We start from the raw sequence: 228,969 nt of genomic DNA on the forward strand, positions 1-228,969 counted from the left end.
TACAAAAGACTGAAAAGCCTCAACTTTCTTAGATGTCTCACTTACCGTTAAACTATTGTTTTTCCGGTTATCTTGTGGGCTCTCATCGCCCACCATTTTTCAGATATATTTTTCATCAGATTATTGTGTCGGAAGCAGATCAATTGCTCTCTGGCGAAATGCTTTTCGAAGGCGCTATGGCGCGCCGCTCAATAATTGCCGGTGATGACGATCGTCAGAAGCACTACGGAAACGAGCACGAGAGCCGCTATGATCATAAGCAGCTCTTTCAGCATAAATCTTTCCATCTTACTGCCATCCATGACGTTTGCTCCCGGCAAACAGTTCTGTGTTCTCTATCCCAACGTCGAATCGCTGCGTTAAGTTTATTGCAATTCCGCATATAAGCGGCTGCCATGTCAATTTCAGGGTCGCATCGCCGATGCTTCGGGCGATCACGGTATATGGACCTTCTCAGGCTTCTGCCGCGGCGCCTTATCCATGTAGGCGCCTGGCAGGTTGACCGTTCCTGACAGCAATCTTTCGGCAATCCGTGCGGCCGCCGCCCGCGCGCCCGCCTTCGAGCAGAAATTGCCGCGCACTTGCACGCTTGCAGCAAGCAGCCTGAAGAATGCGTCGCGGAGCTCTGCCAACGGCAGCGCCGGCTCCAGCCAGAACCGATCCAAGGACTTCTGATCGGTCAGCCCCACCATGTCGTAGACGGCCGTGCCGAGGACCTTGACCGGCTTATCCGCTTGCAGGGCTGAAAATGCCGCCGTGGAATTGACCGTCACCATACCCTGGCTTGCGGCAGTCAATTTTTCGAGATTTCCGCCGTCGATGAAATGAACCCGGTCGGACAAACCGGACGATGCGCTGATTTGAGCGATATAGGCTTTCCAATCGACGAGCCCGTTGTCGAGCGGATGCAGCTTCACGACAAGATGCGTTTCGGGCGCCGCATTCGCGGCGAAGGACCGGAGAATCAGCCTGATGGCATCCTCTTGCCGATGGAAGGGCGAGTGCGAACGCAGTTGATAGTCCGTCTGAAGCTGCAAAGGGTAGACGAAGAATCGCCTCCCACCGCCGATCATCCGTTCAATAATGCTTTCCGCCTCGCCTGCCCTTCTGCGGCTTGAGGGAAGCCTGCGCAGCCAGCCAGCGTATTCCATCAGCGGATGGTAGAGCCCGTGCCGCCGGTAGCCGGGATAGAGAAACCAAAGAAAAACAGTCGGCAGATAATAGGCGAGGTCGTAAAGCGCTTCGGCAAGGAACGACTGACTGAAGCGCCGCGCCCAGTCCGGCTCGGGCAGGTTTGCCGCCGCCTCGACGATATGGGCGGGGTCCGCCGGAAAGTGGGAATTGGAAGACAGCCCGTCACGCTCGAGCGTCACCCAATCCGGCCGTAAATATCCCATCTCCACGACATTGACGCTGGCACCCAGCCTTTGTGCCTCTTCGATGGCGACGCGATGATAAGGGCGTTCTTCACCGTGGAGAATCACATCCGTAACGCCGTGGGCTTCGATTCGGCTGTGAATATAGTCGCGCCAGCCGGTGAAATCGCCGCGATAGCTCGCGGCATGCCCCCAACGCCAGGAAATCCAATCCCCGGCATTGAGATTGATGCGGATGCATCGGCTGCCTGCGGCCTGCAATATCCTGGCGATCTCGACGAATAGAGGCGAGGACGGCCCCTGAAGGAAGAGAAACACTCGCGGGGAAACGCCTCCAGGCCCCTGCCCTTCAGCCATTCTCCGGAACCTCGGTGCTAAGGCCCGCATAGCGCAGCAAGGTACCGATGAGGTTCCAGGGCGCTTCTTCCTGCGGCGGTTTCGGCCTCTGCGTGTGCGCCCGCGCACGCCCGAGAGGAACGATGATGTAATCGGTGCGCGGATCCGGGAAAGGATCGGCAAAAGCCTTCAGCAAGGGCGCGTGATCGCCATAGAACAATAGCCAGACCGGACGATCCAGCCTGTCGAGATGATGGGCGAGATTGCCGAGCGCATGATCGGCGCGCATCAAAAGCTCGCTATAGATATCCACCGGATTGACGAGATCGCCGCATCGGCCGGGCTCCCAGGGGCCGTGATTCGCCATGGATGCCACGAAGACAAAATTCTTGGCGGTGCCATCCTCGTCGATCGCCCTGATCACGCTTTTCGTCAGCGTGAGGTCGCTGACATAGGGGCCATCGCGCTCCGGATTGTGATCGAATTCATCCAGCATCATCATCCGGTCGAAGCCGAGCTGCGGCAGTGCCTTGTGGCGCAGGAAAAAGGTCCTGTCGTAAGGGTGAATGAACTGCGTCTTCCAGCCGGCCTTCTTCAGCCGTGCGGGCCAGACGACGTCCTTGTAGTGGCTGGCGCGCAGATAGGGATAGCTCGCATCGATATGGACGTTTTCGGGCAGCAGCCCGCTCAGCATCGCAAATTCGGTGCGCAGCGTGTACCCCCCCTCGAAGACACTGGTCATCCGGCCCCATTGGGCCGCCTGATCGCGCAGGCGGTCAAGATTGGGAAGCTTGACGCTTTCGACGCCGAAATGCCTGAGGTCGATGAAGGATTCGGATTGCCATATGACGATGAGCGGTTCGTCGTCGCCATGCTCCCACAGCTCCTGCAGCGCTGAAATGAAGCGCTCCGACAGCTGTGTGACGATTGCCTCGCGTCTGACGCCGACCCAGATGACGAAATGAAAGACGACCGAAGCGAAGGTGCCGAATCGCACCGTATCCATCTTGACGTCGACCTTGCCGAGAAACCTCTGCGTAAAATGGCAAACCGGCTCGCTGATGATCCTGCTGAACAGGGCAAGCCATGGCGAAAAGGCGACGGCCAACATCAGGAGGACCCAAAGAACACCGTTCTCGGCCGGCAGGACCGACGGTTCCCAATACATATAGAGACCGCTGAGGCCGAAGACGTAGCCGAAGGCGATTACCCAGAAGAAGATATTCAGCGACGTCGCGTAGAAGATCTCCTTGTATTTGAAGACGTCGACCACAAGCGCGATGTCTGAAAAGACCAAGGGTTCCCGGATGAACTCGAACTTTGCCCGCGAAATCCCGGTGAAGATCACAAAGAAGCTGATGACCGCCTGGGTGCTGTAGATCGGACGCCAGGAAATCGCGAAGAAGGCGGCATAAATCAGCACGATAACGGGAATTCTGGCCGCCCAATCGTAAATCAGGCGTTGCCAGCTTCTCTCAGTGCGATTCTGCGCATTGATGGCCGCCGGCATTGCGAGGCTATCGGTAAGAAACACCACGACGCAGGAAAACGCGAAGCCGGCAAGAGTCAAAAGAATTGGAAAATCATGAAGTTTCAAGACTATGTCATCCAAATGCCCGCTGTCTGCAGCAGCGTTTTTCAACCCGTGAAGCGCGGGCGCCGATTCCCTCGCTCACTTTTTCCGGCCATGTGTGCCGATAGCACAACGCTGACGATTATTTCGTATTACTTACCATGATCAAAACCTCTGTCCGTCACGTCGGCAAGGCTTTCCGTTGCTTCTTGCCCAATTATTTTTCTCGTTTTCCGCGAAATAAACCACATCAGCGGCGGCTTAATCAGCGGCCCGAAATAAGCAAGCGCCGCCAGCGAAAAACCGAAATGGATTTTCGCCTTGCCCTGTTCCAGTCCGCGAACGATTCTCGCGGCCACCGCCTCGGCGCTCCACGGCTTGACAGAGCCCATGAGGATTTTCGCTTCGGCGGGTCGCATGGAGATTTCCCGCCGATATTGCGGTGTCAGCGTATCGGGCGGGAAGCAGATGGATATGCGGACGCCAAAAGCCTCGGCTTCGGCGCTCAAGGCTTCGGCAAAGCCGACCAGCGCCGACTTGGAAGCGCAGTAGGCCGTGTAGCCGAAAATGCCGACCAAAGCAGCGCCGGAGGAAATCATCATGATCCTGCCGCTGCGGCGGGCCTTCATGCCCCTATAGACCGAGCGCACCGCATTTGCGGTTCCGAGGAAATTGATGGAAATCTGCTCTTCGAAGATGGAGGCCGACATCGCGTCGAAGGCGCGCGGTTCGACAATGCCGGCGGAGGCGATCAGAATATCGCAGGGGCCGAACGACGCTTCGCAGATCTCTATTGCAGCCGTGGTCTGATCAGCGGAAGCCACATCGACGGAGGCTATTTGAACACGGGCACTGTCGATGCCGGAAAGCGATATGATCTCCGCCCGCGCCTGCTCTAGCCGCCCAGGATGGCGTGCGAGAAGCGATACTCGATCGCCCCTGGTCGCATAGAGTTTCGCTATCGCCAAACCGATTCCGCTTGAGCCTCCGGTGACGATAACATGCATGCAATGATCGTCCTCAGTTATGGCCTGCCTGCGGCTTGGCTCGTCGGCAGCAACTGCATCATCTTGTCCATGTCGAGCGAGGCCAGGCCGAAATTCCTGTCCTGCAAATCCTTGAGTTTCCTCGCGGTAAGCGCAACTGCACAGCGGATTTGCTCCTCGGTGTGGTTACAGGTGATGAAGAAGCGCAGCCGCGCCATTCCCTCCGGCACGGCCGGATGGATGATGGGCAGCACGTTGATGCCCTCTGCCAGCAGATCGTTCGAGAGCTGGGCAGCACGAAGCGAATCGCCGACAATGACCGGCACGACCGAGTAGCCGACGCTCAGGCCGGTATCGAGGCCCGCCGCTTTCGCGCATTCGAGAAACAGGTGGCCATTGCGCCTGAGCCGCTCGGTTCGCTCAGGCTCGGCCTGCAGGATATCGAGGCTGGCGATGGCGGCGGCGGCGAGAACCGGCGAGAGACCGACGCTGTAGACGAAGCCCCCCGCCTCCGCCTTCAGGATATCGGCAAGCGCGCTGCTGCCTGCAATATAGCCGCCGCAGCTCGACGTCGTCTTCGACAGCGTGCCCATCCAGATGTCGACATCACGCGGATCGAGCCCGAAATGCTCGAAGGTGCCGCGACCCGTCTTGCCGAGGACGCCGAGCGCATGCGCCTCGTCCACCATCAGCCAGAAACCGTAGCGCGCCTTCAGCTCCAGCAGAGCCGGCAGGTCGGCGACATCGCCATCCATCGAATACACGCCCTCGACGATGACGAGGATGCGACGGAAGTCGGACGAGAGCGTCTTCAGAATGCCCTCGAGATTCTCGACGTCGTTATGCTTGAAAAGCCGGCGCACGGCACCCGAGAGCTTGATGCCAGCCAACGCGCTGTTGTGAATGAACTCATCGTGGATGACCAGATCCTGCGGTCCCATCAGACAACCGATCGTCGCGACGTTGGTCAGGTAGCCGCTGACGAAGCAAACCGCGGCATCGACGCCGTAGAGACGGGAAAGCCGCTGTTCCAGTTCCACATGCCCCGGCCGCTCACCGGCAACGAGGCGGCTGGCGGACGCGGAGATTCCAAAACGATCGATGGCCTGCTTGGCGCTCGTCGCGACCTGCGGGTCGGTATTGGTCGCCAGATAATCATAGGAGGCGAAGTTGATGAACTCACGCCCGCCGATGCGGGTCGTCGCACCGGCTGCGCCGTCGTGGGAGCGATAGAAAGGATTGCCGACACCCAACATCGCGACCGCCATGCGCTGCGTCTCGACGCGCTTGTATTCCGGCAGATCCTCGAAGCGCGCCGCCTGACGATGCTGTGGCTGCGATTGCCTATTCAAGCGTTCGGCCCGATTGCGCCCCGAAGACTCACCGACGCGACGCATCTGTTCCAGCAGGTTGCTTTTCGTCTGTTCCACCGCTCTGTCGCCATCGGCATCTTGCGTCGTCACTGGGCGACTCTCTTTTCCTGCTCCCCGGCATGGCTGCGCGCCAAACGTTCGACCACCTGGTCTTCGTTCACCGCGGAGCCCTCCGTCTCGTCGCTGCCGCGATTCATGACACGGTCACGCAAACGGCTGACCACATCGCTGACGGTCGTGCCTTCGCCTACGCCACTCAGGGGAATGTCGAAGCCGGTCTTCTGCTGAAAGCTCATGCCGAGCTCCATGGCCATCAGGCTATCGAGGCCGATATCCTTCAGGACCTTGTCGGGTGTCACGGTATCCTCGGTCACACGCAGGATCGCGGCAATCTCAAAGGCAACGAGCGCATGAAGAGCGGCCTGCGCCTCCTCTTCCGACTTGCCCTTGATCAACTCCCTGAGATCGATGGCGTCGCCTTCGTTCAATGATTGATGGCTGCCGGTATGGCGCATCAGCGGCTCAAACAACGACCGGCCGGCAATCGGCAGCAGGCGGGCGGCGTTCCAGTCGATTTCGGCGATCATGACGGCTGCGGCATCGACCGTGCCGGTATCGGCCAGTATGTAGCGCTCGACCTGCTCCAAGGCGTCGCGGGCCTTCAGAGCGGCCCTGCCGATGCGCTTCGATAGCAGTTCGTTGACCTCGCCGTTGCGGGCAAGGAACCCCTTGTCGGCGATAGCACCGAAACCAACGGCGAGCGCAGACCTGCCTGCCGCGCGGCGCGCTCGCGCCAGCCCCTCCAGATAGCCGTTCGCCATCACATAGTTCGCCTGCCCGGGATTGCCGAGCATGGTCGTCGCCGACGAGAACAGCAGGAAGAGTTCCAGCTTGTCCTTCTGCGTCAACCGGTCGAGGATTTCGGCGCCGCGTATCTTGACCTCTACGACCGGGCGATTGCGCTCCGGCGTCAGGTTGGCAAGAAGCGCATCGTCGAGGACCATGGCGGCATGAATGATGCCCTTCAACACACCTTCGGTACGAAGCGAGACCAGCAACGCTTCGACAGCGGCTTCATCGGTGATATCGCAGGCGTGCAGCGTCGTCGTTGCGCCATGCTTTGCCCACTCGCCTATTGCCTTCTTCGTCTCGGGATCGGCTTCGCCCCGGCGTGAGCACAAAGCGATGCGGCGCGCACCCTTGGAGACAAGCCAATCGGCGGCGGCAAGTCCAAAACCGCCGATGCCGCCGACAACCAGGAAGATGCCTTCGGAATCGAAACGCAAGACCTTCGCCGGCGCTGGCAGGACGCTATCGCTACCGATGACGGGCGGCCGCACGACGATCTTGCCGATGTGGCCGGCATTCTGCATCAGCCGGAACGCGTTGCCGATTTCATCATAACCGAAGGCGCGGTAAGGCAGCGGCGTCAGTTTTTCTTCTGCAAAGAGCTGACCGATTTCAGCGAAGATCCGCCGCGTCAGGTCAGGCACATTGACCAGCAACTGATCGGCATCAATGCCGAAATAGCTGACATTGCGCCGGAACGGGCGCAGGCCGATCTTGCGGTCGGAATAGTAGTCGCGCTTGCCCAGCTCCAGGAAACGCCCGAAGGGTTTGACCAGTTCGATGCTGCGCTCCATCGCCTCAGCGAAAAGCGAATTGAGAACGAGATCGACGCCTTCGCCGCGCGTGAACTGACGGACGCCCGCGACGAAATCCAGAGAGCGCGAATCGAGCACATGATCTGCGCCGAGCATTTCGAGGAAGCGACGCTTCTCGACCGTGCCGGCGGTTGCGATCACCTTGGCGCCCTTGAGCTTGGCTATCTGGAGCGCGGCAAGACCGACGCCGCCGGCGGCTCCATGGATCAGGATGGTTTCGCCCGATTGAATGCGTCCCAGTTCGACCATCGCGTAGTAGGCCGTCAGGAAGGCGACCGGTACCGTCGCGGCAGCAATGGTTTCCATCTTCTCCGGCAGCCTGGTCACGCCATCGCGGCGGACATGCACATGGGTCGAAAACGCCGCAGGGCCGATGCCCATGACCTTGTCGCCCGGCTGCAGATCGTCGACCGCATCTCCCACCGCCAGAATTCGCCCCGCGAACTCCATGCCGATCGTGGCACCGGCAAAGCCGTCCTCCAATGCCTCTTCCGGCAGAAGGCCCATCGCCCACATGACATCGCGGAAATTGAGGCCGGTGGCCTCAACGGCAACAACGACTTCCCCCGCCTCCAGCACAGGAAGGTTTGCTTCCTCCCAGGCAAGGCTATCCAGACGACCGCTTACATGCTGCCGGATCGTCGCGGCGGCGATGTCGTGGCGGCTCGTTTCGACGGCCGCGAAGGGGCCAGCGGCGGCCCTGATTTCCCGGATTTCTCCTGTGGAGCCATCCAGAATCCACTCTCTGTTATCCGTCTCCGCGGCCAGAAGCATCTCGACGGAAGAAATCGTCCGCCTGTCATTCGCATCGGCGTCCAACAGATGCACGTCGAAGCCGTCATACTCGTTCTGGAGAACGCGTGCGAAGGCCCATAGGCCGGCATTGGCAACATCGATGGACGCGCTGGCGAGCGGCGAGCCGCCGGGTGCGACGATGACCAGCCGCGACCTCCCGCCATCGCCATGTCGCGACAAAGCGTCTGCCAATTCGGTGAATATCGAAAGACGAGCCAGCGACAGCTCGGCTGGATCACGATCGCGCTTTCCATCCGCCAGATAGACGACCCGACGCGGTTCGCGGTCGAGAGTTTCCAGCGCTCCGATAATATCTACGGGTGACGTGCCGACATCGATGACGATCGTTCGCTTATCGAGCCTACCTATGCCCTTCTTGCCCTGTTCGGACAAAATCAGCATCGGGTTCGCGGCATCTGCTTGTCCATTTGCTTCCAACTGACGCTCCGCGGCAGCGGTCACAGCAATCAACGCGCCGTCCGGAAAGGTCAGTTCGTGAACATGCGTCTTGGTAAAGCCCAGGGTGGCCAGAAGATTCTCGACCTGCTGCGGCGTGCCGAGCCGCCCGACAGGGAATTCCGGCGACTGGCTGTCCGCAAACCAGCCTTCCGACAGACCAAGGACGAAATCGTTGAAGGCGCTCGGTGCGCGATCGGCCAGCAGCAACTGCCCGCCATGGGCCGCGGTCCTCCGGACGATCGCCCTGACGCCGTCGTCGTGCCGCAGAAGATGCTGGGCCTGATCACCAGACGCAACGACGATGTCGGCGACCGTTCGATCCGCCAGTTTGGCCGGTTCGGTCACGATCACATGCGGATCGCGCTCGAAGGCGATTTCCAGCGCGCGGCGCATCTGCTCGCGCGGTTCGGCAATGATCAGGCAGGCACTTGCCGCCGCCGCGATCGCAGCCAATCTGCGGCTGAAGGCCGGCGATACCGAGCCTATTTCGAGAATATGCCCGATGGTTTCCGGATTGGCCTCGATGGACGAGGTCAACGCTGCCGCTAGTATCGAGAGCCGTCTTTCGCTCAAGGGAGATTGAACGAGCACATGCTCCAGCGTCGCTGCACTCGGCGTATTTATCCCCGGTGCCGAGGATTCGTGCCCCAAGACATGCGGGCGCATGGCCGCCAAACGGTCAAGCGCATCGCGATAGGCATTGTTGACGAGAACGGTTTCGGCCACGCGGCCAGCGTCCTCGCGATAAATCTCCTGCAGAAGCTCGGCCACCGGCGGCAATGTCGGTTCCCGCGGAATATCCCAATCGCCACCCTTTGCCGAGGCTATACCGGCATCCTCGAGAATATAGAGGCAGTTTACGAGGAAGGATCTGAACTCGGGCTCGCCGGGCAGACTGGAATACGAGACGACGCCACTCCTGTCGGCAACCGCCAGGGCGATCTCGTGGCAGGCACGATAGATCGCGGCGTCGAGAAGAAGGGTCGCATTGTTGAGCGAATGGTCCCGATCGGCACCAGGCACGGGCAAACTATCAGGCAGTACCGTTCCCGAACTTTCGCGGCGGGCAAAGACGATCGAAGGAACGCTCTCATAATGAAATGCGACGGAATCAAGCGTCGCGCGGCGGCGCAGATGTGTGCGGCGGAAACGGCAATCGTCAAGAATGACAATCTGCTCGCCGCCCGCATCGAACAGGCGGAAACGGGCCTTTATCGAATTCGCGCTGAACCGATCGATCTCGATCGTCGCTTTGACGATCGGCCGTCCCTTGCCGAAAACCCTGATCGCGCCGAAGCGAACCGGAATATAGGGCGCACCGGCTTCGTCTCCGGAGAGCTGATCGAACAGCGCCACAAGCCCGTGGAACGCGGCGTCGACCGACATGGGATTGAGATTATATGCCCCGAACGGATGCGAGGGTGCTGCCGCCGGCTTGAGTTCCACCTCGATAACATCGCGGCCGAACGCAACAGCCTTCGACAGAAGCTGGAAGTGCGGGCCGTAGTGCAGGCCGAAACGCTCGGCCGTTTGGTAGGTCATGTCGGCGGTCAGAACGAGTTTACGCTCCTTGGCCCGTCTTTCGACATGGCCGCCGAGGTCCTCACCCCCAAGCGGCTTGCGGCAGCGCGCGACGGCGTGAACGGTCCAGTCGTCATTGCTCAGACGCTCACGCGACCGGATCTCGATGTCCCCGGTCTCGGGCGACAGGATCGTCGACAGCTCCACCATGCGATCCGGGCGCAGTTCAATTGGCCGGACGATCTCGAGATTGCCGATCTCGACCTCGTCTGTCCCGAAATATCGCTGTGCGGCCGTAACGGCAATCTCGATGAAACCGCTCCCAGGCATGATCGCCTTGCCGTCGACGACGTGCTCCGCAAGGTCGGCGAAAAGATGTGCGTCGAGATGGTTCTTCCAGTTCGAGCCGTTGATATCAGTCCGCCAGCCGAGCAGAGTGTATGGGCTTTTGCGATCGCGGCCGAAAATATCGATCTCGTCGCTTGTCGGCTGGGTGCGCAGCTCCATCGGTTCGAACGGCAACGGCGGCAACTTGACGAAAGCATTGCGCGTGGCGCTGCCTCGCGCACGCAACGCCGGCGCGCCGTTGGCGACCGCGCGGGCGAATGATTGCGAAACCGGATCGTGACCGGCAAGATGCCCCTCGCGCAGCAGCGTCGGTATCGCGACCACTTGAACCGATGCCTGCTTTGCGATCTCCGCTACATAATTGGAAAGGATCGGGCGCGGCGAAATTTCAACGAAGAGATTACATCCCATCGCCATGGCGGCCTGACAGCCAGCCTTGAAGAGCACCGGATCGCGAACATTGCGCCACCAATATTGCGTATCCAGCAACCGTCCATCGCTGAGTTCGCCCGTCACGGTCGAAATGAAGGTCCCTGTGCCGCTATCCGGCGCCACATCGGGCAGATCCGCGAGGAAGGCATCCTTGGCGCGATCGATGATCGGATGATGAAAAGGATAGTTGATGTCGAGGATGTGCGCCACGATCTGAGATTTGCGCGCAGCATCCCTGAATGCCTCGATCTCGCTGACCGGGCCGGAAATCGTTACCGAATTCGGTGCATTGATCGCTGCGACACAGATATTGTCGAGACCATGCGATCTTGCGAAAGCAAGCGCTGCCTCCTCGTTGAGGACCACGGCCGCCATCTTGCCTTCGCCGGCGAGAAGATCCTGATGCAGCGAACGCTTGGCGACAATGGCGACCGCTTCGGCAGCAGTCAGTGCCTTGGCGGCGTAGGCGGCGGCGATTTCGCCGACGGAGTGACCGAAGACTGCGTCAGGCTTGACGCCCATGGTCCACAGGCAATCCGAAAGGGAAGCCTGGACCGCAAACAATAGTGGTTGCGCAATCTTGGTATCGGCCAGACGCGAGGCAAGATCCGGGGCGACCAGAAGATCCGTCAGCTTCTCGCCCAGATAATATTCAAAAAGCGCGCTGAATGACTGAAAACACTGCCGGAAATGACGATTTTCCTCATAGGCGCCGACGCCCATGCCTGCCCATTGGGAGCCGTTGCCGGAAAAGACAAAGGCGATCTTGGCGGGTTGTGCCGGGGCTTCACCGGCCTCGCCGACGGAGCTCTTGCCGGTGAGGTGTGCCTCGATCGCCGCCAGCACCGCAGCGCTGTCCTTGGCTCGCGCCGCGAAGCGATGGCGCATCGGTTCGCGATTGGCTGCAGCCGAAGCGACGATCTGGCGAGCCTCCTTGGGCTCGGCATGTTCGAGGCGCGTCCTGTAGTCCTCGAGCAATTTCGAAAGCGCCGAGGCCGTGTGGGCGCTTGCCGCGAAAACCATTCCGTCACCGCGGATTTGCGGTTCGGGCGGCGCAACCGGATCGGGGTCGCTGATGACGACATGTGCGTTGGTGCCGCCGAACCCGAAAGAGTTGACGCCGGCAAAGCGCGCCTGCTTCGCCGGAAGAAGCTCGATAGCTGAGGTGTTGACCCGAACGTTCAGTCCGTCGAAATCGATGTTTTCGTTGGGTTGGTCGAAATGCAGCGACGCCGGCAGGAAGTTGTTCTCCAGCGCGATCATCGCTTTCAGAAGGCCGAAAAGACCCGATGCGGGCTCGGTATGCCCGATATTGGACTTGATCGACCCGACCGGCACCGGAGCCCGGCGATTGCGACCGATAACTTCGCCGATCGCCCAGATCTCGGCGGGATCGCCGACCTTCGTTCCCGTTCCGTGACCCTCGACGAAGGCAATGCGATTGACGTCGATATTATGCCCTTCGTAGATCGAACGCAGCAAAGCGGCCTGCGCCTCGCGCGACGGCATCGAGATGCCGTTGGTGCGGCCCGAGGAATTGACCCCGACCGCGTGGATTCTGGCGTGGCTGCAATCCTTCTCGCGCAAGGCGACGTCGGTCCGGCGCAGCACGATCGCCGCGCCACCTTCGGCACGAACGTAGCCGCGGCCGTTGTCGTCATAGGCGCGGCAAAGGCCTTCCGGCGACAGCATGCGCGCCTGCGCAAAGCCCACGAAAGACATGGGGTGGAGCAGAACATTGATGCCGCCGACGATCGCAGTGTCGATTTCACCGCATTCCAACGCCCGTACCGCCTGATCCAGCGCAACCAGCGATGACGAACAGGCCGTATCGATCGTCATGCTCGGCCCGCGCAGACCGAATATATGCGAGATGCGATTGGAAACGATGGAAAGCGTGTTGCCCGTCATAAAATACGGGCCACCCGATGCAGGGTCCTCGAGGGTCAGATTGCCATGCTCGAGAGAGGATGCCCCGACGTAGACGCCAACCCGCTGGCCTTCAAAGCCGTCGATCGGCAAGTTCGCATCTTCCAAGGCCCGCCAGACGACATTGAGCAGGATGCGCTGCTGCGGATCCATCTGCATCGCTTCGCGTTGCGAAAGGCCGAAAACCGCAGGATCGAAGGCGAATATATTCTCGATGACGCCGGCGGCGTAGCTATAGGTCTTTCCCGGAACGCCTATGGCCGGATGCCAAAAGCGCGCAAGGTCCCAGCGCTCTTCAGGTATGCGGCCTACAGTGCAACGCCCTTCCTTGAGGACGATCTGAAGCTCTTCGATCGAACCCGCCCCAGGGGCAACGCTTGCGCGTCCGATAATTTCAACCGTCATGATCTCTCAGCAATATTTTACAAAGCGCGTCGTACCGAACTATTCAATTTCATTATCAACTGTTCACACCACAATTATCTGTGGTTGTCACCGACAAAAATCCGGGTGTACAGCGCAATATGCGGCAGTGCAACAATCGAAGCAACATGCCATCCCCGATACCATCAGTGCTTGTGTCTGAAATGCGCTCCGCGCTCGAGTCCGTTGCGGACATTTCTTCACATCACTTCGGGATCAATTCCACCCCGGCGACAAGGCGTGATTCGTCACGATCATACATATGTCGGCGTCTATGCGCCGATAGAGGTAAAACAGACCTTGGCGAAGCCGCGAAATCTCCATTTCTTGACGTTACTGGCCCAGATTGACCGCTGTCGCAGCACCCTGAGAAGCGATGCCCAATGGCGTGCCGACAAGGGTCAGGAACTTTCGAATGTCGACGGAGGGATGGCGCGACACATAGATGACGTCGCGGCTCTTGACCGGGAAGGTCTGCCCTACGATCAAGCTGTCCGGATGCGACATGTCGAAACGATAGACGATCGGATAACGCCCCTTGGGGTCCGCGACCATTCCCTTGCGTAACAATTCCTGGAATCGCGCCAGGCCAAGCAGGCTCCTGACGATATCCGGCTCTTCATAACGGAACAGGAAGAAGCCCTTGGCGTTGCTCGAGTCATCGTCGGCGCCATGACCCAAGGCAACAGCCTCGAGGAGATTGAGGTCGTTGGCGCCGAACTCGAGACGGCCGTCTCCGCGAACGGAGCCCATCAATGTGAAGGTTCTGGGATCACGCACCAGGAAGATCTGGTCGCCAGGTTGAACATAGATATCTTCGGACGGATGCTCGATGATCGATTTCAACAGAACCGTCCCGGTCCTGCTGCCGCGAACCAGCGTAACATAGGTTTCATAAGGCTGCGTCACTGATCCGCCGGCCTTGGCGATGACTTGCGTGATCTTTTCCTCGGTCAGATCCAAGGGAACCATCGAGGGACGCCCGACCGCGCCCGAAACCGTAACAGTTCGCGATGCCGTACCCGTGCTCGTCACGATGACATCCGGCTCTACAGCCTTGGTGGCCAGAGCCGCCAGGATCGCCTTGCGAGCCTGCTCGAGTGTCTTGCCCGCGAACCGAACAGAGCCGGCATAGGGGATGGCCGCCGTCCCGTCCGGCTGCACGACGATATCGAGCGACACCTGTTTCGATTGTGCCGTCGAAAACAGGCCATCAGCGCCCGCTTCGAAAATCGTCACCTTCAATGCGTCGCCGACGCCGATAACTACCCGTCCGACACCACCGCCGATACCAAACCGGCGGTTGAGTGTGGAAGAAACATAATCCGAAACCAGACGCGCGGTACGGCTGTCGATGTCGACAATATCAAAAACGGCGGCATTCTTGCGTCCAAGCTCGGCGCTGGATTGTCCCGCATCGCTCGTGATCGCACCGGCCAGCGGCCCTTCGCTCGAGACGGAATTGCATCCAGCTAGAATTACGCAGCAAAATACGGCGCCAACCCGAATCAATTGAACAACCCCAAATTATTAGCTGCCGCCGTTACCTGATGGTTCAGACCGACATAGTATGCATCAAATATGTAGACGCCTTGAAAGCATAACGAGCGGCCGTCAACAAGCCCATTCAACCTAAAGCGCCATCAAAAAAATTCGGTGCGATCATCCGAACACACCTGATATGTGATGAGCAATCGACCCCGCTGCGTATAAGCGCCAAGTGCGAATAAGGCAATTTATGTCAATATTATTTGGAGATTTTAAATTAATATTTTCTGAATGATGAAATGATCTATTAAACAATAGGATCAGGAGAAATCGAGCTGGGTCACGAAACCATGTTTTGCGAATCGGCATTTTCTCCGCTTTTCATAGGCTTGCTGGTGCCTGTAGAAGGCATCAATTCCAAACCGCTGTTTCCAAAGGAATAGCGGATTACAAGAATTCAGAAACTATCGGAGCCCGGGAGTCCCGCCAGATAAGCATTGAGCGGTAAAGATAGAAGTAGAATCTACTTGGCGTCCGGCGGTGTGGTTTTCTGCCCGGAGAGGCGTGCTCTTGGCCGTTCGGAAATGGGCAGCGGCGCTCATAAACTACGCCGCTTTCTGCGGATCGTACCGCTAGGGTTGTGAATTGATGGGACGAATAGTACGTCATTCGCAACTGGCGTGGTAATTTCTCCAAATCGGCAAATACCGATGGAAATAAAGGTTATGTCAATGCTTGGTTTTTCAAAGCGATCGCCGAAAAAGTCGTCAAAGGACCCTTTGGAAATATTCGACCAGTACGAGCAAAGCATCCCAAGCCATCAGAATGCGATCGATGCCCTTTCCGGCTGGAATTGTGCTTTTCCCCCTGCCCTCAACTTGAATGCCGGAGCGCTGCCCCTCTACGCAGACGACCGGATAGCCTGGGCCCTGCAATCGTTCGGATCTATCGAAGGCAAGAAGGTCCTGGAAGTGGGACCATTGGAGGGAATGCACACCTATATGCTGCATAGCCATCTCCCGGCGCGAATCGACGCGATCGAAGCAAATCGTCTCTGTTTCCTGAGGTGCCTCGTCACCAAGCAGATTCTGAATATCGATACCGCTTCCTTCATGCTGGGCGACATCCAGTCGTGGCTGACGGAACGCGACGAGACCTATGACTTCGCGCTGGCATCCGGCGTTCTCTATCACATGGCCGATCCCGGGGAATTCCTGCGGCTGCTGGCAAGCCGGACCAAAGCGGTTTTCATCTGGACGCATTTCGTTCTGGAGGACGCAATGCCCGAGGGCGACGTGCGGCGCCTGCCTTTCAGCGGCAAAGTCGAAACCAGAATGGTCGACGGGGTTCCCGTACGTTACTACGAACGAAGCTATCATCACGCCAATGCCAACGCGTCTTTCTGCGGCGGTATGAAGGACCGGCATTTCTGGATGCACCGGGATGACATATTGATGCTGTTGCGTAAGCTCGGTTACAGCGACATCGTCATCAGGGACGAAAACCTGAACCACCCTGGCGGCCCGAGCTTTTCGCTGCTGGCGCGCAAAGCGCCTGATGCTTCCTGACGAGGTTTGAATGCCGGGATTCAAGATCAGCCATATCGCGGGTCGTTTTGACGTGCTTCGGGGCGCGACCGGTAACCTGGTGTTTTTCGATCGCAGTGCGACAAGCAGCGCCGACCGAGTACAAATGCCGGAGAATATCCGTGCTTTTTAATCTCGAATATGATCACGGCACCATTCTCGAGGGTTATCTTATTCCCGACGGCTTTTCCGACCTGCCGCACATCAGGGTATCCGATGCGAACGGCGATTTGATGATCCTGCCATGCGATCAGCTCAAACAGGCTGTCATTGATTCGGGACGGCATGAAAACGGCCGCGTCGGGTTCAAGTTGGATACGACGATCATCCCGGATCTGGCTGAGCGAACATCGCTGATGATCCATGACGCGAAGTCAGGATTGTTGATCTACCGGCGGCCGCAAGTCCCGCAAACAATTCCTTTGAAGATTTTACGGCTTGAAACGCAGCTCCTGCCGATGGTCAAATTCGACTATCACTGCGGCCGCCACTTTCAATATGAGCTCCCGTCCGTAGAGCGTTTCGGTCACGAGACGGCGCTTCAGGCCTTTCATCTGAACGCCATCCAGTCGATCTATATCAGTGGACGTCTGCTGCTGCGGAACTACGAAGAGTTTCTCGACAAGGGATTCAAGGCAATCGTTCTGCTGACTGACCCCTATTACGAATTGGCCCTGCGGATATTTCTTCTGAAACGAATGGCAAGAACTCAAATTTCCTTTTTCGGCGACCGCGACAAGATCATATTGGCGCCCGCTGCGGAGCATTTTGCCGACGTCGATCTTGAGAGCGAGGCCTCTCTCAAAATGGCGCTCAAGAAAGCGCCTCAAAATGTCAGAAGCGTTCTCGTGTCACCGGTCACCCGCCAGCTGGCCACGACGATACCGGAACAGCTCGTCACGCGCAGCGATGTGGCCGCCGCGATCGATCTTCTGTCGCGTTTTGCCATCGTGGGCCATGATAGCGACAGTCTTTACTTTCAACATGCGGTGGGCGAGTTGCTCGGGATTCCGATTGACGATTTCCCATTGCCCTCGAGGCATAGCACCCTTGAAAACATTGCAGCACAACTGCGTTCATTGCATATTGCCGAACTTATGCTCGAGGAAGATTTGATTTTCGATCACTATGTGCGTGAGGCGATGAAACCATCCGCGCCGGAGCTGCGCGAAACGATTGTAAGCCGACATGCCAAAACCAGTCATTGAAGACGCGATAGTTGAAGAATACCCGCGCGTAAGGCCGGCCCGACAGATACTGCCGGCCTTGTTCCGGCGGCGCTCCCCACAACGCCGCGAGCGCGAGCAAATCGAGTACATACCGGTCCATGACGGACAAGAGCCGGAAACCCAATCCGGTAGGAAGCCGCCACTACGGCTACTTGGCTTCCTCCTGCTCGTCATCCTGCCCTTTCTGGCCTGCTCGGTCTACTATGCTTTCATTGCTTCGGACCAATATGTCGCGGAGGCCCGCTTTGCCGTTCGCGCAGTCTCCGGTGCGGACGGCAACAGTGACGGGAGCGACCCCTCCGGCGGCGCGGGTGCATCCGGTGTTCTCAACATGCGCTCCGCTTCGCAGGATGCCTATGTCGTCACCAGCTTCATCCATTCGACGGAAATACTGAAACGGATCGGCGCAAACCTCGATTACAAGTCGATGTTTGCAAGGGGAGATGCGGATTTTCTGTCGCGATTTCGCGCTTCGGAATCCGACGAAGAATTTCTGAAATACTGGAACGATCACGTCAGCGCCTATATCGACGTCTCTTCGGGCATCATCACGCTGAAGGTTAGGACGTTCACACCCGATGATTCCGTAAAGCTTGCCGATGCGATCATTCAGGAGAGCGAAAAGCTGATCAACGAGCTTTCCACACGTGCACGCAACGACATCGTCCAAAGCATGAAGGCAGACGTCGAAAAAAGCGGCAAAGCCTATGGCGACACTTTGATTGCACTGAATCAATTCCAGCATGCATCCGGCCTTCTCAGCCCGCAGACGCAGGCCAAGGACAGTGGCACGCTTTTGACCGGACTGCTGGCACAGAAGCTCGAATTTGAAACGCGCCTCTTCGTGATGCGACAGTCCAACGCCGAGAGCTCCCCGACCTTTCAACAACTGAACCTGGCCAAGGAAAGTTTGGATGCGCAGATAGACAAGATGAAAACCGAGCTGACAGGCCCGGAAAATGAAAGTCTTGCAAAATCGCTGCTGGAATATTCCAGACTCGATACCGATCGCTTGATCGCGGAAAAGCTCTACGAGAGTTCGCAGAAAAATTACGATGCCGTCCTTGCGGAAGCGTTGCGCAAGACGCTTTATCTTGCGGTATTCGTCAATCCAACTCTGCCGGACGAGGCGATTTTCCCGCGTCGCGTCAGCACGCCGCTGATCATACTGCTTGCTCTGACCGTTGCCTGGGCAACGCTTTCACTCATCTGGGCGTCCGTACAGGATCATCGCATATGAGTAGGTATGCCCGATGATCCGCTTCAAGAACGTTTCGAAGTTCTTCAAGACGCAGAGCGGCAAAAAGATCATTCTCGACCATGTGAATTGCGAGTTCCAGTCGGGTTATTCCTATGGCTTGCTCGGCGTCAACGGTGCGGGAAAGTCAACGACGATACGAATGATCGCCGGCACGATGCTGGCCAATTCGGGCACGATCACCAAGGACGTGCGCGTGTCCTGGCCGCTGGGCTTGAGCAGCGGCTTCAATCCGTTCATGACGGGGCGGGCCAACGTCCATTTCGTTGCCCGCGCCTATGGCGAGGATGTGAGACGCGTATCCCGTTTTGTTGAAGAGTTCGCAGAGCTGGGCGATTATCTGGATGCGCCCGTGCGGACATATTCTTCGGGCATGGGCGCACGACTGGCTTTCGGGCTCTCGATGGCCATAGAATTTGAATGTTACTTGGTGGACGAGGTTCTCGCCGTCGGCGATGCACGCTTTCAGGAGCGTTGCAGGGTCGCATTCGAGAGCAGACGCAAGAATTCCGATATCATCATGGTTTCCCATAGTATGGGCATGATCAAAACGCATTGCGACAAAGGTATGGTACTTGTCGACGGCCGGCTTATCGTCTTCGATGAGGTAGAGCAGGCAATCGAAGCCTATTATAGACTGAACCGATAAGACACGAGGGATTGGCAGCAAGGCCCAATATGGCGCACGACACCGGAAAAGTGACCGAAACAGTCCAGCTCAGCGCGACTGAGCACAGTCGCAACGTGGCCGCGAATCTCTCCGTGACCGCGCGGAAATTGCGTTTTTCGACGTCAAGGCGGAGCCAATTGTTCAAAGCGGTCGGCCTGCGGCCGCGCCCAATGCAGCAAATCATCAGCAAGGCGATCCTGGCCTCGACTTTTCTGCTGCTCGTCGTCCCCAATCTCGCTTCGATATATTATTTCGTCTTCCTGGCATCCGATCAATATCAATCGGAAACGCGCTTTACGGTACGGTCTTCGACGCCGGCGCTTGGGAAAAACCAGCTGGCCAAGGCTACCGGCCTGCCATCGACGCAAATCGTCCAGGATACGCTGATCGTCACCAATTTCATCAAAAGCAAGGACATGGTGGCGGCCCTGACCAGCAAGGTCGACTTGCAGAATATCTACGGGCGCGAAACGATCGATCCCATTGCGAGACTGAAGAAGGATGCCAGTTCTGAGAAGTTGCTTCGTTACTGGGAGGATATGATTTCCGTGAGCATCGATGCCAATAGCGGCATCGTGACGGTCAAGGCCCGCGCTTTTTCGGCGGCCGACGCCCAGAAGATACTGAAGGAGGTCGTCAACGCCTCCGAAGCCGTGGTCAACGACGTCAACAACCGCATCTGGCGCGATGTCATCGTGACGGCCCAAACGAACCTGGATAACGCAAAGAACCAGTTGCAGAACACCAGAGAAGAGCTTCTGAGCGCCCGCAACCAAACGGGCATCCTCAGTGTCGAGGGGGCATCGACCATTATAACGAATCTGATCTCGTCCGTGCAGAAGGAGAGGATAGGCCTTCAGCAAAAATACGACGCGCTGCTCGGAGCCGTTTCGGCCGATGCGCCGCAGATGAAAGTGCTTAAACGCGAAATCGACAGCAAGCAGAAGCAATTGGATCAATTGAACAGCCAAATTGCCGGGCAGAACAAATCGGAGCAAAACCTTGCCGACGTGTCGGTCGACATGTCTCAACGTGAACTTGAGCAGAGCCTCGCCGAGCAGCAGTTCGCAACGAGCATGAAAACCCTTGAGCAGGTTCAGTTCGTCAGCAAGCAGCAGCTGCTCTATCTCGATACATTTCTCGCACCGGATTTGCCCGATGATGCCGAGTATCCCAAACGAGCGCTCTGGATCGGCGGCGTTTTCGCCGCGACGCTGTTGATTTGGGGTGCGGTCGTCGGGGCGCTGACGAATGTCCGAAGCCGTTTGGTATAAGGTCGCGCGGACAGCCCCATGCAAATTCTGCGCGATATCATCTACGGACTGCTTCCAAGACCGCGACCATCGGGGGCATATGCGAAAGACACTTATCGCACCGCAAAACGGCTCCTCATCCTCTCACGATACCCCAATCCCAGCGTCAGCTACTATCTTGACGAACGAGCCAAGACGCTCGACGAAATTCCGGTCATCATGAAGGGCCTTGATGATCCCCTGGATACGGTCGATAGCGAGGGGCTCTTCGTCATCATCTGCCGCTACATCAAGCAACCACAATTACGCTGGCTGGAAAAGAGGCGTGACAGCCTTGCAGGCGTGGCCTATTTCGTCGATGACGACATCCGGGCCGTTGTCACCGGCAAGGAGGCGAGCTGGCCTTACAAGCTCAGACTGATCAAACTGGCCGTCCGTCCATTGCCAAGGGTCAATCGATTGCTGACACATATCTGGACGTCCACGGAAGCCCTGGCGGGGACGCTGGCCACGGCAGGCCACCAGATCGATATCCTTGCACCGATGCCGGCAAATCCGGCCGATGCCGCGCTCGATATCGGGGATGAGACCATTGCGCCGCTGAAAATGGTCTACCATGCGACCGGCATTCACCGCCGTGAGCATGAATTCCTCATGCCGATCGTCAAGGCCGCGATGGAAAAGCATGGCAATCTGCATTTCGAGGTTTTCGCCAATGGCAATCTTGCACGCCGCTGGAGCCGCCAGGGAATCGACCCGTCGAGAATAACGATCATTCCGCCACTCCCCTGGTCGGCTTATCTTGCCAGGACAGAGCGCCACAGCGCCGATATTGCGCTCGCTCCCCTCCTCTCTGGGAAGACCAATGCGAGCCGCGCCGATACGAAGCGGATCGATATCAGCCGTCTGCAGGCCGCAGCCATATTCTCGAATTGCCCGACATTTGCACGCTGCGCAATGGCCGCAGAGCTTCACATCGGCAACACCCAGGAAGAATGGCTGACGGCAATCGACCAGCTCGTCAGCGATCGGGCGCGTCGCTTGGTTGCTCGCGACGCGACAAGAAGCTCGATCGAAAAAATGCGGCAGCACGCGACGCCTGCATTTCCCGGTATACGTTTTGAACCGTTCGGCGACGTGGCTTAGCGCCCGAATCATGAAGACAATGCGCGCTGCCGGCGTCTGGATATAAAGACATCGATGACACTCAAGATCTTACCGAACGCCGACCTCGAGCGTAAACTCCCCGCCGATGCGAATTCCAATCTTTGGAAGTCCGTGGGCGATGATCCCGCATTCGAAATCAGGTTTCCGCCCGTCCGAAAGAGACTGGTCGTCATTCATATTGCCGCGACCGATGAAGCCATCGATCCGAAATTCTATGTCAATCGCGGCCGCGGCTTCCGGGAGAAGGATGCGACATCCCTGCCGGAAGGGCGGCGGTTCGTCATTACGGCAGACATAGGGTCCGTGGGCACCATCTGCGCCCTGCGCGCCGATCCGGTCAGCTTCCCGACGACATTCAGCTTTGACGTTACGGCTTTCGCTTCCGCGAAATCCGCCGAACGGCATATTTCAAATCTCCTCGGCATGGAGGGGAAGGCAGAGCGCATCGATCTCGGCAAGCTTCCGCAACATTGGACAAAGATACCGAAGCTGAATTTCGGAAAGCGGTCTGCGAACCTGACGACGCAATATGCTGACGCGAGCTATCGACTAGCCTCTGATCTCGTTGCCTCGCCGGTCTCGGCAACAGCCGGAACTTGGCTGAGCGTCGTCGTTCCCGTATACAATGCGCCGCGCCGCTATCTCGACGATCTCGTCAAGTCCTTCGAAGCCCAAGTGGAGAATGGCACGGAACTCATCCTGAGCGATGACGGTTCGACGTCCCCGGAAACACGGCAATGGTATGAGTCGCAGCAATCGAAAGCGAATATCCACCTCGTGCTGAACGATCGCAACGGCGGGATCGCGGCGGCCACCAATGCCGGACTATCCCATGCCAGCGGCCAGTGGATCGCCTTTCTCGACCATGACGATGTCATCGCTCCCCACGCCTTGAAGATGATCAGGCACACGCTGGAGCAAAATCCGGGCGCGAATTTCCTCTATACGGACGAGCTGGTTGTCGACGACACACTCAAGCCGACGGGCGTTATGCTGAAGCCGGCCTACGACCCCGTCCTCCTGACGGGCGTCAACTACATCAACCACTTCTCCATCTATCGCCACAGCCGGCTTCGCGAGATCGGCTATCTTCGCACCGGTTACGATGGCTCTCAGGATTACGACCTGCTGCTGCGCTATCTGGAGGGGGTTCCGGAGGAAAGCATCCTCCACCTGCCCTACCCGGCCTATTGGTGGCGCCGCAATGGCAGGACCTATTCGCGCAAGTTCCTGGATGCCGCCACCGCGAATGCCAGAAAGGCGCTGACGGAGCGATTTGAACGGCAACAGCAGGCGATTGAGGTCGAGGGAGCCCTCACGGAGACGCTGCATCGCGTCATCTTCGAACCTCCTCATGAATGGCCGAAGATTTCGATCATCATTCCCAGCAAGGACAATCTCGACCTGATCTCTCGTATCCTCCGTGATCTCTTCGAAAAGACTGACTATTCCAACTTCGAAGTCATGGTCATCGACAACGGTTCCACGGATCAGTCGGTCCTTAACCTTTACGATCACTATCGCCGGACGCAGCCGCACTTTTCAGCCGTCATCTCGCCGGAAGCCTTCAACTTCTCGCGCTCCGTCAACCGCGGCCTGAAGACGGCAACCGGCGAACACTACCTGATCCTCAACAATGACGTCGAAGTCATCGAGCCGGGCTGGTTGAAGGAGATGGTATCCTGCCTCGCTTATGACAGAACCGGCATCGTCGGCGCCAAGCTTCTCTTTGCGAATGACAAGCTGCAACACGCAGGTGTCGTTGTTGGTTTCGGCGGACTGGCGGGCCATTGGTACATGAGCAAGCCTAGGGAATTCGGCGGCCCGATGAACCGGCTCCATGTCCGCAATTCCATGACCTGCGTGACCGGCGCGGTGATGCTGATTTCGGGCGATTGTCTCCGGAAGATCGGCCTGTTCGACGAGGAAAATTTCGCGGTCGCCTATAATGACGTGGACTATTGCCTGCGTGCCCACAAGGCCGGCTTTCGCATCATCTGGACACCCTTTGCCTGCCTTTACCACCACGAATCGCTATCGCGGGGATCGGACAAGTCGGGCGACAGAAAGAGGCGGTTCGACCAGGAGAAAGAGAACCTTCGGCGGCTGCATGCGACGCAGACGTTCGCCGATCGCGCACTCAATCCGGCCTACAGTCGGGACAAATCGGACCCCAGGATCCTGATCCCCACACGATTGCATATCCCCTCGATGTCATAGACGCGCCGATCGCTGCGCTCAGAGCTGGATCAGGTCCAAATCCCGACCGATCTCGCGTCTGGCGATCTCGACCAGGCTCATCTCATGGGTGAACAGGACAGTCTGGAAGCGTTCTGCGGTGCCGGCGAGTACCTTCAATCCGGCGCTTGCGCGTTCGTCGTCGAACGTCTGGAAGATGTCGTCGACGATCAGCGGCGCCGGCTCGTTGCGGGCGGAATAATCCTCCAGGAAAGCCAAGCGCAGGGCGAGATAGAGCTGGTCGCGGGTCCCTTCGCTCAGGCCTTCCAGCGACACATGCTCGCCAGCCACGCGTTCCGCCAGCAGCTGCCGCGCGTCGGTTTCGTCATGTGCCTCGACAAGGCGGACGAAGCGGTCGCCGGTCAGTTGCGAAAACAAGTCGCCCGCCCGCTTGATGACGGGATCCGCCTGCTTTTCGCGATAGGATTCCATCGAGCCCGCCAGCATTCGCGCGGCAAGCTTCAGGACCACCCATTGCCGCGCCAGGTCCTTCGCTTCCTGCTCGGCCGAAAGCTTTTCGAAAACCGCGTATTCGGCACTGACGCCGGTCTCGAGCGCCTGCCGCTGGCGCCGGTTTTCCGCCAGCCGCGCCGAAAGCTCGCCATGTATGGTGAACTGCCGCTGGTCTTCCTCGGTCAACCGCTCGATTTCCAGATCGGCTGCAACCCGTTCGAAATCGGCGAGCTGGACACGAAGCTCGGCCTCGGCCTTGCCATCCGCCTGTTGGCGGAAACGATCGCGGCTCTCGACCAACCGTGCATTCAAGCGAGTGCGCTCGCGCAGCCGCGACAGCAGAGCGGGAAGATCCGTAGCCCCTGGCAGATCCGCGGTCAGATGATCCAGATCGGCCAATATGATCGTGAGAGCTTCCTCGTGGCGCGCGACCAATCCTTCCGCGTGCTGCCGATCCTCTTCAATGCCGTCGCGCCTCTTCAACTCGCCGCGCATGGCGTTGGCACGCGTATGCAGCGCTTCGGCTGCGGCATCCGGCGGCAGATGATCAAGCTCATAGCCTGCGCTGGCAGCGAGGGTTGCGAGCCGGCGCTCGAAATCCGCCATGTCGCGACGCATGCCATTGACGCGGCGCAGCCGGTTGTCGCGCTCCGCCAAAGCATCGGGCAGCTCTTCCCATGCCTTCAGGGCCACAGACGCCATTTCCAGTGTCGCATCCGTCGGCAGGCCAAGGGGCAGAACGGCTTTGCCGAACGCCTCGCGCCAATCGACATGCCGTCGTTCCAGCGCCTGCCGCTGCTCGTCAAACCGTGCCAGCCGGTCGCGCGCCGAGCTTATCTCGCCCTCCCGCGTGCGACTTTCGCTCCAGCGCTCGGCAGCCAGGCGCAGGTGCTTCCGCAATCCTTCGGCCATCGCCACGGGTGGCAGGCGGCTGCTCTTGTAGCCGGTCGCCTCCGCAATATCCTGCAGGGCTGGAGACACGCGCGCTTCGGCCAAGACATTCTCGTTCCGCCCATCGAGCAAGTCGCGCAGCGCCTTGCGCTCGCGCAACAACCCTTCGACCCCTCGCCGCCATTCCAACATAATCGACGGATCGAGCGCGGTGACGCCGCAGGCTTCGAAAAGGCGGGCAAAGGATGCCTGGGCATCCGCCAGTGCCTTCTCGTATCCTTGCAGCCGATCGGATACGTCCTCGCGCTCCCGTCTCAGCCGCACTTGACGCAGACGATAATCGGCATGGCGCGCGACGCGATCGGCATCCTTCAACGCGGCATCGGCGAGACGATCAGCCTCGGCGACGCCGACCGTCAGCGCTGCAATCGTCTTGGCGTCGGGAGAGTGACCGGCCGCCAGCATTTCCTGGATGGATGCCCAGTGCCCATCGCGGCCTTCTCGCGCCGCAGCGATCTGTTCGCGCGTGACGATCGGCCCTGTGCCTTCGGCATCCGCCAGCACCCGTTCGATCTCGTTCAGTTGCTCATCATAACCGCGCAGCTTATCGCCAGCCTCGCGCGTTTTCGTGCGGGCCGCATCGATCGTTTCACGATGGGTGGCAATCTCGGCACTTTCCGGCAAGGGTGCAGCGAAAAGCGCGGCGATGTCACCGACCGGTGGCCGCAACCGCGCGGCCGCCTCGTTGAGATCGGCTTCCGTGCGGCGTATCTGCGTCTCCAGGGCGTCGAGACGGGCCAAGACGGAGAGGTCGCCGGCCAGTGCCTCCAATTGATCGATGTAAGGCCTCGGATCGATCAGGCGCCCGGCGAGGCTATCCTTTTCCAGTGCCACCAGCTGCTTGCGCTCGCCGTCGGATTGTTCGGCCAGCACCTGCAGCTGGCGCGAGAGCTGCCTGCCCTCCTCCACCAGTTCGGAGAGGCGCGCACGGTCCACATCGCTCGGCTGGAGCTTTTCCAATCGCTCGACATCGGGAACGCCCAGACGGCGTGCAAGCTGCGCAAGTGCTGCTTCATAACCGGCGAGCTCCTGATCGACGCGCGGCAGATCCTGGCGCTGGCTGCGATAGTTGCCGGTATCGGCAAAGAGCTGTGTGATATCGCCCGATATCTGCAGCAGCGCGTCATCGACATGGATGCGGGCCAGGTCTTCCTCGGCACGAACGACCGTCTGCCGGGCCCGTCGCAACTCCTCTTCGGCAACCTGCTTGTCGCGCAGCTTGTGTTCGAGCCTGTCGGCAAAGCCATCCGGGATGGCGGAGAGATCGGCAAGGCCGTCAAGCGCCATGCCTTCCGCGTCGATCTCGGCGAGCAGAGGCTGCAAGGTCTTCAGCTTCGTGAGCCGGTCCAGGGTCTGTCGCGTGTCATGGCGCTCGGCCTGCAAACGCTCCAGCTCAGCCTCGAGGTCGGCTGCCTCCGCCAGCAGCTTCTTCCAGTCGCCGGACTTGAGTTCATGGTCGCGCTCGGCCTTGCGGGCATCTTCATAGCGGTCGAGGGCCTGGTAGAAGCTACGATCCTTCGAGCGCCTGGCCGCATAGACGCCATCGGCTTCCGCTTCCAGCGACTGGCGCAGCCGCGAAAGGCCCGTCAGGCCGGAAGCCGCCGAAAACAGCAGGCTGCCGATCTCGCCGCCGCTGCGTAGCATGGCGGTCGCCCCCTGCCGCAACCGTTGCGAATCCAGGCCGAAGGCGCGTTCGAAGACATCGCGGCTCAAATTGCCGAGGAACGGCGCAAGAACGTCCTCGGCAAGCGGCGTCTCCTTTTCGTCGGGTGCAAGAAGTGTGCTCTTGCGCCCACGCCGGCGGCGGAAGGTGAGCCGAGTTCCGTCGCGCGCGCTGATCGCCGCGCCGATCCGCAAGGTGCCGGGCTCATGCAAAAAGCTTTGTTCGGCTGCGGCGGGAAAACCAAACAGCAGATCGGAAATCGCGCTCAGTGCGGACGACTTGCCTGCTTCGTTCGGGCCATAGATGACATGCAGCCTGGCGCCGGCACGTAAATCGAGCGTGCGGTCGGTCAGTGCGCCGTAGCGGAGAATATCGAGCCGGTCGAAACGCATATCAGCCTGCCCCCTGCCCGCGAGCCAGGAGCAATTGTCGCGCCTCTTCGATAAGAGCCTCCACGTCGTCATCCAATGGCTGTGCTGCCGCGCCAAGCCCGCCCGGCAGGCGCACCGCAATCTCATCGATAAGCCGACCCGCTTCTACAGCGATATCCGCGTCACCGGCATGCTCGGCCAGCAATTGGCGGAGATCGAGGGCGCCGTCTACGTCTACGATTTGCGCCACCGGCGGCTCCAGCCGCAGCTCCAGCTTTTCAAGCCAGATATCCTCATGTACGCGATGGCATGCAGCCTCGACCTCGTCGCGCCATTGCTGGCGGTTGGCAACTATCGCGCCGTCCAGCGGCGTGACACCGGAAAGCCGAATGCGTAGCGCCGTCATCCGCCCGGCCATGTCATCGGCGACCGGCTGCACCGCCTGCTCGACGCCGCGCAGGATCGCCGTCTGGTCGTCCTCCGGGCCGATGACGATATCGACCTGTGCGAAACGCGCCTCGTCGACAACCAGGCGCTCATGTTCGATCCGGCCGTCTTCGACCCTCACCAATACCGCGCCTTTGGCGCCGCGTTCGCGGATATTGCGGCCCTGCAGGTTGCCGGGAAAGATCACCAGCGGATCAAGCGCCACCACTTCGTAATCGTGCACATGGCCGAGCGCCCAGTAGTCATAGCCGCGCGAGCGCAGATCATCGACCGAGCAAGGCGCATAGGGTGCATGCGGCTCGCGGCCGGTGAGCGAGGTGTGGAGAATGCCTATGTTGAACCAGCCTGGCACGGGTGCGGGATAGGCGAGCGCCAGATTGTCGTTGGCCGAGCGCTCGGCAAAGCCCTGGCCATGCAGGGCCACCTGCAGCGCATCCAGTTTGACGCTGCCGGGCTTGCCGGTGGGGAACTCATGGACATTGGCCGGCAAGGTGATGGTCTTGGTGATGACGCTTGCCGCATCGTGATTGCCGCGCAGCAGATAGACCGGAATTCCGGCCCGCTCCAGCCGCGCCATCTCGCGGTTGAAGAACAGGCCGATCTTGTTGTCCTTCCAGTCGCCGTCATAGACGTCGCCTGCGATGACGAAGAAATCGACGCGCTTTTCGATTGCGAGCCCCACCAACGTCGAGAATGCCTTGCGGCTGGCTTCCACGAAGATCGCGGCGACAGCGGCATCCTTCAACGCCAACCCCTGAAAGGGACTGCCAAGATGCAGATCGGCGGCGTGGATGAAGCTGAAAGAGGGCATGGGTTCCGATCGTCGTCAGATATCCGGTCTCCCCTTTTAAGGAAACGAAGGCGTAATGAACACCGCACTGCGCGCTTCATCCAACGGTTTCGTAAGCGGGTGGAAACTGTCATATTCCTCGCTCACGCGATTGCGATCCTGCATTGCCGGTGCACCCTTGTCGCGGGTTCGAGCGGCTGCTACTCCGCTGGCATTTCATGACCAATGAAGAGGAGACATCTCATGAGACATCATGCTTTCGGGCGGACATCCTTCAGCGTGACAGACGTCGGCTTCGGCGCCTGGCAGATCGGCGGCGCATGGGGCGATGTCAGCGAGGCCGACGGCCGTGCGGCGCTGAATGCCGCTCTCGACGCCGGCATGACCTTCATCGACACCGCCGACGTCTATGGCGACGGCCGCTCGGAAAAGATCATTGCCGATGTGCTGAAGGTCCGCGGCGGCCAGCGCCCGATGGTGGCAACCAAGGCCGGCCGCCGGCTGAACCCGCATGTCGCGGACGGCTATACCAAGGCCAATCTCGAAGGTTTCATCGATCGCAGCCTGAGAAACCTCGGCGTCGAGAGCCTGGATCTCGTCCAGCTTCATTGCCCGCCGACCGAAGTGCTCTATCGGCCCGAGGTTTTCGCCGGTCTCGACGAGCTGCAGAAGGCCGGAAAGATCGGGGGATACGGCGTCAGCGTCGAAAAGGTCGAGGAGGCGCTGAAGGCGATCGAATATCCGGGCGTGCTCAGCATCCAGATCATCTACAATATCTTCCGCCAGCGCCCCGATCACCTGTTCTTCAAGGAAGCCAAGCGGAAGAACGTCGCGGTCATCGCCCGCGTGCCGCTGGCGTCGGGCCTGCTCTCCGGCAAGATCACCCGCGACACGCAATTTGCCAGCGATGATCACCGCAACTTCAATCGCCATGGCGAGGCCTTCGATGTCGGCGAGACCTTTGCCGGCGTTCCCTTCGAGGTGGGTCTGCAGGCGGTGGAAGAGGTGCGCAAGCTGGTTCCAGCAGGCGCCAGCATGGCGGCTTTTGCGCTGCGCTGGATCCTGATGAGCGATGCCGTGACCGTCGTCATCCCCGGCGCACGCAATGCCGAGCAGGCCAAAGCCAACGCAGCCGCGGCCGACCTTGCGCCGCTGTCGGCCGACGTCATGGCGGCAACGCGCGAGATCTATGAGCGCCTCATCGCTCCGCACGTTCACCATCGCTGGTAAGCACAGCGGCTTCGCATAAGGGAGTGGCCGGCCTCATCCCCGGCCACTCCTGATATAGTGTATTTTTCGTCACCGGAGAAACAGAGCGACAGGAGCACTGAATACCAACAGGGCTCAAACCTGCCGGACAATGGTTCCGATCACGTTGGTAAGAATGCGCGCGGCGGTGATGGCTGATAAACCGTCAATATCGGCAGGCGGATAGAATTCGACCAGGTCGAAGCCGGCAATCCTGGCGCGCTTGCCCAGACCCGCAATCAGATCGATTACCTGCGTATAGGTGAGGCCACCGGGCGTCCGCGCCGCTACCCCGGGCATAATCGAGGGATCGATGCTGTCGCAATCGAGGGTAACGACAACCTGCGCACCTTCTGGAATATGTTGCAGAGCGGCTTCAACGCCCTCAGCATGCACTTTGCGAGCCGTCACGAAACGACTGCCATAGCGCTGCGCGTCTTCGACTTCGGTAAGACGTGCGCTGCCGACGCTACGAAGAGCGACCTGAACCATGCCGCCAACATGCTGCATCTCGCTCGCCCGACGCATCGGGCTCGAATAGCCGTAGCGCTCGCCATGCAGCTCGTCTCGCCAATCGATGTGAGCATCGATCTGCAGTATCCAGACCGGTCCGCGATCCGCAAATCCGGCGAGGAAGGGGATCGTCACGGAACAATCGCCACCGATCATGATCGGTACGGCCGCTGACGCCAGTATCTTACGCGTCTTCGCCTCGATCCGGGCACGGTTTCCGGCATTGTCGTACATAGTGGTCGGGACGTCGCCGGCGTCGACACAGCACGGAGGCTTGCCGTTGAAAAGCGGTCCGCCGACATCGAAATCCCAGTGCTCGATCAGAGGCGCGTCGACCTCGCTCGCAGAACGAATGGCACCAGCAGCCAAGACATAGCCACTGCTGTCCTTACCGGGATAGGTGCTGCCGTGGCCAGCTGCGAAAATGACCGCGCGGGGCATGCCGCCGTCGGTTAGTTGATCGGGAAGGCCGAGAAAGGAAGGCGATGCGGTCATTTCTTGATGATCCCAATGGTCATTCGGCTGAAACGTCAACGTCAGGCATTCGAAAATACCCCGTGACGTTTTCTTCGCAAGAGAACGCACGGACCGTCCATCTTATTGGTCAGGGCTAGCGAACGAAATCCGGCCCTTCCCTACCTCAAAACGAAAAAAGGGGCCCGCCAAGCGGACCCCTCATGTTCAACACCCGCAAGGCAAACACCTCGCAGCGGGTGGAAACGAGATTAGCTGTTAACAGCGTCCTTCAGGCCCTTGCCAGGCGTGAACTTCGGCACGTTGCGAGCCGCGATATCGACCTCGGCGCCGGTGGACGGGTTGCGGCCCTTCGTGGCTGCACGGTGAGAAACGGTGAAGCTGCCGAAGCCAGCAAGGCGAATGTCGCCGCCCTTCTTCAGTTCAGCCTGCACGGCATCGAAAACAGCGTCAACAGCGGAAGCAGCGTCAGCCTTCGTGATACCGGCCTTCTCGGCCACTGCGGACACGAGCTCATTCTTGTTCATGTTTCCACCCCTTTCTCTGGTATGAAACGACTTATCTATAGCGGGGCGAAGAATACGAATGCTCTTACCCGCCGCAACCCCAAAAGCCCTGCAAATCAAGGAAAAGCAAGCGTTGCCATACGCTTTTCACAAAAAAAGACCGGCAAATTTGCCGGTCTTTTCGCCTTTTATGTCAATTCGACATAATTGAGGCAACAACGCTCAATGAGCGATCGTCGCGCCCACTTCATCCGCACCGTCAACGGTTGCGATCACTGGCGTTTCGACAGTGCCGTCCCATTCGATCGGCTCGGGCCGGCGAACCAGCGCGTGCTTGATCACCTCGCCCATGCGGGAGACCGGAACGATCTCCATGTTGTTCTTCACGTTGTCCGGAATCTCCGCCAGATCCTTGGCGTTTTCTTCCGGGATCAGAACCTTCTTGATGCCGCCGCGCAGTGCCGCCAGCAACTTTTCCTTCAGGCCGCCGATCGGCAGCACACGGCCGCGCAGCGTGATTTCACCGGTCATGGCGACATCCTTGGAAACCGGGATGCCGGTCATGATCGAGACGATCGCGGTTGCCATCGCGACACCGGCCGACGGGCCATCCTTGGGCGTCGCGCCTTCCGGCACGTGCACGTGGATGTCGCTCTTGTCGAAGAGCGGCGGCTTGACGCCGAAATCGACAGCGCGCGAGCGGACGTAGGATGCCGCCGCCGAGATCGATTCCTTCATGACTTCCTTCAGGTTGCCGGTGACCGTCATGCGGCCCTTGCCCGGCATCATCACGCCTTCGATCGTCAGCAGCTCGCCACCGACTTCCGTCCATGCGAGACCGGTGACGACACCGACCTGATCCTCGCCCTCGGCTTCGCCGTGGCGGAAGCGCGGAACGCCGAGATACTGGTCAATGTTCGCAGCGGTGACCGCAACGGACTTGGTCTTGCCCTTGATGATCTCGGTGACCGCCTTGCGGGCGAGCTTCATCAATTCGCGTTCGAAGTTACGAACACCGGCTTCGCGGGTGTATTGCTGGCTGATTGCCATCAGGGCGTCGTCGCTGACCGAGAATTCCTGCGGCTGCAACGCGTGTTCCTTAATGGCCTTCGGCAGCAGGTGCCGCTTGGCGATCTCGCGCTTTTCATCTTCGGTGTAGCCGGCGATCCGGATGACTTCCATGCGGTCCATAAGCGGCGCAGGGATGTTCAGCGTATTCGCCGTCGTGATGAACATCACGTCCGAGAGGTCATATTCGACTTCCAAGTAGTGATCCATGAAGGTCGAGTTCTGCGCCGGGTCCAGCACTTCCAGCAGGGCCGATGACGGATCGCCGCGATAGTCCATGCCGAGCTTGTCGATTTCGTCGAGCAAGAAGAGCGGGTTGGACTTCTTGGCCTTCTTCATCGACTGGATGACCTTGCCGGGCATCGAGCCGATATAGGTGCGACGGTGGCCGCGGATCTCGGCTTCGTCACGAACGCCGCCGAGTGCCATGCGGACATACTCACGGCCGGTCGCCTTGGCGATCGACTGGGCGAGCGAGGTCTTGCCGACACCCGGAGGGCCGACGAGGCACAGGATCGGGCCCTTGATCTTCGTCGCGCGGGCCTGGACGGCCAGATATTCGACGATGCGCTCCTTGACCTTGTCGAGGCCGAAATGATCCTGTTCGAGGATCTTCTCGGCATTGTTGAGGTCGGCCTTGACCTTCGACTTCTTGTGCCACGGGATACCCAGCAACCAGTCGAGATAGTTGCGCACCACGGTGGCTTCCGCCGACATCGGGCTCATCTGCCGCAGCTTCTTCAGCTCGGCATCGGCCTTTTCCTTGGCTTCCTTCGACAGCTTGGTCTTGGAGATGCGCTCTTCCAACTCGGCCATCTCGTCGCGGCCTTCTTCGCCGTCGCCGAGCTCCTTCTGGATCGCCTTCATCTGTTCATTCAGATAGTATTCGCGCTGGGTCTTCTCCATCTGGCGCTTGACGCGCGAGCGGATGCGCTTTTCGACCTGCAGAACCGAAATCTCGCCTTCCATGAAGCCGAGCGCCTTTTCGAGGCGGCCCTTGACGCTGGTGGTTTCCAGCATCTCCTGCTTCTCGGTGATCTTGATCGACAGATGCGAGGCAACCGTGTCGGCGAGCTTAGAATAGTCATCGATCTGGCTGGCGGCGCCAACCACTTCCGGCGAAATCTTCTTGTTGAGCTTTACATAGCTCTCGAATTCAGAAACGACCGAGCGGCTCAGCGCTTCGAGCTCGACCTGATCTTCCTCCGGCTCATGCAAGACATGGCCAAGGGCCTCATAGAAGTCCTCGCGGCCGGTATACTCGTCGATCTCCGCACGCGCACGGCCTTCGACCAACACCTTCACGGTGCCGTCGGGCAGTTTCAGCAGCTGCAGCACATTGGCAACGGTACCAACCCTATGGATCGCGTCCGGCGCAGGATCGTCGTCGCTGGCATTGATCTGCGTGACCAGCATGATCTGCTTGTCAGAGCCCATGACCTCTTCCAGCGCACGAATGGATTTTTCCCGTCCGACGAACAGCGGCACGATCATGTGGGGGAAAACCACGATGTCGCGCAACGGCAATACCGGATAGGCAATGCTCTCATTTGCCGCAGACGTTTTCTTAGTCATGTTATTTCCTTTCCGTCGTCCCGTTCCCGGGCTCTCTGCCGGCCTTAGGGGATTAGCCGGCTCTCTCACTTGGTTAACAAGTGGAGCTTCACATTGCCTATTTCAAGTCGCGCGCGACGCACTGTCGCCAGACAGCGATCCGCATATTTACGAGGAGGAACGCAACAACAAAGCACCGACGCCCGGCCACTCAAACACCGCCGACAAATCAGGATCCGAGGAAAAACGCCGGGCCCAAGCCCTATCCGTCGGATGCTCCAGAATCATGCCATCATGGCTGCAGCAGGCGCTCTTCACAACCGGGTTTGGCGGCGGTCCCACACGCTTATCCCAGACTTTATCAGCAAACTGCACGATTTTTCAAACAGAAAGGGGCCCGTCGACAACGAGCCCCTGATTCACGAACACAAATCGGATCGTTAGGCCGTCGCGTTGGCCTTTTCCTCCTGCCGATCTGCATAGATGTAGAGCGGGCGGGCCGATCCGCGGACCACTTCCTCGGAAATGACCACCTCGCGGACGCCTTCCAGAGCCGGCAGATCGAACATGGTATCGAGCAAGATCTTCTCCATGATCGAGCGCAGACCACGCGCGCCGGTCTTGCGCACGATCGCCCTCTTGGCAATCTCGCGCAATGCGTCCTCGTGGAAGGTCAGTTCAACGTCTTCCATCTCGAACAGGCGCTGGTACTGCTTGACGAGCGCGTTCTTGGGCTCGGACAGGATCTGGATGAGCGCGTCCTCATCCAGGTCTTCCAGCGTCGCCAGCACGGGCAGACGGCCGATGAATTCCGGGATCAGGCCGAACTTGACCAGATCTTCCGGTTCCAGCTCGCGCAGCACTTCGCCGACGCGGCGATCGTCCGGCGCCTTGACAGCAGCGCCAAAGCCGATCGAGGTCTTCTCGCCACGGGCGGAGATGATCTTGTCGAGACCGGCAAAGGCACCGCCGCAGATGAACAGGATGTTGGTCGTGTCGACCTGCAGGAATTCCTGCTGCGGATGCTTGCGTCCACCCTGGGGAGGAACCGAAGCGACCGTGCCTTCCATGATCTTCAGCAGTGCCTGCTGCACACCCTCGCCCGATACATCGCGGGTGATCGACGGATTGTCCGACTTGCGGGAAATCTTGTCGACTTCGTCGATGTAGACGATGCCGCGCTGGGCGCGCTCGACGTTGTAGTCGGCAGCCTGCAGCAGCTTGAGAATGATGTTCTCCACGTCCTCGCCGACATAGCCTGCTTCCGTCAGCGTGGTCGCGTCGGCCATGGTGAAGGGCACGTCGATGATGCGGGCGAGCGTCTGAGCCAGATAGGTCTTGCCGCAACCGGTCGGACCGACAAGCATGATGTTCGACTTCGCCAGCTCGACATCGCCGTTCTTGGACGCATGTGCGAGGCGCTTGTAGTGGTTGTGAACGGCCACGGACAGGATCTTCTTCGCCTGCCTCTGGCCGATAACGTATTCATCAAGAACCTTGATGATGTCCTGCGGTGTCGGAACGCCGTCACGCGACTTAACCATCGAGGATTTGTTTTCCTCGCGGATAATGTCCATGCATAGTTCAACGCATTCATCGCAGATGAAGACGGTCGGTCCGGCAATCAGCTTCCGGACTTCATGCTGGCTCTTACCGCAGAACGAACAATAAAGCGTGTTCTTCGAGTCGCCGCCGTTGCTGCCGCTGACTTTGCTCATATCACTTTCCTTCCAGCACGCCGTCAATTTCCAAGTTGAAATCGCGGTCCACTCTATGCATCCGCCGGACCTGCACCTCGTTATTAGCAGATCGCGGCGCCCTTCAGGGTACTGAACGCAGGCCCGACAAACGGAACTGCGTGGCAACGATCCCCCTCGAATGCCCGAATGCTATGTCATAAAAACGCTACATAGCACGAATGCCTACTATTACCGCGTTCCGTTCCACATTAAACCCCTATTCGATCACAAATGGGATAGAACTGTGGCGAGGAAGCCACCACCTCAAGGATAATCAAGAGGCGGCTTCACCTTCCATTTCGGTACGCGACGTCAGCACCTTGTCGATCAGACCCCATTCCTTTGCCTCATCGGAGGACATGAAATGGTCACGATCGAGCGTCTGCTCGACTTCTTCATATGTCCGGCCGCAATGCTTCACGTAAACTTCGTTCAGGCGACGCTTCATCTTGATGATGTCGCGCGCATGACGTTCGATGTCCGAAGCCTGCCCCTGGAAACCGCCGGACGGCTGGTGAACCATGATGCGGGAATTCGGCGTGGCGAAGCGCATGTCCTTGTCGCCGGCGGCAAGCAGCAGCGAACCCATCGAGGCTGCCTGGCCGATGCACAGCGTCGAAACGGCCGGCTTGATGAACTGCATCGTGTCATAGATCGCCATGCCGGCAGTCACGACGCCGCCCGGCGAATTGATGTAGAGCGCAATTTCCTTCTTCGGGTTTTCCGCCTCGAGGAAGAGAAGCTGGGCGCAAACCAACGTGGCCATATGGTCTTCGACAGGCCCGGTCAGGAAGATGATACGTTCCTTCAGCAGGCGGGAATAGATGTCGTAAGACCGTTCCCCACGGTTGGTCTGTTCAACAACCATCGGCACCAGAGCCATAGCTGTATCGACTGGATTTCTCATGTGCGTCCTTTACCAAGCTTGCCCCGGCGGCAAAAGCGCCGGGAATCGAATAAAATCCGTTACCCCTACATAGAGTGTCACTGCCCTGCACTTCAAGACGCACGAAAGCATAACCTCAAAAAGCACTAATGCCCTAGGAAGCGTTGACAAAGCATTTCTAATCGCCGCTTTCGCAATGCCAACCGGCCGGGTGTCGTGCCATGCGCAATTCACCGCTTTTCCCGACCGCAGGGTGAAGGAAGCATAAAGGACGGTGCCGGTACGGTGCAGGCGGCGGAAACGGCCAAAATTTACCAAGACACTTAAGGAACTTACCATCTTATTCGGCAAGGATAGGCCAGTCGCAGGAACCGTCCGCTCTTTCGCGCCGACGGGTTGGCCCTGGCAAGGAGAAATGCTGATCGTGCTTAACATGACCACAGGGTTGATCATCTGGTGCTCGGAAGCCATCACCCTGGCGGCCGTATTTCTTCTTGCCTGGTGGCACGATCGCCGATCGCCCGCCTATCTGATGTGGGCGCTGGGCTTTATCGTGAATGCGATTGGATTTGCGCTGGTGGCGGCCCGCGGTTTCATTCCCGACATATTGTCGGTCGAGATCGGCAATGCGATCGCGCTGCTTGGCGAAAGCGCCTGGATTGCCGGCTTTCGATGGCTCGACAAGCGCAAGCTCGAATGGTCGGCCCTGCTGCCACCCGTCATCTGGCTGGTCGGCGTCAGCCTGCCATGGGTCAATGACAGCTTCGTCAATCGCATCATCATCCATGACCTGGCCGGCGCGGTCGGCGCGACATTGCTCGCCTGTGCGGTCCGCCCCGCCGAAGGTCGGCGGGAACAGGCGCGCGGCCAGTTAGGCTTTGTGTTCATGGCTCTAGCCTGCCTTTGCTTCGTGTCCTCCGTCGGGATGGCACTGTTCGCTCCCACGCAGGAAGAGGCCTTGATCTATCGTGGCTATGTGGCGCTCGGCGATGCGCTGTTCATCACGGTCGCTGTCGCATTGATGGGCAAGTTGCTGATGGAGCGCGCGGAGCGTCGTTGGCGGGCAATTTCCATCACCGATACGCTGACCGGCGTTTTGAACCGCCGCGGCCTTCAAGACAGCTACGCGATTCTTGCCGGAGAAGGACAACGGCAGCCGCAAAAGCTCGCCGCGCTGTTGTTCGATCTCGACCACTTCAAGACGATCAACGATCGCTACGGACACCAGACGGGCGATCTCGTTCTCATCGAATTTGCGCGCATCGCCCACCAGTTCGTGCCGCGCGGCGGCGCGTTCGGCCGCATGGGCGGCGAGGAATTCGTCGCCTTCGTCCCCATAGACGATCAGGCACAGGCCGAGGCGCTGGCGGAAACGATCCGCGCCGATTTCTGCCGCGTCCCGCTGCTCGCGGGTCGTTCCCTGGTGCCGGCGACGGTCAGCATCGGCGTGGCAATCATGCCGCGTGACACCGTCAGCTGGGATCGGCTCGTCTCCTCCGCCGATCGCGCGCTCTACGCCGCCAAGCGCGCAGGCCGCAATTGCATCATCGTCTTCGACGAAATGGAAATCGCAAAGACGGTCGACGCGCCGCCAGACACAGATGGCGGCGAACTGGTTCCGACACTCGATGACCAGATTCACGCCCTGCGACGCATGGGCAAGCTCGCCGGCATGTGACGGGCTTTTCCGGCGCGATTTATTCCGATAATCCTTGTCATCATGACCACATCTTCTCTCCTCTCCATCGATTCGGCGGCCCGCCGCGTCTCTCTCGACGCCCGCGATCCCGCCTTCTATACGAATCCCAATGCGGTCTACGCCGCCTTGCATGCTCAATGTCCCACCTTTTACTGGGAGGAGCAGAAACAATGGTATTTCATAGGCTATGACCATGTGAACGGGCTGCTGCGCGACCGCCGCTTCGGCCGCCAGATCCTGCACATCGCCACGCGTGAAGAGCTCGGCATGCCGGCACCTCTGCCGCATCTGAAGAATTTCGATCTTGCCGAACAGTACTCGCTCCTCGAAATCGAACCGCCCGAGCACACGCGCCTGCGCACCCTCGTCAACCGCGCCTTCGTGTCCCGCCATGTCGAGAAGATGAAACCGGAACTGGCCGAACTGGCCACCCGCCTGATCGACGGCTTCGAGAAGGACGGTGAGGTCGAGCTTCTGTCGGCCTTTGCCGACGTCATTCCCGTCACCATGATCGCGCGGATGATCGGCATCCCGGAAGAAATGGGGCCACAGCTGCTGAAGTGGTCCCACGCCTATGTCCGCATGTACATGTTCGGCCGTACGGCTGCCGACGAAGACGCGGCGGATCAGGCCGCCAAGGAATTCGCCGACTATGTGAAAACCGTCATCCGCGAGCGCCGCGCCAATCCGCGCGACGATCTTTTGACGCACATGATCACCACCGAGCACAAGGGTCAGTATCTGACCGAAGACGAACTGGTGTCGACGACGATCGTGCTGCTCAATGCCGGCCATGAAGCGACGGTGCATCAGATCGGCAATTCCGTGCGCGTCATCCTGGAAAGCGATTATTCGCCGGCCGAGCTTTTCAAGGACGAGGCGACGACGGAACGAACGGTGGAAGAGACGCTGCGCATCTGCGCGCCCGTGCACATCTTCGACCGCTGGTGCCTGGAGCCGACGGAAATCGACGGGATCTCCTTTCAGCGCGGCGACAAGGTGGCGATGATCCTTGCAGCCGCCAATCTGGACCCGACGAAATTTTCCGATCCCCTCACCTTCAAGCCCGACCGCAACGAAGCACCCATCCTGTCGTTCGGCGCGGGTATCCATTTCTGCATCGGCGCGCCGCTGGCCCGGTTGGAATTGAACGTCGTGCTGCCGATCCTCTTCGAGCGCTTGCCCGGGTTGAAGCTCAAAAGGACGCCCGAGGTCAAGGACGTCTACCAATTCCACGGCCTGGACAAGCTCGAACTGACCTGGTGAGTTCGAGCCGCCCGCCAGAGGCGGGTGTTCGCTGTTTTCGCAGCCCGCGGCACGGCAACCGGCAAAATTCACGTCATGGCTAAAATGCAAAATGGCGCGTCCGACCGGCGCGCCATCTTAAATCTTGGGTTTGGACGATGCACGGACCGTATCAGCCGTAACGACCGGTGATGTAGTCTTCCGTGCGCTTCACCTTCGGTGCCTGGAAGATCTGCTCGGTCGGGCCGTATTCGATCAGGTCGCCGAGATACATGAAGGCGGTACTGTCGGAGATGCGGCTCGCCTGCTGCATATTGTGCGTGACGATGACGATCGTGAAATCGCCCTTCAGCTGCGACACCAGTTCTTCGACCTTGGCCGTGGAGATCGGATCGAGAGCCGAAGTCGGCTCGTCCAGAAGCAAGACTTCCGGGCGCAGCGCGATGGCGCGGGCGATGCAGAGACGCTGCTGCTGGCCGCCGGAAAGGCCAAGTCCGCTCTGGTGCAGCTTTTCCTTCACTTCGCTCCACAACGCCGTTTCCGTCAGCGCCGCTTCGACGCGCACGTCCATCTCCGCCTTGGAAATCTTCTCATAGAGCCGGATGCCGAAAGCGACGTTTTCATAGATCGACATCGGGAACGGCGTTGGCTTCTGGAACACCATGCCGACCTTGGCGCGCAAATCGTTCAGATCGACGTCCTTGGTGAGAATATTGCGGCCGTCCAGCAGGATCTCGCCCGAAACCGTCTGGCCCGGATAGAGGTCATACATCCGGTTGAAGGTGCGCAGCAGCGTGGATTTGCCGCAACCCGAAGGGCCGATGAAGGCAGTGACCGCATTTTTGCGGATGTCCATATTCACACCCTTCAGAACGCGATGGCCGTTCTGATAGGTGAAATCGAGGTTCTTCACCTGAAGTTTTGCGAGCATGCCGAGATCCGACTGAGAAACGGCGTCCTTCCCCGGCTGTGCGTTGACGCTCTGGAAACTGTTGTCGCTCATGTTCATGGTTTCATTCCTATCGTTCGGCGGCTGCGTCATTGGCGACGACCACTCAAGACACGGGCAAGGATGTTGAGGGCAAGGATGGCAACGGTGATGATCAATGCGCCGGCCCAGGCCAGTTGTTTGAGATCCTCGCCTGCATCGGCGGCGAGCGTGTTGATGGCAACCGGCAGCGTGGCGATTGGACCGGTCAGGTCTGCATTCATGAATTTGCTGTAACCGGCCGTAAAGAGAAGCGGTGCGGTTTCGCCGCTGATGCGGGCGACGGCCAGCAGGATGCCGGTGAGGATGCCCGTCCAGGCGGAACGGTAGACCACCATCATCATGGACTTCCAGCGCGGCGCGCCGAGCGCGGCGGTCGCCTCGCGAAGCGCGTTTGGCACCAGCAACAGCATGTCCTGTGTCGTGCGGTTGACGACCGGAAGGGCGATCAGCGCCAGCGCGAGGATGCCGGCGATGGCAGAGTTGCCGTGCATGGGCACGACCACCGCGCCGTAGACGAACACGCCGATGATGATCGAGGGTGCTGACAGCAAAATGTCGTTGAGGAACTTGGCAGCCTCGGCAAGTTTGCTGCCATTGGCATATTCCACCAGATAGGTGGCGGCGAGAATGCCGATCGGCGCAGCGATCACGATGGCGAGGCCCGTGACCAGCACGGTGCCGTAGATTGCGTTGATCAGACCACCACGCGAGCCCTGGGCCGGGATCGACATGGTGAACACGTCGAGGCTGAGCGCCGATACACCGCGATAAAGGAGGGTCGCAAGGATTACGCTCAGAAAGAATATGCCGAGGACGGCCGCGATGAAGCACAAGACCATCATCACCCGGTTCTTCCCATAACGCCTCGACACGAGGTTCTGACGAATTGCATTGTCCATGGGTTTTTTCCTCAGAGCGAGTCGCCGCGGCCGATCATCCACCGCGCCGCCGCAAGCACGCAGAAGGAAAGGACGAACAGGAGCAGGCCGAGCGCAATCAGGCTCGACAATTGCAGACCGTCGGCATCGCCGAAGTTGTTCGCGATCTGGGCGGAAATGGTGGTGGACGGCGAAATGATCGACGATTGCAGACGGCTCACCGAGCCTATCACGAAAGTGACGGCCATGGTTTCGCCAAGCGCACGACCGAGGCCGAGCATGATGCCGCCTACGAGGCCGCGACGTGTATAGGGGATCAGGATGTGGCGAGCCACTTCCCATGTGGTCATGCCCATGCCGTAAGCGGATTCACGCAGCATCGGCGGCACGGTGGTGAACACATCGCGGGAGATCGCGGTGATGAACGGCAGGATCATGACTGCCAGCACGAGGCTTGCCGTCAACAGGCCGACGCCCGGCGCCGGCGGCTGGAACAGCAGGCCGATCAACGGCACCTGGCCGACCGTCATCATAAGGAAGGGCAGGATATAGGTCTGCATCAGCGGCACGAGAATGAACAGACCGACGATGCCGTAGATAATGGATGGAACACCGGCCAGAAGCTCGATGGCCGTACTGATCGGACGCCGCAGGCTGCCGGGGCAAAGTTCCGTGAGGAAGATGGCGATGCCGATGCCCAGGGGAATGGCAATCAGCATGGCGATGAACGAACTCACCAGCGTACCGACCACCGCAGGCACAGCACCATAGATATCGGCGGGAGCGCTCCACTTCGTGCCCCAGAGGAACGAAAACCCGAAGGCCTGGAAGGTTGGCAAGGCATCGATGACAAGAACCACAATGATTGCCAGCAGCAGAAGCACGACAAGAGCAGCCGAGCAAAGCGTCATAAAATAGAAAATCCGGTCCTGTCTCCGGAATTTTCTCGTGATGGCGGTGGTATCCAATGCCTGGAAGCCAGCCGTCTGAGTCGCGTCAGCCATCGATTTCCCCTTGTCCTGTCACGAAAGGCGGACAGGGCCAAACCCTGTCCGCCGCACTCTCATCCAGCACAAATTACTTCGTGCCAAAGTCCTTCTTCCAGGACTCTTCGACAACCTTGGCAACAGTTTCCGGAACCGGAAGATAGGACAGGTCGGTCGCGTCCTTCTGGCCCTTTTCATAGGACCACTTGAAGAACTTCAGCGCTGCTTCGTTCTGAGCAGGATCGGCCGGCTTCTTGTAGAGCAGAACCCAGGTCGAAGCTGCAATCGGCCAGCTCTTGTCGCCGGGCTGATTGGTGATGATCAGGTTGAAGTTCTTGGCATGGGCCCAATCGGCGTTGGAAGCGGCAGCCTTGAATGTGTCGAGGCTCGGCTCGATAACCTTGCCGGCCGCATTCTTCATCTTCGCGAAACCGATGTGGTTGGCGACGACATAGGAATATTCAACGTAAGAGATCGAACCAGCTGTCTGGTTGACAGTGGTGGAAACGCCTTCGGAACCCTTGGCGCCGAAGCCGACCGGCCATTCGACCGCCGTGTTCGAACCAACCTTTTCCTTCCACTCCGGCGAAACCTTCGCCAGGTAGTCGGTGAAGTTGAAGGTCGTGCCCGAGCTGTCGGCGCGATAAACGACGGAGATCGGCCCGGAAGGCAGCTTAATGTCGGGGTTGAGGGCCTTGATGGCCGCATCGTCCCACTTGGCGATCTTGCCGAGGAAGATATCGGCCAGCGTCTTGCCGTCGAGAACGAGTTCGCCCGGCTTTACGCCAGCAACGTTATAGGAAACGACGATGCCGCCGGAGATCATCGGGAACTGGGCAATGCCGTTCTTCTCGAGATCAGCGTCGCTCATCGGCTTGTCCGAAGCGCCGAATACGATGGTCTTGTCGAGGAGCTGCTTGATGCCGGCGCCCGAACCGACGGACTGGTAGTTGACGACATTGTTCGTCGCAGCCTTATAGCCTTCGGCCCACTTGGACAGAACCGGCGCGATGAAGCTCGAGCCGGCGCCCGTGATGTCGGCAGCCATAGCCGAAGCGGCCATGGTGACAACCAGGCCAGCGGTCAGGCAAAGGGAACGGAGTTTCAGATTAAGCATAGTAGACTCACTTCCTCAAGTGAACAAAAGGATGGCGAGCAGAAGACCGGCACGGGGTACTCATTATAGATGACCTCCCCACCTCAATCTCCTGGCGACAAGGATGGCTCTAAAGACGCATTGTTTCAGTTTGATGACAGTTTAATGAAGCGCCAGTGACACAACCTGCAGCAATGATAATGGCTATCCCGAAAGCACATGGAAAAGCTTGCCGTTCGGCGGAAAACATCGGCCTCCTTGTTTTGATTCAGGGGGCTTTCAGAGACGGATCACATAGTCCTTGCGAGTCGTTTCAATGACTTCCCACGTCCCCTTGAAGCCGGGCCTCAAGATCATGCGGTCGCCGGCGCGCAAATGAAAAGCCTCGCCGTTCTCTGCAGTTACCACCGAATAGCCGGAGAGGATATGAAAGTACTCCCACTCGTCATAGACGATTTTCCATTTGCCCGGCGACGCCTCCCAGATACCCGCGTAAAGGCCGCCATCGGCCTCATCGAGGTTCCAGGTGCGAAAGCTCGGAGTTCCCGAGACGAGCCGATCTGCAGCGGGCGCGCCGGTCTCCGGCTCGACGCCATCGATATTCAATCGCAGATATGCCGTCACAAATGCCTCCTGTCGATGCGCTTCGGCGGCAAAGCCTCAGCAGTCCGCGGTCGCTTCCTTGCGATCACGGGACCGAGACAAGCACGAAACGACGACCCATCAAAGATAGCCGGCAGGCTTTTTCAGCCCTTTATCGACGCGGCCCTCAGACTTTCGCCAGTGCCTGCTCCAGGTCGGCGATGATGTCCTTGACGTCTTCGATGCCGACCGACAGACGCACCACATCGGGGCCGGCGCCGGCGGCGACCTTCTGTTCGTCGGTCAACTGCTTGTGCGTCGTCGAGGCCGGATGGATGACCAGAGAGCGCGTGTCGCCGATGTTGGCGAGATGCGAGAAGAGTTCCAGTCCCTCCACCAGTCCCTTGCCCGCTTCATAGCCGCCTTTCAGTCCGAAGGTGAAGACCGATCCCGCCCCCTTCGGCGAGTAGCGCTGCTGCAGAGCATGGTTCGGATCATCCTCGAGCCCGGCATAGTTCACCCAGGCCACCTTCTCTTGCTCCTTCAGCCACCGCGCGACGGCAAGCGCATTGTCGGAATGGCGCTGCATGCGCAACGGCAACGTCTCGATGCCAGTCAGAATGAGGAAGGCGTTGAACGGCGAGATTGCCGGGCCGAGATCGCGCAGGCCGAGGACGCGGCACGCAATGGCGAAGGCAAAATTGCCGAACGTCGCGTGCAGCACGACACCATTATATTCCGGCCTCGGCGCCGACAGCATCGGATAGTTGCCGGAGGCCGACCAATCGAAGGTGCCGCCATCGATGATGACACCACCCATGGAATTGCCGTGTCCGCCGAGGAATTTCGTCAGCGAGTGCACGACGATATCGGCGCCATGTTCCAATGGCCGGATGAGATAGGGACTTGCCATGGTGTTGTCGACGATCAGCGGCAGACCATGCCTGTGGGCAACGGCGGCGATCGCGTCGATATCGACGAAGGTGCCGCCGGGATTGGCGAGGCTCTCGATGAAGATGGCGCGCGTGTGGTCATCGATCTGGGCTTCGAAGGTGGAGGGATCGGCTGAATCGGCCCAACGCACCCGCCAATCGAAATTCTTGAAGGAATTGCCGAACTGATTGATGGAGCCGCCGTAAAGCCTCTTGGCGGCGACGAAATTGTCGCCCGGCCGCATGATGGTGTGGAAGACGAGCATCTGGGCGGCATGACCCGAAGCGACCGCAAGTCCCGCCGTTCCGCCTTCCAGAGCGGCCACCCGCTCCTCGAGCACGGCCTGTGTCGGGTTCATGATGCGCGTATAGATATTGCCGAACTGCTGCAGCCCGAAGAGTGCCGCGGCATGATCGGCATCCTGGAAGACGAAAGATGTCGTCTGATAGATCGGCGTGGCGCGAGCGCCCGTCGTCGGATCCGGCTGCGCGCCTGCGTGGACGGCCAGCGTGTCGAAACCCGGATTGTTCGTCGGCATGATTTTTCCTCCCGCCAGTTTTATCTGTGACGGGGAAATCATAGCGTCTGGCGTATGAAAGTTAACCGCGAACTTTGCTGCACTTTCCGGCCCGCGGGAAAAACGTGCCCGCCTTCAGCCGGATCGCGCGATAAACGGCCACATGCCCTCAACTGCGCTTCCCGTCCGGTCAGGCAACCAGACGCGGATATTCGATGGCCGGGCAGCGGTCCATGACGACCCTGACGCCCGCGGCCTCGGCTCTAGCCGCCGCCGCGTCATCGCGCACGCCGAGCTGGCCCCAGATGACAGGCGGCCTTGGCTCAATCATGATGGTCTCCTCGACCACCGCGCGCAGATATTCGGGCGCCCGGAAAACATCGACCATGTCCACCGGCTCGGGAATATCGGACAGATGCGCATAGACCCACTGCCCGAGGATTTCCTTGCCGGCTTGCCCGGGGTTGACCGGAATGACACGATAACCCCTGTTCAGCAGATAGGCCATGACGCCATTGCTCGGCCGCGCCGGATTGGGCGAAGCGCCGACGAGCGCGATGGTCCTTACGGAAAGAAGGATGTCAGCAATATAGGAATCATCATAATTATTGTGGTTCATCACCAAGCCTCCCAACTCGATCACACTTGCGTTTTCGCCACAGATATAGAAACCGCGGCGGCAGTTTCCACGTATATATTACATTATAACAACTTCAGGGAGGATTAACCCGATGAAAAAGATCGTACTCCTGGGCCTGCTGATCACATCGGCAGCCTCGCCGGCGATGGCGATTTCGCGATATAACTCCATGTCCATGACCTGCGCCGAAGCCAGGGCGACCATCAGTCGCGAGCGCGCGGTGATCATGCGCTATCCGGCCAAAAGAACACCCAACATGACGCTTTACGATCGCTACGTCATCAACAGCGATGCGTGCGACCTCGGCTACTATGCCTATCAGGATTATCTGCCGACGAAGGATCGCGCCTCCTGCCCTGTCTATACGTGTCGGCCGACCACTGATCTCGATGACGATGAATTGATTTTCCGGCGCTGATCATAATCAGCCAGGGCTGGTGATTGAATACAACCGTTTTCGATCACACAGATGGGCACGACCCTTGATTGTCTTAAGTGTAGCGCGCTGCCGCCATGGCAGTCTGCGACAGCGCATTGATGCGCCTCAATTGGGAGTGCGTTCCAAAGCGCTTTCACCCGCTTTACCCCGGTCAACTCCAGCACGTTCTCATGAAATACAACTTCTGTTCACTATTCATTCATATTCAATTAGTAAAGTCTTATAAAAGAAGACCGAAAATGAGAACCGATTGCGAACACGCAATATATGCAAATTCATTAATTTTCCACAGAATATTTTTTGGTTCTTCGCCGACCTATACCGCAGGAAACATTGCATCAGGAGTTTTATACCTGAAACTATAACCCGCTTTTTCAAAGATTTATACCGTTGCCAACGCCAATCTCTGTAATATTCTTCGATATCTGCAATTTTATCCACAATATTTTGCGTTGCAGCAGGATCGGTCAGCGTTAGCGGCCGCTCCATCGGGGCATGGCTGCACCAAAAGATTGTGTAGTTATTTTTTTCAACGATGCAATGTGATGTCTCTTCGAGTAAGGCTGGCCTAATTCTACCCTTGCGTTCATATGGCATGCGATACTTGTTCGCGCTTCATACTCCAATAAATTATTAATATATAATTTTATAGGCATGCGTCGGAACATACGGCGAACCCATTTACTGACCTCGACAACCCTGCATCTAAACGGGCGGCGGCATGTTTGCGACTAGAACATCCCGTTGCTTTTTGTCGTATTACGGGTCAAATGGCAGTCACTTTCCCACAAAACATCAAGCTTTTGTTGGCCAGCGTTCATTTCAGAGGTTCCTGTGTCTTTCGACGTCATCGCTCTTGTCCTTTTCGGTGCCTTACTGCACGCGACATGGAATGCGATTATCAAGGCGGGAACCGATAAGTCGCTGGATGCCGCACTGGTTTCGGCTGGTGGCGCGGTTGCGGCTCTGCCCCTGCTGCCGTTCCTGCCGCTACCGGCCTCCGCGGCCTGGCCGTTCATCGGCGCTTCGGCGATCCTCCAGTTCGCTTATTTCCAGCTTGTTGCGGCGGCCTACCGCGCCGGCGACATCGGCCTCGTCTATCCGCTGATGCGGGGTGTCGCGCCGTTGATCATCGTTTCCACAAGCAGCTTCATTCTCAAGGAGACGCTTTCGGGTGGCGCCCTGATCGGCACGATGACCATCTGCGCCGGGGTATTGACGCTTGCCTTCGAGGCACGAAAAGGCAGCCGCCGCGCGATCCTGCTGGCGCTTGCCAACGCCGCTGTCATCGCGACCTATACCTATGTCGACGGCATCGGCGCGCGGATATCCGGCAATTCCATATCCTATACGCTGTGGATGTCGCTCCTGCCGCCGGTCCTTCTGTTTGCATGGGCAATCTCGCAGCGCGGCGTCAATGCCGTCGCCGCCCACATCCGCTACAATTGGTGGCGCGGGCTTGTCGGCGGCGGCGGTTCGATCATCTCGTACGGGCTTGCCTTATGGGCGATGACCAAGGCTCCGGTCGCCATGGTTGCCGCCCTGCGCGAGACGTCGATCCTCTTCGCGCTGGTCATCTCCGTCGTCGTTTTGAAGGAGCGCTCGAGCATCTGGCGTTACGTCGCTGGCGCGATTATCGCCGCCGGCGTCCTGGTTTTGCGGCTGGGCTGACGCTCTCTGTGTGTGGTATAATTATACCGTATATGTAACTAATTGATTTCACTTACTTATTTTTGCAGTCGCCAAATTTCGATATGTTGACGTTGGCATCAGTTCGCTTTATAAGCCGCCACAGATCGCAGCCTTTCCGGGCTGCTTTCTTTTTGGCGTGCGTTTACACGCCAAATCAAGCAACAAGAAACGCCCTGACGCCTTCGGGTCCGGGGTCCTAAAAGAGAGTATTCGACATGGCAACCTTCTCCCAGAAGCCTGCAGAGGTGGAGAAGAAGTGGATTCTCATCGACGCCGAAGGGCTCGTCGTTGGTCGTCTCGCTTCTATCATCGCAATGCGTCTGCGTGGCAAGCATAAGGCTACCTTCACGCCGCACGTCGACGACGGCGACAACGTCATCGTCATCAATGCCGACAAGATCGTTTTCACCGGCAAGAAGTACGAAGACAAGGTTTACTACTGGCACACCGGTTATGCCGGCGGCATCAAGGAGCGTACGGCTCGTCAGATCATCGAAGGCCGCTTCCCGGAGCGCGTCGTCGAAAAGGCTGTCGAGCGCATGGTTCCCCGCGGCCCGCTCGGCCGTCGCCAGATGAAGAACCTGCGCGTCTACGCCGGCTCGAACCATCCCCATGAAGCCCAGCAGCCAGTCGTTCTCGACGTGGCCAAACTCAACAAGAAGAACGTAAGGAGCGCCTGATAATGGCTGATCTCTCTTCCCTGAAGGATCTCGGCACGGTATCGGAAGCAGCTGCTCCCGTTCACGTCCGCAAGGTTGACTCGCTCGGTCGCTCCTACGCGACCGGCAAGCGCAAGGACGCTGTCGCTCGTGTATGGCTCAAGGCCGGCTCGGGCAAGATCATCGTCAACGGCAAGGACTACACGGCCTATTTCGCCCGTCCGGTTCTGCAGATGATCCTGCGCCAGCCGATCTTCGCCGCTGCTCGTGACGGCCAGTTCGACATCATCGCAACCGTTGCCGGCGGTGGTCTCTCCGGCCAGGCCGGCGCCGTTCGTCACGGCCTGTCCAAGGCGCTGACCTACTTCGAACCCGGCCTGCGCCCGGTCCTGAAGAAGGGCGGCTTCCTGACCCGCGACAGCCGCGTCGTCGAACGCAAGAAGTACGGCCGTGCGAAGGCACGTCGTTCGTTCCAGTTCTCCAAGCGTTAATCGCTTACCCGAGATCGGAATTTGGAAAGGCTGGGTGCGAACCCGGCCTTTTTGTTTTTACACGTGCACGGCAAAAGTGCATATCTGTCGAGGCAAGTCATGCCTCCGATGGCAGACACGGGCCTTCTTCATGAGGAGTGCACACATGCTCAGATTCGCTTTGCCCATCTTGTTCGCGTTTGCCGGCATATCGCCAGCCCTTTGCGACGATGCCGGACAGGCACCGCCGTCAGACAAGGCGGCGGAGATGCAGAGCATGAAGGACTTTCTTCAGGCAAACTCCGATTGCCGCGAGTTCACCGATAGCTGTTCCTACTGCGTTGTGACCGATGGTCGCGCCGATTGCTCCACACCGCAAATCGCCTGCGTGAAAAAGGAATATCAATGCACGGCCAGATCGGGCAAATAGGCGTTCGAGGCCCGCTCCCTCACGATTCACACCGAAGCTCGCGAATCCCGTTCGCCCCAAGAGGCACGCCATGAGCACAGACAGACCATCGCATTTCGCGGATACGCCGCAGCCGCCCTATTACATCGTTTCCTTTTCCTCCATCCGCACGCCGGGAGACAACGGCTATGGAGCCATGGGCGAACGCATGGAGACGCTCGCACTGGCGCAGGACGGCTGTCTCGGGCTCGAGAGCGCGCGGGGCGCCGACGGCTTCGGCATCACCATCTCCTTCTGGCGGGACGAGAAAAGCATTCTTGCCTGGAAGAATGTCGTGTCGCATCTGGCAGCGCAGAAGCTCGGGCGCGAGCGCTGGTACGAGCAATATAAGGTTCGCATAGCGCGGGTAGAACGGGCCTATGATTTCCATGCGAGCAAAGGAGACGCCCTTGCCGAGCACGTCGATTGACCATGCCTTTACCGCGACAAACCTGACCTCGGCCGCCAGCGACCCGACCTTTGCCGGCGCGCTATCCTTCATGCGCCGCCGCTTTACAAAATCGCTCGAAGAGGTCGATGCCGTGGTCTGGGGCATACCCTTCGATGCCGCGACCTCCAACCGGCCGGGAACGCGCTTCGGGCCGCAGGCGATCCGCCGCGCCTCGGCCATCTTCGACAATGACCCGCAATATCCCTTCAATCGCGATCTCTTTGCCGAGATGTCCGTCATCGACTACGGCGACTGCCTGCTCGATTACGGCAATCATCAGGAAACACCCGCCGCAATCGAGCGGCAGGCCACGGCGATCCTCGACAGCGGCGCTTTCATGCTGACGCTGGGCGGCGACCATTTCATCACGTGGCCACTGCTGAAAGCGCATGCAGCCAAGCATGGTCCCCTAGCCCTTGTGCAGTTCGATGCGCATCAGGACACATGGTTCGATGACGGCCGACGGCTCGACCATGGTTCCTTCGTCGCCCGCGCTGTCCGCGATGGCCTGATCGATCCTGATCGCTCCATCCAGATCGGCATACGCACGCATGCGCCTGATGATTTCGGCATCCAGATTCTCTACGGCCATCAGGTGGAAGACATGAGCGCCGCCGATATCGCCTCGACGATCATCTCCCACACCAACGGCGCACCCGCCTATCTGACCTTCGATATCGATTGCCTCGACCCCGCCTATGCGCCGGGTACGGGAACGCCGGTAGCCGGTGGCCCCTCCAGTGCGAAGATCCTCTCGACGCTTCAACGCCTGGATCAGCTCGACATCAGAGGCGCGGATGTCGTCGAGGTGTCGCCTGCCTACGACCATGCCGATATCACCGCCATTGCAGGGGCAACAGTAGCGATGTATATGCTCGGTCTCCACGCTGAAAGGCGTGCGGCTGGACGTTAGGGCATGATCCCGAAAAGTGTGAAACGGTTTTCGGATAAGATCATGACCAGACAATTGCAGCCGTTATCATTTTGAATCAACTCCATGGCAAACTGAGTCCGGAAATACTCTGAACCTATTGAAAGAGCAGGAATAAGATGGCACCGAAGATCTTCATCGATGGCGAACACGGAACCACGGGCTTGCAGATCCGCACGCGCATGGCCGACCGCCGTGATGTCGAACTCCTGTCCATTCCTGAAGCCGAACGGCGCAATCCCGCCATGCGCGAGGACATGCTGAACAGCGCCGATATCGCCATTCTCTGCCTGCCCGACGATGCGTCGAAGGAAGCGGTGAAAATGGTCGCGGCCAACAACAATGTCCGCGTCATCGACACGTCCACCGCCTTCCGTATCCATCCGGATTGGGCCTATGGCTTTGCCGAGATGGACAGCAATCAGGGCAATAAGATCAGGGCTGCGCGTTTCGTCGCCAATCCGGGCTGCTATCCCACAGGCGCGATCGGTCTCATCCGTCCGCTGCGCGCCGCCGGCATCATTCCGGCGGACTATCCTGTGACGGTCAATGCCGTTTCCGGCTATACCGGTGGCGGCAAGCAGATGATCGCCCAGATGGAAAACCCCGATCATCCGGATGCGATCAGCGCTCCGCACTTCCTTTACGGCCTGTCGCTGACCCACAAGCACGTGCCTGAGATGACGACGCATGGCCTGCTCGACCGTGCACCGATCTTCTCGCCATCCGTCGGCCGCTTCCCGCAGGGTATGATCGTGCAGGTGCCGCTGTATCTCGGCGATCTGGCTGAAGGTGCTACACTGGAAAGCATTCACGCCGCACTCTCAGCCCATTATGCCGGCCAGGATATCGTTCAGGTCGTCCCGCTCGACGAGAGCCGTGCCCTGCCGCGCGTCAACGCTGTTGAACTGGCGGGCAAGGACACAATGAAGCTCTTCGTGTTCGGTACGCCGGGCGCCGGCCAGGTCAATCTGGTGGCGCTGCTCGACAATCTCGGCAAGGGTGCGTCGGGTGCTGCGGTACAGAATATGGATCTGATGCTGAGCGCCTGAGGCGCCGAACGCCGGCCTACAAGCGGACACTCCATGCACCCGGCCCGATCATCCCGTCGAGGATAGATCAGGCCGGGCTCCTTCGTGTCACGCAGAGATCCCCCGTCAATTCGACAGTCTCCAAGCGCCTGCGGCCACAATTCCGCCTTGTCGCTAAATTAGCAGCCTCTACACAAAAAAGTGATCGGCTGTGATGCGGCGCGACCAATTGTCGGCCGGATTCATTCCTTAACCGCTTCGCTGGCCCGGATGACTGGGCCGTCGAAGACACCGCTATTTTCAATCAATATTCAAGAATGAACCAGCGTAAAGGAATTGGTTACCATAATTCGGCATGCTTCCAGACAGTCGGCAGTGTGGTGGTCGTGATGCGGGTTCCGCGTCGAGACGCGTGTGCATCTGTGAGCCGGCATGGTGTCTGTGTAGTTTGGATAACGAGTATCATGGCGTTTGTGACCGATGGCTTCGGTAGCTTCAATTCGCGTTTCGGCTACGCCTCGCGACAGAAAAAATCCTTCAGCATCCGCCCCGGCACATTGGCCACCGGCGTCGCCGTGGTGGCCTTCGCCTGGGTCGCCGCCACGCTGATCACCACGCAATCGATGGTGCTGTCCCTCCCCGGTGCGACCAGCACAGCCAATGATTTTCTGACGCCGCGGGCATCCGCCTTCATCGTGCCGCAAGGCCACATGGCGCACCCTGCCCGCCTCTCCAGCCAGGTCGCATCGCTGAACGAGCGGAGCCGCTTCGGCAGCGCGCCGGCGAACGCACCGGTGGGCGGGGCAACCCATGCGCTGACGAAGGATGACGCAGTTCAGGCGAAGACCGCCAATCGGGACGCCGTGCGCTTGCAGCTGGCGAACGCTCTGGCGCAACAGACATCCGAGATCAAGCTGGCTCAAAGCGAGGCAGCGAGCATCAAGAGCGGCCGTGTCGAAGTGGCAGCCTCGCCGGAAGCAATCGACCATCTGCGCAAGGTGATCGCGGTCAACTTTGCCGCCGCGGTCCAATCACTGGCCCAAGTAAAATACGCCGCCGCCTCCATACCGGCGGTGGGTCCGGCAAACTCCGTTCCGGAGCCGGTCGCCGTTGCGTCGGCAGCCCCCGTTGCAAACCTGCCTGCAATTGCCGAAGCGACACCGCTGCCGGCCAAGGACGCCGATATCGCAATGGCGGAAGCTGTGCTGAGCGTGGTGCCGATGGCCCGTCCCGACCGCGAGCCGGAGGTACAGCGCACCAATATCCCAGCGTCAGCCGCCATCGCCAGGGCAACCATCAAGGATACCCCCGCGCAGCCACCGGCGCGTCTCATGGCTTATGCGAATCCGGACGACAGCTCCGTGCGCAAGACGAAGCCATTCCTCAATCCCTTTGCCGCCATCAGCCCGGGCGAAGGTACGGCCATCTACGACATCGAGGCGAAGACCGTCTATCTGCCGAGCGGCGAGCGTCTGGAAGCCCATTCCGGCCTCGGCTACATGCGTGACAATCCGCGTTATGTCGACCGCAAAAATACCGGCCCGACGCCGCCTGAGACTTATAAGCTGACGTACAGGGAAAGCCCGTTCCATGGCGTACAGGCGCTGCGCCTAACACCCACAGGCGGCTCCCGCGTCTATGGCCGCGACGGCTTGCTGGCTCATACGTACATGCTCAGAGGAGGCCGAGCAGAATCGAATGGCTGCGTGGTCTTTAAGGATTACAATCGCTTCCTCGCCGCCTTCAAGCGCGGTGAAATCAAGCACTTGAAAGTCGTGTCGCGGATGTCGTCGGCGGCAAGTGTCGCCTCAGCACGCTAAGAAGGATTGAATTGAGGCGCGATGCGCCTCAATCTCCCACGACGATCGACGTCTGGCGCGGCAATTCGCCAAAAAAGCCCCGCCAATTGGCGATCGCGAAACCAAAGACGATCAAAGCACCCGCCTGATGCGCCAATGCCAGGTGTAGCGGCACCTGCAGCAGCAGCGTGGTGATGCCGAGTATCGCCTGAATCAGCACAAGCAGGAACAGGACGACCGAGCGGCGTGCATGTGTCGTCTGCGGCGCTGCGCCCAGCGAAATGATCATGTTGATGGCGACGATGATGAACAGCGCATAGGCGCCGAGGCGATGGACGAACTGCACCGTCTTCGGATTTTCGAAGAAATTGATCCAGCCCGGCGACTGTACGAGCAATCCATCCGGGATTATGGCGCCGTCCATGAGCGGCCAGGTGTTGTAACTCAGGCCGGCATCCAACCCGGCGACGAGAGCGCCGAGATAGATCTGAAATAGCGCCATAATGGCAATGAGGCCCGCCAGCTTCGCCGAATAGCGGGTCGGCGCCGGTTCGTTCGAATGCGGCGACAGCGCGCGCATGAACCACATGCAGGCGGCAAAGATCAGACAGGCGGTGACGAGATGGATGGCGAGGCGATACTGGCTGACGTCCGTGCGCGCCTCCAGGCCCGATGACACCATCCACCAGCCAATCGCGCCCTGCAGGCCTCCGAGCAGAAAGATACCGGCAAGCGGCAGCCAAAGCTTGCGTTCGACACGGCCGGTCAGGACGAAGAACAGCAGGGGTAGGCCGAAGATGATGCCGATGGCGCGCGCGAGCAGGCGGTGTGCCCATTCCCACCAGAAAATACCCTTGAACTCGCCGACCGTCATGTCCTTGTTCAGGAGCTGGAATTGCGGAATGCGCTTGTAGAGGTCGAATTCCTCCTGCCATTCCTGGGCATTGAGAGGCGGGATGACGCCGTGGATCGGCTGCCACTGGGTGATCGACAGGCCGGAATTGGTCAGGCGCGTCGCACCGCCCACCAGCACCAGGCCGAAGAGAACCAGCAGCACACAGGCAAGCCAGAGGCGGATGGCGCGGCGATTGCGGTCCTGGCGGACCACTTCCTTCAGTATAGCCTGTTCCGACGTGAAATTAGTGGCAGCCATGACGTCTCCCTTCGATCAGGCTGTTGATTTGCCCGATAGGGGCGTGCAAAACAAGTCCCGGGAGTTTGCGGCATGCCGTCGCGGCATGTCGTCGTAAGAGGAGAGACCACCCCGTGCCCCTTCGCCTGCGCAAATTCATAGGCATGATCCTGCTTGTGCTGTTGGTTGCAATCTATGCGATCGTTGCCATGATCGTTGCAGTGCGCACGCTCGGAGATCAACCCGGCTGGGTCCATTTCCTCTACTTCCTGTTCAGCGGCATCATCTGGGTGCTGCCGGCCATGGGGATCATCAAATGGATGGCCGGGCCGCGTCCGCAATAGCCGCTGCGCTGGGCAATTTACGCAAGGCTAACCCTGATCCACGGGATATGCGCGCGGATCGTCCCATCTTAAGCCAAAAATAAGCCGCGACCCGCAAGACTGCGTTCGAACGCCGCCAGAGCGGAGAGGATCGGATGCAGACGCAAGAACGGGATATCGCCGTCACGGCCGTTGCCTTGGCAACGGGCGAGCGGAGCATGCCCGTTACAGCGCAGCCGGCTATGGGCGGCGGCTTCCGCATCGACGTCTTCGACAGCATGGCCGCGCTTGAGGCCGAATGGCGCGCGCTGGAACGAGACGACCTGGCTTCGCTGCACCAGAGCTATGATTGGTGCTCGGCCTGGGTGGAGACCTTTCGGCATCCGCTGGCTATCGTTCGCGGCTCGCTTGGAGATCATACCGCCTTCATCCTGCCGCTGGAGATCATCCGCGAACGCGGCGTGCGCCGAGCCGAATTCATCGGCACGCGCCATAGCAACATCAACACCGGCCTGTTCTCCGCCGAATTTCTGCAGGGCGCCGCCGAGGGCCTGACGTCCGCGCAGACGACGGCAGTCGCAGAAGCCCTGCGCGGCAAGGCGGATATCGTCATCCTGCGCAACGTGCCGCTCGACTGGCGCGGCCGCAGAAGCCCGCTTGCCTCGCTACCCGCCGTGGAAAACCAGAACCACGCCTTCCAACTGCCTTTCCTCGGCAGTTTCGAGGCGAGCCTGAAACAGGTGAACGCCAAGCGCCGCCGCAAGAAGTTCAAGCACCAGAGCCGTCTCCTCGATGCCAAGGGCGGCTATGACTATGTGAACGCCGCGCCCGATCAGCAGGACGGGCTGCTCGACCTGTTCTTCGAGCAGAAGGCGACCCGCTTCCGGGAAGCCGGCTTGCCCGACGTCTTTGCCCATGCGCCGACGCAAGCCGCTCTGCGCCGGCTGCTGCGTCATGGGAATGATGGCGTCGATGCCACGCTGCAGATGCATGCCCTCCGGCTCAAGGGCGAACATGAGGGGCACATTGCGGCGGTCGCGGCCCTGTCTCGCAAGGGCGATCACGTCGTCTGCCAGTTTGCCTCGATCGACGAGGCGCTGGTTGCCGAGGCGAGCCCCGGCGAGTTGCTGTTCTGGTTGATGATCGAGCGTCTGCATCGCGAGGGCGTCGCCCTCTTCGATTTCGGCATCGGCGACCAGAACTACAAGCGCTCCTGGTGTCCGATGGAGACCACGCAGCATGATCTGTTCCTGCCGATATCCGGCATCGGCCATGTAGCGGCTCTGGCAGAACGAAGCATCACGCGCGCCAAGGCCGCCATCAAGTCCAACCGGCAGCTCTATACCTTCATCCAGCGGTTGCGGGCCCGGCGGGGCGCGGGTCCGGCTGTGGCCGACGAGAACGACAGGAATTGATCACGCCGCGTCGCGCCGCGTATCCGGATCGAGCTCCTCGCGCCATCCGGACATCAGGATGATGTGCTCATAGCCGGCCTTCTGGAATTCCGCCATCGCTGCAATGAATTGGCCTTCGTCGGGCACCGGCATGGAGAGAATGATCTCCGTATCCTTGCTGCGCGTCAGTCGCGCGACGCCGGAAACATCGGCTGCGCCGCATTCGACAAGAACGATGTCATAGGCCGAACCGAGCGCATCAAGGATCAGCGACAGCCGGTCGGCGCCGCGCATCGCACGACCGAGATCGCTCATGCCCTGCGGCACGAGATGGGCGTCGGAGAGCCGATCGGGGTGGATCGTATCCGCAAAGGCGGCCTCGCCGCACAGCAGGTCGGTCACGCCTGAAAGTTCGTCGTGCTCGGCCATGAGCCGGGAGGGGCAACCCGTTCCTGTCATGTCGACCAGCACGATACGGCTTCCGGCATCCGCAATCGTCCGTGCCAGCATCACCGTCGCGGTGGATCCGCTGTCACCGTTCGGGGATATGGCAATCGCCAGCCTGGAGCCGTTGACGATCAGATAGTCGGCGACGGACTGGATGGAGAAATCCTCCTCGTCTTCCGCTTCCTGAGCCGCCTGCTTCGGCTTGAGCTCCGGATCGACTGCCGCCGCCATCTCCTGCGCCAGGGTTTCGTCTGCCGGAACCGAGAGCATGCTTGCCGGCACATCGGCGCGCTTCACCATGGCCAGCGCCGGCGCCGTCTGGATATCAGACTGAGGACGAGCGGGCATTTCCGGCGAAGCCTTCTCGTCGCGACCGACGGGCCGCAATGCGCGACCGCTGAACAGTTCCGCCAGCATGATGACGATGGCGGTCAGGATGAAGGTCGCCAATGCTGATACCACGACGATCGGGCCGACCTTCGGGAAATATGGATCGACCGGCTCGACCGCCTTCGAAACCACGCGGGCATCGGCCGGGCTCGAATTCTTGTCCACGCGGGAAGCAGCCTCGCGATAGCGGGCGAGATAGGTTTCCAGCAATTGCCGCTCCGCCGCGGCCTCGCGCTCCAGTGCATTGAGGCCGACCTCGTCTTCCCCTGCCCTGGCGCTATCGGCCTTCAGCGTGTTCGATTGCGCCAGCAGTTGCTGCTCGCGCAGCTGTGCCACCTTGGCTTCGTTTTCGATGCTGGCCAGAATCCTCTGGGTCTCGCGATTGATCTGCTGGCGGATGTCGACGAGCTGCGCCCGCAGGCTCCTCAGCCTGGGATGGCCATCCATCAGCGTCGTGGACAGATCCGAGATCTGCGATTCCAGGTTGGACTCCGTCGCTTTCAGCCGCTGGATTGCCTGCGAACCGGCGACATCGGCAAGCGTGTCGGTCGAGCGGCCGCTGGCGAGCGCGTTGCGCACCGCCTGAGCCCGCGCTTCGGCATTGGCCTTATCGCCGCGCACCTGCGCCAGCTGGCCTGAGATATCGCCAAGCTGCTGCGTTGCGAAATTGCCGTTCTGGCTCGTTTGAAGAAGCCCGTTGGCCGAGCGGTAGTCGGCGACCTTCTTTTCGGCCTCGCTGACCTTCTCGCGCAGACTGTTGATCTCCGGTTCCAGCCAGCGCGTCGCCTCGCTATTGGAATCGAGCTTGGCGCCGCTCTGCATCGAGAGATAGACCTGCGCCATAGCGTTCGGCACGCTGGCGGCAAGATCCGGATCGCGGGAGGTGAAGCTTATGCCGATCACGCGCGAACTGTTGATCTGGTAGACCTGCAGCCGGCTGGTGAAGGCATCCAGCATCCGCTCTTCCGGCGCCTTGTCGAGGGCACCGCGCTTCAGATGCAGCATGACGAAAATATCGGAAAGTGCTGAGCCCTTGTTGGCTGCGGCGAATTCCGGGTGCTCGGGGAGCTTGAGATTGGTAATGACCTGCTTGATCAGATCCGCCGACTGCAGGATCTGGACCTGGCTGGCGATGTTAAGCTCGTCGAGCAGAGGCGCCGATCCAGCGTCGTTGCCGGTCGTCGTCGTTGCAAAGGCCGGTGCACGCTGCTCGATCAGAATACGGGTCTCGCTGCGATATTCCGGCGAAACCACCTTGGCGAGGACAAATGCCAGACAGGCGCCTGCCAGCGTAATGACAATGACCCGCAATCGCCGCCGCCATACGGCGCGAAAGAGCTGCGCGAGATCGATGTCCACATCCTGCTGGGTGTTGTTGACACCGGACATATACAAGAACTCCATAATATAAAGCCGAAATTAATCGTAAACGACTATGGTAACCCAAGCGTTAATAGTATTTCGCATGCATCGCTTTCGATATGCCTAATATTTGCGAGAGAATTTTCTTGGCTATTTACCGACCGTTAACCCTAACGGATCGATAACGGCGACAGTGATTTTCCTCTCCTGTGAGCGCGAAATGCCCTTCGCAAAGCCAAAGATTGTTCTGGCACTCGGCATGGCTGCCGTGAGCGCCGCGCTCACCGGCTGCAACACCTATCAGCCTGCGCCGAAGGCCTTCAGCGAAGCCACGATTCAGCCATATACGCTGGATAGCGGCGACCGCCTGCGTGTGACCGTCTTCGATCAGCCAGGCCTGACGAACACCTTCACGGTCGACCAGGCCGGCTATATCGCCTTCCCGCTCATCGGCCAGGTCCCTGCCCGCGGCCGGACGTTGCAGCAGCTCTCCGGCCAGATCGCGCAGAAGCTTCGCCAGGGATATATCCGCGATCCCGACGTGACAATCGATGTCGATCGCTACCGCTCTGTCTATATCATGGGCGAGGTCGGCCAGCCGGGCCAATATTCCTATGTGCCTGGTATGACCGTGCAGAACGCCATAGCAGTCGCCGGCGGCTTCTCCAGCCGCGCCAACCAGGCCAATGCAGACGTCACGCGCAAGATCAACGGCCACGTGATGACCGGGCGCGTCGGCATCTCCGATCCGGTGCTGGCGGGCGATACGATCTATGTCAGAGAACGATTGTTCTGACAGCGCCCGATCATGGCAAAACCGCTCCGTATCCTCCATTGCTTCAGGTCTCCGGTCGGCGGGATCTTCCGCCACGTCCGCGATCTGGCGGAGGAACAGAGCAAAGCGGGACATGAAGTCGGCATCCTTTGCGACAGCCTCACCGGCGGGGAGCATGAGGACCGGCTGTTCGACGACATCGCCCCCTTTCTGGCACTCGGCGTGACCCGTCTGCCTATCCGGCGTCAAATCAGCCTCTCCGACGCGACGACGCTTTGGCGCGGTTACAAGAAAATCAAGAGTTTGCGGCCGGATGTGCTGCACGGGCATGGCGCCAAGGGCGGCCTGCTTGCGCGCGTTCTCGGCTCGATCCTGCGGGTGAACAGGTATCGCGTAGCCCGCCTTTATACTGCGCATGGCGGCAGCCTGCATTTTTCGCGCAGTTCGCCACAGGGAATGCTGGTGCACAGCCTGGAGCGGATACTGGAATTTCTGACCGACGGTCTGATCTTCATCTGCGATTTCGAGCGCCGCACCTACGAAAGGAAAGTCGGCAAGCCGCGCACGCGCTCGGTCATGATCTACAACGGCATCAGCGAGAGGGATTTTCGCAATATACCCACACGATCGGACTCCGTGCATTTCGTCTATATCGGCATGATGCGGGACCTGAAGGGTCCCGATCTGTTTATGGACGCTTTCGCAAAGACAGAGCGGCGGATCGGCAGGCCACTATCCGCACTGATGATCGGCGATGGTCCGGACAGGGACAGATACCGCGCCATGATGATCGAGCAGGGTCTCGGTCACCGTATCGGCATGCTGCCGGCCATGCGTGTACACGAAGCCTTTTCGATGTCTCAAAACGTCGTCGTTCCCTCGCGCGCCGAGGCCATGCCCTACATCGTTCTGGAAGCGCTTGCCGCAGGAAAGACGGTGATCGCTTCGCGCGTCGGCGGCATTCCCGAGGCGCTCGGAGAAAATAGCGCGGCGCTCGCCGAACCCGACGACGCCGACGATCTGGCGCGCGTCATGGCCGAAGCGATCACGGAACCGGACTGGGGCAGCCGCAACATGCCGAATACCCAGGCGATCCGCTCGGCCTTTTCAGCCTCCGTCATGGCAAGAGATACTTTGCACCTGTATCATAATATACTTGGATTAGACGGAGAACATTAGAATACAAGCAAGTGGTGTAAGCGTTTTTTAGCTGATATCTGCTAGGCCAATTCCGGTAACGACCGGATGAATTGCCATGAACAACATCGACAAGTCCGAGCAGTTTAACTTGGACAATATTCGCAAGCAGGTTTCCGAAATCCGCACACGTGGCGCCGAAGAAGCCCGCAGCGAGCGTCCGGCCGGCGAAATCAATGCCTATGCGCTGCAGATCGCCGAACAATTTCGCGAAGGCAATCAGACGCCGGCCATCATCATAGGGCAATATCGGCTCTTCGAATTCCTGTCGCTGCTTGCGGTCGGCCTGGCGATCCTCTTCTTCGGGATGACGACGGACGGTCATCCCTTCCTCTCGAAAGCCGTGGTGACCGTCGCGCTCAGTGGCCTCGCGATCGTCTTTCTGCAGGTCGCCGACGCATACCAGATCCCGATTTTGCGTGCGCCGCAGCGTTTCCTGCAACGAATTCTCGGGCCATGGGCAGCGGCCTTCATCGTCATGACCCTTGCCCTCCTCCCGTTCGACGTCAACAATATCTATTCGTTCCGCCTTCTCGGCATCTGGTTCGCGACAGGCGCGGTGTTTCTTTTGGTTGCCCGCCTGGTCTTCGCATACGGCATCCGTCATTGGGCCCGCAACGGCGTCATGGAAAGACGCGCCGTCATCGTCGGCGGCGGCGAGCCGGCCAAGGAGCTGATCCGCGCGCTCGAGCATCAGATTGACAATGATATACGCATCTGCGGCATCTTCGATGATCGCGGCGAAAAGCGCTCGCCCGTCATGGTCGCCGGTTATCCGAAGCTGGGCACGGTTTCCGAGTTGGTCGAGTTCGCTCGGCTCACGCGCATAGACATGCTGATCATCGCGCTGCCGATCAGCGCCGAAGAACGCATTCTGCAATTGCTAAAGATGCTCTGGGTGCTGCCCGTCGACATTCGGCTTGCTGCGCATGCCAACAAGCTGCGCTTCCGCCCGCGCGCCTATTCGCATGTGGGCGCAGTGCCGATGCTCGATATCTTCAACAAGCCGATCCGCGATTGGGATGGCGTCGCCAAGCGCATCTTCGATGTCCTCTTCAGCGTGCTGGCGCTTACGCTTCTTTGGCCGATCATGCTCGGCGCGGCGATTGCCGTGAAGACGACGTCGAAAGGGCCCGTATTCTTCATGCAGAAGCGCCACGGCTTCAACAACGAGATCATCAAGGTCTTGAAGTTCCGCTCCATGTATACGCACATGAGCGACCCGACCGCCCGCAACGCCGTCACCAAGAACGATCCTCGCGTCACGCCTGTCGGACGCTTCATCCGCAAGACCTCGATCGATGAGCTGCCGCAGCTCTTCAACGTGTTGCTTGGCAATCTCTCGCTCGTCGGCCCGCGACCGCACGCCGTGCTCGCCGCCAGCCACAATCGCACCTATTCCGATGTCGTCGAAGGTTATTTCGCTCGCCATCGCGTCAAGCCCGGCGTGACCGGCTGGGCACAGATCAACGGTTGGCGGGGCGAAATCGACAGCGACGACAAGATCAAGTTCCGTACCGCATACGACCTCTATTACATCGAGAACTGGTCGCTGGCGTTCGATCTGAAGATCCTCTTCCTGACGCCGTTCCGTCTGCTCAATACGGAAAACGCCTATTGACCGCGATCGACCTCCCATCGTCTCGCGTCGCGCAGCCGCAGCTCGCCACAATACGGCTGATCGGAACGGCCGGCGTCGCCTTCGGAGTGTTCCTGTCGGGCTTCGTGATCGCGGAACCCGCCCCCTATGAGCTGTGGCTCGCCTTTCTCATCGGCACCTGGTTCATTCTCGGGCTGAAGATATCCCGCAGCGTCGCGCCGCTTCTGGCCCTGTTTCTGGCCTTCAATGTCGGCGGCATGCTGTCGATCACGCAGATGCGCAATCTCGACGCCAGCGACCATCTCGACGGTCCTGTCTATATCGCCGTCTCCACCTTCCTGGCACTCAGCTCCGTCTTCTATGCTGCCATCATCGAGGACGGTGAAAAGCGGCTGAAGCTGATCTTCAATACCTGGGTCGTGGCAGCGCTGATCACGGCGAGCCTCGGTATTCTCGGCTATTTCCACGCCGTTCCCGGCTTCGATATCTTCACCCGCTACGACCGCGCGATGGGTGCGTTCCAGGATCCGAACGTCTTCGGTCCCTATCTGGTGACACCGAGCATATACCTCATGCACGGTATCTTGATCGGCGATCTGAAGAAGGCGCCGATCAAGGGCATCTGCCTGTTCATTCTGGCCTTCGGCATCTTCCTTTCCTTCTCCCGCGCCGCCTGGGCCCTGTTTGCCTTCGCCTCGGCGATGCTGATCTTCTGTATGCTGCTGAAGCACCGCAGCAACGCATTCCGGCTGCGCATCCTTGTCATGTCGCTGACCGCGATCATTCTCATGGTCGTCCTGCTCGTCGTCGCGCTGCAATTCCATCAGGTCAGCGACCTGTTCTCCACGCGTACCCAACTCGTGCAGGACTATGACGGCGGCCACCTCGGCCGTTTCGAACGTCATCGCATCGGCTTCATGATGTCCATGGAGCGGCCGCTCGGCATAGGGCCACTGGTCTTCGGCAAACTCTTTCGCGAGGACGAGCACAATACCTGGCTGAAGACGCTGACCACCTACGGCTGGCTCGGCTTCTTCTGCTGGATCAGCATGATCTGCTGGACCATCTATATCGGCTTTCGCAATCTCCTGAAGGAACGGCCCTGGCAGCCCTACGTGATGATCGCCTGGATCGTCATTCTCGGCCATGTCGGCATCGGCAATGTCATCGATACCGACCACTGGCGCCATCTCTACATGTTGATCGGCATCGTCTGGGGCTGCGGCGCCCTCGAGCGGAAGTATCAGCGTAGCTCGAGCCGAAGGGAAGCAGCACCGTGAACATTCATAGTGGCACCAAGCGTCTGTCGCTGCTGCAGGTTCTCGAGCCGAGCGGCGGCGGCTCCGGACGGCATTTCCTCGATCTGTGCCGGGCTATGCAGCGGCGCGGTCATTCGGTCACCGCCGTCTATTCGCCGCTGCGCGCCGAGGCCGCCTTCGTCGCAGAGCTCGAAGGCATGGGCCTCGACAACGTCATTCCGCTTGCCATGCGGCGCGCTCCGGGTCCCTGGGATATCACCGCATGGTGGCATCTGCGCAAGATCGCAGCCCTTAATGGACCGTTCGATCTGATCCACGGCCATAGCTCGAAGGCCGGGGCATTGACACGATTGCGGCTGCCGGGACGACATGTGCCGGTCCTTTACACGCCGCACGCCTTTCGCACCATGGACCCGACGCTCGGCTCGAGGGGCCGATTGATCTATGGCGGCATCGAGCGCTTTCTCGGCAGCCGGCTGACCGACCGCCTGATCTGCGTCTCCCGCGACGAATATAACCACGCGCTGTCGTTGGGCATTCCCGAAGCGCGTCTGCGCATCGTCGTCAATGGCGTCAGTGCACCGCCAACCAGCCAACGCGCTGCCATCCGCACCCGCTACGGCATCCCTCAGGACGCCCTCCTCTTCGGTTTCGTCGGCCGATTGACCCCGCAGAAAGCGCCGGAGCGGCTTGTCAAAGCTTTTTCCCGCATCGCCCATGGCTTGCCGCAGGCGCATTTGTTGATGATCGGGATCGGGGAACTTGCGGAAGCCGTCAACGACATGATCAGGGCCGCCGGGCTGGCGCACCGCGCCCGCCTTGACGGCAGCATACCGGGCGTTACCGCCATCGATGCGTTCGATGTCGTTGTTATGCCGAGCCGATATGAGGCAATGTCCTATGTAATGCTGGAAGCGGCGTCGGCAGGAAAGCCGCTGGTACTGGCAGATGTCGGCGGCGCACGCACGGTGCTGGAGCCCGATAGGAACGGCTACATCGTACCGAACAGCGACGATCCCGCGGAACTTGCCGCCGCGATGTCGCACTTTGCCGACCCCAATCTGCTGGCACGCATTGCCGCCGAAGCACGCCGCCGCAAGGACGGCTATACGCTCGACGGTATGGCCGATGCGACCGAGGAGATCTATTACGACCTGCTCGGCTATCCTGCCCCCGTTCGCCTGGAACGGCAGGAAAAAGTCCCGTTGCCTGAGATCGCCAAAGAGCGGACGAAGAGCGCTGCCGCATTCTAAACTCGAACGCGGTTTCCATCCGAAATGAGTTCCGATTTTCCGGCTTATGCGATACAGTTAAACCATGATTACATCAGCACAATTACGCGGCGCGCGCGCCATGCTCGGACTGACGGCGGAGACGCTCGCCAGCGAGAGCAAGCTTCCGGTGTCGACGATCGAAGCCCTGGAAACGGATGCCAATTCCGCAGATGCCAAGGCGCTTGCCACGGTTCGCTCCGTCCTTGAAACCCGCGGCGTTCTGTTCCTTGCCAGCGGCGGCGATGACGCCGGCGGCGCCGGCGTCCGCTTCAAGCATTGGGCCGAGGATGGCAGCATCCGGCCGGAAAACCTGAACGCCACCAATGATGATTGACGGCCGGAGCGGTTATGCGTTTCGCCGAACCGCTCTACGGCATTGTTTTTCCGCCATTCCAGACGGCAAACTGCCGCAGTTTTCTTGCTGTGGCTCTAGGCCGCTAGCCCCCAGCTCTTGACCAGTTGCTCCGGCGCGGAAACGGCCGCGGCCAGGATGAAGCGCTCGGTATCGTTTGCCGGTTCCCGGCCCTCGATGACCGAACCGACCGGCAAGCCATGGCCGAAATCGTTCAGCGTGACGAGTTCCAGGATCATGTTGCCATAATCGTCGCGCCATTCGCGCCGCTCGCCGCCTTCGAAAAGGCGCAGGCGGCCCTTGGTCTGCGGACGATCGCGCACGGCAAGCCACTGAGCGACCGACGCTTCCGCGTTGGCAAAGGACACGACATCGTCGGCATCGCCATGCCAGATGGAAACAACGGGATAGCTGCGGGCATTCGGAGAGACCTCGCGAACGAGATCGGCCCATTTTTCGGCCGTACGCGTGGAGCCGCGATTCATGACATCCATAGCCGACATGGCATCGCGAGCGGCTCCAAAAGGCAAGCCGCCGATGACGGCACCCGCGGCAAACAGCTCCGGATAGGTCACAAGCAGCGCCGCGGCCATGGCGCCGCCGGCAGACAGACCCATGACGAAAATCCTGTTATCGTCAATCTCGTGCAGCCGTCGGCTGGAATCGATCATCTCGCGGATGGAACCGAGCTCGCCACGGTCGCGCGTCACCATGCTCGGGCGAAACCAGTTGAAACACAGATTGGGATTGTTCGATGTCTTCTGCTCGGCGTAAAGCACGGCAAACCCGTGCTGACGAGCCAGAGCCGACCAGCCGCTGGCGCGATCGAAATCCTCGGCATTCTGATGACACCCGTGCAGGACGACGACGAGCGGCATCGGCCCTTTGATGCCCGGCGGCACATATTCGAGCATGCGAAGATCGCCTGGATTGCGACCGAACCACAAAACTTCCGTCAGTTGCTGCGGCACCGGGCGCGTGGGGACGCGACGACGCGGTGGCGGAGATTGCGGCCGTGTCGCCGGAAACATGAGCTGCGGCAGCTCGACGGAATCGACAAGCAGGCGGCGAAGCCGGCTCGGAACTTTGAAATTCATCATGGACCTTTCAGATTCTCCGCGCCCGCCGCTAGTGGTTTTCCTCCGTCGCGGCAGCCGCGCACTGTCCCCCAGGGGGCTCAGTGACATCGAGAGACAGACTCTCTTTGTGCAATGCAGCAAATATAGGATGGCGGTGCAGCTTCGAACAGGCACAAAGCATCATTGCTGCTATGTGAAATCAGCTTAAATCGATTAGATTCAGGGTCATAAAAAAGCGCGGTTGTGTCAGAAATAAGCCCTTGCAAGCGCAAGAAGCTTGGCGTCGTCCTTCACGCCCTGACGGTAAAGCTGGATGATCAATGCACCCAAGCGCTCGGCTTCCGGACTGCGCGGGTTCATGCCACGATCCTGACAGACAGCGTCAAGCACCTTCTCCAGACGGTCGAGATCGTCCGAAAACAAAGGTAAATCCCGTGGATGTATGGGGGTTTCCAACATTTGCGCTGCCTCGTCCTTCGGGCAGAAGCACGCAACAACTTCGCCGGTGCCCGCTAATACCCGACGATACCACTAGACTATGCTCCTTGGCCGCGGGCTTGGCAAGGAAGCTTTTGCGCGATCGCCGCCACTAATGCATTTCTGATTCGCAAACCGGGCGGCAATCCCGCCAACGCTACAATTTTAAGTTACGCCATCACCAAGCCTTCATCCGCATTTGCGACAACGGCGCAAACGGAGAGATGATATGACCAGATTTTTTATCCCGGCCATTGTCGGCCTGTTACTCGCCAGCACGGCCCTGCCGGCCCTTGCACAGAACTTTCAGAACCTTCCCTTGCGCAATCCTCGTCAGCCGCCGGAAGGATATATTTCCGTGCAGTCGGGAATATCGCTTTCCTATTCGGTACCGGACGGCGACAACGAGGAGCAGCAGGAGAAGGCTTTGAAATCCTTCTACAAGATCGCCGCGAGCAGCTGCGCGACCTTGCTCGATACCATTGCCGACGCCTGCGAGATCAGCGCGATGTCGAGCAATACCGCGGTCAACAGTCCCGACGGCCGCGGGCCGAGGCTCTCGGTAAACGGACAGGTGACGATGTCGGTCAAACTGAAGCCGGCCACCGCACCAGCGAAATAGGAATCCCTGCTCCCGATAGTCAATGATGCGAAAGCCAACGGATCGGTAAGAAATCGCGGCGATAATCCCCTCGCAATTGAGGGATGATACCATGGCGAAAGCGAAACGGCGCACACGGCGCAAGCCGCAATCCAGGGCGGGCAATTCGATGTGGCTGTGGGGTGTCGTCGGCCTGGCGGCCGTGGCCGGCATCTACGCCTACCAGCATCGCAAGGAGATGCCGTCGATGCTCGCCCATGCAGGCGCGGTCGCTGCCATGCCGCATGTGGCACAGGAAGCGCCGGTGCCGGCAACCAGGCCGAAGGTCAAGACCGTCGCGGTCGCTCCGGAACCGCGTGCGACATCCGCCCTGCCCGTGCCGCCAGCCGCCATTCCCGTCGCGATGCCGATCAGCAGGATGCCGATCGAACGGCCAGTGCCCGGCTTACGGGGCCAGACCGGCGGCCGGTTTGTGCTTTGTGGCGCCGGCTCGGGAACGAACTGCGTGGTTGATGGCAACACGTTCTGGCAGGATGGCGTCAGGATCCAGCTGGCCGACATTGACGTGCCATACACCGATGCCGCGCGCTGTCCGAGCGAGAGGCAGAAGGCCGTGGCCGCGAAACTGCGGCTGCAGGCCCTCCTCAATGACGGAACCTTCGTACTTTCCGGCAGCAATCGCAGCGATGACCAGAATGGCGGCAAACTGCGCATCGCCATGCGCGCGGGCCGCTCGATCGGCGATCAACTCGTCTCAGAAGGACTCGCGCGGCGCTGGACGGGCCAGCCATCCTCGTGGTGCAGCTAAATCACTGGAAATTCGATTGGGAGCTCAAGGAGATAAATGGTCGGGGCGACAGGATTTGAACCTGCGACCCCTTGACCCCCAGTCAAGTGCGCTACCGGGCTGCGCTACGCCCCGACCTGCCGAAACGGCTTGTTTCGTTTAGAGTTTAGAGTTTCGCGACGCAAGCGAAAAGTGGCGGGCCGCTCAGAAAAAGTTCCGGCTCAACGGCACTCGCGTCTCGGCCCCCGGCTCGGTTGATAGCTATTGTCCGAGGCGCGGTAGGAGCTGTAGCGGCTTGCGCAGGCGCGGGCATGGCCGTCGTAATAGCCTCGGGCGCGTTGCCCGCTGAACAGCGTGCCTGTCACGAAGGATTTGAAGAGCACGCCGCTGTCCGAATTGTCATCATAATAGCTATCGGAACCATGACGCCGATGGCCACCGCTCCAGTGATTATGATTGTGCCAATGGCCATGGCCGTGAACCTGAATGACGTCGGACTTTTCAGGCACCGACAGCGCCGGCATGGTGATGGCACCGGCCGGCATGGCGGCGACAGCCGCCAGCAGCAAACCAAAGCCCACGGCAGTCATCGACCTGGCAATCGTAAACATATGCGCCTCCTTCGAAATCCGGCAGCGGCGCCAAGCACATATGCGTGAGACAGCCTTGTCGCCGAACGCTTCAATATTACCTCTATATAGTGATTTGGACCCAAGCTCACAGATGCCCTTTCGTCTTTATTGCGAGACGGAATTAAGAGAATAAGAAGCGATCGGAAAGTTGAGGCAATGAAACCCCTGATAGCCCTGATGCTATGCGCACCGCTGCTTGCCGCATGCACCACAGCCCAGCCATTGGAACCGATTCCCGGCAGCATTACCTATCACGGCCAGCCGCACATGAAGCTGACGCAATCGCCGCCCGGCACACGGCTGCAGCATCACTTCACCAATCAATGGGGCCAGGATGTCTTTGAAACCTACATCATCCAGCCTGACCGCAGCCTGAAGCTGGTCAGCCGAGAGGAGATGACTCAGCCGTTCTAAGAGCGACCGGAAACATGAAAACTCCACCAGCGGGAGAAGCCGGCGGAGTTTTTGTTTCGACATGTGAGCGATCGGGCTATCGCGATGCCTACCAGCAGCGATAGCAGCGACGGTAATACGGGCGGTCATAATAGCCGCGGTGATGGTGATCACTGGCTGCGGCGCCGACAAGAACACCACCGATGATACCGGCGGCGGCAAGAGCGGCTGCCTGATTTTCAGCTTGCTGCGCCTGGACGCGATTTGCCTGGTAAGTGGCGCCGACGCAGCGATTGTAGCGCTGCGAACCGGGGCGGAAACCCTGTGACTGGCACGTCATTTCAGCATTCATCGCAGATTCCTGCGGTGTCTGACAGCTCGATAGAATAGTGGTTACGGCGACGAGGCTCGCCGCTACGGTGGCACGTATACGCATATTCCCTCCGGCAATTTATAGTACAACCCTGGGACAAGGAAATACAGCCAACGGTAAGTCTTAGCAAGCCAATGCGGTCAGGCAACGCGCAAAAACCGGCAGAATCCCTCAAAATCACGCGCAAAGATGGTATCGTGCTTAACGGGTTCAGCCCGTCAACGGGAGCGGCAAAACAAAAGGCCCCGCCTGGCGGCAGGGCCTTGAGATCCGCTTGCGTCTGCGGCCTTACTCGAAAGGCCGAGACATCCGGTTCATTTCCGATCAGAAATTCCGCTCGAAACGGAGGATACCGGCGACGGTATCGTCGTTGATGAAGTCGTAGTGAACGTAGGTCAATTCCGGCTCGATCAGGAAATCCTTGACCGGGTTGAACTTGAGGTTCGTGGTCGCCTCGAAGATCTTCGATTCGGTATAGGCAAGCTGCAGATTCCACTTCAGCTTGTCGTTGACCGGAACGCCGACGCCACCCCAAACTGCCCAGTCACCCCAGCCGCACTTGGCCGCATTGACCGCACCGCTCGACGTCGTGCAAGCGGAGACGTCCTGGTTGGTGCCGGCATACTTGTTCAGCTTGTCGCCGTCCGTGTTCCAGCCACCCATCAGGAAGGCTTCCACAGCGCCGAATTTGGCATCGATGCGCGCCTTGATGGCGCCTTCTTCGACGATGGAATCATAACCGCCGACGACCTTGAAGCCCCAGTTACCCACCTTGTAGCCGAAGCCGGCGACGGCATCGGGAGCGTAGTGGTTGGACTTGTCGTCCGTCCACCAGCCAGCGCCATAAGATGCACTGCCGTCGGAGGTGGAGTAGCTGTCTTCGAGCGAGACCACAGCCGTGAAGCCGTTGCCCGCATCGTAGTTGTAGGTCAACTGGTTCAGTTCATACGGGCCGTCATAGATCACGTCGTCGTTGATGACGTCGCCAGCGTAACCAACGTATAGGTTGTACTGCGAATCGAGCTTACCAACCGTGAAGCCGCCGAGGCTGATATTGGCGAACAGCAGCTTGGCGCTGGTCGCATTTCCATCGTTCCACTCCCAACGGAAGATGGTGTTGGTCTTCAGCGGACCGTATTCTGTGTCGGTCGCAGTATCGACATTGAGTTCCACACGCTCATGCCACATCGTGCCGACCCGGCTGTTCGGATTGTAGGCGTCGTACCACTCGCCTTCGGTACGGACCTTGCCGCCGACTTTCAGGCAGGTTTCGGTACCGGGGATATAAAAATAACCGGTGCCGTAGGCATCGCAGATGCGGACATATTCAAGCGGCTCGGGCTCGGCCGCAACGATTGCGTCAGCAGCGTGGGCAGCGCTCGCTGCGGCGATGGCAGCGGCGGAGCCAAGAAGAAGGCTCTTGATGTTCATGATGTCTCCATTCGACTATCCATCAGGGATGGACCTCAAGGCAGATAACATCACACCCCTCCATGGCCTGACTGGGTGTTCCCCTATTACAGGGCGAAGCACGAGGCTTCGGTTTCAAACTGAACCCGCCGCCAAAGTCGGACAAGTTAATAAGGCTGCCGAACTATTTTTTACAACGCAAAAGGGTAGCAAATGTGACAAAAATATCACGCACTGTAGCTGACTATATGGGCGAGCATCCCGATGCCTTTCCCAAAGGTGCGCAACGCAAGCATACACATGTTTCGGTTGTACTTCCGTTGAAAAACGCAAGGCATGCCCTTGGACACTCTACCGAACGACGCTGGCGATGCCGCCGACCGGACTTCGCTCTATCGCACCTGATCGAGCAGACGTTTACACTCCAGCAGGTCATAGAGCGTTTCCTGAAGCAACGCCCGATCCTCCTTGCCGACACTGGACTTGCCGAGCGAGACATCCGGCACGCCGTCCTCCCCGCTGACGAAATTAAAGAAACGACGGCTTATCGGCGCCTTGGCGCGCCCGACAATCTGGTCGTCTTCCGGATTGGTGGAACCGACACGCGGTTCGACTGGAGCAGGCTCCTGCGCCGCCCCGGCAAGTGCCTCGACGCTGGCGAGATCCCCGTGCCCGACGGCGATAACGAACTTGTTGCCGTTGGTTTTCAGAAGCTTCTGAACGCCTTTGATCGTATAGCCGTGATCGTACAGCAGATGGCGGATGCCATTCAGGAGGTCGACATCCTCCGGCCGGTAGTAGCGCCTGCCGCCGCCACGCTTCATCGGCTTGATTTGCAGAAAGCGTGTTTCCCAGAACCGTAGGACATGTTGCGGCAGGTCAAGGTCTTCGGCAACTTCGCTGATCGTGCGAAATGCATCCGGGCTCTTGTCCATCATCATACTCCCACAGCGCGACTACGGCGCCATTCGCGCCAAATCACGCAAGACCTGATATTGGCGCCGCATCCTATCATGATGCGACTCACCATATTTCAACGGTTTGCCAGGAGAAATTCAAGTCATCTCTTCGGCCGCTACACAAGCAAACTGCAAAAAGCCAGAGAAATACATCCAAAAAGCGTCGCATCGCAGGCACCCTGCCGATGGGAAACAAATGGCGTGAACGGATCAGGAGGCCGGATTTACCGGTCTGGCTTTCGCCTTGCGGCTCGCATGAGCCTTGAGGATGCGGGTCTTCAGGACGTTGGATGCCTTGAAAGTCATGACGCGCCGTGGAGAGATCGGAACTTCCTCGCCGGTCTTCGGATTTCGCCCGACGCGTTCATTCTTATCACGCACCTGAAAAGTCGCGAATGAGGAGAGCTTTACGGTTTCTCCACGCACGATGGCGTTGCAAATTTCATCGATAACTGTCTCGACGAGTTCCGCCGACTCCGTCCGGGAGAGACCGACTTTCCGGAATACCGACTCCGCCAGATCTGCGCGCGTCACTGTCTTGCCCGTCATAGCTCCCCGCCCATATTGATAGGTAATCTTATTCAAGCCGTACGAGACTATTGCCCTTGCGCCAAACGGTCAAGCTCTTGTTCGGAATCGGCTTTTAGAGATGAGGCCTACCAGCGCAGCAGCACTGCGCCCCAGGTGAAACCGCCGCCCATGGCTTCCAGCATGACCAGATCGCCCTTCTTGATTCGTCCGTCGCCGGCAGCAACCGCGAGGGCCAGCGGGATCGAAGCGGCCGACGTATTGCCATGGAGATCGACGGTGATCACAACCTTCTCGGGAGCAATTCCGAGCTTTTTGGCGGACCCGTCGATGATGCGCCTGTTCGCCTGATGCGGCACCAGCCAGTCAAGGTCGTCAGCAGTCGCGCCGGCGGCCTTAAAGGCGGCCTCGATAACGTCGGTGATCATGCCGACTGCGTGTTTGAACACCTCGCGTCCCGCCATATGCAGCACGCCGACCGTTCCCGTCGAGGAGGGACCGCCGTCGACATAGAGCTTGTCCTTGTGGGCACCATCCGAACGCAGGCTTGCCGTCAGCACGCCGCGGTCACGGTTTGTGCCGCTCCCTTCGCCTGCCTCGAGGATCAGCGCACCGGCGCCGTCACCGAAGAGAACGCAGGTCGTGCGGTCGGTCCAGTCGAGGATGCGGGAGAACGTTTCGGCGCCGATGACGAGCACGCGCTTGGCAAGGCCGCCGCGAATGTAGGCGTCGGCGGTCGTCACGGCATAGACGAACCCGGTACAGACGGCCTGGACGTCGAAGGCGAAGCCATGATGCATGCCGAGCCGGTTCTGGATATTCACCGCGGTGGCGGGAAACGTGTTGTCTGGCGTCGAGGTGGCGACGATGATCAAATCGAGATCATCGGGCGTCAGCCCGGCGTTGGTGAGGGCGGCGCGTGCCGCCTGCTCCCCCAACGAAGCCGTGGTTTCGCCTTCGCCTGCAATGTGGCGCTGGCGAATGCCAGTGCGCTGGACAATCCAGTCGTCGTTGGTGTCGACAACCTGTTCCATCTCTGCATTGGTCATGACACGCTTGGGGAGCGCCGCCCCAAATCCGCGGACAACTGAACGGATCATTCTGCTTATACCCCGTCGCTCATGCCGCTTCCGGCCCGATGGGGGGCAGCCGTTTAGCATGATACTTCTTCAAATCGTTTTCGATTTTCTGCGTAAGCCCGTTCTTGGCCATGTCGTAGCCGACATCGATGGCGGCTGCAAAGGCTTCCGCATTCGCGCCACCGTGGCTCTTGATGACAATGCCGTTGAGGCCGAGGAAAACGCCGCCATTGACCTTGCTGGGGTCCAGCTTCTCGCGCAGCAGGTCGAAAGCTCCCTTGGCGAAGATATAGCCAATGCGGGCCAGCAGCGTGCGCGTCATCGCCGAGCGCAAATAGGAACCGATCTGCTTTGCCGTACCTTCCGCAGCCTTCAGGGCGATGTTGCCGGAGAAGCCTTCCGTGACCACGACATCGACCGTACCCTTGCCGATATCGTCGCCCTCGACGAAGCCGGAATATTCCAGCGATTCGAGATTGGCCTCCCGGATCAGGCGGCCAGCATCCTTGACCTCCTCCTGCCCCTTGATTTCTTCGACGCCTACATTGAGCAGGCCGACAGTCGGGCGCTCGATCTCGAAAAGCGCGCGTGCCATCGCACCGCCCATCAGGGCAAAATCAAGCAGCTGCTGCGCGTCCGCGCCAATGGTGGCGCCGACATCGAGCACGATGCTTTCGCCGCGCAGCGTCGGCCAGATTGCGGCGATCGCCGGACGTTCGATATTGGCCATGGTGCGCAAGCAGAATTTCGCCATTGCCATCAGCGCCCCGGTATTGCCGGCAGACACCACGACGTCGGCGGCCCCCACTTTCACCGCTTCGATGGAACGCCACATGCTGGACACGTAGCGGCCGCGGCGCAGCGCCTGGCTCGGCTTCTCGTCCATGCTGATGGCAACATCGCATTCGTGAAAGGCAGATCTTTCCCGAAGCTTCGGATATTTGGCAAGGATCGCCTCGCAGCGATCCTTTTGTCCATACATGAGGAAAGTGATGTCGGGATGCCTATCCAGCGCCTTGGCCGCGCCGGGAACAACAACCTCAGGGCCGAAGTCGCCACCCATTAGGTCAAGAGAAATTCTGATCACGCGTCCCTAGTCCTTTTTGTCCGCCGGGCCTGGCGAATTTGGCGTCAAAATACCGTTTTCTCCCTCGGTTACAACTGAATTGTGCTCAGTTGCCATCGGAGTCTATTCCTTTTTCCAGTCTTTCAGAACGGCGAATGGGGAAGGTTTCCTGTCATTTTCGCCGGCGTCTTCGATGTGCCCTTCGAACTCGACATCGGGCTTGCGCGGATAAGGGTCGATGGCAAGCGCCGCGAACTCAGCAACGACCGCACCGGCATCGATCGTGTCGCCTGTGAACGTGTCGGGAAGGTCCGGTCCATCGGGATCGAGCACCATTTCACCCGCAGCCACCGAGGGCGCGCGCGCCAGCTTGGAATCCTCCGGTACGAAAATATGCTCGAAATTCTCGTCGATGTCAGATTCGACCGGATCAAGCGTGACGACGCATGCCTGGACGAGCTTTGCCCTTACATTGCCCTTGATCCGCACGCCGTCACGCTTCCAGCGCGAGATCTTCAGATCCGCTTCGAGCTTTTCCACGGAAAGGACATCCCAAAGCGCCGCCAAGCCCGCAAGTTCGCGATCATCCGCCTCGACATGCACATCCACCGGATTGGCGGAGATATGGCCAACCTTCACCGGATAGGAAAACGGCGTTTCATCGGAGTTGTGTGTTTTCATTTTTTGCCCCTTAACCTACCTTTTGGCCGAGCCTGCCTGGCTGCGGCAGCGTCGCCGAGCCCGTGGCGATATCGGCCTCCGTCACGGCGGCCAAATGCGCCTCGGCGTCCATCATCCAGTCGGCCAGCGCCGCCATCGAGGCTCCCTCGTCCGTCTTCGGATAGATGTTGCGACGAAGTGCTGCGGCAAGTGCAGCACGATCATTGCCGTCCATGGCCGTCGCATAACTTTCGAGCCGCCCGTAAAACATGCCGGCGAGTTTCTTCATGCGCTTCGGCACGCTGTTGTCACCAATTCCAAGCTCGCGGATCGAATAGTCGATATCCTCGAAAAACGCATCGACGATTTCCTGTGCAAGCTCCTGGCCGCTGGTCGCAGACGATCGCGTCCGCCGGAAAAAAAGGATCATGACAACCGAAAGCAATTCGAAGCGCCCCATCACCGTATCCGGCACGTTGTAGCCGGTATAGAAAACCGGCTCTCGCGCCATCGATGTCAGGGCCTCATATTGCCTGACGACGATGATCTGATTGTGATTTCTTTTGCGGAATAGCCCAAAAATCATGAAAATTCCCGGAATTGGCTCCTTCAGAGCGCGCCGTTTTTGCTTGGCCTTGTTGCATCCACGCCAAAGCTGGTTTACCGAAGCAGGCGCGAATTGCAATGCCGTTTGTGCCCGCTTCAAGGCTCCCGCCCTTACCTTCATCACCCTGTGGATGTCGGTGAAGAAGAGTGACGAACAACACCATTGTAGCTTTTTCCATCGCGGAAAGGCCACAATGATGTGCGCAGCAAGATCATACCGGCCGCTCGGCCATCGGATTGATTCATTAGGGGAGATGAGATGTCGTTGACCAGACGGTATTTCAAGTCTGACATTACTTTCAGCAGCAGTGCCGCCATCGCCCTGGTGATTGCGACCGTAGGACTTACGGCTTGCCAGACCGGCGAGGTCATGAACAACGGCTACATCTTCGATCAGCAGTCGCTCGCCCTTGCGCCTGTCGGCTCGAGCCGCGAGCAGGTGCTGCTGTCGCTCGGTACGCCCTCAACCACAGCGACCTTCGACGGCGAGGTTTTCTACTACATCTCCCAGAAGCGCACGCGCGCCGCCGCCTTCATGAAACCGAAACTGGTCGACCAGAACATCCTGGCGATCTATTTCGACAAGGACGGTATCGTGAAGCAGGAAGCCAACTATACGCTGAAGGACGGCAGGGTCTTCGACATGATCAGCCGTACGACACCGACCGGCGGCCGCGATATCACCTTCCTGCAGCAGATCCTGCAGGGCGGCGGCCAGGGCGTGAACGGCGCGAGGAACTTCCTCAACAACCTCAACCCGGGCCAATAGGCCGGGAAGATGCTCCAACAAAAAACCCGCGAGGCATAGCGCCTCGCGGGTTTTCTTTATGCGTTCGGTTTTCTTCGGCTAGAGCGGATGATTTTAGGTCGAACCGACCTAAAATCCGAATCCGCTCCACACTTTTCGGCATCACGCTCTATCCCGCAAGGACGGCCAGCAGCAGCAATGCAACGATATTGGTGATCTTGATCGCCGGATTGACAGCCGGGCCGGCCGTATCCTTATAGGGATCGCCGACGGTATCGCCCGTCACCGACGCCTTATGCGCCTCCGAGCCCTTCAGATGGCGCGTGCCGTCCTTATCGACGAAGCCATCCTCGAAGCTCTTCTTGGCATTGTCCCAGGCACCGCCGCCTGACGTCATGGAAATGGCGACGAACAGGCCATTGATGATGACGCCGAGCAGCGACGCGCCGAGTGCGGCGAAGGCCGAAGCCTTGGAGCCGGAGATCAGAAGCACGCCGAAATAGACGACGATCGGTGCCAGCACCGGCAGCAGCGACGGAATGATCATCTCGCGGATGGCCGCCTTGGTCAGAAGGTCGACGGCGCGGCCGTAATCGGGGCGTTCCGTGCCCTGCATGATGCCTGGTTTCTCGCGAAACTGCCTGCGCACTTCCTCCACGATCGAACCGGCAGCCCGGCCGACGGCCGTCATGGCGATGCCGCCGAAGAGATAGGGAATCATGCCGCCGAACAGCAACCCGGCAACGACGTAAGGGTTGGAGAGATCGAAGGAGATCGCGCCCACATTGGCGAAATAGGGGAATTGATCGCCATGGGAGGCAAAATATTTCAAGTCGTTCGAATAGGCGGCAAACAGCACCAGCGCGCCGAGACCGGCCGAACCGATGGCATAGCCTTTCGTCACCGCCTTGGTGGTATTGCCGACGGCGTCCAGCGCATCGGTCGACTTGCGCACTTCCGGCGGAAGATGCGACATTTCAGCAATGCCGCCGGCATTGTCGGTCACCGGGCCGAAGGCATCGAGCGCTACGATCATGCCGGCAAGCCCAAGCATGGCCGTCACGGCGATACCCGTGCCGAACAGGCCGCCGAGCTGATAGGTGGCGAGAATGCCGCCTACGATGACGAGCGCCGGCAGTGCCGTCGATTCGAGCGAGACGGCCAAGCCCTGGATGACGTTGGTGCCGTGGCCAGTGACAGACGCCTGAGCGATGGAATTGACCGGCCGCTTGTTGGTGCCGGTGTAGTATTCGGTAATGACGACGATCAGCGCCGTGACGATCAGCCCGACGATGCCGCAGAGGAACAGCTTCGTTCCGGTGATATCGAAACCTGCGACAGTGCCGATCGAACCCCAGCCGATGGTCAGCGACGTGGCGACTGCGAGACCGACGATCGACAGGAGACCCGTGGCGATCAGCCCCTTGTAGAGCGCGCCCATGATCGAACCGTTGACGCCGAGCTTGACGAAGAAGGTGCCGATGATCGAGGTAATGATGCAGGTGCCGCAGATCGCCAACGGATAGATCATGGCGGAGTCAAGCATCGGCGTGCCGGCGAAGAAGATCGCGGCGAGAACCATAGTGGCGACCACAGAGACCGCATAGGTTTCGAACAGGTCGGCCGCCATGCCGGCGCAATCGCCGACATTGTCGCCGACGTTGTCAGCAATGGTCGCGGGGTTGCGCGGATCGTCCTCGGGGATACCCGCTTCTACCTTGCCGACGAGATCGCCGCCGACATCTGCGCCCTTGGTGAAGATGCCGCCGCCAAGACGGGCGAAGATCGAAATCAGCGACGCGCCGAACCCGAGCGATACCAGAGCGTCGATGACATCGCGCGAGCCCGGCTCATGACCGAGAATATCGGTCAGCACATAGAAGTAGATGGAGACGCCGAGCAATGCGAGGCCGGCAACCAGCATGCCGGTGATGGCGCCCGACTTGAAGGCGATATCGAGACCGGCCGCCAGGCTATGCGACGAGGCTTGAGCCGTGCGGACGTTGGCGCGCACGGAGACGTGCATGCCGATGAAGCCGGCAGCGCCCGAGAGAATCGCGCCGATCAGGAAACCGAAAGCGGCTTCGGCAGACAATAGAAGCCAGGCTGCAATGAAAACAATGACACCGACAATTGCGATGGTTCTATATTGACGCGCCAGATAGGCCTGGGCGCCTTCCCGAATATAACCCGCAATCTCCTGCATGCGCGCATTGCCCTGATCGGCAGCAAGCACCGACCGGGTCGTCCAGATGGCGTAAACCACCGAGAGCAGCCCGCACGCTATAACACCTAAAAGAATTGACATTTCGCTTTTTCCCTCCAAAAAAGCCGGCGGTTCACTCCTCGCCCGGCCGCCCGCGACAACCGTGACCGCCCTCCTCCAAGACGACCGACAGATGTGCAATGCGAGATTGCTGTTGGGAAAACGTCGCGTCAAGACCGCCCGCGGGTAAAACACCCGCTGGAGGTTCAAAAGAATATCCGTAACTGAAATCAGGCGCGAACGAAGGAAACGAAAGTGCAAACCGCAGCGGTCAGCGCCTCCAAGGAAGCCTATTTCTTGGCTTCGCCGCGAACCTGCTTGGCGATTCGGTCGAGCACGGCGTTGACGAGTTTCGGCTCGTCCTCTTCGAAGAAGGCGTGGGCGATCTCGACATATTCGGTGACGATGACCGGAACCGGCACGTCCTTGCGGTCGAGAAGCTCGAATGTGCCGGCGCGCAGGATGGCGCGCACGGTGCTGTCGAGACGCGACAGCGCCCAGTCGTCCTGAAGGGCGGAGCCGATCAGCGGATCGAGCCGGGTCTGCTCGCGCACGACACCTGATACGATGGAGCGAAACCAGGATGCGTCGGCCTTCAGGTAGGTCTCGCCATCCAGCTCCTGTCCGAGACGGTGTGCCTCGTATTCGGCCACCACCTCCAGCACGCCGGTTCCGCCGATATCCATCTGATAGAGCGCCTGAACGGCGGCAAGGCGAGCCGCCCCCCGCTGGTTCGCGGGCTTTGCCGGTCGCTCGTTATCCTGATTGCTCATGAACTTATGCACCCAACTTTTGTCTCAGCGCGATCATCGTCAGCGCCGCGCGGGCGGCAAAGCCGCCCTTGTCCTTTTCCGAGCGGCGCGCGCGCACCCAGGCCTGATCGTCATTCTCGACGGTCAGGATGCCATTGCCGATCGCAAGCGATTCACTGACGGCCAGATCCATCAGCGCGCGCGAGGATTCGTTGGCAACGATGTCGAAATGATAGGTTTCGCCGCGAATGACCATGCCGAGAGCGACATAGCCGTCATATTGCGTGCCATCATTGTCCGCACCGTCGAGAGCCATGGCGATCGCAGCCGGAATTTCCAGCGCGCCCGGCACGGTGACGACATCATAGGTCGCGCCAGCCTCTTCGAGGGCGGTCTTGGCGCCGTCGAGCAGGGCATCGGCCATATCGTCGTAGAAGCGGGCTTCGACGATGAGGATATGGGCATTGGGAGAGCTGGACATATATCACCTGCGAATTGAGAGGGGGCGGCACCTTGCTAGGCCGGGTCAAACCACGGCGGGCCTCGCTTGGCAAGTGTTTTTCAATGGCCGCCGCCGATTCTAGCCCTATTTGGGGGCCATCGGAACAGCCATGGAAATTGTGGCTTCCGCGCACCCAACTGCTTCGATAATAATTCCGGACCTGGGAAGGGTGAGGCTCATGACGAAAAAATCCAGACCCGCCGTCAATGTCGGCGAACTTCAGTTGGATCATTGGCAACAGGGGAGCTTCTTCGCCGGCAGCGACACCTCCTTCGGTGCGTTGCTCGGCCTGAAAGACATCGGCATCAGCTACAACGAAGTGCCCCCCGGCAAATCGGGCTGTCCATTTCACAATCATCATGTCGAAGAGGAACTCTTCGTCATTCTCGACGGCGAAGGCGACTATCGCTTCGGCGATCAGCGCATCCCCGTCAGCAAAGGCGATGTGCTGGGCGCTCCGACCGGCGGCCCGGAGACTGCGCATCAATTGATCAATACCGGCCCCGCGGTGCTGATCTATCTCGCGATTTCGACCAAGGCGCAGACGGAAATCGTCGAATATCCGGACTCGGGCAAGTTCCTAGCGAAAACCTATCGGGGCGGCGAAGCGGCATTCCGGGTCATCGGCCGCGCCGCCAGCGTCGACGTGGATTACTGGGATGGCGAGCCCGGCGCATCGAACGACTGATCACACCCACGGAAATACATACCTGATAGCAAAGACATCATAACTACATGACCATGATTCCGACATTGACGACTGAACGACTTCTGCTCCGCGGCCACAGGCTGGACGATTTCGACGAATTCACAGCCATCTGGAAACAAAAGGACCTTGTCCGCTTTATCGGCGGTGAGTCGCCCACGCGCGAGCAGGTTTGGGCGCGCCTGCTGCGCTATGCCGGCATGTGGCATCATCTCGGCTTCGGCTTCTTTGCCGTGGAGGAGCGTGAAAGCGGCAGGCTCATCGGCGAGGTCGGCTTTCTCGATCTGCATCGCGATATGAGCCCGACGACGGAAGGCACGCTCGAAGCGGGCTGGAGCATCACGCCGCCGATGCAGGGCAAGGGCTATGCCACGGAAGCCGTGAGCGCGGCGATTGCATGGGCGGACAAACAGTTCGCAGGCCGGCGCATGACTTGCATCGTCGACCTGGAAAATGCGCCGTCCCTGCGCATCGCGGAAAAGGTCGGCTTCCGCCGGATCGGCGAAGTGAACTACAAGGACAAGCTCAATGCCATGTTCGAGCGATAGATGAGAAACCGATCGCCACTCCAGAAAGTGTAACGAAGATGGCTTCGCAGGAGCTCTTCTCGATTAAGGCCTACGAGCCGGCTTTGTCGTCGTGGCTGCGCAGCAGGTGGAGAAGTGCGGGCAGACGCTGGCGAACTTCCTTATGGAAAAGACATTGGCGCAAAACGACTGACTGGCGCGTCGGCCGATCGGTTGATGCCGACTGTGTCCGCAGTCCAGTGAGAGGTGCTCATGGGCACCCCTACTCCGCTACCGCGTGACGTTCACCCTTCACGAGCGACCGGAAATTCAGCCAGCCGAGCGGCATAGCGCGCCATGGTATCGACTTCGAAATTGACGAAATCCCCCGCTTTGCGCTCGCCCCAGGTGGTGACTTCCAAGGTGTGGCGGATCAGCAGCACGTCGAAGTCGGTGCCGTCGACGGCGTTGACCGTGAGCGACGTGCCGTCGAGCGCAATAGACCCCTTGGGCGCGACGAACTTGGCAAGATGCGCCGGCGCGCGCAGGCGATAGCGGGTCGCATCGCCTTCCGCCGTCACGGAGAGAATTTCCGCCTTGCCGTCGACATGGCCGGAAACGATGTGGCCGCCGAGCTCGTCGCCGATCTTCAGCGAGCGCTCGAGATTGATCTTGGCTCCGGCTTCCCAGGTGCCGATGGTGGTCAGCCGCAGGGCTTCCTCCCAGGCTTCTACCTCGAACCAGCGTCCATTGCTGCCCTCCTGCGGCAATCCGGTGACCGTCAGGCAGACGCCGGCATGGGAAATCGAGGCGCCCATGTCGATCGTGGTCGGATCGTATTTGGTAGCAACGCGCAGCTTGATGCCTTCCTTGAGCGGAGAAACGGATTCGACCGTGCCGACATCGGTGACAATTCCGGTAAACATCAAAAACCTCTTTCGTATTCGTCGCAGCGATCGTCGCCGAACTGGCTCTCGCTGATATGCATGAAACTGGGTGGGATATTGGATTTGACGATAGGCGATTCAATACCGCCTTCGCCGATATCGGCCGGCCCCTGGAACAGCAGGATGCGGTCGACCAGATCAGCATCGAGGAAACGTCGCGCAGTCTTCGCGCCGCCCTCGACCAGCAGGGAGGAAATCCCCCGCGTGCCCAAGGCTTCCAGCAACTCTCCCGGCTCGCCCGAATTAGACTGCAACACCTCGACGCCGGCGGCATCGAGAGCGGCACGGCGGCCTAAAAAGGCGCTGTCGGTATTCTCGTCGAAGGGTGGCGGATGGCCGGCAACGGCGATGACCGGATATTGCCGCGCCGTCCTCACCAACTTGCTGCCGAGCGGAAGCTGAAGGTCTTCATCGATGACGACGCGCAACGGCGAGCGGTCCTCAAGGCCGGGAAGCCGACAGGTCAATTCCGGATCGTCCGCTATCGCCGTGCCGATGCCGACGAGAATGGCGTCGCTTTCGGCACGCAGCATCTGCACCTGGGCGCGAGCGATATCGCCGGTGATGCGCACCTGCCCTTCGCCTGTCCTGCCGATCATTCCATCGGCGGAAATAGCAAGCTTCAGAGTTACATAGGGCCTGTTTCTCGTCTGGCGCATGAGGTATCCTGCCAGAGACCGCCTTCCCTCTTCCTCCAGAATGCCTGTATCGACTTCAATGCCGGCGTCGCGCAGCATCTTGATGCCGCGCCCGGAAACGCGCTGATCAGGATCCGTGACGCTGATCACGACCCGCGCGACGCCATAGGCGATCAGCGCCTCGGCGCAGGGCGGCGTCTTGCCATAATGCGAGCAGGGTTCGAGCGTCACATAGGCCGTGGCGTCCCTCGCCGCCTCGCCCGCCTCGGCCAGAGCCTGGGGCTCCGCATGGGGGCGGCCACCGACGGCCGTGACGCCACGGCCAATGACCACGCCGTCTTTGACGACAAGGCAGCCGACGGATGGGTTGGTGGAGGTCAGCCCGAGATGCGTGCGCGACAGGCGGATTGCCGCAGCCATGAAACGCTCGTCCTCGGACCGCTGCGTCATGGTCAAGGATCCAGCGGATCGCGGGCGATCTTGGCGTTGATCTCGTTGATCACATGCTCGAAATCCTCGGCATGCGAAAAATCGCGATAGACCGAGGCATAGCGCACGAAGGCGACGTCATCGAGGGTCTTCAGCGCCTCCAGCACCTGGAGGCCGATCTGTTCCGAGCTGATTTCCGTCTCACCGGAGCTTTCGAGGCGGCGAACGATGCCGGAAACGGCGCGTTCGATACGGTCACGGTCGACCGGACGCTTGCGCAGGGCGATCTCGAAGGACCGCACCAGCTTGTCGCGATCGAAGAGCACCTTGCGGCCGGTCTTTTTGATGACCATCAGCTCGCGGAGCTGCACGCGCTCGAACGTGGTGAACCGGCCGCCGCAATCGGGACAGATCCGCCGCCGGCGGATGGAGGTATTATCCTCCGCCGGGCGCGAATCCTTGACCTGGGTATCTTCCGTACCGCAATAGGGGCAGCGCATCCGCCCTCCTCAGCCCATATAGCCGTACATCGGGAAGCGGTCCGTGAGCTTGACCACCTTCTCGCGCACGGCGGCCTCGACGGCAGCATTGCCTTCATCCGAATTGGCAACCTTCAGTCCGTCGAGCACTTCGATGATGAGATTGCCGATTTCGCGGAATTCGGCTTCCTTGAAACCGCGCGTCGTGCCGGCCGGGGTGCCGAGACGGACGCCGGAGGTGACGAAAGGCTTCTCCGGATCGAACGGGATGCCGTTCTTGTTGCAGGTGACGTAGGCGCGGCCAAGAGCGGCCTCGGCGCGCTTGCCGGTGGCATTCTTCTTGCGCAGGTCGACCAGCATCAAGTGGTTGTCGGTGCCGCCGGAGACGACGTCGACGCCGCCGGAGATCAGCGTTTCGGCCAGCGCCTTGGCGTTCTTGACGATCTGCGCGGCATAATCCTGGAATTCCGGCTGCAGCGCTTCGCCGAGCGCCACGGCCTTGGCGGCGATGACATGCATCAGCGGGCCACCCTGCAGGCCGGGGAAGACGGCCGAATTGAACTTCTTGGCCAGATCCTCGTCATTGGTGAGGATCATGCCGCCGCGCGGGCCGCGAAGCGACTTGTGGGTCGTGGTCGTCGCAACGTGGCAATGCGGGAATGGCGACGGATGCTGGCCACCGGCGACGAGGCCGGCGATATGGGCCATGTCGACCATCAGGTAGGCGCCGACGCTGTCGGCGATCTCGCGGAAGCGCTTCCAGTCCCAGATGCGGGAATAGGCGGTGCCGCCGGCGATGATCAGCTTCGGCCTGGTTTCCTCGGCCTTGCGTTGAACCGCTTCCATGTCGAGCAGGTTATCGCCTTCGCGCACGCCGTAGGAAACGACGTTGAACCACTTGCCGGACATGTTGACCGGCGAACCATGCGTCAGATGACCGCCCGAATTGAGATCGAGACCCATGAAGGTGTCGCCGGGCTGCAGCAGCGCCAGAAATACGGCCTGGTTCATCTGCGAGCCGGAATTCGGCTGGACGTTGGCGAAGTTGACGCCGAACAGCTTCTTGGCGCGCTCGATGGCAAGCTCTTCGGCGATATCGACGAACTGGCAGCCGCCATAATAGCGCTTGCCCGGATAGCCTTCGGCATATTTGTTCGTCATGATCGAGCCCTGCGCTTCCAGCACGGCGCGGGAAACGATGTTTTCCGAGGCGATCAGTTCGATCTCATGCCGCTGGCGACCCAATTCCTTGCCGATCGCACCGAAGATTTCCGGATCGGTATCGGCAAGCGAGCGATTGAAGAAAGGTTCGGTGAACGGATTAGTCATCGTGAAAGCTCCTGAACGGGCCGGAACGGCAATGCAATTGGTATTAGCGTCAGGGTCGCGCGAGGGCAATACGATCAGCGACATTTGCTGGGCATTCTACGCTGAGGGGTGCCAGCCAATGAAAAAGCCGCATCCAAGGACGCGGCTTCGATCTCAATTGCGGTTGGAAGCCGATTATTGAACCGGCTGCTCCATGCCCTGGGTCGTTTCGAGCGCGAGCTCGGAATTGCCGTCGAGATTATAGATATCGTCGCGGAACTGAACGATACCGTCGGCAGCGCTCCACGCGGAGATATAGACGAAATAAACCGGCACTTCCGTCGCAAGCGTAATCGGCGTGTTGACGCGGGTGGAGATGACCTGCTCGATGTGCTGGCGCGGCCAGCCGGGCGTTTCGGTCAGCAGCCAGGTCGCCAGGTCGCGCACGTTCTGAACGCGCACACAGCCCGAGCTATCGAAACGCATCAGCTTGTTGAACAGGCCCTGCTCCGGCGTGTCGTGCATATATTCGTTGTTGGGGTTGTGGAAGTTGATCTTCGTGGACGCCATGGCGTTGGTCTTGCCCGGGTCCTGACGGAACATCAGGTCCGGAGCCTTGTCCGAATTCCAGTCGATCGTCTCAGGCGCAACTTCCTGGCCCTTGCCGTCGAGAAGGCGGATATTGCTCCTCGTCAGGTAGGTCGGATCCTTCCGCATCAGCGGCATGATGTCCTTGATGATGATGGAGCGCGGCGCCGTCCAATAGGGGTTGAGGATGACCTCGTAGATCTTTGAATTGATGATGTGCGTCGGGCGCGATTCCCGGCCGACGATCGCTTCGTGACGCAGCGCCACCTGGCCATCCTGCACGGCTTCGACACGGGTTGCCGGGATGTTGACCATGACATGACGGCGACCGAGATCGGACGGGAACGTCTGGAGGCGAACGAGGTTGGTATTCAGCTGCTGCAGGCGGACATTGGCCGAGATGTTCATCGCCTTCAGCGTGAAATCGCCGAGGACGCCATCCGGCGGAAGACCGTGGCGGGCCTGGAAACGCTTGACGGCGCCGTCAACGTAGGAATCGAAGGATGAGGAAATACCCGCCTCGCGCGGCAAGTCTCCCGTGACCATCAGATGCTGGCGCAGCGACTGCACGGCGGGATCGGTGACGCCGAGCTGCATGGACTGCTGGCTCGTCGGATTGATCTGCGGCCAGCCGCCATTGGCAACGATGCTCTGATACCGGGCAATCGCCTGCTGGATGTTCGGTACGGAATCAGGGCCGAGGATTGGCGTGTTCGACTGGACGGCGGCTGCCGTGCGTGCCGCGGCCTTGGCGTCGAACTGGTCGTCCCAATTGCCGCGAGAACGGTCGTTGATCAGCGCCTCCAGCGGAGTCGCGTTTTGCGCAAGGGCCGGCGCAGCCAATGCGGCAGCGCCAAAAGTTACGGCCGACCGCAGGAAAGAGCGGCGCGAAAAGGGTTCAATTCCGTTTTTCTTCGACATATCCCAACCGTTCAGCGCTGCGATCCAATTATGCGCAGCCTAGAGAGGAAGCAGTAAATAGCGCGGCTTGCGCCAAGTAACGCAGCTCAGTATCGATCCGTTCCCGTAAAGCACCATCAAAAACTTCGCCACGAACTATCACAATATTGCGAAGCGAAGGCACCGGAAGATCGAGATTTGAGAACGCCGCTTGCCGTCGGTTTCCGCTGTCATAGCAATATGGCCAATTCGTGTCGCCCGGCATGAAACTTGCCTTGCCGTGCTGCCGCGACAGAAGAGTCATATTGCAATTGCTAAAATACCACAGTTATCCGCGGTTCATAACCTGTCCTGACCTGCCGTCAATGGTACAACCGCTTTGCACGGCACATGTAACAGAAGCTGAAGAGCGGTCGTGGCAAAAAGCGCACAATTAGGGGTCCTACGACGCGTTCAAGCCGGACACGCAGGGAACGTGTCCGGCTTGTTTTACTGGAAGGTCTTACGGTTGATCCGTCGCCGTTACTTACAGGCGGTACATGATCGAGTCGTTCCAGAAGCGGTCGAGGCGCTGCAGGAGCTTGTTCATCTGGGTGAATTCGTCGGTGCCGATGCCGCCGACCTTGTCGATCGAGCCGATATGGCGCTCATAAAGCTTGGCAACGGTTTCGGCGATGTCCTGGCCCGTTTCCGTCAGGCTGATGCGGACCGAGCGACGGTCGATGCGCGAGCGCTGATGGTTGATGAAGCCGAGATCGACCAGCTTCTTGACGTTGTAGGAAACGTTGGAGCCGAGGTAGAAACCGCGCGAGCGCAGCTCGCCGGCCGTCAGTTCGGAATTGCCGATGTTGAAGAGGAGCAGCGCCTGGACGGCATTGACGTCGTCGCGACCCTGGCGGTCGAACTCGTCCTTGATCACATCGAGGAGACGACGGTGAAGGCGCTCCACCAGGTGAAGGGATTCCATGTACAGGCCCCGGATGTCATCAACCTGCTGATCCCGAGCATTCGAAACTGCCTGCGGCTTGATTTTCGTGTTCATCATGACTTGGCCTCACTCTGTTTTGTTTGGCGGTGTCGTTTTCTTCCCGCCTTGAGTGAGACCCTATCGAATACACATAAAATTCTACTTAAACTGCAGGCTTAACAGCATCTTACCGCGAAGTCTTGGTGTCTCAAGGTAAATCAACCATTACCTGCTGCTGCCGGCGGCGCCGCTTCTCCTGCCACAAAAGGATGCGGAACAGGCAATAAAGCACGGCCACGCAGGCATGCAAGATCATGATCAGCGGATTGGATCCGAATATCTCCGGCCAGACGCCGTACATCAATCCCTGGCCGCCCGCGGCCAGCACCCAGATGACCGGACCCCAGGATACCGTCAGCCACAATCCGAGTGCCGCAACGGGGAAGACGACGGCAAGCCCGGCGCTGGCGACCTTCCACGGCAGATCGAGCAGATCGAAGCGCGCATGGCCACCAAGCGAATAGCCGACCAGCATCGCCCAATATTGCAGGCCGAGCCAGAAGCACGCGATCGCGATCAGCCGCAGGAACAGCACGAACAGAATGTCCGTCAGCGAATTCTTGGGTACGGTCGAAGAATCAGGTTCCATGCGCGAACAATACGTAGGAGGCACTCGCCTCGCCAGAGCGATCTTGGCTGCGGCCTTTCGCCGGGTTTTGAATCCTGGGGACAGCGTGATAGGTACGCTGCCTATACAATAAGGCCATAGATAGACGAAGAAGGACGGCGGCACCATGGAGAACAAGACGCACCTCGTTGATGAGATTACCGGGCATCGGCGCATGCGGCGCAACCGCAAGGCCGACTGGACCCGCCGCCTGGTGCAGGAAAACAGGCTCGCCGTCGACGATCTGATCTGGCCGATCTTTCTCATCCCCGGCACCGGCATCGTGGAGCCGATCCCCGCCATGCCAGGCGTCAATCGCATGACTGTAGACAAGGCGGTGGAAGCGGCGAAGGAGGCGGCCGACCTCGGCATTCCAGCGCTCGCCACCTTCCCGAACATCGAGATGGAACTGCGCGACGAAACAGGCTCGAACAGCCTCGAGAAGAACAATCTCATCAATCTTGCCAGCGCGGCGATCAAGAAGGCGGTGCCGAACATCGGCGTTATCACCGATGTCGCCCTCGACCCCTTCACCAGCCACGGCCATGACGGCATCCTGCGCGGCAACGAGATCGTCAACGACGAGACGGTCGAGCAGGTCGCGCGCGCGGCCGTCTATCAGGCGGATGCCGGCGCCGACATCATCGCGCCTTCGGAGATGATGGACGGGCGCATCGGCGCGATCCGCCACGCTCTTGACGCCGCCGGCCATCAGAGCGTCGGCATCATGAGCTATGCGACAAAGTTCACCTCGGCCTTCTACGGCCCCTACCGCGAGGCGATCTCGACTGGCGGCCTGCTGAAGGGCGACAAAAAGACCTATTATATCGACCCGGCAAACGGCACCGAAGCCGTGCGGGACGCAGCACTCGACGTCGAGGAAGGCGCCGACATGCTGATGGTCAAGCCGGGCCTGCCCTATCTCGACATCTGTTGGCGGCTGAAGGAGGCATTCGGCCTTCCGACCTTCGCCTATCAGGTCTCCGGCGAATACGCGATGATCAAGGCGGCCGCCGCCAACGGCTGGATCGACGGTGACAAGGTGATGCTGGAAACCCTCCTCGCCTTCAAGCGCGCGGGCTGCGACGGCATCCTCACCTATTTCGCAATGGATGTGGCGAGGCATCTGGCAAAGAAATAGTTTCCAGCCATACGCCTGCCGCATGCTTATTGTATTTGCCGGACCTCATACCATATGTTCGGCAAATGTTTCTCTACTGCGCCGCGCGTCCTGGCGGACGCGCAAAGGTCGCGGTAGATTCTTTAATCTGCGCATAAGCCTTTCCTTAAATCTGGACGATCGAAGGAGTTATGCGCGAAGGAGGAAAAGTGATGAGCCTGAACCCTAGCCCGCTTTATGCAGCACCGGACGACTGGCGCGCCTATAGTGGCGTGCTGAGCCGGCGCATCTTCGCCTTCATCGTCGACTATGTCATCGTCGCTCTGCTCTGCATCCCGGCGGCCGTGGTGCTGTTCTTCGTGTCGATCCTGACGTTTGGGCTCGGTTTCTTCCTTTATCCGGCGCTCTTCATCATCGTTGCCGGCCTCTATTTCGGCTGGACGCTTGGTGGGCCTTATCAGGCTTCGCTCGGCATGCGCGCGATGGGCCTGACGATGGTGCGCGTCGATGGCCGGCGGATGGATTTCCTGACCGCGATCGTCCATCTGGCGCTGTTCTGGATACTCAATTCCGTCCTGACGCCGCTTATTCTGCTGGCGGGCCTCTTCACCGATCGCAGCCGCCTGGTGCACGACCTGTTGCTCGGCACGGTCATCGCCCGTACGGCATAAAACGGGGCGCCAGCCGCAACATAAGATCCGATCCCTGCGGAGCCTGTTGGCCCGCAGAAACACGCTTTTACGCATGGTCAATTAGGAAACTGTGTTCTTTACCAAAGGACGTAGTTGACGTTTTCTAAACTTGGGCCATGCTTGTAAAAAACCGGTGCCGGTAAAAGGGGCAATCAACGGCAGATGAATACGCAGTCGACGCCATCTCCGCAGTTTTACCTGACGGCACCCGCTGCCTGTCCGTATTTGCCGCACGAGATGGAACGCAAGGTCTTCACACACCTTGTCGGCCCGCGCGCTGCCGAGATGAACGATATTCTGACCCAAGGCGGCTTCCGCCGTTCCCAGAACATCGCCTATCGCCCCGCCTGCGAAGCCTGCCGGGCCTGCATATCGGTGCGCATTCTCGCCCAGGAATTCGAAGCAAGCCGCTCGATGAAGCGGGTGCTGTCCACGAATAGCGATGTCATCGCCACCGAATTTCCGGCACAGCCCTCGAGCGAGCAATATTCCCTCTTCCGCCGTTATCTCGACTATCGCCATCAGCAGGGCGGCATGTCCGACATGACCGTGCTGGACTATGCCATCATGGTCGAGGACACGCACGTCAACACCCGCATCATCGAATATCGCCGGCGCGAAGAAGGCTCGGGCCTGGAGCAACGCCCGAAAGGCGAGCTATTGGCGGCGGCGTTGACCGACGTGATGAGCGACGGGCTGTCGATGGTCTATTCCTACTTCAATCCCGATCACGACCAGCGGTCGCTCGGGACCTTCATGATCCTCGATCATATCAAGCGGGCGAAGGCGCTCGGGCTGCCGCATGTCTATCTCGGCTATTGGGTCAAGGGCTCCCGCAAGATGGACTACAAGACACGTTTCCAACCTCAGGAACATCTGACGCCGCGCGGCTGGGAGCGTTTCGATCCTGCCACGAACGCCGACGACGGCAGCATCCGCTGAATGTTCTCCAATCTCTCCGATCACAGGAAGGGCCTGTTGCTGACCACGTTCGGCGGTTTGGCCTTGTCGATGGACATACCGTTGATCCGCCTTTCCAGTGGTGACGTGTGGTCGGTGCTGTCAGCACGCAGCCTGGCAACGATCGTCGTGGCACTGACCGTCCTTGTGATCATCCGACGCGTTACCGGCTCGTTGCGAAGTGTGCTGCCGGGCTGGCTCGGGCTTCCCGTCGGCCTCTTCTACGGCCTGACGACCATCACCTTTCTTCTCGCCGTCTATTACACGACGGCGGCGAATGTCGTGTTTATCATCGCGCTCAATCCGATGTTCACGGCGCTTCTTTCGTGGATCTTCCTCAAGGAGCGCCCGGCCCTTTCGACTTTCGTCACCATGGCCGTCATGCTCCTGGGCGTCGGCCTGATCGTCGGAGACGGCATGGAGGGCGGTCATCTGCTGGGCGATGCGCTTTCCGTGCTGGCGTCTTTCTCCATCGCCTGCGCCATTACCATCGGCCGCGCCTCGCGGCGCGATATGGGCTTCGCATCGCTGCTATCGGCTGTCATTCCGGCCGCAGCCGGGCTTTATCATCTCGTTCCCTCAGGCTTTTCCATCGACCAACCCGGCTGGATTCTTCTCGACGGCGCAGTGCTGATGCCCCTCTCCTTCTGGTGCCTTGCGACAGGCACGCGCTTTCTTTCAGCGCCGGAAGTAGCGATGTTCTATCTGCTGGAAACGATCCTGGCGCCGATCTGGGTCTGGCTGATCTTTGCCGAAGCGCCGACCAACATGGCTCTGGCCGGCGGGGCCATACTGATCCTCGCGCTCGGCGCCCATTCGCTTTGGCAGGCGCGGGTCAGGACCCGAGCGGCGATCGCCGGATGATGCGCTCAGGTTGATATCCCCCGCTGCCCACCTCTACAGTTTCGTCGTTGCGGTGGCCGCCGGAGAGATTGATGAAGAAGGCGCGACGCGTTTCCTACGTGACGTCTGCATCCCCTATACCGATTGATCCCTGACGCACCACCCGGCCCTTCGCTAAGGCTCAAGGCATTCGTCGCTGCAATCGACCCACCGGGTCGATTGCTCGGGCTTCGCCCGATCGCTACTCACCCTGAAAACTTACCGCTTCTGGGGAAGCCCTTCGGTACGGCCCTGCCGGCGCCGGCACGATCGCCCAGCCATTCCGCCAGCTCGTCCCTGGTCTTGGTGAAGGTCCGGCCGGCACTGTCTTCCCATGTCAGGCCGTCCGCAATGGCAAAGCACCTGATGTCAGCGACGCCGCCATCCTTGTAGCGCTGCAGACGCACGCCCTTGCCGCGCGACATTTCCGGCACCTGCGACAGCGGGAAGATGATCATCTTGCGGTTCTCGCCGACCACCGCGGCGTGATCACCGGAGATCGAAACCAGAAGCTTCGTCTCGTCCGGGTAGGACACGTTCATGATCTGCTTGCCCTTGCGGGTATTGGCGACCAGTTCCGCCTCGGGCACGATGAAGCCGTTGCCTGAGGTCGAGGCGATCAGTTGCTTGCGCTGCGGCTCGTGGACGAAGGCCGTCAGCACGTCCTGATCGTTCTCCATGTCGACCATGATGCGCAGCGGCTCGCCATGGCCGCGGCCGCCGGGCAGCTTGTCGCCGCCGAGCGTATAGGCCTTGCCGCCCGTCGTGATGATCAGGATCTTATCCGTCGTCTGCGCCGGGAAGGCAACCTTCAGCCCATCGCCCTCCTTGAAAGTGAGCGACGACGTATCGGAAATGTGGCCCTTCAGGGCGCGGATCCAGCCCTTTTCCGAGACGACGACGGTGATCGGTTCTTTCTCGATCATCGCCTGCTGGATCGCGGCGTCGTCGGCCTCGGGCGCCTCAGCGAACTGCGTGCGGCGACGACCGATCTCGGTTGCCTTGGCGAATTTCTTCTTTACCTCGCCGATTTCCCAGGCGACCGTCTGCCACTGCTTCTCTTCCGAGGCGAGCAGCGATTCTATATCGGTCTTTTCCTTGGTCAGGCCGTCGAACTCCTTGCGGATCTCGAATTCTTCCAGCTTGCGCAGGGAGCGCAGCCGCATGTTGAGGATCGCCTCGACCTGATTGTCCGTGAGCCCGAACCGCTCCATCATCACAGGCTTCGGCTCATCCTCCTCGCGGATGATGGCGATGACCTCGTCGATGTTGAGATAGGCGATCAGGAAGCCACCGAGGATTTCGAGCCGCTTTTCGATGGCGGCGAGCCGGAAGCGCGACCGACGCAGCAATACCTCGCGGCGATGGTCGAGCCACTCCTTCAGCACCTCGTTCAGTGCCATGACCTTCGGGATGCGGCCCATGGACAGGACGTTCATGTTGAGCGGGAAGCGGCTCTCCAGCTCCGTCAGCTTGAACATCGATTCCATCAGGATCGTCGCATCGACGGTGCGGCTCTTCGGTATCAGGACGACGCGGATGTCCTCGGCGGATTCATCGCGAATGTCTTCCAGAAGCGGCAGCTTGCGTGCCAGCAGCAGCTCAGCGATCTTCTCGATCAGCCGTGACTTCTGCACCTGGAACGGAATTTCCGTAACGACAATCTGGTAGCCACCGCGGCCGAGATCCTCGATCTCCCATTTGGCGCGAACGCGAAATCCCCCGCGGCCCGTCCTGTAGCTTTCGATGATGCTCCGGCGATCGTCGATAATGATGCCGCCCGTCGGAAAGTCCGGGCCGGGAATATACAGCTCCACCAGTTTCTCGACGGTGGCTTCGCGGTCCTTGATCAGATGCAATGCCGCGTCGCAAAGCTCATGGGCGTTGTGCGACGGAATGGAGGTCGCCATGCCGACGGCGATGCCGGAAGAGCCGTTGGCGAGCAGATTGGGGAAAGCACCCGGCAGAACGACGGGTTCGGAATTCGACTCGTCGTAGGTATCGCGGAAATCGACCGCATCCTGGTCGATGCCTTCGAGCAACAGCTCGGACACCGCCGTCATCTTGGATTCGGTGTAGCGCATCGCGGCCGGGCTATCGCCGTCGATATTCCCGAAATTGCCCTGGCCGTTGACCAGCGTATAGCGCTGCGAGAAATCCTGCGCCAGACGGGCCAACGCGTCATAGATCGATTGGTCGCCATGCGGGTGATAGTTACCCATCACCTCGCCGACGATCTTGGCGCATTTGCGGAAGGCCGAATTGGGACGCAATCCCATTTCGCTCATCGCATAGACGATGCGGCGGTGCACCGGCTTCAGGCCGTCGCGCACGTCCGGAAGTGCACGGTGCATGATCGTCGACAAGGCATAAGCCAGGTAGCGCTCTTCGAGCGCGGCCTTCAGGTCGACCGGAAGGATGCTGTCGTCATCGCCGCCACCAGGCGGTAAAAGATTTTGTCCCATGATCCTTGACTATCGAAAATACCGATTCCCGGCAAGAAATCCGCTGAAAGCACCTGTGGATGAAGCCCGTTCAACGCGGGTTGCGATGCCGAAACAGACATATTTTTGCTGCACTTGCTCGCAACCTCATTGTCATTGGAATTTTGGAAAAAGACCAATATAAAACACCGCGGTACACGCTCAATCTGTACGCCCCGCCTACAACACCACCGGCTCAAAGAGGAAACGCCATCATGACTTTCTATCGGACAACGCGGCTGATGCTGTGCAGCGCCGCAATCTTGTCTATCGCCAGCTCGGCCTTTGCGCTTGATGGCAACGACCTCCTGAAGAAGATCAACGATGTCTACGGACAGCAAGGCGGCTCGATTGCCGCTAATGGCGTCGACATCGACGGCACCACCGTGACGCTGAAAGGTGCCAGCTTCAAGGCAGCGGGGATGCAGGACAGCATTCCGCTGGGCGACATCACCATGAGCGACGTTGAGGAAGAAGACGGCGGCTACACGATCGGCGAAGTCGCCTTTCCGGATGTTGATATCGATAAGGACGGTGTCGCCATCGCCGCCGCCGATCTCACACTGAGCGGTGTCGAAGTACCGGCCGACGCAACCAAGGGCGATCTCGGCTCGCTGCTGTTCTACAAGAGTGCGCATGCCGGCACCTTGTCCGTCACCAAGGACGGCGCCGAGGTGTTCTCGATCGAGAACGCCGACGCGACGATGACCAAGCGCGACGACAAGTCGGGCCTCGACTTCGATGCGAAGATCAACGGCGTCAAGGCCGACCTCAGCAAGGTCGACGACCCGAAGGCCAAGGATGCGATCGCCGCGCTCAACCTGCAGGAGATCAATGGCGCGATCGCCATGAAGGGCAGCTGGGCGATCGGGCCAGGCACGATCGACATCACCGAATATTCCTTCGATTTCAAGGATATCGGCAAGCTCAACCTGGCCTTCAGCATTTCCGGCTACACGCCTGCCTTCGCCAAGTCGATGCAGGATGCGCTGAAGACGGTACGTGCCAATCCGAACCAGCAGGAAGCACAGCAGTCGGCCGGTCTCGCCATGCTGGGCCTTCTCCAGCAGCTGACCTTCAACAGCGCCCAGATCCGCTTCGACGACGCGTCGATCACCGCTCGCGCGCTTGATTTCGCCGGCAAGCAGCAGGGCGTCACCGGCAAGCAGCTGGCCGATACGCTGAAGGCGATGACGCCGATCATGATGGCGCAGCTCAACGTTCCGGAACTGCAGAACGCCGTGTCTACGGCTGTCAGCGCCTATCTCGACAATCCGAAGAGCCTGACGGTTACCGCCGCTCCGGGCAAGCCGGTTCCGGTGCCGATGATCATCGGTGCCGCCATGGGCGCCCCGCAGTCGATCCCGCAGGTCATCGGCCTCAAGGTTTCGTCGAACGATTGATCGGCCTTTCATCTGGCAATTCAAGAACCCGGCGATCTCTGTCGCCGGGTTTTTTCGTCTTCAACGATCGGCCGGTTGCGGAAGCTGATATTTTCGAAGCTCACTGGTCGCATGCCCGATCAGGGCGAGCAGTTCGTCCGTAGTGGCGCCATCCCGCGCCTGAACGGACATGCCCTGCACGATCGCTCCCAGAAAACGCGCAAGCGAGCGCGCATTGGTATCCGCCCGCATATCGCCCTCCGCCATGCCGCGTTCGATCCTCGTCGTGAACACATCCAGCGTCTGCAGGCGCATCGACGAGACATGATGGGCGATCGGCTCGTTCTCCTCGGCACAGTTCAGCACCGCCGTCGAAATCATGCAGCCTTTCGGATGTTCCGGCGCCGTGAAGATCTTTGCAGAGTTCGTGAGGAAGCGCTCGAAAGCGCTCACCGTATCCACGTTCGCCTCAAATGGATTGCCCGGTTCAGGCCGGGGCATGCGCCGATACTGCTCGAGCGTCTCGCGATAAAGCTCTGCCTTCGAGCCGAAGGCCGCGTAGAGGCTTTGCGGCGTAATCCGCATCGCGGCTGTCAGATCCGCGATGGAGGAGCCATCGTAGCCGTGCTGCCAAAATGTATCGCGCGCAGCGGCAAGAACCGTTTCGCGATCGAAGGCGGGCGGGCGCCCGCGCTTGCGCAGTGAAGAATTTTCCGTCTCTTTTCTATTTTTCACAATGGTCACTCTAGAATTATTTCCCGATCTGGTTTATTCAGGAATGGTCATTGTGATTATAGAAGGTTTTGCCCCATGAGTCTTCCCCTGGAAAATTCCGCGCGCCCGAGCGACGGCGGCCTTGCTGAAGGCGTTGATGCCGCAATTCAAGCCGCCCTGGCGGATAAGAGGCTGGTCGGAGCGGTTGTCCTGATCGCAAAGGACGGAGAGCTGGCCTATCACCGCGCCGCCGGTCTGGCGGACCGAGAAAACGATGTGGCAATGCAGGAAGATGCGATCTTCCGCCTTGCCTCCATCACCAAGCCCATCGTCACCATTACCGCCATGCGGCTTGTCGAACAGGGCCGCATCGGGCTCGATGATCCGATCACCAAATGGCTGCCGGATTTCCGGCCCCGCCTGCCCGACGGGAGCGAGCCGGTCATTCGCATCCGGCACCTCCTCACGCACACGTCCGGGCTGGGTTACACCTTCGCCGAGGAGCAGGACGGTCCTTATCATCGTGCCGGCGTATCCGACGGTCTCGACACACCGGGCCGTTCGATTGCGGACAATCTCCAGCGCCTCGCAACCGCACCCCTTCTCTTTGCACCTGGCGAAGGCTGGCAGTATTCCCTAGCGATGGATGTGCTTGGCGGCACCATCGAAAAGGAAACCGGCGGCAATCTCGACACGGCAGTCGCGGAACTGGTCATGAGACCGCTTGGGCTTTCCGACACTGCCTTTTCGGTGCGCGACCGCAACCGCCTCGCTGCGGCCTATATGAATGCGGAGCCCGAACCGCAGCGGATGGGGGATGAGGCGATTATGCCCATACTCGATGGCACGATCCGCTTTGCGCCGGACAGAATTTTCGATCCCGGTTCCTATCAGTCCGGCGGCGCGGGCATGGTCGGTACGGCGAGCGACGTGCTCGCCATCCTCGAAACCGTGCGCAAGGGCGGTGCTCCGCTGCTGTCGACCGATACCGTGAAGGCCATGATGGCCGATCAGGCGGGTGGCCATATGCAGCCGCAGCAACCCGGCTTCGGTTTCGGCTATGGCTGGTCCGTCGTTGTCGACCCTGTCGAGGCGCAGGTCCCCTTCTCCGCAGGCACAATCAAATGGGGCGGCGTCTATGGCCATAGCTGGTTCATCGATCCTAAGAAAAAGCTGACGGCCGTGGCGCTGACCAACACGGCGCTCGAGGGTATGTGGGGCCAGTTCACCATCGATCTTCGCGACGCGATCTACGCCGCACTCTAGGCCCCAACAAAACACGAAAAGGTCGCCGGGTTTTGCATTTCATGAAAATGGACGCTGCGAAAGCATGAGCCGTTACGCTTTTGCAAACAGCCCAGATGAAGCTCAAAATACCGAATTCCGAATACAACTATTATTGGAATTTCGATGACATATTGCTAGAGATTGCAACACAATGCGCAATCCAGCCGTGTAGATCAACATCTTTTAGTCGAGACGACTCAGCCATGATTTTCTATCGCGCAACCCAGCTGATCGCAGTCAGCGCAGGACTTGTGTTCTTTGCCAACTCCGCCTTCGCGTTGGATGGTGCCGACGTCCTAAAGAAGCTTAACAATGCGATAGCCGCGCAAATAGGCGACTCGATCGAGGCCGGAAACGTCGATGTTAACGGTTCAACCGTCGTCCTAAAAAACGCGATATATACGCGAGGAAGAACCGGGTTTGCCCTCGGCGATGTCACGATGACTGGCGTGGCCGAACGGGCGGGCGGTTATACAATCGAGAAGGTGCTCATTCCCGATGTTACAACAGAGCAAAAAGACTTTAGTGCCAGGGCAGCGGGACTCAGGGTGGACGATCTCGAGATTCCCGCGAATGCGACGCTGAGCGATATCGACTCGGTATTCACTTATCACGCACATGCTGGCCCGGTGTCCTCTCTAAAAGTCGGTGAAAAGTTTTTCTCCATATCCACTGCCAATTCTGTCTCAACGAAACGTCCAGACAGAAAAGGCGTCGATTCCAGCTTCACAATCGACGGAATTGTCGCCGATCTCTCCCTTGCTCAAATGCCAGTAAGCTCTGAAGCAATTCGATATTTTGGGCTGCAAAACCTGCACGCAACATTTTCCATGAAAAGCAGCTGGGAGTTTTCGACCGGCAAGTATGATCTGACGGACTACACGATCGATCTGGAGAATATGGGGAAGCTGAATGTACAGCTCAGCTTCTCGGGCATCACCCCGGGACTCTACAACACCACGGTTGCACTTTACTCCTCCATGACCGGCGCCAAGGACGATGAGAATACCAAAAATGCTAAATACTTGCTGGCTCTCGCATTCGTTCAACAATTGACGTTGAATAGCGCGCAGATCCGTTTTGACGATGCGTCAGTCACCAACCGCGCGCTCGACTACGTGAGTCAATGGGACCATGTGACGCGTGCACAATCTGCGAACCGCTTCGCTAAAGAAATGCTGGCGTTAACAGCAGAGCTTGATATTCCCGATCTCCAAAGGATGCTTTCAGGAGCGATTATTGAATATTCCAACAATCCCGGAAGCCTGACGTTTAGCGCGACCCCCGCCCAACCCATCCCGATGTCGACGGTCATCGAAGCAGCGAGAAACGCAAAAGAGTCGATCCCAAAGATGATCGGCCTGAAGATCACATCAAACGACTAGGCTGGTCGTCGAATTAAGCACAAAAAACCCGGCGATTTCGGTCGCCGGGTTTTGCATTTCATATGGCCTGAAAGGCTCAGTCCTTCTTGACGGGCGGCACAGGACGGATGGCCAGTTCGCGCAGCTGCGTCGGCGTTGCAGCCGATGGGGCGCCCATCAAGAGATCCTGTGCCTGCTGGTTCATCGGGAACAGCGAGATCTCGCGCAGGTTCTTCGCGCCGACCAGCAGCATGACGATACGGTCGATCCCGAAGGCAGCGCCACCATGCGGAGGCGCGCCGTACTGGAAGGCGCGGTAGAGGCCGCCGAAGCGCTCCTCGACATCAGCCTGGCTGAGGCCGACCTTTTCGAAGGCGGCGACCATGGTTTCCGGTGACTGGTTACGGATCGAGCCCGAAGCGATTTCGAAGCCGTTGCAGACGGCGTCGTACTGATACGCCTTGATCGTGAGCGGATCCTGGTTCTGGAGCGCCTCAAGGCCGCCCTGTGGCATCGAGAACGGGTTGTGGGCGAAATCGATCTTCTTTTCTTCCTCGCTCCATTCGAAGAACGGGAAGTCGACGATCCAGCAAAGCTCGAAACGGTCGCGGTCGATCAGGTTCAGCTCGTCGGCGGCGCGGTTGCGGGCCTCTCCGGCGAACTTGTAGAACTTGGCGGGGTCGCCGGCGACGAAGAAGCAGGCATCGCCGTCGTCAAGGCCAAGCTGGGTGCGAATCGCATCGGTGCGTTCCTCGCCGATGTTCTTGGCGAGCGGTCCGGCGCCCTCGAGCTTTTCGCCTTCCTTGCGCCAGAAGATATAACCGAGGCCCGGCTGGCCCTGGCTCTGCGCCCAGGCGTTCATACGATCGCAGAACGCACGCGAACCACCGGTCTTGGCCGGGATGGCCCAGACTTCGACCTTCGGGTTCGATGCGATCATGTTGGCGAAGACCTTGAAGCCCGAGCCGCCGAAATGCTCGGTCACCGCTTCCATGACGATCGGGTTGCGCAGGTCCGGCTTGTCCGAGCCATACTTGCGGATGGCGACGTCATAGGGGATGCGCGGCCACTCCTTGGTGACCGGCTTGCCCTCGGCAAATTCCTCGAACACCTGGGTCATCAGCGGGCCCATTGTGTTCCAGACGTCTTCCTGCGTCACGAAGCTCATTTCGAGGTCGAGCTGATAGAACTCGCCCGGCAGACGGTCGGCGCGCGGGTCTTCGTCGCGGAAGCATGGGGCAATCTGGAAGTAACGGTCGAAACCGGCGACCATCAGCAGCTGCTTGTACTGCTGCGGCGCCTGCGGCAGCGCATAGAAGGTGCCGGGATGGATACGGCTCGGCACAAGGAAGTCGCGCGCGCCCTCCGGCGACGAGGCCGTGAGGATCGGGGTCGTGTATTCGGTAAAGCCGACGTCACCCATGTGGCGGCGCATGGAGGAGATGACCTGCGTGCGCTTGACGATGTTCTTGTGGAGCGTGTCGCGGCGCAGATCGAGGAAGCGATACTTCAGGCGCACATCTTCGGGATAGTCCGGCTCGCCGAAAACAGGCAGCGGCAATTCCTTGGCGGCGGAGAGCACTTCGATCTCCTGAGCATAGAGCTCGATCTCGCCGGTCGGCATGGTCTTGTTGACGGTGTCTTCCGTGCGCGCCTTCACCAGGCCGTCGATGCGGATGACCCATTCGCCCCGCACGGTTTCGGCGAGCTTGAAGGCCGGAGAATCGGGGTCGGCGACGACCTGGGTGATGCCGTAGTGATCGCGCAGGTCGATGAACAGCACGCCGCCATGATCTCGGACGCGATGAACCCAGCCGGAAATGCGGACAGTCGAACCGACGTCGGACTTGCGCAGGGCGGCGCATGTGTGGCTGCGATAGCGATGCATAATTATATATCCTGGACTTGGCGGGCCGCAGCGAAAGGACATGCAAGCCCCTCGCCTGCCGACGAGAAAATCGGGCGGAAAAGCGCATGGCGCGCCCGATTTGTCAAGGCTCGAACGCCGGAAGTCGACTTAAAGCTGTTTCATCCGCCGCCTATCCCGACATCCGCAAGTAGCCGCTGCGGCAGTTTGGCTAGGGCAGTGCTATTGCTGAATACCAAGGTCAACTTTAAACAGGCATCCATATCTCATCGTTCCGGAGCCCGGCATGCCGATCCTTACCCGTCGCAATCTCTTGAAAGCTTCCGCCGTGGCCGGCGCCTATGGTATCGGCATCGGTATCGCGAGCAGGTTTGCCGACAAAGCGGTGGCGGCCGAGCCGCGGGTGCTGAAGACGGCCAGGATCCAGGCCAATCTGACGGATGGCGGGGCAACCAGGGACGTCCTGACCTATGGCGACGGCGGGATGCCTCCTGTCGTGCGCATGAAAAAGGGCGAATCCTTCGCCGCCCGCCTGATCAACGGCATAGACGATCCGACCACGATCCATTGGCACGGCATCCGTCTGCCGAACAACATGGACGGCGTGCCCTTCCTCACGCAGCCCTATGTCTATACCGGCGATCATTTCGACTATGCCTTCACGCCACCCGATGCCGGCACATTCTGGTATCACCCGCACTGCAACACGCTGGAGCAGATGGGCCATGGAATGACCGGCGTGATCGTCGTCGAAAATCCAAAGGATCCGGCATTCGATTCGGAAGTGGTGCTCAATCTGCGCGATTGGCGGCTGGGCGGCGACGGCCAGTTCATCGCGCAGTTTCGCCCGCGCGATGCGGCCAAATCCGGCACTTACGGAACGGTGCGAACAGCGAACTGGCAGCAGCAGCCGCAATATGACGCTCCCTCCGGCGGCCTGGTGCGCCTGCGTGTTGCCATCACCGATGTCACGCGCATCTATTCCTTCCGCCTGGATGGTGGCGAGGCGACCGTGATCGCCATCGACGGCAATCCGGTGCCGCAGCGCTTTCCGCTGGATCTCCTGCAGCTGGGACCGGGCCAGCGGCTGGAGCTGGCCGTGCGCATGCCTGATAGCGAGGGAGCGATCGTCAAGCTGGAGGATATCAAAGGCACCGACCCGAAGGTGCTCGCGACGCTGCGCTCGGTGGGCAGCTCGTTGAAACGCGACGTCCGCGATCTGGCGCCGCTGGAAGACAATCCGGTTAAGAAGGCCGACCTCGGTTCGGCAACACACCTTCCGCTGATCCTGAGCTCCACGGCCGAGAATACGGCTGACAATAGCATCTGCGGTTCGCTCGGCTACAGTTTCTGGGCGATCAACAAGGTGCCGTGGCCGGGCGACACTCCCGATCCGACCGCCCCGCTTGCCGAGCTGAAGCTGGGCAAGAGCTATGTTATCGACATGGAGAACGTCACGCCGCATAGCCATCCCATTCATTTGCACGGGATGAGCTTCACGGTCATCTCCTCCTCGACGCGGCAGGTGCAGCCGTTCGTATCCGACACCTATCTGATCCAGCCGGACGAGAAAGTGCAGCTCGCATTCGTCGCCGACAATCCTGGCGATTGGCTGCTGCATTGCCATATCATCGAGCATCAGAAGACCGGGATGACCAGCTACGTGCGCGTGGCCTAAGGCGAGGCCGCAAACCGCTTTCGATCCGGATTGTGCGGTCGAAATGGCATCGCTCCGGATAATTTCAACCAAAAGCGAAATGCGGCAAGAGCTTTGTCCGCGAAAGTATTGACATATCCGGCTGAAAGGAGAAGGAAGTTAAGCAACTGTTTTATCGATGAATGTGTTGAGATGATCGAAACTACCGCCCAATTGGAGGCGGCCTGCCAAGAGCTGGCCAAGTCGGAATTCATTACCATCGATACGGAATTCCTGCGAGAAACGACCTTCTGGCCGGAGCTGTGTTTGATACAGATGGCGAGCCCGACGACCGAGGTACTGGTCGACCCACTGGCCAAAGGGCTGGACCTTCAGCCGTTTTTCGAGCTGATGGCAAATCCGGCTGTGCTGAAGGTTTTTCACGCCGCGCGCCAGGACATCGAAATCATCTTCCATCGCGGCAATCTCATTCCGCATCCGATCTTCGACACGCAGGTCGCCGCAATGGTTTGCGGCTTCGGCGATTCCGTCTCATACGACCAGCTCGTCAGCCGCATCAAGAACGTACATATCGACAAGTCCTCGCGCTTCACGGATTGGAGCCGGCGGCCGCTCTCGGAAAAGCAGCTCGACTACGCGCTCGCCGATGTTACCCATCTGCGCGACGTCTATCTTTCGCTCGACGAGCAGCTGAAGCGAGAAGGCCGTGCCTCCTGGCTGCAGGAGGAGATGGCAATTCTCGAGGCGCGCGAGACTTACGACCTGCACCCCGACGATGCCTGGCAGCGCCTGAAGATGCGGTTGCGCAAGCCGCAGGAACTGGCAATCCTCAAATATGTGGCGGCATGGCGCGAACGCGAGGCGCGCGCGCGCAATGTTCCTCGCGCCCGCGTGCTGAAGGATGACGCGATCTACGAAATCGCCCAGCAGCAGCCGAAGGACAGCGAAGCACTTGCCCGACTGCGCACCATCCCGAAAGGCTGGGAGCGTTCGACTGCCGGCGCGGCCGTGATCGAGGCGATCAATGAAGCCCTGGCGCTGCCGAAGTCCGACATGCCGCATCCGCCGCGCCATCAGCAGGCTCCGGAAGGCACGGCTGCCGCCGCCGAACTGCTGAAGGTTCTGTTGAAACTGATCGCCGAAAAGCACGGCGTCGCGCCGAAAGTGATCGCCAACAGCGAAGACCTCGACAAGATCGCGGCCGAAGGCGAGAACGCCGAGGTGGCTGCCCTCACCGGCTGGCGACGCGATCTCTTCGGCGAAACGGCCTTGCAGCTGATTCAAGGCCAGGTGGCCCTGCGTTTCGTCGGAAAGCGGGTTGAAACGGTCATCCTCTAGTCGCGACATTATCCTTTCCCGGCGCGCTGCGATTGCGTATGATTCGCGAACGGAGATGCTGGTTGCCACCACGATTGCGCCGCAAATCTCGTGGAATGAACGTCTGATGCAGTCGTTATATTCGATGGCGCAGAAGTGTTGTCGACGCAGTCCCGCGTCGATGACGGGCGTCTTTTTTCGGCGGAAAAGTGAATGGGTATTCTCCATTCGGTGCGCAACTGGATCCTTACATCACTGCTTGTCGCTTCGACCGGCGTTGTCTACGGCATAGTGTTTTTTCCGCAGGCGCCGATGTATATCGGTGCGATCTTTGCACTGTTCTGCGGCATGCCGCTGCTGGCCTTCGAACGCCGCATGATCCTGGCGCGGCTGAACGTATGGATGCATCGCCTGCCGACCCCCGCCTTTATCCTTTCAGCCCTCATCGTCGATTTCGCCTTGATGAGCGTCGGCTATGCCATGGCAGGCAGTATTCTGAAATTGCTCGGTCTTGTCGAAGGCTCGTGGGAAGACCTCACGCTGTTGAAAATAGACGTCTACATCTATGCCGTCATGGTAACGGCCGTCATCATTTTCGTCGGTCGCGTGCGGGAGCTGCTCGGCCGCGACGTCTTTCTCAGCCTGCTGACTGGCCGATATCGCAATCCGGTGCAGGAAGAGCGTATATTCCTTTTCATAGATCTCGTCGGATCCACCGCTTTTGCCGAGGAGCACGGCGACCTGAAAACACAAGAGTTTCTGGGCGCGGTGTTCGGCGCGCTTGCCGAACCGGTATGGCGGCACAAGGGCGCGATCGACGACTATATCGGCGACGCCGCCATCATCACCTGGCCGCTTCGCCGCGGCATCAAGAATGCCAATTGCGTGCGCTGCGTCTTCAATATCCTCAACGATATCGAAGCGAACTCGGAGACGTGGTTGAAATCCTATGGCAGGGTACCGCGCCTGAGAGCGGCCCTGCATGGCGGCAGCATCGTCACGGCGGAAATCGGCGTCGACCATCACAAGATCGCCTATTTCGGCGACACCGTGAACATCGCCTCCCGGCTGGAGCAGCTCTGCAAGACGCTGGAGCGCCAGGTGCTGATTTCGAGCGACCTTGCCAGACGGCTGGAGCTTCCCGAGACGATCATCAAGGAAGACCTCGGGGAGCATGCCGTTCGCGGACGCGATCAGCACCTCGGCGTCATCGCGCTTCACACGCAAAGCCGGCAAGCCATCAAGACAGTCCGCGGCAGATTGTAAGCAATGCAAAGCATCGGCTGTATGTTCGGCATCGATGCACGCCTGAGCTTCACATCCTATGGGTTGTCCACAGTCACCAAATCTTCACCCAAGCGTTAATTCGTCGACATGGCTCGCCTGTTAAGCGGGATTGTTTTCGCCAATCCTGGCCAACAAGGTGACATGATGACTCGAATCCTTTCCGCCTCAACGGCATTGTTCATTCTGCTTGCCGCTTCGGCCCATGCCGACGAAAAGCAATTTCCGGCGAAGCTTGCCGGGCAAGCCATCCTGCCCGCCAACACAATTATCGCCGCTCCGGCCGATGCACCCGACTTCCTGAAAACGTCAGGCAAATTCACGACGCCGGATCGCAAGCGCACGGACGCTCTCGGCACCGTGCCCGGCAAGGACGGCGCCCGCGTGACCGATCTGAAGCTGCCCTTCGACGGCCAGCCTATCCAGGGTTTTTCCGGCATCAAGGCCATGCCTGACGGCACCTTCTGGACGCTGTCGGACAACGGCTTCGGCTCCAAGCAGAATTCCAGCGACGCCATGCTATTCCTGCATCAGCTCAAGTTCGACTGGGACAATGGCAAGGTCGATGTCGTCAAGAACCTGTTCCTGTCCGATCCGAACAAGAAAGCCCCCTTCCCGATCGTCCTCGAAGGCTCCGACAAGCGCTATCTTACAGGCTCCGATTTCGATATCGAATCGATCCAGCCGGTCGCCGACGGCTTCTGGCTCGGCGATGAATTCGGTCCCTATCTGCTGAAGTTCGATACAAATGGTCAGCTGACCGACGTCTTCGCCACGACAGTCGACGGCAAGCCGGTCATGTCTCCGGACAACGCCCTGCTGCAGCTGCCGGGCAACCCGACGCAGAAGATGCCGGCCTTCAACCTGAAGCGTTCGGGCGGCTTCGAAGGCCTTGCCCTGTCGAAGGACGGCTCGAAGCTTTACGGCCTGCTGGAAGGCGCGATCTACAAGGATGACGGCCAGATGGAAAGCGTCGACGGCCACACCGCCATCCGCGTCATCGAGTTCGACGTCGCCTCGAAGGGCTGGACCGGCCGCAGCTGGCTTTATCCGTTCGCGGACAAGGGTGTGTCGATTGGCGACTTCAACATGCTCGACGAGACGACGGCCCTGGTGATCGAACGCGACAACGGCGCCGGCACGAAGGACAAGGCCTGCGCCGATCCCAAGCAGCCGAAGCCGGATTGCTTCGAGGCTCCCGCCGAGCTGAAGCGCGTCTACAAGATCGAGTTCAGCGACGCCAATGTCGGCAAGTCCGTTCGCAAGATCGGCTATATCGATCTGCTGCGCATCGAGGACCCGGACCACAAGCGTCGCCAGGGCGGCGGCGAAGGCTTCTACGACATGCCCTTCGTCACCATCGAGAATGTCGACCGCGTCGATGCCACGCATATCATCATCGGCAACGACAACAACCTGCCCTTCTCGGCTGGCCGCGCCGTCGACAAGGCTGACGACAACGAGTTCAGCATTCTTGAAGTCGGCGATTTCCTGAACGCGAAGTAAGCACAATGAAACCGCCTCTCCCTGCCGTGCAGGGAGAGGCTTCAATCCCATGCAACACAAAGCTTATTCGAAGCAGAAGGCCAGGCGGCGATTGGTGAGCTTGCCGAGCTGCTGCAGGCGGCCGTCCAGCCTCTCGCCGGCAAAGTCGTGATATTCGGCCGGAACGACGAATTCGAGATCGAGATCAGGCTTTGTCGAACGGCGGAACGACAGGTTGCGGACGATACCGGGCATCGAGGCCGAGAATAGGTAGACGACGCGCAACAGGCCGCCGAGCAGCTTGGCGCGTTCGATGTAGAGCGGCGTAGCGATCGTTGCCAGCGGCTCGGTCGCACCGTCGTCGTTCAATCCCTCGAAACGATAGTAATTGGCAAGCGCGATGAAGGCGCGGCCGGCATGGGTGATGCCGACGAAGGACGTATGGGCGATGATATTCAGCGCCTGCAAGCCACGATAATCCGGATGGGCGCGCCAGCTTATATCGGCAAGCAGGCAGGCTGCCTGGCGATAGCGGCTTTCCTCGTCGGTCTCGGTGATCCCGAAGAAGGGCATCATCCGCCCGGTCCAATCGGCAAGCTCGCGGGCATGTTCCGGCGAGCGCGCGCGCAGGATAGCAAGCTCGCCGGCGGCGGTGAGCAGCGGGTCGCTGTTGCGCTCCGCCTCCGTCAGCAGTGAATAAAGATAACCTTCGCGAACCCCCTGAGCGGAGAAGGAGATGACGGACGGCTTCATGGCCGTCAGCACTTCGCGCATGGCGACAGCACCGAAGGGCAGCAGCGAACGGCGATGCTTGGACACCGCCTGAAACGCCGGATCCTTCGAATCCTTCGCTTCGACGATCTGATCCAGGAAACGCAGCATCTCATCGAGCGGCACTTCATAGCCCTGCATCATGTGCAGCGGATATTTGCGGATTTCCATGTGCAGCTTGGCGACGCTTCGCCATGTACCGCCGACCGCATAGAACGTGCGGCGCTCGCCCTTGCTCAGTAATTTCGCGGTCTTGACATGCTTGCGCGCGAAGCCGCGCGCCTTATCGATCGAGCCACCGGCATATTCGGACAGACGCAGGCCGCCGAGCGGCAGCGTGATGCCCTTGCCGATCTCGTGGTCCTTGATGTCGATCAGCTCCAGCGAGCCACCGCCAAGATCCCCGGCAATGCCATCGGGGTGGAAGAAACCGCTGATGACGCCGAGCGCGGAGAAACGTGCCTCTTCTTCGCCCGAAAGCACGCGCACCTTGCGCTGAAGAATGGCTTCGGCCTGGTGAATGAACTGCGGACCGTTGCTCGCTTCGCGCGCCGCGGCGGTCGCCAGAACATAGATGGTCGATGCACGCGCCTGATCGGAGAGCGCCTTGAAACGATGCAGGGCCGCAAGCGCCCGCGCCACGCTTTCCTCGTCCATCTTTCCGGTCAGTGCTATGCCTTTTCCCAGGCCGCAAAGCACTTTCTCGTTGAAAAGGATGGTCGGTGACCGTGAGTGGCCTTCATAGACGACAAGACGGACCGAATTCGACCCGATATCGACGACGGAGACCGGGGCAATACCGGGAAGGCGCCCCTGGGCTTCTGATTCAACCATGCAGGTCCAGTTTTATTTGTTGCGGCCCGACAACAGCCCAGCGATCAGTTTCGGCGCACTGGATTTCAAGGCTTCACCCCGGCCGGACAGGCTGGGATTGGTCATGAAATACTGCTGCGCATTGAAAGGCTCTTCTCCCTTGCGCACTTCCGTGCGCCGTGAAGTACCGTCCGGCAATATCTCGTAGCTTTGCTGATTGTCAATGATATTGCCCAGCATGATCTGCGAAAGCACCTGTTCATGCACGGTCTTGTTGGTGAGCGGCACAAGGGTTTCGACACGGCGATCAAGGTTTCTGGGCATCATGTCGGCCGAGCCGATATAGACCAGCGCCTTGTCCGACGGCAGGCCCTGACCATTGCCGAAACAGAAGATGCGGCTGTGCTCAAGGAAGCGCCCGATGATCGACTTGACGCGGATATTCTCGGAAAGACCGGGCACCTGCGGACGCAGGCAGCAGATGCCGCGCACGACAAGATCGATCTCGACGCCGGCATTGCTGGCGCGATAAAGCGCGTCGATGATGTCGGGATCGACAAGCGAATTCATCTTCATCCAGATCGCCGCCGGGTGGCCGTTCTTGGCAAACTCGATCTCTCCCTCGATATGCTGGAGGATGCGGGTGCGAAGCGTGTAAGGCGAAACCGCGATCTTCATGTCATGTTCCGGCTCGCCGTAGCCGGTGATGAAGTTGAAGATATTCGCCATGTCATGGGCGATCTTCGGATCGCAGGTGAAGTATGACAGGTCAGTGTAGATCTTTGCGGTGACCGGATGGTAGTTGCCGGTGCCGAGATGGCAATAGGTGCGCAGCTTGCCGTCCTCGCGGCGCACGACCATCGACATCTTCGAATGGGTCTTGAGTTCGATGAAGCCGAACACGACCTGCACACCGGCGCGCTCCAGATCGCGTGCCCAGCGGATGTTTGCCTCTTCGTCGAAGCGGGCCTTGAGCTCCACCAGGGCCGTTACCGATTTGCCGAGGTCAGCCGCGTCGATCAACGCACGCACGATCGGGCTGTCGTTCGAGGTACGGTAGAGCGTCTGCTTTATCGCCAGAACGTCAGGATCGCGCGCAGCCTGGAGAAGGAACTGCACGACCACGTCGAAAGATTCGTAAGGGTGGTGGACCACCATGTCCTTTTCGCGGATGGCCGCGAAGCAATCGCCGGCGTGTTCGCGGACGCGCTCAGGAAATCGCGCATTGTAGGGCTCGAACCGCAGATCGTCGCGCGGGGCCTTGCAGATCTCGGAGAGCGTGTTGAGCGCCAGCAGGCCCGGCAGAACCGCGATGCGGTTTCCCGGCACGTTCAACGATTCCACCACGAACTGGCGAAGCTCGAGCGGCATCTCGGAATCGGTCTCGATGCGGATCACCGAGCCGCGGCGGCGGCGCTTCAGCGCGGTTTCGAAGAAGCGCACCAGATCTTCGGCTTCTTCCTCGACTTCGATATCGCTGTCTCGGATCAGGCGGAACGTACCCGAACCCTGCACTTCGTAGCCCGGATAGAGCCGGTGGATGAAGATGTTCACCACATCTTCAAGCGTGATGTAGCGAATGACGTTGCTCGCGTCCGGCAGCCGGACGAAGCGGTCGAGCGCCGGCGGCAGGCGCAGCAGCGCCGTCATCGGCTCGCGGCCGTTCATGCTCTTCAGCTGCAGCGCGATCGAGAAGCCAAGGTTCGGAATGAACGGGAACGGATGGGCCGGATCGATGGACAAAGGCGTCAGAACCGGGAAGATCGCCTGCTCGAACTCGGTGTGGAGCCATTGCCGGTCGGCCTCGGAAAGGGCGGCGGGACGGACGATCAGGATATCTTCCTTGGCAAGATATTGCTGCAGGACGGCGAGCGAGGCTTGCTGCTCCATCTGCAGATTGTCGATCTCACGCAGGATATCATCGAGCTGCTCGGCTGGCGTTTTGCCATCCGGCGTGCGCACGAGGATTTTCTGGCGGACCTGACCCTCGAGGCCGGCGACGCGCACCATGAAGAATTCGTCGAGGTTGGCGGCGGAAATGGAGAGGAAGCGGACACGCTCGAGAAGCGGATGCGCCGTGTTCAACGTCTCCTCGAGGACGCGGCGGTTGAACTGCAGCCAGGAAAATTCGCGGTTGATGAAGCGTTCAGGGCTGCTCAGCAGCTCGTTGATCGGAGGAGTGGCCTCCGGGGTCTCTTGGCTGGCGTCCTGATGTTCCGTTAGTGCCGAGTCCATGTTCCACCTACCCTCATCTCTAACCCATGTGCCACGTATATCAGTTTGACGACGGAACTGTGACAGCTCGACGTCGGCTCAATCCGGCTGACCGGAATTGCCCAGTTCATTCAATACTTCAGCGACCAGTACTCGCGTAATCCTCGTGCCTCGCCCCAGCGCCAGCCGGTCCAGCCGGTCGACGATCAGCTGCGCGGCGCTCATGGAACGCTCCATTCGATTGACGATATAAAGGACGAGTTTATCATCGATATAAAGCTGGCGGTCGGCAAAGAGTTTTACGATGACTTGCGACAGCAATTCCTCGTCCGGCTCGCCGATCTCGACCACCGTCGCAGCCTTGAGGCGGGAGCGCAGATCGGGCAGCGTGACCGGCCAGGACATCGGCCAGAGCCGCGTCGTCATCAGCAAGCTGGTGCCGTTCTCCCTAACGCTGTTGATGACATGGAAGAGCTCGGTATCGTCGAAGCCCAGGCGATCCACATCCTCGAAAATGACCGGGCCGTTTGCGGCAGCAACGGCGGCGTCCGAGCCCGCCACGGGATGGATTGATATCGCGCCGCATCTTTCACTCCAGATACTGGCAAGATGCGATTTGCCCGAGCCGATGGGACCCGCCAGGATCACCACCGGCGACGGCCAATGCGGCCAGGAATCGACGATCTTCACCGCCGCGCTCAAGGGATCGGCGACGAGCAGGTCGTCGCGACCGCTTGCGGGGTCGTGCGTAAAGGCCAAGGGTAGCTGTTCGGCGGGTTTGCGCCTCACATCAGCATTCTTTGCGTCTGTCATGTCTAGTTGTTCTCGGGCTTTCCGGCCTTGGCTCTGCGCGCCTTGCCGGCTTCCGAGCGTCCGTAATAGAGATCGCTCTGAAGGTATCGCGAAAGGGCAAAACGAACAAGGACGCCGCAGGCGGCGGCGGCAGGAACTGCGACCAGCAGACCGACGAAGCCGAAGAGAGCGCCGAAGGCGAAAAGCGCAAACATCAGCCAGACGGGATGCAAGCCGACGCTTTCGCCCACGAGCTTCGGCTGCAGCACATTGCCCTCGAGGAATTGGCCGGTGAAGAAGACGGCGAGCGTCAGGCCGACCCAGAGATAGTCGGGCCAGAACTGGACCAGCGCCACTCCAACAGCCAGAATGAGGCCGACCAGCGAACCGACATAGGGTATGAAGCTTATCATGCCCGTGAACAGGCCGATCAAAAGGCCGAAGTTCAAGCCGACGAGCGAAAGACCGACGCCGTAATATATGCCGAGAATGATGCAGAGCGAGCCCTGCCCGCGAATGAAGCCCGCGATCGCCTGGTTGACCTCCGTTGCGATCTGACGGACGGTGGCGACGTGGTCGCGCGGTATCCAGTCATCCACCTTGGCGATCATCCGGTCCCAGTCGAGCAATATGTAGAATGCGACGACCGGCGTGACGACCAGCAGCGAGATGATGTTGACGAGGGCCTTGCCGGAGCTCCAGATCTGCGCAAACAGACCGCCGACAAAGCTCAGGCCATCGGACATTATGCTGGAGAAATTGTCCTTGATCGCGCCGAGCTGATTGCGGATCCAATCGGGCAGCACCATCGTCTGCGCCTTGGCGACGAGCTGCTGCATTTGCTGCACATAGGCCGGTATCTGCTGGATGAAATCGTTGAACTGATTGATGATGATCGGAATGACGATCGTCAGCGCCAGCGCGAAGACCAGCACGAATGAGACAAGAATGACCACCGTCGCCATCAGGCGGCTGAGGCCGATCCTTTCGAGCCGGTCGGCGACCGGATCGAGAAAATAGGCAACCGCCATGCCCGCTATGAACGGCAGCAGGATCGTGCTGAAGAGATAAAGAAAGCCGATGAAGACGACGAGCACGATCACCCAGAAAGTGAGTTGCCGCTTGAGGCTCGCCCCGCTGACTTTTTGCTCCATCGACTTCCCCGCTGTTTCCGGCCCGTCTGCCGCTTGCTTAGGACATAGGATGATGCTGCAATTATGGTCAAGCCTGCGGCCGGAAATCGGCCTGTTGCGCTGTGAAGCGGGGAAAATCGAGGGGTTGGCCGCCCTTGCGCCTTGCATAAACGCCCCTATCATGCAATGGCGACCCGATCAGAGCCCTGTCGCGACGGAAGGGCGGCCATCGGAGGCGGAAGCATGAGCCAGTCTGGAAAAAACGGTCTGACCTATAGCGACGCGGGCGTCGATATCGATGCCGGCAATCTGCTGGTCGAAAAGATCAAACCCGCCGTGCGCTCGACGCGCCGTCCCGGCGCCGACGGCGAAATCGGCGGCTTTGGAGGTCTCTTCGATCTCAAGGCCGCAGGCTTCACCGATCCGGTGCTGGTCGCCGCCAATGACGGCGTCGGCACCAAGCTGAAGATCGCCATCGATGCGAACTATCATGACACCGTCGGCATCGACCTCGTCGCCATGTGCGTGAACGACCTCGTCGTCCAGGGTGCGGAGCCGCTGTTCTTCCTCGATTACTTCGCCACCGGCAAGCTCGATCCCGATCAGGGCGCGGCGATTGTCGGCGGCATCGCGGCCGGCTGCCGCGAGGCGGGCTGCGCACTGATCGGCGGCGAGACGGCTGAGATGCCGGGCATGTATTCCGACGGTGATTACGATCTGGCGGGCTTCGCCGTCGGCGCGGCCGAGCGCGGCCAGTTGCTGCCATCGGGCGACATCGCCGAAGGCGACATCATTCTCGGCCTCGCCTCCTCGGGCGTGCATTCCAACGGCTTCTCGCTGGTGCGCAAGATCGTAGAGATTTCCGGCCTCGGCTGGGACGCGCCGGCGCCTTTCGCAGAAGGCAAGGCACTTGGCGAAGCGCTGCTGACGCCGACGCGCATCTATGTGAAGCCCTTGCTGAAAGCCATCCGCGAGACACATGCGCTCAAGGCGCTCGCCCATATCACCGGTGGCGGCTTTCCCGAAAATATCCCGCGCGTGCTGCCGAAGCATCTGGCCGCCGAAATCGATCTTGCCGCCGTCAAGGTGCCGCCGGTCTTCTCCTGGCTCGCCAAGACGGGCGGCGTCGAGGCCAAGGAAATGCTGCGCACCTTCAACTGCGGCATCGGCATGATCGTGGTCGTGGCGGCAGACAATGTTGCAGCCGTGAAGGCAGCGCTCGAAGCCGAAGGCGAGGCTGTGGTAACACTCGGCCGCATGATTGCTCGCACCGAAGACGCTGGAGGCACGGTCTACAAGGGTACGCTCGCTCTATGAACACGCCGCGTAAACGCGTCGTCGTCTTCATTTCCGGCGGCGGCTCCAACATGATGGCCCTTTTGAAGGCGACGGCGGCTCCCGACTATCCGGCTGAGATCGTCGCCGTCATCGCCGACAAGGCGGATGCCGGCGGACTGGCAAAAGCTGCTGCCGAGGGCATCGCCACCTTCGCCTTGGTCCGCAAGGATTTTACCAGCAAGGACGCCCACGAAGAGGCGATCCTCTCGCAGCTGGAAGCCTTGTCTCCCGACATCATCTGCCTTGCGGGCTACATGCGGCTGCTTTCCGGCCGCTTCATCCAGCGCTATGAAGGTCGGATCATCAATATCCACCCTTCCCTGCTGCCGCTCTTTCCCGGTCTGCACACGCATCAACGCGCCATCGACGCCGGCATGCGCGTTGCCGGCTGCACAGTGCATTTCGTCACCGAGGGCATGGACGAAGGCCCGGTGATCGGCCAGGCGGCCGTGCCGGTGTTGACCGGCGATACGGCGGACGCGTTGGCTGCCCGTGTGCTGACGGTCGAACATCAGCTCTATCCGCAATCCCTGCGGCTGCTCGCGGAAGGCAAAGTCGGGATGGAAGACGGCAAGGCCATCAGCCTTGCCAGAACAGCTGCCGCCCATGGACGGCAGGTCGTGTCACTGCTTGGGGACATGGCTTAAATAGAGAGTTATGGAGCCGAACGGCGCCCTAATTCGCCCCTTCGATTTTCTCTTCAAGCCGCAATCGCCATCAGCGGATGCAGCGTGCCGTCGCTATAGACGATGCGGCCGCCACGGAAGGTCGCGCGAATGCGGTGAACCGAGCCGGGTTCGACGGCAACCAGATCGGCAAGCTGGCCGACGGCGATCTCGCCGCGATCATTGAGGCCGGCCGAACGGGCAGCATTGGCGCTTGCCATGGCAACCGCCGCCGGCAGGCCACCGCCAACAACCTCCGCAATCTTGAAGATCGCCGGCACGAAAGCAGCCGGGTGATAATCGGCGGCGATGATGCCGAGCAGGCCGGCGCGGGCAGCGTCCAGGGCGCTGAGATTGCCGGACATGGACTGACCGCGCAGCGCGTTCGGCGCACCCATCAGCGTCCAGAGGCCGCGGCGGCAAGCCTCTTCGGCGGCCGGTCCCGTTACTGGAAACTCGCTGATGGTCACGCCGAGATCGTGCATCGCCGCCACTTTCTCGGCGCTGTCGTCATCATGCGAGGCGAGCGACAGCTTGTGCTTCAGCGAAAGCTCGACCACATCGTGCAGCTTGCGTTCGATTTCCGGATCCTGGCGCTGGGCGATGCGCTTCGCCACGACTTCCTCGGCAGCCTCGCGCGACATGGCGCGACGCTCGGACATGCTGCGGATGTAGCTCTCGATATCGTTGTACTGCCCCTGCCCAGGCGTGTGGTCGGTCAGGGAGACCATGTCGATGTCGCCGTCCTCCAAAAGCCGCTCCAGGGTCAGCGCCGCGCCCAGATTGGTAATTTCATAGCGGGCATGAACGCGGTGATCGATCAGGAGGTCATTGCGCAAATTGTTGATGCCGCGGATCACAGCCGAGGTGGTTTCGAGCGAACGGACGTGACCGTAGACGCTTTCGGTCGCAAAGGAGAGCGCGGCAAAGGCGGTAGTGACGCCAGCGGCGGCCAGCTTCTTGTCCAGCTCGTGAATGCCGAAATCGATCGGCATCATGGCGTTCGGCCGCGGCGCGATCTCGCGCTCAATCATATCGCAATGCAGATCGACGAACCCGGGCATCAGCAGGCGTCCGCCGCCATCGAAGGTCGCCTGCTCCACCGGCTCGGAGCGGATTTCGGCAATCACGCCATCCTCGATGCGCACGGCACCCCGGTCGACGACTTCATTGGGAAGAACGAGCGTGAAATTGCTGAGCCACATCGGCTTTCTCCTGAAACAGTGTCTATCATCTGAAAGGCACGGACACGTCCGGACGTCTTCGGCCAGCACGCCCCGGTAGTCTCGATTCGTGACACGGTGATGAAGGCGGCAGCAAAGTTTTGGGCCTAGCTCCCTGACTTCGATGGACCTACTGCAGGCTCGCCCTGTTCAGGGTCGCCCATTGCAGCAGAATGACCGTCTTGGCATCGTGGATATCGCCCGCCTCGATCATTGCCATCGCATCGGACAATCGAATTTCCAACACCTCGATATCCTCATGCTCCTCGGCAAGCCCACCGCCATCGGCGACCCGATCGGACGTATCGATCACGGCGGCAAAAAAATGGATGATCTCGGTCACGGCACCCGGCGAGGTCATCGCCTTGAAGAGAAATCGGACATCGCGCACGCGAAACCCGGTCTCCTCCATGGCCTCGCGCCGGATCGCTGCCTCCGGCTCGTCGCCATCGAGCAGGCCGGCGGGCACTTCGATCATCCATGCCGGCAGGCCGGCAAGCTGCGACGGCAGACGGTATTGCCGGACGAGCACGACCGTCTCACGGGCGGGATCGTAGAGCAGGATGCAGGCGGCCGGCGTGCGGTGATAGATCTCGCGCTTCAGGCGATGCTTCTCGCCGCGCGAATCCGTGTAGTCGACATCATAGCTGCTGAGCCGGGTCCATTGATCCGCCAATGTCTTCTCGTTGACGATTTCGGCTTTCGCCTTTCCGAATTCGCTCATGCCATATCCTTGCGCAGCCATACCTTGTTATCGTGAACGGCCGCACCGCCGTAGGGCGCGACCGGATCAGCTCCGGTGAGGACGTTGATGCCCTCGCCATCGACATGGGCCTTATTCGGCCAGAGACCCTCGGCGATCAGCACACCCGGCTTCACCTCTGTCGTCACGCGCGCATGGAGGCGGATGTCGCCTCTCGCATTGCCGATGCGGACCAGATCGCCATGGATGACATCGAGCGCCGCGGCATCGGCCGGATTGATCATCACCTCGGGGCGGCCTTCCTTCTGCCGCGACGTCCTGGTTTCCGCGAAGCTCGAATTCAGAAAGTTGCGCGACGGCGAGGTGGCGAGCCTGAACGGATGATCCGGATCGGCCACTTCGATGACATCGACCTGATCCGGGAATTCCGGCAACTCCACATGAGGACCGAGCAATCCGACTGACGCAGGCGGGCGGTTTGGGGCCGGCTGGTTGACCCAGTCCGGGCGGAACCGGAACTTGCCGTCGGGATGGCCAAAGCCGTTCAGAAAATGCGCATCCTCGAAAGCCGGCTGACGATCGAACCATTTATGCTCGAGGAAATAATCGTAATCCGGCAAGCCGCTCCTCGACAGAACCCGGTCGATCATCTCGCGGGCGGAAAAGCCGAAGCCGGGGCGATCTGCGACCCCAAGACGCTTGGCCAACTCCTCGATGACGAAGAGATTGCTGCGCACGGTCGGCGGCGGCTCGACCAGCTTCGGGCCAAGAAGAATATGATTCTGGCCGCCGGCGCGGTAGATGTCGTCATGCTCGACGAACATGGTGGCGGGAATGACGATATCGGCCATCTCGGCCGTGTCGGTCATGAACTGCTCGTGCACGGCAACGAAGAGATCGGAACGGGCAAAGCCGCGCTTCACCAGCCTTTGCTCGGGCGCGATGTTCACCGGATTGGTATTCTGGATCAGCATGGCCGTCACCGGCCCGCGATGGCGAAGCGCCACGGCATCGCCTGTCAGCGCCCGGCCGATCTGCGACTGGTCGATCATGCGGATATCCAGATCCTTCATGGACCGGCCGGTCAGCTCGCTCGCGTCCATGCGGAAGATATCGCTGTTCGAATGAAAGGCGCCGCCGCCCTCATATTGCCAGGAACCGAGAACGGTGGCGATCGAGGCGGCCGCATGCATGGCGATGGCGCCGTTGCGCTGGCGCGTGAAACCGTAACCGAGACGGAAATAGGTTTTCTTCGTCGTCCCCACCAGCTTTGCGAAGGCCTCGATCTCATCCACCGAAAGGCCGGTAATGCCAGCTGCCCAGGCCGGGGTCTTCGACTTCAGATGTTCTTCGAGGCCTGCCGGATCATCGGCATATCTGGCCATGTAGGCGCGGTCGGCATAGCCATCGCGGAAGGCGACGTGCATGACGGCGCAGGCGAGCGCCGCATCCGTGCCGGGTTTGACGATCAGCGCCAGATCGGCCTGCTTCATCGTCGGATTGTCATAGATATCGACGACGACGACCTTGGCGCCGCGCTCCTTGCGGGATTTGACCGCGTGGGTCATCACATTGACCTGCGTCGCGACCGCATTCGTGCCCCAGATGACGACGCAGTCGGTGCGGCCCATCTCCCGCGGATCGGGGCCGCGCAGCACGCCCGTCGCCATGGTGAAGCCGGTCCAGGCCGGATTGGTGCAGATCGAGGAAAAGAAGCCGGAATAGCGTTTCGCATGGCGAAGGCGATCGATGGAATCGCGTTGGACCCAGCCCATGGTGCCGGCATAAAAATAAGGCCAGATCGCCTCGCTGCCGTCCTTGGCTTCGGCCTTGACGAAAGCCTCGGCGATCTCGTCCAGCGCATCGTCCCAGGAAATCTCCTGCCAACGCCCCTCGCCCTTGGCGCCGGCGCGGCGCAGCGGCTTCATCAGACGATCGGGATGATAGAGGCGCTCGGCATAGCGGGCGACCTTGGCGCAGATGACGCCGGCTGTGTAGGAATGATCATTGGCGCCACGGACGCGGCCGATCCGGCCGTCGTCCATCAGATCGATCTCCAGCGCGCAGGTTGACGGACAGTCATGCGGACAGGCCGTGTGACCAATGCGGGATTTGGCTTGAATAGGGGTCGCAATGTTCATGATGTTTCTATATTTCAAGCGATGACCGGCCACTAGGGATAATCCGGCCCATCGCAACAATTCATGCGGACTTCACCGACAATGAACTATCGGCATATCTATCACGCGGGCAACTTCGCCGATGTGCTCAAGCACGCGGTGCTCGCCCGCCTCGTCCGCTACATGCAGAACAAGGACAAAGCGTTCCGTGTTCTGGACACCCATGCCGGCATCGGGCTCTACGATCTCTCTTTGGAGGAAGCGCAGAAGACCGGGGAATGGCAAGATGGTATCGGCCGGCTGCTCGAAGCGGAACTCGTGCCCCAGGTCGCGGATTTGCTGGAGCCCTATCTGACCGCCGTTCGCGAGCTCAATCCCGAAGGCGGCCTGCAATTCTATCCCGGTTCGCCGAAGCTTGCCCGCATGCTGTTCCGTCCGCAGGACCGGCTATCAGCCATGGAGCTGCACCCCGAGGACTTCCAGCGGCTGCACCGGCTGTTCGAAGGCGACCACCATGCGCGCATCACCGAGCTTGACGGCTGGCTGGCGCTCGGCGCGCATCTGCCGCCGAAGGAGAAGCGCGGCATCGTGCTGGTCGACCCGCCCTTCGAGGAAGACGGCGAATATGAGCGGCTGGTCGGCGGCTTGGCGAAAGCCTGGCACCGCTTTCCCGGCGGCACCTATTGCCTCTGGTATCCGATCAAGAAGGACGCGCCGATCAAGCAGTTTCACGAAGCACTGCAGGCATTGGAGGTGCCGAAGATGCTCTGCGCGGAGTTGACGGTCAAAAGCGACCGCGGCTTCGCCGGGCTTACCGGCTCCGGCCTCATCATCGTCAATCCGCCCTTCACGTTGAAGGACGAGTTGCATGCGCTGTTGCCGGCGCTGAAGGATCTGCTGGCGCAGGACCGTTTCGCCTCGCAACGCGCCTTCTGGCTGCGCGGCGAACATTGAATTTCCTCCCGCCCATCCCACAGGTGATCCCATGAGACTTCTCTGCTCCTCCACCTCCCCCTTTTCCAGCAAGGTGCGCATGGCGGCCCGCCATCTCGGCATCAAACTCGAGGAGATCCGCGTCGATACCAATGCCGGGCCGGCGCTACTCGTCGACAACAATCCGCTGGGCAAGATCCCGACCTTGCTGACCGACGATGGCGACGCCATTTTCGACAGCCGCGCCATCATGCATTACTTCGACCGGCAGGAGGGTGGCCTTTATCCTTCCAAGAAGGGTAAGCGCACCGAGGCTGAAGTTCTGGAAGCGCTGTGCGACGGTACCATGGAGTGCCTTCTGTCGATTGTTTACGAGCGGCGCCTCCGCGAACCCGAAAAGCAGCACCAGCCTTGGATCGATCGGCAGTGGACGAAGGCAAGCCGCGCGCTCGCCCACCTGGATGCAGAGCCACCGAAGATCGGCAAGAAGCTGCATGCGGGACATTTCGCGCTTGCCTCCCTTATCGGCTATCTGCAGCTCCGCTTCGAAGGCCAATGGGAGGCGGACCATGCGGAGCTTATCAACTGGGCGAGCAAGTTCGAAAAGCATTTCCCCGACTATCCGGCGATGAAGCCGCAGGCCTGACGCTGTCTCGCTTAGCTCCAGTATACATCGCCGTTCCTCACGAAATCGACAAAGGCGCGCAAGGCCGTCGGTAATTGCCGACGGCTCGGATAATAGAGGAAGAAGCCGGAATAGTAGGGGCACCAGTCCTCCAGCATGCGGATCATCCGGCCATCCTACCTTTCTCTCCTGCAAGCGAATTCCACGCTGCCAACCGACAAAGGAGAAAGTCATGGGTGCTTGCTTCATCACAGGTGCACCGCGCGGCTTCGGCGCTCTCATCACCCAGGAAGCCCTCACCCGCATAAATATTCAGAAGCATGAAATAGAAAAAGCCGGGGCAAGAGCCCCGGCTTTTTCTTCATTCCATACTGTCAAGTGATTAGAACTTCACGCCGATACCGACCTTGACGCTCTGCTCGTCGAAGCCGCGCGAGAAGCTGCCGGAGTCGAGGTTGAAGGTCTTCTTGCCGTAGTCGGTGTAACGGTACTCAAGGCGAGCCGTGATGTTGCTGGTGATGAAGGTTTCAGCACCTGCACCGACCGTGTAACCAACAGCCGTCTTGCTTTCAGACGAGGTATCGTCCGAGAGCTTGTTCTGGCCGAGCGCCAGACCAGCCGTGCCATACAGCATGAACGGGTTGAAATCGTAACCGAGACGGCCGCGAACCGAGCCATTGACGCCGTTCTTGGCTGTCAGGCCATTGCGGGACGTCTCCGAGTCGGCGTAACCGAGGTCACCTTCGACACCGTATACGATCTGTCCCTGCTGCCAGTTGTAGCCGGTGAAGGCACCACCGCCGAAGGCGTAGGTGTTGCCGGTGCGGTTGAAGTGACCCTTGTTCCAGTCGCCTTCGCCACCGATGTAGAAGCCGGACCAATTGTTGACGACCGGAGCTGCTTCCTGAGCGACGGGCGGCTGCGGAACCTGCTCAACAGCGTCGGCAGCCTGAGCTGCGGTGTAGCCGCCGAGAGCGAAAGCGGAGACCATGAGGGTCGTTACGAGAGTACGCATACTTTTCTCCTTTCAGTCCCGTGTGCTTCGTCTACAATCTTTGACTTCGAAGCGTCACGAGCAATTAAAATAAATCCCTCCCGGATCGAGATTGAAATTGGAGTGCAAATGAGGAATTGGAAGAGCCAAAATATGATATCATTGTGGCACAGACATGGCTGAATTTCGATGTTGCTTCAGCGCAACAGAGGAATTGTTAACCATAACCAATGGTTAAAGCATGTATACTTATTTTAATCTAAATATATCTCAAGATCTACATAAGAGATGTCAAGAGCGTCATTCGCTCAAACACCTTTTCATATGGTGTATCGACGCCCTATATGAGCTTCGATTGGGTAACGACGAGAAGAAGGCGGTATCTTGAGCCAGGAAGAACTTCGCACGGCATTGATAACGGGCGCATCAAAAAGAATAGGCAGGGCAATAGCCGAGGATCTGTCGGCCAATGGCTTCGCGGTGGCGCTGCATGCCAACCAATCCTTCGCCGAGGCGGCGGAAATCGTGGCGAAATTGCAGCAAATGGGCAGGAAGGCGATTGCGATCAAGGCCGACCTGCAAGATTTGGGCGAAACGTCAACCCTCGTCGAGAAAGCCGCGGCCGCCCTAGGTCCGCTTGATTTGCTGGTCAACAATGCCTCGGCTTTCCTCGACGATTCCGCCCAGCGTTTCGATGCTGAAGCCTTCGAGGCGCATTTTGCCGTGCATGTCCGCGCGCCCTCAATGTTATCAGCCGATTTCGTCCGGCAGCTTCCCGAGCCCAATCCGGGATTGATCGTCAACATGATCGACCAGAGGGTCTGGGCGCTCAACCCACGCTTCTATTCCTACACGCTGTCGAAGGCGGCCCTTTGGACGGCGACCCAGACGATGGCGCAGAGCTTTGCCCCTCGCGTCCGCGTCAACGCGATTGGCCCGGGGCCGACGGTGCGCAGCGCGCGACAGTCGGAAGAGGACTTTCAGGCCCAGATCGACGGCCTCATATTGAAGGCCGCGCCGGGGCTCGGAGAATTCGGCCGCACCATCCGCTTTCTTTTTGACACGCCCTCGATCACGGGCCAAATGATAGCGCTCGACGGCGGCCAGCATCTTGCCTGGGAAACGCCTGATGTGGCGGAGAGTGCGGAATGAATGGAAGAAAGCTGCCCGATGGCGGCATTCTCTACGACGAATCAGAGGATATAGAAGACGACATCGAGGTAGAGGGCGATGCCGCCGCCGCCCCTGTCGTGCCCGTCGACTGGAACGAAGGCGGCAAGAACGAGACCGGCTTGCGCGGCGCGGAACTGATCGCTGAATTCGTCAAGCGCCTGCCGAACAATCCCGGCGTCTACCGCATGTTCAACGAAGCCGGCGACGTGCTCTATGTCGGTAAGGCACGCAGCCTGAAGAAGCGTGTCGCCAACTATGCCATGGGCCGGGTGCATTCCAACCGCATCGCCCGCATGGTGCGCGAAACCGCCAATATGGAGTTCGTCACCACCCGCACAGAAACCGAAGCGCTGCTGCTGGAAGCGAATCTGATCAAGCGCTTGCGGCCGCGCTTCAACGTCTTGCTGCGCGACGACAAGTCCTTTCCCTATATTCTGATCACCGGCGACCATCGCGCACCAGCCATTTTCAAGCATCGCGGCGCCCGCGCCCGCAAGGGCGACTATTTCGGCCCGTTCGCCTCGGCCGGTGCCGTCGGCCGCACCATCAATTCGCTACAGCGCGCATTCCTCATCCGCACCTGTGCCGACAGCGTTTTCGAGACGCGCACCCGGCCCTGTCTGCTCTACCAGATCAAGCGCTGTTCCGGGCCCTGCACGCATGAGATCAGCGATTCGGGCTATGCAGAATTGGTGCAGGAGGCGAAGGATTTCCTTTCCGGCAAGAGCCAGAACGTCAAGGCCCATATGGCCGAGGAGATGAACGCCGCCGCCGAGGATCTCGATTTCGAGCGCGCCGCCGTCTTTCGTGACCGGCTGGCGGCGCTGTCGCACGTACAGAGCCATCAGGGCATCAATCCGGCCGGCGTCGAGGAAGCCGATATCTTCGCCATCCATCACGAGGGCGGCATCTCCTGTATTCAGGTCTTCTTCTTCCGCACCGGCCAGAACTGGGGCAATCGAGCCTATTTTCCCAAGGCCGACCCATCACTGTCAGGCGCCGAAGTGCTGAACGCCTTCCTGGCGCAGTTCTACGACGACAAACCGGTGCCCAGGCAGATTCTTCTTTCGGAGACGGTCGAGGAAATCGAGCTGCTGGCGGCAGCGCTCAGCGAGAAGACCGGCCACAAGGTCTCGATCCTCGTGCCGCAGCGTGGCGAAAAACGCGATCTGGTCGATCATGTCGTTGCCAATGCCCGCGAAGCGCATGGTCGCAAGCTTGCGGAGACGGCTTCGCAATCGCGGCTGCTAGAGGGGTTCAAGGAGACCTTCAAGCTTCCTTACGTGCCGCAGCGCATCGAGATCTACGACAACTCCCACATCATGGGCACGAATGCGGTCGGCGGCATGGTCGTGGCCGGGCCGGAAGGTTTCGTCAAAGGCCAGTACCGAAAGTTCAACATCAAATCGACCGACATCACGCCCGGCGACGACTTCGGCATGATGCGCGAAGTGATGACAAGGCGCTTTTCCCGCCTGCTGAAGGAAGAAGGCAAGCCCGACCGCAGCGCTGCGACGGAGGCTCCCGCCGCCGATGCAGCCGACCAGCCCTTCCCCGCCTGGCCTGATATCATCCTCATCGATGGCGGCCAGGGGCAGATGACAGCGGTGCGGGCCATTCTCGAGGAGTTGGGAATCACCGACAGCGTCATCGCCATCGGCGTCGCCAAGGGTGTCGACCGCGACGCCGGACGCGAGCGCTTTTTCGCCCCTTCCCGCGAGAGCTTCACCCTGCCGCCGCGCGATCCCGTGCTCTACTTCATCCAACGCCTGCGCGACGAAGCCCACCGTTTCGCCATCGGCTCGCATCGCGCCCGGCGCAAGAAGGAGATGATCAAGAATCCGCTGGATGAAATCGGCGGTATCGGCCCGTCGCGCAAGCGGGCATTGCTGCAGCATTTCGGCACCGCCAAGGCCGTATCGCGCGCCGCCCTGTCCGACCTGATGGCTGTGGAAGGCATATCGGAAGCCGTAGCACGGCAGGTCTACAACCATTTTCATGAAGACACCGCGAAATAAAAAGCCGGTCGCAAATTCCACGCAATGACGGTGAAAGAACAGAAAGAATGTTGACGATAGGGTAATCAAACCATCATCTAGGCGTGATCCCAAAAAGTGCGGAGCGGTTTTTGGATAAGATCATGCTCAATCAAATGGCTGGAGCGAGATGAGGCTTTGACAAAGGCTCACCGAGATCTGCCGACACAACCGAAACGAAACGATTTCCATGGCTTCGCGCGCTTACAGCATTCCCAATCTGCTTACCTACGGCCGCATCCTCTGCGTACCCCTGATCGTCCTGTGCTTCTTCGTCGAGGGCAAGCTGGAAGGTTCCGATTTCGCGCGGTGGGTCGCGCTCTGGATCTTCGTGATCGCCTCGCTCACCGACTTTCTCGACGGCTATCTCGCGCGCATCTGGAATCAGACCTCGAATATCGGCCGCATGCTGGATCCGATCGCCGACAAACTGCTGGTCGCCTCGATCCTGCTTCTGGTGGCGGCCGACGGCACGATCGCCGGCTGGTCGCTCTGGGCGGCGATCATCATCCTCTGCCGTGAAATACTGGTATCCGGCCTGCGCGAATATCTTGCCGCCTTGAAAGTGAGCGTTCCCGTGACGCGCATCGCGAAGTGGAAGACGACCGCGCAGCTCGTGGCCATCGCCTTCCTGCTGGCTGGGCCGGCCGGCGACAAGGTGCTACCCTATACGACGGAGATCGGCATCGTCCTGCTCTGGGTCGCGGCGCTGCTGACCATCTACACCGGCTACGATTATTTCCGCGCCGGCCTGAAGCATATCGTGGACGATGAATGATGACGAAGCTCGTCTATTTCGCCTGGGTGCGCGAGCGGATCGGCAAGGCCGAAGAGGAGATCTCTCTTCCCGCCGAGGTGATCACCGTCGGTGATCTCCTTAATCATTTGAAGACCTTGGGGGAAGAATACGAGACAGCGCTTCAGTTTCCGGAAGCGATCCGGGTCGCCATCAACATGGAACATGCCGATCACGACGAGCCGATCGCCGGTGCGCGCGAGATCGGGCTGTTCCCACCGATGACTGGAGGGTGAGCTGATGGCCGTGCAGCCGCTCGTCCGCGTTCAGCAAGAAGATTTCGATCTCCAGGCCGAGATCGACAGCCTCACGCAGGGGCGGCTCGATATCGGCGCAGTCGTCACCTTTTCCGGGCTCTGCCGCGACGAAGGCGGCACGCTCGGCGCGCTTGAGCTGGAGCATTATCCCGGCATGGCGGAGGCGGAAATCAGCCGCATCGCCGACCTCGCCATCGAACGCTTCGGGCTTTTCGGCCTGACTGCCATCCATCGCTACGGCAAGATCGCGCCCGGCGAAAACATCGTCCTCGTCATTGCCGCCGCACCGCACCGGCAGGCAGCGTTCGACGGCGCCAATTTCGTTATGGATTTCCTCAAGACTTCGGCTCCCTTCTGGAAGAAGGAACATGCCAAGGACGGCAAGGAGGGCGATTGGGTTTCGGCCAGGGATGCCGACGATGCCGCCCGCGCCAAATGGGCCGCGAAGAAATAGGCCTCAGGGAACGACCCGCTCGCGCCGGCTCAATACCAGCAGCAGCACGAGCAGCGAAAAGATGACAAAGTCGCGCCACAGGAACGGGCCGTAGGCGCCCCACATCGTTTCCCCCAGACCGAGCAGCGCCGCACCGCCCGCCGACTTCAGCGGATCGGAATAGCCCCCGACGGCCGCGATCATCAGAACCTTGAGCCCGAACATCAGCCCAGCCCCGAAATCCATCGTTCCGTAATAGGAGGTGGCCAGTAGCCCACAGATGGTCGCAACCAGTGCCGAGGCGACATAGGCCATCAGGAAGACGCGGTTGGCACTTGTGCCGCAAAGCTCGGCAGCCAGCGCGTCGTCGGTCACCGCCCGCCAGATGCGTCCCCAGCCGGTGCATCTAAGGACATAGGCGCCGGCGAGGATCACCAGGATCATCAGCGCCGTGTTGAGGAGTTGGATCTCGGTAAGCGTCACCCGGAAATCGCCGCTATCCCAGAAGACGATAGCGCCATTCAGAAAGGGTGGCAGCCAGATGCCGCGCGTATTGGAGGCAAGCCGCGCCGTCTCCATCAGGATGATCATCATGCCGAGTGCTGCGACGATGATCGTATTCGGCGACTTGCGCGACAGCGGCAGCATGATCGCGCGGCCGACAAGAAAACTGGTGCCCAGCGTATAGGCGGCCGCGGCGATGGCGCCGAAGACGAAGGCAGCCGGCAGGATCAGATACATCCTGGTGTAGCCGACGTCGGTGAACAGCACCAGCATCTGGCCGGCGAAGGCGAAGAGCGCTCCATAGGTGATATCGGCCCGCTTCATGACCCCGAAGGCGATGGCATAGCCGAAGGCAAGCGCGGCATAGAGCGCGGCGAGCGGAACGGCATTTGCCAATTGCTGCAGAAGATAGGCCATGACCCCTCCGAGGACATGCAAATAGTAACTGGCAAAATCAATTTTACCAGTTATAATTTTCAGCATGAGCTTTTCCTGGACCCCACATCGCTTTTCCGGTGGCGCCTTGGCGCTCGATGTCGCCAACAGCGTGATCCTGCGTCATGACGACGAACGGCGGATCGACCGCTTCGAGGGATCGGGGCAGATGGAAAGCTTTCCGAAAGCGGCCGCGAATTTCTGTGCCGAGCGGGCGCTTTTCGGCGACATCCTGCCGGTGCGGCAGGAAAACAAGGCCGATTTCATCGGATTGCGTGAGGTGATCGACCGCTACTTTCGTGCCCGCGTCCTCGGCGGCGGAGCCGATGCGCTGCTCGCCGACCTGCTGGCGGCGCTGGCGAAAGTCTTGAGACAAGCTTCCGCCGATGGGCTCGACGCGGCGACGGTGCATTCCACGCTGCGCCTGATCGCCATGCCCGACCCGGAGCGGATGAAGATCTGCCGCAACTGCGGCTGGCTGTTCATCGATCGCAGCAAGAACAAAAGCCGAGCCTGGTGCGACATGGCGGTCTGCGGCAACCGCGCCAAGGCAAGCCGGCATTACCGGCGCAAGAAGGAGGAGACTGCGCCATGATTATCCGAACGATCCTGCTGACAGCCACGATCGCGGGGCTGGCGCTTGGAGGCTGCCAGAGAAAAGACGATGAAGGGCCGACCCAGCTCAGCGGCCGCCTCTTCATATTCAACTATCGCGTGGCGACCGCCAGCTACATGATCACGCTGAAGAAGATCGCCCCGATCCCCGAGGGAACGACGGCCGTCGCGGAATTCGAAAATCCCGCCGGGGGCGACCCCCTTGTGGTTCGGCAGAAGATCTATACCTTCTGGGACAAGATCACGCTCGAAAGCCCGGATCTGCGCTGCGTGCGCAAGGATCGCCCCTATTCCGTCTCGATCAAGCTGGTGGATGCAAGCGACAAGACGATCCAGACGATCAAGACCGAGGTGAAATCCGACCTTGACCAGACCGTGCTGCCGACAAAACCGCTCGTCGTCGGCCCGGTCTACACCGCAAACCCGGATGTCTTCAAAAGTGACGGCAGCATCGACTATGGGCACGATGCCGCCTGCCCGGCATGAAAAAAGCCGGGATGCAAAATCCCGGCTTTCTTGAGTCAATTCAAATCGTTCAGCGCAAGCGCTGACAGTCCGATTCAGCCGACGATTTCAGTTTCGGAGAACCAGTAAGCGATTTCGACAGCAGCCGTTTCCGGAGCGTCGGAGCCGTGAACGGAATTTTCGCCGATCGACAAAGCGTGGATCTTGCGGATCGTGCCTTCAGCGGCGTTGGCCGGGTTGGTTGCGCCCATGATTTCGCGGTTCTTCAGGATGGCGCCTTCGCCTTCCAGAACCTGAACGACGGTCGGGCCGGAGGTCATGCCTTCGACGAGTTCGCCGAAGAAGGGGCGTTCCTTGTGGACAGCGTAGAAGCCTTCGGCTTCGCGCTTGCTCATCCAGACGCGCTTGGAGGCGATGACACGCAGGCCATTGTCTTCAAAAATCTTGGTGATGGCGCCGGTCAGATTGCGCTTCGTTGCATCCGGCTTGATCATCGAGAAAGTACGTTCAATCGCCATGGGTCCGTTCCTTGTAATCAGAGAAAAGTGGGCGGTCTTTACCCGCCCCACAGCCCGAAAACAAGGGGGACAGCCCAATTTCACGCCGCTGTCACAGTACGGACGGTCGATTCGCAAGCGACTAGGTGGCGAAGCAACCGTTCATTAGCGGACTTCGCGGATGGTCCGGTTCATTTGCTCAATTCTGGTTCGGACTGATCTCATAGCCATGGAGGAAAAGCCATATGCTCAGACATTTCAAAATGCTTGCCGACTACAATCGTTGGGCCAATGTTCAAGTCTACGATGCCGCCGCCCGGCTCAGCGATGCGGAATTTCACGAGGATCGCGGTGCCTTCTTCGGCTCGCTGCATGGAACGCTGAACCATCTGCTGGTGACGGACCGGCTGTGGATGCACCGTTTCAGTGGAACCGGCGAGCCACCGGCGGCGCTGGGTGTCGTTCTGCATAACGATCTTACGGGGCTCCGAGAGATGCGCGAGGCCGAAGATCGGCGCATCCTCGATTGGGTGGAGACGCTGGATGCCGCCATCCTTGCTGCCGACATCACCTATGCATCCGTCCTTCGGCCGGGCGCGATCATCCATCCGCTCCATCTGGCGATTGCACATATGTTCAATCATCAGACCCATCACCGCGGCCAATGCCACATGATCCTGACAACGCTGGGCAAGCCATCGCTGGTGCTGGACCTCTTGCATTTCCTGCGCAGTGAAGGGCGGCAGTGGATGTAAGCCATAGGCGAACCGCGATCCTTTCGATACGATCAGGCGTTGCTCAAGCCGCTAATTTTATTGTCCGATCACGCGGATAGTCGGTTTCGTTCATGTTGCCTTAACCTGCGCGCCTGCAAGTTGGAGAGATATATGAGCCAAGTGGCAGTCAGAGAGCAGGCATGAAGAGTTCGCAGACAGGCGTTTCCGCGTCTTCCATCGGCAATGATGACAGTGAATCAGAAACCGAGCTCGAGACCATCGGCCGCTTCATGACGAGGCGGAAGGTCAGGAACCTGCCGCGCAACTATCAGCTCTTTCACGAGGCGCTCTATGGCCAGGATCGCTGTCTTGCCAGCGAGATCGAAGCGCTCGGCCCACACCCCTCGCAAAGCAAGCTCGATGAGATCGGCCTGAAGCATCGCCTTGTCAGCCATTGCGGGCTGGTCGCGCGGAAATCCGAAAGCGATGCGGCCGACATGCTGCGCGAGGTGGCGGATCAGCTTGCCAAAGGGCTGAAGAAGAAGCGGCATTTTGCCCGCGGGGTCGGGACGGCGCCGAATGCCAGCGCCGCCCTGGACAGCCTCCACGCGTCGCTGAGCAATCTCATGCTCTACGAGACCGAGCTGATCGAGAGGTTGAAGAACTGCGCGCACCTGCCGGAGCCCAAGCGGCGCGCAGACGCCTGAACGCTTTCGCGCTCTTGCCTTCGGCGCCGAGTTCGGCCAAAACCGCGCCATGATTTCCATTTCAGACCTTTCCGCCCGCATTGCCGGCCGCCTTCTCATCGACCACGCCAACGTGACGCTTCCGGCGGGCACGAAGGCCGGTCTCGTCGGCAAGAACGGCGCGGGCAAATCCACGCTGTTCAGGATCATTACCGGCGATTTCGCCGCCGAAAGCGGCTCGGTTTCGATCCCGCGCAACGCGCGCATCGGCCAGGTCGCGCAGGAAGCACCCGGCACGGAAGAGCCGCTGATCGACATCGTGCTCGCGGCCGACAAGGAGCGAGCAGCACTGCTTGCTGAAGCCGAGACAGCAACCGATCCGCATCGCATCGCCGACATCCAGACGCGGCTTGCCGATATCGGCGCGCATTCGGCCGAAGCGCGTGCTGCCAGCATCCTTGCCGGCCTCGGCTTCGATCACGAGGCGCAAAAGCGCCCCGCCTCCTCGTTTTCCGGCGGATGGCGCATGCGTGTTGCGCTCGCTGCGGTGCTGTTTTCCGAGCCGGACCTTTTGCTGCTCGACGAGCCGACGAACTATCTCGACCTCGAAGGCACGCTCTGGCTGGAAGATTACATCCGCCGCTATCCGCACACGGTCATCATCATCTCGCACGACCGCGACCTCCTGAATACGGCGGTCAACGCCATCGTCCATCTCGATCAGAAGAAGCTCACCTTCTATCGCGGCTCCTACGACCAGTTCGAGCGGCAGAAGGCGGAGGCCGACGAACTGCAGACGAAAGCCAAAGCGAAGAACGACGCGGCACGCAAGCATCTGCAGAGCTTCATCGATCGTTTCAAGGCCAAGGCTACGAAGGCGCGGCAGGCGCAATCACGCGTCAAGGCACTGGAGCGGATGGGGACTGTCGCCGCCGTCATCGAAGATCATGTGATGGGCTTCAGCTTTCCGGAACCCGAAAAGCAGCCCGCATCGCCCATTATCGCCGTCAGCGGCGGCGCGGTCGGCTATGAGCCCGGCAAGCCGATCCTGAAACGCCTCAACCTGCGCATCGACGCTGAAGACCGCATCGCCCTCCTCGGCTCCAACGGCAACGGTAAATCCACCTTCGCCAAATTCGTCTCCGGCCGGCTCGATGCCGATAGCGGTGATGTGAAGTTGGCACCGAGCCTGAAGATCGGCTTCTTCGCCCAGCACCAGCTCGATGATCTCATGCCGAACCAGACGGCTGTCGAGCATGTCCGCCGCAGGATGCCCGAAGCACCGGAAGCGAGGGTGCGCTCTCGCGTCGCGCAGATGGGCCTGGCGACGGAGAAGATGGACACGCAGGTCAAGGATCTCTCTGGCGGCGAGAAGGCGCGGCTGCTGATGGGCCTTGCCGCCTTCGACGCACCGAATCTGCTGATCCTCGACGAGCCGACGAACCATCTGGATATCGACAGCCGCAATGCGCTGATCCAGGCGCTGAACGATTATTCCGGCGCAGTCATCCTCATCTCGCACGACCGCCACCTGATCGAGGCGACGGTCGACCAGCTGTGGCTGGTGCGGGACGGCACCGTTTCCACCTTCGATGGCGACCTCGAAGATTACCGCAGCCTCGTCGTCGCGAGTCCGAAGCCGAGGGATGACAAGGCCAAGGCGAACGGCAACGACGATTCCGTCTCCAAGGCGGATCAGCGCAAGCTCAATGCGGAACGCCGCGCTTCGCAGGCACCGCTCAGGAAAAAGATCAACGAAATCGAATCCTTGACCGCCAAGCTTGAGAAATTGATTCAGACGCTTGATGCAGAACTTGCAGATCCCGCTCTTTACGAGAAGGCGCCCGCCAAGGCTGCTGAGAAGGCAAAACAGCGCGCGGATGCCGCTGAAAAGCTCGCCGCAGCCGAGGAACAATGGCTGGAACTTTCATCGGAATATGAAAGCGCCATCGCCGGCTAGTGCGCGTGAATTCTTAATGGTTTCGGAGCCGATCCTAACCGATCATTAACCATAACTACGGAAAGTACGCCCAACCTTCATTGACATAAGTGTTGAGCGATTCCGATGAACTACCGTGTTTTACTGGCTGGCCTTGCCGTGTCCCTGGCTCTGGGAGGATGCGCCACGAAACCGGGCAATGAAGCATCGCTCAAAACCGGCTATGCGGCCGAAGAGCCGCGCCACAAGCCGCTGAAAGCCAATGATCCGGTCGAGATGGAGCCGAACAAATGGCTCGTCGCCGATCTTGAGACCAGAGACCTGGCGAGCATAAATGGCCCGCACAATCTCGCTGGCCGGACGCTGGAAGTCTCTTCGCTCAAGGACGTCAGGCTGGCCGACAAGGAAGTCATCCTGACGTTCGATGACGGCCCTGCCCCCGGCAAGACCGAACGCATTCTCGCCACGCTCGACAAGTTCGGCGTCAAGGCGACGTTCATGATGGTTGGCGAAATGGCGCAAGCCCACCCGGCGATCGCCCGGGAAGTCTTCGCTCGTGGCGACACCATCGGCAGCCATACCTTCCGCCATCCCGACCTCGACAAGATGAGCTTCGACATGGCGATGGCCGAGATCGCCAAGGGCAAGAATGCCGTCTCCAAGGTCATTGGCACCGAAATACCCTTCTTCCGCTTCCCCTACCTCGCCGACTCCAAACGCCTGCGCGCCGCCGTCGCCGCTCGCGACATGATCGTCATGGACGTCGATGTCGACAGCAAGGACTATTTCACTTCCACGCCAGCTTCTGTCACGGCGCGAACGATAAAGCAGCTACAGGAGCGCGGGCGCGGCATCATCCTGATGCATGACATCCACCAACGTACCGTGACCATGCTGCCGGCCCTTCTGATCCGCCTCGAGAAGGAGGGATACAAGGTCGTGACGCTCAAGTACAAGCACGCTCCGGCACCGGCGACCAATCTCGTCGCCCAGGCCGATATCAAGTTCACGCGCTGAGGGCCCGAAGCCGGAGAACGGTTTCCTGAGATAAACATCAGTCAGTGGTTGCAAGATCTTCGGATGCGCTTGAAAGGCGCCGAGCGGCGTGATTAGTTGCGGCGTGATCACGAAGAGCGGGCCAGCCCGCCCGCTCGTATCCGGGGGGAGTAACAGATGGATCGTCGTTCATTTCTGAGGAAAGCCGGCGTGGCCGGCGCCGGCTCGGTTGCAGCCGCAGCCCTTGCGGCTCCGGCCGTTGCCCAGAGCAATCCGAAAATCAATTGGCGCCTGACTTCGTCGTTCCCGAAATCGCTCGATACGATCTACGGCGGCGGCGAAGTGCTGTCGAAATACGTCTCGGAAGCAACGGACGGCAATTTCAACATCCAGGTCTTCGCGGCCGGTGAAATCGTGCCCGGCCTGCAGGCCGCCGACGCGACTTCGGCAGGCACCGTCGAGGCCTGCCACACAGTTGCCTATTACTATTGGGGCAAGGACCCTGTGTGGGCACTGGGCGCGGCCGTTCCCTTCGCCCTCAATGCCCGCGGCATGAATGCCTGGCAATATCACGGCGGCGGCATCGACCTGTTCAACGAATTCCTGGCAACGCAGGGGCTGATCGGCTTTCCCGGCGGCAATACCGGCGTGCAGATGGGGGGCTGGTTCCGCAAGGAGATCAATTCGGTTGCCGACCTCAAGGGCCTGAAGATGCGCATCGGCGGCTTTGCCGGCAAGGTGGTGGAGCGCCTCGGCGTCGTGCCGCAACAGATCGCCGGCGGCGACATCTATCCGGCATTGGAGAAGGGCACGATCGACGCAGCCGAATGGGTCGGCCCCTATGACGACGAGAAGCTCGGCTTCTACAAGGTCGCACCCTACTACTACTATCCCGGCTGGTGGGAGGGCGGCCCGACCGTGCATTTCATGTTCAACAAAGCGGCTTATGAGGGCCTGCCGAAGGCCTATCAGTCGCTGCTGCGCACCGCCTCCCAGGCGACCGACGCCAACATGCTGCAGAAGTACGATTATCTGAATCCTGCCGCCATCAAACGCGTCGTCGCCGAAGGCGCCAAGCTGCGTCCGTTCAGCACGGAAATCATGAACGCCTGCTTCGAGAAGTCGAACGAGGTCTATGCCGAAATGGAAGCCTCGAACCCGACCTTCAAGAAGATCTGGGAATCGATCAAGGGCTTCCGCGGCCAGCATTATCTCTATGCTCAGGTCGCTGAGTATAGTTATGACGTTTACATGATGACGTTGCAGCGCGCCGGCAAGATCTGATCAGCGAACTGGAAACAAGAGACCCCGGAGCGGCGCTCCGGGGTTTTTCTTTGCCTTGGCCGAAGGCAATCCAACATGCCTATAACGACCGCCTTCAATTGAATGATGGCGGTTGGCTGAGATCATTGGCCGGCGGATTTGGCTGCCCGCCGCCCTGCCCGGCCGGCTTGTCGCTCGGCGGACCGCCCCCCGGAAGCTGCAGGCCCGGCAGGCCGAGGCCGCCGCCATTGTCCTGGCCGGGTGTGCCGAAGCCCGGTACTTCGATCTTGATCGTATTGGGGTCAAGCCCGGTACCCGCGCCCTTGTAGTGCATGACCATCTGCGGGAACGTGATTGTCAGTGCCACCATCAGCACCTGGATGCCGACGAACGGCACCGCCCCCCAATAGATCTGACTGGTCGTCACCGGAGCCGTATTTTTGCCCGTGACCTTGTCGAGATAGGGCACCTTTGCCGCGACCGAGCGCAGGTAGAACAGCGCGAAGCCGAAAGGCGGATGCATGAAGCTCGTCTGCATGTTGACGCCAAGGAGAACGCCGAACCAGATGAGGTCGATGCCCAGCTTATCGGCGGCGGGTGCCAGCAGCGGCACGATGATGAAGGCCAGCTCGAAGAAATCGAGGAAGAAGGCCAGCACGAAGACCAGGAGGTTGACGGCAATCAGGAAGCCGACTTCGCCGCCCGGCAGCGACACCAGCAGATGCTCGACCCAGACATGGCCGTTGACCCCGTAGAAGGTCAGCGAGAACACGCGCGAGCCGATCAGGATGAACAGCACGAAGGAAGAAAGACGCGTGGTCGACGCCAGCGCCGAGCGGACGACGTCCATGGACAGCCGGCCCTTGGCCGCCGCCATGACCAGCGCGCCCACTGCCCCCATCGCACCACCCTCGGTCGGCGTCGCGATGCCGAGGAAGATAGTGCCGAGCACGAGGAAGATCAGCGCCAATGGCGGGATCAGCACGATGATCACCTGCTGCGCCAGCCGCGACATCAGATTGAACTTCATCGTCTTGTCGATGACGGCGATGGCGTAGATGAAGGCGACGCCGACAGTTGCACCGAGAATATCGGCGTTTCCCCCGTAGATCGGCGTCAGATAGACATGGGCGGCATAGGCGACGCCGGCGCAGACCAGCAAGGCGACGAAAAGCGAGGTCACGCCGGAGCCAAGCGAGCGCGCCTCTTTCGGGAGTGCCGGCATCGAGTTCGGCCTGATGATCGACATGACCAGCACATAGAGCATGTAAAGGCCGGTCAATATGAGGCCTGGGATCAGTGCCCCTGCATACATATCGCCGACCGAGCGGCCGAGCTGGTCAGCAAGCACGATCAGGACCAGCGACGGCGGAATGATCTGCGCCAGGGTGCCGGAGGCGGCGATGACGCCGGAGGCCACCCGCCGGTCATAGCCGTAACGCAGCATGATCGGCAGCGAGATAAGGCCCATGGCGATGACCGAAGCCGCAACGACGCCGGTGGTGGCGGCAAGCAGTGCGCCCACGAAAATCACCGCATAGGCAAGCCCACCGCGGATCGGGCCGAAAAGCTGGCCGACCGTGTCGAGCAAGTCTTCGGCCATACCGGAACGCTCCAGCACGATGCCCATGAAGGTGAAAAACGGGATTGCTAGCAGCGTATCGTTGGACATCACGCCCCAGAACCTATCCGGCAGCGCATTGAGGAGCGGCCATGACAGATTGATGGAACCACCCGAATAGGGTGCGAGTTCGACGCCGATCCAGAAGAACAGGAGACCGTTGGCGGCGAGAGCGAAGGCGACGGGATAACCGATCAGCAGGAAGATGATCAGCGAGGCGAACATGATCGGCGCCATGTTCACGGCAATGAATTCCATCATCGGCGTGTCTCCCCTACCGGCGTTTCCACCTCGAGGGGCGCATGCGTCGGCACATAGGGGTTCGGATCCTCCATATCACCGCGCATGACGGCAATCTTCTTGATAATCTCGGAGATACCCTGCAGCGCCAACAGGAAGAAGCCGGCCAGAAGTAGTGCCTTGCCCGGCCAGATGATCAGGCCGCCCGCGCTGGAGGAAACCTCACCGGACATGACAGACATGCGCACGTAGGGCACGAGGTCATAGACCATCAGCAGTGCGAACGGCATGAGGAACAGGCAGTGGCCGATGAGATCGATCCAGTGCTGCGCCCGGCGCGGGAGCGAGCCATAGACGATATCGATGCGGATGTGCTCGTTCTGCCGGAGCGTATAGGCGGCGGCGAGCATGAAGGCGGCGCCGAACAGATACCATTGCGCCTCCAGCCAGGCATTGGACGAGATGTTGAACGTTTTACGGACAATGGCATTTCCGGCACTGACCAATACAGCGACCAGAATGAGCCATGAGACTGATTTTCCAATGATCTCAGTCGCATAGTCCACGATTCGGCTGAAGCCGAGCAATGTTTTCATGATTTCCCCCCGCGGCGGTCTTTCCCAGGATCTCTTGCCGCGCACAGGCAGAGTGCCGATTTCAAGCGGTGAATCAAGAGCCCGAGCCGGTTTTCCAAGTGTGATGATGGCTCCGGTACAATGCCCGCGCGTAAAGCCGAGCGCACGCATTTACAATTTGCCGCCCTTGCCCGCATGCGGCATTCTGATAAAGATCGCATCAATAATCATACTAATCGAGAGACACCCATGTCCCCCATCAACCTTGCTATTGTCGGCGTCGGCAAGATTGTCCGCGACCAGCATCTTCCGTCCATCGCGAACAATCCGGATTTCAAGCTGGTCGCCACGGCAAGCCGTCATGGCACCGTCGAGGGCATTCCGGCCTTCACGACCATCGAGGCCATGCTCGACGCCGTGCCGGCAATCGACGCCGTCTCGCTCTGCATGCCGCCGCAATATCGCTACGAGGCTGCCTACAAGGCGCTTTCGGCCGGCAAGCACGTCTTCCTGGAAAAACCGCCGGGCGCGACGCTGAGCGAAGTTGCCGATCTCGAGAATCTCGCAAAGACCAAAGGCGTCTCACTCTTTGCGAGCTGGCATTCGCGCTATGCGCCTGCCGTGGAGGCCGCCAAGGCTTTCCTCGCCGACACGACCATCCGCAGCGTTCATGTGATCTGGAAGGAAGACGTCCGCCACTGGCATCCGAACCAGGAATGGATCTGGCAGGCCGGCGGACTCGGCGTCTTCGATCCTGGCATCAATGCGCTATCGATCGTCACCCATATTTTTCCGGCGCTCTTCCTGACCGGCGCGACACTGGAATTCCCGGAGAATCGCGATTCGCCGATCGCGGCCGATCTGCACTTCAGGAGCGGCCAGGGTCTGCCGGTTCATGCCGAATTCGACTGGCGCCAGACCGGCAAGCAGAGCTGGGATATCGTCGCCGAGACGGATGCGGGCCAGATGGTTCTTTCAGAAGGCGGCTCCAAGCTTTCCGTGAATGGCGAACTGACTTTCTCGGCGCCTGAAGCCGAGTATCCCTCGCTCTATCGTCGCTTCGCCGAGATCGTCAAAGCCGGTGTCTCCGATGTCGACGTTTCGCCGCTGCGTCACGTCGCCGACGCCTTCATGCTCGGTAAGCGCAAGTTTGTGGAAGCGTTTCACGATTGATCGCATTCCCCGATGTGAGATAGGCTACGCAGTATACTAGCTTAGCGCATTATCACATCGGGGAGTTGCCGATGGTATCGGAACGTGAACAATCCTTCGGCCTTGGCGTCCGCAATAAGACAGTCAAACTTGCGGAGCCGAACCAGAAATGGCACGAGGCCTATTTGCTGGAGGAGGCTGCCATTCGCGGCGCTCTCGGCGACCTTGCCATCGAGATCCAGCATTTTGGCAGCACCTCCATCCCAGAAATCAAGGCCAAGCCGATCATCGACATTGCCGTCGGCGTTCGGCGCTTCGAGGACGGCCTTGCCTGTATCGAGCCGATGGCATCCATTGGCTATGACTATGCCGGCAGCAATATTGTCCCCGACGATCACATTTTCGGCCGCGATGTCGCCGGCGATACCCGCACCCACCTGGTTCACGTCGTCGAACACGGCGGCACGAATTGGCGTCATTTCATCGTATTTCGCGACCACTTACGCAAGCGCCCGGATATCGCTCACGCCTATGAGGCTTTGAAGGTGGAGCTTGCGTCAAAATATGCCGACAACCGCGCGGCCTACACCGCGGCGAAGAAGGACTTCATCGACAAGATCCTGGCGGAGGCTGAATGAGCCTGGTTGCCGCCTCCCGGAACGGGAGCGGCAAAAGCGTCACGCCTTTTTCTCCCAGCGGCCGTCCTGGGTCTGCTGCCAATAGGTGAGGCTATGCCCCTCGCCTTTCAGACGCTTCCATTGGGCCCGCGCGCTTTCCAGCTGCTCCTGATCGTAGCCGTCGAACATCAACACGACGCGCTGGTACGACTCAACGTCCGTGGCTTCTGCACCATCGATAAAGAATCGTACGCTGGCATTGTTGATGTTGTCGGGCGAGACCGTCAGCAGCACCGGCTGCCGGTCCGCCATTTCGCTTTCATCCGTGCCGTGCGGCAGGAAGCTGTCCTCGCGGTAGGTCCAGAGATGGGCATCGAGGAGATCGCGCCGCGCCGGCTCACGCATCTGGACAGCAACCTGCCAGCCGCGCTCAACGCTTTTGTCGATCAGCGGCGGCAGGGCGTCCTCAAGTTTCGATTCCGTCAGGTGATAGAAGAGAACGTCGGTCATATCGCCTCTTCTATCTCACAAGGCCAGCCTGATCACGATTCGTAGTTCGCACGGACCAGCTCGTCGAGCAGGCGCACGCCGAAACCGGAGCCCCAGGATTGATTGATCTCATCCTGAACCGAGCCCATCGCCGTTCCGGCGATATCGAGATGCGCCCACGGCGTTTCCCCGACGAAGCGCTTGAGGAACTGGGCGGCGGTGATCGAGCCGGCATGGCGGCCGCCGGTATTCTTCATATCGGCGAATTTGCTGTCGATCATCTTGTCGTAGTCCTTGCCGAGCGGCATGCGCCACAGGCGTTCGTCGGTAACGAGACCAGCAGCAGTCAGCTCGTTCGCCAGCTTGTCGTCGTTGCTGAACAGGCCGGCTTGCAGATTGCCGAGGGCGACCAGGATCGCGCCGGTCAGGGTCGCCAGATTGATCATGAATTGCGGCTTGAAGCGATCGTTGGTGTACCAGAGCGCATCGCAGAGAACGAGCCGGCCTTCGGCGTCGGTGTTGATGATTTCGATCGTCTGGCCGGACATGGAGGTGACGATGTCGCCCGGCCGCTGGGCGTTGCCGTCAGGCATATTCTCGACGAGGCCGATGACGCCGATCGCGTTGACCTTGGCGCCACGTGCGGCGAGCGCGTGCATCAGGCCGGTGACGGCTGCGGCCCCGCCCATGTCACCCTTCATGTCCTCCATGCCGGCGGCCGGCTTAATGGAAATGCCGCCGGTGTCGAAGACGACGCCCTTGCCAATGAAGGCGACCGGCTTGTCTTTCGACTTGCCGCCCTTCCAGTGCATGATCACCAGGCGCGGCGGCCGGGCTGAGCCCTGCGCGACGCCGAGCAGCGCGCCCATGCCGAGCCGGCGCATCTCGCGCTCGGTCAGGATCTCGACCTCGACGCCGAGCTTTTCCAGCTCCTTCGCCTTGGCGGCAAACTCGACGGGACCGAGGACATTCGGCGGCTCGTTGACGAGATCACGCGCGAGAATCACGCCGCCGGCAATAGCCTCTGAAGCCGCGAAAAGCTTTTTGGCGGCAGCGGCCTCCTGGGTGACGATCGTGACCTTGACGGGCTTGCGGGCACCAGCCTTCTCGTCGTCATCGCCCTTCTTCGTTTTGTAGGTGTCGAAGCTATAAGCGCGCAGCAACATGCCCAACGCGAAATCCGCGGCCTCCCTGGCTCCGACCTTGATGGCCGGGGCATCGAGGAAGATGGCCACCTTCTCCACATTGCGGATTTTGGCCGCAGCACTGCCGCCGAGCTTCAGCCAGTCATGAACGCTCAGGTTCGTCGCCTTGCCGGTGCCGATGACGACGATCCTGTCGACCGGCGCGGCTTCGGGAGCGATAATATCAAGGCTGTTCAATGCCTTGGCCTTGAAGCCGGAAATGGGCGCGGCCTTGGCGAAAACATGAGCCGGATCGGCGCTCTCGGCACCCGCCGGCAGCTCACTATCGGTGTCTTTCAGGAGAATGGCCAGACCACCACTAAGGCGGACCGACTTGGCGAAGGAAATCTCGAATTTCACAGACATTTCGGCTCCGATTACCATGCGTATTACAAGAATAATTTCGGTGGTCATCATTCAAGGTTTGCCTAGGCAATACAAGCCTTTGGCAAAGCGTTCCCCGAAGAAACGGACTTCGCCGCTTCAAATCCCTGTCATTTAGCGCAGCTAGGCTCAGCGCATTGGTGTTTTCGCCGCCATCGGGCGGCGTCATTCTTTGCCGGAAAGCCACCTTGATCATAGACTTCAACAGCCTCGACCGCGAAGACCGCTTTCCTGAAAACCTGCGCCCGCGCACGGCGGGTGACACCTTCATCGCGCTCTTCTGTCTCTGGTGGATGCTGCTGGGTCTATTCTCGCTCTTTCCGCAGATCGACCTCGCGGTCGCGAACGCGTTCTTCCTGCCCAAGCAATGTCTCGCTCTTGCCAGGCCTGATCAGATCTGCGGCATTTTCCCTTATGGTGACGATCAGCATCTGCGCCTGCTGCGGGAGGTGTTTTTCCAGCTCCCCTATATCTCGGCCGTCATCCTCTGTTGGATGCTGCTCCAGTGCTGGCAGCACCACGGTGCAACCTTCAACACGCTCAGAGCCCGCAACCTCAAGATCGCGCTCGGCTCGTTGCTGCTTGGTCCGGTCCTGATCGTCAATCTCTGGCTGAAAGCCTTTTCGGGCCGTCCCCGCCCCAGGCAAACCGATCTGTTCGGCGGCACGCTCGATTTCGTGCATGCGGGATCCTTCGCCGGCAAATGTGTCAGCAACTGCTCGTTCATCTCGGGCGAAGCAGCAGCCGCGGGTTGGCTGTTCTGCCTGATCTTCATCATCCCGCAACCGCTTCGTAGGGCCGTCGCCCTGCCGATCGCGACCGTCTCTGTCGTCATTCCGGCACTCAGAGTGGCTTTCGGCGGCCACTACCTGTCCGATGCCGTCCTTGGCTGGCTTTCCTCGCTTGTCATATTCGCCGCGCTGCTGGCATTATCCCAAACGACACACAACAGAAGAATCTCGGAAAATTAACGATTTTTTTGCGAGTTGGTTGTCGCCAAAAAAACGCAAACAGCGTAGATGAGGATGAATCTCTGTCGGCTCGCTCGACGGGCGTTGCGTTTAAGGGCCGGCATGAAGTTATTCGAAACCTATATCGTACGGCGTGTCGGTATGATGTTCCTGGTGGCGTTGCTGCCAGTGCTCGCTATTATCTGGACGACCCAGGTGCTGCAGCGCATCAATCTCGTGACCGACAGCGGCCAGTCGATTGGGTCGTTCGCAAAGCTTGCGACCCTTATCCTGCCCACGATCATTCCGATCGTTCTGCCTTTCGCATTGGTCATCGGCATCACGCAGACGCTGACGGCGATGAACAGCGATTCGGAGCTTACGGTCATGGAAGCGGCCGGTGCGAGACGAAGCATCATCATCCGCCCGATCATGATTCTTGCCATAGCGATCAGTGTTTTCTCCTTCTTCGTTGATAATGTGGTTGAGCCCAGGGCTCGCGTCGCTGCCCGCCAGATGGTCGCGGAGGCCTATGCCGACCTTCTTTCCACCGTCATCGAAGAGAAGAACTTCCGGCGTATCGAGGATGGTCTTTACGTACAGATCAGCCAGCGCTTGTCGGGACGTATTCTAAAGGGGCTGTTCGTCGTTGACTCCCGCGATCCTGCCTTCGATCTCATCTATTATGCGAAGGAAGGCGCTGTCGATCCGAGCGGCACGTCGCTTTTGATGAAGGACGGCGAAGTCCATCGCAAAACAGCCGATGGCGATGTCTCAATCATAAACTTCGATTCCTATTCCTTCGATCTCTCCGACATGACGCAGAGCCGTGGCCAGGCGACCGTGCGCGCCAGCGACCGTGACCTCGGCTTCCTGTTGAATCCGGATCCGAACGACGCGGACTATAAGGCCAAACCTACCGGCTACCGGGCAGAATTGCACAGGCGTCTCAACGATTGGGCTCTTCCCGCCATATTCGCGCTGATATCGCTCGTCATCGCCGGCGACGCTCGGTCGCATCGCGAAGCACGTCTGCATCCCATGGTGTCGGCGCTGACCATAGCTTTTGCGCTGCGCTGGGCGGATTTCTATGCGGCCAACCAAATCGAGAATGCGCCTAATTTCATTGGCGTTCTCTACGGCATCAACATCATCTCGGCTCTCATCGCGATCGTGCTGCTGTTCAGAAACCGGAAGATGACGATGCCGGTCTCGATCCGCAACCGGCTCAGCAACTGGAGACAGAAAGTCCAGGATCGCATGCCTGCAACACCCGGCAATTCCAACGGGAGCGGCGCATGATCTTCGGCACACTCGGGCGCTACTTCTTCACTCGCTACATCGTGACGACGTTCTGGTTTTTCCTGGGTGTCATCTCGATCGTCTATCTCGTCGATTTCAGTGAGACCGCCGGCCGACTCGCGGGACTGCCCGGGTATACCGTTCCCCTCGGTTTGGTGATGACGATGGTCAGGTTGCCGTTCATTCTGCAGCAGACCGTGCCGTTCATCGCCCTCTTCGTCGGCATGACGGTGCTGATCGCACTCAACCGGCGCCGCGAACTGGTGATAGCGCGCGCCGCCGGCATCTCGGTCTGGCAATTCATGATGCCGTTCATAATGGGCGCTTTCTGCGTCGGCCTGCTGACCATGTTCGCCCTCAATCCGGTGGCGGCATGGGGCCAGCGACAGGCTGAGACGATGGAAGCCGACCTGCGCGGCGACCCGTCCTATCACAATACACTTTCGGTACCGTGGCTGCGCCAGTCGAACGGCAAAGACGATGTGATCATTGGCGCCAAGGCCGTCCTGAACAATGGAACGACTTTGATGACCGTCGTCTTTATCCACTTCGATTCACAGGGAAATATCGTTCTCCGGCAGGATGCGCAGTCGGCAAAGTTGGAAGATGGTTACTGGCTTCTTAACAATGTCGTCGAACGGCGGCCGGGCGAAATCCCTGACCACAAGAGCTCGGTACAAGTCCGTACGAATCTGAAACAGGATTTCGTCTCACAGCGCCTTGCACAGCCGGAAACCATTGCTTTTTATGATCTTTCTAATCGAATAAAGGTCGCACGCTCCTTCGGCATATCGACCAATGCACTCCAAACCCAATTTCACTCGCTGCTATCGCAACCATTCCTTCTGGTGGCAATGACATTGATCGCAGCAACAGTCTCGTTAAAATTCAGTAGATTCAACCAATCGCGCTCCGTGATTCTGGGTGGAATCCTCTCAGGCTTCGTGCTTTATGTTGTCACCGTGCTTGTAAAGGCATTCGGGAGCAGCGGAGTGGTTCCTCCCTTCGTGGCGACATGGATACCCGTGATCGTCGCATTGGCATTCGGAGCAACGATCCTGCTTCATCAGGAGGACGGCTAAGTGGCGGCAGGCAACCGCAAGAGTATCAGGAAGTTTGTGGGTGCCCTCGTTACGGGCACGGCCGCAAGCGCGTATATCATGAGCCCTGTCGCAGTTTATGCCCAGGCCAACAACAATGGCGGTACTGGCGCCGTAACCGCTCCTATCCAGGTCAAGGTACCGGAGGGCTCTAAGCTTGTCCTCTCGTCCAATGAATTAGTCTATAACAAGGACGCGCAGATCGTCACCGCCAGCGGTGCCGTTCAGATCAACTATGGCGGCTATAGAATGGTCGCCCAGAGGGTTGAATATAATCAGAAATCCGGACGGATGACGGCCATCGGCAATGTCGAGCTGATCATGCCGGACGGCAATCGCATGTACGGTGACAAAATGGATGTCACCGACAGCTTCTCGGACGGCTTCGTCAACTCGCTGCGCATCGAAATGCCTGACAACACCCGCATGGTCGCCGAAAAGGGCGAGCGCGTCGGCGGCAATCAGCTGATTCTGACAAAGGGCGTCTATACGGCCTGTATGGCCTGCTCCCAGGAGGGCCGGGCGCCACTATGGCAGGTCAAGGCACGGCGCGTTGTCCAGAACGGCGTGACGCATACCGTGCGTCTCGAGCATGCCCGTTTCGAGCTGTTCGGCCTGCCGATCGCCTATGTCCCGTGGATCGAAGTTCCCGACAATACGGTGAAGCGCAAATCCGGCTTCCTGTTTCCGTCGGTAAGCGTCTCGCAGCACCTCGGTGTTGGCGTGAAGGTTCCATATTATTACGTCATATCGCCCAGCATGGATGCGACGGTCAGCGCCACAGGCTACACCGGCCAAGGCCTGCTGCTCGAGGGCGAGTTCCGTCAGCGCTTTGAAAACGGCACGCATGTCCTGCGTGTCGCCGGCATCAGTCAGATGGATCCCGGCTCATTCACCGCAGGGACCAGCGATGCCGAGCACAAGACGCGCGGCATGATCAGCTCCAAGGCGGACTTCAAGATCAATCCCCGCTGGACGTTCGGCTGGGATGTCACGGCGCAGAGCGACAACAATTTCTCGCGTACATATGGGCTCGAGGGTCTCAGCCAGAGCACCCATACCAACGACATCTACCTGACCGGTCTCGGAAAGCGCAATTATTTCGATATGCGCGCTTTCTATTACGACATCCAGGATGCCGACAACAACAGCACTGCGGAAAAGCAGCAAGCCGTCGTTTATCCGAGCATCGACTATCATTACGTCGATCCGAAGTCGGTCTATGGCGGCGAGTTGTCGGCGACGATGAATCTCACGCATCTGTCGCGTGACAAGGCCTCTGTGCTCGACAACGTCAACAACCTTGGCGACGCCAGCCTGAACGACCGCTTCCTTGGTCTTTCCGGAAGCGACACGCGCCTCAGCACCGAAGTGCAATGGCAACGCACCTTCACCACCGATGGAGGCCTTGTGCTGACACCGTTGGCAGCCGCGCGTGGGGACGTCTACGGCCTCGGCATGGATTCGCCTAACGGCCAATATTCCGGCAACTACGACACCAGCGACTACGCGACGCGTGGCATGGTGACGGCCGGCCTCGAAGCCAAGTACCCGTTCCTCATCACGACGAGCAACAGCACGCATGTGTTCGAGCCGATCGCGCAGATTTATGTGCGCCCGGACGAGCAACTTGCCGGCCAGCTGCCCAACGAGGATGCCCAGAGCTTCGTTTTCGACGCAACGAACCTGTTCGACCGTGACAAGTTCTCCGGCTTCGACCGCATAGAAGGCGGCACGCGCGCCAACGTCGGTTGGCGCTACACGGGCAGCTTCGACAACGGCTACAAGTTGCAGCACATCTTCGGCCAGTCGTACCAGCTTGCCGGTCGCAACTCCTTCGCAACCCCCGATCTGGCGGGTGTCGGCGCAGATTCGGGACTTGAAACAACCCGTTCCGACTATGTCACGATGTTCGGCCTGACGACGCCGCAGGGTATCTCGCTGTCGACATCCTATCGCTTCGACGAGAAGAACTTCGCGTTCCGCCGCGGCGACACATCGGTCGGTTTTGCGAACGATATATTCCAGACGAATTTGATCTACACCCATATTACTGCTCAGCCGCAATATGGTTTCACGAGCGATCAGGATGAAATCCAGACGCGCGCGCAGATCAAGTTCAAGGAATACTGGTCGGTCTTCGGGACGGTAAGCTACGATATCAACAACAGCCAGGTCACCCGTCAGGGCATAGGCCTGTCTTACGAGGACGAATGCACGATCCTCAGCATTTCGTTCCTGAACAAGAAGGACACGACCGATCAGTCGGCAAGCAATTGGTCCGTCGGCGCCCGGCTGACCTTCCGCACGCTCGGGGACGTCAATCTCGGTAGCGTCCAAGACGCAACGTTCTGATATCTAGGAAAATTGCAAAGAGCCGGCTTCACAGCCGGCTCTTTCATTTTGAAACGGATCATCATTCCTCGCGTCATTGTTTCGCCGCAAGGATTTTGCAATTCATCGCGCTTGATGTAGACATGTGGCGCAAAGTTGCCTTATTGCGCCAATGGCGTTCCGATTTGGCACATGCCGACAAGAAAGACCTTTGGGAAGGGGTAGTTGATGTTTTCTGGAAAGACACCGATGCGCGCTCTGCTGTTCGGAGCCGCGGCCCTGGTTATGGCAAGCTTCGCCGTACCGAGCAGCGATGTTGCTTTCGCGGCAAGTGAGGTAAAGGTCGTTGTCAACAACCAGGTCATTACATCAGGCGACATTGCGAAGCGCGTCAACTTCCTCAAGTTGCAGCGCCAGAAGGGCGATCTTGCCAAAATGGCGAAAGAGCAGCTCATCGATGAGACGCTGAAGCGTGCGGAAATAGCGCGTCTGCGCATGTCGGTGTCTACGACGGAGGTCGACGCTGCCTTTGGTCGTTTCGCCGCCAGCAACAAGATGTCGCCACAGCAGCTCAGCCAGATCCTCGACAAGATGGGCGTGGGCGTCGACCACTTCAAATCCTACATTGCCATTTCCATGAGCTGGCCGCGCGTGGTGAATGCCCGCTTCGGTTCGAGCAACCGCATATCGAACGACGACCTCGTGACCCGCATGACGGAAAACAAGTCGAAGCCGGTCACGACCGAATACTTCCTGAAGCAGGTCATTTTCGTCGTTCCGACGGCGAAGCGGAACGCGATCCTGAATTCGCGCAAGGCCGAGGCTGAGGCGTCGCGCTCCAAATTCCCAGGTTGCGATCAGGCGAAGGTGTTTGCTGCGACCATGCGCGATGTTTCCGTTCAGGATCTCGGCCGCGTTCTGGCACCGGAAGTTCCGGAAATCTGGAAACCGTTGCTCGAAAAAGCCTCGGGCAATACGACAAGCTCCGTCGTGACGGACCGCGGCGTCGAATATATCGCGATCTGCTCGCAGCGTCAGGTGAATGATGACGTCGCAGCCGCGGCCGTCTTCCGTGCCGAGGATATCGGCAAGAACAATGCCAAGGGCGTCAACCCCAACGACAAGAAGTACATGGACGAACTGCGCTCCAAGGCGCAGATTGTCGATCGCTGACCGCTGCCGATGCCCTCGCGCTCTTCCATGCCCCTGGCGCTGACGCAAGGGGATCCGGCAGGCATAGGCCCCGATATCACGCTGGCCGCCTGGCTCCGCCGCGGCGAGCTTGGTTTGCCGCCCTTCCTGTTTCTCGGTGATGCGGGCGTTCTCGCGGCGCGAGCCTCCCAGCTAGGTCTCGACGTGCCTTTGCAAGAGGCCGACCCCGCTACCGCCTGCGATGTTTTCCATGATGCCCTGCCGATCCTGCCGATCGAGGCCGGTGTGGATGTTATCGCCGGTCAGCCGCACGTCGGCACGGCAAAGGGAACGATCGCCGCTATTGAAATGGCCGTCTCCCTCAGCATGAGTGGCAAGACTTCCGCTGTTGTCACGAACCCGATCGCCAAATCCGTACTCTATGACGCCGGCTTCGGCTTTCCGGGCCATACGGAGTTCCTGGCGGATCTCGCAACGCGCGCGACCGGCAAACGGGTCACGCCCGTCATGCTTCTGGCCGGTCCCAAGCTCCGTGCCATTCCGGTTACGATTCATATTCCACTGAAGGACGTGCCGCAGGCACTGACGTCCGATCTCATCATCGAGACCTGCAGAATTACCGATCACGATCTGCGCAGCCGCTTCGGCATCTTCAAGCCGCGGCTGGCGGTTGCGGGCCTCAACCCGCATGCCGGCGAAAACGGCGCCCTCGGCAAGGAGGATGACGACATCATCCGTCCGGCGATCGACGTTCTTCGCAGCGAGGGGATCGATGCCTTCGGCCCCCTTCCCGCGGATACGATGTTCCATGACGAGGCCCGCCGCCGATACGACGTCGCCATCTGCATGTATCACGATCAGGCCCTGATCCCGGCCAAGGCGCTCGGCTTCGACGATTCCGTCAATGTCACGCTCGGGCTGCCGTTCGTCCGCACCTCGCCGGACCACGGCACGGCCTTCGGCATTGCCGGCAAGGGGATCGCCAAGGAGGACAGCCTGGTGGCCGCCCTGAGGCTCGCCAGCGAGATCAGCGGCAAGACTGGAAGCAATCGCTGATGGCTGCACTTGACGGCTTGCCGCCTCTTCGCGACGTGATCCAGCGTCACGGCCTCGATGCGCGCAAGGCGCTTGGCCAGAATTTCCTTCTCGATCTGAACCTGACCCAGAAGGTCGCGCGCACCGCCGGCTCGCTTGAAGGCGTTACCGTATTCGAGGTTGGGCCAGGGCCTGGCGGGCTGACGCGCGCCATTCTGGCGCTTGGCGCCGCCAAGGTCATCGCCGTCGAGCGCGATTCACGCTGCCTGCCGGCGCTTGCTGAGATCGCCGATCACTATCCTGGCCGGCTTGACGTGATTGAGGGCGATGCCCTGAAGACGGATTTCGCTGCAATGGCACCGGAAGGTCCTGTCAAGATTATCGCCAACCTACCCTACAATGTCGGCACCCAGCTGCTGGTCAACTGGCTTCTGCCGCCAAGCTGGCCGCCCTTCTGGCAGTCGCTGACTTTGATGTTCCAGAAGGAGGTCGGCCAGCGGATCGTTGCGCAGGCAGACGATAATCATTATGGCCGGCTTGGCGTTCTCTGCGGCTGGCGCACGAAGGCGCACATGGCCTTCGACATATCTCCACAGGCCTTCACGCCGCCGCCAAAGGTGACGTCTTCGGTGGTGCATCTGACGCCGAGGGAAAATCCCATCCCCTGCGCCGTCGACAAGCTGGAAAAGATAACGCAAGCCGCTTTCGGCCAACGCCGTAAAATGCTGCGCCAGAGCCTGAAGCCGCTCGGCGGCGAAGCGTTGCTGCTGAAGGCCGATATCGATCCGCAACGGCGTGCCGAGACGCTCTCCGTGGAAGAGTTTTGCCGATTGGCAAACTGCCTTTGATCGGATCAGAGCTTCCGATCAGCCTCAGCGCTTCGGCGTTTCTTCCAGCAAATCTCGAACGAAATCGAACATGCCGTGCCGGCGATCGCGGCGCAGGCGCTCGGCCTTGACGATCGACTGCACGGCGTCGAAGGCGACGTTAAGGTCATCGTTGACGATGACGTAGTCGTATTCGCGCCAATGCGCGATCTCGGCGCGGGAATTGGCGAGACGCATGGCGATGACCTCTTCCGAATCCTCGGCGCGGCGATGCAGGCGCGATTGCAGCTCCGTCATCGTTGGGGGCAGCACGAAGATGGAAACGACGTCCGCCGGCATCTTTTCCTGCAGTTGCTGGGCGCCCTGCCAGTCGATGTCGAAAAGCATGTCACGCCCTTCGGCCATCGCCGTCTCCACCGGTTCGCGCGGCGTCCCATAAAAATTGCCATGCACCTCGGCCCATTCGAGCAGCGAGTCGGAATCGCGAAGTCGCTCGAACTCGCGCTGCGAAACGAAATGATAATGCACACCTTCGATTTCGCTCGGCCGGCGCTGCCGCGTCGTGACGCTGACGGAGAGGCTTACCTGCTTATCCTTGTCCAGCAGGGTACGCGCGATCGTCGATTTGCCTGCACCGGATGGCGAGGAAATCGCGAGCATCAGCCCCCGGCGGGCAATCGGAATGGATGTGGATGTCGCCGGCTTCATAGCCTACTCCAAATTCTGGACCTGTTCGCGGAACTGATCGATGACCACCTTCAGTTCGATGCCGGCTGCGGTAACCGCGGCGGTATTCGACTTCGAACAGATGGTATTCGATTCCCGGTTAAATTCCTGTGCAAGAAAATCGAGCTTGCGGCCGACGGGGCCGCCTTTGGAAAGGAGATCGCGCGCCGCCGCCACATGAGCCTTCAGGCGGTCGATCTCCTCGCGAAGATCGGCCCTGGTGGCGAGAAGGGCAGCCTCGGCATGCAGCCTGTCGCGATCGAGGCCCGACGAGCCGTCCAGAAGCGTGGCAACCTGTGCCGCAAGTCTCACGGCGATCTCCCGCGGTGAGCGCGAGGGATCTTGCTCGACCACAGCTGTCAGCGCCTCGATGGTTGCGACCTGACCGAGCAGGATCTGGCCAAGCGCCCGGCCTTCCCGTCCGCGCATGTCGCTGAGATCGCCAAGGGCCTCCTCAAGACCGGAGATGATGTCGGCGTCGCGTGCCGCAAGCACTTCTTCGCCTTCTTCAGCCTCCTTGAACTCGACAAGCCCACGAACAGCCATGAGGCTATCCAGCCTCAGAGGCGCGGGATCGACGATGCCGGCAAGCTGATCGCGCAGCGCCAGCACGGCCGCCAGCGCCTCCTGGTTCACCACGACCTCCACCCGGCTTTCCTCGACGGATAGCGACAGGCCGACCTGCAGGTTGCCGCGCGAAAACCGGTCGGCAATCAGCTTGCGGACATCGGTTTCCAAACGCTCCAGTCCTGGCGGCAACCGCAGGCGGACATCCAGCCCCTTGCCGTTCACCGACCGCAATTCCCATGCCCAGCGACTGCGCCCGCTCGTACCTTCACGCCGGGCAAAACCCGTCATGGACTGCAATGCCATGCAAGCCTCCGATAATTCCTATCCATAATCCGCTGAAAATCATCGGATTATGGACCAATGTAAAGTGAATCCGCGCCACCGCTTCAATGAGGCCATGGCGCAGCAAGGATCAGTTCGTCTTCTTTTTCTGCTGGGTGCCCGAACCGGTAGTGGTTGCGGCAGCGTCATCGGGCTGACCGTCAACCGCGATGGTGCTCGGATCTTCACCCTTTTCGGCGGCAAGCTTGCGCCAGCGCTTGACGTTGGCGTTGTGCTCTTCCAGCGTCGCGGCGAAGACATGGCCGCCCGTGCCATCCGCCACGAAGTAGAGATCCTGGCTCTTCCAGGGGTTGGCGACGGCTTCCAGTGCATCCTTGCCGGGATTTGCGATCGGCGTCGGCGGCAGGCCCTTGATGATATAAGTGTTATAAGGCGTCTCTTTCTTCAGATCCGACTGGTAGATCGGGCGATCGGAAGGCTTCCCCTCCCCGCCGAAGAGACCATAGATGATCGTCGGATCCGACTGCAGGCGCATGCCCTTGCCGAGGCGGTTCAGGAAGACGGAAGCGACATGGGCGCGCTCATCCGCCAGACCGGTTTCCTTCTCGACGATGGAGGCCAGCGTGACGAAATCCTGCTTGTTCGCCAGCTGCAGGTTCGGGTCCCGCTTATCCCAGATCTGCTCGACCAGCTTGTCTTGCGCGGCCGCCATCTGCTGGATAATTTCCGTGCGCTTGGTGCCGCGCGTGAACTTGTAGGTGTCGGGCCTCAGGCTGCCCTCTCCCGGCAGGGCAGATGGCAAATCACCTTCGAGCACGGGATCGGCCTGCAGCTTGTTGAAGATCTGCCGCACGGTCAGACCCTCGGGCAAAGTGACCGAATAGAGGATGGATTTGCCCGATTTCAGCAGTTCCATGATGTCCTTCATGGAAGCGCTCGCCTTGATCTCGTATTCGCCGGCCCGCAAGGTTTCGCCGTCATGCAGATAAGTGGTCGTCAGCCAACGGAAGATGCGCTGATCGCTGATGATATTGTTGGATTCGAGACGATTGGCTATTTCGTTCAGGCCCGCGCCGTTACGGACGATGAAATTCGTATTGGTCGTCAGCGGGCCTGGGCTCTGGTAAACAGAGAAAGCATAATATGTGCCTGCTACGGCCGCGACGACGACGAAAATCGCCAACGTCATCAGGAAGTTCAGGAAGATCACCATCTGACTGCGGGCTTTGCGTGAACGCTTCGGCGGATCCGGAACACGCTCCGGACGCAGGGCTTCGCTTGCCGATTTCGGTATGATCGGCCCCTTCTGTCCGTTCGGAGTTCCGTTGCTCTGGTTCGTATCGCTCACCGGCAATCCCTTCCTTTTCGTGATTGCCTGCTCTTTGGCCAAGCAATGCGGCAAAAAACAGGTTCAGAGGATAAGGCGGAGCCGTATGAAGCTTCGCCTTCGACCGATCAGACATTACCGCGGCGCATCCCCGGGATGCATGGGGCGCGATAAAATTCGAGGACAGCGCGCAGGCTTGCCGAAGAGCATTCCCGCTTTCGCATTTACGCGCTGTTATTATGCCTCATAACGGCGCAGGACAAGCGATGCGTTCGTGCCGCCGAACCCGAAGGAGTTGGACAGTGCGACATTGACGTCCCGCTTGCGGGCCTTGTGCGGAACAAGATCGATGGCGGTCTCGCGTTCCGGATTGTCGAGATTGAGCGTTGGCGGAACGATGTTGTCGCGAATGGCGAGCGTGGCGAAGATCGCCTCGATCGCACCGGCCGCCCCGAGCAGATGGCCTGTCGCCGACTTGGTGGACGACATGGAGATGCTGGACGCGGCATCGCCGACCAGCCGCTCGACGGCGCCGAGTTCGATCGTGTCGGCCATGGTCGAGGTGCCATGTGCATTGATATAGTCGACATCCGCCGGCGTCAGACCGGCGCGCTTCAAAGCCGATGTCATGCAGCGGAATGCACCCTCGCCGTCCGCCGACGGAGCGGTGATGTGATAGGCGTCGCCGGAAAGGCCGTATCCCACAACTTCGGCGTAGATCTTGGCGCCGCGAGCCTTGGCGTGTTCCAACTCTTCCAGAACAACGACGCCAGCGCCCTCGCCCATCACGAAGCCGTCACGGTCGCGGTCATAGGGGCGCGAAGCTCTCTGCGGGTCGTCATTATATTCCGTCGACAGCGCCTTGCACGCGGCAAAGCCGGCAAGCGAGATACGGCAGACCGGAGCTTCGGCGCCGCCCGCGACCATGACATCGGCATCGCCCAGCATGATCAGGCGGGCCGCATCGCCGATGGCATGCGCACCGGTCGAGCAGGCCGTGACGACGGCGTGGTTCGGGCCGCGCAGCTTGTGACGGATGGAAACCTGGCCGGAAACGAGGTTGATGAGGCGTCCGGGAATGAAGAAGGGCGAGATGCGGCGCGGGCCCTTGTCGCGCAGCGTATAGCCGGCCTCGACGATACCTTCGAGGCCGCCGATGCCGGAGCCGATCATGACGCCGGTCGCGATCTGGTCCTCGTCCGTGGCCGGGTGCCATTCGGCGTCTGCCAGCGCCATATCGGCAGCTGCCATGCCATAGATGATGAAGGGGTCGACCTTGCGCTGCTCCTTCGGCTCCATCCAGTCGTCAGCATTGAAAGTGCCGTCGGTGCCGTCGCCAAACGGAATGCGGCATGCGATCTTCGCGGCGAGATCCTCGACCTCGAATTCGGTCACGAGGCGCGCGCCGTTGTGCCCGGCGATCAAACGCGACCAGGACACCTCCGTGCCGCAGCCCAAAGGTGATACCATGCCGGTACCCGTGATAACGACACGTCTCATCGCCCTCAGACCCCCGTCTTCTTATGATGATATGCGTATAAATATGGTGCGCCCGACGTCGCGGGACGAAATAGGGCGGACTCTTGAGCCCGCCCATTCAAAAAGTACGAAAGATTAGGCCTGAGCCTTCTCAATGAACTTTACCGCGTCGCCGACCGTCAGGATCGAGTCAGCAGCGTCATCGGGGATTTCAACGCCGAATTCTTCTTCGAAGGCCATGACCAGTTCGACCGTGTCGAGCGAGTCCGCACCCAGATCGTCGATGAAGCTTGCGCTTTCAACGACCTTGTCGGCGTCAACGCCAAGATGATCAACAACAATTTTCTTTACGCGTTCTGCGATATCGCTCATGTCGGTTTCCTCGACCTTATGTCCTGATCAGAATGCCCTGTGACATCCCTACCCTAATTCAAGCCTGCAGCACCTGTTCTGGCGCCGCTGGCAAACCCGTACAACCCGGCGCTGAGATCCGGCCGAGCCGCCAAAAGCGCGGCGCCGTCCGTCTGCATTTTCGGGACGACTGTTCACAGTCATGGCCCGCTTAACACGGTTTAAGTCCGTCGCAAAGCCAGAAAATAGCCGGCTCCGGGTTGCTCAACATGCTATTGGAGGGAAAGTTCCCTCCAATAGCAATTCCCTTTAGATCATTGCCATGCCGCCGTTGACGTGGATCGTCTGGCCGGTGACGTAGCTGGCTTCGGAGGACGCAAGATAGGCGACCGCGGAAGCGACTTCCGCGCCGTTGCCCATGCGCTTCATGGGAATGGCACCCATGATGGCTTCCTTCTGCTTGTCGTTCAGCTTGCCGGTCATGGCGCTCTCGATGAAGCCGGGGGCGACACAGTTGACGGTGACGTTGCGGCTCGCGATTTCCTGCGCCAGCGACTTGGTGAAGCCGATCATGCCGGCCTTCGAGGCACAATAATTGGCCTGGCCGGGATTGCCCGTCACGCCGACGACGGAGGTGATGTTGATGATGCGGCCATAGCGGCGGCGCATCATCGGATGGGTCAGCTCGCGTGTCAGCCGGAAGACGGCGGTGAGATTGACTTCCAGTACGGCATCCCAGTCCTCGTCGCTCATGCGCACGAACAGGCCGTCCTTGGTGATGCCGGCATTGTTGACGAGAATATCGACGCCGCCGAGCTCTTCTTCGGCCTTGGCACCGAGCGCCTTGACCTCGTCGCGATCCGACAGATTGGCCGGGAAGATCTTGACGCGGTCGCCCAACTCGGCGGCCAATGCCTCCAGCCTCTCGACGCGCGTGCCATGCAGGCCGACAATGGCGCCCTGCTTGTGCAGGAGCCGGGCGATCTCTTCGCCGATGCCGCCGGATGAGCCGGTTACCAGGGCCTTGCGGCCGGTCAAATCAAGCATGTTTGTCCCTCGTTCCTTAATCTCTGTCAGCCGAGCAATACGCCAAGCGCCGTGTCGATATCAGCAGCATTGTTGACGGCGATGCCGTTGACCGATTTGTCGATGCGGCGCGCCAGGCCCGTCAGCACCTTGCCGGCGCCAATTTCATATAATGTTGTCACGTTGTTGGCAGCAAACCATTCCACCGTCTCGCGCCAGCGCACCTGGCCGGTAACCTGCTCGACGAGCAGCCTGGCGATCTCTTCGGCATCGGTCACCGGAGCGGCCTTGACATTGGCGATGACGGGCACGACCGGATTGGCCTTGGCAACGCCGGCCAGCGCCTCGCGCATCGCCTCTGCGGCCGGCGCCATCAGCGCGGAATGGAAGGGGGCGGAAACCGGCAGCAGGATGGCGCGCTTGGCGCCCTTGGCGGTTGCCAGCTCGGCTGCCTTCTCGACGGGCGCCTTCTCGCCGGAAATGACGATCTGGCCGCCGCCATTGTCGTTGGCGATCTGACAGGCGCCGAGCGCGGAAGCTTCGGCACAGACGGCGGCGACATCGGCATGTTCGAGCCCGATGATCGCAGCCATGGCGCCGACGCCAACGGGGACTGCCGCCTGCATGGCGTTGCCGCGAATGCGCAGCAGCCGCGCTGTATCGGCGAGCGAGAAGGTGCCGGCGGCGCAGAGCGCCGAATATTCGCCGAGCGAGTGGCCGGCGACATAGGAGACCTTGCTCTTCAGATCGAGGCCGCGGGCCTGCAGAACACGAATGACGGCGAGCGACACGGCCATCAGCGCCGGCTGCGCATTGGCCGTCAGCGTCAGTCTGTCTTCCGGGCCATTGAAGATGACGTCGGAGAGCTTTTCACCGAGCGCTTCATCAACTTCCTCGAAGACGGCGCGCGCTTCGGCGAAATTGTCGGCAAGGTCCTTGCCCATGCCGACGGCCTGGCTGCCCTGGCCGGGAAATGTGAAAGCAACAGTCATTATCAAGCGTCCTTTTGGGGTCGTTTCGCTTCCCAATGACATTGTTTGCGGCGGAGTCAATAGCGTAAACCCCGCAGCCAACGGCTTTTGCGCTCGCGGGACGCAGCGATTTTCTTCTTGCGCTCGCTCAATTCACGCCTAAATTCTCGCAACTCTCTTCATCATGAATTTCCCCTATCTCCAAGGTTTTCCCATGAAATATAAGAATTTAGGCCGCACCGATATTTCCGTTTCGCAAATTTGCCTGGGCACGATGACCTGGGGCACGCAGAATAGCGAAGCCGAAGCGCATGATCAGATGGATTACGCTCTCCATAAAGGCGTCAATTTCTTCGACACCGCCGAAATGTATCCGACGACGCCCGTCGGCGCGGAGACCCAAGGCCGTACCGAGGAGTATATCGGCACCTGGTTCGAAAAGACCGGCAAGCGCAAGGACGTCGTGCTCGCCACCAAGGTCGCCGGCCCTGGGCGCGACTATTTGCGCGGCGGTCAGGGCGCGGATGCCGCCAATATCCGCGCGGCGATCGACAGCAGCCTGAAGCGGCTGAAAACCGATTATATCGACCTCTATCAAGTTCATTGGCCGAACCGCGGCCATTTCCACTTCCGCCAGAACTGGCGCTACAACCCCTTTACGCAGGACCGCGAGAAGGCCGTCGCCGATATCACCGAGATCCTGGAGACGATGGGCGAGATGGTGAAGGCCGGCAAGATCCGTGCCCTCGGCCTTTCCAACGAGACGACCTGGGGCATCCAGAAATATCTGACGATTTCCGAACAAAAGGGCCTGCCGCGCGTCGTCTCCACGCAGAACGAATACAATCTGCTCTACCGGCATTTCGATCTCGATCTGGCCGAGCTTTCGCATCATGAGGATGTCGGCCTGCTCGCCTATTCGCCGCTCGCCGGCGGCATCCTCAGCGGCAAATATGTCGGCGGCGCACGGCCTGCCGGCTCGCGCGGCTCGATCAACCACGACATCGGCGGCCGCCTGCAGCCGCTGCAGGAACCCGCGGTCAAGGCTTACCTCGAGATCGCCGCCAAGCACGATCTCGACCCGTCCAAGCTGGCGCTCGCCTATTGCCTCACCAAGCCGTTCATGACGTCAGTGATCATCGGCGCCACGACGACGGCGCAGCTCGAGACCGATATCGCCGCAGCTTACGTGACCTTGCCCGCGGAGGTATTGGCCGAGATCGAACAGGTCCACCGGAAGTATCCGATGCCGATGTGAGGCGTAGCAAATGGACAGACCGTGGCGGCCGGAAGAAGCGGCCGTTACGGGTGGTCTATTGCACGATCTTTTGGCGCGAGCATCAATTCGGAGCCATGCGCTTCACGCAACTCGTCCTGCCCCTGCCCGCGATCCGAGGCCTTATGGAGCAGGATCGATCTGTAGTCTGCGGAATGTCGCCCTTCGATCAGCGTGACGTCGGCATTCCCCGGATTGTCCGAGCGCTCGAACCAATCGACGGGACAATGTAGGAAATTCATTTCAAAGGCCCGGTTGGTGACGCCATGGCCGACGATGATGACATTGTTCTTTCCGTTTTCGGCGTCGTGCATGACGGTTTGTAGAAACAGGCGAACACGTTGGGCAACATCCGCCCGGCTCTCGCCGTCAGGCGGCCGCGCATAGAACTTGCCGCTATTGTTGCGCAGCCTCGCCCACTTCTCGAACTCGTCGGGAAATTTCCGTTTCTGTTCGGCATGATCGTAGATTTCGGTGAAAAGCCCGAAATCCTGCTCACGCAACAGATAGTCCTCCCGAATGTCCCCGATCAGCTCGGCGGGCAGAACCTCCAGCAAGGCATCCTTGCTCTGTCGTGTCCTCAAGAACGGCGAATGCCAGATGCTCAGCTTGCGCAATTCGGCGCTCGGCAATGCCTTCAGATAGGCGGCGATGGCCCGTCCCGCCTCCAGCACCTGCCGATAACCCCACTCGGTCAATGGCACATTGTGATCGCCGAACTGCCGATAGGCCCGCTCATCGATGTTGCCGAGGGATTCGCCGTGGCGGACGAGAAAGATGCGCATGAACAGTCCGTGTTGGCCGAAATTGATGTATGCCATCATGACGGGAGAGCGGGCTGCATGCAATGCGACGGGACACCGGCATGCGAATTGCCCTGATGGCTGCTGCCTTTGCGCAAAACAACCCAATTTCGCCCCTCCTATTGCCTTTCCCGCAAAAGTCCGTATAAGCCGCCCTGTTCGCAACCCGGTCTTCTGGCTGGTGGCTGAACGGAGGGCCGGTTTTCTTTTGGGAAAATCGTCGGAACGGAAGCGTTCCAGCCTCCCGTGTCTCCGCTCTCGACCGTCTCGGAAACGCTTTTCTTGCTTGGGGTTATCCCTCTCAGGAGCAGTCGTTGAGGCTTAGCCGCTAGAGCCCGGGTTCAGATCAACGCAAGAAAGGCAAAGCTATCCATGGCTCTTTATGAACATGTATTCCTTGCTCGACAGGATATCTCCACTCAGCAGGTCGACGCCCTCGTAGAACAGTACAAGGGTGTCATCGAAGCTAACGGCGGTAAAGTCGGGCGTATCGAAAACTGGGGCCTCAAGTCCCTTACCTATCGCATCAAGAAGAACCGCAAGGCTCATTACGCCCTGATGGACATCGATGCGCCGGCCGCTGCGGTCCAGGAAATGGAACGCCAGATGCGCATCAGCGAAGACGTCCTGCGTTACATGACGATCGCTGTTGAAAAGCATGAAGAAGGCCCGTCGGCCATGATGCAGAAGCGCGACCGTGACGACCGTCCGCGCCGCGATGGCGACCGTCCGGAGCGTAGCTTCGGCGACCGTGACCGTGGTCCGCGCCCGGATCGTGGTGACCGCGACGACCGTCCGCGCCGTCCGCGCGAAGACCGCGTATAAGGAGATTTTGAACAATGTCTGAAGTTTCCTCCGCACCGGTCCGCCGCCCGTTCCATCGCCGCCGCAAGACCTGCCCGTTCTCGGGCGCCAATGCGCCGCGCATCGACTACAAGGACGTCCGTCTCCTGCAGCGCTATATTTCCGAGCGCGGCAAGATCGTTCCTTCCCGCATCACGGCCGTTTCCCAGAAGAAGCAGCGCGAACTCGCCCAGGCGATCAAGCGCGCCCGTTTCCTCGGCCTGCTGCCCTACGTCCTCGCCTAGTAAGCGCCGACGCTGATATGATTTGAGGGAAGGCAGTCATGCCTTCCCTTCCCCTTTTCGCGGTGGGCGCGGATCGGGACCTTGAAACCCCATGTTGGGGACGGCTTTCAGAACCGAGGTTCGGAAGCATCCTCTAACTGCTCGATACGAAGCAGGACAGCGACGTGAAACAGTTGAGTGCAAAAGAGCTTGGTATCGGCGCGCTTGCCGGTCTGACCGCCGCCCTACTCGTGTATGGCGCGACTACTCAGCCATTGCTGTTTATTCTGTTCGGCGCGCTTTCCGCCCTCCCTATCCTGCTCGTCGGCCTCGGCTGGGGCAACGTGGCCGTTGTCGTCGCTGTCGTGGTGGCAAGTGTCATCGGCGCCGTCTGGCAGTCGATGTATTTCGGAGTATTTACACTTGTACTGACGCTGATACCTGCCTGGCTCAGCCATCTCGCCAATCTGGCGCGTCCCGCTTCCGAGCTCGGGGGCCCGGACCACCTGATGGCCTGGTATCCGATCTCCGACATCATGCTGCATCTCTGCGGCCTCACGGCGGTAACTGTCATCATCGCCGGCGCGATCATGGGCTACAACGCCGATCTGGTCGGCCAGGTGGTGGACGCCTACGTCAGCGCGGTGAACCAGCAATCCCCCGACCTTCAGCTCGATCCGATTGCGATCGCGAAGATGAAGTCGCTGATGCTCTACATGATCCCAGTCGTCTGGGGCATGATCTGGGTCATGATGCTGCTGGCCGCCTATTATGTGGCGATCCGCATCGTTGCAGCCTCGAGGCATAATCTGCGCCCGAGGGAGGATATCCCCTCATCACTGCGCATGAACCGCAACGCGATCTTCGTCTTTCTCGTGGCGATCGTCGCCATGTTCCTCGGCGGCGTGGTTGGTCTGATTGCCGCCGCCGTCCTCGGCGCCTTCGGCGCGGGCTTCATCACTTCCGGCTTTGCGTCGCTGCATTACCGGACGCGCGGCAAGGACTGGCGCATACCCGTGCTTGTCCTCTGCTATCTGGCATCTTTCCTGCTGACGCTGCCGCTCCTCATCATCCTTGTTCTCGGCCTCTACGATACCCGCAAGGCGATATCGCTCACTCCGAACAAGAATGCCGACACATCCAAACCAACAGACACGAAAATCTGACATCGAAAGGAACAAGAAAATGCAAGTCATTCTTCTCGAGCGTATCTCCAAGCTCGGCCAGATGGGCGAAACCGTCAAGGTTCGCGACGGCTTTGCCCGTAACTACCTGCTGCCGCTCGGCAAGGCGCTCCGCGCCAATGCCGCCAACAAGGCCCGCTTCGAAGCCGAGCGCGCCACGCTCGAAGCCCGTAACCTGGAGCGCAAGAGCGAAGCCCAGAAGGTCGCAGACGTTCTCGGCGGCAAGTCCTTCATCGTCGTTCGCTCGGCTGGCGAAACCGGCCAGCTCTACGGTTCGGTCGCCGCCCGTGACGTCGTCGAAATCCTCGCCGCCGAAGGCTTCAACATCGGCCGTAGCCAGGTTCACATGAACACGCCGATCAAGGCCATCGGCCTGCACGATGTTGCGATCGGGCTTCACGCAGAAGTCGAAATCAAGATCGAGCTCAACGTTGCCCGTTCCGCTGAAGAAGCCGAGCGCCAGTCCAAGGGCGAGACCCTCACCTCCGCCGACGCCATCTACGGCGTTGACGAAGACGCCCTGCGTCCGGAAGACTTCTTCGATCCGGAAGCCGACGGCAATGCCGAAGAAGACGACGCATAATTTCCAGTCCATTGCTGGATGTGAGAAAGCCCGGATCGGACGATCCGGGCTTTCTTTTTGCGTTGGTGTGGGTTCATGCCCTGGCGCCGATATAGGCTCTCAGGGCCTCCGGCTCATCGGTTTGAATGGCGGAGACGCCGGCATCGATCAGGCGTCCCCATATAGCGTCCGGATCCTTGAGCGCGGCGGTATCGGTAAAACCGGCGCATGAGACCGAATCGAGCGTGTTGACCCAGAGAGCGATGCCGCGCTCCTGAAAAAGCGCCGCTTGCCCGACGACCTGCTCCAGCCGGTCAAAATAGATTTCGCACAGGAACGGGTTCAGCTTGAAGAGAAGGTCGAGCTGGGAAGCCGCATCCGCTGCGTTCAGCCGCGTTTTGGCCATGAAGGGAACGCCATGTGGTTCCACCTTTTCGCGGATCCATGAAAGATCCTGATGGTTCCTCAAGTCTCCCCAGAAGTCGACCTGCTGGTCAACGCCCATCGATCGGGCGCAGGCGATGACGTCGGGGATCATCTCCCGGTGCTTGACGTCAAGATGAATGAAAATGCGATCCCGCGTCAGGTCAAAGACTTCCTTCAGGCTCGGTAGTCTTTCGCCAGTGAACTCATTCGTCGCGCCGCCATCGCGATTGCGCAATTTCAGGCTCGACAATTGCTGCAGCGTCAGCGTCTCCGGCTCGCGGTTAAGACCCGCCATTCGCTCGAGCGTGTCGTCGTGCAACAGGAAGAGCTCGCCGTCGCTGCTGCGCCGGACGTCGATTTCAACCACCTCGTAGCCAGCCGATATGGCTCTTTCGATCGCCAGGAGGCTGTTCTCTGGCGCGGCGCGCCACACGCCGCGATGGACGACGATCGCGCAGGATCGATCTGGATCGGCGATGTGATCGGCATAGGAAGGCATAGGCGAAACCACGAACTTGTTCTCCTTCAATTCTCGAAGGCATGAGGAACTGCCGAATCGGCAGATCCCGCCTACCAAGCCGCTTCAATCACACCATTGCTGATATGAGATGACGGGAGATTCGCGGAAATGCGGAAGCATTCTAGTCGTCGTTGATGCCCACCTCCGGCTGGGAGTTCTTATCGACCGAAACGACCACGGACATCCCAGGCGCCAGTTGGTCCGCCAAGGGTTGCCCCTGATCGATCTTGACTCTGACGCCGATGCGCTGGGCGACCTTGGTGAAATTGCCGGTGGCATTGTCCGGCTTGATGACGGCGAATTCAGACCCAGCCGCCGGCGAGAAGCGCTGGATATGGCCCTTGATCTCGCGGTGTCCGAGCGCGTCGACGGAAATCGTGACGGGCTGATCGAGCTTCATGCCGTCGAGCTGGGTCTCCTTGAAATTGGCGATCACCCAGATATCCTTCGGCACCAGGCCCATGAGCTGCGTTCCGGCCGTCACATATTGGCCGAGGCGCACGCCGATCTCGCCGACGCGGCCGTCCTGCGGCGCAACAATGGTCGCATTCTGAAGATCGATATCGGCGAGCTGCACGGCGGCTTCCGCGCCGCTGACACCGGCCTCCAGCGAGGCGCGGTTGACGATGATCGTCGTCAGGTTCTGTTGCGATACGTCAAGGGCCGCCTTCGCCTGGTTGACGGCTGCTTGCGCCTGCTGCAGCGTCGCCTGCGCCTGCTCGGAATCGCTTGTCGTGGACACGCCCTTGGCCACCAGCGTCGTCACGCGCTCCCAGGCGAGCTGGGCGCGCTTCAGCGCGGCGTTGGCGCTGTCGATCTGCGCCTGGCTGGAGACGATGCCGGCCTTGGCGGCCTGCTCCTGCTGTTGCGAATTGGCGAGCGCCGCCTTCTGCCCGTCAAGCGTCGCGTGCGCCTCCGCCACCTTCTGCCGATAGATACGGTCATCGATCTTGGTCAGAACGTCGCCCTGCTTGACGAGCTTGTAGTCCTTGATCGGCACGTCGGTGATATAGCCGCTGACCTGCGGGCTGATGGTCGTGACATAGCCCTTGACATAGGCGTCGTCGGTGATTTCGACCGAGCTTCTGAACGGTGGCAGGTGCCAGGCATAAAGCACCAGCATAACGCCGCCGATGCCGGCAAGAACCGCAATGACTTCGATTGGAGAGCGAACGAGCCTCGACATGGAGCTATTTCATATCCTCAAGGGTTGGATGCCATGGTCTGCGGCCGATCTTCAGCGAGCCGAGTTTTGACGAAGCGGAAGAATACATGCAGCGAAAGTCCGGCAAGCGAGACAAAGGCGATCACTGCCGCAACAAGAAAAGCATCACCATAGGCGAGCATGTTGGCCTCACGGCTCACCTGCGCGCCGAGCAGCGCCAGCCCCTCTCCCTTGAGGATCGCACTGTCGCCGATCACCTTGCCGTAAGATGATGAAAGCTGGCTGACGCGTTCGGCCACATGCGGATCGGTCAGCAGCACGCGCTCGGTCAACACCGCGGAATGAAATTTCTCGCGAATGATGATCAGCGTGCCGTAGAACGCCGAACCGATCAGACCGCCGACGCTTTGCGTGAAGGTGAAAATGACGAAGAAGGTCACCAGATAGGCGGGCCCCTTCGACAGAGCCGCCTTGAAGCCCACCGACATGGATGGCGGCAGGAAAAGTGCTGCGCCGGCGGCCACCATCGCCTGACTGAGATACATTTGTTCCGGCCGGGTCAGGTTGGTCACCTGCGAATCGATGAGGGAACCGACCCCCATCAGAGCAAGCGCGACGAACTGGATCTGCCAGCTTAACCCGTAGGTCATCAAGACAGCGCAGATGAGCCCGCCGATGACCGAAAATGCCAGGATGATCCAGTACAGCATGGAGAGCTGGTCGTAGAGCAGCCCGACAGCATTCTGATAGAATGTCACGACGACCGAAGTCTGCTCGGCGGCAATCAGGCGAAATACCAGCAGGATGCCGGTCAGATGCAGCATCTCCGGCAGCAACAGCCAGCGAACATCGATGAGCGGTGTCGATCTTCTTAGATCGACGACGACAGCAGCGGTCAGCGAAGCAATGCCGATCGCCAGCACGATACCGAGCCAAGGCACCTCCAGCCACCAGTAGAGGCGACCGACCGACAGAACCACCGCCAGACAGCCGAAACCGATGGCAACCAGCAGGTAGCTGAAAATATCGCCGAGAACGATGACCTTGACGCGCGGCGGCGGCGTCAGCGGCAGCAGATAGATGATCGGCATGACAAGCAGCGCCAGAGCCATTTCGAGAGTATAGAGGCCGCGCCATTCGCCATAGTCGAGAAGCGAGGGCGACACGAGGCGAGTGATCGGCGCCGCCAGCAGCGTGTTCGTCATCGCCAGGCTGACGCCAACGGTCATCTTCTTGGCCGGCTCGAACGCTTCCAGCATGTAGAGGAAGCCGAGCGTCGACAGTGGCGCGCCGGCGATGCCGCTCAAGAAACGGACGACGATCGCCGAATGCAGATCGGAAACGAAGAGATTGAGCATCGAAGCAACGATGAAACCGAGAATGCTGACCTCGGCGAAATTACGGACCCCGTATTGCAGCCGAATCTTCACCAGCGCGATGGCGAGACTGACGTTCGGCGCCATGTAGGCGGCCGAAAGCCATGCCGATTCTGTGGTCGTGGCGGCGATGGTTCCCTGGATCTGGGTCAGATTGGCGAAGGCGAGGTTGAGGCCCAGGCCCTGCGTCAGGAAGAACATGACGGATGCGGCTATATAGAGCGGCACTTTCCAGCCCGGCATGGGCGGTGGAGCGGCAGGGACGGCGTTGGCTTCCACTTTGGGGACCGGGCCTGGCTCGCCGCTCATACATTACCTCATGACTTGCCCACATTCTGAAGATTGGCCGTCATGGCGCGGATAACTTTAAGCGCCATGCCGATATCCTCGTCCGAAATCCCTTCCAAAATATCCGCGCGCACACCGGTGGCAAGAGCCTCGACCTCGGCAGCGACGACTTTTCCGGATTCCGTCATGAATATCTGCTTGGCGCGACGATCTGATGGTACGGCGCGGCGCTCGATGAAACCTTGTCCCTCCATGGCATCGAGGATGCGCACGAGCGTTGGCGTCTCGAGCTCAAGTTCGTCGGCGAGCTCCCGCTGATTGATCCCGTCACGACGCGAGAGCCTATGGAAAACCCTTGCCCGAGCGAGCGTCATTCCATGTTCACGCACCAGCGCATCGAATGCCGCTCTCAACTTACGATTGAAAGAGGAAACTTCATCGAAAAGCTCACGTCTTGATGGCGCACCGGACATTTATTGCAACTTTATATTATTAGCAGCCTACCCTATTCAGGCAATAACCGGATTTTCTTATCTTTTCAAGCATCATAGCCGCACAAGTTGATGCGCCTGGCGAAATACCCGGTTAAAATCACCTATGGATAACTTGCATAAGTGATTCGTGTGTCGGGCCTTGCGTTGCAAAGTGGCGACAAGGGATTTTTTATACGGCCGAAACTTGTCCCTGTGGACGAGTGGAACAATGTTGATAGCGGGGCCTGATTTGCCCTCGTTCACCAAAGCGACGTATTTGCACGGTTGACCATGACAACGCTTCATCGCAAACCATTCGATACTCCAAAGTACGAAGAGATGGAAAATGAACGAAGCTGCGCGCAAGCTCGCCGCCATTGCTCCCGCCGAACAGCACTATCGCGAAGCCCCTAACAATATCGAGGCGGAGCAGGCTCTTCTCGGCGCCATCCTCGTCAACAATGATGCCTATTATCGCGTCTCGGATTTTCTGAAGCCCATCCACCTCTACGAGCCGCTGCACCGGAAGATCTTCGAAGTCGCCGGCGACATCATTCGCATGGGCAAGACCGCCAATCCGGTGACCATCAAGAGCTTCGTGCCGGCGGAGGAGAAGGTCGGCGACATGACGGTCGCGCAATATCTCGCGCGCCTCGCCGTCGAAGCCGTGTCGATCATCAATGCCGAGGATTACGGCCGTGCCATCTACGACCTGGCGCTGCGCCGGGCGTTGATCACCATCGGCGAGGACATGGTCAACATCGCCTACGACGCGCCGCTGGACATGCCGCCGCAGACGCAGATCGAGGATACCGAGCGTCGGTTGTTCGAGCTCGCCGAAAACGGCCGCTACGACGGCGGCTTCCAGGCCTTCAACGACGCCGTGGCGCTGGCAATCGACATGGCGGCCGTGGCCAAGGAGCGCGACGGCGGCCTGTCCGGCATTTCCACGGGCATCCACTCGCTCGACAGCAAGATGGGCGGCCTGCAGCGGTCCGACTTGATCATCCTCGCCGGCCGTCCCGGTATGGGCAAGACGTCGCTCGCCACCAATATCGCCTACAATATCGCCGCCTCCTTCGAAGGCGAGGTGCAACCGGACGGCTCCACCAAGGCGAAGAATGGCGGTGTCGTCGGCTTTTATTCGCTGGAAATGTCGTCGGAACAGCTCGCCACCCGTATCATTTCCGAGCAGACGGAAGTCTCCTCGTCGAAGATTCGCCGCGGCGATATCAACGATGCGGATTTCGAGAAGCTCGTGGCATGCTCGATGATGATGCAGAAGGTGCCGCTCTTCATCGACCAGACCGGCGGTATCTCCATCGCCCAGCTGGCCGCTCGCGCCCGCCGGCTGAAGCGCCAGCGCGGCCTCGACGTACTGGTCGTCGACTACATCCAGCTCATGACCGGCTCCAAGAAGTCGGGGGAAAACCGCGTCCAGGAAATCACCGAAATCACCACGGGCCTGAAGGCGCTAGGCAAGGAACTCAACGTTCCGATCATCGCGCTATCCCAGCTCTCGCGTGCCGTCGAAAGCCGTGACGATAAGCGGCCGCAGCTTTCTGACCTTCGCGAATCCGGCTCGATCGAGCAGGACGCCGACGTGGTGCTCTTCGTCTTCCGCGAGGAATATTACGTGAAGAACCAGGAGCCCCGCGATCCGGCCGATCCGAAATATGCCGAATGGGAAGCCCTGTTCGACCGCGTGAAGGGGACGGCCGACGTCATCATCGCCAAGCAGCGTCACGGCCCCACAGGCACGGTGAAGCTCGCCTTCCAGTCGGAATTCACGCGCTTCGCCGATCTCGCCGATTCCTCCTTCCTTCAATATGAAGAGCACTGACAAAGGCGGCAGGCGGCACGCATATGTGCCGCAGCACTTTTTCTTTTCATCGATGATCACTATCCTGGCCGGAGCCAAATCATCTCCGGCCATTTTTTCGCTAAGGCGGCTCCATGACAGACAATTTCGATGACTATGACGCTTTCGCTTCCGCCGGCTTGCGGCTGACGGTGGATCTCGGCGCGCTTGTCGAAAACTGGCGCGAGATGGCCCGCCGCTCAGGCAGCGCCCGCACCGCTGCCGTCGTCAAGGCAGATGCCTATGGGCTCGGGATCGAGGATATCGGCGAAACCCTCTATTCGGCCGGCGCCCGTGATTTCTTCGTCGCGACCGCTGACGAAGGCGCAACGCTCCGACTCTACGCGCCCGAGGCGCGCATCTTCGTGCTTTGCGGCATCTGGCCGGGGATGGAGCGGATATTCTTCGAGAACGATCTCGTGCCCATCATCGCGTCAGAGGAGCAACTGACCTTCTGGATGTCGGTGCTTTCGGACTATGGCGACTATCCTTGCGCGCTGCAGGTCGACACCGGCTTCAACCGGCTCGGCCTACCGATGGAGGACGCACTGGCACTCGCCGACGACGTCTCGCGGCCTGCGAGCTTCTCGCCGGTGCTTGTCATGAGCCATCTTGCCTGTGGCGACGATCCGTCGAATGCGATGAACCGGCAGCAGCTGGACGCCTTCCGCAAGGTCAGCGCGGCCTTCGAGGGGATAGAGGCGAGCCTTGCCAATTCGGCCGGCATATTTCTTGGGCCGGAGTATCATTTCGATCTTACCCGCCCCGGTATCGCCACTTATGGCGCCGAGGCCGTTCCCGGCATGGCCAATCCGATGCGGCCGGTGGCGACGGCAGAAGCCAGGATCATCCAGACACGCTCCGTCAGGGCCGGCGAAACGGTGAGCTACGGCCGCGCGCTTCAGCTGACGCGCGACAGCCGGCTGGCGATCGTCTCGGCCGGCTATGCCGATGGTTACATGCGCAGCCAGTCAAGCGCCGGTGTGCCGCTGCGCCAGGCGGGCATTGCCGGAGGCCAGGGCTTCATTGCCGGGCACAAGGTGCCCGTTGCCGGCCGCATCACCATGGACCTCACCATCTTCGACGTGACCGACCTGCCGGACCATCTGGTTCGCGCCGGCGACTATATCGAGCTATTCGGCAGCAATATCCCGGTTGATGATGCGGCCAGAGCCGCCGGCACGATCGGCTACGAGATGCTGACGAGCATGGGGCTGCGGCACGAGCGGCGCTATATCTCGGAAGAGACCGAGGAATAGCGCTATCTTCCTGTTTCTCGCATTCCGGACGGAAAACCGCTGCGCACTTTCCTGGAAATACTCTAACGCGCGCTAATCGCCAGGCGCACGCCAAGAGCGACGAACAGCGCGCCCAATCCGCGATCGAGCCACAGCCCGACGCTGCGATTGCGCCGCAGCGCCTCAGTGAGCCGACCGCCGAGAAGGATGAGCGGCGGCTCGATGAACGCAGCCACGACGATGATCAGGCTGCCATGCAGCAGGAGCTGCGCCCAGACTGGGCCGGCGCCCTCGACGACGAACTGCGGCAGGAAGGCGAGAAAGAAGATCGCGACCTTGGGGTTGAGCAGCGAAACCAGAATGCCCTGCCGGTAGATGCGGCCCGAGGACAGTGTCTTGCCGGCGTCCTTGATCCATGCGGCTTCACCCTTGGAGCGCAATGCCTGTATGCCAAGCCAGATCAGATAGGCAGCCCCGATCCACTTTATCGTCGAGAAGGCGAGCGCCGAGGCGGCCAGGATCGCCGACAGTCCCGCCGCCGCCATCAGCACATGCAGGCACGCGCCGCTCCATATGCCGAACAAGGCGGCGAAACCGGAGCGCATGCCGCTTCTGATCGTGTGACCGAGAATGAAGGCGATATCCGGCCCCGGCGAGAGGTTGAGCAGCGTCGCGGCGGTCAGAAAAGCGATCCAGTGAGCAAGCGAATAGTCAAACATCGGTCATCATCCCTAAAAACCCGGCATAAAGGCTGACACGATCGGCGTTGATACGGAAATCATTAGTTTTGATGGGCCGCGAAAGACATTATCTGTCAGCCGATCGCGATTCGCTTCGAAGAGCGGAGCATTTGAACTTTGAGACCAGCATCCGATGGCTAAGGGCCGTACACAATTCATCTGCCAGAACTGCGGCACGATCCACAATCGCTGGGCGGGCAAATGCGATAGCTGCGGCGCATGGAATACCATCGTCGAGGAAGATCCGATGGGCGGGATCGGCGGCGGTCCGACAAAGACGCCCAGGAAAGGGCGACCGGTGACGCTGACCTCGCTTTCCGGCGAGATCGAGGAAGCACCGCGCATCTTCACGGGCATTTCAGAGCTTGACCGTGCCACTGGCGGCGGTTTCGTGCGCGGCTCGGCCGTCCTCGTCGGCGGCGATCCCGGCATCGGTAAGTCGACGCTGCTGATGCAGGCCGCGGCGGCGCTCGCCCGCCAAGGGCACAAGGTCGTCTACGTCTCGGGCGAAGAGGCCGTGGCGCAGGTTCGCCTTCGCGCGCAGCGGCTGCAAGCGGCCGATACCGACGTGATGCTGGCGGCGGAGACCAATGTCGAAGATATCCTGGCGACGCTTGCCGAAGGCAAACGGCCGGACCTCGTCATTATCGATTCCATTCAGACGCTGTGGAGCGAACTTGCCGAATCCGCTCCCGGCACCGTCACGCAGGTGCGCACCGGCGTGCAGGCGATGATCCGCTTCGCCAAGCAGACGGGTGCTGCCATGGTGCTTGTCGGCCATGTCACGAAGGACGGCCAGATCGCCGGCCCGCGCGTCGTCGAGCACATGGTCGACGCCGTCCTTTATTTCGAGGGCGATCGCGGCCATCACTATCGCATCCTGCGCACAGTCAAGAATCGCTTCGGCCCGACCGACGAGATCGGCGTTTTCGAAATGTCCGACATGGGCCTGCGCGATGTGGCGAACCCGTCCGAGCTTTTCCTCGGTGAACGCAATTCGAAATCGCCGGGAGCCGCCGTCTTTGCGGGCATGGAGGGCACGCGACCGATCCTGGTCGAAGTACAGGCGCTGGTCGCCGCAACATCGCTCGGCACACCGCGGCGCGCCGTGGTCGGCTGGGATTCGGCGCGGCTGTCGATGATTCTCGCGGTGCTGGAGGCGCATTGCGGCGTTCGGCTCGGCCAGCACGATGTTTATCTCAATGTCGCCGGCGGTTACCGCATTTCTGAGCCGGCTGCCGACCTTGCCGTCGCCTCTGCACTGGTTTCCTCTCTGGCTGGTCTTGCCCTTCCTGCAGATTGCGTCTATTTCGGCGAAGTCAGCCTGTCGGGCGCCGTCCGGCCGGTTGCGCACACCGCCCAGCGTCTCAAGGAAGCCGAGAAGCTGGGATTTTCTACGGCCCTCCTGCCTGCCGCTTCCGCCGACCTGCCGAAGGTCAATGGCGGACGCTGGAGTGAGGTTGAAAGCCTGCCGGACCTGGTGGCGCGCATAGCCGGATCGAAAGGTGCGCTTAAGCGTGCGGAAGATGAAGACTGAGCCTTACTTCAGCCGTCCTTGACGTAGAAGAGGCTCATACTGAGGCCGATGCCCGCCAACATGGCGTGGCAAGTCTTGAAGTGGATTATACATGCCCATTACGATTTTCGACGGTATTGTTATCGGCGTTCTTCTGTTCTCCGCCGTTCTGGCCATGGTCCGCGGGTTTTCCCGCGAAATTCTTTCGATCGTCAGCTGGGGTGGCTCGGCCGTCGCCGCTTACTATCTCTATCCCCTGCTCGTTCCCTATGCGCTGCAATACAAGGCCGACACCAAGATCGCGACGATCGCTTCGGCCGGCGTCATCTTCCTGCTGGCGCTGATCATCATTTCCTTCATCACCATCCGGATCGCCGATTTCATCATCGACAGCCGCATCGGCGCACTCGACCGGACACTCGGCTTCCTGTTCGGGGCGGCTCGCGGCCTGCTGCTGATGGTTGTCGTGGTGGCCTTCTGGAACTGGCTCGTAGCACCCGCCGCCCGTCCGGACTGGGTCAACAACGCCAAGTCGAAGCCCTTCCTCGATTCGATGGTTGAGAAGCTGAAGTCGGCACTTCCTGACAACATCCAGGCGATGCTGCCGCCCGAGATCATCAACAAGATCGCACCCAATCAGCAACAGCAGACGCAGTCCCAGCAGGGCGGCGACAACGGTGCGACGAACGATACCGCGCCGCCCGACGATGCACCGGCGCCACAGACAAATAATTGACAATGCGTTTACAGGCTTGACCCGCCGCGTGATAATCGCCATGTGAGCGGCATGAAACTGGAAGATCCGGCCCGATGTATTTTCCGGCCGGATTTTCAGCTATTGTAGTATCCAGTCGTGACGCCGCCCGATCCGCCCACGTTGAGAGCAAAGGCCCGCAGCCATGAACCATTCCCTTTCCATCGAGAATGATATCGACGGCGACACGCTGCACGAGGAATGCGGCGTATTCGGCATTCTGGGACACCCCGACGCGGCAACGCTGACGGCGCTCGGCCTGCATGCCCTGCAACATCGCGGCCAGGAAGCCGCCGGCATCGTCTCCTTCGACGGCCAGCGCTTTCATTCGGAGCGGCGGATGGGTCTCGTCGGCGATCACTATACCGATCCTGCCACGCTTGCCCGCCTGCCCGGCGACCGCTCGATGGGCCATGTGCGTTATTCGACGACGGGCGAAACCATCCTTCGCAACGTGCAGCCGCTGTTCGCCGAGCTGGAAGTCGGCGGCATCGCGATCGCTCACAACGGCAATTTCACCAACGGCCTGACCATGCGCCGGCAGTTGATCGCCGACGGTGCGATCTTTCAGGCTACGTCAGACACCGAAGTCGTCCTCCATCTCATTGCCCGCTCCAAGCAGGCCTCCTCCTCCGACCGCTTCATCGATGCGATCCGCCAGATGGAAGGCGGCTATTCGATGCTCGCCATGACGCGCACCAAATTGATCGCGGCGCGCGACCCGATCGGCATCCGGCCGCTTGTTATGGGCGAGCTCGACGGCAAGCCGATCTTCTGTTCGGAAACCTGTGCCCTCGACATCATCGGCGCCAAATACGTCCGCGACATCGAAAACGGCGAAGTCGTCATCTGCGAGATCCAGCCGGATGGCTCGATCACCATCGATGCACGCAAGCCGGAAGTTTCCAAGCCCGAGCGACTCTGCCTGTTCGAATATGTCTACTTTGCCCGTCCCGATTCCGTGGTCGGCGGCCGCAACGTCTATGTCACCCGCCGGAACATGGGCATCAACCTTGCCAGGGAGGCCCCCGTCGAGGCCGATGTCGTCGTTCCCGTGCCGGATGGCGGCACGCCGGCGGCTATCGGGTACGCGCAGGAAAGCGGCATCCCCTTCGAGCTCGGCATCATCCGCAACCACTATGTCGGCCGCACCTTCATCGAGCCGACACAGCAGATCCGCGCTTTCGGCGTCAAGCTCAAGCACTCCGCCAATCGCGCCATCATCGAGGGCAAGCGCGTCATTCTCGTGGATGATTCCATCGTGCGCGGCACGACCTCGGTCAAGATCGTGCAGATGATCCGCGAGGCTGGCGCCCGCGAAGTGCATATCCGCGTCGCCAGCCCGATGATCTTTTATCCGGACTTCTACGGCATCGATACGCCGGACGCTGAAAAGCTGCTTGCCAACCAGTATGGCAGCCTGAAGGCCATGTGCGATTTCATCGGCGCCGATTCCCTTGAATTCCTGTCGATTGATGGACTCTACAGATCCGTCGGCGGCGAGCCGCGCGACAATGCGCAGCCGCAGTTCACCGATCACTATTTCACCGGTGACTATCCGACGCGCCTGCTCGACCGGGAAAGCACAAGCAACGTGCGCAAGCTCTCCATGCTTGCCAGCAACGGCTGACCCCCGGTAACGGCTGACAAGGGGCGTTTCTTGCCCCTTTCCTCCCCATAGCATTCGGATCAAGACAGCATGAGCGTCAACCTCAAGGACAAGATCGCCCTCGTTACCGGCGCGTCGCGCGGTATCGGCTATTTTACGGCACTGGAACTCGCCAAGGCTGGCGCGCATGTGATCGCCTGCGCCCGCACGGTCGGCGGACTTGAGGAGCTGGACGACGCCATCAAGGCCGCCGGTGGGTCTGCGACGCTCGTGCCTTTCGACCTCGCCGACATGAACGCCATCGATGCGCTCGGCGGGTCGATCTTCGAACGCTGGGGCAAGCTCGATATCCTCGTCGCCAATGCCGGGGTGCTCGGCGTGATCTCGCCGATCGGCCATATCGAGGCGAAAGTCTTCGAGAAGGTGATGACCGTCAACGTCACAGCCACCTGGCGGCTGATCCGCTCCGTCGAACCGCTGCTGATGCGCTCCGATGCGGGACGCGCCGTTATCCTGTCGTCGGCCGCCGCCCATCGCTGCAGGCCGTTCTGGGGCGCCTATTCCGCATCCAAGGCTGCTGTCGAGGCACTGGCGCGGACCTGGGCCGGCGAAACCCAGAGCACGCCGCTGCGCATCACCAGCGTCGATCCGGGCGCGACCCGCACCGCTATGCGCGCCCAGGCCATGCCCGGCGAAGATCCGGATACGCTGCCGCATCCCCGCGACGTCGCCAAGGCGATCTTGCCGCTTACCGCAGCCGATGTCATCGAAACCGGCAAGCTCTTCGTCGTGCGCGAGAACAAGCTCGTCGACTACCGGATGCCGGAGTAAAAAAGAACTTCTCCCCGTACGGGAGAGGCTCCCTCCCCACTTGACCAAATTCATCCGGCGCGCGATAAAGCCTGCCATGAAAACGGTTATCTGCATTATCTGCCGGAAAATTATTCACTAGCGTTTCGCTGGTCTGGCCGTTTTCGTCTCCCAAAATCCAAGATGACAAACGTTCCGGCCGGCCGGTGACGATTTTTTTCGGATCTATGCCTTTGGGAGAGTGAAATGGGCGCCGCGCCGCAACTGAAATTCTACAACACGCTGACACGCGAAAAAGTCGATTTCCAGCCGATCGACCGCGAGAACGTCCGCATGTATGTCTGCGGCCCCACGGTCTATGACTTCGCCCATATCGGCAATGCCCGCCCCGCCATCGTCTTCGATGTGCTGTTCCGGCTGCTGCGGCAGGTTTATGGCGAGAGCCACGTGACCTACGTGCGCAACATCACCGATGTTGACGACAAGATCAACGCACGGGCGCTACGCGACCATCCCGGCCTGCCGCTCAACGAGGCGATCCGCCTGGTGACGGAAAAGACCGAGACGCAGTATTTTCAGGATACGACCGCGCTCGGCTGCCTGGAGCCGACCGTGCAGCCGCGGGCGACTGACAACATCGCCCAGATGATCGATATCATCGAGAAGCTGATTGCAAGAGGCCACGCCTATCAGGCGGCCGGCGAAGTGCTGTTCGACACCAAGTCGATGGCCGATTACGGTCAGCTTTCGAAGCGCAATCTAGATGAGCAGCAGGCGGGTGCCCGCATCGCTGTCGACGAACACAAGAAAAGCCCCGGCGATTTCGTGCTGTGGAAGCTCTCCGACGCGAACGAGCCCGGCTGGGAAAGCCCCTGGGGCCGTGGCCGTCCGGGCTGGCACATCGAGTGCTCGGCCATGAGCGGGCGCTATCTTGGCGATGTCTTCGACATTCATGGCGGCGGGCTGGATCTGATCTTCCCGCATCACGAGAACGAAATTGCCCAGTCGTGTTGCGCGCACGGCACGCATACGATGGCGAACGTCTGGATGCATAACGGCTTCCTGCAGGTCGAAGGCCGCAAGATGTCGAAATCGGAAGGCAACTTCGTCACCATCCATGAGCTGTTGCAGACGGAAAAACTCGGCGGCCGGACCTGGCCGGGCGAAGTGCTGAGGCTCGCCATGCTGATGACGCATTACCGAGAGCCGATCGACTTTTCCGTCAAACGTCTGGAGGAAGCCGAGCGGCTGATCGCCAAATGGCCGGCAGCGGATGCCAGCGGTACAGCACCTGATGCGACGGTTCTCGCCCCCCTTGCCGACGACCTCAACACCGTCGCCGCCGTTCAGGCGCTGCATGCTTTGGCCCAAGCCGCCAATGCCGATGCGAGCCTCCTGCCTGTCTTTGCAGCGAGCGCCGCCCTTCTCGGCCTGCTACCGAAGAAGGCGGAAGTCGATGAAGCCGTCGCTTCCGAGATCGATGCCAAGGTGCGGCAGCGGTTGGAACTGCTGAAGGCGAAGAATTTCGCCGAAGCGGATAGGATCCGTGACGACCTTCTGGCAAGGGGCATCCAGCTGAAGGACGGTAAGGATCCAGCAACGGGCGAGCGCATCACGACTTGGGAGGTCAAGCGGTGAGTGCAACCTACACCGGTGGATGCCAATGCGGTGCGGTTCGCTTCCGGGTGCGGGGCGAACTGAAGGATGCATCGATCTGTCATTGCCGCATGTGTCAGAAAGCCTTCGGCGCCTATTACGCGCCGCTGGTCTCGACGCGCGGCGCGGAGCTGACTTGGACACGCGGGGAACGGAAAACGTTCCAGTCTTCCAACTACGTCAAGCGCGGCTTCTGCGGGGACTGCGGCACACCGCTGACCTATGAGGCGCCGGATGGCGTGGCGGTGGCGGCGGGCGCCTTCGACGATCCCTCGCAGCTGCCGCCCGTCGTGCAATACGGAACGGAAGCCAAGATCGATTTCGTCGACCGGCTGCATCTGCTGCCGGGCCATCGGACGGAAGAAGACGCAGAGCAGGCGCCCTTCGTGCTGGAGCTTGTGTCGTACCAGCACCCGGACCACGATACGGCGGCATGGCCAGCGGAGACCGGTCAATGACGATGACTGCGGGATATAGCGGTGGATGCCAATGCGGCGCGGTTCGCTATCGCACCGCCGGCGCGCTCGGCTATCCGCATCTCTGCCATTGCCGCATGTGCCAGAAATCATCGGGCAACTACGCCCTCCCGTTGGGCAGCGCCCAACGCGCCGACTTCGAGCTGACGCGCGGCGAACCTTCATGGTTTCATTCGTCCGATCTCGTGCGCCGTGGCTTTTGCGGCACCTGCGGCACGCCTTTGTTCTATGATATTCCGGGTACGGCTTTCATCAATGTCACGCTTAGCTCGCTGGATGAGCCGACGGCGGTCCAGCCTGTCGCGCAATCGAACCTTGCGGCAAAGATGCCCTGGTTCCATGCGCTGGATGTGCTGCCGATGGAACCGGATGAAGATGGCTCCGATCGCGCTTCGTCGATCCGGCTATCCAACCATCAACATCCCGATCACGATACCTCAACCTGGCCCCAGGAGAAGCGCCATGACTGAAGTCACCAGAAGCGGAGGATGCCAATGCGGCGCGGTGCGGTTTCGCATTCGCGGAGAGCTCGGTCGCCCGTCGATCTGCCATTGCCGCATGTGCCAGAAGCAGTTCGGCAGCTTCTTTTCCGCTCTTGTCACGGCACCGAACGATGGTCTTGAATGGACGCGTGGCGAGCCGACCTATTTCCAATCTTCCGTCAACATCGATCGCGGCTTCTGCAGGAATTGCGGCACGCCGATGACCTATCGCCATCCTGGTGGCCTGGAGATTGCCATCGGCGCCTTCGACGAGCGCGATGATCTCGCGCCGCAGATCCAGGTGAACTATGCCTCGCGCCTGCCCTGGGTAGAGACCATCTTCGAAAAACCCGTGCTCCAGGATCCTGATTTCTATGCCCAGCAGGAGCGGATCATTTCCTTCCAGCATCCCGATCACGATACGGACGTCTGGCCGGCCGGGGGACTGAAAATATGACGGAGATCCTGCGGACGTTCTATCCGGAAATCGAACCCTATGCCTCCGGCCATCTCGATGTCGGCGATGGGCATGTCATCTACTGGGAGCGTGTGGGAACGCCCGGCGCCAAGCCGGCGGTCTTTCTGCATGGCGGTCCGGGCGGCGGCATCTCGCCGAGCCATCGCCGCGTGTTCGATCCGGCGCTTTACGACGTGACCCTGTTCGACCAGCGAGGCTGCGGACGGTCGACGCCGCATGCCGGCCTCGAAGCCAACACGACCTGGCATCTGGTTGATGATATCGAGCGGCTTCGCGAAATGGCCGGCGTGGAGAAATGGCTTGTTTTCGGCGGTTCCTGGGGCTCGACGCTGGCGCTCGCCTATTCAGAAACGCATCCGGAACGCGTTTCGGAACTGGTCGTGCGCGGCATCTACACCCTGACGAGAGCCGAGCTCGACTGGTATTATCAGTTCGGGGTCTCGGAGATGTTTCCGGACAAGTGGGAGCGCTTCGTGGCGCCGATCCCGCCGGACGAGCGCCATGAGATGATGGCGGCCTACCACCGCCTGCTGACGCATCCCGACAAGGCAGCCCGCCTGGAGGCCGCCAAGGCATGGTCGATCTGGGAAGGCGAAACGATCACGCTGCTGCCGGAACCGTCCGTCAGCGTGCAGTTCGAGGACGCGGAATATGCGCATGCATTCGCGCGCATCGAGAACCACTTCTTCGTCAATGCCGGCTGGCTGGAAGAAGGTCAGCTCCTGCGCGATGCGCACAAACTGAAGGACATTCCCGGCGTCATCGTTCATGGCCGTTACGACATGCCCTGTCCGGCGAGATATGCCTGGGCGCTGCACAAGGCCTGGCCGAAGGCGGAGTTTCATCTGATCGAGGGCGCGGGCCATGCCTCGTCCGAGCCGGGTATCCTGGATCAGTTGATCCGTGCGACGGATAAGTTTGCCGGGAAAGTGTAATGCCAAGTAAGGCCCCTCACCCTGGCCCTCTCCCCGCACGCGGGGAGAGGGAACGACCTCCAAACCCCTTCGCCCCGTGTAAACGGGGAGAAGGTGGACTCGAACGGTTTGGCAAAGCGGAACCGAGAGAGGACGGATGAGGGGCACCCACCATCAAACCGGTTCGCCGGAGGAAACAGTATGACACGCGAAAAAATCTATCTCTTCGACACGACGCTCCGCGATGGCCAGCAGACGCCCGGCATCGATTTCTCCGTCGAGGATAAGATTGCCATTGCAACCATGCTGGACGAGTTCGGCCTGGACTACGTCGAGGGCGGCTATCCCGGCGCCAATCCGACCGATACGGCCTTCTTCGACGAGAAGCGCACGAAATCGGCCTCTTTCGTCGCCTTCGGCATGACCAAGCGCGCCGGCATTTCTGCCTCCAACGATCCCGGTCTTGCCAGCCTCTTGCAGGCGAAGGCGGACGCGATCTGTTTCGTGGCCAAGAGCTGGGACTATCACGTCAAGGTGGCGCTCGGCTGTACCAACGAGGAAAATCTCGAAAGCATCGCCGAAAGCGTCAACGCTGCCGTCAACGCCGGCAAGGAAGCCCTTGTTGACTGCGAGCACTTCTTCGACGGCTACAAGGCCAATCCGACCTATGCACTCGCTTGCGCCAAGACCGCCTATGAGGCGGGTGCGCGCTGGGTGGTGCTCTGCGACACCAATGGCGGCTCGCAGCCGCCGGAAATCCGCGCCATCGTCGAAGCCGTCATCGCCTGTGGCGTTCCGGGGCACTGTCTTGGTATCCATGCCCATAACGACACCGGTCAGGCGGTTGCCAATTCGCTTGCCGCCGTCGAGGCCGGCGTGCGGCAGATCCAGGGCACGCTGAACGGTATCGGCGAGCGCTGCGGCAACGCCAATCTGATCACATTGATCCCGACGCTGGCGCTGAAGCGGGCCTATAGCGAGCGATTTGAAACGACGATCGATGCCGAGCGGCTCGTCGGGCTCACCAGTCTTTCGCACGCCTTCGATGAGTTGCTGAATCGCTCGCCGGACCACCAGGCTCCCTATGTCGGTGCCTCCGCCTTTGCCACCAAGGCCGGCATCCATGCCTCGGCCCTGCTCAAGGATCCGCGAACCTACGAACATGTGCCGCCGGAAAGCGTCGGCAATTTCCGTAAGGTCATGGTTTCCGACCAGGGCGGCAAGTCGAACTTCATCAACGCGCTCAAGCGGCGAGGCATCGAAGTCGGTAAGGACGACCCCAAGCTCGACCAGCTGATCCAGATCGTCAAGGAACGGGAAGCCACGGGCTACGCTTACGAAGGCGCCGATGCCAGCTTCGAGCTGCTGGCGCGCCGCACGCTCGGCACCATTCCGGAGTTCTTCGCGATCGACGGCTTCCGCGTGATGGTCGAGCGTCGCTTCGATTCCCACGGCCGGGTGAAGATCGTCTCGGAAGCGGTGGTCAAGATCATCATCGACGGCCAGACCATCATGTCGGTCGCCGAAGGCGATGGCCCGGTCAACGCGCTCGACCTGGCGCTGCGCAAGAATTTCGGCAAATACCAGCACGAGATCGATGATCTGGAACTGGCCGACTTCAAGGTGCGTATCCTCAATGGCGGCACGGAGGCCGTGACCCGCGTCCTGATCGAATCCACCGACAGCGACGGCGTGCGCTGGTGGACGGTCGGCGTTTCGGAAAACATCATCGACGCCTCGTTCCAGGCGCTGATGGATTCCGTCATCTACAAGCTGATGAAGAACCGTCATATGGCGGGCAGAATCGCGGCGGAGTGATCCGCCGCCTATCAAAAACCTTGACGATGCCGTCAAGGAAATGAATTAGCCACGTCACCCGCATTGGAGTAATCCCGTCTCAAAGAACAGAATATGGCGGGAAACATTCATGGCCACCGATACGGTCGCCCCTGAGATCAAGAACGAAGACAGTGCACGCGGGTTCGGCTTCGTGCTGACGGCCTACCTCATGTGGGGCGTTCTGCCGCTCTACATGAAGGCGCTCGGGCACATCCCGGCGATGGAGGTCATCGCTCACCGTATCCTCTGGTCCATTCCCGTCGCGGGCGCAGTGCTATTGGCGCTCGGCCGCATGGGCGACGTCAAGGCGGCGCTCAGCAATCCGCGCACGGTCGCGATGGCGTCGCTGACCGCGACGCTTGTGACCATCAACTGGGGGACCTATGTCTGGGCGATCGGCGCCGGTCATTCGCTCGATGCGGCGCTCGGCTACTTCATCAACCCGCTGTTCAGCATCGCGCTCGGCTCATTGCTTCTGAAGGAAAAGATGGCGCCGGCGCAGATCGTCGCGATCGGACTGGCTGCGGCAGCCGTCGTCATCCTCACCATCAAGGCGGGAACCCTGCCCTGGGTCGCGTTAACGCTGACCTTCTCCTGGGGTTTCTACGGCTTCTTCCGCAAAACGCTGCCGGTTGGCGCCAATCAGGGCTTCTTCCTCGAAGTGCTGCTTCTCTGCATCCCGGCGACGCTCTACATCGTCTATCTGGAGGCGCGCGGCGAAGGCCATCTCTATCGAACGGGCCTTACCGATACCGCGCTGCTGCTTGGATGCGGCCTGATCACCGCCCTGCCGTTGATGATCTTTGCGAACGGCGCGAAGCTCCTCAAGTTGTCCACCGTCGGAATCATGCAATACATCGTGCCGACGATGGTTTTCCTGATTGCCGTCTTCCTGTTCAAGGAACCCTTCGGGACGACACAGATGATCGCCTTCTCGCTGATCTGGGCCGGCCTGGCGCTTTACAGCTGGTCGATGTTGAGGCGGAGCCGCACGCGCTGACGGAATTGGCGGCTGTTACTGGCGCCCTTCAGAGCTTGGAAATGACCGCCTCTTCACCGCCGCGGTCGCCTTGCGTTTCAGCAGCGTGCTTGCGGATGGCCGGAATGATGTCGGCGATCTTGTCGATGACCAGCGGCTGGACACGATGGGCGGTGTGAACGAAGCCCTCCTCCGTCATGTGGCGGATGAGCTCCATCATCGGATCCCAGAAACCATTGATATTGGCGAAAACCATCGGCTTTTCATGACGGCCGAGCTGGCCCCAGGTCATGATCTCGACGATCTCCTCCAAAGTGCCGATACCGCCAGGCAGCGCCACGAAGGCGTCGGCGCGCTCGAACATGCCATGTTTGCGCGCATGCATGTCTGGCGTTATGATGAGTTCGTCCAGTTGGCCGAGCGAATGGCGCGTCGCTTCCATGTCGACCAGAAATTCCGGAATGATGCCCGTGACCTGACCGCCGTGCGAGAGCACACCGCTTGCGACAGCGCCCATGATGCCCTTCGTTCCGCCGCCATAGATCAGGCGCAGGCCGTTCTCGGCTATGCTTTTGCCCAGCTCGCGGCCGGCAGCCATGTAGGAAGAATCGCGCCCCGGCCTTGAGCCGCAATAAACGCAAATGGATCGAATTGGCGCAGAATCGTCGGTCATGGATGCAAACAACTATGCTGCAAATGCTCAGTCAAGATTTTTCGAAGGAAAACTTGTGCCCGGACACGCGAAAATGGCTTAGAAAGCTTGTAAAAACAGGCGAAATCGCTAGCAATTTCAGGAGTTGCGACGACTTCGCCGCCTGGAGATAAATAATGATGAAGAACCGTGCCGGTTGGCTGGCTCTGTTGGTGCTGATAATTGCGACCATACTGATGGTCTTTTTCGTGATGCCGCGCATCAACGGGGACAAGAAGCCGATAGGCGATGCGGTCAATCAGGCCAGCAACACGGTGAAGAATACGATCGAGGATAGTGCGCAAAAGGCTGCCGAGACAGCTCAGTCGACACAGAATGCGGTGTCGAACGCCGCCAACACGGCCGATCTCGCCAAAAAGCTTACCGATCTGACGGGTGCCGCGACAGCGTCGCTTGCCGACCTCAAGGCGCTGTTCAAGGATGGCACGACGCCGAGCCAGGATATTTTCGCAGCCGCGAAGACGAAGGCGATCACGGCGCTTCAGTCGATCGTCGCTTTTGCGCTTCCCGCCGGCACGGATCAGACGGCAACCGGCCTCGTCACAAAGGTACAGGATGGCGCGAACAAGGCGCTCGCCATTGTCCAGTCGCTTCCCGACAACGCGGCCGAGGCCAGCGCTGCAATCGACAAGGCATTGGCGGCGCTGACCGGCGGCGCTGCACCAACGACCGAGGCAGCGACGAAATCCCTGGTCCCGTCGTTCGACGTGCTGCGCGTAGAACCCGATGGATCCACCGTCATCGCCGGCTCGGCCGAGCCGAACGCCAAGCTGGAGATCGTCGATGGCGAAAAGGTCGTGACCACGACCAATGTCGGCCCCAGCGGCGACTTTGCCGCGGTACTCGACAATCCGTTGCCGCCCGGCGATCACGAGCTGGTGCTGCGCGCGACCGGCAAGGACGGCAAGCCCGTCAACTCCGAGGAAGTGGCCACCGTTTCAGTCCCGAAGGATGATTCGACACAGCTTCTCGCCATGGTGTCGAAGCCGGGCACGGCCAGCCGTATCATCACGGCTCCCTCGGCCAAGCAGGGCCGCGTGACGGCCGCCGAGCAGAATGCGCCGACAGCCAATGCTCAGGGCAATGCATCCGACGCCAAGCCGCAACAGGACGGCAGCGCCGTGGCATCCGCCAACCCCGCTGCCGGCACGCCTGCGACGACGGATGGGCAGCCGGATGTCCTGGTCAACGCCGTGGAAATCGAAAACGACCATATCTTCGTTGCCGGCACCACGAAGCCCCACGCCAAGGTGCGCGCCTATGCCGACGACAAGTTGATCGGAGAGATCGCGGCCGGTGGCGACGGGCATTTCGTCGTCGATGGCGTGATGCCGCTCGCTGTCGGCGACCACAAGATTCGCGTCGACGTGCTCGACAGCGCAGGCAAGGTAGTTGTGCGCACCAGCGTCAATTTCACCCGCCCCGAAGGCAATCAGGTGACCGTTGCCGCGCAGACGCAGTCGGTGGCCGCCGCGATGGTGCCGCTCGACGAGGGAGAGCTTGCCAAGCTCAGAGAAGGTGCCGGCAAGGCTTTCGCACTGTTGAAGGGCCTATTTACTGACGGCAAGCAGCCGAATGTGGAACAGCTTGCCGCTGCACGCTCCGGCACGGAGATCGCGCTGAAGTCGCTTTCGGAATTCCGGCCGGCCATTGGCGCCAGCGCGGACCTGAAGAAGGCTGCTGCCGACGCTTCGGCCGCCGCCCTCAAGGCGCTTGCCGTATTGCAGGCTCTTCCGAAGGATCCGAAGTCGGTCGGCGATGGGCTACCCAATCTCGAACACATGATCGCGGCCATCACCGCGCCGGCACAGACGGCACCGGCCCAGCCGAATACGGAGGTCTCGTCGAACGAGAGCGGTCCGAAGACACTGGAGCAGGCTCCGCTCTCGCAGGATGCCAACGCCGTCATCATCCGTCGCGGCGATACGCTGTGGCAAATATCACGCCGTATCTATGGCGCCGGCGTGCGCTACACGACGATCTATCTGGCCAACGAGGACAAGATCAACAATCCGGACCGAATCCTTCCCGGACAGGTCTTCGGCCTTCCGAAGGACGCGCTTCCCAACGCCGAAGAGCTTCATCGCAAGCGGCTTTCGGGCGAGCATCTCTAGAGCAATTCCAGGAAACGTGCGCAGCGGTTTTCCGTCCGGAACTGCGTAAAAACAATAGCCTGGAGCTCCCTCGACAAGGTCATGCATCGGCCAGGCGCGATCAACGCCTGGCCGATGCTTTTACGCGGCATAAAAATAGTATAAGCGTCGCGCAACCCTCATCGCCTTCGCGTGACGGCCGCGCTTTTGCATGCGAAGGCAATCCCAGCCGGGCCGCCCCAGTGGTCGTCAACGTCCGGCTGCCTCGATTATTCGCCGGAGACGGACATGGCAGACCGCAAGAAAACCATATCGGCGGATTCCAGCAATCCATTGAATACGATCATCAATCTCTGGCCCTATATGTGGCCGGCCGGACGCATGGACCTGAAGATGCGTGTCGTCTGGGCGACCGTCTTCCTGTTGGTCTCGAAATTCTTCCTGCTGCTGGTTCCCTATTTCTTCAAATGGTCCGTCGACGCCTTGAACGGCAAGCTCGACATGCAGGGCATCCTGCCGGCCTTCATGGTCGGCGCCATCGCACTCATCGTCGCCACGAACGCTACACGTCTCATACAGCTGGGCCTCAACCAGCTTCGCGATGCGCTGTTTGCAAGCGTCGGCCAGTATGCGGTTCGCCAGCTCGCCTACCGGACCTTCGTGCACATACACGAACTGTCGCTACGCTTCCATCTGGAGCGCAAGACAGGCGGCCTTTCGCGCGTCATCGAGCGCGGCACCAAGGGCATCGAAACCATCGTCCGCTTCACCATCCTCAATACGTTTCCGACATTCATCGAATTCCTGCTGACCGCCATCATCTTCTGGCGCGGCTACGGCTTTTCCTATCTCGCCGTGACGGCGGTCACGGTCTGGCTCTACATCTGGTTCACCGTCAAGGCGAGCGACTGGCGCATTTCCATCCGCCGCACGATGAACGACAGCGACACGGACGCCAATACGAAGGCGATCGATTCGCTTCTGAATTTCGAGACCGTCAAGTATTTCGGCAACGAGGAGATGGAGGCCAGGCGTTTCGATCAGTCGATGGCGAAGTATGAAAAGGCCGCGACGGGCGTCTGGACATCGCTCGGCTGGCTGAACTTCGGCCAGGGCGTGATCTTCGGCCTCGGCTCGACGGTCATGATGGTCATCTCCGGCTTGTCCGTTCTCAACGGGCACCAGACCGTCGGCGACTTCGTCTTTATCAATGCCATGCTACTGCAGCTTTCCGTGCCGTTGAATTTCATCGGTTTCGTGTACCGCGAAATCCGCCAGGGCCTGACTGATATCGAGGAAATGTTCGACCTGCTGGAGGTCAAGCCCGAGGTGACAGACGCTGACGACGCAAAGGATCTGATTATCGGCAACGGCGCCATCTCGTTCAAGGATGTGCATTTCGCATACGATGCTGCCCGACCGATCCTGAAGGGCATTTCCTTCGAGGTGCCCGCCGGCAAGACAGTCGCCGTGGTCGGTCCGTCGGGCGCGGGAAAATCGACCCTGTCGCGCCTTCTCTACCGCTTCTACGACGTGCAAAGCGGCACGATCACCATCGACGGCCAGGACCTGCGCACGGTGACGCAGAAGAGCCTGCGCAAAGTGATCGGCATGGTGCCGCAGGACACGGTGCTTTTCAACGACACCATCGCCTACAACATCCGCTACGGTCGGCCGGGCGCGAGCGACGCAGAGGCGGCGGCGGCGACGGAGATCGCCCAAATCGGCGATTTCATCCGCCATCTGCCCGACGGCTTCGAGACGAAGGTCGGAGAGCGTGGCCTCAAACTGTCAGGGGGAGAGAAGCAGCGCGTCGCGATTGCCCGTACCGTTCTAAAAGCGCCGCCGGTACTGATCCTCGACGAGGCGACCTCGGCGCTGGACACGACGACCGAGCGCGAGATCCAGGCGGCCCTCGATGTCGTTTCGAAGAACCGCACCACGCTGGTCATCGCCCATCGCCTTTCGACCGTGATCGGCGCTGACGAGATCATCGTGCTGAAAAGCGGCGTGATCGCCGAGCGCGGCACGCATGCGGACCTGCTCTCCCAGAATGGGCTCTACGCCTCCATGTGGAACCGTCAACGCGAGGCCACGCAGGCAGAGGAGCTTCTGAAGCAGGTGCGCGAAAACGACGACCTGGGCGTGGTCAACCGGCTGGCGCCGGCAAGCTGAGCGGAGGCGCGGCATACTGCTGCTCCGAGGGGTCACCCCAGGCAATATCGCGCAGAAATATTACACAGGGCAGCTGTCACGAGGTTGAGACGACAGCTTGCTAGGTACGGTTCTCACTTTCAAGGGAGCCCCAAATGCGTAATTTTGCCAAAGTTTTAACACTGCTGCTCGTTGTCGGCGTTACCTCGCCGGTTTTCGCCGAGGATGCCAAGCCGTTCACGGATGCCAAGGAGATCAATCTCCTCAATCTGCTGCCGCCGCCGCCCGCCAATGATTCGGCGCAGATGAAGGCCGAGCTGGGCGAAATCCTGACCATCCAGGTTACCCGCACACCGGAAATGGCGGCACGCGCCGTGGCCGATGCGGAAGAGAATGTCTGGCGCTTCTCCGATGTCATCGACAATCCGAAGTTCACCAAGGAGAATCTGCCGAAATTCTCCGCATTCTTCGATCGCATCGTCGAGACGGAAGGCGCCGTCGTCGATCCGGCCAAGGATGTCTGGAAGCGCCCGCGTCCGCATCTCTACAGCGATCTCGTCAAGCCGATCGTACCGCTCTCCAAGTCCGGCTCCTATCCGTCCGGCCACACCACGGTCGGCACGCTGATGGGCATCGTGCTCTCGAACATGGTGCCGGAGAAGCGTGCTGTCATCATGGCCCGCGCCTGGGAATACGGCCATAACCGCATCGTCGGCGGCATTCACTATGCAACCGATATCGAAGCCGGCCGCATCGCCGGCACCGTCATCGCCGAAACCATCATGACGCATGACGACTACAAGAGCGAATACGAGGGCGCCAAGGCGGAACTGCGCGCCGCTCTCGGCCTCTGATCCCTACTTCACGACAGCATCGCATCCCCAAGCCGCCCGATCGTCTCCGGCGGCTTGCCTTTTGCGCATACCGAGCCTGGCGCATATTTGCCCCTTCCCGCCACCAGCACTTCCCGCCACGACTGCTAAAATTATGCGGTTTACGGTCGGATGATTTCGCGCGTATACGCGAGAAGCTTTGCGATATGGGAGGTTCGATGATGACTGATGGGGTAATTTACACGAAAGGCGAACTCGCCCGGTGTATTGCCGAAGTGGCAAGCCTGCAGGGTGAATTCACACTCCGTTCGGGTCAGATCTCCAACCGGTATTTCGACAAGTATCGCTTCGAAGGCACACCTTCTCTTCTAAAGCCGCTGGCCCGCGCCATGGCTGAGCTCATCCCGGCCGAAACCGAGATTCTGGCGGGCCTGGAACTGGGCGGCATTCCGCTTGTAACAGCAATCTCGCTCGAGATCGGCCTCCCCGCAGCGTTTGTTCGCAAGGAAGCGAAGACCTATGGGACATGCCGGGCAATCGAGGGACAGAATGTTTCGGGTCGCCGCGTCACTTTCATCGAGGATGTGATTACGACGGGCGGCGCAGTGAAAGACGCCTATCACCTGGCGCTTGGCGAGCATGCACACATCCTTGCCGTCGTCTGCGCCATCTGGCGTGGGGATGGCGCGCCGACAATCCAAGGCCTTCCAGAACTCTCTGTCCTTCCAGTCTTTACGAAGGCGGATCTGGAAAACGCCAGGTAGTGGAGGCCGCAGAAGAGAGCGGGATTGCATTGGGGGCGAGCGTGCGAGAGCATTGCTCATGACGGCATTTGCCTGTAGTCACCGTCGACTGGTAATCAGAGCAAGACCGCTTATCTTGTTCTCATCTTTTGACCGGCATCATCTCGTTCCGCAACCGGGGTTCGGTTTTCACGAGGGTGCCTTTAACGGAGTAGGCTGTAGATGAGCTTGTTGAACAGCGTGCGCAACGTCATCGTTCCGGTGCATAAGGAAGGTTATCCCTTCGTTGCAGGTTTCTTCGTCGCGTCGCTGGTGCTCGGCTGGATTTTCAAGCCGCTCTTCTGGATCGGCCTGATCCTGACGCTCTGGTGCGCCTATTTCTTCCGCGATCCCGAGCGCATGACGCCCCAGGACGACGATCTCGCCGTATCGCCGGCCGACGGCAAGGTTTCCGGCGTGCAGATGGTCACACCGCCGGCTGAGCTCAACCTTGGCACCGAGCCGATGCTGCGTGTCTCGATCTTCATGAACGTCTTCGACTGCCACGTGAACCGTTCGCCGATGCGCGGGCGCATCACCAACATCGCCTATCGCCAGGGCAGCTTCCTCAATGCGGAACTGGACAAGGCCAGCGAGCAGAACGAGCGAAACGGCCTCGTCATCGAAACGAAACACGGCGAAATCGGTGTCGTGCAGATCGCCGGTCTCGTCGCCCGCCGCATCCTTTGTTTCGTGAACCCGAACGAGCCGCTGGACGCAGGCGAGCGCATCGGCCTGATCCGCTTCGGCTCACGCCTCGACGTCTTCCTGCCCGAGGGTGCTTCGCCGCGCGTGGCCGTCGGCCAAAGGGCGATCGCCGGCGAAACCGTGATTGCCGAATTCGGCTCGCCCAAGGGCCCGACCGTTAGCCGTCGCAGCTGAGCCCCAGAGAAACGAACGAAATGAAGACGCCTTTTCCGCCTTTCGAGCCGCATGGATCCAATGACGAAGCGCGCGGGCCGCGCCTGCGGGAAATTCCCCTGCGGCTGATCGTGCCGAACATGATCACCGTGCTGGCGATCTGCGCGGGACTGACGGGTATCCGCCTCGCTTTCGAAAACCGCTACGAGCTTGCCGTGGTCGCCGTGCTGGTTGCGGCCTTCCTCGACGGCGTGGACGGACGTGTGGCACGTCTGATGAAGGCAACTTCAAAATTCGGCGCACAGATGGATTCGCTGGCCGATATCGTCAACTTCGGTGTTGCGCCGGCGCTGGTCGTCTATGTCTTTCTGCTCGATCAGGCCCACTCGCTCGGCTGGATCGCCGCCTTGATCTACGCCATCGCCGCCGCCTTGCGGCTCGCTCGCTTCAACGTCATGACCGAGCGCGAACACAAGGCGTCCTGGCAATCGGAATATTTCGTCGGCGTCCCCGCGCCTGCCGGCGCCATGCTGGTGCTGCTGCCCGTCTATCTCGGCTTCCTCGGTCTGACGCCGGACAGGACTTTCGCCTATTGGGGCGCCGCCTACACCGTGCTCATCGGCTTTCTGCTGGTCAGCCGCCTGCCCGTCTGGTCCGGCAAGACGGAAGGCAGCCGCATCCGGCGCGACCTCGTATTGCCGATCATGCTCGCCCTTGTCGTCTATGTGGCGCTGTTGATGAGCTATACATGGCATGTCATGGTCGTGACCGTCATCGTCTACCTGCTGTCCCTGCCACTCGGTGCACGTTCCTGGGCGAAGAAATACGGCACCTACACCATCAACGGACCGGGCGACCCCGACGTCGACGATTCCAACGACGATATCGGCCGGCATATTTAGCCGGCACGCGAGGCATGCCGAGGCCGGTGCTCCCGTGACGCCATCGTGCGCAACCGCAAGTTTGTAAGCTCCCCTTAGCAATCAAGAGAGCCAGAACAGCCACCGGGCGGTATTGGGGGTACGCGCAGCCGGGCCTTTTAACGCAATATTAGCATCTCATCAGGATGGATTTCACACGAAGATTCGATGCTAATCTCGCGAAATGTGGTCATTGTTTACAAAAGCTGATTGGAAAACGCCTTCGATTTGTCATGATTTACGACGAGATAGCGATACACGACAGTGAATCGGAAAATGCTCCGGGGAGCATTGGTGAGGAGTTAATCATGACGCAGAAGAAAGACGAAGCGGCACAACCGCAGGCAAAGATCGATCCCAGCATGCTGTATCGGCCGCTCGGCCTGAAAGCCGTTCTTGCGGCCCATCTGATGCTGAAGTCCAAGCCTCTCAAGAAGAAAATCGCCTGAGGTCGACAATCGCCGGCCGGCTGCCAAACTGCATGGCTCGGCGACATATCCCGACACCGGTCGCCGAATGGAGGCCGTCAGAGAAGGCTTAGCTGGCCATCCTCGGGATCCGTTTTCTTCGGCGGCTTTTTCACGGGCTCGACCGTTACCGGCGTCTGCAGGTCCGGCCCCATGTTGGCGACCTTGTTAACCCGATCCGAAACCGGAATAGCTTCGAAAAAATCCTCCTGAACCGGTGTCATCAGATCGAGGACATCTCGCGGCTCCTGCGTCTTGCAATCGAGCCAGCGGGCAAAATCCTCCGGCTTGATGACCACGGGCATGCGATCATGGATCGGGCGCATGGCGCTATTTGCCGCGGTCGTCAGAATGGCACCAGTATCCACTTCCGAGCCGTCGGCCGACGACCAGGTTTCCATCAGCCCGGCAAAGGCGATGACGCCGCCCGCGCGCGGCCGGATCCAATAGGCCTGCGACTTCTCACCGCTTTCCTTGGACGGGCGATGCCATTCGTAAAAGCCCGACGCCGGAACGAGGATGCGGCGGTGGCGCATGGCGGCGCGGAAGGATGCCTTGCCGATTGCCGTTTCGGCGCGCGCATTGATCAGAAGCGGAAACTCCTTCGGGTCCTTCACCCAGCCGGGCATGAAGCCCCAGCGCACCAAAAGGGCGCGGCGATCCGGCAGATTGCTGCCGGGCTGCTGCCTCTCACCGGATATGACGACGAGGATCGGCTGTGTCGGGGCGATATTGTAACGCGCCGGAAAATCGTCGCGCAGCAGGACACCCAGCGCCTCGCCCACATAGTCCGCCGTCGATGTCAAAGCAAAGCGTCCGCACATGGGGCTTGTTTTGCACCCGGAAAGCGCCGGGTCAAGCAGAAGGTCAGCCGCGTGGACCGAAGAGAATGATCGCCGCACCGGCAAGACAGATGGCTGCGCCGGAAATATCCCAGCGGTCCGGCAGCCGCCCCTCCGCCAGCCAGAGCCACAGGATGGAAGCAACGATATAGACACCGCCATAGGCTGCGAAGGTACGCCCGGCGGCCTCGCTCGGCACCAGTGCCAGCAGCCACGCAAAGAGTGCCAACGACACAAGACCCGGCGCAAGCCACCAGATCGGCTTTGCCAATCGCAGCCATGCCCAGAAGGCGAAACAGCCGGCAATTTCGGCCAAGGCCGCGAGAGCATACAGTCCGTAGATCATTCCCATGGTCGCCCGCACATTCGGCGCATACGAATCGCCGCCCCTGTCGGCAGCGAGTTAAAGGGCTTTCCCGGAGGACAGCAAGGCTCGGTTCCTGTAGAGATGTAGACGTCTCATCATGCGAATATGAAACGATCCCGTGACGTCCTTTCCCCGCCCCGCCTCCTCCGCCATCCTCGAACGCGACGGCCGATTCCTGCTTGTCCTGCGCAGCAACCCGCCATCTGCCGACATGTATGCTTTTCCGGGCGGCAGGGCCGAAGACGGCGAAACGCCGGCGGAAGCGGCCCTGCGCGAATTCAAGGAAGAGACAGGCATAAGCGCACGCAATCCTCGCCTGTTCGAAACCTATGATCTGCGCTCCCATGCGGCAGACGGAACGCTGACGAGCCATTTCCTGCTGTCGGTCTTCCTCGTCGATGCCGACAGGGATGCCATTGCGGAAGCCGCCGACGATGCCGCAGCCATCGGCTGGTATTCGCTGGAGGAGGTCCGAACCTTGCCGGTTCCGGCCAGCGTGCTCGAATGCGTGGAAAGGATTGCGGCGACTGGTACGCAGCCCCAGCCGCAATATTAACGATGCGAGGCAATAACGGGTTGGAAAGCGCATGCTATGCCTTGTTCACGTCATGCTTGTCCGCTCAACTGAATACATGATTCACAACCGTCTTGGCCGACCGCTTCTGATTTGCTTTGTGCTCGCCGCCGCGCTTCCGGCCGCGGCGCAACCTGTCGCGAACGCGCCACAGGCACAGACGCCCGACACCGCAGTCGCCGAACGACCCACGCCCTATGATGTCCAACTGTCCCGGCTCGCCGAAATCCTCGGCTCGATCGATTATTTGCGCAATCTTTGCGCAGCATCGGAAGACGGATGGCGGGGAGATATGCAGCAGCTGCTTGACACCGAAACCAAGGGCGAGCCGAAAAGGAAGGAAAAATTGACCGCCGCGTTCAACCGTGGGTATAGGTCCTTTGCATCGGTTTACACGAATTGCACGCCGCAGGCGCTCGTTGCCGAGGAGCGATACCGTAACGAAGGTGCAACACTGGCGACAGAAATCACCGCCCGCTTTGGAAATTAACGATTTATTAACCCCTTTTCGCACCCAGCCGTGTCGTTTTAGGAAAAGGCTGATAAAGTTGTTAAGCAAGTGGTAAGGACATGAACGTCTCGAGGAAAGAATCAATGGAAACCAGCCTGAACGAAATCGACGACATGATCGTCCATGAAAAAATGCAGGCAGCGCTGGAATACCAGAACGAGGCTTGGGCTGACGGCATGGCTGATGGTATCGAGCCCGAGATCATCGCCGACGCCGCCATCGCGCATGCCATTCGCGAGACCATCCGCATACAGGGTGAGCAGGGCGCGGAAGCCTTGCTCGAATCGCTTCGGGAACGCATGCTCGCTGGGGAATTCTCTCCGAACCGTACCCTGCAATAGTAACCAGAGATTGTTCATGCATATGTTTCCGGGCAATGAGTGTCGCCGTTCCATTGCCTCGTTTGCAGCCGTAACCATGATTGCCGGTTCCGTTGCCTTGCCGTTGCCGGCACTAGCCTTCTCGCAGCTCAATCCACCAGCTTCCCAACCGAACGCTCCAGGCGCCTCCGCTCAGCAGAAGAACCAGAAACCTGTCGAGCAAGCACTGGAAGCGCCGTCCACTACGCTCCCGACGCCGGATCCGCTGGTCAACAAGCAAGCCGACCAGGGCAATGGCGATGCAGCAAGCGCAAACAAGTCGGTCGAGTTCCTCTTCGACATCAACAAGGCGCCGGAGCCGGTGCGAAAGCTCCGTGAGGCGATCGTGGAGGCGGCGGCCTCAGGCGATCTCGAGCGCTTGCGCCCGCTGATGAATATCGGTGGCGGTCTCAAGCAGACCCAGGTCACCGCCGACGACCCCGGCGAGGATCCGATCAAGACCCTGCACGACCTTTCGGGCGATCCAGACGGCATCGAAATCCTGTCCATCCTCCTCGACATCATGTCGACCGGCTTTGCCCATGTCGGCCAGGGTACGCCGGACGAAATCTATGTCTGGCCCTACTTCGCGCAGAAAGACATGAAGACGCTCTCCACCCCGGAAAAGGTCGACCTGATGCGCATCGTCACGGCGGGCGACTACGCCGATATGCTGGAATTCGGCGGCTACAATTTCTATCGAGTCGGCATCACGCCGGACGGCAAGTGGAAATTTTTCACGTCGGGCGAATGATCCAGTCGGAGAACTTGCGGTTCGCGGTCGAAGGCCCTACCTCTGGATCATAGCCCAAATCAGCGGATCCATCATGCCAGCCGTATTCCTGAGAGACCGTTCCTTCATCCGCGTCGCCGGCGCCGAGGCGGAACCGTTCCTGCACAATCTCATCACCACCGATCTCGTCTCGCTCGGCGCCGACGAAGCGCGCCCCGGCGCGCTGCTGACGCCGCAGGGCAAGATTCTGTTCGACTTCATGATCTGGCGAGATGGCTCCGGCTTTCTGCTCGAGACAGACACGGCACAGCGCGATGGCCTTCTGAAGCGGCTCACCATGTACCGGCTGCGCGCCAAGGTCGATTTCGGCGTCGAAGATATTCAAGGCGTTACCGTCGCCTGGGCGGACAAGGCAACGGACGGCCCCAAGGATAGCCGCTTCGCCAAGGCAGGCATCACGCTGACGCGCACATCAGGCCAACATGGGGACGATGCCGAGACGCTTTATGACGCGCTGCGCATCGCCAACGGCGTTGCCGTTTCCGGCCGCGATTTCGCATTGCAGGACGCGTTTCCGCACGATGTGCTGCTGGACCTCAACGGTGGCCTGGGCTTCCGCAAGGGCTGCTATGTCGGCCAGGAGGTGGTCTCCCGCATGCAGCATCGCGGCACGGCGCGCAGGCGCGTCGTCATCGTGAGCGGCAATGCCGACCTGCCCGCCTCCGGCACGGAACTCACCGTCGGCAGCAAGCCTGTGGGCACGCTCGGTTCGACCGCAGGCAGCAAGGGTCTTGCCATCGTCCGCATCGACCGCGCGGGCGAAGCCATGGCAGCAGGAACACCCATCCGGGCTGATGATACCGACGTCTCGGTATCGCTGCCTGCTTGGTCCGGCCTCTCCTTCCCTTCCCAGGCCGACGAGGCTTCGGCATGACATCGGCCAAGACTGCGCGCGCCTGGCAGCGCATGCTATCGGGACGGAGGCTCGACCTGCTCGATCCGTCGCCGCTCGACGTCGAGATCAGCGATATCGCCCATGGGCTTGCCCGCGTTGCGCGCTGGAACGGCCAGACCTATGGCGATCATGCCTTTTCAGTAGCGCAGCACAGCCTCGTCGTCGAAGCGATCTTTCGTCATCTGAACCCGGCGACGCCGGACGAATTGCTGGCGGCGCTGCTGCATGACGCACCGGAATATGTCATCGGCGATATGATCTCGCCGTTCAAGTCGGTGGTCGGCGGCGACTACAAGGCGGTGGAGAAACGGCTCGAAGCGGCGATCTATCGTCGTTTTGCCCTGCCCCCGCATTGCGCGCCGCAGCTGAAGGAAAAGATCAAGAAGGCCGATACGGTCTCGGCCTATTTCGAGGCGACACTGCTTGCCGGCTTCACGCCGGAGGAGGCGCGCAAGTTCTTCGGTCAACCCCGCGACATCACCCGCGAGATGCTGCCGATCGAACCCATGCCGGCAATCGAGGCGCAGCGGCTGTTCCTAAGGCGCTTCGAGGCGATCGAGGCCGAGCGCACGTCGATGAGGATCGGTGCGTGACGACGATCGTCGTATCGCCGCTGGCACGCATCGCCGAAATGGCCGTTCGCCATCATGCGCGCGAAATGATCAGCCTGATGGCCAAGGAGCATGCCTTTCACCGCCCGGCCGTCATCAAGGCGGAACGTCATCTGCTGCTCAACATGAACGATATCAGCTTTGCCGGCACCGGCGATCTCATCGCCCCGCAGGAGGCGCATGTTCGCGCCATCATCGATTTTGCAGCGGAATGGGATCGCGCGGCGCCCTTGCTGATCCATTGCTGGATGGGTGTATCGCGTTCGCCAGCCGCGGCGCTGATCGCGGCCCTCGCCGTTCATCCGGAAGAGGACGATCTGGCGCTCGTCCGCCGCCTGCGCTCGGCCTCCCCTTATGCGACACCAAATGCCCGGCTGATCGCCATCGGTGACGACATGCTCGGGCGCAAGGGCCGGCTGGTCGCGGCGGTCAAGGAGATCGGACGCGGCGCAGATGCCGATGGCAACGCGGCTTTCATCCTGCCATTGGCTGTGCACAGCGACATTCTATGAAAGAACGGAGACTGCGCTTGCGCAGCCTCCGTCCGTATCGCAACAATCCATCCCGATGGATCAGGCCGCAGCGCTGCCCGTCTGGTCAAGATCATACTGGCCGTAGGTATTCTGATAGAGATTCATCGACGATTGCATTTCGGCAAGGAAGTTATCCAGCGCGTTATTCTTGGCAGTCGTGGCTAAGCTCGTTGCGCTGCTGCCGCTGGACGTCGGCTCCAGGGACAGCATGTCGGCGGCAGAAGCGTCCAGGGGCTTGAGGACATCGAGGCCTTCGGCGAACTGATCCTTCGACAGCGAGCCAGAGCCTTGCGTATCAATGCTCTTGAAGAGGTTCTGGGCGTCGCTTTCGCTCATGTCCTTCGGTCGCCCGGCAACGAACTCGTCCGCCGAAACCTTGCCATCCTTATTGGTGTCGAGGCTGGCAAACAGCTGGTCCATGGGCGATTGGCTGGATGAGCCGCCAGTGGACGAAGCCGTGCTCGACTGGCTGGCGCCTGTCTGCTGCATCTGCAGCAGCATGGATGCCAGATTGCCGGAGAAAACATCGGTCGCGCTCGGATCGCTGCTGCTGCCATTATCCTCGTCGCTGAGGACGCTTGCCGACAGGAGACCGGATTGTGCCGCCTCCTGCAATTCCTGGGCGTCCACAATGCCGTCCTGGTTCTTATCAAGGGGACTGTACGAGGCAGCCGTCATGCTGCTTCCAACTGAAGAAACTCCACTCATCCAAATCTCCTAAAGCAAACGCCATCGGCGTGTTCGGTTACCCCCCGGCACACTTATTCATCTGCGGATAGAATAGGTCGATTTGGTCGCGTGATTAAAGATATGTGTTAATTGATCATTAACCTCAATTGACAGCTACCGAATCATATCGCCAATGGGCCTTGGCGCGGCGAAGACAACCTTTGCTACACACCGGCAGCATAAAGGGTCCGAATCACCCTGACCGCCTCATCTATTGAATGACAGCACATGCGAGGCGCTTGCCGGCACCACCAACCGGCTGACTGCGGTAATCATCCGAGTCGGCATGGATCATCAGCGTCCGGCCGCGAATGCCATTCTTGCCGTTCAATGACACCATGCCGTTGAACACCTGGGCGTGCAGCTTGCCGTCCTGATCGACATATTGGTTGGGCATATCGCCCGCATGCGGTCCCTTGGCGGCAAGGAAACCATGCTCGGCCTTGGTGGGATTGAAATGGCCGCCTGCGGACTCGAATCCGTGCGTGTGATCGCAGCGGCTGCTTTCATGAATGTGGAAAGCCACCCAGCGATTGGACGGCAGGCCGGACACCTCCATCTCGATCAGCACGCCCGCCTTGCCTTCGGTCAGCGTTGCCCGCCCCGCCTGCTTGCCATCGAGACCGACAAAATCGGCCGTCGCCGTTCCCTGGCTCTGCGCTGCGGCGGGCAAGGCCGCGGCGAGAGTGAGAATTGCAGCGATCATCATCCGTTTCATGGAACAGTTCTCCCTTGCGTGTCGGTATCTAACGCTTGGCGGAGACGAGTGTTCCGAGGAGGGGAAATGCGGCTGCATCAAATAGATAAGGCGGCCCGCCGGCATATCCGGCTGGCCGCCAAAACACTGCAGCGGACATCTATCAGGCGGCTATGCCGCTGACGTCGTACTGGCCATAGGTGTTGTTGTAGGCATCCATCGGTGACAGAAGGTCCACGCCAGACGCAATATTGGATTGCGGCGACGTGGCCGTGGATGCCGCATCGGCGCTCGGCAGTTGCATCAGCTTTGCGATGAGGCCACCCAATGCGCTGGCGGAGCTATCAGTATTGGCTTCGAGAATGCCTGGACGCTCGCCGGCTTCAAGCTCCGTACGACTGAGGACGCCGTCACCATTGGCATCGAGACGCGAAAGCGTGCCGCGATACGGATAGGAGCTGCTGGATATGGAAGAAACATGGGACATACAAACCTCCTGAGGTAGGAGCCGCCTCATGCGACATCGTTTGTACGCAATACATTCAGAGTTGAACTATGGAGCCTTGATAAGCTGCTTTGCTCGGCTCGTAAAGACAAATTGTTAATGAGTATTAACCATAGTTTTCAAGCAGTAAATCGCAATTGTCTAATATTTCTTCCGCATGGCTTTATCGAGACGATGGCCATAATCCACTGGAATCATAAGCAAATTTGACTGTCTGGTCTTACCGTTCTGGCCGATTGGTATATTGTGCGGCGGATTGCCTAGAGAGGACATGATGGAACTATTGCCGCTCGTCATCCTGATCGCCGGTATTTTCATACTGCGAGGATACAATCTGCGGATAAGGCGGCTGGAAAAGCGCGTCCAAGGGTTGCAAAATGCACTCGCTGGCAGGGTGCTGATGGCGGACGCAGGCGAATCAGTCCGCATGACGGAGCCGGCGATCGCCGCCGCCGCGGGACCCGCAGCAGCCATCCAGGAGCCACCGACCGAAGCGGCAATCAAAGAGCCTACAGCGGCCGGCATCGAAGAACCTGCCGTCGCCGCGCGCAACATCCCCGATGCACTCACGGATGGCACGCTCACGGATGATGGTCCGGATATCGCGGCGCGGGAAGCGCCGCAGCCGAGAGAGAGCCTGGAAAGCACGATCGGCGCGCGCTGGGCCGTGTGGGTCGGCGGCATCGCTCTCGCGCTTGGCGGTATCTTCATGGTCAAGTATTCGATCGAGAGCGGCCTGTTGAGCCCGGGCGTCCGGCTTGTGCTTGCGGCGATCTTCGGCTTGATCCTCGTCGCGGCAGGCGAAATCATTCGCCGACGCTCGGCGCCTGTTCTCGGCAATGCCTTCCAGAACGCGATGATCCCCGGCGTGCTGACGGCAGCCGGCGTCGTCGCGTTGTTCGGATCGACCTATGCGGCGCATGGCATCTATGGCTTCATCGGGCCGGCGATGGCCTTCGTTCTTCTGGGCCTGATCTCGCTTGCAACGCTTGCACTGTCGCTGCACCACGGACAGGCGCTCGCCGGCCTCGGCCTGCTCGCCTCCATGGTCACCCCCGCCCTGATCGCGTCGACGGCGCCGCAGCCATGGGTCCTGTTCGGCTATCTCGTTCTGACGTGGCTTGCGACCCTGCTCGCGTCGCGGCTGCGGCGTTGGTTGATTACGCCCTCCTTTGCCAATGCGCTGCTCAGCCTTTGGCCGATGCTCTATGTCGCCTACAGCGAAGTCGTGGACTTCACGCCGGTTACGCTTTCCATGCTTGCCATGATCGGCGGCACCATCTTCATCTGGCCGGGACGCTACCTAGCTGCCACTGCCGCGAAGGCGGCAGATGGCATGGGGACAGAGACGGCGGCCGATCCGATGCAGCTAGCGAGCACCGGAGGCTGGGGCGCGTTCCTTGCCCGACCGCCGCTCGGCATGACATTGACGGCGTCGATCGGCGCCCTTGCGGTATCACTCCACCTGCTGACCTACAGTCTCCAATCTGGATATCCCATCGTCGATGCCATGTTCATGTTCGCGGCGATCGTCGCGGCAGTGGCGGCTTTCGGCGCTGGCCGCATTCATGCGGGCTGGGCGGCGATCCTGTCAGCCGTCGTCGCCGTCGTTGGCGTGTCCGGCGTTCTGACCAACTGGATTGCCGGTGTCGAGCCCAAAAGCGCCGACGGCATCGTGACGATGCAGAGCATGGTGCTCTATGAAGCGCTCGGCCTTGGAGGCATCTTCGTGCTGGTCGGCGCCTTCTTTCTGAGGCGGTTCGCAGAGGGCGAGAAGCCCTTCGCCGCGCTCTGGAGCCTGATCATGGCCGCCACGCCGCTGGCGATCGCGACGATCAGCTTCATCAATTTCGGCAACTGGACGTTCGACTGGCTGCACGGCCTTTATGGCATCGGGCTGGGCATCGTCCTGATGGCGCTCGCGGAATGGCAACATCGCCGCTCAAGCGAAGGGCTGAACCTGCCGACCAACATACTCGCCGCCGGCTCCTTCGGCGCCATGGTCTTTGCCTTGCACATGTTTGCGCATGACGCCGCGCCTACCATACTGCTGCCGGTCCTCGGCATCGCTTATGTTTCGGCGGCGCGCCTGCGCGACTGGCCGGTCCTTCCCTGGACCATGGTCGCCGCATTGATCATCACCATGACGCGCATCGCGTGGCAGCCGACCATCGTCGATCCGTCGGAGCTCGGCACGACACCGGTCTTCAACATGCTGCTGGCGGGCTACGGCATTCCTGCCGCACTTGCCGCGTTGGCGGCTTTCACGGTCCGTCACTCTCCAAGTGTCCGGCTGCGCAACACGCTGCAGGCATTGGCCTCCTTCCTCGTGCTGCTGACGATCGCCATCCTGGTGCGCCATGCCATGAATGGCGGTGTCCTCAATGACACCGTGCCAACACTCGGAGAACAATCGATCTACACGCTGCTGGCGATCGGTGCTTCCGCGACGCTGATGGCCCTCGACCTCAGCGCCGCGAGCCCTGTCTTCCGCTATGGCAGCATGGCTCTCGGCACCCTCTCCGTCATCCTGATCCTGACATTGCATTTGCTGGGATTAAACCCGTTTATCACTGGCGAGAGCACCGGCCGGATTCCGTTGTTCAATCTGTTGCTGTTGGGCTATCTCCTGCCCGCCATCGCCTATGGCGGACTGGCGCTCTATGCGCGGAACCGACGCCCCCTACCCTATGTAAGCATGCTGGCCGTTGCCGGCGCGGTCATGGCCCTTTCCTGGGCGACGCTATCGGTGCGTCGGCTATGGCAGGGGGAATACATTCCTTTCTGGAACGGCTTCATCCAGGGCGAACTCTATTCCTATTCCGTCGTCTGGCTGCTGATCGGCATCGCCCTTCTCGGGCTCGGCGCCCGTTTCGAGGCACGCAGCCTGCGCATCGCCTCGGCGGCGCTGGTCTTCATTGCCGTCGTCAAGGCCTTCCTGATCGATATGGCAAACCTCGAGGGTTTCCTGCGCGCCCTGTCCTTCATCGGCCTCGGCGCTGTCCTGATCGGCATCGGCCTGTTCTACCAGAAGATCCTGACACGCAAGAAGACGACGGGGTGATTGCGGCGAATCCCTTGTCCCGGTAGGACGAGGGAACCTGGCGACAGATCATTCCGGAGCAAGTGCGATAATGGACACCAACAGGATGGCGCGGGCCTTTGCCCCCTTCGAAACGCTGGCGGCGGATCTTATCCCGCATGCAGCCGACGGCGATGACGGTTCGCATGATATTGCCCATATCCTGCGCGTCTTCAGGAACGCCATGGCCATCCAGGCCGAGGACGGCGGCAATGCCCGGATACTCGCCGCAGCCGTGTTGCTGCACGACTGCGTTGCGGTCGAGAAGAATTCGCCCCATCGCGCGCAGGCTTCGCGGCTGGCGGCCGAGAAGGCCTCGGGCATCCTGCGGCAGCTCGGATGGACGGATGCCGACATTGCGGCCACGGCGCATGCGATCACCACGCACAGTTTTTCCGCCAATCTTCCGCCGGAAACGCTCGAGGCGAAGATCCTGCAGGATGCCGACCGGCTGGACGCGATCGGCATGGTCGGCGCGGCGCGCTGCTTCTATATCGCAGGCCGCCTCGGTTCCGGCCTCTACGACCCGTTCGACCCGCTTGCAACGGAGAGACCGCTCGACGACAAGCGCTTCGCCATTGACCATTTCGAGACAAAGCTGTTCAAACTGGCGGATGGCTTCCAGACCGAGACCGGCCGCAGACTTGCAGGCGCGCGGCACGACCGGCTGAAGACGGTGCTGGCAATGTTCATCGACGAAATCTGAGGGCTACACTATGCGGGTCAGCGATCTCTTTATTTATCCGCTCAAGAGCGCGCGTGGCATCGCCATTCCATCGGCCGCCATCGACGCCTTCGGGCTGACTGGTGATCGCCGTGCCATGCTGGTCGATCCCTCCGGCCATTTCATTACCCAGCGCGAGCTGCAGGCGCTTGCGCAGATCGATATCCAGCCCGGCCCCTCCAACCTGCGCCTGAAGATGGAGGGCAAGCCCGACATCATCGTGCCGCTGCCGCACCCCGACAATCGCATGGACGTCATCGTCTGGAAATCGGCCGTCAGCGCATCGGTTGCCGATGAAGAAACCAACAAGGCCCTGTCCGACTGGCTGAAGCGCGACGTGAAGATGGTGTTCTTCGACGGGCTTGCCAAGCGCGCTGCCAATCCGGAATGGGCGGGCGACGATACGCCGGTCACCTTTTCGGATGGATACCAGATCCTCGTCACCACAACCGGCTCGCTGAAGGCGCTCAACGCCAATCTTGCTGCCCATGGCGAAGGCGCTGTGGGCATGGAGCGCTTCCGTCCGAACATCGTCATCGATTGCGACGAGGCGTGGCCGGAAGACCGCTGGGCGACGATCGAGATCGGCGGCGTCCGCCTCGATCTGGTCAAGCCCTGCGCGCGCTGCATCATGACGACGCAGGATCAGAAGACCGGCTCCCGCGACGGGCCGAACCCGATGCCCGCCATGGGTCGCGTCCGCATATCCGCCGATCGCCGCGTTCCCGGTCCCCTGTTCGGCTGGAACGTCGTGCCGCGCGGCGAAGGCTCGGTCAAGATCGGCGATGCGGTGACGGTCATCGAGGAACGGCCGGAGGGTTGGGCCTTCAAGCGGCGATAGCGCAGTTCAGCGTTTCATGGAATCGCCAAACCGCTCTATCCATTTATTTTTACGCAATTCCGGAGGGAAAACCGCTGCGCACTTTTCCTGGAATTGCTCTGGGAATCGCGCCACGGGCGCACAGCCCGCTTTTCAGTGCTTTGCGATGAGGACTGGCGAGACCGTCGTATCATCCAGCGCAACAGAATTGACCGCCTTCAGCGCCGCCTGAATGAAACCCTCGCGCGCTGCGGCGATCTGTATGCCGCGCGGCTCATAGACATGGCGATGCAGGAAGAAACCCGTCAGGCGGAAAGCGGCGGCCAGGCTTTCGCTATCCGCGGCGACGACGGCCCCGATCGTGAGGAAAGGCGGCAGGACCAGCATCTTGTCGGCCCACGGCAGACCTGCAGCACGGCAGACGGCGCGCCCGGTCTTTGGCGAAACGAACGCCAGGTCTTCGCGTATACCGGTCGCCGCGCATTCGGTCAGATCGAGACCGAAGCCGAGATCGTTCAGCACCGCGAGCTCGAAACGCACGAAAAGCTCGCCGGCATCGGCGGGATTCCCCAGGTTTTCCAGGATGACATCGAGCGCATCGTAAAGGTGCGGGTGCGGATCCCGCTCCGGCAGCAGCCGCAACAGGGCGCCCATCGCCTGCACGCCGTAGACGGCGGTCGCCGTTTCCATCAGCCGCGCCGCTCTCAATGCAATCGGCTCCATGCGAAATTCGCCGAGATGCTCGTGCAGCCTTGCCCGCCAGGTCACCTCGACCAGATTACCGGCCTGCAGCACCGGCTGCATGGTACGAGACCGGCCTCCTCGCACCAGGCCCATATGCCGGCCGCGCGACCGCGTCATCACCTCGGCGATGACGCTGGTCTCGCCAAGACGCTTGACGCCCAAGATGATTGCGTGGTCCTGCCATTGCATTGGCTGGTCTGCCCCAAAATAATTCGCGATTCGAGTTTAGGACAAATAGCTGCGGCTGTCACATGGCGGAAGATCTGCCGACCGCTGTCAGCCTTTCGACAAAGAGGCGCATGGACTGCTCATCGAAAGGTTTGTTCAAAAGCGGCACATGCCGCAGGTCCGGCGGGAAATCGAGCGTATCGGAATAGCCGCTGACGAAACCGAAGGCGATGCCGCGCTCGGCCAGCAGCCGGGCAAAGCCAAAGCTTGTCGACTCCCCGAGATTGACGTCCAGCATCGCAAAATCATAAGTATCGGAATGAATGGCGTTGACCGCCTGTTCCAGATTCGAGGCAATCTCCACCTGCTCGATCCCGACAAGACGCAGTATTTCCTCCGCCTCCATCGCAATAATGAGATTGTCTTCGAGAATAAGGACGCGCTGAAATGTCATATCAGCGCCATCCCTGCGTGTGTGCGCCAAGCGGCGCCCCCCGTAAATAAGTCCACATCTATCCCTCCGGCGCCAATCATCGGCCCGTATTGAATGGATGGTTTTCCCCATCCGTGCTGGCTCGGTCCCTTGTGACATGACCTCGCCTCTCAACCGCTTCGCACTTTTTGCAATGCGGCACTATGGGCTCGTCAACATGCTCCAATCGCTTCTGCTGCCGGGGTTAGTAAAAGGTGAAACTGGTCGAAAAGTGACGGTGATAGTAATCTATGCTGATACAGTTGCCGCCGACATTTAAAAAAGACATGTCGCCGACGAAATGAATTGCCTTCAAATGAAGGGCCGCTTGCCCGAATCAAGCCCGTCCCAACCGGCGATTTCGGCGAGCTTTTTCACGTCCAGAACGTTGCATCCGCGCTCCTGCCAGAGAATCAGCCCGCGTTCGGCCAGTTTTTTCAATGTCTTATTGGTATGGACAACGGAAAGGCCGAGTGTGTCGGCCACATGCTGCTGCGTGATCGGAATGACTTTGCTGCCATTGAACAGCCGAAGGGCGCTGGCGCGCTGATACAGGTAGGCGATCAGATAGGCTGCTCGCTCGATTGCCGACCGGCGTCCGATGCTCAGCAGATGCTCATCCAGTATTCGCTCTTCCCGGGCCGCAATCCAGGTCAGATCGAAGGCAAGAGGCGGATGGGAATTGTAGAGCGTCATCAATTCCGTGCGTTCAAAAACACAGAGCGATATCGGCGAAAGCGCTTCGGTGGAGTGCTGCATCTCTCCCATGATCGAGCCCTGCAAGCCAACGAGATCGCCAGGCATGACATAGTTGAGAATCTGCCGGCGGCCGTCCTCGAGCGTCTTGTAACGGAAACCCCAGCCGGACAGGATCGTGAAGAGGTGGGCGCTGTGCGCACCTTCGAGGAAAATCGTGGCGCCCGCGTCGACGAGAAGCTCGCCCTTCTTGAAACTGCTGATGAAATTCAGCTCATCGCGGTCGAATTCGCGAAAATGCGGGAGAGACCTCAACGGACATTGTTGGCATGGCGTTCGTTGCCCATGCATCGTCGCGGCCTTCGCCATGGATCGCCTCCCTGAGTTGCATCAGCTCAAGCGGCAAGCCCGATAAGCTGCTGCAATATAAAGCACTCAGCGAAGCAAAGTTCCATCAACGCGGGAAGTCCAGCCCCATCTCCCGGAAGCGCTCGGGGTCGTCTCCCCAGTTCTCGCGCACCTTCACGAAGAGGAAGAGATGCACGGGCTGCTCCAGGATCGCGGAGAGTTCCTTGCGCGATGCGGTGGAGATCGATTTGATCGCTTCACCGCCCTTGCCGAGCGCAATCTTCTTCTGACTTTCGCGCTCGACGTAGATCACCTGCTCGATACGAACAGAGCCATCCTTGCGCTCTTCCCACTTTTCCGTCTCGACATGCGAGGCGTAAGGGAGCTCCTGGTGGAGCCGCAGGAACAGTTTTTCACGGGTAATTTCGGCGGCGAGCTGACGCATCGGCAGATCCGAGATCTGATCCTCCGGATAATACCAAGGCCCTTCCGGCAGGGTCTTTGCCAGATAGTCCATAACATCGTCGCAACCGGAGCCGTTTTCGGCCGATACCATGAAGGTCTGCGTGAAGGCGATCTTCTCATTGGCAGCGGCGGCAAGCGCCAGCAGGTCCTCGCGGCGGACACGATCGATCTTGTTGAGAACGAGGATCTTCGGCTGAAAAACCTCCTTCAGCCCTTCGAGAATGGCCTCGGCGTCACCGCGCAATCCCCGCTCGCTGTCGATCAGCAGCATGATGAGATCGGCATCCTTGGCGCCGCCCCAGGCGGACGTCACCATGGCGCGGTCGAGACGGCGGCGCGGCTTGAAGATGCCGGGCGTATCCATGAAAACGATCTGCGCATTGTTGTGGATGGCGATGCCGCGAACGATCGCGCGCGTGGTCTGCACCTTATGGCTGACGATCGAAACCTTGGCGCCGACGAGCCGGTTGAGCAGCGTCGACTTGCCGGCATTGGTCGGGCCGATGAGGGCCACAAAACCCGAATGGGTCGGACCGGTCTGTTCAACCGCGCCGTCGTCGGCGGGCGTGTCTTGCTGATTGGTCATCTTTTCCGTCGTTTCCAGGCAGTCATTTCTCAGTCGACTGAGGCTGCCATATACCTTCGCGCTCCAAGATCCGCGTCGCCGCAACCTGTTCAGCCGCGCGTTTGGAGCGTTCTATTCCTGTCTCGGGCGCCGTTCCCGCCACTTCCACGGTCACCGTGAAGCGGGGATCATGATCCGGTCCGCTGCGATCATCAACCCTGTAGACCGGGGTGACGCCGAATTTCGCATGCGCCCATTCCTGCAATTCCGTCTTCGCGTCGCGCCTTGCGCCATCGGGCCGAATCGCGCGGCGCTCCCAATAACGCAGAATGAACTTGCGGGCCACTTCGAGGCCGCCATCCAGATAAAGCGCTGCAATCAGGCTTTCGACGACATCGGCACGCACATTGAGCATGCGCTTCCCGGTCAGCTTCTTCACGTCGGCGCCGGTGCGGATATAGAGATGCAGCTGCATTTCATCGGCGACTTCGGCGCAGGTATCGGCGCTGACCAACTGATTGAGGCGCACCGAAAGCTCGCCTTCGGTCGCCGTCCCGAACGTCTTGAACAGCAGCTCGGCGATGCACAGGCCAAGAACCCGGTCGCCGAGAAATTCCAGCCGCTCGTAGTTATCAGTCTTTTGCGTGCGGGCGCTGGCATGCGTCAGCGCCCAATCGAGGCGTTCCCTTTCGGCGAATTCGTAGCCTATCGCAGATTCAAGTTTGGCACGATCCGCCTGCGAAAGCGTCTGCACTTTCGTCATTCGACAACCTTGAAGAGGCGATCCCAACGCATGTTGGTCGGCCATTTCCAGATCTCGCGGAACGACGTGTCGTGCCCAAGCGAGAAGAAGATGATGCTGGCGCGGCCGATCAGGTTCTCAGCCGGCACATAGCCGACATCGAAGCGACTGTCGTCGGAATTGTCGCGATTATCACCCATCATGAAGTAGTGCCCAGCCGGGACGACGTATTCCTGGGTATTGTCACCGCGCGAGTTAGGCGAAAGATCCAGCGTGTCGTAGACCTTGCCCGTATCCGACAGCCGCTCGCTGTAGACGGGGATATTGTCGCCCGGCTCCTGGCTGTAATCCGACGAGAACGTGCCATGCGGCTCACGCGGCACGGCCTGGCCATTGATATAAAGAATATCGTTCTTCACCTGGATGCGGTCGCCGGGCAACCCGATGACACGCTTGATATAGTCGACATCCGGATTCGGCGGGAAGCGGAAAACCACGACGTCGCCGCGCTTCGGTTCGCTGCCGAGGATACGGCCGCTGAACACGTCCGGCGAGAACGGCAGCGAATACTTCGAGTAGCCATAGGCGAACTTGTTGACGAAGATATAGTCGCCGACCAGCAGCGTCGGCATCATCGAACCGGACGGAATGGTGAATGGCTGAAATAGAACCGTGCGGATGATCATGGCCAGGACAAGCGCCTGAACGATGACCTTGATGTTTTCCCACAGGGCGTTCTGCTGTTTTACGGCTTTCTCGGACACGCAGTCTTATTCCTTTTTCGCACCCCACCGGCGCAACTTCCATTCAGGCACTCTCTACCCGCTTCATATCGCGGCGGCAATGGCACCGGTGCCAAAAGCGACATCCGGTGGCGATTCAGCCGTCCATCGGCAGCGCCTCGATGATCACAAAGGCCTGAGCAAGAGGAAAATCATCCGTTATCGTCAAATGAATGGCGGCGCGATGATTTGCCGGCAGCATGGCGGCCAGCCTTTCGGCTGCCCCGCCGGTCAACTGCATCGTCGGCTTGCCGCTCGGCAGATTGACGACGCCCATGTCGCGCCAGAAGACACCCTGCGCCAGACCGGTGCCCAACGCCTTGGAGCAGGCCTCCTTGGCGGCAAAGCGCTTGGCATAGGAGGCGGCCTTGTTCTTGCGGCGCTCGGACTTGGCCCGCTCTATGTCGGTGAAACAGCGCTCCGTGAAGCGGACGCCGAAGCGCTCTATCGTCTTTTCGACGCGGCGGATATCGATGAGATCGCTGCCTATCCCGATGATCATGAGAAGGCCCTCCAGCCGGCCGGGGCGCAGTCAGGCTTCGTCAAACGCTCGACGCGTTGTCGACAAGCGCCAGGCGCTCGCGGGCACGCTCCATCAGGCGCTCCTTGCGGCGCGTCTTGAAGGTCTTCACGCCATAATAGGTCAGAGCGTAGACGATCACGCCCGAAACGATCGCCGGGGGAATGCCGCCGATCAGCATCGGCTTCAAAACCGGGTCCCAAATCTGCAGGAGATCGCCCTTGTGCCACAACGCCGGCAGATCGATGCTGCCACCGCCCTGACCGCCGCTGTCGCGCGCCAGGATCAGATGGCCGATTTCCCAGGTGAAGGCCCAGATGAAGGGGTAGGTAATAGGATTGCCGGCTGCCAGGCAGCCGAGGGCGGAGGCGATGACGTTGCCGCCGATCAGATAGGCGATGATGATCGCCATCACAAAGTGCACGCCGATGAACGGCGTCCAGGACACGACGATACCCGCCGCAAAACCGGCCGCAACCGAGTGCGGCGAGGCGGCAAGGCGGACGAGACGCTTACCAAAATATTGGAACGAACGAAGGAAACCCTTGCGGGGCCAAATGTGCTCCCGCAGTTTTTCTTTCAGTGTCAGTGGTTTTCGGCGACGAAACAGCATGCGGCTTATCTAGTGCACTGGGGGCCGTCATGACAAGACCGGCCAAGCATATCACGCGCTGATTAAGAACCGAAAGTGCGGCCCTTTTTGGGAGCGTCACCTGTTCAGGGGCAGGAAAGAGAACGCCCTGACATTTTCTGGAAGCATTATCGCAAGTTGGCGACTGCTCCAAGGGCGCAACAATGGCGCGCCCCTCCTGGTCTTTAAAGTATTAACAGCTATTAACGCTGGCGGAACAGACCGCGGTCGACCTGACGCTGACGATATTCAAGGTCAAAACGGTCGTGCGAGCCGTTCAGATAAGCCATTTCGCGTTCTTCAACACTCGGAACACGCAGGGCGCGGGCGAATTTCTTGATCGGGCTAAACATTGTCTTCTCTCATCTTTGTTTCGTTTCTTCGATGACCAGAAGATAGGCTGGACGGAGGTCAATTACCACCGCTCTAAAATAGACACAGCAATGCGTTCAGTGCATACCTATCCAGAAAGCCGCTCGAATTTGGTCATAAAATGATCACAAAATATGCAGCCTGCACTGGATCGACAGCGGCGGCGGCCGATGTCACTCGTAAAGCCGCTTCACCGTCGCGATGCAATCAAGTTCCTTGAGCTGCACGAGAAGCTGGTTGAGCTGACGCAGATCCCAGACCTCGACATCCAACGCCATCTCGGTGAAATCGGCGGCAACGCGAACCGTGTTGAGGATGCGGATGTTCACGTCGATATCGGCAACGGTCTGCGCGACCTTGGCGAGCGTCCCGGGTTCATTCAGCGCGTTGATGAGGACACGGGCGGTAAAACGGGATTTGTTGGCCTCGTCCAGATCCCAGCGCACATCGATCCACCGTTCCGGCTCATCGTCGAACCGTTGCAGGATCGGCGACTGGATCGGATATATGGTGATGCCCTTGCCCTTTTCCATGATACCGACAATGCGGTCGCCGGGCACGGCGCCCGTCGGTGCGAAATGCACTTCGACATTGGCTGCCAGGCCACGGATCGGCGGCGCATCGGCGCCGTCGGCGAGATCGGCCTTGTTCTTGCCGGGGATCTTGAAGATCATCCCAGCGGCACTGTGAACATTGAACCAGCCCTCGTCGCCGGCGGGCTTGACGGTCACGCGTTCGTCCTGGTGGTCGGGATAGACGGCGCGCAGAACGTCGAGCGACGACATTTCCCCTCGCCCGACCGCAGCAATGGCATCCTCGACATCCTTCTGGCCGAGACGATGCAGGGCAGGCTTCAATGCTTCCCGCGAGAAGACCTTGCCGGCACGCTCGAAGGTACGCTCCAGAATGCGATGGCCGAGGCCGGCATATTGCTTGCGAATGGCAAGCCGGGTGGCGCGGCGAATGGCGGCGCGTGCCTTGCCGGTCACGACGATCTCTTCCCAGGCGGCCGGCGGCACCTGCACGCCGGAGCGGATGATCTCGACCTCATCGCCGTTGGTCAGCCGCGTGACCAGCGGCATGATGCGGCCGTTGATCTTGGCCCCGACCGTGGTGTCGCCGATATTCGTGTGGACGGCATAGGCAAAGTCGATCGGCGTGGCGCCGCGCGGCAAGGCAATCAGCTTGCCCTTGGGCGTGAAGCAGAAGACCTGATCCTGGAACAGCTCGAGCTTCGTATGCTCGAGGAACTCTTCCGGGCTGTCGCCCTCGGCCAGCGCCTCGATGGTATGACGCAACCAGGAGTAGGCATTGCTTTCGCGCGACAGGAGCTCGCCGTCGCCGTTGTTGCCGGTACTGGTGCTGGTGCCGTCCTTGTAGAGCGTGTGGGCGGCAATGCCGAATTCGGCGATCTCATGCATGCGCTTGGTGCGAATCTGCAGTTCGATGCGCTGACTGGAGGGGCCGACGATCGTCGTGTGCAGCGAGCGGTAGTCATTCTGCTTCGGCGTCGAGATATAGTCCTTGAAGCGGCCCGGAACGACGCGCCAGCGCGTATGCACGATGCCGAGCGCGCGGTAGCAGGACGGAATATCGTCGACGAGAAGACGGAAACCGTAAATGTCTGAAAGCTGCTCGAAGGACAGCGACTTCGACTGCATCTTACGGAAGACCGAATAGGGCTTTTTCAGCCGGCCCTTGACCATGGCATTGGCAAGGCCGTTGGCGACCAGCAGGTCACGCAGTTCGGTCTCGATCTTCTTGACCAGGCCTTCGTTGCGCCGCGACAGCTCTTCCAGGCGCTTGGTGACGGTATCGTGCGCCTCGGGATTGATGTGGCGGAAGGAAAGCTCCTCCAACTCCTCGCGCATATCCTGCATGCCCATGCGGCCGGCAAGCGGCGCATAGATTTCCATCGTCTCTTCGGAAATGCGGGCGCGCTTTTCCGGCGACATGTGATCGAGCGTCCGCATATTGTGCAGGCGATCGGCGAGTTTCACCAGAAGCACGCGGACGTCGTCGGAAATGGCGAGCAGCAGCTTGCGCAGGTTTTCCGCCTGCTTCGCCTTCTTGGTGACGAGATCGAGCTTCTTGATCTTGGTCAGGCCTTCGACCAGACGGCCGATATCCTCGCCGAACAATTCGTCGATCTCGGCGCGCGTCGCCGTCGTATCCTCGATCGTATCATGAAGGAGAGCGACCGCGATGGTCGACTCGTCCAGACGCATGTCCGTCAGAATGGCAGCAACTTCGAGAGGATGGGAAATATAGGGATCGCCGCTGGCACGTTTCTGCTGGCCATGCTTCTGCATCGCATAAACATAGGCCTTGTTTAGCAGAGCTTCGTTGGCATCGGGCTTGTATTTCTGCACGCGCTCAACAAGCTCGTATTGCCGCATCATTCCAAAGCTACTCCCGCCAAAACAAAAGCGCGCCAGTCATATGACCGGCGCACGCATCCCCTCATCATATCGCTCCTGCCCGGAGCATCAAGCTCGACGATCAGTAATCGTCGCTTTTTTCCGGCGGAACCAGGCCTTCGATGCCCGCCAGAAGCTCTTCTTCCGACATCTGGTCGAAAGTAACGGCTTCCGGGAGATCTTCTTCCTCGTCGCTGGAGGCGGAAGCGCCGCCGGTCGCCAGCAGGCTTGCCGGATCCGGCTCGGGCTCGTCGATCTCGACATGCTTCTGCAGCGAGTGGATCAGGTCTTCCTTGAGATCGTCCGGAGACAGGGTCTCGTCGGCGATTTCGCGCAGCGCAACGACGGGATTCTTGTCGTTGTCGCGATCGATCGTGATCGAGGAGCCCTGCGAAATCAGGCGGGCGCGGTGGCTGGCGAGCAGCACGAGCTCGAACCGGTTCTCAACTTTATCAATGCAATCTTCTACTGTGACACGGGCCATTGCCTGTCCTTTGCGGTCGTGATGTCGTCATCATGTCTCGGAGTAGACACGCCGATACAAGCAAACGAAGGCAAATTCAAGTTTTTCCTGTTTGAGTGCTCTCGCGCCATCCCAGAAGGTGCTAAAATTCCCCTAGACAAATAGCTAGTTCTACCTAAGATTGCTTGGAATATCGCCTTTCGTGCCCTAAATCTCGATTATATGAATAATTCATAAAGTAATACGAATTATTCTGCAATGCCATACAAGGCCTTGTTTTAGCTTCACTTTGAAAAAATAATGCATTTTTGTAACAGTGGATATGTAAGCGATGTTTGACCCACGCGAAAAAATTGCCCTTTTTATAGACGGCGCCAATCTTTACGCTGCATCGAAGAGCCTCGGCTTCGATATCGACTATCGTAAGCTTCTGAAAGCATTTCAGAAACGCGGATATCTGCTGCGTGCCTATTATTACACGGCGCTTATCGAAGACCAGGAATACTCCTCGATCCGCCCGCTGATCGATTGGCTTGATTATAACGGCTACAAGGTCGTCACCAAGCCGGCCAAGGAATTCACCGATTCCATGGGACGCCGCAAGATCAAGGGCAACATGGACATCGAGTTGGCGATCGACGCCATGGAGCAATCGGAAACCGTCGACCATCTGGTGATCTTCTCCGGAGACGGCGATTTCACCACCCTGGTGGAAGCGCTGCAGCGCCGTGGCCGCAAGGTCTCGGTCATCTCGACCATGGCAACCCAGCCTCCGATGATCGCCGACGACCTGCGTCGTCAGGCTGATCATTTCATCGATCTCGTGTCCTTGAAAGCTGAAATCGGACGCGAACCGTCGGAGCGCCCTCAGCGTTCGGCCGAGGTAAGCCATGCGCAAACGGATGCCGACGAGCAATAGAGCCGGCAAGGTTTTCGCCGGCAACCTGTCGGCCATGCCTGACCTATGCCCCGCGCTGGCCTGCCGCCGCCCTTACCGGTTGTCCTTCAACAGCCGGCTCTTCTGCCGATTCCAATCGCGCTCCTTCTCGGATTCGCGCTTGTCGTGCAGCTTCTTACCCTTGGCGAGGGCCAGTTCCAGCTTTGCGCGGCCGTTGTCGTTGAAATAGATCTTCAACGGGACCAGCGTCATGCCCTCGCGATTGATGGCGGAGCGCAGCCGGCCGATCTCGCGGCTGGAAAGCAGCAATTTACGGCGGCGCCGCGGCTCGTGATTGAAGCGGTTCGCCTGCAGATATTCCGGCAGATAGGAATTGATGAGCCAGATCTCGCCACCTTCGTCCGAAGCGTAGGATTCGGCGATGTTGGCCTTGCCTTCGCGCAAGGACTTGACCTCCGTGCCCATCAGCACGATCCCTGCCTCATAGGTATCGATGATCTCGTAGTTGAAGCGGGCCTTGCGGTTTTCCGCCACTATCTTGTTGACTACGCGTTGGCTGCCTTTGGGGGCCATGATTTTTCTTCTTCTTTTCTTATGTCATTCCGGCGGCAGCCGTCGGCGCGCCAAGTTCCTGTACCCTAAATAGGCGAGACCGCCCTCCTTGTGAAGAGAGCGGCCCGGCGGAGATTCCAGCGATACGCTTGCTATACGCTCAGTTCAGCAGGCCGGCATGGCGCATTGCCGCATCGATTGCCGCCTCCGTACCCGGCTCCAAGGTCGAGAGCAGCGGCGAGCGGACGTTGCGGCTCATGCGGCCGAGGCGCGAGAGACCGTATTTAGCGCCGCAAAGTCCCGGTTCAATAAAGATGGCCTTGTGCAGCGGCATCAGGCGATCCTGATATTCCAGAGCCTTGGCGTAGTCGCCGGCGAGCGTCGCCGCCTGAAGTTCGGCGCAAAGGCGCGGCGCAACATTGGCCGTTACCGAAATGCAGCCGACACCGCCATGGGCATTGAAGCCGAGTGCCGTTGCATCCTCGCCGGAAAGCTGGCGGAAATCACGGCCGCAGGTGATGCGCTGCTCGGAGACACGCTCGATCTTGCCGGTCGCGTCCTTCACCCCGACGATATTGGCGTAGGCCTTGGCAAGCGCGCCCATCGTCTCCGGCGTCATGTCAACAACTGACCGACCCGGAATATTGTAGATGTAGATCGGCAGTTTCACCGCCTCCGCGACGGCAGCAAAATGAGCATAGAGGCCCTTCTGCGTCGGCTTGTTGTAATAGGGCGTGACGACGAGAACCGCGTTGGCACCGACCTTCTCGGCATGCTGGGCAAGCTCGACCGCTTCGCGCGTGTTGTTCGAGCCGGCACCCGCCATGACCGGAACACGCTTGTTCGCCACCTCGATGCAGAGCTCGACGACTCGCTTGTGCTCCTCATGCGACAGGGTCGGCGATTCACCCGTCGTGCCCACAGGCACCAAGCCGCTGCTACCCTCTTTTATCTGCCAGTCGACATGTGAGGCGAAGGAAGCCTCATCCACCTTGCCGGCGTCAGTAAAGGGCGTAACGAGTGCGGGAATGGACCCCTGGAACATGCAAGTCTCCTAGCGGCGCTGCTTTCATGCTTCAGCCGCAATCCATGGTTATGAATCCGCGCACCATAAAGCGCCGGCTTGACGGCGACAAGCACGCTTTGAATGGTGAAGGGCAGTTTCCGATATGATAATTGATTGAAATTCGGACCCCGGTAAGGTTTCGTTAATATAGCATTTGGCAAATGGAAGGGGCCTGATAGTTTTGTGAGTAGCCGGATGAAGAGACCTGTCACGATCTGGACCGCTGTAGGCTTGGCGGTCGCATGGGGCGCTTTTGCCTCGCAGCTTCCCGGTGAACAGACATCGACCCGCGACGGCGCCGATGTGGCCATGGCGATGCCCGATCCGATGAGCACCGCCTCGATCCCGCGCGGCCCTGCCGTTGCACCCGTGAGCGGCGACCTGAAGGCCGGCCTCGACGCACTCTCCAACAAGAACCCCATGCAGGCGCTTGCCATTCGCAACGGCTTGGGCGAAGGCACGCTCGACCGCCATATTCTGACCTGGGCGATCGCCACGTCGGGTCAGCCGGGCATTCCCTCCGGCGAGATTGCCGCCGCCGCCCGCGAGCTTGTCGGCTGGCCTGGACTCGGCAGCCTGCGCGGCAACTCGGAACGGGCGCTCTACACCGAAAATCCGCCGACGGATCAAATCCTTGCCGCATTCGGCAACACCCAGCCGGAAACCGTCGAAGGTTCGGTGATCCTGTCACGCGCGCTCGTCGCGCGCGGCAACTCGGCGCAAGCTGCCAAGCTGATCCGCAAGATCTGGCGTAACGAAGCATTGGACAAGCCTTTCGAGGACAAGATCCTCGCGGAATTCTCCGGCCTGCTGTCGCCTGCCGATCACAAGGCGCGCATGGACTATCTGCTTTACCGCGATCGCACCGCGCAAGCGAAGCGCTTCGGCGATCTCGGGAAGGCCCAATCGCTCTACAAAGCGTGGGCAGCGGTCAATGATCACTCAGCCAAGGCCGATGGGTTGATTGCAGCGATGGATGCGCAATGGCGCAAGGACCCGGCCTATCTTTTCATGCGGATCGAAAACCTCCGCCGCCAGAACAAATATGACGATGCCGCCAACCTTCTGGCGCAGATGCCGCGCGACCGCAGCGTGCTCGTCGATCCCGGCCAATGGTGGAACGAACAACGCATCGTCAGCCGCGGGCTGGTGGATCAGGGTGAGTTCAAGGCCGCCTATGGCGTCGTCGACGCCAATGTTGCGGAAAGCCCGCAGGATGTCGGCGAGGCCGAATTCCACGCCGGCTGGTATGCATTGCGCGGCCTGCAGGACGGCGTAACCGCGGCAATGCATTTCCGCAAGATCCTGCAGGTTTCGAATGGACCGATCTCGCAGTCTCGCGCCTGGTACTGGCTCGGCCGTGCGGCCGAAGGCGGCGGACCAGGCAAGGCCGGCGATTTCTATGCCAAAGCTGCTTCCTACCCGAGCACATTCTACGGCCAGCTTGCGGCAGAGAAACTTGGCCGGCAGACGTTGAATGTCTCCTATCCATCGCCTTCGACCGAGGACCGGCAACGCTTCCAGGCACGCGAGTCCGTGCAGGCCATTTCGCGTCTGGAGGCGGCGGGACATGGCTGGCGCGCCGAGGCACTCTACCGGGCGCTAGCGAAGCAATTGCAAAGCCCAGGCGAGATCGCCATGCTGGCGGCGCAGGCCGAGCGCTCGGGCAACCATCAGCTTTCGCTGCAGGTCGGCAAGATCGCCTATGGCCGCGGCGTCGATGTGGCGGCACTGGCCTTCCCGATCGGCGTCATTCCGAACAATGCCAATATTTCCGGCTCCGGCAAGGCGCTTGCCTATGCCATCGCCCGGCAGGAGAGCGCCTTCAATCCGGCTGCCGTCTCCTCGGCCAATGCGCGCGGCCTGCTGCAGCTTTTGCCGAAGACGGCGAAGGCCGTCGCCGGCCGACACGGCATGGCCTATTCCGCCGATAAGCTGACGCAGGATGCCGGCTATAACGCGACACTCGGCGCCCACTATCTCGGCGAGCAGATCGACACGTTCGGCGGTTCCTATATCCTCACCTTCATCGCCTACAATGCCGGTCCGAACAAGGTTCCGGAATGGATCAGCCGCTATGGCGATCCACGCGGCAAGTCGCTGGACGATGTCATCGACTGGATCGAACGCATCCCCTTCCCCGAAACCCGCAACTATGTCCAACGGGTGATGGAGAACTATCAGGTCTACAAGGCACGCCTCGGACAAAAGACCGACATCGTGCACGATCTCGTCAGCGGTCGCGGCTAAGCCGAAGCCACAACCACGGTTGTGCATGCTGCGGAAATGACGTTACATCCCTCGCGATATCCCAAGCACGAGGCACGGTGCATGCGCAGCGACGATCAAAGCGGCTTCATTGCCCGAACGATAGCAGCCCCGGACGGGCTGCAGCTCTACACCCGGGATTATGGCGGCGGGCAATCAGCAAATCTGGCGAGACCGCCCGTCATCTGCCTGCCGGGGCTGACGCGCAATTCCCGGGACTTCCACCAATTGGCCCTGCTTCCGTCGCGGGACCCCACGGTTCCCCGCAGGGTGATTACGCTCGACGCTCGCGGACGCGGTTCATCCGCATGGGATGCGGACAAATCTCACTACAATCTTGCCGTCGAAGCTCAGGACGTGCTGACCGTCTGCGCAGCCCTCGATATCCCACAGGCCATCTTCATCGGTACGTCGCGCGGCGGTCTCGTGCTGCATATGCTTGCGGCCAGCCGCCCGGATGTCCTGAAAGCGGTCATTCTCAACGATATTGGCCCTGTCCTGGAAAAGGTCGGGCTGGTCGATATCCGCGATTACCTTAACCGTGACAGAAAACCTGCTGATTGGGATGAAGCCGTAGATATCCTGCGGCAGAATCACGGCAGCGCCTTTACCGCCCTCGGCGACGGCGACTGGCAGGATATGGCGCGCGCGATCTATGCTTTCACCGACGGCAAGCCCGTTGCCGATTACGACCCCGCTATCGCGGCACAGATGCAATCGCTTGATCTCGAGGCGCCGCTTCCTGACCTGTGGGCACAGTTCGAAGGCTTCCATGGCATACCGCTGATGGTGATTCGCGGCGAGAATTCAAAGCTTCTGACAACTGCTACCACCGCCGAAATGGCAAGCCGTCACCAAGGAACCGTCATCAAGACCGCCACCGGGCAAGGGCATGCCCCCATTTTGCATCTCGGCGACATTCCAGATGCAATTCGGTCTTTTCTCTCGGCGGTTTGACGGCACCCTCGGCCATTCAGGACTGCACAAAAGGAAAGGCCCGGTTGGGAAAACCGGGCCAGTTTTTTCTGATCGGAGGTCTGATCAGAAGTTTTATGAATCCGATTCGGCGAACCGAATTAGAAACTGCGCTGGAAGCGGAGGATGCCGGCCCAGGTGTCTTTGTTCACGGAGTCGTAGTTCGTGTAGGTCACTTCCGGCTCGACGAGTAGATTCTTGACCGGATTGAACTTGAGGTTCGTGGTCGCGGAGAAGGTCTTCAGGTCGTCATAAGCAACCTGCAGGTTCCACTTCAGCTTGTCGTTGACCGGAACGCCAACACCGCCCCAGAGAGCCCAGTCACCCCAGCCGATACCAGCGCCGCCAGCACCAGCGTACTTGTTGAGCTTGCTGCCGTCGGTGTTGTAGCCGCCCATGATGAACGCGGAGAGAATACCGAAGTCGGCATCGACGCGAGCCTTGACAGCGCCTTCTTCAACGATCGAGTCATAGCCGCCTACGACACGGAACTGCCAAGCGCCAGCCTTGTAGCCAGCACCGGCGACAACGTCCGGCGCATAGTGGTCAGAGCTGTCTTCGCCGTTTGCACCCGTGGCACCCGTACCGGAGTTGGAATCTTCCACCGAGACTACAGCCGTGAAGCCGTTACCAGCATCATAATTGTAGGTGAGCTGGTTCAGTTCGTCGGTACCATTGATACCGTATTCGATCACGTCGTCGTTGATGACGTCGCCGGCGTAGCCGAGGAAGGTCGAGTAGGCCGAATCGGCCTTACCGACGAGGAAACCACCGAGGCTGATATTGGCCCAGAGCAGTTTGGTGGTGGTGGCGTTGCCGTCATTCCAGTCCCAACGATAGACCGTGTTGGTCTTCAGCGGACCGTATTCGGTGTCCGTTGCGGTATCGATGCTCAGCTGAGCGCGGGTATGCCAATATGTGCCGCGGGCGCCTTGGTCCTGACCAGCCTTGTAAGCGTTGTACCAGCCGCCTTCGGTACGGACCTGGCCGCCGATCTTGAGGCAGGTTTCGGTGCCTGGGATGAAGAAGTAGCCAGCGCCGTAAGCGTCGCAGATGCGGACGTATTCGAGCGGCTCCGGCTCAGCGGCGACGACAGCGTCAGCCGCATGAGCACCGGATACTGCTGCCAGCGCAGCAGCGGAGCCGAGAAGAAGGCTCTTGATGTTCATAGTAACTCCAGTTCCAATATCAATTAGGCATGAGAAATCACGCCGAAAAACGACGCGCCCCACCCCACCTAGATGTTCAAAGTTGACCCCTGATCTGGGAGAACCGGGACTAAAGTGAGTCTCGGTTCCGGTTTGGAACCTACAGATCGTTTTTTTCAGAGCAATATCAGATACAAACTATCGGCATTTATGACGCGCGTTTCAAAAAGTGCGTTGCACAAAAATCACGTCGCAAAACCGTCACAAATCCGCTGGACACAAAGCCGATCTTTACTTGGAGTTACTTTAGAAGGAAAGCCGGAATATAAGGATATAGTGCATTAGAAAAATCAAGAATCAAAAGTCGTCTTTGTCTTTTCAATCACACGCGATTTATGTTCGATCACGCACATGAAAAAGCCCGGCCGTTAAGGCCGGGCTCTTCCTCACCGTAGTGAGAGAAATCAGATATGACAGACGTCAGATCAGATTAGAAGCTACGCTCGAAGCGGAGGATACCAGCCCACTGGTCTTCGTTGATCGAATCCCAGTTGGTGTAGGAAACTTCCGGCTCGATGAGCAGGTTCTTGACCGGGTTGAACTTGAGGTTCGTGGTCGCAGCGAAGATCTTCGAGTCGGTGTAAGCGACCTGGAAGTTCCACTTCAGCTTTTCGTTGATCGGAACGCTTGCGCCGCCCCAAAGAGCCCAGTCACCCCAGCCGATACCGGAAGCATCGCCAGCACCGTTCGAACCAGCGTACTTGTTGAGCTTGTCGCCGTCGGTGTTCCAGCCACCCATCAAGAAGGCCGAGAAGACACCGAAGTCAGCATCGACACGAGCCTTGATGGCGCCTTCTTCGACGATCGAGTCATAGCCGCCAACAACCTTGAAGCCCCATGCGCCAGACTTGAAGCCGGCACCGGCAACAACGTCGGGAGCATAATGGTCGGAGCTGTCTTCGCCGTTAGAGCCAGTGGCGCCCGTACCGGAATTGGAATCTTCGACGGAGATCACAGCCGTGAAGCCGTTGCCTGCATCGTAGTTGTAGGTGATCTGGTTCAACTCGTACGGGCCGTCATAGACCACGTCGTCGTTGATGACGTCGCCGGCATAACCGGTGAAGACGTTGAACTGCGAGTCCGTCTTACCAACGGTGAAGCCACCGAGGCTGATGTAAGCCCACAGCAGGTTGGTCTTGGTCGCGTTGCCGTCGTTCCAGTCCCAACGAATGATGGTCTCGGTCTTCAGCGGGCCATATTCGGTATCGGTCGCAGTGTTGACGTTCAACTCAGCGCGGGTGTGCCACAGCGTACCCAAACGGCTGTTCGGGTTGTAAGCGTCGTACCACTGACCTTCGGTACGAACCTTGCCGCCGATCTTGAGGCAGGTTTCGGTGCCCGGGATGAAGAAGTAGCCGGCGCCGTAAGCGTCGCAGATACGGACGTATTCAAGCGGCTCCGGCTCAGCAGCAACGACAGCGTCGGCTGCGTGAGCACCGGAAACTACTGCCAGAGCGGCAGCGGAGCCGAGAAGAAGGCTCTTGATGTTCATTATTGACCTCCAGTCAAAGTTTTGTTCGAGAATGAGAACTACCCGAAGGTATTCCCTGTCCCATCCTCGCGTTTCAAGAAGTGGACGATCAATCGCCCTCGCTTCCGAGAGTGAAAATACAAGACGCGCTCTGTCACGCAATCGACATCTACTCGGAAAGGGGGATTTGCGTTAGCCTTCCCTAAGTCCTGTTGCCGAAAGGACACAAATCGGCAACCCCGCCGCAATATAGGTTTAGACTTTGTTAAGAAAATCTTTAATCCACGGGGACTTACGAGACAGGCGCAAACATCGCCGAAGAAATGGAATTGGGCGCAAAAATAGCCGTTCCATGGCGAATTGCAGGCTTTCGCGACGTCTCAGGGATCATTTACGACATTTACCGTTGCGATTGCAGGTAGTGGGCGGCGGCGAAACAGCTCACCTGCCGTCCCAAATCGATGCAGGTACCCAAATGATTCCGTCGTGGACGATTCGCTATTGGATGACGGAGCGGCCCCATGGCGAGATTATTGCGATGCCGCAACGCATCCGTGGAAGAATTGAACAGGCAGCAACGGAGGTGGGCCTGTGTTGGCCGATCTATCGCAATTCCGATTTGAGGAACGGCCGGCGGCTAATACTGACGATTCGATAGGAATGGCGGGCCACGCCTGACGCAGATGAGAACTGCGAGATCGTTATAATCATCCGACAGATAAGCAGATATTTCCCATTTTGCGGCAATCGGCGGGCGGCCATATCGGACAATTGGCGATGTTTGACGCCGCTTCACCTCACCGGAAACGTCACTCCGGTAAGCTCTTCGGAGACGGTCCACAGGCGCTGTCGGACGCCTTGGTCGTAGGAGTCCGGCGCTGTGCAGCCTCTTCGGCGCGCAGGGCGGCGTCCTGGAGCACAATGTCTCGGTCGAGACGATCAAGAGGCACAAGCGGTCCTCCCTCGGCAGGCTCGCGACCATGACTGAACTCGTGAGACACCATGTGCCGGAGCTTGGCGATGGCGCGCAAATGTTCTGCCTGATGAGCCTCCTTTCAGCGGGCGCGCTGTTGGCCTATGCCCCGCCGCCATCCAGTCTCCTTGCCGTTTACGCGGACGAACCCGCCCTTGGCGCACTTCACATGGAACTGCGTGACGCGCTGCGGGCCTCGTTCACCTCGACGCTGCTGGGCGCGCTGCCGCGAGCCTAACCAAGCATCAGCCAGCCAACGGCTCATCTGCGATGATCAGCACCCGTCGCCACGGGCGGTCAAAACGGCTACCGAGCCGCTTCCCTCACGACTTTCCAGATGTTCGACGGGACGATATCGGCTGGACTCAATTATGATTTGATGGCGCCGTATCGGGCTATAGCGTGGAATCGATGGTTCCTGTCCCGCGTGGTGGTATGCGGTGGTCGGCGGCTCTATCGGGCCATCGAGGGAAATCGGGGGGCTGGCGGGCCGCGCCCGATGATGATGAGCACTATGTCTACGCCATAGCCCTCTAAAGCCGCATTTTGCCGGATGTTTGTCGTCGAAATGCCCGCGCCGCCATATGCTTTTCAAAAACGATTGAACTTTCTCAGTAAGCCGATGAACAGGGTGAGTTCTTCATTCTCCCACCCAGCTACGCGCGAAAAGAACGCGTCGGATTTGACCGCGTCCGCGGCTTGAATTCCTTCACGGCCCGCGTCCGTCAGGCTGTAGACGATCGCCCGCCCGTCGTCCGGGTCAGCAGAGGCTTGCGCAAGCCCATTGTCGCAAAGCGTTTTTGCCAACCGGCTGACGGCGCTTTTGTCCATACCGAGCCGGTCCGCGAGGCGCCCTGCCTTTGTGGCACCCTGGCCGGCAAGCATGGCCGCAAGCTGGTAGGCGGCCGGCTGAAGATCAGGACGAAACCGGGCGGCCGAAGCGGCTATGACCGTGCGGGACGCCACGAGCAGAGCGTTCAGTTCGCGACCCAATTCCGTCACAAGCTCCGTATGCGTCTTGCTCATTTGCGTACCCCTCAAAGAAATTTAGTGGACATTTGTCCACCAATCACACTAATGGACATATATCAACTAAATGGTGCTGTGCTAAATGTCCGCTCGTCCTAAAATTCTGATCACCGGCGCCACCGACGGCATCGGTCAACTCGCCGCTTTGAGCCTGGCCCGATGCGGGGCGCACCTCATCCTGACCGCGCGCAGCAAGGCCAAGGCCGACCAAACTTGCGCCGCGATCGAGGCAGTCGCGCCCGGCACGCCGGTCGATGTGCATTTCGTCGACTTCTCCGACTTGGCGGCGGTGGTGAGGACCGGCAAGGCCATTGCTGCGCGGCATCCGCGCATTGATGTGCTCATCAACAATGCGGGACTGCACGCCTTCGAGCAGCGCGTCACCGCGCACGGCTATGCGGAAATGATTGCCGTCAACTATTTCGCTCCCTGGTTGCTGACGGATACGCTGCGCGAAACCCTCGTGCATTCTGCGCCATCGCGCATCGTGACCGTCGGCTCGGAAGCCTCGCGCCAGAGTGGCGCTTTCGACATCGAAAAGGATTTGCTCGACATCGCCCCCTTCACCGCACGGGGATCCTCAAGGATCTATGGCCGCACCAAGCTTCTGGACATCATGTTCTCCCTCGAACTAGCCCGGCAGCTCGACGGGACGGGGGTCGTCGTCAATTGCCTATGTCCGGGTTTCAATGTCACCGGGCTCGGCCGTGAACTCAGCTTTGCTCGTCCAGTCGCCGGGTTGCTGACGTGGCTTGGCATTGGCAATCCCGAGCGTGGCGCAGGGGCCATCGTGAGGCTGGCCACCGATCCGGCCTTCGGCAAACAGACCGGGGCATATGTCTCGGCGAAGAGTGCGCGCCTGCTGACGCCTGTTGCCCCCGCGGATAACGAGGAAGCACGGCGACAATTGTGGAAAAAGACGACTGAAACGCTTTCCCGCTTCCGCTGATGCCGTGCGGCATTCGGCGGCGGTTAAGTAGAATATCGCGACATGGCGTAGAAATGGTGGGGCTGGCGGAGAAGATGGGATTCGAACCCACGATACCATCTCTGGTATACTCCCTTAGCAGGGGAGCGCCTTCGACCACTCGGCCACCTCTCCGGTGCGGCCCTGATAGGGCCATTCATTTATCGACGCAAGCGCTTTTTCATCTCCGCGCATGTTCTCCATGCATTAAGACGGCGAGAGCAGCCTGCGGAGGCGAACCTCATAGCCGGCTTGCAGTTGATATCAAACCAGGAGCTGTTTGATATCCGCAGCCGGATCGGCCAGAACGGCTTTCGACGGATTGACGCCCGTTTCCAGCAGCTTCTTGCCGGTAACATAGGCTTTTGCGTCGTTGACGGCATCGACAGCGATGAAACGGCCCTGCTTGAAATACCAGACGGAAACGGAGCCCTCGCGGGCGCCGGCGCGCATCAACGTTTCGTCATAGCCGAGGTTGAAACCGGCGATCTGCAGTTTCACGTCGTATTGATCCGACCAGAACCACGGCTTCGGATCATAGGCCTCGTTGCCACCAGCAATGATCTCGGCTGCGGCTTCCGCCTGATCGACGGCGTTCTGGACCGATTCGAGTCGGATCCGCCCGCCCTCCCATGGCAGCTCGACACAATCACCCACGGCGAAAATGGATGGATCAGAGGTGCGGACGAACGAATCGACGACGATGCCGTTGCCGACCTCAAGGCCGGCTTCCTTGGCGAGCCTGTCATTCGGGGCGACACCGATACCGACGACGACGAAGTCGACATCTATGGTGGATCCGTCCGAAAGCTCCGCGGCGGCGACATGACCGTTCCTGCCGACGAGCTGCTTCAGTCCGGTCTTCTCGCGAATGACGACATCATGCTTGCTGTGTATCGCCCTGAAGATATCGGCCGTCTCCTTGGCCGCGACACGCTGCAGGATTCTGTCGCTCATTTCGATCAGGGTGACCTCGAGGCCGCGATGGCGCGCGACAGCGGCGGCCTCAAGTCCGATATACCCCCCACCGATGATGAGGACCCGGCGTCCGGGGCGCATCTCGCCCGCAAGAAGATCCGCATCGCGCTTGTCGCGGGCGAGATAGACGCCTTCGAGCGTGCCACCGACGGAAGGCGGCAGCCGACGCGGAGTGGCCCCCGTCGCAAGCGCCAGCGTTTCATAGCCCAGCACCGAGCCGTCCTGCATGACGATCTGCTTTGCGGCGCGGTTGATCTGCTCGACCCAGGTGGACAGACGGATATCGACATTGTTGTCGGCATACCAATGTTCCGGGCGGAACAGCAGGCGATCGAACGTCATCTCGCCGAGCAGATATTTCTTGGTCAATGGCGGTCGCTGATAGGGAAGGCTCTCCTCCGCACCAACGATGGTGATGGGCCTGGAATCACCAAGTGCCCGCAATTTGGCTGCGAGCGCAAAGCCCGCCTGCCCGGCCCCGATAATGACCAATCTGCCCGTCACGATCCGTACTCCATTGTTATCATGGCGATCCGCCGGCGTGATGCGGGACGGATGCGTCTATGGATTTCAGGGGTAACGCTTACACCTGCAAGCGTCAATCACGACTGACCCTGCGCCAAGGATCGGGAGAAAATTAGGCCGGCAGCCAAGAGCGGCGGACCTCCGGCCGAAGCCGAACTGCCGCTCCATCTCTTTTTCTGCCGCACGTGTGCCGCGCCAGGTGGGTCCACCCGACTGCAAAATGCCTAATCGACGATTTCGATCCAACGCCGCTCGTGGAACGATCGCGCCATGGCATGAACAGACTTTTCGATGCGCAGGCCATCCGCGAAAGCGACGACGGACGCAACTTGCCCGGAAATGGCGCGGATCAGCTCGCGGCATTCGATGATCTTCAGATCGTTGAAGCCGAGGCCATGGCCGGGCGCCGGGATGAAGCGATCGTAGGGCTTGTGCGCGGGGGCGGCGAGAACCTTGCGGAATCCCTGTTCGCTATCCCTGCCCTCGGCCTGGTAAAGCTCGAATTCGTTCATGCGCTCCTGATCATAGGAGATCGACCCCTTGGAGCCGAAGATCTGCAAGGCGATACGGCCCTTGCGGCCCCAGGCCGAGCGATTGGCCATGAGCACGGCGGAAATGCCGCCTCCCAGCCGCATCAGCACATTGGCGAGATCGTGATTTTCGACGGTGCGGCGGCCGCCGTCCTTCAATGGCCGCTCGGCATAGGGCTTCGCCATATCGGTGATGACAGCTTCGACATGACCGAACAGGAACCACAGCAGCGAGAGAGGATGCACGGCAAAATCATCAAGAGCGCCGTAACCCGAGGCAAGCTCGCTCTTCCAGTAGAACAGGCCGTTTGGATCGGCCATGAAATCCTCGTCCATCTCGACGCGGACGTGATTGACCGCGCCGATCGCACCCTCTCCGATCAGCGCCTTGATGTGCCGCATCACCGGGTTCTGGATATAATTGTAGCCGAGAACGGCAACCTTGCCGGAAGCCCTGGCGGCAGCCAACATGCGTTCGGCATCGCCATAGGCAGGCGCCATCGGCTTTTCGCACCAGACATGCTTGCCGGCTTCGAGAGCTGCAATCGCCATTTCCGGGTGGAACTGATTGGGCGTCGTGACGGAAACGACATCGACATCGGGATCGGCAACAAGCTCGCGCCAGTTGGCCGTCGCCTTTTCGAAGCCGAATTCGTCGCCCCGTGCCTTCGCCAGATCGGCATTGGCCTCGGCCAGATGCACCAGGCGCGGCCGCGCGACATCGCCGAACACGGTCTTGACCGCATTCCACGCCAGCGCATGGCATTTGCCCATGTAGCCGGTTCCGATCAATCCAACGCCCAACGGCTTCATTTGCCTGTCCTCCCACATCATCTCCCGAAGTTGGGCTGATTTTTGGAATATCTGGACCGTTTTGACAAGCGCACTCCGGCGACCGCCGTCGCCACAACTCACAAAAAATCTAAGTTATATGTTCTAAATCATTCACTTAAAAATATTCGTGCTGGATGAATCAAAATCCGCTATCGTTGCGAATATGGAATATTTGTTTCATTAGCGGGTGTGGCGGCGGAAGGACGGGGGCATGGACAATAGCATCGACACGCAGATCAGGGTGCCACGTGACTTCGAAAGCCTGCGCAGCATCATCATAGAGCGCAAGAATGCCATGCCGAAGCGCCTTGCACAGGTGGCGGCCTTCGCGCTTGCCAATCCCGACGAGATCGCCTTCGGCACGACAGCCAGCATTGCTATGGCGGCCGAAGTCCAGCCGTCGACGCTGGTGCGCCTGGCCCACCATCTCGGCTATGTGGGCTTTTCCGACCTGCAGAGCATCTTTCGCGAGAGGTTGCGCGATCGGACGCTGAGCTACGAAGAGCGGCTGGTAACGCTGGAGCGCTCCGGTATCACGGACGAGGAGGCCGGCATTCTCTCCGGCTTCCTCTCTGCTGCCAGCCAATCGGTCAACAAACTCGCCGCCACCATCGAGACGGAAACCTTTACCAAAGCAATCGATGTGCTTGCTGCCGCGGAGACGATCTATCTCATCGCCAAGCGCCGCTCATACCCGTTGACGGCGCATATGACCTACGCCTTCTCCAAGCTGAACATACGCCACCAGATCGTCGCCTCGCCAAACGGCATCGATGGCGAGATTACCCGCTTCGCCACACAGAAAGATGCGGCGATCGCCGCGAGCTTTTCCCCTTATGCCGCTGATAGCCTGGCGCAGGCGGAGGATCTCGCCGCGCGCAACGTGCCCGTCATCGCCATCACCGATTCGGCCTTCTCGCCGCTCACCGCCTGCGCCACCCATTGGTTCGAAGTGGCCGAAGCCGACTTTGCCGGCTTCCGCTCGCTGTCGGCCTCGATGGCGCTCATCATGGCCTTTCCCGTCGCCATCGCGGAGCGTCGGCGAAAAAGCGGGATAAAAGCAGACAAAACGAAAATGGAATAAACATTCCGAATTGACAAAATATCGGAACCAATGTTTCATTACCGCCAGGATCACGGTCGTGGGAGATGACCGCCCGATCGACCACAACCGGGACAAAACGAACACCGGCACTTTCAATAATGCATGATCCCGGCGCAAGCTGAAGAGCAAGAGGGTCATGCTGGGACGGGAGGACATCATGGCACACGACAATCCGGGCGCTCGGCCGGAGGCGAAACTCGATGTGATTACCATCGGCCGTTCCTCCGTCGATCTCTATGGCCAGCAGATCGGCTCGCGGCTGGAGGATATCGCCTCCTTCGCCAAGTCGGTGGGCGGCTGCCCGGCCAACATCGCCATCGGCACGGCACGGCTGGGACTGAAATCCGGCCTCATCACCCGCGTCGGCGACGAACAGATGGGCCGTTTCATCCGCGAACAGTCGGCGCGCGAAGGTGTCGCCGTCGACGGGATCGCGACGGACAAGGAGCGCCTGACAGCGCTGGTGCTGCTCGCGGTCGAGGCCGAGGGCGTCTCGCCGATGATCTTCTATCGCTCCGATTGCGCCGACATGGCGCTGGAGGAGAGCGATATCGACGAGGACTTCATCAAGTCCTCCGCTGCCGTTCTGGTTTCCGGAACGCATTTCTCCAAGCCGAACACCGAGGCCGCACAGCGCAAGGCAATCCGTATCGCCAAGGCGAACGGCCGCAAGGTGATTTTCGATATCGATTACCGGCCGAACCTCTGGGGCCTCGCCGGCCATGCCGAGGGGTTCGAGCGCTATGTGAAGTCGGATCGCGTTTCCTCGAAGATGAGGGAGACGCTACCGGATTGCGACCTGATCGTCGGTACGGAAGAGGAGATCATGATCGGTTCGGGCGTCGACGAGGTGCTCGGCGCGCTGAAGGAAATCCGCCGCCTGTCGCCCGCGATCATCGTGCTGAAGCGCGGTGCCATGGGCTGTATCGTCTATGAAGGCCCGATCTCGGACGACCTCGAGGCCGGCATCGTCGGCGAAGGATTCCCGATCGAGGTGTTCAATGTGCTCGGCGCCGGCGATGCTTTCATGTCCGGCTTCCTGCGCGGCTATTTGCGCGGCGAACCGCTGAAGACCTGCGCCACCTGGGCGAACGCCTGTGGCGCCTTCGCTGTCTCCCGTCTGCTCTGCTCGCCGGAATATCCGACCTGGACAGAGCTCGATTTCTTCCTCAAGACGGGTAGCAAGCACCGGGCATTGCGCAAGGATGAGGCGATCAACCACGTCCATTGGGCGACGACCCGTCGCGGTGACGAGATCCCGCTGCTGATGGCGCTTGCCATCGATCACCGCTCGCAGCTCGTTAGCGTTGCCGACGAACTGGGTGTCGGCCATGACAGGATCGTTGCTTTCAAGCGACTAGCCGTCGAGGCGGCGGCGCGGGTGGCCGACGGCCGGCCTGGCTACGGCATGCTGATCGATGAGCGCTTCGGCCGCGATGCGTTCTTCGATGCCGCAACCAAGAATTTCTCCTGGATTGGACGGCCGGTCGAACTGCCGGGATCGAAACCGCTGAAATTCGAGTTCAGCCAGGATATCGGCTCGCAGCTCGTCGAATGGCCGCTCAATCATTGCATCAAATGCCTTTGCTTCTACCATCCGGACGACCCGAAGGAATTGAAGGCGGAGCAGCAGGAGAAGCTGCGGACGCTGTTCGAGGCAGCGCGAAAGGTCGGCCGCGAACTGCTGGTCGAAATCATCGCCGGCAAGAATGGTCCGCTCACCGACGACACGATCTCGACCGCCATGGAAGAGCTCTATGCGCTCGGCATCAAACCGGATTGGTGGAAGCTGGAGCCGCAGGAATCGAGCGCCGCGTGGAAAAAAATCGATGCCGTGATCGCCAAAAATGATCCATGGTGCCGGGGTATCGTGTTGCTCGGTCTGGAGGCACCGGCAGAGGAACTGATCCGCAGCTTCGAGGCGACGCTGGCCGCACCCTCGGTCAAGGGTTTCGCCGTCGGGCGAACGATCTTTTCCGATGCGGCACGGGCCTGGCTGTCAGGCAGCATGAACGACGAGGAAGCGATTGCCGACATGGCCGGCCGCTTCCGGCAACTGACCCAGGCGTGGCTGAAAACCCGCGGCCTGCAATAGTTTAAAAGCATTTGGGAGGCGCCCCATGGGCAAGACGATCCGATTGACGATGGCGCAGGCCGTCGCACATTTCCTCAAGAAGCAGATGACCATCATCGACGGACAGAAGCAGCCGATCTTCGGCGGCGTCTGGGCGATCTTCGGTCATGGCAACGTCGCCGGCATCGGCGAGGCGCTCTATCAGGTGCGCGAGGAGCTGCCGACCTATCGCGCTCACAACGAGCAGGGCATGGCCCATGCCGCCATCGCCTATGCCAAGGCGAGCTTCCGCCAGCGCTTCATGGCCTGCACCACGTCGATCGGCCCCGGCGCGCTGAACATGGTGACTGCCGCAGGTGTCGCGCATGTCAACCGCATCCCCGTTCTCTTCCTCCCCGGCGACGTCTTCGCCAACCGCGCGCCCGATCCGGTGCTGCAGCAGATCGAGGATTTCGGCGACGGCACGGTCTCCGCCAATGATGCCTTCCGCCCGGTTTCGCGCTATTTCGACCGCATCACCCGGCCGGAGCAGATCATCACGGCGCTGAAGCGCGCCATGCAGGTACTGACCGATCCGCTCGATTGCGGTCCGGTGACCCTGTCGCTTTGCCAGGATGTGCAGGCGGAAGCCTTCGAC

Annotated in this window: 213 protein-coding genes, 2 tRNA genes and 1 pseudogene (1 of these 216 only partly in view); 114 read left to right on the forward strand and 102 right to left on the reverse strand. The window is 60.0% G+C overall.

What is annotated here, in order from left to right; all coding sequences use genetic code 11:
• Positions 1-434 precede the first annotated feature (434 nt).
• The 6 genes from GA0061101_RS00005 to GA0061101_RS00030 form a co-directional block, all read right to left on the reverse strand.
• Positions 435-1,733: a capsule biosynthesis protein gene (locus tag GA0061101_RS00005; RefSeq protein WP_092572771.1), complete on the reverse strand. Its 1,299-nt coding sequence runs from the start codon at positions 1,731-1,733 to the stop codon at positions 435-437.
• Positions 1,726-3,309: an LTA synthase family protein gene (locus GA0061101_RS00010; RefSeq protein ID WP_245297413.1), complete on the reverse strand. Its 1,584-nt coding sequence runs from the start codon at positions 3,307-3,309 to the stop codon at positions 1,726-1,728. Before GA0061101_RS00010 ends, GA0061101_RS00005 begins: the two co-directional genes overlap by 8 nt.
• A gap of 128 nt (positions 3,310-3,437) precedes the next feature.
• Positions 3,438-4,292 (reverse strand): SDR family oxidoreductase, encoded by an 855-nt coding sequence (locus tag GA0061101_RS00015; RefSeq protein ID WP_037194223.1) that lies wholly within the window; start codon positions 4,290-4,292, stop codon positions 3,438-3,440.
• Positions 4,293-4,309: 17 nt separating this feature from the next.
• The gene (locus GA0061101_RS00020; RefSeq protein ID WP_092572995.1) at positions 4,310-5,668 is read right to left on the reverse strand and encodes an aminotransferase class I/II-fold pyridoxal phosphate-dependent enzyme; all 1,359 of its coding nucleotides are present in this window, start codon (positions 5,666-5,668) and stop codon (positions 4,310-4,312) included.
• Between the two features lie 62 nt (positions 5,669-5,730).
• Complete coding sequence (locus GA0061101_RS00025) at positions 5,731-13,197, reverse strand: type I polyketide synthase (protein ID WP_092572773.1); 7,467 nt, start codon at positions 13,195-13,197, stop codon at positions 5,731-5,733.
• A 351-nt stretch (positions 13,198-13,548) separates the two neighbouring features.
• On the reverse strand, positions 13,549-14,727 hold the full coding sequence (locus GA0061101_RS00030; protein ID WP_092572774.1) for a polysaccharide biosynthesis/export family protein: 1,179 nt from the start codon (positions 14,725-14,727) through the stop codon (positions 13,549-13,551).
• Between the two features lie 755 nt (positions 14,728-15,482).
• Between GA0061101_RS00030 and GA0061101_RS00035 the strand changes: the two genes are divergently transcribed.
• The 7 genes from GA0061101_RS00035 to GA0061101_RS00065 all read left to right on the forward strand — a co-directional run bounded on the left by GA0061101_RS00035 (position 15,483) and on the right by GA0061101_RS00065 (position 24,086).
• Entirely contained in the window at positions 15,483-16,271 is a 789-nt protein-coding gene (locus GA0061101_RS00035) for a class I SAM-dependent methyltransferase (RefSeq protein ID WP_245297414.1), read from the forward strand.
• Positions 16,272-16,366: 95 nt separating this feature from the next.
• Complete coding sequence (locus GA0061101_RS00040; RefSeq protein ID WP_245297415.1) at positions 16,367-17,497, forward strand: hypothetical protein; 1,131 nt, start codon at positions 16,367-16,369, stop codon at positions 17,495-17,497.
• Positions 17,478-18,758 (forward strand): KpsE/RkpR family capsule polysaccharide export protein, encoded by a 1,281-nt coding sequence (locus GA0061101_RS00045; RefSeq protein WP_092572775.1) that lies wholly within the window; start codon positions 17,478-17,480, stop codon positions 18,756-18,758. The genes GA0061101_RS00040 and GA0061101_RS00045 overlap by 20 nt, the downstream gene beginning before the upstream one ends.
• Before the next feature lie 13 nt (positions 18,759-18,771).
• Positions 18,772-19,425, forward strand: coding sequence for an ABC transporter ATP-binding protein (locus tag GA0061101_RS00050; RefSeq protein WP_037194208.1), 654 nt, complete (start codon positions 18,772-18,774; stop codon positions 19,423-19,425).
• 191 nt (positions 19,426-19,616) lie between these two features.
• Complete coding sequence (locus GA0061101_RS00055; RefSeq protein WP_245297416.1) at positions 19,617-20,720, forward strand: KpsE/RkpR family capsule polysaccharide export protein; 1,104 nt, start codon at positions 19,617-19,619, stop codon at positions 20,718-20,720.
• Between the two features lie 18 nt (positions 20,721-20,738).
• On the forward strand, positions 20,739-21,845 hold the full coding sequence (locus tag GA0061101_RS00060) for a hypothetical protein (protein ID WP_092572777.1): 1,107 nt from the start codon (positions 20,739-20,741) through the stop codon (positions 21,843-21,845).
• Between the two features lie 54 nt (positions 21,846-21,899).
• The gene (locus tag GA0061101_RS00065; RefSeq protein WP_092572778.1) at positions 21,900-24,086 is read left to right on the forward strand and encodes a glycosyltransferase family 2 protein; all 2,187 of its coding nucleotides are present in this window, start codon (positions 21,900-21,902) and stop codon (positions 24,084-24,086) included.
• Positions 24,087-24,104: 18 nt separating this feature from the next.
• Here the strand turns inward: GA0061101_RS00065 and GA0061101_RS00070 are convergent, their stop codons facing one another.
• On the reverse strand, positions 24,105-27,563 hold the full coding sequence (locus GA0061101_RS00070) for an ATP-binding protein (RefSeq protein WP_037194194.1): 3,459 nt from the start codon (positions 27,561-27,563) through the stop codon (positions 24,105-24,107).
• A 1-nt stretch (position 27,564) separates the two neighbouring features.
• Complete coding sequence (locus tag GA0061101_RS00075) at positions 27,565-28,800, reverse strand: metallophosphoesterase family protein (RefSeq protein WP_037194192.1); 1,236 nt, start codon at positions 28,798-28,800, stop codon at positions 27,565-27,567.
• 222 nt (positions 28,801-29,022) lie between these two features.
• Here GA0061101_RS00075 and GA0061101_RS00080 point away from each other — a divergent pair, with 222 nt between their 5' ends.
• Positions 29,023-30,009 carry an aldo/keto reductase gene (locus GA0061101_RS00080; RefSeq protein WP_037194190.1) on the forward strand — a complete coding sequence of 329 codons (987 nt, stop codon included), beginning with the start codon at positions 29,023-29,025 and terminating at the stop codon, positions 30,007-30,009.
• 114 nt (positions 30,010-30,123) lie between these two features.
• Here GA0061101_RS00080 and GA0061101_RS00085 read toward each other — a convergent pair whose 3' ends face one another.
• The 5 genes from GA0061101_RS00085 to clpP form a co-directional block, all read right to left on the reverse strand.
• Positions 30,124-31,035, reverse strand: coding sequence for an agmatinase (locus GA0061101_RS00085; RefSeq protein WP_037194188.1), 912 nt, complete (start codon positions 31,033-31,035; stop codon positions 30,124-30,126).
• Between the two features lie 230 nt (positions 31,036-31,265).
• Positions 31,266-31,541, reverse strand: a complete 276-nt coding sequence (gene hupB / locus GA0061101_RS00090) for a DNA-binding protein HupB (protein ID WP_034507562.1) — start codon at positions 31,539-31,541, stop codon at positions 31,266-31,268.
• 201 nt (positions 31,542-31,742) lie between these two features.
• Positions 31,743-34,163: an endopeptidase La gene (lon, locus tag GA0061101_RS00095; RefSeq protein WP_037194186.1), complete on the reverse strand. Its 2,421-nt coding sequence runs from the start codon at positions 34,161-34,163 to the stop codon at positions 31,743-31,745.
• A gap of 419 nt (positions 34,164-34,582) precedes the next feature.
• Positions 34,583-35,860 (reverse strand): ATP-dependent Clp protease ATP-binding subunit ClpX, encoded by a 1,278-nt coding sequence (gene clpX / locus GA0061101_RS00100; protein ID WP_034507566.1) that lies wholly within the window; start codon positions 35,858-35,860, stop codon positions 34,583-34,585.
• Between the two features lie 295 nt (positions 35,861-36,155).
• Positions 36,156-36,788, reverse strand: coding sequence for an ATP-dependent Clp endopeptidase proteolytic subunit ClpP (gene clpP, locus GA0061101_RS00105; RefSeq protein ID WP_037194184.1), 633 nt, complete (start codon positions 36,786-36,788; stop codon positions 36,156-36,158).
• Between the two features lie 394 nt (positions 36,789-37,182).
• Between clpP and GA0061101_RS00110 the strand changes: the two genes are divergently transcribed.
• Both GA0061101_RS00110 and GA0061101_RS00115 read left to right on the forward strand, forming a co-directional pair.
• Complete coding sequence (locus GA0061101_RS00110) at positions 37,183-38,445, forward strand: GGDEF domain-containing protein (protein WP_202032616.1); 1,263 nt, start codon at positions 37,183-37,185, stop codon at positions 38,443-38,445.
• A gap of 42 nt (positions 38,446-38,487) precedes the next feature.
• A complete protein-coding gene (locus GA0061101_RS00115; RefSeq protein ID WP_092572779.1) occupies positions 38,488-39,732 on the forward strand; it encodes a cytochrome P450 in 1,245 nt (414 codons plus the stop codon).
• Positions 39,733-39,883: 151 nt separating this feature from the next.
• Here the strand turns inward: GA0061101_RS00115 and pstB are convergent, their stop codons facing one another.
• From pstB to GA0061101_RS00150, 7 genes are all read right to left on the reverse strand, one after another.
• Positions 39,884-40,642: a phosphate ABC transporter ATP-binding protein PstB gene (gene pstB / locus GA0061101_RS00120; RefSeq protein ID WP_202032638.1), complete on the reverse strand. Its 759-nt coding sequence runs from the start codon at positions 40,640-40,642 to the stop codon at positions 39,884-39,886.
• Positions 40,643-40,749: 107 nt separating this feature from the next.
• Positions 40,750-41,601 carry a phosphate ABC transporter permease PstA gene (gene pstA / locus GA0061101_RS00125; RefSeq protein ID WP_051963349.1) on the reverse strand — a complete coding sequence of 284 codons (852 nt, stop codon included), beginning with the start codon at positions 41,599-41,601 and terminating at the stop codon, positions 40,750-40,752.
• A gap of 11 nt (positions 41,602-41,612) precedes the next feature.
• A complete protein-coding gene (pstC, locus tag GA0061101_RS00130; RefSeq protein WP_037194180.1) occupies positions 41,613-42,584 on the reverse strand; it encodes a phosphate ABC transporter permease subunit PstC in 972 nt (323 codons plus the stop codon).
• A 73-nt stretch (positions 42,585-42,657) separates the two neighbouring features.
• Complete coding sequence (pstS, locus tag GA0061101_RS00135) at positions 42,658-43,683, reverse strand: phosphate ABC transporter substrate-binding protein PstS (RefSeq protein ID WP_037194178.1); 1,026 nt, start codon at positions 43,681-43,683, stop codon at positions 42,658-42,660.
• 258 nt (positions 43,684-43,941) lie between these two features.
• Complete coding sequence (locus GA0061101_RS00140; protein ID WP_037194428.1) at positions 43,942-44,286, reverse strand: cupin domain-containing protein; 345 nt, start codon at positions 44,284-44,286, stop codon at positions 43,942-43,944.
• 145 nt (positions 44,287-44,431) lie between these two features.
• Positions 44,432-45,715: an O-acetylhomoserine aminocarboxypropyltransferase gene (locus GA0061101_RS00145; RefSeq protein WP_037194176.1), complete on the reverse strand. Its 1,284-nt coding sequence runs from the start codon at positions 45,713-45,715 to the stop codon at positions 44,432-44,434.
• A gap of 169 nt (positions 45,716-45,884) precedes the next feature.
• On the reverse strand, positions 45,885-46,313 hold the full coding sequence (locus GA0061101_RS00150) for a CoA-binding protein (protein WP_037194426.1): 429 nt from the start codon (positions 46,311-46,313) through the stop codon (positions 45,885-45,887).
• A 112-nt stretch (positions 46,314-46,425) separates the two neighbouring features.
• Here GA0061101_RS00150 and GA0061101_RS00155 point away from each other — a divergent pair, with 112 nt between their 5' ends.
• From GA0061101_RS00155 to GA0061101_RS00195, 9 genes are all read left to right on the forward strand, one after another.
• Positions 46,426-46,752: a hypothetical protein gene (locus tag GA0061101_RS00155; protein WP_092572780.1), complete on the forward strand. Its 327-nt coding sequence runs from the start codon at positions 46,426-46,428 to the stop codon at positions 46,750-46,752.
• 855 nt (positions 46,753-47,607) lie between these two features.
• Positions 47,608-48,444 carry an EamA family transporter gene (locus GA0061101_RS00160; RefSeq protein ID WP_092572781.1) on the forward strand — a complete coding sequence of 279 codons (837 nt, stop codon included), beginning with the start codon at positions 47,608-47,610 and terminating at the stop codon, positions 48,442-48,444.
• Positions 48,445-48,680: 236 nt separating this feature from the next.
• Complete coding sequence (gene rplM, locus GA0061101_RS00165) at positions 48,681-49,145, forward strand: 50S ribosomal protein L13 (RefSeq protein WP_034507580.1); 465 nt, start codon at positions 48,681-48,683, stop codon at positions 49,143-49,145.
• Positions 49,146-49,147: 2 nt separating this feature from the next.
• Positions 49,148-49,615, forward strand: a complete 468-nt coding sequence (gene rpsI / locus GA0061101_RS00170) for a 30S ribosomal protein S9 (protein WP_037194169.1) — start codon at positions 49,148-49,150, stop codon at positions 49,613-49,615.
• A gap of 145 nt (positions 49,616-49,760) precedes the next feature.
• Entirely contained in the window at positions 49,761-50,024 is a 264-nt protein-coding gene (locus tag GA0061101_RS00175; protein WP_092572782.1) for a hypothetical protein, read from the forward strand.
• A 70-nt stretch (positions 50,025-50,094) separates the two neighbouring features.
• Positions 50,095-50,472 (forward strand): antibiotic biosynthesis monooxygenase family protein, encoded by a 378-nt coding sequence (locus GA0061101_RS00180; protein WP_047553015.1) that lies wholly within the window; start codon positions 50,095-50,097, stop codon positions 50,470-50,472.
• Complete coding sequence (gene speB / locus GA0061101_RS00185; protein WP_092572783.1) at positions 50,453-51,406, forward strand: agmatinase; 954 nt, start codon at positions 50,453-50,455, stop codon at positions 51,404-51,406. The genes GA0061101_RS00180 and speB overlap by 20 nt, the downstream gene beginning before the upstream one ends.
• A gap of 137 nt (positions 51,407-51,543) precedes the next feature.
• Positions 51,544-52,476: an N-acetyl-gamma-glutamyl-phosphate reductase gene (gene argC / locus GA0061101_RS00190; protein WP_037194159.1), complete on the forward strand. Its 933-nt coding sequence runs from the start codon at positions 51,544-51,546 to the stop codon at positions 52,474-52,476.
• Between the two features lie 443 nt (positions 52,477-52,919).
• On the forward strand, positions 52,920-54,275 hold the full coding sequence (locus GA0061101_RS00195; protein WP_092572784.1) for a DUF2778 domain-containing protein: 1,356 nt from the start codon (positions 52,920-52,922) through the stop codon (positions 54,273-54,275).
• A gap of 28 nt (positions 54,276-54,303) precedes the next feature.
• Here GA0061101_RS00195 and GA0061101_RS00200 read toward each other — a convergent pair whose 3' ends face one another.
• Entirely contained in the window at positions 54,304-55,407 is a 1,104-nt protein-coding gene (locus tag GA0061101_RS00200) for a COX15/CtaA family protein (RefSeq protein WP_092572785.1), read from the reverse strand.
• A 113-nt stretch (positions 55,408-55,520) separates the two neighbouring features.
• On the opposite strand from GA0061101_RS00200, the gene GA0061101_RS00205 reads away from it, so the two are divergent.
• Both GA0061101_RS00205 and GA0061101_RS00210 read left to right on the forward strand, forming a co-directional pair.
• On the forward strand, positions 55,521-55,730 hold the full coding sequence (locus tag GA0061101_RS00205) for a DUF2842 domain-containing protein (RefSeq protein ID WP_037194153.1): 210 nt from the start codon (positions 55,521-55,523) through the stop codon (positions 55,728-55,730).
• 134 nt (positions 55,731-55,864) lie between these two features.
• Entirely contained in the window at positions 55,865-57,124 is a 1,260-nt protein-coding gene (locus GA0061101_RS00210; protein WP_092572786.1) for a GNAT family N-acetyltransferase, read from the forward strand.
• Here the strand turns inward: GA0061101_RS00210 and GA0061101_RS00215 are convergent, their stop codons facing one another.
• Positions 57,125-59,329: a GumC family protein gene (locus GA0061101_RS00215; protein ID WP_092572787.1), complete on the reverse strand. Its 2,205-nt coding sequence runs from the start codon at positions 59,327-59,329 to the stop codon at positions 57,125-57,127.
• A 193-nt stretch (positions 59,330-59,522) separates the two neighbouring features.
• Between GA0061101_RS00215 and GA0061101_RS00220 the strand changes: the two genes are divergently transcribed.
• From GA0061101_RS00220 to GA0061101_RS00245, 6 genes are all read left to right on the forward strand, one after another.
• Entirely contained in the window at positions 59,523-60,098 is a 576-nt protein-coding gene (locus tag GA0061101_RS00220; protein ID WP_037194147.1) for a polysaccharide biosynthesis/export family protein, read from the forward strand.
• A gap of 12 nt (positions 60,099-60,110) precedes the next feature.
• Positions 60,111-61,256 carry a glycosyltransferase family 4 protein gene (locus GA0061101_RS00225; RefSeq protein WP_092572788.1) on the forward strand — a complete coding sequence of 382 codons (1,146 nt, stop codon included), beginning with the start codon at positions 60,111-60,113 and terminating at the stop codon, positions 61,254-61,256.
• Positions 61,257-61,332: 76 nt separating this feature from the next.
• Positions 61,333-62,895, forward strand: coding sequence for an undecaprenyl-phosphate glucose phosphotransferase (locus tag GA0061101_RS00230; RefSeq protein WP_047552996.1), 1,563 nt, complete (start codon positions 61,333-61,335; stop codon positions 62,893-62,895).
• Positions 62,892-64,154: an O-antigen ligase family protein gene (locus GA0061101_RS00235; RefSeq protein ID WP_047552993.1), complete on the forward strand. Its 1,263-nt coding sequence runs from the start codon at positions 62,892-62,894 to the stop codon at positions 64,152-64,154. Before GA0061101_RS00230 ends, GA0061101_RS00235 begins: the two co-directional genes overlap by 4 nt.
• Positions 64,151-65,386, forward strand: coding sequence for a glycosyltransferase family 4 protein (locus GA0061101_RS00240; RefSeq protein ID WP_047552991.1), 1,236 nt, complete (start codon positions 64,151-64,153; stop codon positions 65,384-65,386). The genes GA0061101_RS00235 and GA0061101_RS00240 overlap by 4 nt, the downstream gene beginning before the upstream one ends.
• A 64-nt stretch (positions 65,387-65,450) precedes the next feature.
• Entirely contained in the window at positions 65,451-65,741 is a 291-nt protein-coding gene (locus tag GA0061101_RS00245; RefSeq protein ID WP_037194136.1) for a helix-turn-helix domain-containing protein, read from the forward strand.
• A gap of 95 nt (positions 65,742-65,836) precedes the next feature.
• On the opposite strand, the gene GA0061101_RS00250 is transcribed toward GA0061101_RS00245, so the two are convergent.
• Complete coding sequence (locus tag GA0061101_RS00250; RefSeq protein WP_234903714.1) at positions 65,837-66,859, reverse strand: extracellular catalytic domain type 1 short-chain-length polyhydroxyalkanoate depolymerase; 1,023 nt, start codon at positions 66,857-66,859, stop codon at positions 65,837-65,839.
• Between the two features lie 225 nt (positions 66,860-67,084).
• Complete coding sequence (locus GA0061101_RS00255; protein WP_034507606.1) at positions 67,085-67,297, reverse strand: hypothetical protein; 213 nt, start codon at positions 67,295-67,297, stop codon at positions 67,085-67,087.
• A 247-nt stretch (positions 67,298-67,544) separates the two neighbouring features.
• On the opposite strand from GA0061101_RS00255, the gene GA0061101_RS00260 reads away from it, so the two are divergent.
• Both GA0061101_RS00260 and GA0061101_RS00265 read left to right on the forward strand, forming a co-directional pair.
• Complete coding sequence (locus GA0061101_RS00260; protein ID WP_047639202.1) at positions 67,545-67,937, forward strand: hypothetical protein; 393 nt, start codon at positions 67,545-67,547, stop codon at positions 67,935-67,937.
• Between the two features lie 91 nt (positions 67,938-68,028).
• On the forward strand, positions 68,029-68,724 hold the full coding sequence (locus GA0061101_RS00265; RefSeq protein ID WP_047639201.1) for a thermonuclease family protein: 696 nt from the start codon (positions 68,029-68,031) through the stop codon (positions 68,722-68,724).
• Positions 68,725-68,761: 37 nt separating this feature from the next.
• On the opposite strand, the gene GA0061101_RS00270 is transcribed toward GA0061101_RS00265, so the two are convergent.
• Positions 68,762-68,838: transfer RNA gene (locus GA0061101_RS00270), tRNA-Pro, on the reverse strand.
• Between the two features lie 86 nt (positions 68,839-68,924).
• Positions 68,925-69,314 (reverse strand): BA14K family protein, encoded by a 390-nt coding sequence (locus GA0061101_RS00275; RefSeq protein ID WP_037194129.1) that lies wholly within the window; start codon positions 69,312-69,314, stop codon positions 68,925-68,927.
• Positions 69,315-69,491: 177 nt separating this feature from the next.
• Between GA0061101_RS00275 and GA0061101_RS00280 the strand changes: the two genes are divergently transcribed.
• Positions 69,492-69,749 carry a hypothetical protein gene (locus GA0061101_RS00280; protein ID WP_037194127.1) on the forward strand — a complete coding sequence of 86 codons (258 nt, stop codon included), beginning with the start codon at positions 69,492-69,494 and terminating at the stop codon, positions 69,747-69,749.
• A gap of 88 nt (positions 69,750-69,837) precedes the next feature.
• Here the strand turns inward: GA0061101_RS00280 and GA0061101_RS00285 are convergent, their stop codons facing one another.
• The 9 genes from GA0061101_RS00285 to GA0061101_RS39230 all read right to left on the reverse strand — a co-directional run bounded on the left by GA0061101_RS00285 (position 69,838) and on the right by GA0061101_RS39230 (position 76,573).
• Positions 69,838-70,164, reverse strand: coding sequence for a hypothetical protein (locus GA0061101_RS00285; protein WP_047552981.1), 327 nt, complete (start codon positions 70,162-70,164; stop codon positions 69,838-69,840).
• A 261-nt stretch (positions 70,165-70,425) separates the two neighbouring features.
• On the reverse strand, positions 70,426-71,532 hold the full coding sequence (locus tag GA0061101_RS00290; RefSeq protein ID WP_037194124.1) for a porin: 1,107 nt from the start codon (positions 71,530-71,532) through the stop codon (positions 70,426-70,428).
• Between the two features lie 371 nt (positions 71,533-71,903).
• On the reverse strand, positions 71,904-72,452 hold the full coding sequence (locus GA0061101_RS00295; RefSeq protein ID WP_037194122.1) for a MerR family transcriptional regulator: 549 nt from the start codon (positions 72,450-72,452) through the stop codon (positions 71,904-71,906).
• Positions 72,453-72,680: 228 nt separating this feature from the next.
• A complete protein-coding gene (locus tag GA0061101_RS00300; RefSeq protein WP_034507623.1) occupies positions 72,681-73,019 on the reverse strand; it encodes an integration host factor subunit alpha in 339 nt (112 codons plus the stop codon).
• A gap of 107 nt (positions 73,020-73,126) precedes the next feature.
• Complete coding sequence (locus GA0061101_RS00305) at positions 73,127-74,098, reverse strand: beta-ketoacyl-ACP synthase III (RefSeq protein WP_037194120.1); 972 nt, start codon at positions 74,096-74,098, stop codon at positions 73,127-73,129.
• Between the two features lie 19 nt (positions 74,099-74,117).
• A complete protein-coding gene (plsX, locus tag GA0061101_RS00310; protein ID WP_034507627.1) occupies positions 74,118-75,164 on the reverse strand; it encodes a phosphate acyltransferase PlsX in 1,047 nt (348 codons plus the stop codon).
• 102 nt (positions 75,165-75,266) lie between these two features.
• On the reverse strand, positions 75,267-75,824 hold the full coding sequence (locus tag GA0061101_RS00315) for a YceD family protein (RefSeq protein WP_037194116.1): 558 nt from the start codon (positions 75,822-75,824) through the stop codon (positions 75,267-75,269).
• 10 nt (positions 75,825-75,834) lie between these two features.
• A complete protein-coding gene (locus GA0061101_RS00320) occupies positions 75,835-76,389 on the reverse strand; it encodes a ubiquinol-cytochrome C chaperone family protein (RefSeq protein WP_037194114.1) in 555 nt (184 codons plus the stop codon).
• Complete coding sequence (locus GA0061101_RS39230; RefSeq protein ID WP_156151500.1) at positions 76,328-76,573, reverse strand: hypothetical protein; 246 nt, start codon at positions 76,571-76,573, stop codon at positions 76,328-76,330. The genes GA0061101_RS00320 and GA0061101_RS39230 overlap by 62 nt, the downstream gene beginning before the upstream one ends.
• Before the next feature lie 95 nt (positions 76,574-76,668).
• Here GA0061101_RS39230 and GA0061101_RS00325 point away from each other — a divergent pair, with 95 nt between their 5' ends.
• Positions 76,669-77,178 carry an outer membrane protein assembly factor BamE gene (locus GA0061101_RS00325; RefSeq protein ID WP_037194113.1) on the forward strand — a complete coding sequence of 170 codons (510 nt, stop codon included), beginning with the start codon at positions 76,669-76,671 and terminating at the stop codon, positions 77,176-77,178.
• Positions 77,179-77,326: 148 nt separating this feature from the next.
• On the opposite strand, the gene GA0061101_RS00330 is transcribed toward GA0061101_RS00325, so the two are convergent.
• The 3 genes from GA0061101_RS00330 to GA0061101_RS00340 form a co-directional block, all read right to left on the reverse strand.
• Complete coding sequence (locus tag GA0061101_RS00330; RefSeq protein ID WP_037194111.1) at positions 77,327-79,465, reverse strand: sodium-translocating pyrophosphatase; 2,139 nt, start codon at positions 79,463-79,465, stop codon at positions 77,327-77,329.
• Between the two features lie 248 nt (positions 79,466-79,713).
• The gene (gene nusB / locus GA0061101_RS00335) at positions 79,714-80,196 is read right to left on the reverse strand and encodes a transcription antitermination factor NusB (RefSeq protein ID WP_004122322.1); all 483 of its coding nucleotides are present in this window, start codon (positions 80,194-80,196) and stop codon (positions 79,714-79,716) included.
• Between the two features lie 4 nt (positions 80,197-80,200).
• A complete protein-coding gene (locus GA0061101_RS00340; RefSeq protein WP_037194107.1) occupies positions 80,201-80,656 on the reverse strand; it encodes a 6,7-dimethyl-8-ribityllumazine synthase in 456 nt (151 codons plus the stop codon).
• A 199-nt stretch (positions 80,657-80,855) separates the two neighbouring features.
• On the opposite strand from GA0061101_RS00340, the gene GA0061101_RS00345 reads away from it, so the two are divergent.
• Positions 80,856-81,365, forward strand: a complete 510-nt coding sequence (locus GA0061101_RS00345; protein ID WP_047552970.1) for a cupin domain-containing protein — start codon at positions 80,856-80,858, stop codon at positions 81,363-81,365.
• Positions 81,366-81,412: 47 nt separating this feature from the next.
• On the forward strand, positions 81,413-81,931 hold the full coding sequence (locus tag GA0061101_RS00350; protein WP_037194103.1) for a GNAT family N-acetyltransferase: 519 nt from the start codon (positions 81,413-81,415) through the stop codon (positions 81,929-81,931).
• A 263-nt stretch (positions 81,932-82,194) separates the two neighbouring features.
• On the opposite strand, the gene GA0061101_RS00355 is transcribed toward GA0061101_RS00350, so the two are convergent.
• The 8 genes from GA0061101_RS00355 to GA0061101_RS00385 all read right to left on the reverse strand — a co-directional run bounded on the left by GA0061101_RS00355 (position 82,195) and on the right by GA0061101_RS00385 (position 88,794).
• Positions 82,195-82,815: a riboflavin synthase gene (locus GA0061101_RS00355; RefSeq protein ID WP_037194097.1), complete on the reverse strand. Its 621-nt coding sequence runs from the start codon at positions 82,813-82,815 to the stop codon at positions 82,195-82,197.
• The gene (gene ribD, locus GA0061101_RS00360) at positions 82,815-83,924 is read right to left on the reverse strand and encodes a bifunctional diaminohydroxyphosphoribosylaminopyrimidine deaminase/5-amino-6-(5-phosphoribosylamino)uracil reductase RibD (RefSeq protein ID WP_092572789.1); all 1,110 of its coding nucleotides are present in this window, start codon (positions 83,922-83,924) and stop codon (positions 82,815-82,817) included. Before ribD ends, GA0061101_RS00355 begins: the two co-directional genes overlap by 1 nt.
• A gap of 2 nt (positions 83,925-83,926) precedes the next feature.
• On the reverse strand, positions 83,927-84,403 hold the full coding sequence (nrdR, locus tag GA0061101_RS00365; RefSeq protein WP_034487306.1) for a transcriptional regulator NrdR: 477 nt from the start codon (positions 84,401-84,403) through the stop codon (positions 83,927-83,929).
• Between the two features lie 9 nt (positions 84,404-84,412).
• Positions 84,413-85,711 carry a serine hydroxymethyltransferase gene (gene glyA, locus GA0061101_RS00370; RefSeq protein WP_037194091.1) on the reverse strand — a complete coding sequence of 433 codons (1,299 nt, stop codon included), beginning with the start codon at positions 85,709-85,711 and terminating at the stop codon, positions 84,413-84,415.
• Between the two features lie 174 nt (positions 85,712-85,885).
• Positions 85,886-87,199 (reverse strand): L,D-transpeptidase family protein, encoded by a 1,314-nt coding sequence (locus GA0061101_RS00375; protein ID WP_047552963.1) that lies wholly within the window; start codon positions 87,197-87,199, stop codon positions 85,886-85,888.
• Positions 87,200-87,227: 28 nt separating this feature from the next.
• Positions 87,228-87,482: a hypothetical protein gene (locus GA0061101_RS39815; protein ID WP_141694041.1), complete on the reverse strand. Its 255-nt coding sequence runs from the start codon at positions 87,480-87,482 to the stop codon at positions 87,228-87,230.
• Between the two features lie 222 nt (positions 87,483-87,704).
• A complete protein-coding gene (ldtR, locus tag GA0061101_RS00380; protein WP_037194421.1) occupies positions 87,705-88,220 on the reverse strand; it encodes a transcriptional regulator LdtR in 516 nt (171 codons plus the stop codon).
• Between the two features lie 133 nt (positions 88,221-88,353).
• A complete protein-coding gene (locus GA0061101_RS00385; protein ID WP_037194086.1) occupies positions 88,354-88,794 on the reverse strand; it encodes a DUF6163 family protein in 441 nt (146 codons plus the stop codon).
• Between the two features lie 145 nt (positions 88,795-88,939).
• On the opposite strand from GA0061101_RS00385, the gene hemB reads away from it, so the two are divergent.
• The 5 genes and pseudogenes from hemB to GA0061101_RS40000 all read left to right on the forward strand — a co-directional run.
• A complete protein-coding gene (gene hemB / locus GA0061101_RS00390; protein ID WP_092572790.1) occupies positions 88,940-89,953 on the forward strand; it encodes a porphobilinogen synthase in 1,014 nt (337 codons plus the stop codon).
• A 191-nt stretch (positions 89,954-90,144) separates the two neighbouring features.
• Entirely contained in the window at positions 90,145-90,603 is a 459-nt protein-coding gene (locus GA0061101_RS00395; RefSeq protein WP_037194080.1) for an RDD family protein, read from the forward strand.
• A 183-nt stretch (positions 90,604-90,786) separates the two neighbouring features.
• On the forward strand, positions 90,787-91,566 hold the full coding sequence (locus GA0061101_RS00400) for an arginyltransferase (protein ID WP_047639196.1): 780 nt from the start codon (positions 90,787-90,789) through the stop codon (positions 91,564-91,566).
• Positions 91,567-92,448 carry a DMT family transporter gene (locus tag GA0061101_RS00405; RefSeq protein WP_047639195.1) on the forward strand — a complete coding sequence of 294 codons (882 nt, stop codon included), beginning with the start codon at positions 91,567-91,569 and terminating at the stop codon, positions 92,446-92,448.
• Positions 92,449-92,473: 25 nt separating this feature from the next.
• Positions 92,474-92,575 (forward strand): annotated as a pseudogene (locus GA0061101_RS40000) (type II toxin-antitoxin system death-on-curing family toxin); the annotation flags it as partial.
• A 97-nt stretch (positions 92,576-92,672) separates the two neighbouring features.
• Here the strand turns inward: GA0061101_RS40000 and parC are convergent.
• Positions 92,673-94,931 (reverse strand): DNA topoisomerase IV subunit A, encoded by a 2,259-nt coding sequence (parC, locus tag GA0061101_RS00415; RefSeq protein WP_092572791.1) that lies wholly within the window; start codon positions 94,929-94,931, stop codon positions 92,673-92,675.
• Positions 94,932-95,164: 233 nt separating this feature from the next.
• On the opposite strand from parC, the gene GA0061101_RS00420 reads away from it, so the two are divergent.
• The gene (locus tag GA0061101_RS00420; protein ID WP_037194071.1) at positions 95,165-96,352 is read left to right on the forward strand and encodes a hypothetical protein; all 1,188 of its coding nucleotides are present in this window, start codon (positions 95,165-95,167) and stop codon (positions 96,350-96,352) included.
• Between the two features lie 60 nt (positions 96,353-96,412).
• Here the strand turns inward: GA0061101_RS00420 and GA0061101_RS00425 are convergent, their stop codons facing one another.
• The gene (locus tag GA0061101_RS00425; RefSeq protein WP_208864983.1) at positions 96,413-97,075 is read right to left on the reverse strand and encodes a TetR/AcrR family transcriptional regulator; all 663 of its coding nucleotides are present in this window, start codon (positions 97,073-97,075) and stop codon (positions 96,413-96,415) included.
• 66 nt (positions 97,076-97,141) lie between these two features.
• Between GA0061101_RS00425 and GA0061101_RS00430 the strand changes: the two genes are divergently transcribed.
• Positions 97,142-98,311, forward strand: a complete 1,170-nt coding sequence (locus GA0061101_RS00430; RefSeq protein ID WP_047552951.1) for a serine hydrolase domain-containing protein — start codon at positions 97,142-97,144, stop codon at positions 98,309-98,311.
• A 224-nt stretch (positions 98,312-98,535) separates the two neighbouring features.
• Complete coding sequence (locus GA0061101_RS00435; protein ID WP_037194067.1) at positions 98,536-99,717, forward strand: hypothetical protein; 1,182 nt, start codon at positions 98,536-98,538, stop codon at positions 99,715-99,717.
• A 76-nt stretch (positions 99,718-99,793) separates the two neighbouring features.
• On the opposite strand, the gene aspS is transcribed toward GA0061101_RS00435, so the two are convergent.
• Entirely contained in the window at positions 99,794-101,584 is a 1,791-nt protein-coding gene (aspS, locus tag GA0061101_RS00440; protein ID WP_092572792.1) for an aspartate--tRNA ligase, read from the reverse strand.
• A 265-nt stretch (positions 101,585-101,849) separates the two neighbouring features.
• On the opposite strand from aspS, the gene GA0061101_RS00445 reads away from it, so the two are divergent.
• The 4 genes from GA0061101_RS00445 (at position 101,850) to GA0061101_RS00460 (ending at position 107,327) form a co-directional block, all read left to right on the forward strand.
• The gene (locus GA0061101_RS00445) at positions 101,850-103,241 is read left to right on the forward strand and encodes a multicopper oxidase family protein (RefSeq protein WP_037194063.1); all 1,392 of its coding nucleotides are present in this window, start codon (positions 101,850-101,852) and stop codon (positions 103,239-103,241) included.
• Between the two features lie 171 nt (positions 103,242-103,412).
• A complete protein-coding gene (gene rnd, locus GA0061101_RS00450) occupies positions 103,413-104,558 on the forward strand; it encodes a ribonuclease D (protein WP_047552939.1) in 1,146 nt (381 codons plus the stop codon).
• A gap of 192 nt (positions 104,559-104,750) precedes the next feature.
• Entirely contained in the window at positions 104,751-105,803 is a 1,053-nt protein-coding gene (locus tag GA0061101_RS00455) for an adenylate/guanylate cyclase domain-containing protein (protein ID WP_047552936.1), read from the forward strand.
• Between the two features lie 165 nt (positions 105,804-105,968).
• Positions 105,969-107,327: an esterase-like activity of phytase family protein gene (locus GA0061101_RS00460; protein ID WP_047639247.1), complete on the forward strand. Its 1,359-nt coding sequence runs from the start codon at positions 105,969-105,971 to the stop codon at positions 107,325-107,327.
• Positions 107,328-107,390: 63 nt separating this feature from the next.
• Here GA0061101_RS00460 and ppx read toward each other — a convergent pair whose 3' ends face one another.
• From ppx to GA0061101_RS00480, 4 genes are all read right to left on the reverse strand, one after another.
• Complete coding sequence (gene ppx, locus GA0061101_RS00465; protein WP_037194056.1) at positions 107,391-108,911, reverse strand: exopolyphosphatase; 1,521 nt, start codon at positions 108,909-108,911, stop codon at positions 107,391-107,393.
• Between the two features lie 12 nt (positions 108,912-108,923).
• A complete protein-coding gene (locus GA0061101_RS00470; protein ID WP_047552932.1) occupies positions 108,924-111,125 on the reverse strand; it encodes an RNA degradosome polyphosphate kinase in 2,202 nt (733 codons plus the stop codon).
• Between the two features lie 78 nt (positions 111,126-111,203).
• The gene (gene hdaA, locus GA0061101_RS00475; protein WP_092572793.1) at positions 111,204-111,917 is read right to left on the reverse strand and encodes a DnaA regulatory inactivator HdaA; all 714 of its coding nucleotides are present in this window, start codon (positions 111,915-111,917) and stop codon (positions 111,204-111,206) included.
• A gap of 2 nt (positions 111,918-111,919) precedes the next feature.
• Positions 111,920-113,050 (reverse strand): AI-2E family transporter, encoded by a 1,131-nt coding sequence (locus GA0061101_RS00480; protein ID WP_037194049.1) that lies wholly within the window; start codon positions 113,048-113,050, stop codon positions 111,920-111,922.
• 222 nt (positions 113,051-113,272) lie between these two features.
• On the opposite strand from GA0061101_RS00480, the gene purM reads away from it, so the two are divergent.
• Positions 113,273-114,346 carry a phosphoribosylformylglycinamidine cyclo-ligase gene (gene purM / locus GA0061101_RS00485; RefSeq protein WP_037194047.1) on the forward strand — a complete coding sequence of 358 codons (1,074 nt, stop codon included), beginning with the start codon at positions 113,273-113,275 and terminating at the stop codon, positions 114,344-114,346.
• Positions 114,343-115,014: a phosphoribosylglycinamide formyltransferase gene (gene purN / locus GA0061101_RS00490; RefSeq protein ID WP_092572794.1), complete on the forward strand. Its 672-nt coding sequence runs from the start codon at positions 114,343-114,345 to the stop codon at positions 115,012-115,014. Before purM ends, purN begins: the two co-directional genes overlap by 4 nt.
• 53 nt (positions 115,015-115,067) lie before the next feature.
• Here purN and GA0061101_RS00495 read toward each other — a convergent pair whose 3' ends face one another.
• The 3 genes from GA0061101_RS00495 to GA0061101_RS00505 form a co-directional block, all read right to left on the reverse strand.
• Positions 115,068-116,237, reverse strand: coding sequence for an alpha-D-ribose 1-methylphosphonate 5-triphosphate diphosphatase (locus GA0061101_RS00495; RefSeq protein ID WP_092572795.1), 1,170 nt, complete (start codon positions 116,235-116,237; stop codon positions 115,068-115,070).
• Positions 116,238-116,385: 148 nt separating this feature from the next.
• A complete protein-coding gene (locus GA0061101_RS00500; RefSeq protein ID WP_092572796.1) occupies positions 116,386-116,979 on the reverse strand; it encodes an NUDIX domain-containing protein in 594 nt (197 codons plus the stop codon).
• Positions 116,976-119,099, reverse strand: coding sequence for a molybdopterin-containing oxidoreductase family protein (locus tag GA0061101_RS00505; RefSeq protein WP_245297417.1), 2,124 nt, complete (start codon positions 119,097-119,099; stop codon positions 116,976-116,978). Before GA0061101_RS00505 ends, GA0061101_RS00500 begins: the two co-directional genes overlap by 4 nt.
• An 81-nt stretch (positions 119,100-119,180) precedes the next feature.
• On the opposite strand from GA0061101_RS00505, the gene GA0061101_RS00510 reads away from it, so the two are divergent.
• The gene (locus GA0061101_RS00510; RefSeq protein ID WP_092572798.1) at positions 119,181-120,032 is read left to right on the forward strand and encodes a 23S rRNA (adenine(2030)-N(6))-methyltransferase RlmJ; all 852 of its coding nucleotides are present in this window, start codon (positions 119,181-119,183) and stop codon (positions 120,030-120,032) included.
• 31 nt (positions 120,033-120,063) lie between these two features.
• Positions 120,064-120,657: a glutathione S-transferase gene (locus GA0061101_RS00515; protein WP_092572799.1), complete on the forward strand. Its 594-nt coding sequence runs from the start codon at positions 120,064-120,066 to the stop codon at positions 120,655-120,657.
• A gap of 11 nt (positions 120,658-120,668) precedes the next feature.
• Here the strand turns inward: GA0061101_RS00515 and GA0061101_RS40715 are convergent, their stop codons facing one another.
• Positions 120,669-120,803 (reverse strand): hypothetical protein, encoded by a 135-nt coding sequence (locus GA0061101_RS40715; RefSeq protein ID WP_280951366.1) that lies wholly within the window; start codon positions 120,801-120,803, stop codon positions 120,669-120,671.
• A 65-nt stretch (positions 120,804-120,868) separates the two neighbouring features.
• On the opposite strand from GA0061101_RS40715, the gene GA0061101_RS39235 reads away from it, so the two are divergent.
• Entirely contained in the window at positions 120,869-121,018 is a 150-nt protein-coding gene (locus tag GA0061101_RS39235) for a hypothetical protein (protein ID WP_167669518.1), read from the forward strand.
• Here GA0061101_RS39235 and GA0061101_RS00520 read toward each other — a convergent pair whose 3' ends face one another.
• Positions 121,019-121,651, reverse strand: coding sequence for an outer membrane protein (locus tag GA0061101_RS00520; protein WP_047552905.1), 633 nt, complete (start codon positions 121,649-121,651; stop codon positions 121,019-121,021). It abuts the gene before it with no gap.
• Positions 121,652-122,014: 363 nt separating this feature from the next.
• Between GA0061101_RS00520 and GA0061101_RS00525 the strand changes: the two genes are divergently transcribed.
• The 5 genes from GA0061101_RS00525 to GA0061101_RS00545 all read left to right on the forward strand — a co-directional run bounded on the left by GA0061101_RS00525 (position 122,015) and on the right by GA0061101_RS00545 (position 126,346).
• On the forward strand, positions 122,015-122,782 hold the full coding sequence (locus tag GA0061101_RS00525) for an SDR family oxidoreductase (RefSeq protein WP_047552902.1): 768 nt from the start codon (positions 122,015-122,017) through the stop codon (positions 122,780-122,782).
• A complete protein-coding gene (gene uvrC / locus GA0061101_RS00530; protein WP_092572800.1) occupies positions 122,779-124,821 on the forward strand; it encodes an excinuclease ABC subunit UvrC in 2,043 nt (680 codons plus the stop codon). The genes GA0061101_RS00525 and uvrC overlap by 4 nt, the downstream gene beginning before the upstream one ends.
• A gap of 208 nt (positions 124,822-125,029) precedes the next feature.
• On the forward strand, positions 125,030-125,617 hold the full coding sequence (pgsA, locus tag GA0061101_RS00535) for a CDP-diacylglycerol--glycerol-3-phosphate 3-phosphatidyltransferase (RefSeq protein ID WP_037194026.1): 588 nt from the start codon (positions 125,030-125,032) through the stop codon (positions 125,615-125,617).
• Entirely contained in the window at positions 125,617-125,871 is a 255-nt protein-coding gene (moaD, locus tag GA0061101_RS00540) for a molybdopterin converting factor subunit 1 (RefSeq protein ID WP_034487384.1), read from the forward strand. Before pgsA ends, moaD begins: the two co-directional genes overlap by 1 nt.
• 4 nt (positions 125,872-125,875) lie before the next feature.
• Complete coding sequence (locus tag GA0061101_RS00545) at positions 125,876-126,346, forward strand: molybdenum cofactor biosynthesis protein MoaE (RefSeq protein WP_092572801.1); 471 nt, start codon at positions 125,876-125,878, stop codon at positions 126,344-126,346.
• Between the two features lie 3 nt (positions 126,347-126,349).
• On the opposite strand, the gene GA0061101_RS00550 is transcribed toward GA0061101_RS00545, so the two are convergent.
• Positions 126,350-127,246: a branched-chain amino acid ABC transporter permease gene (locus tag GA0061101_RS00550; protein ID WP_092572998.1), complete on the reverse strand. Its 897-nt coding sequence runs from the start codon at positions 127,244-127,246 to the stop codon at positions 126,350-126,352.
• Between the two features lie 64 nt (positions 127,247-127,310).
• Here GA0061101_RS00550 and GA0061101_RS00555 point away from each other — a divergent pair, with 64 nt between their 5' ends.
• Positions 127,311-127,859 carry a CGNR zinc finger domain-containing protein gene (locus tag GA0061101_RS00555; protein WP_092572802.1) on the forward strand — a complete coding sequence of 183 codons (549 nt, stop codon included), beginning with the start codon at positions 127,311-127,313 and terminating at the stop codon, positions 127,857-127,859.
• Positions 127,856-128,365 (forward strand): hypothetical protein, encoded by a 510-nt coding sequence (locus tag GA0061101_RS00560; RefSeq protein WP_047552894.1) that lies wholly within the window; start codon positions 127,856-127,858, stop codon positions 128,363-128,365. The genes GA0061101_RS00555 and GA0061101_RS00560 overlap by 4 nt, the downstream gene beginning before the upstream one ends.
• Before the next feature lie 74 nt (positions 128,366-128,439).
• On the opposite strand, the gene ndk is transcribed toward GA0061101_RS00560, so the two are convergent.
• On the reverse strand, positions 128,440-128,862 hold the full coding sequence (gene ndk / locus GA0061101_RS00565; RefSeq protein ID WP_034487391.1) for a nucleoside-diphosphate kinase: 423 nt from the start codon (positions 128,860-128,862) through the stop codon (positions 128,440-128,442).
• 224 nt (positions 128,863-129,086) lie between these two features.
• Here ndk and GA0061101_RS00570 point away from each other — a divergent pair, with 224 nt between their 5' ends.
• The 5 genes from GA0061101_RS00570 to GA0061101_RS00590 all read left to right on the forward strand — a co-directional run bounded on the left by GA0061101_RS00570 (position 129,087) and on the right by GA0061101_RS00590 (position 134,462).
• Positions 129,087-129,596, forward strand: coding sequence for a DinB family protein (locus tag GA0061101_RS00570; protein ID WP_092572803.1), 510 nt, complete (start codon positions 129,087-129,089; stop codon positions 129,594-129,596).
• Positions 129,597-129,757: 161 nt separating this feature from the next.
• Positions 129,758-130,264: a hypothetical protein gene (locus GA0061101_RS00575; protein ID WP_092572804.1), complete on the forward strand. Its 507-nt coding sequence runs from the start codon at positions 129,758-129,760 to the stop codon at positions 130,262-130,264.
• Between the two features lie 49 nt (positions 130,265-130,313).
• On the forward strand, positions 130,314-132,203 hold the full coding sequence (gene abc-f, locus GA0061101_RS00580) for a ribosomal protection-like ABC-F family protein (RefSeq protein WP_092572805.1): 1,890 nt from the start codon (positions 130,314-130,316) through the stop codon (positions 132,201-132,203).
• A 105-nt stretch (positions 132,204-132,308) separates the two neighbouring features.
• Positions 132,309-133,199, forward strand: a complete 891-nt coding sequence (locus GA0061101_RS00585) for a polysaccharide deacetylase family protein (protein WP_037194007.1) — start codon at positions 132,309-132,311, stop codon at positions 133,197-133,199.
• Positions 133,200-133,355: 156 nt separating this feature from the next.
• Complete coding sequence (locus GA0061101_RS00590) at positions 133,356-134,462, forward strand: TRAP transporter substrate-binding protein (RefSeq protein ID WP_037194005.1); 1,107 nt, start codon at positions 133,356-133,358, stop codon at positions 134,460-134,462.
• A 94-nt stretch (positions 134,463-134,556) separates the two neighbouring features.
• Here GA0061101_RS00590 and GA0061101_RS00595 read toward each other — a convergent pair whose 3' ends face one another.
• Complete coding sequence (locus GA0061101_RS00595; protein ID WP_092572806.1) at positions 134,557-136,323, reverse strand: TRAP transporter large permease; 1,767 nt, start codon at positions 136,321-136,323, stop codon at positions 134,557-134,559.
• Positions 136,320-136,898 (reverse strand): TRAP transporter small permease subunit, encoded by a 579-nt coding sequence (locus tag GA0061101_RS00600; protein WP_092572999.1) that lies wholly within the window; start codon positions 136,896-136,898, stop codon positions 136,320-136,322. The genes GA0061101_RS00595 and GA0061101_RS00600 overlap by 4 nt, the downstream gene beginning before the upstream one ends.
• Before the next feature lie 228 nt (positions 136,899-137,126).
• Here GA0061101_RS00600 and GA0061101_RS00605 point away from each other — a divergent pair, with 228 nt between their 5' ends.
• Positions 137,127-138,050, forward strand: coding sequence for a Gfo/Idh/MocA family protein (locus tag GA0061101_RS00605; protein ID WP_092572807.1), 924 nt, complete (start codon positions 137,127-137,129; stop codon positions 138,048-138,050).
• Between the two features lie 71 nt (positions 138,051-138,121).
• Positions 138,122-138,667 (forward strand): GrpB family protein, encoded by a 546-nt coding sequence (locus GA0061101_RS00610; RefSeq protein ID WP_037193997.1) that lies wholly within the window; start codon positions 138,122-138,124, stop codon positions 138,665-138,667.
• Positions 138,668-138,706: 39 nt separating this feature from the next.
• Here GA0061101_RS00610 and GA0061101_RS00615 read toward each other — a convergent pair whose 3' ends face one another.
• Both GA0061101_RS00615 and GA0061101_RS00620 read right to left on the reverse strand, forming a co-directional pair.
• On the reverse strand, positions 138,707-139,156 hold the full coding sequence (locus GA0061101_RS00615; RefSeq protein WP_047552880.1) for a DNA polymerase III subunit chi: 450 nt from the start codon (positions 139,154-139,156) through the stop codon (positions 138,707-138,709).
• Between the two features lie 32 nt (positions 139,157-139,188).
• A complete protein-coding gene (locus GA0061101_RS00620; protein WP_092573000.1) occupies positions 139,189-140,685 on the reverse strand; it encodes a leucyl aminopeptidase in 1,497 nt (498 codons plus the stop codon).
• 206 nt (positions 140,686-140,891) lie between these two features.
• Between GA0061101_RS00620 and GA0061101_RS00625 the strand changes: the two genes are divergently transcribed.
• From GA0061101_RS00625 to rsmA, 7 genes are all read left to right on the forward strand, one after another.
• Positions 140,892-141,674, forward strand: a complete 783-nt coding sequence (locus GA0061101_RS00625) for a phosphatase PAP2 family protein (RefSeq protein WP_092572808.1) — start codon at positions 140,892-140,894, stop codon at positions 141,672-141,674.
• 102 nt (positions 141,675-141,776) lie between these two features.
• The gene (locus GA0061101_RS00630) at positions 141,777-142,955 is read left to right on the forward strand and encodes an LptF/LptG family permease (RefSeq protein ID WP_047552876.1); all 1,179 of its coding nucleotides are present in this window, start codon (positions 141,777-141,779) and stop codon (positions 142,953-142,955) included.
• The gene (gene lptG / locus GA0061101_RS00635; RefSeq protein ID WP_047552874.1) at positions 142,952-144,037 is read left to right on the forward strand and encodes an LPS export ABC transporter permease LptG; all 1,086 of its coding nucleotides are present in this window, start codon (positions 142,952-142,954) and stop codon (positions 144,035-144,037) included. The genes GA0061101_RS00630 and lptG overlap by 4 nt, the downstream gene beginning before the upstream one ends.
• Positions 144,038-146,410 carry an LPS-assembly protein LptD gene (locus GA0061101_RS00640; protein WP_092572809.1) on the forward strand — a complete coding sequence of 791 codons (2,373 nt, stop codon included), beginning with the start codon at positions 144,038-144,040 and terminating at the stop codon, positions 146,408-146,410. It abuts the gene before it with no gap.
• A 207-nt stretch (positions 146,411-146,617) separates the two neighbouring features.
• Positions 146,618-147,562, forward strand: coding sequence for a SurA N-terminal domain-containing protein (locus GA0061101_RS00645; protein ID WP_037193987.1), 945 nt, complete (start codon positions 146,618-146,620; stop codon positions 147,560-147,562).
• Positions 147,563-147,571: 9 nt separating this feature from the next.
• Complete coding sequence (pdxA, locus tag GA0061101_RS00650) at positions 147,572-148,597, forward strand: 4-hydroxythreonine-4-phosphate dehydrogenase PdxA (RefSeq protein ID WP_092572810.1); 1,026 nt, start codon at positions 147,572-147,574, stop codon at positions 148,595-148,597.
• Positions 148,597-149,424, forward strand: coding sequence for a 16S rRNA (adenine(1518)-N(6)/adenine(1519)-N(6))-dimethyltransferase RsmA (gene rsmA, locus GA0061101_RS00655; RefSeq protein ID WP_092572811.1), 828 nt, complete (start codon positions 148,597-148,599; stop codon positions 149,422-149,424). The genes pdxA and rsmA overlap by 1 nt, the downstream gene beginning before the upstream one ends.
• A 24-nt stretch (positions 149,425-149,448) precedes the next feature.
• Here the strand turns inward: rsmA and gmk are convergent, their stop codons facing one another.
• The 7 genes from gmk to fabD form a co-directional block, all read right to left on the reverse strand.
• A complete protein-coding gene (gene gmk / locus GA0061101_RS00660) occupies positions 149,449-150,111 on the reverse strand; it encodes a guanylate kinase (protein WP_034507754.1) in 663 nt (220 codons plus the stop codon).
• A gap of 3 nt (positions 150,112-150,114) precedes the next feature.
• The gene (locus tag GA0061101_RS00665; RefSeq protein ID WP_037193980.1) at positions 150,115-151,002 is read right to left on the reverse strand and encodes a YicC/YloC family endoribonuclease; all 888 of its coding nucleotides are present in this window, start codon (positions 151,000-151,002) and stop codon (positions 150,115-150,117) included.
• Between the two features lie 109 nt (positions 151,003-151,111).
• Entirely contained in the window at positions 151,112-152,329 is a 1,218-nt protein-coding gene (gene mltG / locus GA0061101_RS00670) for an endolytic transglycosylase MltG (RefSeq protein ID WP_037194404.1), read from the reverse strand.
• A 216-nt stretch (positions 152,330-152,545) separates the two neighbouring features.
• Entirely contained in the window at positions 152,546-153,808 is a 1,263-nt protein-coding gene (fabF, locus tag GA0061101_RS00675; RefSeq protein WP_037193978.1) for a beta-ketoacyl-ACP synthase II, read from the reverse strand.
• 114 nt (positions 153,809-153,922) lie between these two features.
• Complete coding sequence (locus tag GA0061101_RS00680; protein WP_004122114.1) at positions 153,923-154,159, reverse strand: acyl carrier protein; 237 nt, start codon at positions 154,157-154,159, stop codon at positions 153,923-153,925.
• A 288-nt stretch (positions 154,160-154,447) separates the two neighbouring features.
• On the reverse strand, positions 154,448-155,185 hold the full coding sequence (gene fabG, locus GA0061101_RS00685; RefSeq protein WP_037193973.1) for a 3-oxoacyl-[acyl-carrier-protein] reductase: 738 nt from the start codon (positions 155,183-155,185) through the stop codon (positions 154,448-154,450).
• A 26-nt stretch (positions 155,186-155,211) separates the two neighbouring features.
• On the reverse strand, positions 155,212-156,156 hold the full coding sequence (gene fabD / locus GA0061101_RS00690; RefSeq protein ID WP_037193971.1) for an ACP S-malonyltransferase: 945 nt from the start codon (positions 156,154-156,156) through the stop codon (positions 155,212-155,214).
• Between the two features lie 193 nt (positions 156,157-156,349).
• Between fabD and GA0061101_RS00695 the strand changes: the two genes are divergently transcribed.
• Positions 156,350-157,393, forward strand: a complete 1,044-nt coding sequence (locus GA0061101_RS00695) for an aldo/keto reductase (RefSeq protein WP_092573001.1) — start codon at positions 156,350-156,352, stop codon at positions 157,391-157,393.
• A 44-nt stretch (positions 157,394-157,437) separates the two neighbouring features.
• On the opposite strand, the gene GA0061101_RS00700 is transcribed toward GA0061101_RS00695, so the two are convergent.
• Entirely contained in the window at positions 157,438-158,196 is a 759-nt protein-coding gene (locus GA0061101_RS00700) for a histidine phosphatase family protein (RefSeq protein WP_092573002.1), read from the reverse strand.
• A 390-nt stretch (positions 158,197-158,586) separates the two neighbouring features.
• On the opposite strand from GA0061101_RS00700, the gene rpsF reads away from it, so the two are divergent.
• The 4 genes from rpsF to rplI all read left to right on the forward strand — a co-directional run bounded on the left by rpsF (position 158,587) and on the right by rplI (position 161,048).
• Positions 158,587-159,039: a 30S ribosomal protein S6 gene (rpsF, locus tag GA0061101_RS00705; RefSeq protein ID WP_037193968.1), complete on the forward strand. Its 453-nt coding sequence runs from the start codon at positions 158,587-158,589 to the stop codon at positions 159,037-159,039.
• Positions 159,040-159,053: 14 nt separating this feature from the next.
• Complete coding sequence (gene rpsR, locus GA0061101_RS00710; protein ID WP_034507767.1) at positions 159,054-159,302, forward strand: 30S ribosomal protein S18; 249 nt, start codon at positions 159,054-159,056, stop codon at positions 159,300-159,302.
• 164 nt (positions 159,303-159,466) lie between these two features.
• Positions 159,467-160,447, forward strand: coding sequence for a DUF2232 domain-containing protein (locus GA0061101_RS00715; protein WP_092572812.1), 981 nt, complete (start codon positions 159,467-159,469; stop codon positions 160,445-160,447).
• 19 nt (positions 160,448-160,466) lie between these two features.
• Positions 160,467-161,048, forward strand: a complete 582-nt coding sequence (gene rplI / locus GA0061101_RS00720) for a 50S ribosomal protein L9 (RefSeq protein ID WP_037193962.1) — start codon at positions 160,467-160,469, stop codon at positions 161,046-161,048.
• Positions 161,049-161,121: 73 nt separating this feature from the next.
• Here rplI and GA0061101_RS00725 read toward each other — a convergent pair whose 3' ends face one another.
• The 4 genes from GA0061101_RS00725 to GA0061101_RS00740 form a co-directional block, all read right to left on the reverse strand.
• On the reverse strand, positions 161,122-161,964 hold the full coding sequence (locus tag GA0061101_RS00725) for a glycerophosphodiester phosphodiesterase family protein (protein ID WP_312865265.1): 843 nt from the start codon (positions 161,962-161,964) through the stop codon (positions 161,122-161,124).
• A gap of 130 nt (positions 161,965-162,094) precedes the next feature.
• Positions 162,095-163,159 (reverse strand): HlyD family secretion protein, encoded by a 1,065-nt coding sequence (locus tag GA0061101_RS00730; RefSeq protein ID WP_092572813.1) that lies wholly within the window; start codon positions 163,157-163,159, stop codon positions 162,095-162,097.
• 17 nt (positions 163,160-163,176) lie between these two features.
• The gene (locus tag GA0061101_RS00735) at positions 163,177-164,823 is read right to left on the reverse strand and encodes an MFS transporter (RefSeq protein ID WP_092572814.1); all 1,647 of its coding nucleotides are present in this window, start codon (positions 164,821-164,823) and stop codon (positions 163,177-163,179) included.
• 8 nt (positions 164,824-164,831) lie between these two features.
• The gene (locus GA0061101_RS00740) at positions 164,832-165,275 is read right to left on the reverse strand and encodes a MarR family winged helix-turn-helix transcriptional regulator (RefSeq protein WP_037193953.1); all 444 of its coding nucleotides are present in this window, start codon (positions 165,273-165,275) and stop codon (positions 164,832-164,834) included.
• A 346-nt stretch (positions 165,276-165,621) separates the two neighbouring features.
• Between GA0061101_RS00740 and GA0061101_RS00745 the strand changes: the two genes are divergently transcribed.
• Positions 165,622-167,118 (forward strand): replicative DNA helicase, encoded by a 1,497-nt coding sequence (locus tag GA0061101_RS00745; protein WP_037193951.1) that lies wholly within the window; start codon positions 165,622-165,624, stop codon positions 167,116-167,118.
• A gap of 113 nt (positions 167,119-167,231) precedes the next feature.
• A complete protein-coding gene (gene alr / locus GA0061101_RS00750) occupies positions 167,232-168,395 on the forward strand; it encodes an alanine racemase (protein WP_092572815.1) in 1,164 nt (387 codons plus the stop codon).
• Between the two features lie 62 nt (positions 168,396-168,457).
• Here alr and GA0061101_RS00755 read toward each other — a convergent pair whose 3' ends face one another.
• The gene (locus GA0061101_RS00755; RefSeq protein WP_092572816.1) at positions 168,458-169,093 is read right to left on the reverse strand and encodes a LysE family translocator; all 636 of its coding nucleotides are present in this window, start codon (positions 169,091-169,093) and stop codon (positions 168,458-168,460) included.
• 154 nt (positions 169,094-169,247) lie between these two features.
• On the opposite strand from GA0061101_RS00755, the gene radA reads away from it, so the two are divergent.
• From radA to rarD, 11 genes are all read left to right on the forward strand, one after another.
• Positions 169,248-170,651, forward strand: a complete 1,404-nt coding sequence (gene radA, locus GA0061101_RS00760) for a DNA repair protein RadA (RefSeq protein WP_037193945.1) — start codon at positions 169,248-169,250, stop codon at positions 170,649-170,651.
• A gap of 91 nt (positions 170,652-170,742) precedes the next feature.
• Positions 170,743-171,366: a CvpA family protein gene (locus GA0061101_RS00765; RefSeq protein WP_092572817.1), complete on the forward strand. Its 624-nt coding sequence runs from the start codon at positions 170,743-170,745 to the stop codon at positions 171,364-171,366.
• A 163-nt stretch (positions 171,367-171,529) separates the two neighbouring features.
• Positions 171,530-173,014, forward strand: a complete 1,485-nt coding sequence (gene purF, locus GA0061101_RS00770; protein ID WP_092572818.1) for an amidophosphoribosyltransferase — start codon at positions 171,530-171,532, stop codon at positions 173,012-173,014.
• A 69-nt stretch (positions 173,015-173,083) separates the two neighbouring features.
• Positions 173,084-173,824, forward strand: a complete 741-nt coding sequence (locus tag GA0061101_RS00775; RefSeq protein WP_037193938.1) for an SDR family NAD(P)-dependent oxidoreductase — start codon at positions 173,084-173,086, stop codon at positions 173,822-173,824.
• A 225-nt stretch (positions 173,825-174,049) separates the two neighbouring features.
• Positions 174,050-175,441 (forward strand): cysteine--tRNA ligase, encoded by a 1,392-nt coding sequence (gene cysS, locus GA0061101_RS00780; RefSeq protein WP_092572819.1) that lies wholly within the window; start codon positions 174,050-174,052, stop codon positions 175,439-175,441.
• Positions 175,438-175,917, forward strand: a complete 480-nt coding sequence (locus GA0061101_RS00785) for a GFA family protein (RefSeq protein WP_047552847.1) — start codon at positions 175,438-175,440, stop codon at positions 175,915-175,917. The genes cysS and GA0061101_RS00785 overlap by 4 nt, the downstream gene beginning before the upstream one ends.
• Complete coding sequence (locus tag GA0061101_RS00790; protein WP_092572820.1) at positions 175,914-176,405, forward strand: GFA family protein; 492 nt, start codon at positions 175,914-175,916, stop codon at positions 176,403-176,405. The genes GA0061101_RS00785 and GA0061101_RS00790 overlap by 4 nt, the downstream gene beginning before the upstream one ends.
• Entirely contained in the window at positions 176,398-176,874 is a 477-nt protein-coding gene (locus tag GA0061101_RS00795) for a GFA family protein (protein ID WP_092572821.1), read from the forward strand. The genes GA0061101_RS00790 and GA0061101_RS00795 overlap by 8 nt, the downstream gene beginning before the upstream one ends.
• Positions 176,871-177,830 carry a prolyl aminopeptidase gene (gene pip, locus GA0061101_RS00800; RefSeq protein ID WP_047552841.1) on the forward strand — a complete coding sequence of 320 codons (960 nt, stop codon included), beginning with the start codon at positions 176,871-176,873 and terminating at the stop codon, positions 177,828-177,830. The genes GA0061101_RS00795 and pip overlap by 4 nt, the downstream gene beginning before the upstream one ends.
• Before the next feature lie 180 nt (positions 177,831-178,010).
• A complete protein-coding gene (cimA, locus tag GA0061101_RS00805; protein WP_047639167.1) occupies positions 178,011-179,627 on the forward strand; it encodes a citramalate synthase in 1,617 nt (538 codons plus the stop codon).
• 109 nt (positions 179,628-179,736) lie between these two features.
• The gene (rarD, locus tag GA0061101_RS00810; RefSeq protein WP_037193924.1) at positions 179,737-180,648 is read left to right on the forward strand and encodes an EamA family transporter RarD; all 912 of its coding nucleotides are present in this window, start codon (positions 179,737-179,739) and stop codon (positions 180,646-180,648) included.
• Between the two features lie 28 nt (positions 180,649-180,676).
• Here the strand turns inward: rarD and GA0061101_RS00815 are convergent, their stop codons facing one another.
• Positions 180,677-181,300, reverse strand: coding sequence for an LOG family protein (locus tag GA0061101_RS00815; protein WP_037194398.1), 624 nt, complete (start codon positions 181,298-181,300; stop codon positions 180,677-180,679).
• Positions 181,301-181,455: 155 nt separating this feature from the next.
• Between GA0061101_RS00815 and GA0061101_RS00820 the strand changes: the two genes are divergently transcribed.
• The 7 genes from GA0061101_RS00820 to GA0061101_RS39240 all read left to right on the forward strand — a co-directional run bounded on the left by GA0061101_RS00820 (position 181,456) and on the right by GA0061101_RS39240 (position 189,431).
• Positions 181,456-183,453 carry a LysM peptidoglycan-binding domain-containing protein gene (locus GA0061101_RS00820; RefSeq protein WP_092572822.1) on the forward strand — a complete coding sequence of 666 codons (1,998 nt, stop codon included), beginning with the start codon at positions 181,456-181,458 and terminating at the stop codon, positions 183,451-183,453.
• 267 nt (positions 183,454-183,720) lie between these two features.
• On the forward strand, positions 183,721-185,607 hold the full coding sequence (locus GA0061101_RS00825; RefSeq protein ID WP_092572823.1) for an ABCB family ABC transporter ATP-binding protein/permease: 1,887 nt from the start codon (positions 183,721-183,723) through the stop codon (positions 185,605-185,607).
• 134 nt (positions 185,608-185,741) lie between these two features.
• Positions 185,742-186,440 (forward strand): acid phosphatase, encoded by a 699-nt coding sequence (locus GA0061101_RS00830; RefSeq protein ID WP_092572824.1) that lies wholly within the window; start codon positions 185,742-185,744, stop codon positions 186,438-186,440.
• Between the two features lie 200 nt (positions 186,441-186,640).
• Positions 186,641-187,183, forward strand: a complete 543-nt coding sequence (gene pyrE, locus GA0061101_RS00835) for an orotate phosphoribosyltransferase (RefSeq protein WP_092573003.1) — start codon at positions 186,641-186,643, stop codon at positions 187,181-187,183.
• A gap of 201 nt (positions 187,184-187,384) precedes the next feature.
• Complete coding sequence (locus GA0061101_RS00840) at positions 187,385-188,083, forward strand: phosphatidylserine decarboxylase (RefSeq protein WP_047552826.1); 699 nt, start codon at positions 187,385-187,387, stop codon at positions 188,081-188,083.
• 20 nt (positions 188,084-188,103) lie between these two features.
• Positions 188,104-188,964 (forward strand): CDP-diacylglycerol--serine O-phosphatidyltransferase, encoded by an 861-nt coding sequence (pssA, locus tag GA0061101_RS00845; protein ID WP_047639164.1) that lies wholly within the window; start codon positions 188,104-188,106, stop codon positions 188,962-188,964.
• A gap of 326 nt (positions 188,965-189,290) precedes the next feature.
• Complete coding sequence (locus GA0061101_RS39240) at positions 189,291-189,431, forward strand: hypothetical protein (RefSeq protein ID WP_167669519.1); 141 nt, start codon at positions 189,291-189,293, stop codon at positions 189,429-189,431.
• A gap of 77 nt (positions 189,432-189,508) precedes the next feature.
• On the opposite strand, the gene GA0061101_RS00850 is transcribed toward GA0061101_RS39240, so the two are convergent.
• Both GA0061101_RS00850 and GA0061101_RS00855 read right to left on the reverse strand, forming a co-directional pair.
• Positions 189,509-190,273 (reverse strand): SOS response-associated peptidase, encoded by a 765-nt coding sequence (locus GA0061101_RS00850; protein WP_092572825.1) that lies wholly within the window; start codon positions 190,271-190,273, stop codon positions 189,509-189,511.
• Positions 190,274-190,316: 43 nt separating this feature from the next.
• Positions 190,317-190,637: a YnfA family protein gene (locus GA0061101_RS00855; protein WP_047639162.1), complete on the reverse strand. Its 321-nt coding sequence runs from the start codon at positions 190,635-190,637 to the stop codon at positions 190,317-190,319.
• A 139-nt stretch (positions 190,638-190,776) separates the two neighbouring features.
• Here GA0061101_RS00855 and GA0061101_RS00860 point away from each other — a divergent pair, with 139 nt between their 5' ends.
• From GA0061101_RS00860 to GA0061101_RS00890, 7 genes are all read left to right on the forward strand, one after another.
• On the forward strand, positions 190,777-191,214 hold the full coding sequence (locus GA0061101_RS00860) for an NUDIX hydrolase (protein ID WP_092572826.1): 438 nt from the start codon (positions 190,777-190,779) through the stop codon (positions 191,212-191,214).
• Between the two features lie 52 nt (positions 191,215-191,266).
• Positions 191,267-191,722: a TIGR02301 family protein gene (locus GA0061101_RS00865; protein ID WP_425349986.1), complete on the forward strand. Its 456-nt coding sequence runs from the start codon at positions 191,267-191,269 to the stop codon at positions 191,720-191,722.
• A gap of 104 nt (positions 191,723-191,826) precedes the next feature.
• Positions 191,827-192,084, forward strand: coding sequence for a hypothetical protein (locus GA0061101_RS00870; protein ID WP_034507811.1), 258 nt, complete (start codon positions 191,827-191,829; stop codon positions 192,082-192,084).
• Between the two features lie 16 nt (positions 192,085-192,100).
• A complete protein-coding gene (locus tag GA0061101_RS00875; protein WP_092572827.1) occupies positions 192,101-192,856 on the forward strand; it encodes a hypothetical protein in 756 nt (251 codons plus the stop codon).
• A 73-nt stretch (positions 192,857-192,929) separates the two neighbouring features.
• A complete protein-coding gene (ygfZ, locus tag GA0061101_RS00880; protein WP_037193898.1) occupies positions 192,930-193,769 on the forward strand; it encodes a CAF17-like 4Fe-4S cluster assembly/insertion protein YgfZ in 840 nt (279 codons plus the stop codon).
• Positions 193,766-194,383 carry a YfbR-like 5'-deoxynucleotidase gene (locus GA0061101_RS00885; RefSeq protein WP_037193896.1) on the forward strand — a complete coding sequence of 206 codons (618 nt, stop codon included), beginning with the start codon at positions 193,766-193,768 and terminating at the stop codon, positions 194,381-194,383. The genes ygfZ and GA0061101_RS00885 overlap by 4 nt, the downstream gene beginning before the upstream one ends.
• A complete protein-coding gene (locus GA0061101_RS00890; protein WP_092572828.1) occupies positions 194,380-194,913 on the forward strand; it encodes a tyrosine phosphatase family protein in 534 nt (177 codons plus the stop codon). Before GA0061101_RS00885 ends, GA0061101_RS00890 begins: the two co-directional genes overlap by 4 nt.
• 60 nt (positions 194,914-194,973) lie before the next feature.
• On the opposite strand, the gene GA0061101_RS00895 is transcribed toward GA0061101_RS00890, so the two are convergent.
• The 3 genes from GA0061101_RS00895 to GA0061101_RS00905 all read right to left on the reverse strand — a co-directional run bounded on the left by GA0061101_RS00895 (position 194,974) and on the right by GA0061101_RS00905 (position 196,847).
• Positions 194,974-195,642: an EF-hand domain-containing protein gene (locus tag GA0061101_RS00895; RefSeq protein ID WP_092572829.1), complete on the reverse strand. Its 669-nt coding sequence runs from the start codon at positions 195,640-195,642 to the stop codon at positions 194,974-194,976.
• A 232-nt stretch (positions 195,643-195,874) separates the two neighbouring features.
• The gene (locus tag GA0061101_RS00900) at positions 195,875-196,381 is read right to left on the reverse strand and encodes a superoxide dismutase family protein (protein WP_037193888.1); all 507 of its coding nucleotides are present in this window, start codon (positions 196,379-196,381) and stop codon (positions 195,875-195,877) included.
• A 142-nt stretch (positions 196,382-196,523) separates the two neighbouring features.
• Positions 196,524-196,847 (reverse strand): hypothetical protein, encoded by a 324-nt coding sequence (locus GA0061101_RS00905; RefSeq protein ID WP_037193886.1) that lies wholly within the window; start codon positions 196,845-196,847, stop codon positions 196,524-196,526.
• Between the two features lie 292 nt (positions 196,848-197,139).
• On the opposite strand from GA0061101_RS00905, the gene GA0061101_RS00910 reads away from it, so the two are divergent.
• The 3 genes from GA0061101_RS00910 to GA0061101_RS00920 all read left to right on the forward strand — a co-directional run bounded on the left by GA0061101_RS00910 (position 197,140) and on the right by GA0061101_RS00920 (position 201,512).
• On the forward strand, positions 197,140-199,929 hold the full coding sequence (locus tag GA0061101_RS00910; protein ID WP_092573005.1) for a DUF2339 domain-containing protein: 2,790 nt from the start codon (positions 197,140-197,142) through the stop codon (positions 199,927-199,929).
• Positions 199,930-199,999: 70 nt separating this feature from the next.
• Positions 200,000-200,653: an HD domain-containing protein gene (locus GA0061101_RS00915; protein WP_173410580.1), complete on the forward strand. Its 654-nt coding sequence runs from the start codon at positions 200,000-200,002 to the stop codon at positions 200,651-200,653.
• A 10-nt stretch (positions 200,654-200,663) separates the two neighbouring features.
• Positions 200,664-201,512 (forward strand): MOSC domain-containing protein, encoded by an 849-nt coding sequence (locus GA0061101_RS00920; RefSeq protein ID WP_092572830.1) that lies wholly within the window; start codon positions 200,664-200,666, stop codon positions 201,510-201,512.
• Positions 201,513-201,644: 132 nt separating this feature from the next.
• On the opposite strand, the gene recO is transcribed toward GA0061101_RS00920, so the two are convergent.
• The 11 genes from recO to rpoZ all read right to left on the reverse strand — a co-directional run bounded on the left by recO (position 201,645) and on the right by rpoZ (position 210,900).
• Positions 201,645-202,424, reverse strand: coding sequence for a DNA repair protein RecO (gene recO, locus GA0061101_RS00925; RefSeq protein WP_092572831.1), 780 nt, complete (start codon positions 202,422-202,424; stop codon positions 201,645-201,647).
• 58 nt (positions 202,425-202,482) lie between these two features.
• A complete protein-coding gene (locus tag GA0061101_RS00930) occupies positions 202,483-202,968 on the reverse strand; it encodes a response regulator (protein ID WP_376774225.1) in 486 nt (161 codons plus the stop codon).
• A 219-nt stretch (positions 202,969-203,187) separates the two neighbouring features.
• Positions 203,188-203,940, reverse strand: a complete 753-nt coding sequence (locus tag GA0061101_RS00935; protein WP_037193873.1) for a Crp/Fnr family transcriptional regulator — start codon at positions 203,938-203,940, stop codon at positions 203,188-203,190.
• 85 nt (positions 203,941-204,025) lie between these two features.
• Complete coding sequence (gene era, locus GA0061101_RS00940) at positions 204,026-204,970, reverse strand: GTPase Era (protein ID WP_037193870.1); 945 nt, start codon at positions 204,968-204,970, stop codon at positions 204,026-204,028.
• 22 nt (positions 204,971-204,992) lie between these two features.
• Complete coding sequence (gene rnc / locus GA0061101_RS00945; protein ID WP_092572832.1) at positions 204,993-205,712, reverse strand: ribonuclease III; 720 nt, start codon at positions 205,710-205,712, stop codon at positions 204,993-204,995.
• Positions 205,709-206,455, reverse strand: coding sequence for a signal peptidase I (gene lepB, locus GA0061101_RS00950; RefSeq protein WP_037193866.1), 747 nt, complete (start codon positions 206,453-206,455; stop codon positions 205,709-205,711). The genes rnc and lepB overlap by 4 nt, the downstream gene beginning before the upstream one ends.
• A gap of 115 nt (positions 206,456-206,570) precedes the next feature.
• Positions 206,571-206,975: a holo-ACP synthase gene (gene acpS, locus GA0061101_RS00955; RefSeq protein WP_092572833.1), complete on the reverse strand. Its 405-nt coding sequence runs from the start codon at positions 206,973-206,975 to the stop codon at positions 206,571-206,573.
• 40 nt (positions 206,976-207,015) lie between these two features.
• Complete coding sequence (locus GA0061101_RS00960) at positions 207,016-207,606, reverse strand: DUF2062 domain-containing protein (RefSeq protein WP_047552780.1); 591 nt, start codon at positions 207,604-207,606, stop codon at positions 207,016-207,018.
• Positions 207,607-207,827: 221 nt separating this feature from the next.
• Positions 207,828-207,977 (reverse strand): DUF3563 family protein, encoded by a 150-nt coding sequence (locus GA0061101_RS00965; protein ID WP_080739544.1) that lies wholly within the window; start codon positions 207,975-207,977, stop codon positions 207,828-207,830.
• A 192-nt stretch (positions 207,978-208,169) separates the two neighbouring features.
• Entirely contained in the window at positions 208,170-210,398 is a 2,229-nt protein-coding gene (locus GA0061101_RS00970; RefSeq protein ID WP_037193859.1) for a RelA/SpoT family protein, read from the reverse strand.
• 100 nt (positions 210,399-210,498) lie between these two features.
• A complete protein-coding gene (gene rpoZ / locus GA0061101_RS00975; RefSeq protein WP_034507844.1) occupies positions 210,499-210,900 on the reverse strand; it encodes a DNA-directed RNA polymerase subunit omega in 402 nt (133 codons plus the stop codon).
• Between the two features lie 310 nt (positions 210,901-211,210).
• On the opposite strand from rpoZ, the gene GA0061101_RS00980 reads away from it, so the two are divergent.
• The gene (locus tag GA0061101_RS00980; protein WP_037193857.1) at positions 211,211-211,798 is read left to right on the forward strand and encodes a LabA-like NYN domain-containing protein; all 588 of its coding nucleotides are present in this window, start codon (positions 211,211-211,213) and stop codon (positions 211,796-211,798) included.
• Positions 211,799-211,870: 72 nt separating this feature from the next.
• On the opposite strand, the gene smpB is transcribed toward GA0061101_RS00980, so the two are convergent.
• Together smpB and dapA are read right to left on the reverse strand one after the other, a co-directional pair.
• Entirely contained in the window at positions 211,871-212,350 is a 480-nt protein-coding gene (gene smpB / locus GA0061101_RS00985; protein ID WP_034507847.1) for an SsrA-binding protein SmpB, read from the reverse strand.
• A gap of 139 nt (positions 212,351-212,489) precedes the next feature.
• Positions 212,490-213,374, reverse strand: a complete 885-nt coding sequence (dapA, locus tag GA0061101_RS00990; RefSeq protein WP_047552772.1) for a 4-hydroxy-tetrahydrodipicolinate synthase — start codon at positions 213,372-213,374, stop codon at positions 212,490-212,492.
• A 216-nt stretch (positions 213,375-213,590) separates the two neighbouring features.
• Here dapA and GA0061101_RS00995 point away from each other — a divergent pair, with 216 nt between their 5' ends.
• Together GA0061101_RS00995 and GA0061101_RS01000 are read left to right on the forward strand one after the other, a co-directional pair.
• Positions 213,591-215,645 (forward strand): lytic transglycosylase domain-containing protein, encoded by a 2,055-nt coding sequence (locus tag GA0061101_RS00995; RefSeq protein WP_092572834.1) that lies wholly within the window; start codon positions 213,591-213,593, stop codon positions 215,643-215,645.
• An 81-nt stretch (positions 215,646-215,726) separates the two neighbouring features.
• The gene (locus GA0061101_RS01000) at positions 215,727-216,620 is read left to right on the forward strand and encodes an alpha/beta fold hydrolase (protein ID WP_092572835.1); all 894 of its coding nucleotides are present in this window, start codon (positions 215,727-215,729) and stop codon (positions 216,618-216,620) included.
• A 119-nt stretch (positions 216,621-216,739) separates the two neighbouring features.
• On the opposite strand, the gene GA0061101_RS01005 is transcribed toward GA0061101_RS01000, so the two are convergent.
• Together GA0061101_RS01005 and GA0061101_RS01010 are read right to left on the reverse strand one after the other, a co-directional pair.
• Positions 216,740-217,807 carry a porin gene (locus GA0061101_RS01005; RefSeq protein WP_037193849.1) on the reverse strand — a complete coding sequence of 356 codons (1,068 nt, stop codon included), beginning with the start codon at positions 217,805-217,807 and terminating at the stop codon, positions 216,740-216,742.
• Between the two features lie 469 nt (positions 217,808-218,276).
• Positions 218,277-219,338: a porin gene (locus GA0061101_RS01010; protein ID WP_037193847.1), complete on the reverse strand. Its 1,062-nt coding sequence runs from the start codon at positions 219,336-219,338 to the stop codon at positions 218,277-218,279.
• Positions 219,339-220,228: 890 nt separating this feature from the next.
• Between GA0061101_RS01010 and GA0061101_RS01015 the strand changes: the two genes are divergently transcribed.
• Positions 220,229-220,528, forward strand: coding sequence for a hypothetical protein (locus tag GA0061101_RS01015; RefSeq protein WP_245297428.1), 300 nt, complete (start codon positions 220,229-220,231; stop codon positions 220,526-220,528).
• A 353-nt stretch (positions 220,529-220,881) separates the two neighbouring features.
• Here GA0061101_RS01015 and GA0061101_RS01020 read toward each other — a convergent pair whose 3' ends face one another.
• Complete coding sequence (locus GA0061101_RS01020; RefSeq protein WP_092572836.1) at positions 220,882-221,316, reverse strand: MarR family winged helix-turn-helix transcriptional regulator; 435 nt, start codon at positions 221,314-221,316, stop codon at positions 220,882-220,884.
• Positions 221,317-221,401: 85 nt separating this feature from the next.
• Here GA0061101_RS01020 and GA0061101_RS01025 point away from each other — a divergent pair, with 85 nt between their 5' ends.
• Positions 221,402-222,268: an SDR family NAD(P)-dependent oxidoreductase gene (locus GA0061101_RS01025; RefSeq protein ID WP_092572837.1), complete on the forward strand. Its 867-nt coding sequence runs from the start codon at positions 221,402-221,404 to the stop codon at positions 222,266-222,268.
• Between the two features lie 63 nt (positions 222,269-222,331).
• On the opposite strand, the gene GA0061101_RS01030 is transcribed toward GA0061101_RS01025, so the two are convergent.
• The 3 genes from GA0061101_RS01030 to GA0061101_RS01040 form a co-directional block, all read right to left on the reverse strand.
• Positions 222,332-222,421: transfer RNA gene (locus GA0061101_RS01030), tRNA-Ser, on the reverse strand.
• 129 nt (positions 222,422-222,550) lie between these two features.
• Positions 222,551-223,768, reverse strand: coding sequence for an NAD(P)/FAD-dependent oxidoreductase (locus GA0061101_RS01035; protein WP_092572838.1), 1,218 nt, complete (start codon positions 223,766-223,768; stop codon positions 222,551-222,553).
• Between the two features lie 245 nt (positions 223,769-224,013).
• On the reverse strand, positions 224,014-225,132 hold the full coding sequence (locus tag GA0061101_RS01040) for a Gfo/Idh/MocA family protein (RefSeq protein ID WP_092572839.1): 1,119 nt from the start codon (positions 225,130-225,132) through the stop codon (positions 224,014-224,016).
• A gap of 232 nt (positions 225,133-225,364) precedes the next feature.
• On the opposite strand from GA0061101_RS01040, the gene GA0061101_RS01045 reads away from it, so the two are divergent.
• The 3 genes from GA0061101_RS01045 to iolD all read left to right on the forward strand — a co-directional run.
• Positions 225,365-226,237, forward strand: coding sequence for a MurR/RpiR family transcriptional regulator (locus tag GA0061101_RS01045; protein WP_037193837.1), 873 nt, complete (start codon positions 225,365-225,367; stop codon positions 226,235-226,237).
• A gap of 178 nt (positions 226,238-226,415) precedes the next feature.
• Positions 226,416-228,353 carry a bifunctional 5-dehydro-2-deoxygluconokinase/5-dehydro-2-deoxyphosphogluconate aldolase gene (locus tag GA0061101_RS01050; RefSeq protein ID WP_092572840.1) on the forward strand — a complete coding sequence of 646 codons (1,938 nt, stop codon included), beginning with the start codon at positions 226,416-226,418 and terminating at the stop codon, positions 228,351-228,353.
• Positions 228,354-228,378: 25 nt separating this feature from the next.
• Positions 228,379-228,969: the 5' end (the start) of a 3D-(3,5/4)-trihydroxycyclohexane-1,2-dione acylhydrolase (decyclizing) gene (gene iolD / locus GA0061101_RS01055; RefSeq protein WP_037193833.1), read on the forward strand. The gene runs 1,260 nt beyond the window's last position; only the first 591 of its 1,851 coding nucleotides appear in the window; the start codon lies at positions 228,379-228,381; the stop codon falls past the right edge of the window.

This window comes from Martinezella lusitana, assembly GCF_900094565.1.
Lineage (GTDB): Bacteria > Pseudomonadota > Alphaproteobacteria > Rhizobiales > Rhizobiaceae > Rhizobium > Rhizobium lusitanum.

Bases quoted from the DNA above. Each gene is read 5' to 3' on its own strand.
- GA0061101_RS00620 (WP_092573000.1), bottom strand. From the start codon at position 140,685: ATGTCTGTGAAATTCGAGATTTCCTTCGCCAAGTCGGTCCGCCTTAGT.
- GA0061101_RS00340 (WP_037194107.1), bottom strand. From the start codon at position 80,656: ATGTCCAGCTCTCCCAATGCCCATATCCTCATCGTCGAAGCCCGCTTC.
- GA0061101_RS40715 (WP_280951366.1), bottom strand. From the start codon at position 120,803: ATGATCCGCATGCTGGAGGACTGGTGCCCCTACTATTCCGGCTTCTTC.
- GA0061101_RS00755 (WP_092572816.1), bottom strand. From the start codon at position 169,093: ATGTTTGACTATTCGCTTGCTCACTGGATCGCTTTTCTGACCGCCGCG.
- GA0061101_RS00455 (WP_047552936.1), top strand. From the start codon at position 104,751: ATGGGTATTCTCCATTCGGTGCGCAACTGGATCCTTACATCACTGCTT.
- fabD (WP_037193971.1), bottom strand. From the start codon at position 156,156: ATGACTGTTGCTTTCACATTTCCCGGCCAGGGCAGCCAGGCCGTCGGC.
- GA0061101_RS00280 (WP_037194127.1), top strand. From the start codon at position 69,492: ATGAAACCCCTGATAGCCCTGATGCTATGCGCACCGCTGCTTGCCGCA.
- GA0061101_RS00350 (WP_037194103.1), top strand. From the start codon at position 81,413: ATGACCATGATTCCGACATTGACGACTGAACGACTTCTGCTCCGCGGC.
- rnc (WP_092572832.1), bottom strand. From the start codon at position 205,712: ATGACGAAAGTGCAGACGCTTTCGCAGGCGGATCGTGCCAAACTTGAA.
- GA0061101_RS00215 (WP_092572787.1), bottom strand. From the start codon at position 59,329: ATGTCCGGTGTCAACAACACCCAGCAGGATGTGGACATCGATCTCGCG.
- gmk (WP_034507754.1), bottom strand. From the start codon at position 150,111: ATGAAGCCGGCGACATCCACATCCATTCCGATTGCCCGCCGGGGGCTG.
- GA0061101_RS00910 (WP_092573005.1), top strand. From the start codon at position 197,140: ATGGAACTATTGCCGCTCGTCATCCTGATCGCCGGTATTTTCATACTG.
- GA0061101_RS00935 (WP_037193873.1), bottom strand. From the start codon at position 203,940: ATGGCGAAGGCCGCGACGATGCATGGGCAACGAACGCCATGCCAACAA.
- GA0061101_RS00665 (WP_037193980.1), bottom strand. From the start codon at position 151,002: ATGGCATTGCAGTCCATGACGGGTTTTGCCCGGCGTGAAGGTACGAGC.
- GA0061101_RS39235 (WP_167669518.1), top strand. From the start codon at position 120,869: ATGGGTGCTTGCTTCATCACAGGTGCACCGCGCGGCTTCGGCGCTCTC.
- GA0061101_RS00070 (WP_037194194.1), bottom strand. From the start codon at position 27,563: ATGCGTTTCGACCGGCTCGATATTCTCCGCTACGGCGCACTGACCGAC.
- GA0061101_RS00460 (WP_047639247.1), top strand. From the start codon at position 105,969: ATGACTCGAATCCTTTCCGCCTCAACGGCATTGTTCATTCTGCTTGCC.
- GA0061101_RS00825 (WP_092572823.1), top strand. From the start codon at position 183,721: ATGGCAGACCGCAAGAAAACCATATCGGCGGATTCCAGCAATCCATTG.
- GA0061101_RS00285 (WP_047552981.1), bottom strand. From the start codon at position 70,164: ATGCGTATACGTGCCACCGTAGCGGCGAGCCTCGTCGCCGTAACCACT.
- GA0061101_RS00175 (WP_092572782.1), top strand. From the start codon at position 49,761: ATGCTCAGATTCGCTTTGCCCATCTTGTTCGCGTTTGCCGGCATATCG.
- GA0061101_RS00480 (WP_037194049.1), bottom strand. From the start codon at position 113,050: ATGGAGCAAAAAGTCAGCGGGGCGAGCCTCAAGCGGCAACTCACTTTC.
- GA0061101_RS00865 (WP_425349986.1), top strand. From the start codon at position 191,267: ATGCTTGTCCGCTCAACTGAATACATGATTCACAACCGTCTTGGCCGA.
- GA0061101_RS01045 (WP_037193837.1), top strand. From the start codon at position 225,365: ATGGACAATAGCATCGACACGCAGATCAGGGTGCCACGTGACTTCGAA.
- GA0061101_RS00900 (WP_037193888.1), bottom strand. From the start codon at position 196,381: ATGAAACGGATGATGATCGCTGCAATTCTCACTCTCGCCGCGGCCTTG.
- GA0061101_RS00300 (WP_034507623.1), bottom strand. From the start codon at position 73,019: ATGACGGGCAAGACAGTGACGCGCGCAGATCTGGCGGAGTCGGTATTC.
- GA0061101_RS00700 (WP_092573002.1), bottom strand. From the start codon at position 158,196: ATGCGCATCTTTCTCGTCCGCCACGGCGAATCCCTCGGCAACATCGAT.
- pip (WP_047552841.1), top strand. From the start codon at position 176,871: ATGACGGAGATCCTGCGGACGTTCTATCCGGAAATCGAACCCTATGCC.
- pdxA (WP_092572810.1), top strand. From the start codon at position 147,572: ATGCCCTCGCGCTCTTCCATGCCCCTGGCGCTGACGCAAGGGGATCCG.
- GA0061101_RS00255 (WP_034507606.1), bottom strand. From the start codon at position 67,297: ATGTTGGAAACCCCCATACATCCACGGGATTTACCTTTGTTTTCGGAC.
- pssA (WP_047639164.1), top strand. From the start codon at position 188,104: ATGAAGACGCCTTTTCCGCCTTTCGAGCCGCATGGATCCAATGACGAA.
- GA0061101_RS00245 (WP_037194136.1), top strand. From the start codon at position 65,451: ATGATTACATCAGCACAATTACGCGGCGCGCGCGCCATGCTCGGACTG.
- GA0061101_RS00065 (WP_092572778.1), top strand. From the start codon at position 21,900: ATGACACTCAAGATCTTACCGAACGCCGACCTCGAGCGTAAACTCCCC.
- GA0061101_RS00905 (WP_037193886.1), bottom strand. From the start codon at position 196,847: ATGTCCCATGTTTCTTCCATATCCAGCAGCTCCTATCCGTATCGCGGC.
- GA0061101_RS00830 (WP_092572824.1), top strand. From the start codon at position 185,742: ATGCGTAATTTTGCCAAAGTTTTAACACTGCTGCTCGTTGTCGGCGTT.
- purM (WP_037194047.1), top strand. From the start codon at position 113,273: ATGAGCCAGTCTGGAAAAAACGGTCTGACCTATAGCGACGCGGGCGTC.
- GA0061101_RS00495 (WP_092572795.1), bottom strand. From the start codon at position 116,237: ATGTGGCTCAGCAATTTCACGCTCGTTCTTCCCAATGAAGTCGTCGAC.
- rnd (WP_047552939.1), top strand. From the start codon at position 103,413: ATGATCGAAACTACCGCCCAATTGGAGGCGGCCTGCCAAGAGCTGGCC.
- GA0061101_RS00680 (WP_004122114.1), bottom strand. From the start codon at position 154,159: ATGAGCGATATCGCAGAACGCGTAAAGAAAATTGTTGTTGATCATCTT.
- abc-f (WP_092572805.1), top strand. From the start codon at position 130,314: ATGATTTCCATTTCAGACCTTTCCGCCCGCATTGCCGGCCGCCTTCTC.
- GA0061101_RS00430 (WP_047552951.1), top strand. From the start codon at position 97,142: ATGAGTCTTCCCCTGGAAAATTCCGCGCGCCCGAGCGACGGCGGCCTT.
- GA0061101_RS00150 (WP_037194426.1), bottom strand. From the start codon at position 46,313: ATGAACCACAATAATTATGATGATTCCTATATTGCTGACATCCTTCTT.
- rsmA (WP_092572811.1), top strand. From the start codon at position 148,597: ATGGCTGCACTTGACGGCTTGCCGCCTCTTCGCGACGTGATCCAGCGT.
- GA0061101_RS00560 (WP_047552894.1), top strand. From the start codon at position 127,856: ATGATTATCCGAACGATCCTGCTGACAGCCACGATCGCGGGGCTGGCG.
- GA0061101_RS00275 (WP_037194129.1), bottom strand. From the start codon at position 69,314: ATGTTTACGATTGCCAGGTCGATGACTGCCGTGGGCTTTGGTTTGCTG.
- GA0061101_RS00970 (WP_037193859.1), bottom strand. From the start codon at position 210,398: ATGATGCGGCAATACGAGCTTGTTGAGCGCGTGCAGAAATACAAGCCC.
- ygfZ (WP_037193898.1), top strand. From the start codon at position 192,930: ATGCCAGCCGTATTCCTGAGAGACCGTTCCTTCATCCGCGTCGCCGGC.
- moaD (WP_034487384.1), top strand. From the start codon at position 125,617: ATGACGAAGCTCGTCTATTTCGCCTGGGTGCGCGAGCGGATCGGCAAG.
- acpS (WP_092572833.1), bottom strand. From the start codon at position 206,975: ATGATCATCGGGATAGGCAGCGATCTCATCGATATCCGCCGCGTCGAA.
- GA0061101_RS00920 (WP_092572830.1), top strand. From the start codon at position 200,664: ATGCGGGTCAGCGATCTCTTTATTTATCCGCTCAAGAGCGCGCGTGGC.
- GA0061101_RS00435 (WP_037194067.1), top strand. From the start codon at position 98,536: ATGATTTTCTATCGCGCAACCCAGCTGATCGCAGTCAGCGCAGGACTT.
- pyrE (WP_092573003.1), top strand. From the start codon at position 186,641: ATGACTGATGGGGTAATTTACACGAAAGGCGAACTCGCCCGGTGTATT.
- clpP (WP_037194184.1), bottom strand. From the start codon at position 36,788: ATGAGAAATCCAGTCGATACAGCTATGGCTCTGGTGCCGATGGTTGTT.
- GA0061101_RS00765 (WP_092572817.1), top strand. From the start codon at position 170,743: ATGCCCATTACGATTTTCGACGGTATTGTTATCGGCGTTCTTCTGTTC.
- GA0061101_RS00500 (WP_092572796.1), bottom strand. From the start codon at position 116,979: ATGAGCGAATTCGGAAAGGCGAAAGCCGAAATCGTCAACGAGAAGACA.
- GA0061101_RS39815 (WP_141694041.1), bottom strand. From the start codon at position 87,482: ATGACTCTTCTGTCGCGGCAGCACGGCAAGGCAAGTTTCATGCCGGGC.
- cimA (WP_047639167.1), top strand. From the start codon at position 178,011: ATGACACGCGAAAAAATCTATCTCTTCGACACGACGCTCCGCGATGGC.
- GA0061101_RS00855 (WP_047639162.1), bottom strand. From the start codon at position 190,637: ATGATCTACGGACTGTATGCTCTCGCGGCCTTGGCCGAAATTGCCGGC.
- GA0061101_RS00505 (WP_245297417.1), bottom strand. From the start codon at position 119,099: ATGAACATTGCGACCCCTATTCAAGCCAAATCCCGCATTGGTCACACG.
- GA0061101_RS00050 (WP_037194208.1), top strand. From the start codon at position 18,772: ATGATCCGCTTCAAGAACGTTTCGAAGTTCTTCAAGACGCAGAGCGGC.
- GA0061101_RS00790 (WP_092572820.1), top strand. From the start codon at position 175,914: ATGACGATGACTGCGGGATATAGCGGTGGATGCCAATGCGGCGCGGTT.
- GA0061101_RS00610 (WP_037193997.1), top strand. From the start codon at position 138,122: ATGGTATCGGAACGTGAACAATCCTTCGGCCTTGGCGTCCGCAATAAG.
- GA0061101_RS00840 (WP_047552826.1), top strand. From the start codon at position 187,385: ATGAGCTTGTTGAACAGCGTGCGCAACGTCATCGTTCCGGTGCATAAG.
- GA0061101_RS00965 (WP_080739544.1), bottom strand. From the start codon at position 207,977: ATGTTTAGCCCGATCAAGAAATTCGCCCGCGCCCTGCGTGTTCCGAGT.
- GA0061101_RS00555 (WP_092572802.1), top strand. From the start codon at position 127,311: ATGAGCTTTTCCTGGACCCCACATCGCTTTTCCGGTGGCGCCTTGGCG.
- GA0061101_RS00055 (WP_245297416.1), top strand. From the start codon at position 19,617: ATGCAGCAAATCATCAGCAAGGCGATCCTGGCCTCGACTTTTCTGCTG.
- GA0061101_RS00195 (WP_092572784.1), top strand. From the start codon at position 52,920: ATGGCGTTTGTGACCGATGGCTTCGGTAGCTTCAATTCGCGTTTCGGC.
- GA0061101_RS01050 (WP_092572840.1), top strand. From the start codon at position 226,416: ATGGCACACGACAATCCGGGCGCTCGGCCGGAGGCGAAACTCGATGTG.
- GA0061101_RS00250 (WP_234903714.1), bottom strand. From the start codon at position 66,859: ATGATGAATTTCAAAGTTCCGAGCCGGCTTCGCCGCCTGCTTGTCGAT.
- GA0061101_RS01010 (WP_037193847.1), bottom strand. From the start codon at position 219,338: ATGAACATCAAGAGCCTTCTTCTCGGCTCCGCTGCCGCTCTGGCAGTA.
- GA0061101_RS00265 (WP_047639201.1), top strand. From the start codon at position 68,029: ATGGCGAAAGCGAAACGGCGCACACGGCGCAAGCCGCAATCCAGGGCG.
- GA0061101_RS00875 (WP_092572827.1), top strand. From the start codon at position 192,101: ATGCATATGTTTCCGGGCAATGAGTGTCGCCGTTCCATTGCCTCGTTT.
- GA0061101_RS00145 (WP_037194176.1), bottom strand. From the start codon at position 45,715: ATGCCGACGAACAATCCGGGTTTCGACACGCTGGCCGTCCACGCAGGC.
- glyA (WP_037194091.1), bottom strand. From the start codon at position 85,711: ATGACTAATCCGTTCACCGAACCTTTCTTCAATCGCTCGCTTGCCGAT.
- GA0061101_RS00155 (WP_092572780.1), top strand. From the start codon at position 46,426: ATGAAAAAGATCGTACTCCTGGGCCTGCTGATCACATCGGCAGCCTCG.
- GA0061101_RS00515 (WP_092572799.1), top strand. From the start codon at position 120,064: ATGAGACTTCTCTGCTCCTCCACCTCCCCCTTTTCCAGCAAGGTGCGC.
- aspS (WP_092572792.1), bottom strand. From the start codon at position 101,584: ATGCATCGCTATCGCAGCCACACATGCGCCGCCCTGCGCAAGTCCGAC.
- GA0061101_RS01025 (WP_092572837.1), top strand. From the start codon at position 221,402: ATGTCCGCTCGTCCTAAAATTCTGATCACCGGCGCCACCGACGGCATC.
- GA0061101_RS00220 (WP_037194147.1), top strand. From the start codon at position 59,523: ATGCCCTTCGCAAAGCCAAAGATTGTTCTGGCACTCGGCATGGCTGCC.
- lptG (WP_047552874.1), top strand. From the start codon at position 142,952: ATGATCTTCGGCACACTCGGGCGCTACTTCTTCACTCGCTACATCGTG.
- GA0061101_RS00080 (WP_037194190.1), top strand. From the start codon at position 29,023: ATGAGACATCATGCTTTCGGGCGGACATCCTTCAGCGTGACAGACGTC.
- GA0061101_RS00005 (WP_092572771.1), bottom strand. From the start codon at position 1,733: ATGGCTGAAGGGCAGGGGCCTGGAGGCGTTTCCCCGCGAGTGTTTCTC.
- GA0061101_RS00315 (WP_037194116.1), bottom strand. From the start codon at position 75,824: ATGAAAACACACAACTCCGATGAAACGCCGTTTTCCTATCCGGTGAAG.
- GA0061101_RS00885 (WP_037193896.1), top strand. From the start codon at position 193,766: ATGACATCGGCCAAGACTGCGCGCGCCTGGCAGCGCATGCTATCGGGA.
- GA0061101_RS00695 (WP_092573001.1), top strand. From the start codon at position 156,350: ATGAAATATAAGAATTTAGGCCGCACCGATATTTCCGTTTCGCAAATT.
- GA0061101_RS00290 (WP_037194124.1), bottom strand. From the start codon at position 71,532: ATGAACATCAAGAGCCTTCTTCTTGGCTCCGCCGCTGCCATCGCCGCA.
- GA0061101_RS00590 (WP_037194005.1), top strand. From the start codon at position 133,356: ATGGATCGTCGTTCATTTCTGAGGAAAGCCGGCGTGGCCGGCGCCGGC.
- GA0061101_RS00330 (WP_037194111.1), bottom strand. From the start codon at position 79,465: ATGTCAATTCTTTTAGGTGTTATAGCGTGCGGGCTGCTCTCGGTGGTT.
- GA0061101_RS00060 (WP_092572777.1), top strand. From the start codon at position 20,739: ATGCAAATTCTGCGCGATATCATCTACGGACTGCTTCCAAGACCGCGA.
- GA0061101_RS00550 (WP_092572998.1), bottom strand. From the start codon at position 127,246: ATGGCCTATCTTCTGCAGCAATTGGCAAATGCCGTTCCGCTCGCCGCG.
- GA0061101_RS01020 (WP_092572836.1), bottom strand. From the start codon at position 221,316: ATGAGCAAGACGCATACGGAGCTTGTGACGGAATTGGGTCGCGAACTG.
- GA0061101_RS39230 (WP_156151500.1), bottom strand. From the start codon at position 76,573: ATGGTGTTGTTCGTCACTCTTCTTCACCGACATCCACAGGGTGATGAA.
- GA0061101_RS00795 (WP_092572821.1), top strand. From the start codon at position 176,398: ATGACTGAAGTCACCAGAAGCGGAGGATGCCAATGCGGCGCGGTGCGG.
- GA0061101_RS00045 (WP_092572775.1), top strand. From the start codon at position 17,478: ATGCCAAAACCAGTCATTGAAGACGCGATAGTTGAAGAATACCCGCGC.
- hdaA (WP_092572793.1), bottom strand. From the start codon at position 111,917: ATGACAGACGCAAAGAATGCTGATGTGAGGCGCAAACCCGCCGAACAG.
- rpsF (WP_037193968.1), top strand. From the start codon at position 158,587: ATGGCTCTTTATGAACATGTATTCCTTGCTCGACAGGATATCTCCACT.
- pstC (WP_037194180.1), bottom strand. From the start codon at position 42,584: ATGGCTGACGCGACTCAGACGGCTGGCTTCCAGGCATTGGATACCACC.
- GA0061101_RS00895 (WP_092572829.1), bottom strand. From the start codon at position 195,642: ATGAGTGGAGTTTCTTCAGTTGGAAGCAGCATGACGGCTGCCTCGTAC.
- fabG (WP_037193973.1), bottom strand. From the start codon at position 155,185: ATGCTTGATTTGACCGGCCGCAAGGCCCTGGTAACCGGCTCATCCGGC.
- GA0061101_RS00325 (WP_037194113.1), top strand. From the start codon at position 76,669: ATGTCGTTGACCAGACGGTATTTCAAGTCTGACATTACTTTCAGCAGC.
- GA0061101_RS00815 (WP_037194398.1), bottom strand. From the start codon at position 181,300: ATGACCGACGATTCTGCGCCAATTCGATCCATTTGCGTTTATTGCGGC.
- rpsR (WP_034507767.1), top strand. From the start codon at position 159,054: ATGTCTGAAGTTTCCTCCGCACCGGTCCGCCGCCCGTTCCATCGCCGC.
- GA0061101_RS00110 (WP_202032616.1), top strand. From the start codon at position 37,183: ATGCTGATCGTGCTTAACATGACCACAGGGTTGATCATCTGGTGCTCG.
- GA0061101_RS00870 (WP_034507811.1), top strand. From the start codon at position 191,827: ATGGAAACCAGCCTGAACGAAATCGACGACATGATCGTCCATGAAAAA.
- rarD (WP_037193924.1), top strand. From the start codon at position 179,737: ATGGCCACCGATACGGTCGCCCCTGAGATCAAGAACGAAGACAGTGCA.
- GA0061101_RS00210 (WP_092572786.1), top strand. From the start codon at position 55,865: ATGCAGACGCAAGAACGGGATATCGCCGTCACGGCCGTTGCCTTGGCA.
- GA0061101_RS00355 (WP_037194097.1), bottom strand. From the start codon at position 82,815: ATGTTTACCGGAATTGTCACCGATGTCGGCACGGTCGAATCCGTTTCT.
- GA0061101_RS39240 (WP_167669519.1), top strand. From the start codon at position 189,291: ATGACGCAGAAGAAAGACGAAGCGGCACAACCGCAGGCAAAGATCGAT.
- GA0061101_RS00305 (WP_037194120.1), bottom strand. From the start codon at position 74,098: ATGATCCGTTCAGTTGTCCGCGGATTTGGGGCGGCGCTCCCCAAGCGT.
- radA (WP_037193945.1), top strand. From the start codon at position 169,248: ATGGCTAAGGGCCGTACACAATTCATCTGCCAGAACTGCGGCACGATC.
- GA0061101_RS00395 (WP_037194080.1), top strand. From the start codon at position 90,145: ATGAGCCTGAACCCTAGCCCGCTTTATGCAGCACCGGACGACTGGCGC.
- pgsA (WP_037194026.1), top strand. From the start codon at position 125,030: ATGGCTTCGCGCGCTTACAGCATTCCCAATCTGCTTACCTACGGCCGC.
- GA0061101_RS01000 (WP_092572835.1), top strand. From the start codon at position 215,727: ATGCGCAGCGACGATCAAAGCGGCTTCATTGCCCGAACGATAGCAGCC.
- GA0061101_RS00980 (WP_037193857.1), top strand. From the start codon at position 211,211: ATGTTTGACCCACGCGAAAAAATTGCCCTTTTTATAGACGGCGCCAAT.
- GA0061101_RS00820 (WP_092572822.1), top strand. From the start codon at position 181,456: ATGATGAAGAACCGTGCCGGTTGGCTGGCTCTGTTGGTGCTGATAATT.
- rpsI (WP_037194169.1), top strand. From the start codon at position 49,148: ATGGCTGATCTCTCTTCCCTGAAGGATCTCGGCACGGTATCGGAAGCA.
- GA0061101_RS00085 (WP_037194188.1), bottom strand. From the start codon at position 31,035: ATGACCGCATCGCCTTCCTTTCTCGGCCTTCCCGATCAACTAACCGAC.
- ribD (WP_092572789.1), bottom strand. From the start codon at position 83,924: ATGACGCAGCGGTCCGAGGACGAGCGTTTCATGGCTGCGGCAATCCGC.
- GA0061101_RS00400 (WP_047639196.1), top strand. From the start codon at position 90,787: ATGAATACGCAGTCGACGCCATCTCCGCAGTTTTACCTGACGGCACCC.
- GA0061101_RS00740 (WP_037193953.1), bottom strand. From the start codon at position 165,275: ATGTCCGGTGCGCCATCAAGACGTGAGCTTTTCGATGAAGTTTCCTCT.
- purF (WP_092572818.1), top strand. From the start codon at position 171,530: ATGAACCATTCCCTTTCCATCGAGAATGATATCGACGGCGACACGCTG.
- GA0061101_RS00375 (WP_047552963.1), bottom strand. From the start codon at position 87,199: ATGTCGAAGAAAAACGGAATTGAACCCTTTTCGCGCCGCTCTTTCCTG.
- pstB (WP_202032638.1), bottom strand. From the start codon at position 40,642: ATGCTCGCAAAACTTCAGGTGAAGAACCTCGATTTCACCTATCAGAAC.
- GA0061101_RS00385 (WP_037194086.1), bottom strand. From the start codon at position 88,794: ATGGAACCTGATTCTTCGACCGTACCCAAGAATTCGCTGACGGACATT.
- GA0061101_RS00735 (WP_092572814.1), bottom strand. From the start codon at position 164,823: ATGAGCGGCGAGCCAGGCCCGGTCCCCAAAGTGGAAGCCAACGCCGTC.
- GA0061101_RS00585 (WP_037194007.1), top strand. From the start codon at position 132,309: ATGAACTACCGTGTTTTACTGGCTGGCCTTGCCGTGTCCCTGGCTCTG.
- hemB (WP_092572790.1), top strand. From the start codon at position 88,940: ATGGAGAACAAGACGCACCTCGTTGATGAGATTACCGGGCATCGGCGC.
- GA0061101_RS00200 (WP_092572785.1), bottom strand. From the start codon at position 55,407: ATGGCTGCCACTAATTTCACGTCGGAACAGGCTATACTGAAGGAAGTG.
- purN (WP_092572794.1), top strand. From the start codon at position 114,343: ATGAACACGCCGCGTAAACGCGTCGTCGTCTTCATTTCCGGCGGCGGC.
- ndk (WP_034487391.1), bottom strand. From the start codon at position 128,862: ATGGCGATTGAACGTACTTTCTCGATGATCAAGCCGGATGCAACGAAG.
- GA0061101_RS00405 (WP_047639195.1), top strand. From the start codon at position 91,567: ATGTTCTCCAATCTCTCCGATCACAGGAAGGGCCTGTTGCTGACCACG.
- GA0061101_RS00260 (WP_047639202.1), top strand. From the start codon at position 67,545: ATGACCAGATTTTTTATCCCGGCCATTGTCGGCCTGTTACTCGCCAGC.
- GA0061101_RS00850 (WP_092572825.1), bottom strand. From the start codon at position 190,273: ATGTGCGGACGCTTTGCTTTGACATCGACGGCGGACTATGTGGGCGAG.
- GA0061101_RS00570 (WP_092572803.1), top strand. From the start codon at position 129,087: ATGCTCAGACATTTCAAAATGCTTGCCGACTACAATCGTTGGGCCAAT.
- GA0061101_RS01040 (WP_092572839.1), bottom strand. From the start codon at position 225,132: ATGAAGCCGTTGGGCGTTGGATTGATCGGAACCGGCTACATGGGCAAA.
- clpX (WP_034507566.1), bottom strand. From the start codon at position 35,860: ATGAGCAAAGTCAGCGGCAGCAACGGCGGCGACTCGAAGAACACGCTT.
- GA0061101_RS00320 (WP_037194114.1), bottom strand. From the start codon at position 76,389: ATGATTTTTGGGCTATTCCGCAAAAGAAATCACAATCAGATCATCGTC.
- GA0061101_RS00730 (WP_092572813.1), bottom strand. From the start codon at position 163,159: ATGTCGAGGCTCGTTCGCTCTCCAATCGAAGTCATTGCGGTTCTTGCC.
- era (WP_037193870.1), bottom strand. From the start codon at position 204,970: ATGACCAATCAGCAAGACACGCCCGCCGACGACGGCGCGGTTGAACAG.
- GA0061101_RS00510 (WP_092572798.1), top strand. From the start codon at position 119,181: ATGAACTATCGGCATATCTATCACGCGGGCAACTTCGCCGATGTGCTC.
- pstA (WP_051963349.1), bottom strand. From the start codon at position 41,601: ATGGACAATGCAATTCGTCAGAACCTCGTGTCGAGGCGTTATGGGAAG.
- nrdR (WP_034487306.1), bottom strand. From the start codon at position 84,403: ATGCGCTGCCCCTATTGCGGTACGGAAGATACCCAGGTCAAGGATTCG.
- GA0061101_RS00915 (WP_173410580.1), top strand. From the start codon at position 200,000: ATGGACACCAACAGGATGGCGCGGGCCTTTGCCCCCTTCGAAACGCTG.
- GA0061101_RS00470 (WP_047552932.1), bottom strand. From the start codon at position 111,125: ATGGACTCGGCACTAACGGAACATCAGGACGCCAGCCAAGAGACCCCG.
- argC (WP_037194159.1), top strand. From the start codon at position 51,544: ATGGCACCGAAGATCTTCATCGATGGCGAACACGGAACCACGGGCTTG.
- GA0061101_RS00600 (WP_092572999.1), bottom strand. From the start codon at position 136,898: ATGAAAACATTGCTCGGCTTCAGCCGAATCGTGGACTATGCGACTGAG.
- dapA (WP_047552772.1), bottom strand. From the start codon at position 213,374: ATGTTCCAGGGGTCCATTCCCGCACTCGTTACGCCCTTTACTGACGCC.
- GA0061101_RS00775 (WP_037193938.1), top strand. From the start codon at position 173,084: ATGAGCGTCAACCTCAAGGACAAGATCGCCCTCGTTACCGGCGCGTCG.
- nusB (WP_004122322.1), bottom strand. From the start codon at position 80,196: ATGAGCAATCAGGATAACGAGCGACCGGCAAAGCCCGCGAACCAGCGG.
- GA0061101_RS00345 (WP_047552970.1), top strand. From the start codon at position 80,856: ATGACGAAAAAATCCAGACCCGCCGTCAATGTCGGCGAACTTCAGTTG.
- GA0061101_RS00645 (WP_037193987.1), top strand. From the start codon at position 146,618: ATGTTTTCTGGAAAGACACCGATGCGCGCTCTGCTGTTCGGAGCCGCG.
- GA0061101_RS01005 (WP_037193849.1), bottom strand. From the start codon at position 217,807: ATGAACATCAAGAGCCTTCTTCTCGGCTCCGCTGCTGCGCTGGCAGCA.
- lon (WP_037194186.1), bottom strand. From the start codon at position 34,163: ATGACTAAGAAAACGTCTGCGGCAAATGAGAGCATTGCCTATCCGGTA.
- GA0061101_RS00020 (WP_092572995.1), bottom strand. From the start codon at position 5,668: ATGCGTCGCGTCGGTGAGTCTTCGGGGCGCAATCGGGCCGAACGCTTG.
- uvrC (WP_092572800.1), top strand. From the start codon at position 122,779: ATGAATGGAAGAAAGCTGCCCGATGGCGGCATTCTCTACGACGAATCA.
- ppx (WP_037194056.1), bottom strand. From the start codon at position 108,911: ATGGTTGAATCAGAAGCCCAGGGGCGCCTTCCCGGTATTGCCCCGGTC.
- parC (WP_092572791.1), bottom strand. From the start codon at position 94,931: ATGGGACAAAATCTTTTACCGCCTGGTGGCGGCGATGACGACAGCATC.
- GA0061101_RS00545 (WP_092572801.1), top strand. From the start codon at position 125,876: ATGGCCGTGCAGCCGCTCGTCCGCGTTCAGCAAGAAGATTTCGATCTC.
- recO (WP_092572831.1), bottom strand. From the start codon at position 202,424: ATGCAATGGCAGGACCACGCAATCATCTTGGGCGTCAAGCGTCTTGGC.
- GA0061101_RS00295 (WP_037194122.1), bottom strand. From the start codon at position 72,452: ATGATGATGGACAAGAGCCCGGATGCATTTCGCACGATCAGCGAAGTT.
- GA0061101_RS00445 (WP_037194063.1), top strand. From the start codon at position 101,850: ATGCCGATCCTTACCCGTCGCAATCTCTTGAAAGCTTCCGCCGTGGCC.
- ldtR (WP_037194421.1), bottom strand. From the start codon at position 88,220: ATGAACACGAAAATCAAGCCGCAGGCAGTTTCGAATGCTCGGGATCAG.
- GA0061101_RS00075 (WP_037194192.1), bottom strand. From the start codon at position 28,800: ATGCCCTCTTTCAGCTTCATCCACGCCGCCGATCTGCATCTTGGCAGT.
- GA0061101_RS00595 (WP_092572806.1), bottom strand. From the start codon at position 136,323: ATGATGGAATTCATTGCCGTGAACATGGCGCCGATCATGTTCGCCTCG.
- GA0061101_RS00995 (WP_092572834.1), top strand. From the start codon at position 213,591: ATGAAGAGACCTGTCACGATCTGGACCGCTGTAGGCTTGGCGGTCGCA.
- GA0061101_RS00520 (WP_047552905.1), bottom strand. From the start codon at position 121,651: ATGCGTACTCTCGTAACGACCCTCATGGTCTCCGCTTTCGCTCTCGGC.
- rplI (WP_037193962.1), top strand. From the start codon at position 160,467: ATGCAAGTCATTCTTCTCGAGCGTATCTCCAAGCTCGGCCAGATGGGC.
- pstS (WP_037194178.1), bottom strand. From the start codon at position 43,683: ATGCTTAATCTGAAACTCCGTTCCCTTTGCCTGACCGCTGGCCTGGTT.
- GA0061101_RS00025 (WP_092572773.1), bottom strand. From the start codon at position 13,197: ATGACGGTTGAAATTATCGGACGCGCAAGCGTTGCCCCTGGGGCGGGT.
- GA0061101_RS00230 (WP_047552996.1), top strand. From the start codon at position 61,333: ATGAACAACATCGACAAGTCCGAGCAGTTTAACTTGGACAATATTCGC.
- rpoZ (WP_034507844.1), bottom strand. From the start codon at position 210,900: ATGGCCCGTGTCACAGTAGAAGATTGCATTGATAAAGTTGAGAACCGG.
- GA0061101_RS00575 (WP_092572804.1), top strand. From the start codon at position 129,758: ATGAAGAGTTCGCAGACAGGCGTTTCCGCGTCTTCCATCGGCAATGAT.
- GA0061101_RS00605 (WP_092572807.1), top strand. From the start codon at position 137,127: ATGTCCCCCATCAACCTTGCTATTGTCGGCGTCGGCAAGATTGTCCGC.
- GA0061101_RS00015 (WP_037194223.1), bottom strand. From the start codon at position 4,292: ATGCATGTTATCGTCACCGGAGGCTCAAGCGGAATCGGTTTGGCGATA.
- GA0061101_RS00225 (WP_092572788.1), top strand. From the start codon at position 60,111: ATGGCAAAACCGCTCCGTATCCTCCATTGCTTCAGGTCTCCGGTCGGC.
- GA0061101_RS00180 (WP_047553015.1), top strand. From the start codon at position 50,095: ATGAGCACAGACAGACCATCGCATTTCGCGGATACGCCGCAGCCGCCC.
- GA0061101_RS00630 (WP_047552876.1), top strand. From the start codon at position 141,777: ATGAAGTTATTCGAAACCTATATCGTACGGCGTGTCGGTATGATGTTC.
- fabF (WP_037193978.1), bottom strand. From the start codon at position 153,808: ATGAGACGTGTCGTTATCACGGGTACCGGCATGGTATCACCTTTGGGC.
- hupB (WP_034507562.1), bottom strand. From the start codon at position 31,541: ATGAACAAGAATGAGCTCGTGTCCGCAGTGGCCGAGAAGGCCGGTATC.
- smpB (WP_034507847.1), bottom strand. From the start codon at position 212,350: ATGGCCCCCAAAGGCAGCCAACGCGTAGTCAACAAGATAGTGGCGGAA.
- GA0061101_RS00615 (WP_047552880.1), bottom strand. From the start codon at position 139,156: ATGACCGACGTTCTCTTCTATCACCTGACGGAATCGAAACTTGAGGAC.
- GA0061101_RS00115 (WP_092572779.1), top strand. From the start codon at position 38,488: ATGACCACATCTTCTCTCCTCTCCATCGATTCGGCGGCCCGCCGCGTC.
- GA0061101_RS00745 (WP_037193951.1), top strand. From the start codon at position 165,622: ATGAACGAAGCTGCGCGCAAGCTCGCCGCCATTGCTCCCGCCGAACAG.
- GA0061101_RS00960 (WP_047552780.1), bottom strand. From the start codon at position 207,606: ATGCTGTTTCGTCGCCGAAAACCACTGACACTGAAAGAAAAACTGCGG.
- cysS (WP_092572819.1), top strand. From the start codon at position 174,050: ATGGGCGCCGCGCCGCAACTGAAATTCTACAACACGCTGACACGCGAA.
- GA0061101_RS00930 (WP_376774225.1), bottom strand. From the start codon at position 202,968: ATGGGGAAAACCATCCATTCAATACGGGCCGATGATTGGCGCCGGAGG.
- alr (WP_092572815.1), top strand. From the start codon at position 167,232: ATGACAGACAATTTCGATGACTATGACGCTTTCGCTTCCGCCGGCTTG.
- rplM (WP_034507580.1), top strand. From the start codon at position 48,681: ATGGCAACCTTCTCCCAGAAGCCTGCAGAGGTGGAGAAGAAGTGGATT.
- GA0061101_RS00420 (WP_037194071.1), top strand. From the start codon at position 95,165: ATGACTTTCTATCGGACAACGCGGCTGATGCTGTGCAGCGCCGCAATC.